Source organism: Sneathiella chinensis, assembly GCF_012720115.1.
GTDB lineage: Bacteria > Pseudomonadota > Alphaproteobacteria > Sneathiellales > Sneathiellaceae > Sneathiella > Sneathiella chinensis.
In genome coordinates, this window is sequence record NZ_VNWN01000004.1 from 173,015 (window position 1) to 401,532 (window position 228,518).

The 228,518-nt window shown below is 57.3% G+C and carries 214 protein-coding genes, 2 tRNA genes and 1 other RNA gene (2 of these 217 running past the window's edge); 135 read left to right on the forward strand and 82 right to left on the reverse strand.

Annotated elements, in window-relative coordinates:
* Positions 1 to 262: the 5' portion of a tRNA (cytidine(34)-2'-O)-methyltransferase gene (locus FQB27_RS07395; RefSeq protein ID WP_169560270.1), read on the reverse strand. Its footprint begins 209 nt before the window's first position; the window shows 262 of its 471 coding nt (coding positions 1–262); its start codon is at positions 260 to 262; the stop codon falls past the left edge of the window.
* A 149-nt stretch (positions 263 to 411) separates the two neighbouring features.
* On the opposite strand from FQB27_RS07395, the gene petA reads away from it, so the two are divergent.
* The 6 genes from petA to FQB27_RS07425 all read left to right on the forward strand — a co-directional run bounded on the left by petA (position 412) and on the right by FQB27_RS07425 (position 5,389).
* On the forward strand, positions 412 to 939 hold the full coding sequence (gene petA, locus FQB27_RS07400; RefSeq protein ID WP_169560271.1) for a ubiquinol-cytochrome c reductase iron-sulfur subunit: 528 nt from the start codon (positions 412 to 414) through the stop codon (positions 937 to 939).
* Between the two features lie 11 nt (positions 940 to 950).
* A complete protein-coding gene (locus FQB27_RS07405; protein WP_169560272.1) occupies positions 951 to 2,189 on the forward strand; it encodes a cytochrome b in 1,239 nt (412 codons plus the stop codon).
* Positions 2,182 to 2,949 carry a cytochrome c1 gene (locus FQB27_RS07410; protein WP_169560273.1) on the forward strand — a complete coding sequence of 256 codons (768 nt, stop codon included), beginning with the start codon at positions 2,182 to 2,184 and terminating at the stop codon, positions 2,947 to 2,949. Before FQB27_RS07405 ends, FQB27_RS07410 begins: the two co-directional genes overlap by 8 nt.
* 124 nt (positions 2,950 to 3,073) lie before the next feature.
* Complete coding sequence (locus FQB27_RS07415) at positions 3,074 to 3,964, forward strand: S-methyl-5'-thioadenosine phosphorylase (protein WP_169560274.1); 891 nt, start codon at positions 3,074 to 3,076, stop codon at positions 3,962 to 3,964.
* A gap of 18 nt (positions 3,965 to 3,982) precedes the next feature.
* On the forward strand, positions 3,983 to 4,510 hold the full coding sequence (locus FQB27_RS07420) for an adenine phosphoribosyltransferase (RefSeq protein WP_169560275.1): 528 nt from the start codon (positions 3,983 to 3,985) through the stop codon (positions 4,508 to 4,510).
* A gap of 21 nt (positions 4,511 to 4,531) precedes the next feature.
* Positions 4,532 to 5,389 carry a VOC family protein gene (locus FQB27_RS07425; protein ID WP_169560276.1) on the forward strand — a complete coding sequence of 286 codons (858 nt, stop codon included), beginning with the start codon at positions 4,532 to 4,534 and terminating at the stop codon, positions 5,387 to 5,389.
* A 39-nt stretch (positions 5,390 to 5,428) separates the two neighbouring features.
* Here FQB27_RS07425 and FQB27_RS07430 read toward each other — a convergent pair whose 3' ends face one another.
* The 11 genes from FQB27_RS07430 to lgt form a co-directional block, all read right to left on the reverse strand.
* Positions 5,429 to 6,091, reverse strand: a complete 663-nt coding sequence (locus FQB27_RS07430) for a dienelactone hydrolase family protein (protein ID WP_169560277.1) — start codon at positions 6,089 to 6,091, stop codon at positions 5,429 to 5,431.
* A gap of 13 nt (positions 6,092 to 6,104) precedes the next feature.
* Entirely contained in the window at positions 6,105 to 6,566 is a 462-nt protein-coding gene (locus tag FQB27_RS07435) for an NfeD family protein (protein WP_169560278.1), read from the reverse strand.
* A 5-nt stretch (positions 6,567 to 6,571) separates the two neighbouring features.
* Positions 6,572 to 7,543 carry an SPFH domain-containing protein gene (locus FQB27_RS07440; protein WP_348540525.1) on the reverse strand — a complete coding sequence of 324 codons (972 nt, stop codon included), beginning with the start codon at positions 7,541 to 7,543 and terminating at the stop codon, positions 6,572 to 6,574.
* A gap of 257 nt (positions 7,544 to 7,800) precedes the next feature.
* A complete protein-coding gene (gene ychF, locus FQB27_RS07445; protein ID WP_169560280.1) occupies positions 7,801 to 8,898 on the reverse strand; it encodes a redox-regulated ATPase YchF in 1,098 nt (365 codons plus the stop codon).
* Positions 8,888 to 9,511 carry an aminoacyl-tRNA hydrolase gene (gene pth, locus FQB27_RS07450; RefSeq protein WP_169560281.1) on the reverse strand — a complete coding sequence of 208 codons (624 nt, stop codon included), beginning with the start codon at positions 9,509 to 9,511 and terminating at the stop codon, positions 8,888 to 8,890. Before pth ends, ychF begins: the two co-directional genes overlap by 11 nt.
* Before the next feature lie 14 nt (positions 9,512 to 9,525).
* Positions 9,526 to 10,149, reverse strand: coding sequence for a 50S ribosomal protein L25/general stress protein Ctc (locus tag FQB27_RS07455; protein WP_169560282.1), 624 nt, complete (start codon positions 10,147 to 10,149; stop codon positions 9,526 to 9,528).
* A gap of 97 nt (positions 10,150 to 10,246) precedes the next feature.
* A complete protein-coding gene (locus FQB27_RS07460) occupies positions 10,247 to 11,182 on the reverse strand; it encodes a ribose-phosphate pyrophosphokinase (protein ID WP_169560283.1) in 936 nt (311 codons plus the stop codon).
* A 158-nt stretch (positions 11,183 to 11,340) separates the two neighbouring features.
* Positions 11,341 to 12,156, reverse strand: a complete 816-nt coding sequence (locus tag FQB27_RS07465; RefSeq protein ID WP_169560284.1) for a hypothetical protein — start codon at positions 12,154 to 12,156, stop codon at positions 11,341 to 11,343.
* Positions 12,157 to 12,335: 179 nt separating this feature from the next.
* Positions 12,336 to 13,100, reverse strand: a complete 765-nt coding sequence (pgeF, locus tag FQB27_RS07470; protein ID WP_169560285.1) for a peptidoglycan editing factor PgeF — start codon at positions 13,098 to 13,100, stop codon at positions 12,336 to 12,338.
* Between the two features lies 1 nt (position 13,101).
* Positions 13,102 to 14,181: a class I SAM-dependent methyltransferase gene (locus FQB27_RS07475; RefSeq protein WP_169560286.1), complete on the reverse strand. Its 1,080-nt coding sequence runs from the start codon at positions 14,179 to 14,181 to the stop codon at positions 13,102 to 13,104.
* A complete protein-coding gene (lgt, locus tag FQB27_RS07480; RefSeq protein ID WP_169560287.1) occupies positions 14,178 to 14,987 on the reverse strand; it encodes a prolipoprotein diacylglyceryl transferase in 810 nt (269 codons plus the stop codon). Before lgt ends, FQB27_RS07475 begins: the two co-directional genes overlap by 4 nt.
* Positions 14,988 to 15,113: 126 nt before the next feature.
* On the opposite strand from lgt, the gene FQB27_RS07485 reads away from it, so the two are divergent.
* The 6 genes from FQB27_RS07485 (at position 15,114) to FQB27_RS07510 (ending at position 18,301) form a co-directional block, all read left to right on the forward strand.
* The gene (locus FQB27_RS07485; RefSeq protein ID WP_169560288.1) at positions 15,114 to 15,458 is read left to right on the forward strand and encodes an accessory factor UbiK family protein; all 345 of its coding nucleotides are present in this window, start codon (positions 15,114 to 15,116) and stop codon (positions 15,456 to 15,458) included.
* A gap of 235 nt (positions 15,459 to 15,693) precedes the next feature.
* Positions 15,694 to 16,200, forward strand: coding sequence for a type III secretion system chaperone family protein (locus FQB27_RS07490; RefSeq protein ID WP_169560289.1), 507 nt, complete (start codon positions 15,694 to 15,696; stop codon positions 16,198 to 16,200).
* Between the two features lie 2 nt (positions 16,201 to 16,202).
* Complete coding sequence (gene proC, locus FQB27_RS07495; protein ID WP_169560290.1) at positions 16,203 to 17,012, forward strand: pyrroline-5-carboxylate reductase; 810 nt, start codon at positions 16,203 to 16,205, stop codon at positions 17,010 to 17,012.
* A gap of 59 nt (positions 17,013 to 17,071) precedes the next feature.
* The gene (locus FQB27_RS07500; RefSeq protein ID WP_169560291.1) at positions 17,072 to 17,527 is read left to right on the forward strand and encodes a hypothetical protein; all 456 of its coding nucleotides are present in this window, start codon (positions 17,072 to 17,074) and stop codon (positions 17,525 to 17,527) included.
* 65 nt (positions 17,528 to 17,592) lie between these two features.
* Complete coding sequence (locus tag FQB27_RS07505) at positions 17,593 to 17,940, forward strand: tRNA-binding protein (protein ID WP_169560292.1); 348 nt, start codon at positions 17,593 to 17,595, stop codon at positions 17,938 to 17,940.
* 28 nt (positions 17,941 to 17,968) lie between these two features.
* A complete protein-coding gene (locus FQB27_RS07510) occupies positions 17,969 to 18,301 on the forward strand; it encodes a hypothetical protein (protein ID WP_169560293.1) in 333 nt (110 codons plus the stop codon).
* Between the two features lie 6 nt (positions 18,302 to 18,307).
* Here FQB27_RS07510 and FQB27_RS07515 read toward each other — a convergent pair whose 3' ends face one another.
* From FQB27_RS07515 to FQB27_RS07525, 3 genes are read right to left on the reverse strand one after another with little or no spacing between them, the layout of a single operon-like run.
* Positions 18,308 to 19,648 (reverse strand): ATP-binding protein, encoded by a 1,341-nt coding sequence (locus FQB27_RS07515; protein WP_169560294.1) that lies wholly within the window; start codon positions 19,646 to 19,648, stop codon positions 18,308 to 18,310.
* A 34-nt stretch (positions 19,649 to 19,682) separates the two neighbouring features.
* Complete coding sequence (locus FQB27_RS07520; RefSeq protein WP_169560295.1) at positions 19,683 to 20,366, reverse strand: response regulator; 684 nt, start codon at positions 20,364 to 20,366, stop codon at positions 19,683 to 19,685.
* Between the two features lie 20 nt (positions 20,367 to 20,386).
* Positions 20,387 to 20,881: a MarR family winged helix-turn-helix transcriptional regulator gene (locus tag FQB27_RS07525; RefSeq protein ID WP_169560296.1), complete on the reverse strand. Its 495-nt coding sequence runs from the start codon at positions 20,879 to 20,881 to the stop codon at positions 20,387 to 20,389.
* 104 nt (positions 20,882 to 20,985) lie between these two features.
* On the opposite strand from FQB27_RS07525, the gene FQB27_RS07530 reads away from it, so the two are divergent.
* On the forward strand, positions 20,986 to 21,870 hold the full coding sequence (locus tag FQB27_RS07530) for a branched-chain amino acid aminotransferase (RefSeq protein WP_169560297.1): 885 nt from the start codon (positions 20,986 to 20,988) through the stop codon (positions 21,868 to 21,870).
* A 198-nt stretch (positions 21,871 to 22,068) separates the two neighbouring features.
* On the forward strand, positions 22,069 to 23,445 hold the full coding sequence (locus FQB27_RS07535) for a hypothetical protein (protein ID WP_169560298.1): 1,377 nt from the start codon (positions 22,069 to 22,071) through the stop codon (positions 23,443 to 23,445).
* A 52-nt stretch (positions 23,446 to 23,497) separates the two neighbouring features.
* Here the strand turns inward: FQB27_RS07535 and moaE are convergent, their stop codons facing one another.
* The 10 genes from moaE to FQB27_RS07585 all read right to left on the reverse strand — a co-directional run bounded on the left by moaE (position 23,498) and on the right by FQB27_RS07585 (position 32,226).
* Entirely contained in the window at positions 23,498 to 23,947 is a 450-nt protein-coding gene (gene moaE, locus FQB27_RS07540; RefSeq protein WP_169560299.1) for a molybdopterin synthase catalytic subunit MoaE, read from the reverse strand.
* Between the two features lies 1 nt (position 23,948).
* Entirely contained in the window at positions 23,949 to 24,200 is a 252-nt protein-coding gene (moaD, locus tag FQB27_RS07545; protein WP_169560300.1) for a molybdopterin converting factor subunit 1, read from the reverse strand.
* Positions 24,197 to 25,456 (reverse strand): molybdopterin molybdotransferase MoeA, encoded by a 1,260-nt coding sequence (locus FQB27_RS07550; protein WP_169560301.1) that lies wholly within the window; start codon positions 25,454 to 25,456, stop codon positions 24,197 to 24,199. Before FQB27_RS07550 ends, moaD begins: the two co-directional genes overlap by 4 nt.
* Before the next feature lies 1 nt (position 25,457).
* Positions 25,458 to 25,961 (reverse strand): molybdopterin-guanine dinucleotide biosynthesis protein B, encoded by a 504-nt coding sequence (mobB, locus tag FQB27_RS07555; RefSeq protein ID WP_169560302.1) that lies wholly within the window; start codon positions 25,959 to 25,961, stop codon positions 25,458 to 25,460.
* A gap of 3 nt (positions 25,962 to 25,964) precedes the next feature.
* Positions 25,965 to 26,528 (reverse strand): CDP-diacylglycerol--glycerol-3-phosphate 3-phosphatidyltransferase, encoded by a 564-nt coding sequence (pgsA, locus tag FQB27_RS07560; RefSeq protein WP_169560303.1) that lies wholly within the window; start codon positions 26,526 to 26,528, stop codon positions 25,965 to 25,967.
* 73 nt (positions 26,529 to 26,601) lie between these two features.
* A complete protein-coding gene (gene uvrC / locus FQB27_RS07565; protein WP_169560304.1) occupies positions 26,602 to 28,500 on the reverse strand; it encodes an excinuclease ABC subunit UvrC in 1,899 nt (632 codons plus the stop codon).
* 411 nt (positions 28,501 to 28,911) lie between these two features.
* Positions 28,912 to 29,328 (reverse strand): dihydroneopterin aldolase, encoded by a 417-nt coding sequence (gene folB / locus FQB27_RS07570; protein ID WP_169560305.1) that lies wholly within the window; start codon positions 29,326 to 29,328, stop codon positions 28,912 to 28,914.
* Positions 29,329 to 29,335: 7 nt separating this feature from the next.
* Positions 29,336 to 30,085, reverse strand: coding sequence for an SDR family oxidoreductase (locus FQB27_RS07575; protein WP_169560306.1), 750 nt, complete (start codon positions 30,083 to 30,085; stop codon positions 29,336 to 29,338).
* A gap of 66 nt (positions 30,086 to 30,151) precedes the next feature.
* Positions 30,152 to 31,129: a calcium/sodium antiporter gene (locus FQB27_RS07580; protein ID WP_169560307.1), complete on the reverse strand. Its 978-nt coding sequence runs from the start codon at positions 31,127 to 31,129 to the stop codon at positions 30,152 to 30,154.
* 167 nt (positions 31,130 to 31,296) lie between these two features.
* A complete protein-coding gene (locus FQB27_RS07585) occupies positions 31,297 to 32,226 on the reverse strand; it encodes a TraB/GumN family protein (protein WP_169560308.1) in 930 nt (309 codons plus the stop codon).
* Between the two features lie 165 nt (positions 32,227 to 32,391).
* Between FQB27_RS07585 and FQB27_RS07590 the strand changes: the two genes are divergently transcribed.
* Both FQB27_RS07590 and modA read left to right on the forward strand, forming a co-directional pair.
* A complete protein-coding gene (locus FQB27_RS07590) occupies positions 32,392 to 32,763 on the forward strand; it encodes a DUF3703 domain-containing protein (protein WP_169560309.1) in 372 nt (123 codons plus the stop codon).
* Positions 32,764 to 32,796: 33 nt separating this feature from the next.
* On the forward strand, positions 32,797 to 33,612 hold the full coding sequence (gene modA, locus FQB27_RS07595) for a molybdate ABC transporter substrate-binding protein (protein WP_169560310.1): 816 nt from the start codon (positions 32,797 to 32,799) through the stop codon (positions 33,610 to 33,612).
* A gap of 32 nt (positions 33,613 to 33,644) precedes the next feature.
* On the opposite strand, the gene uvrB is transcribed toward modA, so the two are convergent.
* Both uvrB and FQB27_RS07605 read right to left on the reverse strand, forming a co-directional pair.
* Positions 33,645 to 35,792, reverse strand: coding sequence for an excinuclease ABC subunit UvrB (uvrB, locus tag FQB27_RS07600; protein WP_169560311.1), 2,148 nt, complete (start codon positions 35,790 to 35,792; stop codon positions 33,645 to 33,647).
* Positions 35,793 to 35,938: 146 nt separating this feature from the next.
* Positions 35,939 to 36,166, reverse strand: a complete 228-nt coding sequence (locus tag FQB27_RS07605; protein WP_169560312.1) for a DUF1127 domain-containing protein — start codon at positions 36,164 to 36,166, stop codon at positions 35,939 to 35,941.
* A 147-nt stretch (positions 36,167 to 36,313) separates the two neighbouring features.
* Here FQB27_RS07605 and FQB27_RS07610 point away from each other — a divergent pair, with 147 nt between their 5' ends.
* The 4 genes from FQB27_RS07610 (at position 36,314) to msrP (ending at position 41,964) form a co-directional block, all read left to right on the forward strand.
* Positions 36,314 to 37,252: a transcriptional regulator GcvA gene (locus FQB27_RS07610; RefSeq protein WP_169560313.1), complete on the forward strand. Its 939-nt coding sequence runs from the start codon at positions 36,314 to 36,316 to the stop codon at positions 37,250 to 37,252.
* A gap of 179 nt (positions 37,253 to 37,431) precedes the next feature.
* Positions 37,432 to 38,634 carry a pyridoxal phosphate-dependent aminotransferase gene (locus tag FQB27_RS07615; RefSeq protein WP_169560314.1) on the forward strand — a complete coding sequence of 401 codons (1,203 nt, stop codon included), beginning with the start codon at positions 37,432 to 37,434 and terminating at the stop codon, positions 38,632 to 38,634.
* A gap of 236 nt (positions 38,635 to 38,870) precedes the next feature.
* Positions 38,871 to 40,889, forward strand: a complete 2,019-nt coding sequence (locus FQB27_RS07620) for an elongation factor G (RefSeq protein WP_169560315.1) — start codon at positions 38,871 to 38,873, stop codon at positions 40,887 to 40,889.
* 100 nt (positions 40,890 to 40,989) lie between these two features.
* Positions 40,990 to 41,964: a protein-methionine-sulfoxide reductase catalytic subunit MsrP gene (gene msrP, locus FQB27_RS07625; protein WP_169560316.1), complete on the forward strand. Its 975-nt coding sequence runs from the start codon at positions 40,990 to 40,992 to the stop codon at positions 41,962 to 41,964.
* A gap of 862 nt (positions 41,965 to 42,826) precedes the next feature.
* Here msrP and FQB27_RS07630 read toward each other — a convergent pair.
* The 3 genes from FQB27_RS07630 to FQB27_RS07640 form a co-directional block, all read right to left on the reverse strand.
* Positions 42,827 to 43,717 (reverse strand): LysR family transcriptional regulator, encoded by an 891-nt coding sequence (locus FQB27_RS07630; protein ID WP_169560317.1) that lies wholly within the window; start codon positions 43,715 to 43,717, stop codon positions 42,827 to 42,829.
* A gap of 132 nt (positions 43,718 to 43,849) precedes the next feature.
* Positions 43,850 to 44,821 (reverse strand): thioredoxin-disulfide reductase, encoded by a 972-nt coding sequence (gene trxB, locus FQB27_RS07635; protein ID WP_169560318.1) that lies wholly within the window; start codon positions 44,819 to 44,821, stop codon positions 43,850 to 43,852.
* A gap of 128 nt (positions 44,822 to 44,949) precedes the next feature.
* On the reverse strand, positions 44,950 to 45,933 hold the full coding sequence (locus FQB27_RS07640) for a mitochondrial fission ELM1 family protein (protein WP_169560319.1): 984 nt from the start codon (positions 45,931 to 45,933) through the stop codon (positions 44,950 to 44,952).
* A gap of 176 nt (positions 45,934 to 46,109) precedes the next feature.
* On the opposite strand from FQB27_RS07640, the gene FQB27_RS07645 reads away from it, so the two are divergent.
* From FQB27_RS07645 to FQB27_RS07655, 3 genes are all read left to right on the forward strand, one after another.
* Positions 46,110 to 46,613 carry an Lrp/AsnC family transcriptional regulator gene (locus FQB27_RS07645; protein WP_169560320.1) on the forward strand — a complete coding sequence of 168 codons (504 nt, stop codon included), beginning with the start codon at positions 46,110 to 46,112 and terminating at the stop codon, positions 46,611 to 46,613.
* Between the two features lie 75 nt (positions 46,614 to 46,688).
* Positions 46,689 to 48,308: an acyl-CoA synthetase gene (locus FQB27_RS07650; protein ID WP_169560321.1), complete on the forward strand. Its 1,620-nt coding sequence runs from the start codon at positions 46,689 to 46,691 to the stop codon at positions 48,306 to 48,308.
* A 107-nt stretch (positions 48,309 to 48,415) separates the two neighbouring features.
* On the forward strand, positions 48,416 to 48,685 hold the full coding sequence (locus tag FQB27_RS07655; protein WP_169560322.1) for a histidine kinase: 270 nt from the start codon (positions 48,416 to 48,418) through the stop codon (positions 48,683 to 48,685).
* Between the two features lie 32 nt (positions 48,686 to 48,717).
* On the opposite strand, the gene FQB27_RS07660 is transcribed toward FQB27_RS07655, so the two are convergent.
* The 3 genes from FQB27_RS07660 to FQB27_RS07670 all read right to left on the reverse strand — a co-directional run bounded on the left by FQB27_RS07660 (position 48,718) and on the right by FQB27_RS07670 (position 51,637).
* A complete protein-coding gene (locus FQB27_RS07660) occupies positions 48,718 to 49,506 on the reverse strand; it encodes an alpha/beta fold hydrolase (protein ID WP_169560323.1) in 789 nt (262 codons plus the stop codon).
* An 11-nt stretch (positions 49,507 to 49,517) separates the two neighbouring features.
* Positions 49,518 to 50,822, reverse strand: coding sequence for an O-acetylhomoserine aminocarboxypropyltransferase (locus FQB27_RS07665; RefSeq protein ID WP_169560324.1), 1,305 nt, complete (start codon positions 50,820 to 50,822; stop codon positions 49,518 to 49,520).
* Positions 50,823 to 51,454: 632 nt separating this feature from the next.
* Positions 51,455 to 51,637 carry a DUF1192 domain-containing protein gene (locus tag FQB27_RS07670; protein WP_169560325.1) on the reverse strand — a complete coding sequence of 61 codons (183 nt, stop codon included), beginning with the start codon at positions 51,635 to 51,637 and terminating at the stop codon, positions 51,455 to 51,457.
* Positions 51,638 to 51,752: 115 nt separating this feature from the next.
* Here FQB27_RS07670 and FQB27_RS07675 point away from each other — a divergent pair, with 115 nt between their 5' ends.
* From FQB27_RS07675 to FQB27_RS07695, 5 genes are all read left to right on the forward strand, one after another.
* The gene (locus FQB27_RS07675) at positions 51,753 to 52,757 is read left to right on the forward strand and encodes an NAD(P)H-quinone oxidoreductase (protein WP_206374434.1); all 1,005 of its coding nucleotides are present in this window, start codon (positions 51,753 to 51,755) and stop codon (positions 52,755 to 52,757) included.
* Between the two features lie 145 nt (positions 52,758 to 52,902).
* Positions 52,903 to 53,664, forward strand: a complete 762-nt coding sequence (locus FQB27_RS07680) for a DUF1013 domain-containing protein (protein ID WP_169560326.1) — start codon at positions 52,903 to 52,905, stop codon at positions 53,662 to 53,664.
* Positions 53,665 to 53,814: 150 nt separating this feature from the next.
* On the forward strand, positions 53,815 to 55,719 hold the full coding sequence (locus FQB27_RS07685) for a propionyl-CoA synthetase (RefSeq protein WP_169560327.1): 1,905 nt from the start codon (positions 53,815 to 53,817) through the stop codon (positions 55,717 to 55,719).
* A gap of 38 nt (positions 55,720 to 55,757) precedes the next feature.
* Entirely contained in the window at positions 55,758 to 56,534 is a 777-nt protein-coding gene (locus FQB27_RS07690) for an SDR family NAD(P)-dependent oxidoreductase (RefSeq protein WP_169560328.1), read from the forward strand.
* A gap of 13 nt (positions 56,535 to 56,547) precedes the next feature.
* Entirely contained in the window at positions 56,548 to 56,943 is a 396-nt protein-coding gene (locus FQB27_RS07695; protein WP_169560329.1) for a cupin domain-containing protein, read from the forward strand.
* A 91-nt stretch (positions 56,944 to 57,034) separates the two neighbouring features.
* Here the strand turns inward: FQB27_RS07695 and greA are convergent, their stop codons facing one another.
* The 3 genes from greA to carA form a co-directional block, all read right to left on the reverse strand.
* The gene (gene greA / locus FQB27_RS07700; protein ID WP_169560330.1) at positions 57,035 to 57,511 is read right to left on the reverse strand and encodes a transcription elongation factor GreA; all 477 of its coding nucleotides are present in this window, start codon (positions 57,509 to 57,511) and stop codon (positions 57,035 to 57,037) included.
* Between the two features lie 96 nt (positions 57,512 to 57,607).
* A complete protein-coding gene (carB, locus tag FQB27_RS07705) occupies positions 57,608 to 60,832 on the reverse strand; it encodes a carbamoyl-phosphate synthase large subunit (RefSeq protein WP_169560331.1) in 3,225 nt (1,074 codons plus the stop codon).
* Positions 60,825 to 62,000, reverse strand: coding sequence for a glutamine-hydrolyzing carbamoyl-phosphate synthase small subunit (gene carA / locus FQB27_RS07710; RefSeq protein WP_169560332.1), 1,176 nt, complete (start codon positions 61,998 to 62,000; stop codon positions 60,825 to 60,827). Before carA ends, carB begins: the two co-directional genes overlap by 8 nt.
* Before the next feature lie 213 nt (positions 62,001 to 62,213).
* On the opposite strand from carA, the gene FQB27_RS07715 reads away from it, so the two are divergent.
* The 7 genes from FQB27_RS07715 (at position 62,214) to FQB27_RS07745 (ending at position 70,768) form a co-directional block, all read left to right on the forward strand.
* Entirely contained in the window at positions 62,214 to 62,672 is a 459-nt protein-coding gene (locus tag FQB27_RS07715) for a GatB/YqeY domain-containing protein (RefSeq protein WP_169560333.1), read from the forward strand.
* A gap of 76 nt (positions 62,673 to 62,748) precedes the next feature.
* Positions 62,749 to 64,638, forward strand: a complete 1,890-nt coding sequence (gene dnaG / locus FQB27_RS07720) for a DNA primase (protein WP_169560334.1) — start codon at positions 62,749 to 62,751, stop codon at positions 64,636 to 64,638.
* A 68-nt stretch (positions 64,639 to 64,706) separates the two neighbouring features.
* Entirely contained in the window at positions 64,707 to 66,734 is a 2,028-nt protein-coding gene (gene rpoD, locus FQB27_RS07725) for an RNA polymerase sigma factor RpoD (RefSeq protein ID WP_169560335.1), read from the forward strand.
* A gap of 124 nt (positions 66,735 to 66,858) precedes the next feature.
* Positions 66,859 to 66,935, forward strand: a tRNA-Ile gene (locus FQB27_RS07730).
* 211 nt (positions 66,936 to 67,146) lie between these two features.
* A complete protein-coding gene (locus FQB27_RS07735) occupies positions 67,147 to 67,569 on the forward strand; it encodes a hypothetical protein (protein WP_169560336.1) in 423 nt (140 codons plus the stop codon).
* A gap of 276 nt (positions 67,570 to 67,845) precedes the next feature.
* Positions 67,846 to 69,765, forward strand: a complete 1,920-nt coding sequence (locus FQB27_RS07740) for a PAS domain-containing sensor histidine kinase (protein WP_169560337.1) — start codon at positions 67,846 to 67,848, stop codon at positions 69,763 to 69,765.
* 58 nt (positions 69,766 to 69,823) lie between these two features.
* Positions 69,824 to 70,768, forward strand: coding sequence for a nucleoside hydrolase (locus FQB27_RS07745; RefSeq protein WP_169560338.1), 945 nt, complete (start codon positions 69,824 to 69,826; stop codon positions 70,766 to 70,768).
* A gap of 14 nt (positions 70,769 to 70,782) precedes the next feature.
* Here FQB27_RS07745 and FQB27_RS07750 read toward each other — a convergent pair whose 3' ends face one another.
* On the reverse strand, positions 70,783 to 71,178 hold the full coding sequence (locus FQB27_RS07750; RefSeq protein ID WP_206374438.1) for a YbaN family protein: 396 nt from the start codon (positions 71,176 to 71,178) through the stop codon (positions 70,783 to 70,785).
* A 523-nt stretch (positions 71,179 to 71,701) separates the two neighbouring features.
* On the opposite strand from FQB27_RS07750, the gene FQB27_RS07755 reads away from it, so the two are divergent.
* The 15 genes from FQB27_RS07755 (at position 71,702) to rfbD (ending at position 89,528) form a co-directional block, all read left to right on the forward strand.
* Positions 71,702 to 72,940, forward strand: a complete 1,239-nt coding sequence (locus tag FQB27_RS07755) for a branched-chain amino acid ABC transporter substrate-binding protein (protein WP_380683858.1) — start codon at positions 71,702 to 71,704, stop codon at positions 72,938 to 72,940.
* Positions 72,941 to 73,057: 117 nt separating this feature from the next.
* Positions 73,058 to 74,008 carry a branched-chain amino acid ABC transporter permease gene (locus FQB27_RS07760; RefSeq protein WP_169560340.1) on the forward strand — a complete coding sequence of 317 codons (951 nt, stop codon included), beginning with the start codon at positions 73,058 to 73,060 and terminating at the stop codon, positions 74,006 to 74,008.
* The gene (locus tag FQB27_RS07765) at positions 74,005 to 75,303 is read left to right on the forward strand and encodes a branched-chain amino acid ABC transporter permease (RefSeq protein WP_169560341.1); all 1,299 of its coding nucleotides are present in this window, start codon (positions 74,005 to 74,007) and stop codon (positions 75,301 to 75,303) included. The genes FQB27_RS07760 and FQB27_RS07765 overlap by 4 nt, the downstream gene beginning before the upstream one ends.
* Complete coding sequence (locus FQB27_RS07770) at positions 75,300 to 76,055, forward strand: ABC transporter ATP-binding protein (protein ID WP_169560342.1); 756 nt, start codon at positions 75,300 to 75,302, stop codon at positions 76,053 to 76,055. Before FQB27_RS07765 ends, FQB27_RS07770 begins: the two co-directional genes overlap by 4 nt.
* Positions 76,048 to 76,743, forward strand: a complete 696-nt coding sequence (locus tag FQB27_RS07775) for an ABC transporter ATP-binding protein (protein WP_169560343.1) — start codon at positions 76,048 to 76,050, stop codon at positions 76,741 to 76,743. The genes FQB27_RS07770 and FQB27_RS07775 overlap by 8 nt, the downstream gene beginning before the upstream one ends.
* Positions 76,744 to 76,919: 176 nt before the next feature.
* On the forward strand, positions 76,920 to 80,408 hold the full coding sequence (locus FQB27_RS07780; RefSeq protein ID WP_169560344.1) for an indolepyruvate ferredoxin oxidoreductase family protein: 3,489 nt from the start codon (positions 76,920 to 76,922) through the stop codon (positions 80,406 to 80,408).
* A gap of 136 nt (positions 80,409 to 80,544) precedes the next feature.
* Positions 80,545 to 81,345 (forward strand): enoyl-CoA hydratase-related protein, encoded by an 801-nt coding sequence (locus tag FQB27_RS07785; RefSeq protein WP_169560345.1) that lies wholly within the window; start codon positions 80,545 to 80,547, stop codon positions 81,343 to 81,345.
* A gap of 236 nt (positions 81,346 to 81,581) precedes the next feature.
* Positions 81,582 to 82,169: a hypothetical protein gene (locus FQB27_RS07790; protein ID WP_169560346.1), complete on the forward strand. Its 588-nt coding sequence runs from the start codon at positions 81,582 to 81,584 to the stop codon at positions 82,167 to 82,169.
* Positions 82,170 to 82,296: 127 nt separating this feature from the next.
* Positions 82,297 to 82,536 carry a hypothetical protein gene (locus FQB27_RS07795; RefSeq protein WP_169560347.1) on the forward strand — a complete coding sequence of 80 codons (240 nt, stop codon included), beginning with the start codon at positions 82,297 to 82,299 and terminating at the stop codon, positions 82,534 to 82,536.
* A 112-nt stretch (positions 82,537 to 82,648) separates the two neighbouring features.
* Positions 82,649 to 83,617 carry an AEC family transporter gene (locus tag FQB27_RS07800; protein WP_169560348.1) on the forward strand — a complete coding sequence of 323 codons (969 nt, stop codon included), beginning with the start codon at positions 82,649 to 82,651 and terminating at the stop codon, positions 83,615 to 83,617.
* A 116-nt stretch (positions 83,618 to 83,733) separates the two neighbouring features.
* Entirely contained in the window at positions 83,734 to 85,413 is a 1,680-nt protein-coding gene (gene ettA / locus FQB27_RS07805) for an energy-dependent translational throttle protein EttA (RefSeq protein ID WP_169560349.1), read from the forward strand.
* A gap of 118 nt (positions 85,414 to 85,531) precedes the next feature.
* Positions 85,532 to 87,028, forward strand: a complete 1,497-nt coding sequence (locus FQB27_RS07810; protein WP_169560350.1) for an amidase — start codon at positions 85,532 to 85,534, stop codon at positions 87,026 to 87,028.
* A 25-nt stretch (positions 87,029 to 87,053) separates the two neighbouring features.
* Positions 87,054 to 87,611 carry a dTDP-4-dehydrorhamnose 3,5-epimerase gene (gene rfbC / locus FQB27_RS07815; protein ID WP_169560351.1) on the forward strand — a complete coding sequence of 186 codons (558 nt, stop codon included), beginning with the start codon at positions 87,054 to 87,056 and terminating at the stop codon, positions 87,609 to 87,611.
* 10 nt (positions 87,612 to 87,621) lie between these two features.
* A complete protein-coding gene (rfbB, locus tag FQB27_RS07820) occupies positions 87,622 to 88,695 on the forward strand; it encodes a dTDP-glucose 4,6-dehydratase (protein ID WP_169560352.1) in 1,074 nt (357 codons plus the stop codon).
* On the forward strand, positions 88,692 to 89,528 hold the full coding sequence (rfbD, locus tag FQB27_RS07825) for a dTDP-4-dehydrorhamnose reductase (RefSeq protein WP_169560353.1): 837 nt from the start codon (positions 88,692 to 88,694) through the stop codon (positions 89,526 to 89,528). The genes rfbB and rfbD overlap by 4 nt, the downstream gene beginning before the upstream one ends.
* On the opposite strand, the gene FQB27_RS07830 is transcribed toward rfbD, so the two are convergent.
* Positions 89,513 to 90,418, reverse strand: a complete 906-nt coding sequence (locus FQB27_RS07830) for a LysR family transcriptional regulator (protein WP_169560354.1) — start codon at positions 90,416 to 90,418, stop codon at positions 89,513 to 89,515. The two genes, rfbD and FQB27_RS07830, sit on opposite strands and share 16 nt — an antisense overlap.
* Positions 90,419 to 90,502: 84 nt before the next feature.
* Between FQB27_RS07830 and FQB27_RS07835 the strand changes: the two genes are divergently transcribed.
* Both FQB27_RS07835 and FQB27_RS07840 read left to right on the forward strand, forming a co-directional pair.
* Entirely contained in the window at positions 90,503 to 91,684 is a 1,182-nt protein-coding gene (locus FQB27_RS07835) for a CaiB/BaiF CoA transferase family protein (RefSeq protein WP_169560355.1), read from the forward strand.
* Positions 91,681 to 92,820 carry an acyl-CoA dehydrogenase family protein gene (locus FQB27_RS07840; protein ID WP_169560356.1) on the forward strand — a complete coding sequence of 380 codons (1,140 nt, stop codon included), beginning with the start codon at positions 91,681 to 91,683 and terminating at the stop codon, positions 92,818 to 92,820. Before FQB27_RS07835 ends, FQB27_RS07840 begins: the two co-directional genes overlap by 4 nt.
* A gap of 52 nt (positions 92,821 to 92,872) precedes the next feature.
* Here FQB27_RS07840 and FQB27_RS07845 read toward each other — a convergent pair whose 3' ends face one another.
* The gene (locus FQB27_RS07845; protein WP_169560357.1) at positions 92,873 to 93,325 is read right to left on the reverse strand and encodes an Hsp20 family protein; all 453 of its coding nucleotides are present in this window, start codon (positions 93,323 to 93,325) and stop codon (positions 92,873 to 92,875) included.
* Between the two features lie 190 nt (positions 93,326 to 93,515).
* On the opposite strand from FQB27_RS07845, the gene FQB27_RS07850 reads away from it, so the two are divergent.
* Positions 93,516 to 93,989, forward strand: a complete 474-nt coding sequence (locus FQB27_RS07850) for a DUF1465 family protein (protein ID WP_169560358.1) — start codon at positions 93,516 to 93,518, stop codon at positions 93,987 to 93,989.
* Between the two features lie 112 nt (positions 93,990 to 94,101).
* Here the strand turns inward: FQB27_RS07850 and rpmE are convergent, their stop codons facing one another.
* Positions 94,102 to 94,323, reverse strand: a complete 222-nt coding sequence (gene rpmE / locus FQB27_RS07855; protein WP_169560359.1) for a 50S ribosomal protein L31 — start codon at positions 94,321 to 94,323, stop codon at positions 94,102 to 94,104.
* A gap of 151 nt (positions 94,324 to 94,474) precedes the next feature.
* On the opposite strand from rpmE, the gene FQB27_RS07860 reads away from it, so the two are divergent.
* Both FQB27_RS07860 and FQB27_RS07865 read left to right on the forward strand, forming a co-directional pair.
* Positions 94,475 to 96,295 carry an ABC transporter transmembrane domain-containing protein gene (locus FQB27_RS07860; RefSeq protein WP_169560360.1) on the forward strand — a complete coding sequence of 607 codons (1,821 nt, stop codon included), beginning with the start codon at positions 94,475 to 94,477 and terminating at the stop codon, positions 96,293 to 96,295.
* A 55-nt stretch (positions 96,296 to 96,350) separates the two neighbouring features.
* Positions 96,351 to 97,424, forward strand: a complete 1,074-nt coding sequence (locus tag FQB27_RS07865; protein WP_169560361.1) for a strictosidine synthase family protein — start codon at positions 96,351 to 96,353, stop codon at positions 97,422 to 97,424.
* Between the two features lie 8 nt (positions 97,425 to 97,432).
* Here FQB27_RS07865 and FQB27_RS07870 read toward each other — a convergent pair whose 3' ends face one another.
* The 10 genes from FQB27_RS07870 to tkt all read right to left on the reverse strand — a co-directional run bounded on the left by FQB27_RS07870 (position 97,433) and on the right by tkt (position 108,943).
* Positions 97,433 to 98,794 carry a peptidoglycan -binding protein gene (locus tag FQB27_RS07870; protein WP_169560362.1) on the reverse strand — a complete coding sequence of 454 codons (1,362 nt, stop codon included), beginning with the start codon at positions 98,792 to 98,794 and terminating at the stop codon, positions 97,433 to 97,435.
* 13 nt (positions 98,795 to 98,807) lie between these two features.
* Positions 98,808 to 100,004 carry a hypothetical protein gene (locus FQB27_RS07875; RefSeq protein WP_206374444.1) on the reverse strand — a complete coding sequence of 399 codons (1,197 nt, stop codon included), beginning with the start codon at positions 100,002 to 100,004 and terminating at the stop codon, positions 98,808 to 98,810.
* Between the two features lie 2 nt (positions 100,005 to 100,006).
* A complete protein-coding gene (locus FQB27_RS07880; RefSeq protein WP_169560363.1) occupies positions 100,007 to 101,206 on the reverse strand; it encodes an OmpA family protein in 1,200 nt (399 codons plus the stop codon).
* Positions 101,207 to 101,424: 218 nt separating this feature from the next.
* Positions 101,425 to 102,234, reverse strand: a complete 810-nt coding sequence (locus FQB27_RS07885) for an inositol monophosphatase family protein (RefSeq protein ID WP_169560364.1) — start codon at positions 102,232 to 102,234, stop codon at positions 101,425 to 101,427.
* A gap of 48 nt (positions 102,235 to 102,282) precedes the next feature.
* On the reverse strand, positions 102,283 to 102,846 hold the full coding sequence (gene efp, locus FQB27_RS07890; RefSeq protein WP_169560365.1) for an elongation factor P: 564 nt from the start codon (positions 102,844 to 102,846) through the stop codon (positions 102,283 to 102,285).
* A 46-nt stretch (positions 102,847 to 102,892) separates the two neighbouring features.
* Positions 102,893 to 103,573 carry a thiamine phosphate synthase gene (gene thiE / locus FQB27_RS07895; protein ID WP_206374446.1) on the reverse strand — a complete coding sequence of 227 codons (681 nt, stop codon included), beginning with the start codon at positions 103,571 to 103,573 and terminating at the stop codon, positions 102,893 to 102,895.
* A gap of 36 nt (positions 103,574 to 103,609) precedes the next feature.
* Positions 103,610 to 104,629 carry a class I fructose-bisphosphate aldolase gene (locus FQB27_RS07900; RefSeq protein WP_169560366.1) on the reverse strand — a complete coding sequence of 340 codons (1,020 nt, stop codon included), beginning with the start codon at positions 104,627 to 104,629 and terminating at the stop codon, positions 103,610 to 103,612.
* Positions 104,630 to 104,659: 30 nt separating this feature from the next.
* Entirely contained in the window at positions 104,660 to 105,853 is a 1,194-nt protein-coding gene (locus FQB27_RS07905; RefSeq protein WP_169560367.1) for a phosphoglycerate kinase, read from the reverse strand.
* Between the two features lie 25 nt (positions 105,854 to 105,878).
* The gene (gene gap / locus FQB27_RS07910) at positions 105,879 to 106,886 is read right to left on the reverse strand and encodes a type I glyceraldehyde-3-phosphate dehydrogenase (RefSeq protein ID WP_169560368.1); all 1,008 of its coding nucleotides are present in this window, start codon (positions 106,884 to 106,886) and stop codon (positions 105,879 to 105,881) included.
* Between the two features lie 53 nt (positions 106,887 to 106,939).
* Positions 106,940 to 108,943: a transketolase gene (tkt, locus tag FQB27_RS07915; protein ID WP_169560369.1), complete on the reverse strand. Its 2,004-nt coding sequence runs from the start codon at positions 108,941 to 108,943 to the stop codon at positions 106,940 to 106,942.
* Positions 108,944 to 109,347: 404 nt separating this feature from the next.
* Between tkt and FQB27_RS07920 the strand changes: the two genes are divergently transcribed.
* The 22 genes from FQB27_RS07920 to thiD all read left to right on the forward strand — a co-directional run bounded on the left by FQB27_RS07920 (position 109,348) and on the right by thiD (position 129,242).
* Positions 109,348 to 109,602, forward strand: coding sequence for a hypothetical protein (locus FQB27_RS07920; protein WP_169560370.1), 255 nt, complete (start codon positions 109,348 to 109,350; stop codon positions 109,600 to 109,602).
* A 2-nt stretch (positions 109,603 to 109,604) separates the two neighbouring features.
* Complete coding sequence (locus FQB27_RS07925) at positions 109,605 to 109,913, forward strand: cell division protein ZapA (protein ID WP_169560371.1); 309 nt, start codon at positions 109,605 to 109,607, stop codon at positions 109,911 to 109,913.
* 10 nt (positions 109,914 to 109,923) lie between these two features.
* Positions 109,924 to 110,081, forward strand: a non-coding RNA gene (gene ssrS, locus FQB27_RS07930) — 6S RNA.
* Positions 110,082 to 110,213: 132 nt separating this feature from the next.
* Entirely contained in the window at positions 110,214 to 110,783 is a 570-nt protein-coding gene (locus FQB27_RS07935; protein ID WP_169560372.1) for a 5-formyltetrahydrofolate cyclo-ligase, read from the forward strand.
* The gene (locus tag FQB27_RS07940; RefSeq protein ID WP_169560373.1) at positions 110,780 to 111,595 is read left to right on the forward strand and encodes a TIGR00282 family metallophosphoesterase; all 816 of its coding nucleotides are present in this window, start codon (positions 110,780 to 110,782) and stop codon (positions 111,593 to 111,595) included. The genes FQB27_RS07935 and FQB27_RS07940 overlap by 4 nt, the downstream gene beginning before the upstream one ends.
* A gap of 156 nt (positions 111,596 to 111,751) precedes the next feature.
* Positions 111,752 to 113,428, forward strand: coding sequence for a hypothetical protein (locus tag FQB27_RS07945; RefSeq protein ID WP_169560374.1), 1,677 nt, complete (start codon positions 111,752 to 111,754; stop codon positions 113,426 to 113,428).
* Between the two features lie 192 nt (positions 113,429 to 113,620).
* On the forward strand, positions 113,621 to 114,373 hold the full coding sequence (locus FQB27_RS07950) for a YebC/PmpR family DNA-binding transcriptional regulator (RefSeq protein ID WP_169560375.1): 753 nt from the start codon (positions 113,621 to 113,623) through the stop codon (positions 114,371 to 114,373).
* Positions 114,374 to 114,395: 22 nt separating this feature from the next.
* On the forward strand, positions 114,396 to 114,911 hold the full coding sequence (gene ruvC, locus FQB27_RS07955) for a crossover junction endodeoxyribonuclease RuvC (RefSeq protein ID WP_169560376.1): 516 nt from the start codon (positions 114,396 to 114,398) through the stop codon (positions 114,909 to 114,911).
* Positions 114,908 to 115,540 carry a Holliday junction branch migration protein RuvA gene (gene ruvA, locus FQB27_RS07960; RefSeq protein WP_169560377.1) on the forward strand — a complete coding sequence of 211 codons (633 nt, stop codon included), beginning with the start codon at positions 114,908 to 114,910 and terminating at the stop codon, positions 115,538 to 115,540. Before ruvC ends, ruvA begins: the two co-directional genes overlap by 4 nt.
* Positions 115,537 to 116,583, forward strand: a complete 1,047-nt coding sequence (gene ruvB, locus FQB27_RS07965) for a Holliday junction branch migration DNA helicase RuvB (protein WP_169560378.1) — start codon at positions 115,537 to 115,539, stop codon at positions 116,581 to 116,583. The genes ruvA and ruvB overlap by 4 nt, the downstream gene beginning before the upstream one ends.
* The gene (gene ybgC / locus FQB27_RS07970) at positions 116,573 to 117,025 is read left to right on the forward strand and encodes a tol-pal system-associated acyl-CoA thioesterase (RefSeq protein ID WP_206374448.1); all 453 of its coding nucleotides are present in this window, start codon (positions 116,573 to 116,575) and stop codon (positions 117,023 to 117,025) included. Before ruvB ends, ybgC begins: the two co-directional genes overlap by 11 nt.
* A 23-nt stretch (positions 117,026 to 117,048) precedes the next feature.
* On the forward strand, positions 117,049 to 117,771 hold the full coding sequence (tolQ, locus tag FQB27_RS07975; RefSeq protein WP_169560379.1) for a protein TolQ: 723 nt from the start codon (positions 117,049 to 117,051) through the stop codon (positions 117,769 to 117,771).
* A gap of 2 nt (positions 117,772 to 117,773) precedes the next feature.
* Positions 117,774 to 118,235 carry a protein TolR gene (tolR, locus tag FQB27_RS07980; protein ID WP_169560380.1) on the forward strand — a complete coding sequence of 154 codons (462 nt, stop codon included), beginning with the start codon at positions 117,774 to 117,776 and terminating at the stop codon, positions 118,233 to 118,235.
* 15 nt (positions 118,236 to 118,250) lie between these two features.
* Positions 118,251 to 119,207: an energy transducer TonB gene (locus FQB27_RS07985; RefSeq protein ID WP_169560381.1), complete on the forward strand. Its 957-nt coding sequence runs from the start codon at positions 118,251 to 118,253 to the stop codon at positions 119,205 to 119,207.
* Entirely contained in the window at positions 119,204 to 120,553 is a 1,350-nt protein-coding gene (gene tolB, locus FQB27_RS07990; RefSeq protein WP_169560382.1) for a Tol-Pal system beta propeller repeat protein TolB, read from the forward strand. Before FQB27_RS07985 ends, tolB begins: the two co-directional genes overlap by 4 nt.
* Positions 120,554 to 120,695: 142 nt before the next feature.
* Positions 120,696 to 121,223 carry a peptidoglycan-associated lipoprotein Pal gene (gene pal / locus FQB27_RS07995; protein ID WP_169560383.1) on the forward strand — a complete coding sequence of 176 codons (528 nt, stop codon included), beginning with the start codon at positions 120,696 to 120,698 and terminating at the stop codon, positions 121,221 to 121,223.
* Between the two features lie 247 nt (positions 121,224 to 121,470).
* A complete protein-coding gene (ybgF, locus tag FQB27_RS08000; RefSeq protein ID WP_169560384.1) occupies positions 121,471 to 122,505 on the forward strand; it encodes a tol-pal system protein YbgF in 1,035 nt (344 codons plus the stop codon).
* A gap of 4 nt (positions 122,506 to 122,509) precedes the next feature.
* Entirely contained in the window at positions 122,510 to 123,838 is a 1,329-nt protein-coding gene (tilS, locus tag FQB27_RS08005; protein ID WP_169560385.1) for a tRNA lysidine(34) synthetase TilS, read from the forward strand.
* Between the two features lie 145 nt (positions 123,839 to 123,983).
* Positions 123,984 to 125,918 (forward strand): ATP-dependent zinc metalloprotease FtsH, encoded by a 1,935-nt coding sequence (gene ftsH / locus FQB27_RS08010; RefSeq protein WP_169560386.1) that lies wholly within the window; start codon positions 123,984 to 123,986, stop codon positions 125,916 to 125,918.
* Between the two features lie 14 nt (positions 125,919 to 125,932).
* Positions 125,933 to 127,000 (forward strand): dihydropteroate synthase, encoded by a 1,068-nt coding sequence (gene folP, locus FQB27_RS08015; protein WP_169560387.1) that lies wholly within the window; start codon positions 125,933 to 125,935, stop codon positions 126,998 to 127,000.
* A 75-nt stretch (positions 127,001 to 127,075) separates the two neighbouring features.
* Positions 127,076 to 128,425: a phosphoglucosamine mutase gene (gene glmM, locus FQB27_RS08020; RefSeq protein ID WP_169560388.1), complete on the forward strand. Its 1,350-nt coding sequence runs from the start codon at positions 127,076 to 127,078 to the stop codon at positions 128,423 to 128,425.
* 16 nt (positions 128,426 to 128,441) lie between these two features.
* Positions 128,442 to 129,242: a bifunctional hydroxymethylpyrimidine kinase/phosphomethylpyrimidine kinase gene (thiD, locus tag FQB27_RS08025; RefSeq protein WP_169560389.1), complete on the forward strand. Its 801-nt coding sequence runs from the start codon at positions 128,442 to 128,444 to the stop codon at positions 129,240 to 129,242.
* A gap of 55 nt (positions 129,243 to 129,297) precedes the next feature.
* Here the strand turns inward: thiD and FQB27_RS08030 are convergent, their stop codons facing one another.
* From FQB27_RS08030 to FQB27_RS08040, 3 genes are all read right to left on the reverse strand, one after another.
* The gene (locus FQB27_RS08030) at positions 129,298 to 130,044 is read right to left on the reverse strand and encodes a putative metalloprotease CJM1_0395 family protein (protein ID WP_206374450.1); all 747 of its coding nucleotides are present in this window, start codon (positions 130,042 to 130,044) and stop codon (positions 129,298 to 129,300) included.
* A 24-nt stretch (positions 130,045 to 130,068) separates the two neighbouring features.
* A complete protein-coding gene (locus FQB27_RS08035; RefSeq protein WP_169560390.1) occupies positions 130,069 to 130,524 on the reverse strand; it encodes a hypothetical protein in 456 nt (151 codons plus the stop codon).
* 108 nt (positions 130,525 to 130,632) lie between these two features.
* Complete coding sequence (locus FQB27_RS08040; RefSeq protein ID WP_169560391.1) at positions 130,633 to 131,826, reverse strand: aminotransferase class V-fold PLP-dependent enzyme; 1,194 nt, start codon at positions 131,824 to 131,826, stop codon at positions 130,633 to 130,635.
* A 432-nt stretch (positions 131,827 to 132,258) separates the two neighbouring features.
* On the opposite strand from FQB27_RS08040, the gene FQB27_RS08045 reads away from it, so the two are divergent.
* The 4 genes from FQB27_RS08045 (at position 132,259) to FQB27_RS08060 (ending at position 137,617) form a co-directional block, all read left to right on the forward strand.
* Entirely contained in the window at positions 132,259 to 133,428 is a 1,170-nt protein-coding gene (locus FQB27_RS08045) for a phosphoserine transaminase (RefSeq protein ID WP_169560392.1), read from the forward strand.
* A 26-nt stretch (positions 133,429 to 133,454) separates the two neighbouring features.
* Positions 133,455 to 135,032 (forward strand): phosphoglycerate dehydrogenase, encoded by a 1,578-nt coding sequence (gene serA / locus FQB27_RS08050; protein ID WP_169560393.1) that lies wholly within the window; start codon positions 133,455 to 133,457, stop codon positions 135,030 to 135,032.
* Positions 135,033 to 135,152: 120 nt separating this feature from the next.
* Complete coding sequence (locus tag FQB27_RS08055; protein ID WP_169560394.1) at positions 135,153 to 136,292, forward strand: ATP phosphoribosyltransferase regulatory subunit; 1,140 nt, start codon at positions 135,153 to 135,155, stop codon at positions 136,290 to 136,292.
* Positions 136,293 to 136,324: 32 nt separating this feature from the next.
* Entirely contained in the window at positions 136,325 to 137,617 is a 1,293-nt protein-coding gene (locus tag FQB27_RS08060; RefSeq protein WP_169560395.1) for an adenylosuccinate synthase, read from the forward strand.
* Between the two features lie 103 nt (positions 137,618 to 137,720).
* Here the strand turns inward: FQB27_RS08060 and FQB27_RS08065 are convergent, their stop codons facing one another.
* On the reverse strand, positions 137,721 to 139,322 hold the full coding sequence (locus FQB27_RS08065) for a sensor histidine kinase (protein WP_169560396.1): 1,602 nt from the start codon (positions 139,320 to 139,322) through the stop codon (positions 137,721 to 137,723).
* A gap of 182 nt (positions 139,323 to 139,504) precedes the next feature.
* Entirely contained in the window at positions 139,505 to 140,059 is a 555-nt protein-coding gene (locus tag FQB27_RS08070) for a MarR family winged helix-turn-helix transcriptional regulator (protein WP_169560397.1), read from the reverse strand.
* A 190-nt stretch (positions 140,060 to 140,249) separates the two neighbouring features.
* Here FQB27_RS08070 and FQB27_RS08075 point away from each other — a divergent pair, with 190 nt between their 5' ends.
* From FQB27_RS08075 to FQB27_RS08130, 12 genes are all read left to right on the forward strand, one after another.
* The gene (locus tag FQB27_RS08075; protein ID WP_169560398.1) at positions 140,250 to 140,783 is read left to right on the forward strand and encodes a VOC family protein; all 534 of its coding nucleotides are present in this window, start codon (positions 140,250 to 140,252) and stop codon (positions 140,781 to 140,783) included.
* A 154-nt stretch (positions 140,784 to 140,937) separates the two neighbouring features.
* The gene (gene hppD, locus FQB27_RS08080; RefSeq protein ID WP_169560399.1) at positions 140,938 to 142,035 is read left to right on the forward strand and encodes a 4-hydroxyphenylpyruvate dioxygenase; all 1,098 of its coding nucleotides are present in this window, start codon (positions 140,938 to 140,940) and stop codon (positions 142,033 to 142,035) included.
* A 54-nt stretch (positions 142,036 to 142,089) separates the two neighbouring features.
* Positions 142,090 to 143,391 carry a fumarylacetoacetase gene (gene fahA, locus FQB27_RS08085; RefSeq protein ID WP_169560400.1) on the forward strand — a complete coding sequence of 434 codons (1,302 nt, stop codon included), beginning with the start codon at positions 142,090 to 142,092 and terminating at the stop codon, positions 143,389 to 143,391.
* 3 nt (positions 143,392 to 143,394) lie between these two features.
* Positions 143,395 to 144,045: a maleylacetoacetate isomerase gene (gene maiA / locus FQB27_RS08090; protein ID WP_169560401.1), complete on the forward strand. Its 651-nt coding sequence runs from the start codon at positions 143,395 to 143,397 to the stop codon at positions 144,043 to 144,045.
* A 165-nt stretch (positions 144,046 to 144,210) separates the two neighbouring features.
* Positions 144,211 to 145,383, forward strand: a complete 1,173-nt coding sequence (locus tag FQB27_RS08095) for a thiolase domain-containing protein (RefSeq protein WP_169560402.1) — start codon at positions 144,211 to 144,213, stop codon at positions 145,381 to 145,383.
* The gene (locus FQB27_RS08100; RefSeq protein ID WP_169560403.1) at positions 145,380 to 145,781 is read left to right on the forward strand and encodes a Zn-ribbon domain-containing OB-fold protein; all 402 of its coding nucleotides are present in this window, start codon (positions 145,380 to 145,382) and stop codon (positions 145,779 to 145,781) included. The genes FQB27_RS08095 and FQB27_RS08100 overlap by 4 nt, the downstream gene beginning before the upstream one ends.
* 48 nt (positions 145,782 to 145,829) lie before the next feature.
* Positions 145,830 to 146,303, forward strand: coding sequence for a MaoC family dehydratase (locus FQB27_RS08105; RefSeq protein WP_169560404.1), 474 nt, complete (start codon positions 145,830 to 145,832; stop codon positions 146,301 to 146,303).
* A complete protein-coding gene (locus tag FQB27_RS08110; protein ID WP_169560405.1) occupies positions 146,300 to 147,193 on the forward strand; it encodes an HpcH/HpaI aldolase/citrate lyase family protein in 894 nt (297 codons plus the stop codon). The genes FQB27_RS08105 and FQB27_RS08110 overlap by 4 nt, the downstream gene beginning before the upstream one ends.
* 98 nt (positions 147,194 to 147,291) lie before the next feature.
* Positions 147,292 to 148,497, forward strand: a complete 1,206-nt coding sequence (locus FQB27_RS08115) for a CaiB/BaiF CoA transferase family protein (protein ID WP_169560406.1) — start codon at positions 147,292 to 147,294, stop codon at positions 148,495 to 148,497.
* A 56-nt stretch (positions 148,498 to 148,553) separates the two neighbouring features.
* Positions 148,554 to 149,336 (forward strand): enoyl-CoA hydratase/isomerase family protein, encoded by a 783-nt coding sequence (locus tag FQB27_RS08120; RefSeq protein ID WP_169560407.1) that lies wholly within the window; start codon positions 148,554 to 148,556, stop codon positions 149,334 to 149,336.
* A 213-nt stretch (positions 149,337 to 149,549) separates the two neighbouring features.
* Entirely contained in the window at positions 149,550 to 151,601 is a 2,052-nt protein-coding gene (locus FQB27_RS08125) for a serine/threonine-protein kinase (RefSeq protein ID WP_169560408.1), read from the forward strand.
* Positions 151,602 to 151,605: 4 nt separating this feature from the next.
* Positions 151,606 to 152,136, forward strand: a complete 531-nt coding sequence (locus FQB27_RS08130) for a hypothetical protein (RefSeq protein WP_169560409.1) — start codon at positions 151,606 to 151,608, stop codon at positions 152,134 to 152,136.
* A gap of 108 nt (positions 152,137 to 152,244) precedes the next feature.
* Here the strand turns inward: FQB27_RS08130 and rpoH are convergent, their stop codons facing one another.
* Entirely contained in the window at positions 152,245 to 153,123 is an 879-nt protein-coding gene (gene rpoH, locus FQB27_RS08135; protein ID WP_169560410.1) for an RNA polymerase sigma factor RpoH, read from the reverse strand.
* A 110-nt stretch (positions 153,124 to 153,233) separates the two neighbouring features.
* A complete protein-coding gene (locus FQB27_RS08140) occupies positions 153,234 to 154,220 on the reverse strand; it encodes an RluA family pseudouridine synthase (protein WP_169560411.1) in 987 nt (328 codons plus the stop codon).
* A 40-nt stretch (positions 154,221 to 154,260) separates the two neighbouring features.
* Between FQB27_RS08140 and FQB27_RS08145 the strand changes: the two genes are divergently transcribed.
* From FQB27_RS08145 to FQB27_RS16885, 4 genes are all read left to right on the forward strand, one after another.
* Positions 154,261 to 154,656 carry a hypothetical protein gene (locus FQB27_RS08145; protein ID WP_169560412.1) on the forward strand — a complete coding sequence of 132 codons (396 nt, stop codon included), beginning with the start codon at positions 154,261 to 154,263 and terminating at the stop codon, positions 154,654 to 154,656.
* A complete protein-coding gene (locus FQB27_RS08150) occupies positions 154,653 to 155,087 on the forward strand; it encodes a M67 family metallopeptidase (protein WP_169560413.1) in 435 nt (144 codons plus the stop codon). The genes FQB27_RS08145 and FQB27_RS08150 overlap by 4 nt, the downstream gene beginning before the upstream one ends.
* A gap of 3 nt (positions 155,088 to 155,090) precedes the next feature.
* Complete coding sequence (locus FQB27_RS08155; RefSeq protein ID WP_206374452.1) at positions 155,091 to 156,155, forward strand: threonine aldolase family protein; 1,065 nt, start codon at positions 155,091 to 155,093, stop codon at positions 156,153 to 156,155.
* Positions 156,156 to 156,276: 121 nt separating this feature from the next.
* A complete protein-coding gene (locus FQB27_RS16885) occupies positions 156,277 to 157,470 on the forward strand; it encodes a mechanosensitive ion channel family protein (protein WP_169560414.1) in 1,194 nt (397 codons plus the stop codon).
* A 38-nt stretch (positions 157,471 to 157,508) separates the two neighbouring features.
* Here the strand turns inward: FQB27_RS16885 and FQB27_RS08165 are convergent, their stop codons facing one another.
* Both FQB27_RS08165 and FQB27_RS08170 read right to left on the reverse strand, forming a co-directional pair.
* Positions 157,509 to 157,745: a sulfurtransferase TusA family protein gene (locus tag FQB27_RS08165; protein ID WP_169560415.1), complete on the reverse strand. Its 237-nt coding sequence runs from the start codon at positions 157,743 to 157,745 to the stop codon at positions 157,509 to 157,511.
* Positions 157,746 to 157,843: 98 nt separating this feature from the next.
* Positions 157,844 to 158,227 (reverse strand): hypothetical protein, encoded by a 384-nt coding sequence (locus FQB27_RS08170; RefSeq protein ID WP_169560416.1) that lies wholly within the window; start codon positions 158,225 to 158,227, stop codon positions 157,844 to 157,846.
* 312 nt (positions 158,228 to 158,539) lie between these two features.
* On the opposite strand from FQB27_RS08170, the gene FQB27_RS08175 reads away from it, so the two are divergent.
* Positions 158,540 to 159,784, forward strand: a complete 1,245-nt coding sequence (locus tag FQB27_RS08175) for a hypothetical protein (RefSeq protein ID WP_169560417.1) — start codon at positions 158,540 to 158,542, stop codon at positions 159,782 to 159,784.
* A gap of 29 nt (positions 159,785 to 159,813) precedes the next feature.
* Here FQB27_RS08175 and FQB27_RS08180 read toward each other — a convergent pair whose 3' ends face one another.
* From FQB27_RS08180 to FQB27_RS08205, 6 genes are all read right to left on the reverse strand, one after another.
* Positions 159,814 to 161,073 carry a class I SAM-dependent RNA methyltransferase gene (locus tag FQB27_RS08180; RefSeq protein WP_169560418.1) on the reverse strand — a complete coding sequence of 420 codons (1,260 nt, stop codon included), beginning with the start codon at positions 161,071 to 161,073 and terminating at the stop codon, positions 159,814 to 159,816.
* Positions 161,066 to 161,812: a TlyA family RNA methyltransferase gene (locus FQB27_RS08185; RefSeq protein ID WP_169560419.1), complete on the reverse strand. Its 747-nt coding sequence runs from the start codon at positions 161,810 to 161,812 to the stop codon at positions 161,066 to 161,068. The genes FQB27_RS08180 and FQB27_RS08185 overlap by 8 nt, the downstream gene beginning before the upstream one ends.
* Positions 161,813 to 161,821: 9 nt before the next feature.
* The gene (gene dxs, locus FQB27_RS08190) at positions 161,822 to 163,696 is read right to left on the reverse strand and encodes a 1-deoxy-D-xylulose-5-phosphate synthase (RefSeq protein WP_240953454.1); all 1,875 of its coding nucleotides are present in this window, start codon (positions 163,694 to 163,696) and stop codon (positions 161,822 to 161,824) included.
* Positions 163,697 to 163,765: 69 nt separating this feature from the next.
* A complete protein-coding gene (locus FQB27_RS08195; protein WP_169560421.1) occupies positions 163,766 to 164,656 on the reverse strand; it encodes a polyprenyl synthetase family protein in 891 nt (296 codons plus the stop codon).
* A 57-nt stretch (positions 164,657 to 164,713) separates the two neighbouring features.
* Positions 164,714 to 164,965 carry an exodeoxyribonuclease VII small subunit gene (locus FQB27_RS08200; protein ID WP_169560422.1) on the reverse strand — a complete coding sequence of 84 codons (252 nt, stop codon included), beginning with the start codon at positions 164,963 to 164,965 and terminating at the stop codon, positions 164,714 to 164,716.
* Positions 164,966 to 164,996: 31 nt separating this feature from the next.
* Positions 164,997 to 165,926, reverse strand: coding sequence for a histone deacetylase family protein (locus tag FQB27_RS08205; protein ID WP_169560423.1), 930 nt, complete (start codon positions 165,924 to 165,926; stop codon positions 164,997 to 164,999).
* Positions 165,927 to 166,069: 143 nt separating this feature from the next.
* On the opposite strand from FQB27_RS08205, the gene FQB27_RS08210 reads away from it, so the two are divergent.
* From FQB27_RS08210 to FQB27_RS08220, 3 genes are all read left to right on the forward strand, one after another.
* Positions 166,070 to 167,188: an efflux RND transporter periplasmic adaptor subunit gene (locus FQB27_RS08210; RefSeq protein ID WP_169560424.1), complete on the forward strand. Its 1,119-nt coding sequence runs from the start codon at positions 166,070 to 166,072 to the stop codon at positions 167,186 to 167,188.
* Complete coding sequence (locus FQB27_RS08215) at positions 167,185 to 170,295, forward strand: efflux RND transporter permease subunit (protein WP_169560425.1); 3,111 nt, start codon at positions 167,185 to 167,187, stop codon at positions 170,293 to 170,295. Before FQB27_RS08210 ends, FQB27_RS08215 begins: the two co-directional genes overlap by 4 nt.
* 394 nt (positions 170,296 to 170,689) lie before the next feature.
* Entirely contained in the window at positions 170,690 to 172,762 is a 2,073-nt protein-coding gene (locus FQB27_RS08220; protein ID WP_169560426.1) for an ATP-binding protein, read from the forward strand.
* On the opposite strand, the gene FQB27_RS08225 is transcribed toward FQB27_RS08220, so the two are convergent.
* Positions 172,759 to 173,118, reverse strand: a complete 360-nt coding sequence (locus FQB27_RS08225; RefSeq protein ID WP_169560427.1) for a PilZ domain-containing protein — start codon at positions 173,116 to 173,118, stop codon at positions 172,759 to 172,761. The genes FQB27_RS08220 and FQB27_RS08225 overlap by 4 nt on opposite strands.
* A 122-nt stretch (positions 173,119 to 173,240) precedes the next feature.
* On the opposite strand from FQB27_RS08225, the gene FQB27_RS08230 reads away from it, so the two are divergent.
* Positions 173,241 to 173,978: an SDR family NAD(P)-dependent oxidoreductase gene (locus tag FQB27_RS08230; RefSeq protein ID WP_169560428.1), complete on the forward strand. Its 738-nt coding sequence runs from the start codon at positions 173,241 to 173,243 to the stop codon at positions 173,976 to 173,978.
* Positions 173,979 to 174,071: 93 nt separating this feature from the next.
* On the opposite strand, the gene FQB27_RS08235 is transcribed toward FQB27_RS08230, so the two are convergent.
* Positions 174,072 to 175,463 carry an aspartate aminotransferase family protein gene (locus FQB27_RS08235; RefSeq protein ID WP_169560429.1) on the reverse strand — a complete coding sequence of 464 codons (1,392 nt, stop codon included), beginning with the start codon at positions 175,461 to 175,463 and terminating at the stop codon, positions 174,072 to 174,074.
* Positions 175,464 to 175,605: 142 nt separating this feature from the next.
* Between FQB27_RS08235 and FQB27_RS08240 the strand changes: the two genes are divergently transcribed.
* Positions 175,606 to 176,532, forward strand: coding sequence for an alpha/beta hydrolase (locus tag FQB27_RS08240; RefSeq protein ID WP_169560430.1), 927 nt, complete (start codon positions 175,606 to 175,608; stop codon positions 176,530 to 176,532).
* Here the strand turns inward: FQB27_RS08240 and FQB27_RS08245 are convergent.
* Entirely contained in the window at positions 176,493 to 177,179 is a 687-nt protein-coding gene (locus FQB27_RS08245) for an ureidoglycolate lyase (protein ID WP_169560431.1), read from the reverse strand. The two genes, FQB27_RS08240 and FQB27_RS08245, sit on opposite strands and share 40 nt — an antisense overlap.
* 101 nt (positions 177,180 to 177,280) lie before the next feature.
* Here FQB27_RS08245 and FQB27_RS08250 point away from each other — a divergent pair, with 101 nt between their 5' ends.
* A complete protein-coding gene (locus tag FQB27_RS08250) occupies positions 177,281 to 178,132 on the forward strand; it encodes a LysR family transcriptional regulator (protein ID WP_169560432.1) in 852 nt (283 codons plus the stop codon).
* Here FQB27_RS08250 and FQB27_RS08255 read toward each other — a convergent pair.
* Together FQB27_RS08255 and FQB27_RS08260 are read right to left on the reverse strand one after the other, a co-directional pair.
* Complete coding sequence (locus FQB27_RS08255) at positions 178,093 to 179,088, reverse strand: sterol desaturase family protein (protein WP_169560433.1); 996 nt, start codon at positions 179,086 to 179,088, stop codon at positions 178,093 to 178,095. The genes FQB27_RS08250 and FQB27_RS08255 overlap by 40 nt on opposite strands.
* Positions 179,085 to 179,495, reverse strand: a complete 411-nt coding sequence (locus tag FQB27_RS08260) for a hypothetical protein (protein WP_169560434.1) — start codon at positions 179,493 to 179,495, stop codon at positions 179,085 to 179,087. The genes FQB27_RS08255 and FQB27_RS08260 overlap by 4 nt, the downstream gene beginning before the upstream one ends.
* 240 nt (positions 179,496 to 179,735) lie before the next feature.
* On the opposite strand from FQB27_RS08260, the gene FQB27_RS08265 reads away from it, so the two are divergent.
* Positions 179,736 to 181,364, forward strand: a complete 1,629-nt coding sequence (locus FQB27_RS08265; protein ID WP_169560435.1) for a 3-(methylthio)propionyl-CoA ligase — start codon at positions 179,736 to 179,738, stop codon at positions 181,362 to 181,364.
* Positions 181,365 to 181,534: 170 nt separating this feature from the next.
* Here the strand turns inward: FQB27_RS08265 and FQB27_RS08270 are convergent, their stop codons facing one another.
* Entirely contained in the window at positions 181,535 to 181,972 is a 438-nt protein-coding gene (locus tag FQB27_RS08270; protein ID WP_169560436.1) for an Hsp20/alpha crystallin family protein, read from the reverse strand.
* Positions 181,973 to 182,246: 274 nt separating this feature from the next.
* Here FQB27_RS08270 and FQB27_RS08275 point away from each other — a divergent pair, with 274 nt between their 5' ends.
* The 3 genes from FQB27_RS08275 to FQB27_RS08285 all read left to right on the forward strand — a co-directional run bounded on the left by FQB27_RS08275 (position 182,247) and on the right by FQB27_RS08285 (position 185,501).
* Positions 182,247 to 183,257 (forward strand): NADP-dependent oxidoreductase, encoded by a 1,011-nt coding sequence (locus tag FQB27_RS08275; RefSeq protein ID WP_169560437.1) that lies wholly within the window; start codon positions 182,247 to 182,249, stop codon positions 183,255 to 183,257.
* 158 nt (positions 183,258 to 183,415) lie between these two features.
* Complete coding sequence (locus tag FQB27_RS08280; RefSeq protein WP_169560438.1) at positions 183,416 to 185,005, forward strand: peptide chain release factor 3; 1,590 nt, start codon at positions 183,416 to 183,418, stop codon at positions 185,003 to 185,005.
* Positions 185,006 to 185,015: 10 nt separating this feature from the next.
* Positions 185,016 to 185,501: a YajQ family cyclic di-GMP-binding protein gene (locus tag FQB27_RS08285; protein WP_169560439.1), complete on the forward strand. Its 486-nt coding sequence runs from the start codon at positions 185,016 to 185,018 to the stop codon at positions 185,499 to 185,501.
* A 113-nt stretch (positions 185,502 to 185,614) separates the two neighbouring features.
* On the opposite strand, the gene FQB27_RS08290 is transcribed toward FQB27_RS08285, so the two are convergent.
* Positions 185,615 to 186,511: an MBL fold metallo-hydrolase gene (locus FQB27_RS08290; protein WP_169560440.1), complete on the reverse strand. Its 897-nt coding sequence runs from the start codon at positions 186,509 to 186,511 to the stop codon at positions 185,615 to 185,617.
* Positions 186,512 to 187,046: 535 nt separating this feature from the next.
* Here FQB27_RS08290 and FQB27_RS08295 point away from each other — a divergent pair.
* The 8 genes from FQB27_RS08295 (at position 187,047) to FQB27_RS08330 (ending at position 197,640) form a co-directional block, all read left to right on the forward strand.
* Positions 187,047 to 187,940 (forward strand): ABC transporter permease subunit, encoded by an 894-nt coding sequence (locus FQB27_RS08295; protein WP_169560907.1) that lies wholly within the window; start codon positions 187,047 to 187,049, stop codon positions 187,938 to 187,940.
* Positions 187,941 to 187,942: 2 nt separating this feature from the next.
* On the forward strand, positions 187,943 to 189,049 hold the full coding sequence (locus FQB27_RS08300) for a branched-chain amino acid ABC transporter permease (protein WP_169560441.1): 1,107 nt from the start codon (positions 187,943 to 187,945) through the stop codon (positions 189,047 to 189,049).
* A complete protein-coding gene (locus tag FQB27_RS08305; RefSeq protein WP_169560442.1) occupies positions 189,046 to 189,804 on the forward strand; it encodes an ABC transporter ATP-binding protein in 759 nt (252 codons plus the stop codon). The genes FQB27_RS08300 and FQB27_RS08305 overlap by 4 nt, the downstream gene beginning before the upstream one ends.
* A gap of 1 nt (position 189,805) precedes the next feature.
* Positions 189,806 to 190,579: an ABC transporter ATP-binding protein gene (locus FQB27_RS08310; RefSeq protein ID WP_169560443.1), complete on the forward strand. Its 774-nt coding sequence runs from the start codon at positions 189,806 to 189,808 to the stop codon at positions 190,577 to 190,579.
* A gap of 37 nt (positions 190,580 to 190,616) precedes the next feature.
* Positions 190,617 to 192,434 (forward strand): AMP-dependent synthetase/ligase, encoded by a 1,818-nt coding sequence (locus FQB27_RS08315; protein ID WP_169560908.1) that lies wholly within the window; start codon positions 190,617 to 190,619, stop codon positions 192,432 to 192,434.
* Positions 192,435 to 192,532: 98 nt separating this feature from the next.
* Complete coding sequence (locus tag FQB27_RS08320; RefSeq protein WP_169560444.1) at positions 192,533 to 193,723, forward strand: ABC transporter substrate-binding protein; 1,191 nt, start codon at positions 192,533 to 192,535, stop codon at positions 193,721 to 193,723.
* 226 nt (positions 193,724 to 193,949) lie between these two features.
* Complete coding sequence (locus FQB27_RS08325) at positions 193,950 to 195,143, forward strand: ABC transporter substrate-binding protein (RefSeq protein WP_169560445.1); 1,194 nt, start codon at positions 193,950 to 193,952, stop codon at positions 195,141 to 195,143.
* A gap of 199 nt (positions 195,144 to 195,342) precedes the next feature.
* Complete coding sequence (locus tag FQB27_RS08330) at positions 195,343 to 197,640, forward strand: methyl-accepting chemotaxis protein (protein WP_169560446.1); 2,298 nt, start codon at positions 195,343 to 195,345, stop codon at positions 197,638 to 197,640.
* Between the two features lie 113 nt (positions 197,641 to 197,753).
* Here FQB27_RS08330 and FQB27_RS08335 read toward each other — a convergent pair whose 3' ends face one another.
* From FQB27_RS08335 to FQB27_RS08350, 4 genes are all read right to left on the reverse strand, one after another.
* Positions 197,754 to 198,977 (reverse strand): ATP-grasp domain-containing protein, encoded by a 1,224-nt coding sequence (locus FQB27_RS08335; RefSeq protein WP_169560447.1) that lies wholly within the window; start codon positions 198,975 to 198,977, stop codon positions 197,754 to 197,756.
* 103 nt (positions 198,978 to 199,080) lie between these two features.
* Positions 199,081 to 199,860, reverse strand: a complete 780-nt coding sequence (locus tag FQB27_RS08340) for a type 2 periplasmic-binding domain-containing protein (protein WP_169560448.1) — start codon at positions 199,858 to 199,860, stop codon at positions 199,081 to 199,083.
* Between the two features lie 141 nt (positions 199,861 to 200,001).
* Positions 200,002 to 202,716 (reverse strand): ATP-binding protein, encoded by a 2,715-nt coding sequence (locus tag FQB27_RS08345; protein WP_169560449.1) that lies wholly within the window; start codon positions 202,714 to 202,716, stop codon positions 200,002 to 200,004.
* A 96-nt stretch (positions 202,717 to 202,812) separates the two neighbouring features.
* Entirely contained in the window at positions 202,813 to 203,724 is a 912-nt protein-coding gene (locus tag FQB27_RS08350; protein ID WP_169560450.1) for a LysR family transcriptional regulator, read from the reverse strand.
* Between the two features lie 121 nt (positions 203,725 to 203,845).
* Between FQB27_RS08350 and FQB27_RS08355 the strand changes: the two genes are divergently transcribed.
* Together FQB27_RS08355 and FQB27_RS08360 are read left to right on the forward strand one after the other, a co-directional pair.
* Positions 203,846 to 204,196, forward strand: a complete 351-nt coding sequence (locus FQB27_RS08355) for a DMT family transporter (protein WP_277346041.1) — start codon at positions 203,846 to 203,848, stop codon at positions 204,194 to 204,196.
* Entirely contained in the window at positions 204,193 to 204,519 is a 327-nt protein-coding gene (locus tag FQB27_RS08360) for an SMR family transporter (RefSeq protein WP_169560452.1), read from the forward strand. The genes FQB27_RS08355 and FQB27_RS08360 overlap by 4 nt, the downstream gene beginning before the upstream one ends.
* Before the next feature lie 36 nt (positions 204,520 to 204,555).
* Here the strand turns inward: FQB27_RS08360 and FQB27_RS08365 are convergent, their stop codons facing one another.
* The 3 genes from FQB27_RS08365 to FQB27_RS08375 all read right to left on the reverse strand — a co-directional run bounded on the left by FQB27_RS08365 (position 204,556) and on the right by FQB27_RS08375 (position 206,464).
* Positions 204,556 to 205,167, reverse strand: coding sequence for a class I SAM-dependent methyltransferase (locus tag FQB27_RS08365; protein WP_169560453.1), 612 nt, complete (start codon positions 205,165 to 205,167; stop codon positions 204,556 to 204,558).
* Between the two features lie 110 nt (positions 205,168 to 205,277).
* A tRNA-Pro gene (locus FQB27_RS08370) sits at positions 205,278 to 205,354 on the reverse strand.
* 90 nt (positions 205,355 to 205,444) lie between these two features.
* Positions 205,445 to 206,464 (reverse strand): polyprenyl synthetase family protein, encoded by a 1,020-nt coding sequence (locus FQB27_RS08375; RefSeq protein ID WP_380683710.1) that lies wholly within the window; start codon positions 206,462 to 206,464, stop codon positions 205,445 to 205,447.
* A gap of 153 nt (positions 206,465 to 206,617) precedes the next feature.
* Between FQB27_RS08375 and FQB27_RS08380 the strand changes: the two genes are divergently transcribed.
* From FQB27_RS08380 to ppdK, 7 genes are all read left to right on the forward strand, one after another.
* Positions 206,618 to 206,842, forward strand: coding sequence for a putative signal transducing protein (locus tag FQB27_RS08380; protein WP_169560455.1), 225 nt, complete (start codon positions 206,618 to 206,620; stop codon positions 206,840 to 206,842).
* Positions 206,839 to 207,615 (forward strand): tRNA1(Val) (adenine(37)-N6)-methyltransferase, encoded by a 777-nt coding sequence (locus FQB27_RS08385; protein ID WP_169560456.1) that lies wholly within the window; start codon positions 206,839 to 206,841, stop codon positions 207,613 to 207,615. The genes FQB27_RS08380 and FQB27_RS08385 overlap by 4 nt, the downstream gene beginning before the upstream one ends.
* Positions 207,616 to 207,685: 70 nt before the next feature.
* Positions 207,686 to 208,549 carry a S49 family peptidase gene (locus tag FQB27_RS08390; RefSeq protein WP_169560457.1) on the forward strand — a complete coding sequence of 288 codons (864 nt, stop codon included), beginning with the start codon at positions 207,686 to 207,688 and terminating at the stop codon, positions 208,547 to 208,549.
* A gap of 33 nt (positions 208,550 to 208,582) precedes the next feature.
* Complete coding sequence (locus FQB27_RS08395; RefSeq protein WP_169560458.1) at positions 208,583 to 208,801, forward strand: hypothetical protein; 219 nt, start codon at positions 208,583 to 208,585, stop codon at positions 208,799 to 208,801.
* Positions 208,802 to 208,906: 105 nt separating this feature from the next.
* Positions 208,907 to 209,785, forward strand: a complete 879-nt coding sequence (locus tag FQB27_RS08400; RefSeq protein ID WP_169560909.1) for a glycine--tRNA ligase subunit alpha — start codon at positions 208,907 to 208,909, stop codon at positions 209,783 to 209,785.
* Positions 209,785 to 211,842: a glycine--tRNA ligase subunit beta gene (gene glyS / locus FQB27_RS08405; RefSeq protein ID WP_169560459.1), complete on the forward strand. Its 2,058-nt coding sequence runs from the start codon at positions 209,785 to 209,787 to the stop codon at positions 211,840 to 211,842. Before FQB27_RS08400 ends, glyS begins: the two co-directional genes overlap by 1 nt.
* 37 nt (positions 211,843 to 211,879) lie before the next feature.
* Complete coding sequence (gene ppdK, locus FQB27_RS08410; protein WP_169560460.1) at positions 211,880 to 214,558, forward strand: pyruvate, phosphate dikinase; 2,679 nt, start codon at positions 211,880 to 211,882, stop codon at positions 214,556 to 214,558.
* Positions 214,559 to 214,711: 153 nt separating this feature from the next.
* On the opposite strand, the gene apbC is transcribed toward ppdK, so the two are convergent.
* Positions 214,712 to 215,818 (reverse strand): iron-sulfur cluster carrier protein ApbC, encoded by a 1,107-nt coding sequence (gene apbC, locus FQB27_RS08415; RefSeq protein ID WP_169560461.1) that lies wholly within the window; start codon positions 215,816 to 215,818, stop codon positions 214,712 to 214,714.
* A 188-nt stretch (positions 215,819 to 216,006) separates the two neighbouring features.
* Here apbC and hflK point away from each other — a divergent pair, with 188 nt between their 5' ends.
* The 7 genes from hflK (at position 216,007) to arsC (ending at position 222,095) form a co-directional block, all read left to right on the forward strand.
* A complete protein-coding gene (gene hflK / locus FQB27_RS08420; RefSeq protein WP_169560462.1) occupies positions 216,007 to 217,095 on the forward strand; it encodes an FtsH protease activity modulator HflK in 1,089 nt (362 codons plus the stop codon).
* Positions 217,095 to 217,973, forward strand: coding sequence for a protease modulator HflC (hflC, locus tag FQB27_RS08425; protein WP_169560463.1), 879 nt, complete (start codon positions 217,095 to 217,097; stop codon positions 217,971 to 217,973). Before hflK ends, hflC begins: the two co-directional genes overlap by 1 nt.
* 71 nt (positions 217,974 to 218,044) lie before the next feature.
* Positions 218,045 to 218,233: a DUF2065 domain-containing protein gene (locus FQB27_RS08430; RefSeq protein WP_206374459.1), complete on the forward strand. Its 189-nt coding sequence runs from the start codon at positions 218,045 to 218,047 to the stop codon at positions 218,231 to 218,233.
* Between the two features lie 351 nt (positions 218,234 to 218,584).
* Positions 218,585 to 220,036 carry a DegQ family serine endoprotease gene (locus tag FQB27_RS08435; RefSeq protein ID WP_206374461.1) on the forward strand — a complete coding sequence of 484 codons (1,452 nt, stop codon included), beginning with the start codon at positions 218,585 to 218,587 and terminating at the stop codon, positions 220,034 to 220,036.
* A 133-nt stretch (positions 220,037 to 220,169) separates the two neighbouring features.
* The gene (locus tag FQB27_RS08440) at positions 220,170 to 220,502 is read left to right on the forward strand and encodes an ArsR/SmtB family transcription factor (RefSeq protein ID WP_169560466.1); all 333 of its coding nucleotides are present in this window, start codon (positions 220,170 to 220,172) and stop codon (positions 220,500 to 220,502) included.
* 74 nt (positions 220,503 to 220,576) lie between these two features.
* On the forward strand, positions 220,577 to 221,629 hold the full coding sequence (gene arsB / locus FQB27_RS08445; RefSeq protein ID WP_169560468.1) for an ACR3 family arsenite efflux transporter: 1,053 nt from the start codon (positions 220,577 to 220,579) through the stop codon (positions 221,627 to 221,629).
* 43 nt (positions 221,630 to 221,672) lie between these two features.
* Positions 221,673 to 222,095 carry an arsenate reductase (glutaredoxin) gene (arsC, locus tag FQB27_RS08450; RefSeq protein WP_169560911.1) on the forward strand — a complete coding sequence of 141 codons (423 nt, stop codon included), beginning with the start codon at positions 221,673 to 221,675 and terminating at the stop codon, positions 222,093 to 222,095.
* Between the two features lie 26 nt (positions 222,096 to 222,121).
* Here arsC and FQB27_RS08455 read toward each other — a convergent pair whose 3' ends face one another.
* Positions 222,122 to 224,056: a hybrid sensor histidine kinase/response regulator gene (locus FQB27_RS08455; RefSeq protein WP_169560470.1), complete on the reverse strand. Its 1,935-nt coding sequence runs from the start codon at positions 224,054 to 224,056 to the stop codon at positions 222,122 to 222,124.
* 112 nt (positions 224,057 to 224,168) lie between these two features.
* Complete coding sequence (gene serB, locus FQB27_RS08460; RefSeq protein WP_169560472.1) at positions 224,169 to 225,059, reverse strand: phosphoserine phosphatase SerB; 891 nt, start codon at positions 225,057 to 225,059, stop codon at positions 224,169 to 224,171.
* Positions 225,060 to 225,080: 21 nt separating this feature from the next.
* Between serB and miaA the strand changes: the two genes are divergently transcribed.
* The 3 genes from miaA to ilvN all read left to right on the forward strand — a co-directional run.
* Entirely contained in the window at positions 225,081 to 226,055 is a 975-nt protein-coding gene (gene miaA, locus FQB27_RS08465; RefSeq protein ID WP_169560473.1) for a tRNA (adenosine(37)-N6)-dimethylallyltransferase MiaA, read from the forward strand.
* 145 nt (positions 226,056 to 226,200) lie between these two features.
* Complete coding sequence (locus FQB27_RS08470; protein ID WP_169560475.1) at positions 226,201 to 227,964, forward strand: acetolactate synthase 3 large subunit; 1,764 nt, start codon at positions 226,201 to 226,203, stop codon at positions 227,962 to 227,964.
* Positions 227,965 to 228,026: 62 nt separating this feature from the next.
* Positions 228,027 to 228,518: the 5' portion of an acetolactate synthase small subunit gene (gene ilvN, locus FQB27_RS08475; protein WP_169560485.1), read on the forward strand. Its footprint extends 21 nt past the window's final position; 492 of the gene's 513 nt are visible here — the first part of the coding sequence; the start codon lies at positions 228,027 to 228,029; its stop codon lies beyond the right edge, outside the window.

A 228,518-nucleotide genomic window follows, 5' to 3' on the forward strand; every position in this document is an offset into this window, starting at 1 on the left:
AATCCGTATAGGGAAGATCGGTTTTGGTGGTCAGCAGGACCAGCCGGGCGTTGGTCTCGCTTTTCAGGAAGGCATCCCAAGAGCTGTGCCGGGTGACATCCGCCATTTCGGAATAGTCCATGACCGATCTTTTCAGGTCGCGGGCCCCAAATGGAAAACCACAGGGTTCGATAATATGCACAGGAACACCCATGCAGGCCCCAAGCCTGAGAAGGGTTCCCACATTGGGGGCAATATCGGGTTGATAGAGGGCCAGTTTCATGGGGGCGACTTAATAACATTATGGCAACAAATTCAAAGCAAAACTGCTACTTATTGCCACAATCACCGCTTTCGGGCTGGACAATCGCCGTTTTAGGTGACAAAAAGCCTTCGCTAGAGATTTGTTTTTTGGAAACCTGGGGAAGTTAAATGACTACTACCACCCCTGTAGAAGAAGACGGCGTTAAGCGCCGCGACTTTCTATATATTGCCGCAGGTGGCGTTGGCGCCGTGGGGACTGCTATGGCAATCTGGCCTTTTGTCGACCAGATGAATCCGTCTGCTGACGTTTTGGCGCTCTCGACAACCGAGGTTGATCTTGGTGCCATCGAGGTAGGCTCTGAAATCACCGCTGTTTGGCAGGGTAAGCCGGTCTTTGTCCGGCATCGGACTGCTGACGAGATCGCAGCCGCAGAGCGGGACGACACCGCAAACCTGCCCGATCCGCAGGCAGATGCCGACCGTGTTATCAAGCCGGAATGGCTGATCATGCTGGGTGTTTGTACCCACCTTGGTTGTGTTCCGTTGAAGGAATCAGGGGACTTTAACGGATGGTTCTGTCCGTGCCACGGTTCCCACTACGATACTTCCGGACGTATCCGTAAAGGCCCCGCGCCATTGAACTTGCCGGTTCCGCCATACGAGTTCCTTGACGACACCACTGTGAAAATCGGCTAGGGGGAAAAATAATGTCATTTCAACCAAAAAACCCGATGGTCAAATGGGTTGAGCATCGCCTGCCGATCGTCGGCATGGTGCATCATGCCCTGTATGATTATCCGACTCCGAAAAACCTGAGCTACTGGTGGACATTTGGTTCACTGGCCGGTTTCATGCTGGTCGTGCAGATCATTACCGGTATCGTCCTGTCCATGCATTACACACCGCATGTGGATCTCGCGTTCAACAGCGTTGAGCATATCATGCGTGACGTGAACTATGGCTGGCTGCTGCGCTACATGCATGCCAACGGCGCATCCATGTTCTTCATCGTTGTGTATCTCCACATTTTCCGTGGTCTGTATTACGGGTCCTACAAGGCACCGCGCGAACTGCTGTGGTGGCTGGGTCTGGTCATCTTCCTGCTGATGATGGCAACGGCCTTCATGGGTTACGTGCTTCCGTGGGGACAGATGAGCTTCTGGGGTGCGACCGTTATTACCAACCTGTTTGGTGCAATTCCGGTTGTCGGTGACACCATTGTGACCTGGCTCTGGGGTGGTTTCTCTGTCGATAACCCGACACTGAACCGTTTCTTCAGCTTGCACTACCTGCTGCCGTTCGTGATCGTTGGTGTGGTTATCCTGCACATCTGGTCACTGCACACCAACGGGTCCAACAACCCGACAGGTCTGGACCTGAAAGAAAAATCAGACAGCATTCCGTTCCATCCTTATTACACAATCAAGGATCTGTTCGGTCTGGCTGTATTCCTGATCTTCTTCTCAGCCTTCCTGTTCTATGCTCCGAACTATCTCGGTCACCCGGACAACTACATTCCGGCCAACCCGCTGGTAACACCTGCGCATATCGTTCCTGAATGGTACTTCCTGCCGTTCTACGCGATCCTGCGGGCGGTTCCCGACAAGCTGGGCGGTGTTCTGCTGATGTTTGGTGCGATCGCTATCCTGTTCCTGCTGCCTTGGCTGGACCGGAGCCGGATTCGCTCTGCGCGCTTCCGTCCGATCTACAAGCAACTCTTCTGGATCTTTGTCGCAGACTGCATCCTGCTCACCTATATCGGTGGCAAGCCGGCAGAAGGCGCCTACATCCTCTGGGGTCGTATCGCAACGATTTACTACTTCGTTCATATCCTGATCCTGCTTCCGCTGGTGGGGCTGTTCGAGAAACCGAAACCGCTACCGGCCAGTATTTCAGAAGATGTTCTCGCCAAGAAAGGTTCCGCAGGGGAGGCAAGCAATGCTTAAACTTATCAAGTCTTTGAGTGCTGCTGCTCTTCTCTCAGTAGTGGCCATCTCCGGTGCGCATGCTGCCGGTGCGGCAATCGAGTACAAGTCTGTCGACTGGTCCCATGAAGGTCCGTTTGGCACCTATGACCGCGCTGCTGCGCAGCGTGGTCTGCAGGTCTACCGCGAAGTCTGCGCAGGCTGTCACAGCCTGGAGCAGGTCTCCTTCCGGACACTGGCCGATCTTGGCTTCACTGAAGACGAGATCAAAGCCATTGCCGCCGAAGGCACCTACATGGATGGACCGAACGACGAAGGCGACATGTTCGAACGTGCGGGCAAGCCTTTTGACAAATTCCCGAGCCCCTTTGCCAATGAAAAAGCGGCACGGGCGTCAAATGGTGGTGCTTTCCCGCCGGACCTGTCCCTGATTGTCAAGGCGCGTCCAGGTTTCGAAAACTATCTCTACTCACTGCTGACCGGCTATGAGGACGCACCTGAGGATCACAAACTTCCTGCAGGTATGGCCTATAACGCCTACTTCGCTGGCCACAACATTGCCATGCCGGCCCCGCTGGCTGAAGACGGTGTTGAGTACGCGGACGGTACCAAGGCTTCTGTCGACCAGATGGCAAAAGACGTCACAGTCTTCCTTGCCTGGGCTGCAGAACCCAAACTGGAAGAACGCAAGAATATGGGTCTGAAAGTGATCCTGTTCCTGCTGCTTCTGGGCGGTATCTTCTACGCTGCCAAGCGTAAGGTCTGGTCCGATCTTCACTGATCTGGATGACCGGACAACCAACAATCAAGGGCGCCTCGATGGGCGCCCTTTTTTGTTGCCTGCACAGCCGCTTTTAAGTTTGCAGCCTGATCCATTGGCGATAAAACCCTAGAAGACAGTCAGTATGGAGGACGTTAAATTGCCAGAGGAAAAACCGGTCATCGGTATTATCGGCGGCAGCGGTGTGTATGATCTGGAAGGTCTTGAGGACACACGCTGGGAAACGGTGACCTCTCCGTTCGGAGCGCCGTCTGACCAGATCCTGCGCGGCCGGCTGGGCGAGGTGGAGATGGTCTTCCTGCCGCGTCATGGCAGGGGGCACAGGCTGGCTCCGTCAGAGATCAATTACCGGGCCAATATCGATGCCCTGAAGCGGGCCGGTGTGACCGAGATCGTGTCGGTCAGTGCATGCGGCTCCTTCGAGGAGCGCCTTGCCCCCGGGACCTTTGTGATTGTGGACCAATTCATTGACCGGACATTTGCCCGCGAAAAAAGCTTCTTTGGAACGGGTCTGGTTGCCCATGTGAGCATGGCCGACCCTGTCTGTTCCCGTCTTGGGGACGCATTGGAGGGGGCCGCGGCTGCGAAAGGCATACCGGTGGTACGCGGGGGAACCTATCTGGCGATGGAGGGACCGCAATTCTCCAGCCGGGCGGAATCCGAGCTGTACCGGAGCTGGAATTGTCAGGTCATTGGCATGACCAATATGCCGGAAGCCAAACTCGCACGGGAAGCAGAATTGTGTTATGCTACTGTAGCGATGGTAACTGATTACGATTGTTGGCATCCGGATCATGAGAATGTGGACGTATCTGCCGTGATACGTGTTTTGACTGGGAATGCGGAAAATGCCCGCTCCCTTGTCAGGCACGTTGCGCCTGTTTTGGGGCAGCGCCGCGAGGCCTGCGCTGCCGGGTGCCACCATGCTCTGGACAATGCCCTGATCACCGCGCCTGAGGTCCGGGACCCCGAGGTCCTTGCCAGACTGGACGCCGTTGCCGGACGAGTATTATAGAAACGCAGGATAAGTAACGTGGATATCAAAACAGTTATACGAACCATTCCCAACTACCCGAAAGACGGGGTGATGTTCCGGGATATTACAACACTTTGGCAGGATGCTGCAGGACTGCGCACGGCCATTGACCAGCTTGTCTGGCCTTATGCGGGGGTTCGTATCGACAAGGTCGCCGGGATCGAGGCGCGGGGGTTTGTACTGGGGGGGGCGATTGCCCACCAGCTCAGTGTCGGGTTCGTGCCCGTCCGCAAGCAGGGGAAGCTGCCTGCCGCCACCATCGGCGAGGAATATGATCTTGAATATGGCACGGATATTGTCGAGATTCATGAGGATGCCATAAAAGAAGGCGAGAATATTCTTCTCGTCGATGACCTGATCGCAACCGGCGGTACGGCCGAAGCGGCGATCAAGCTGATCCGCCGGGCTGGCGGAACGGTGGTCGGTGCCGCATTTGTCATTGATTTGCCCGACCTTGGCGGGCGTGCACGTGTCGAGAATATGGGAGTGAATGTTCGGACGCTGTGCGAATTTGAAGGCGACTAACTAGAAAAAAGGATACCTGTCATGCCCCACAATATTGTTGGTCTGGACCATACTCTGATTGGTGTTTCAAACCTTGAGGACGCACGGGAGACCTATCAGCGTCTGGGCTTTACCGTCTCGCCGCGCGGGTCCCATATTGGCTGGGGCACGGCCAATTACTGCATCATGTTCCCGGATGACTATATCGAGTTGCTGGGCATCGTGAACGCGGATCTGGACAGCAATGGGCTGGACAGGCTTCTGGAAGAGCGGGGCGAGGGGTTGCTGGGGTTGGCCCTTGCCACAGACAATGCAGAGGCCACCCACCAGTCCCTGACGCAGGAAGGCTTGGCCCCTGCACCCGTTGCCGACCTGAAGCGCCAATTGGAACTGGAAAGCGGTGCGGTAACCCCGGAATTCAAGCTGGTCCGCTTGCGGACGGAAGGGATGCCCCAGCACAGTTTGTTCTTCTGTCATCACCTGACCCCAGACCTGATCCGTCAGGCGGACTGGATGGTTCATGACAATGGCGCGGACCATATTGCGTCGCTGGTGGTTTTGGTGGATAACCCGACCGAACTCCGGGAATATTATACCCGTCTATGCGGTGTTATTAACGTGACCCAGACGGACAGTACCCTGACCGTGCAAATTGGCCGTCTGAAGCTGATCTTTGTAAATGACAAGGATCTGGACCTGCTGTATCCGGGCCTGACCATTGATGAAGACTGGCCCGAATTCCCTTATCTGCTGGCCATGACAGTGGCGGTGAAGGATCTGGAGGAAACGGGCGCCTATCTTGAAAAGGCAGGCGTACAGGCCCAGAAGATTGCCAATGGCAGCCTTAGAATTCACCCAAAAGATGCCTGCGGTGTTCTTCTTGAATTCAGTCGGGCCTGATCTGACCCCTACTTGATCTGTGCCGCCTGCAGGCGGCACTCAACTTTCTGAAAGAAATTGCATGCTGCGGTCAAGGGCCAGCTTGGCCGCCGCAGCGTTGTAACTGCTCCGCTTGTCGCAGTTGAACCCGTGCTGGGCCTGATAGATATAGGTCCTGACCTCGGGATGGGCGTTCATGATGGTATCCACATCGGTCATGGGGATGGCATGATCCTGATCCCCGAAATGCAGCATGGTCGGAATTTGGGGTTTCTGGTCGATAAGGCCGATTATCCCGCCCCCGTAATAGCCAATGGCCTTGGCAAAGGCCGGGAGGTTGCAGGCCGCGAGATAAGCCAGCCGACCACCCCAGCAATAGCCGATACAGGAGACCGAGCCCACGTCCGCAATGGTCTGGCGGGCGGCCTCGATATCCAGCAGGGCATCCTCATCGCGGATGCTGTTCTTCAGGCGAATGCCCTCTTTCATCCCCGCCTCGTCGTAACCAAGGTCAACATTGCGTTGTTCCCGGTCAAACAGGGCCGGGGCGATGGCGGTGTAGCCGTGGGAGGCGAAGCGGTTGCACACATCCTGAATATGGCCGTTGACGCCAAAGATTTCCTGCAGGATGACCACACCGCCTTTCGGGGTACCGGCTGCAGGGGAAAGATAGGCTTGTAACCTGTGCCCATCGGCTGCGCTGATTTCAATCATCTTTCCCATTGCAGGTCTCCTTTTACTTTTTTGGTTCCACGATCAGCAGAATGCCGTCCACGCCGGTAACGGTGACGGTGCCGCCCGCAGGCATGTCCGGGCCGGATACGGACCACTGGGTATCATCTACATGGATTTTACCCCGACCATTGACAATGGCCTCGGTCAGGTTGAAGTTCCGCCCCACATACTGGGCCCCCCGTTGGTTCAGCTTGAGGTTATCCTCAACACCGGGTTTCTTGCGAAGCAGGCCCTTGACCACCACGATACTGACAACCGAGAAAAGGGCGAACAGGGTCCATTGATATTCCCAGGGCAGGGACGGGAAGGCCAGCACGATAATGCCGACCAGCCCGGCGGAAATCCCCAGCCAAAGCAGGACAAAGGTCGGGGCAAAGATTTCCAGGATCACAAACAGGATCGCAAGGGCCCACCACCCCCAATAGCTGAGGTCGGCAACCCATTGAATGGCGCTTTCAAGCATGACGGTTACTCGCTGCTGGGGACGCTGCCGGTGGATCGCGTACCAGACGAGCCGCCCGTGTTATTATTGCCAAAAACTTCCTTGGCAATGCTGCCAATGCCGCCAAGGCTGCCGATAAGGGCGCTGGCTTCCATGGGCATGAGGACAACCTTGGAGTTGCGGGCAGACCCGATTTCCTTCATGGCTTCCACATATTTCTGGGCAACGAAGTAGTTGATGGACTGCATGTCGCCCTTGGCGATGGCTTCGGACACATCCAGGGTTGCCTTGGCTTCCGCCTGCGCCAGACGCTCGCGGGCCTCGGCGTCACGGTAGGCGGCCTCACGGCGTCCTTCCGCTTCAAGGATCGCGGATTTCTTCTCACCTTCCGCTTTCAGGATTTCAGCCTGACGGAAGCCTTCTGCCTCAAGAACCACGGCCCGTTTTTCCCGTTCCGCCTTCATCTGGCGGGCCATGGCCTCGACAAGGTCAACAGGCGGGGTGATGTCTTTAATCTCGACACGGGTGACCTTGATCCCCCACGGGGTAGAGGCCTGATCGATGACATGGAGAAGCCGGACATTGATGTCGTCACGGTTGCTGAGGGCGTTGTCCAGATCCATGGAGCCAAGGACGGTTCTCAGGTTGGTCTGGGCAAGGTTCTGGACAGCACGTTCCAGATCACGAACCTCATAGGCGGCCTTCGCGGCATCCAGCACCTGATAGAACAGGACACCGTCTACCTCGACCATGGCGTTGTCACGGGTAATGACTTCCTGTGTGGGGATGTCGAGGACCTGTTCCATCATGTTCAGGCGGGCCCCAATACGGTCCACGAAAGGCAGGATCAGGCCCAGACCCGGCGCCAGGCTTCTGGTGTAGCGGCCGAACCTTTCAACGGTGAATTGGGAGCCTTGCGGCACCACGGTAACACCCATAAAGACGACGACGAGTGCGAATATAACCAGAAGAATAACAACAATTGCGAAACCGGACAGGAAATCCATCCTTCTCTCCCCCAAATAAAGGTAACGTGAAAATATGCCTTATGATACCACAAATGAGAGGGCGGTCGAGAAGATAAGGCTCTGAAACCGTTACAGGTTTTTGTCAGACTTCTATCAGGGGAAAGTGAGGGTGGGCCAATCGGGCCATTTGTCCGGAGGGGAGCGATGCGTCAGACCGTCCGGAAAATTCTTGAAAAAGGGAGATGCACTGTATTGGAGGCCGGAACCTCCAATACAGAAAAGCTGGTTTAGTTCGCGAAACGGAAATGCAGGACATCCCCGTCCTGAACCACATATTCCTTGCCTTCCAGACGCATCTGGCCGGCGTCCTTGGCACCCGCTTCACCGTTATGGGTGACATAGGCGTCATAGGCGATGGATTCAGCGCGGATAAAGCCTTTTTCAAAGTCGGTATGGATCACACCGGCGGCCTGCGGGGCCTTCGTCCCGGCGGTAATGGTCCATGCCCGGCATTCCTTGGGGCCCACCGTGAAATAGGTAATCAGGTCCAGAAGTTTGTATCCGGCCTTGATGATCCGGCCAAGACCGGTTTCATTCAATCCCAGATCGGACAGGAACTCGGCGCGTTCCTCGTTATCAAGCTGGGCGACCTCTGCCTCGATGGCGGCGGAAATAACAACGGATTCCGCGCTTTCGGCCTTGGCTTTTTCTTCCACGCGGGCAGACAGTTCGTTGCCGCTGGCAGCGCTGTCCTCGTCCACGTTGCAGACATAAAGGATCGGCTTGGAGGTCAGCAGTTGAAGGTTGCGGAAGGCCCGCTTTTCATCGTCCTGCAGTTCAACCATGCGGGCCGGTTTGCCGTCGCGCAGAACCACCAGTGCCTTGTCGATCAGGGCCTGTGTCTGGATGGCTTCCTTGTCGCCGCCCTTGATTTTCTTGGCTAGGTTTTCCGCGCGCCGTTCCAGACTTTCCAGATCGGCCAGCATCAGTTCCGTTTCAATGGTTTCGGCATCTGAAAGGGGATCGACCTTGCCATCCACATGGGTGATGTCGTCATTTTCAAAGCAGCGAATGACCTGGATAATGGCGTCCACTTCGCGGATATGGGACAGGAACTTGTTGCCAAGACCTTCCCCGCTGGCGGCACCGCGAACCAGTCCGGCGATGTCGACAAATTCAAGCTGGGTCGGGATAATTTCCTTGGAACCGGCGATGGCCGCCAGTTTTTCCATACGCTCGTCCGGGACCGGAACCTGACCGGTGTTTGGCTCGATAGTACAGAACGGGTAGTTTTCCGCAGCGGCCTGCGCCGTTTCGGTCAGAGCATTGAAGAGGGTGGATTTGCCGACATTGGGCAACCCAACGATCCCACATTTAAAGCCCATTGCCAGTCTCCTTACCTTTTGGTTGGGCCCCGCTTTTCTTTTTCGGCGGTGCCGTGTCCAATGCAATCTTGTTCATAAAACCAGCGTCATCCCCGCGGATCATAAGCTCGATATTCCGGGCGACACTGTCGATAATGGTATCGGCGATCTTGCGTTCCTCTTTCGAGAAATCCTTGAGCACATAGCCGGATACAAGGGCCTTGTCCCCCGGATGGCCAATGCCAAGACGAACACGCTGGAAGTTTTTCCCCATATGGGCATCAATGGAACGGATGCCGTTATTGCCCCCGTGACCACCGCCGGTTTTAACCCGGACTTTCCCCATGGGCAGGTCAAGTTCGTCATGCAGGACAATAATATCTTCGGGGGGTATTTTGTAGAAACGGGCGGCCTCACCAACGGAGCGGCCGGACTCGTTCATATAGGTTGTTGGCTTCAGGGCCAGAACCTTTTCATTTCCAATGCGCCCTTCTGCGACAAGACCTTGAAAGCGGATCTTCTCGGGCCCAAAGGAATGGCGGCGGATGATCTCATCCACCGCCAGAAATCCATAATTATGCCGATTATCAGCATATCCCTTGCCGGGGTTGCCGAGGCCAACCAGCAGAATCATTGATCATTCCAATCTTATTCTTCGCCGGCTTCTTCTTCGCCTTCACCTTCGTCGGCTGCGTCGCCCGCACCACCGCTTGGTGCAGCAATCGTAGCAACGGTGAAGTCACGATCGGTGATTGTCGGCTCGGTGCCCTTCGGCAGGGTGAAGTTGGAGATGTGTACGGAATCGCCGATATCGAAGGCAGACAGGTCGATTTCGATTGTTTCCGGGATGTTTCCAGCCGGAACCATCAGTTCAACTTCGTGACGAACAACGTTCAGGACGCCGCCGCGAACCAGACCCTTACAGGCGTCTTCGTTCAGGAAGGTAACCGGAACCATGACGGCAATCTGGGATTTCGCGGAAACACGCAGGAAGTCGACGTGAACCGGAGTGTCCTTAACCGGGTGCAGCTGCAGGTCACGCGGAAGAACGTTGTGTTTGTCCTTGCCAACCTGAACAGTGTAGATGGTGGACAGGAAAGAGCCGGTATTCAGGACTTTGACAAGTTCCTTGGTTTCCAGAGAGATGGAAACAGGGTCTTTCTTGTCACCATAAATAACAGCAGGGGTCCGGCCTTCACGACGAAGTGCACGGGAGGTCCCCTTTCCAACCCGGTCGCGCTTTTCAGCGATCAAAGTTACATTTTCGCTCATTACTTTTCTCCTATTAACGAGCAACACCGGGAGAACTCCCGGTGTCTGGTTGACGTGTGCCTCCAGGGGTGCCCACGCCGGGAAATCCTGTTCGCTTTTAGTCGAACAGGCTGGAAACAGATGTTTCCATTGAAATACGTTTCATTGCCTCACCCAGCAGGGGGGCAACTGAAATCTGGCGCATCTTGTCGGAGACCTTGAAGGCTTCCGTTGCCAGAATACTGTCTGTTGTGACCATTTCATCAAGGGCAGAGCCGTCAATACGGGCGATGGCACCGCCGGACAGCACACCGTGCGTCACGTAACCCACAACGCGCTTGGCCCCTTTTTCCATCAGGGCATTGGCAGCATTGCAAAGGGTTCCGGCGCTGTCGACAATGTCGTCTACCAGAATACAGGTCTGGCCTTGCACGTCCCCGATGATATTCATCACTTCGGAAACACCGGCCTTTTCACGGCGCTTATCAACGATCGCGAGATTTGCGTCAAGCCTTTTGGCGAAGGCACGGGCCCGAACCACACCGCCCACATCAGGGGAAACAATCGTGATATCGCCGCCACGGCCATAATGTTCCTCAACATCGGGAACGATGACGGGCGCGGAAAACAGATTGTCGGTCGGAATATCGAAGAAGCCCTGGATCTGGCCTGCATGCAGGTCCATGGTCAGAACACGGTCGGCGCCGGCTGTGGTGATCAGGTTGGCGACCAGTTTGGCGGAGATCGGGGTTCTGGGTCCCGGTTTCCGATCCTGCCGGGCATAGCCGAAATAGGGCAGGACAGCAGTGATTCGTTTTGCAGAGGCACGTTTCAGTGCGTCAATGCAGACCAGCAGTTCCATCAGGTGGTCGTTTGCCGGATACGATGTCGGCTGGATAAGGAAGAGGTCCTCACCGCGAACATTTTCGTGAATTTCCACGAAAATTTCCATGTCCGAGAAACGACGGACGGCTGCGTCCGTTAAGGGAAGATCGAGATATTTTGCAACAGCTTCAGCCAAGGGGCGATTACTGTTTCCCGCAAGCACTTTCATATGAACGGTCCTTAGGCCAATAAAGGGCTCTGTTCAATCAAACAACAAAGCGTACCGGGCATTGCAAAATGCGGGCTCGGCAGCGGGCGGAACTTACCAAGGGGTAACAGTTCTGTAAACTTTTTATACGCCTGTTTTTGCCCTGATTTATGTTTATTTCAGCTTTTTTTTCGAAAAAACTCCGGTTCAGCTTCCCTGAGTAGTTTCAGGACCCCCCGCGCGCCACCTTTGGCAACGGCAATGGCCACTTCACCCCACGGACCGTTCAGGGTTCCGGCCCTGATTCTGTTCCTTTGTTCAACCTTGCCAATGAATTCGCCATTTCGGCGTTCCAGTTGCCAGCGGATTGTCACCACCTGCGTGCCGCCCATGGGTTTTGTCAGGTCAACCTGACCCTTGACGACATAATTGGCCGTCCAGATGTCCGGTTTTACATCAATGCCGTAGGCCGCAATTTCATCCTGCATGGCAGCAGACAGGGATTCTGACGCATCGCCGGGGGCGGCGGGCAGAACCGGAATGAACAGGGCCGGGGTTTGCATCTGGTCGAAATTGATGCCGGATCCCCCTAGCATGATATCGATTTCACTGGCGGATTTCAGGATCACATCCCGATGATCCGGTTCCTCGAATAGGGGGCCGGGAAGGATGTCCCCGATCTTCTGGCTGGTGATCAGGCCGGACGGGCGTCCTTGCGGGTCCAGGATTTCCCATTCGACAAAGGCCGCATTCTTTTCAAGAAAAACGCGGCTGATAACAGAATAGCGGTTCTCTACAGCCTCGCCGGTAAAGGCGGCAATACCAAGTTCCTGAAGCTGATCCGCAAGATCGGTGGGCAGGTCTTCGGGGCCATTTTCTGTCGGGGCGATATAGAGAGAGGCGCGGGGGCCGGGTGCCGCGCTCCATGTGGCCTTGGCCTCGGGCTGGAAGGGGCGTTCAAGGGGCTGGCAGGCGGCCAGAAAAGCCATCGCCATTGCCGACGCAAGAAGTCCGTAATGTTTCAATCTACAGGGCACAGGTCGCTAGTAATCCCAACAGGCACAAGAAAAGAAAAATCACCAAATGCGGCATGGTTGGTCCTCTATGGTCAACGTCAGGGGAGCCGGGTAGACCCTAAGCGAAATCGGGGATTAAAATCAATGTGAATATGTGCCTATTCCACCAAGGCGATTGCGGAAAGTTGACGACCGTAATCTGGCTCACACCGCTTGGTGGTCCTCCGATAGCTGAAAAAATCCTCTTCATCGGTAAAGGTATCGCGGCAAATCCGGTCCGCATACCCAATTTCCAGACGTTGCAGTTGGGCCAGAACCAGACCGGTCAGGTCGAACAGGTAATGACCCGGTGCTGCCGATCGGGTGAAAAAGGGGCCGACAGGGAAGTCGAGGGCCTTGAAGTGATCCGGGAATTCGGGGCCAACCTCATAGGATGGCTGCTGGATGGCGGGGCCGACAATGGCGCGAATATTTTCCCGTTTGGCCCCGAGGCTGACCATGGCCTCGACCACATTGGCGGAAATGTTGCCGCACGCCCCTTTCCAGCCGGAATGGGCCGCGCCAATCACGCGGGCGGTGGGATCGGCAAACAGCACCGGAACACAATCGGCTGTCAGGATGCCAAGGGCGATGCCGGGCCGATCGGTCACAAGGGCGTCGGCCTTTTCCGGGCCTGTCTGTTCCTTGCCGCGGGACAGGGTGACCACATCGGCACTATGCACCTGATGGACTCCGACCAGATTTTTTCCCGAAAGGCCAAGGCGCTGCATGGCAATATTGCGGTTTTCAAGAACCCGGTCAGGAAGGTCGTCAGAACCAAGGCCGCAGTTCAGGCCGCGATAGATACCCTCGGACACGCCGCCTTCGCGGGTGAAGAAACCATGGGTCAGTCCGTCTTGCTCAAGTGCGGCATGTGTGATCATCTTATTCCTCGAAACCGGCGGGTGGGGCGGTCATTCCGGCATGGAATGTCAGAGCCTTGAACAGGGTTCCCATTTCCTCGGCGCTGACCAGCCGGCGGTGATCTGACCGCAATTTGTCGGCTTGCTCCGTGGTGGCATTCCGGAGCAGGGTGAGGACGCGGGCCTCGATGCCCAGACGTTCCAGAAACCGTCCCTGTGTGGTAATCGGCGCCGCAATGCAGCCTGCTTTCTGCGCTGCTTGGGCCAGATCCTGAAAATGAACATGGGCTGTCAGGTCCGCCGTGCCGGGGGCGGCAAGCGGGTCCGTGAAACGGTGGTCTTTCAGGGCTTGGAAACTGTCGCCAAAACGATCCTGCAACGGGCCATAGTCAAGGACCAGAGCAGCCCCCCGGTTCGCGGTGATGGTCTGTCCCATTCGGGTGACAATTTGCGCTGCTTCCGGGTTGATTTCAAAAACAGTCCCATCCGTCAGGGTCGCGGGGTCGGGAAGACCGTGTTCATCCGGGGATGGGATGGCCGCCCCAAGACAATAGGCAAACCCGTCGCCGTCCGTTGTGACCAGACGTTCATGCCATTCGCCGCCAAGGATTTCATATTGGCGGATCGGCAGGGCATCGAAGAATTCATTGGCAATATAGAGAACCGGTGCATCCCCAAGGTCGGGCAGTTCGGTGTGCCAGTTCAGGGTCGGGTGCTTTACCCGGTCTTTCTGAATGCGGGTCAGGCGGGCACTGGTCTCGACCATATGGACGGAGGCAGCCTTCAGAAAGTCGGGGACAATCCGCGCACTTCTGAGGGCATCCGCCATCAGGGTGCCGTTGCCGGGGCCAAGTTCCACAAGGTGAAAGCGGGACGGAGCCCCCAGCTTGGCCCAGCAATCCACACACCAGAGGCCGATCAACTCCCCAAACATCTGGCTGATTTCCGGGGCGGTGATAAAATCGCCCTGCTGCCCGAACGGGGTTGCAGATTGATAATATCCATGCGCCGGATGGGACAGGCTTTCCTGCATGAATGTGTACAGGGACAGGGGGCCGTCAGACTGAATGCGTGCTTTCAGGATGTCGGCAAGGGCGCTCATGCTTTTACATTCTTCGGCCGGAGGATCAGATACAGGCCGATGACGATCATGGGCAGGGACAGAAGCTGCCCCATGGTCGTGCCGCCGGCAAGGAAACCAAGATGGGCGTCCGGTTGGCGGAACAGTTCGACAAAGCCGCGCGCCGCCGCATATCCCACCAGAAACAGACCGGTCAGCACGCCCGGCTTATCCGCGAGCGAGGTTCGGCGCACCCAAAGCAGGATGGCGAACAACAGGGCCCCTTCCAGCAAGGCTTCGTAAAGCTGGCTGGGATGGCGGGGCAGGGGGCCGCCGTTGGGGAATACCATGGCCCACGGCACATCACTTGTCCGGCCGAACAGTTCCCCGTTGATAAAGTTGGCGATCCGCCCGAAAAATAGGCCGACGGGCGCTACCAGTGACAGCATGTCCGCAAGGGCCAGCGTCGGGATATCCCGTTTTCTGCAGAACAGGAAGGCCGCGACCACAACCCCCAGAAATCCGCCGTGGAAGGACATGCCGCCCTGCCAGACCATCAGGATTTCCGACGGGTTTGCGAAATAGAAGGCGGGTTTGTAAAACAGCACATATCCCAGTCGTCCGCCCAGAACAACGCCAAGGGTGGCCCATACAAGGAAGTCATCCACATCTTTGACCGAAACGGCGGATCCGGGGGCCGCCGCAAAGCGCATCATCAGCCGCCACCCGATGACGAGGCCGGCAATATAGGCCAGGGCGTACCACCGAATGGCAAACGGCCCGATCTGAAGCAGAACCGGGTCGATTTCGGGGAAGGCCAGGGCGAGAAACTGTGTAGAAAATGTCATGTCTGAGATATATAAAGGGTTGGAAAGGGAGTGCAACCCTGTCTTTGCCCGGCAAGGGCTATTCTTTGGGTTTGCCTTCTGTCATGTGAGAGGTCATATTGCCGCCACGGATCGAAAGGAGACACCATGCAAACAACTTCACGGATGTTCGATGACCTGGCCAGACTGGCGTCAGGGGCGGTTGGTACAGCACACGGCATCAAGGCCGAATGGGAAAATATCCTTCACCAGCGGATGGAGCGCATGGTTGGGGAGATGAACCTTGTCCCCCGCGAAGAGTTCGATGCCGTCAAGGAAATGGTCGTAAAGCTGGTCGACAAGGTGGACGCTCAGGCAGAACAGATTGCGGAACTGGAAGCCCGTCTGGCGGCGGCATCCGCGTCCCCGGCTCCGGCGAAGAAAGCCTCCGGGAAAACAGCGGCACGCCCTGCCCCGAAAAGCACCGGGAAGGCCGACAAGGCAGACGACTGATTTCCTGCTGATGTCCCGCTGACCCGCCCGCGAGGGCGGGTCCGGTTATCCACAGAAAATTTTATGACAGATTGAGATCATGGTTGCGTCCGGCTTTAAGGCGGATTACGCTAAATCTATGGTTTGTCTTGCGACAATCCACAACATATGGCCTTTGTAGCATTCCTGACCGGTTGCGGTATGAGCCAATATGCATGGCGACTACCGGAAGGGCTTTTCTGAAAGGAGTTACGCCATGACCTCTCTGTATCTCTCTCATGAAGAATTCGAGGACAGCAATCCACTTGATCTGGTCGAAACCATTATTTCGGCCAATGACTGGTCGTTTGAGCGCCAGGGCAGCAACGAGTTGACGGTTGGTGTGGAAGGAAGCTGGTGCCAGTATCATCTTTGGTTTTCGTGGCGGGCCGATATTCGGGCCATACATTTTTCCTGTGCCTATGACGTGAAGGTGCCTGACCGGAAATACGGCCAGGTCTATGAATTGCTGGCGCGGGTGAACGAGCGGCTGTTCGTGGGCCATTTCGATACATGGCGGGAAGAGGGGTTGATCCTGTTCCGGCATGCGCTTCTGTTGAACGAGAACTGCGAGGTCACCGACGGGCAGATTGCCAATCTTGTGGAAATCGGCATGAGCGAACTGGAAAAATTCTATCCGGCCTTGCAGTTTTGTCTCTGGGGAGGGCACACTCCCGAGCAGGCCATTGAGGCCGCAATGCTTGAAACAATGGGTGAAGCCTGAAGATGACAGTATCTATTACATTGGTCGGGTGCGGCAATATGGGCCGTGCCATGCTGGGGGGCTGGATTGAACAGAATGTCAAACCAAACGACATTCTGGTTGTGGATCCGTCCGTCGATAATCTGGAAATTGCCGGGAAGTCCGGGTGCAGGACACTGACCTCTCCGCTGTTGATCGAAGAGGGGTATCAATCCGATGTGATTGTCTTTGCCGTCAAGCCACAGGTGATGACAGACGTGATCCCCGCCTATCAGGCGCTGATTGATAAGGGCGCCCTTGTTATTTCCATCGCGGCGGGAACCCGGATTTCCGTATTCGAGGAAAGCTTTGGCGAGGATGCGGCCATTATCCGAACCATGCCCAACACCCCCGCCGCCATTCGCCGCGGGATGCTGGTGTCGGTTGGCAACAGCAAGGTCACGGACCATCACAGGAAAATCTGCGATATCCTGATGAATGCCATCGGAACCACTGCCTGGGTTGAGGAAGAAGGGTTGATGGATGCGGTGACCGGCCTGTCCGGGTCGGGCCCGGCTTATGTGTTCCACATGATCGAGGCCATGATCGCAGCGGGTGTCAGTGCGGGGCTGCCGGAAGATCTTGCCAGAACCCTTGCGAAGACGACCGTGTCCGGAGCGGCGGAACTGGCCATTTCCTCTGCCGAGCCGGTGGATGTCCTCAGAAAGAATGTGACAAGCCCCAACGGAACCACCGCAGCCGGGTTGGCGGTCTTGATGGGCGGCAATGCCCTGACCGACCTGATGACCCGAACCGTTGCCGCCGCAACAGAGCGGTCACGGGAATTGGGATAAAAATTACACTTTAAAGTTGTTTTCCTCCTCCTATATTCATGCTTTTAAGGAGGAGCCGGATGACAGAAGAAACTGAAGCAGGGCCGGCAGCCGGGGCAACCGGTGCCGCCCCGGCCGTTGGTGGCCCCACCATGGCCGGGAAAATGCTTGTTCCCGACATGACCCCTTTCACCATCGATCAGACGGCCAACCTGCAGAAGATGGTGGAAGCGAACCAGTTCATGTCTGCCGGGCTGCAGGAAATTGTCGCCGCCCAGAGGGAAGCCTTGCAAAGCATCCTGAAAGGATTTGAAACAGACCTGCAATCCAGTCGTTCCGCGGCGGGGCAACCCGCTGGCACCCTGCCAGGACTGGACCCGCAATTGACGGCATTTGCCGCCGCCATGGATAATTTCGGAGCGACGGCAACAGGCTTCAATGCGGCAACAACCAGGAATTTTGAAACCCTCGGACAATCCATCACCGCCTCGCTCGCAAAGATTGAAGAGGTGGCGATAAAATTTTCAGGTGGTTGATCTGGCGTCCGGGAACGGTCACTATCCCCATTGGAATATAGTCTCAAAAGCAGAGGGATAGAGGTATGAAGCAGGAAGACGAAATCGGATTTGAGGACTTTCTGAAAGTGGATATTCGTGTGGGGCAGGTGGTATCGGCAGAAGCCTTTCCAGAGGCCAGAAAACCTGCTTTCAAACTGTATATGGATTTCGGGCCGGAGATCGGCATCCGCAAGAGTTCCGCACAGATCACCGATCTTTATACGCTGGAAGACCTTGTCGGGCGCCGTGTAGCCGCCGTTGTCAATTTCCCGCCGCGCCAGATCGGGCCCTTTATGTCGGAAGTGCTGGTACTGGGATTTTCCGATGCGGAAGGTCGGATTTCACTGGTCAAACCAGACCATGAGGTCCCGCTTGGCGCCCGACTTCACTGAGTGCTGAAAACGGACAAGGAGTAGTCCTGTGACAGAGACGCCTGAGATGCCGCCCCCGCCGGATTTGTCTGCGGTTTTTGAGGAGCAGCAGAAAAAGCTGAGCGAGGCCTATGCCGCCTCGCAGCAGGCGTTTCAGGTGTTCAGCCAGCGGGATGCGGAGATTGGCGCCCTGACCGCCAAATATCAGGAAGAAATGATCAAGGTGCTGACCATTGCCAAGGCAGTGCAAAATCCGCCCATGGCCATCGCCTCGATCCCGGTTGTTCTGGCGGCGGCCAATCAGGCGTTCGCCCTTGCCCCTGTTGCTGACCTGAAATTGAAGACCACGATCGAGGCGGCTTTCGCCCCTTTCAAGGGCTGACCGGGGTCAGTGGGGGAATAACAGTTCGACCCTGAGGCCGCCTTGCGGGGAATCCCCCAGCCGGATTTGCCCGCCATGTCCGTGCACCACATCCCGGGCGATGGTCATGCCAAGGCCGCTGCCCCCGGTTTCCGAGTTGCGGGACGTATCCATGCGATAGAACGGCTTGAAGACCTTCCCCCGCTGGGAGGCCGGAATGCCGGGACCGTCATCATCCACGGTGATATAGGCAAGGTTCCGGGTGTCCTTGGCATCGATCCACACATGATTGGCGTAGCGGCGGGCATTTTCGGTCAGGTTCGTCAGGCACCGCTTGAAGCTGTTGGGACGCACATTGGCAGTAATGTTGGATGCACAGGTCAGGGTGATATCCATGCCCTGTCGCCGTCCATTCTCGACCACTTCCTGAATAAGGTCTGACAGGTTTACGGTTTGGACGGCTTCCGCCTCCTGACCACGGGCAAAGGACAGATATCCCTCGACCATATTGCGCATGTCTTCCACATCGCCTTGCAGGCTTTTGGTCGCTTCGTCCTGACCCATCATTTCAAGCTGCAGCTTCATGCGGGTCAACGGGGTGCGGAGATCGTGGCTGACGCCTGCCAGCATTTCCGTGCGCTGCGTAATCTGGCGCAGAATGCGGTGTTTCATGTCGTGGAACGCCTTGGACGCCAGGCGAATTTCCTGAGCGCCGCTTGGCTTGAAGTCTTCCACATCCTGTCCCTTGCCGAACTTCTCGGCCGCATAGGCCAGTTGCCGGATCGGGCGCATCTGGTTGCGGAGGAAAATGAGGGCAATCCCGAGAAGCGCCAGCGAGATCCCGACCATCCACATGACAAAAATATAGGTCGTGGTCGAGAAGAGCCGCTTGTCCCGGACAATGACCTGCAGCACGTCGTTTGGCAGTTGAACGCGGATCACCATGCTTTCCAGACGGTCATTGTTGCGGATGGTGAAATCGCGGCCGGGCAGGCTTTCGTGCAGGGCGCGGGCCAGATGCCGTTCCAGAAAGCCGTAATGTTCCTGTGTGCCGGCGGGGATCGACAGGCGTTCCCCTTTCTCGAAGCTGATGGCAAGGCGCATCTGGGTGCGGGCCATCCCGAGGATACTGGCCTCGGCCTCTTCACCGGGGAAGCGGTCGGTCAGCGAGATAACCGCCGCAACCTCACCGGCCACCCCTTGGGCAAGGCGCCGTGCCACATCATCCCAGTGCCGTTCGTAAAAGATATAGGTAACCAGAATTTGCAGGAAGATGATGGGCAGCACCACAATCAGCAGGGACCGGGCGAACAGGGTTCGCGGCATCAGCTTCTTCAGGAAATTGAATTTCAGAACTCGTACCTTCATGGGGTCTGTCTCTTACGCTCTGTCCTGTTGCGGGTCAGTCCGCCCATAACACGTATCCCTCACCGCGAACGGTTTGTAAATATCGTGGGTTTTTGGGGTCTTCCTCGATCTTGCGCCGCAGCCGTGTAATCTGGACATCAACGGCCCGCCCCTGTGTGTCGCTGGAGACGGATAACTGGTCCCGGCTGATGGTAACGCCCGGGTTGGCGGCAAGGGTCTTTAACAAGCCCTGTTCGCTGGAGGTCAGGTTGATGATGGTACCATCCCTGAGTAGCTCCCCCCGTGTCAGATCAAAGGTGAAGGGGCCAAAACCGATTTCCGAAACGGTTTCCTGACGGGCGCGTCTCAGGATGGCCTCGATCCGCAACAGCAATTCCCTCGGCTCGAACGGTTTGGTCAGATAATCGTCCACCCCGGCTTCCAACCCGTCAATGCGGTCCCCGGCTTCCGCCATTGCGGTCAGCATCAGGATGGCCACGCCATTGTTGGCCCGCGCCGTTGTGCGGATATCACGGGCCAGCGACAACCCGTCCTTCCCCGGCATCATACGGTCCAGCACGATCAGGTCGAAGGTCAGGCCGGACAGCTTCCGCCACGCGTCCTCTGCGTTGGATGCGGCGGACACACGATATCCGTTGTCTGACAGATACTTCTTCAGAAGCGAGGCCAGTCTGGCATCGTCGTCAACCACCAGAATATGGGGAGCATTGTCTTGCATGGGGTTCTCGCTGCCGGATACTAGTTTCCAAGAATGCGTTTCAGGACGGTTTCCCGGTCTTCTTCATTGATCAGCCCGGACAGCACCTGCCGGTACCCCGCGACGGCCTCGCCGCCTGCTTCGCGAAAGGCTTTGGCAACCAGATTGCGCTGCTCCTCGCTCAGCTTGTGCTCAAGCGCCTGCCCCTTCTCGGTCAGGTAAAGAAGGCGCTGGCGGCGATCTGTCACACCCGGCCGCTGCTCGATGAAGCCGCGTTCAACAAGGGCGTTCAAAACCCGGCTCAGGCTTTGCTTGGTAATGCGCAGGATATCCAGAAGTTCGGAAACGGATATGCCCTGATTGCGCCAGACAAAGTGAATGACCCGGTGATGGGCGCGCCCGAAATTATATTCTTTCAGAATTTTGTCCGGCCCTGCGGTGAAATCCCGATAAGCAAAAAACAGCAGTTCTATACATTGTCGCAGTTCCTCCTCTCGCAGGAAGAGGGGACTGGCACCAGATTTTACGTCAGCCATGTTGACTTAAATTTCTCATAATGTTACCAATATCAAGTTCGATTCGAAAGAAACGTACCCTATGCGTGAAAATATGAACACATTATAACTCAAGGTGTTGAAAAATGGATACCGCCTCCTTTGCCGATCGTGATGGCTATATTTGGTTTAATGGTGAACTTGTTCCGTGGCGTGACGCCAACGTGCATGTTCTCACCCACGGATTGCATTATGCCAGTAGTGTGTTCGAAGGGGAACGGGTCTATGACGGAGAAATTTTCAAACTCACCGAGCATAGTGAGCGTTTGATCAAGTCCGCAGAAATCCTTGGGTTTGATATTGGTCTGACCGTTGAGGAGATCAACAAGGCCTGTCTTGAGACTGTGGCTGCCAACAAAATCGTTGATGGATATATCCGTCCGATCGCCTGGCGCGGGTCCGAGATGATGGGTGTTTCCGCCCAGCAGAGCAAGATCAACTTCGCCGTTGCCGCTTGGGTCTGGCCGAGCTATTTCGACGCGGAAACAAAAATGAAGGGCATTCGCCTGAAACTGTCCGACTGGAAGCGTCCGTCCCCGGAAACCATCCCGACCCAGTCCAAGGCGGCAGGGCTGTACATGATCTGTACGCTCAGCAAGCACAAGGCCGAGTCAGAAGGGTATGACGATGCGGTCATGCTGGACTATCGCGGACGGGTGGCTGAGGCAACCGGCGCCAATATCTTCTTCACCAAGGGCGGTGTCCTTTATACTCCGACTCCGGATTGCTTCCTTGACGGGATTACCCGCCGGACCGTTATCGACCTTGCCCGCGCCCGTGGTATCGAGGTGGTCGAGAAGGCCATCATGCCGGAGGAAATGGCCGATTTCGAGGAATGCTTCCTGACCGGTACCGCCGCAGAGGTAACGCCGGTGGGGTCCATCGACAAATACACCTTCACGCCGGGTCCGATCTGTGAACAGTTGATCACGGATTACGAGAACTGTGTTCGTCGGCGGGCTGCTGCGTAAACCAACGCGCTCAAAAGCCTGAAACAGTGATGATATGCCGTCCTGCCAAAAGCAGGGCGGCATTTTCATTTTTGGCCTTTTTCCTTTATAAAGCCTCATAATGGCGCTATTGATTATGGTTGATCAACCGGGGGTGTATGACCCGCCGGTCATTAAGACTTTGATCGTAAGGTTTATTGTTGGGGTGCGGGAATTATCATGAAGCGAGTTGGTTTGGTTTTGGGTGCGATCCTGTTGGGTACCAGTCCCGTTCTGGCGGACTTTCAGGCAGGGCTGGATGCCTATAACAGCAAAGACTTCGCGACTGCTGTTACTGAATGGCAGAAAGAGGCCTCGAAAGGGGACCTGAACTCGCAATACAATCTGGGTCTGTTGTTCGAAAAAGGGGTTGAGGGATATCCGAAAGACCTTGCCGCAGCCTATGGATGGTATCGGATTGCCGCATCTCAAGGGGTGAAACCCGCAGAGGAAGCCCTGTCCCGGCTGGAGCCTCTTTTGACCGCCGGGCAGATCGAGGACGGTAACCGTCTGGCGGTTGAGATGTTTGGTCAGTGGTACCGACAGAATATCGGACAGGATGAACAGGCTTATCAGGCCGCCAAGGCAAAGCGGGAAGATGATCGCAAGGCCAAGCTGGCAGCAGAGCGGAGACTGGCTGCCGAACGGGCGGAACGCCAGCGCCAGATCGTTGCCCAGCGTCAGGCGGATGCAAAAATGGCGGACCAGCTTGAAAAGGAAAGCCGTGAAGCGGCGATCCGTGCCGCACAGGAGCAGGCCGAGGAAGCCAAGCGTCAGGCCCTGATCACCCAGCGCCGCAAAGAGGAAGAGGAACGGCTTGCCCTGTTGCAGGCGGAACAGCAAAAACAGGCCCAGATGAATGCCGCCCGTGCGCGCCTTCTGGAATTGCAGGCAAAACAGTCTGGTACAGGAGCCGTCCCGCAGACGACCCTGATCCAGTCTGAACCACCGGTCTCCAATATGCCGAAGACAGGCGCCGGACGGGCCGCTGCAGTCCCAGCCGCGCCGCAGACCCAGCCTGCACCGCGCCCGGCCCCGTCTCCGAAAGTAACCGCAGAGCCGCTCAAGGCAGCGCCAGCCGCGCCATCCGCAGCCCCGGCGGCAGCCGCAACTGTTCAGGCCGCCCCTGCGGCCCCTGCTGCATCAACCGCGCTTACCAGCCCCTCACAGAAGCCTGCGGTCGAGGATCGGAATGCTGCAGTTTCCGGTTCCAACACGGCCGAAAAGCCGCAAGAAAAACCGCAGGAAAAGCCAGCACAAAAACCGGTGACAACGACAATGGTGCCCGTTTCCAGCGGGCTGGATGAGACCGTGGTGAAAGAGATTTTTGCTGCGGCCCAATCCGTGCCGCTGGATACACCCGCCGCGAAAGAGGAAATCCAGAAGGGGCGGACCGATATCCAGTCTCTGAAATGGTCCCTGATTTCAGCGTCCCGTGGGCGGATGAATGCGCGGAAGATGAACGAGACCCTTGCGCAAACCATGACCCCGGCACAGGTGGCCGAGGCGAACCGTCAGGCCGCCGAATGGATCAATCAACGCCTGAAGCGTCAATAAGCTATTGAGCGCGGGATTGGGATAAGACGTGAGATCGGGATCGCGTGCAGGGTCACTGCCACCTTTTGGCGGCGTCATGATCGCTTTCCCGTTCCTTGACCCAGTCGTTTTCACCTTCTGAGTTGGCTTCCAGCTTCCAGAAGGGGGCCTTGGTCTTCAGCCAATCCATCAGGAATTCGGCGGCGGCGAAGGCATCACCGCGATGGGCCGACGCCGTGATGACAAGGACGATAGGCTCCCCAAGGTCCATTTTCCCAAAGCGGTGAATGATCAGGCATTCTGTCAGCGCCCATCGTTCGCGGGCGGCGGCCTCGATCTTCTCCAGCTCTTTTTCTGTCATGCCGGGATAATGTTCCAGCGTCAGGGACGTGACGTTGCTGCCGTCATTGAAGTCCCGAACCAGTCCCGTAAAGGTGACGACCGCGCCAATATCGGTGCGCCCTTCTGTCAGGCGATTGAATTCCGCACCGGTGTCAAATTTCTCCCGCTGGACGATGACCATATCAGCCCCCGGTGACCGGCGGAAAGAACGCGACCTCGCGGGCATTGCCGAGGGGAATGTCTTCCGTCACATATTCCTGATCGATGGCGACCCGAATGACGCTGAGGTCCTGAAAAATTTCCTCGAAGGCAGGGTTGCGGGATTTGAGCCAGTCAATCAACTGATAGAGCGTGGTCACGTGACCCGGCAGTGTCACATCCTCTTCGGAAATTCCCAGTTTGGATCTAAGCCAGGCGAAATAAAGAATTTTCATTGGTACAGCTCCGAAAAGGGGAGGAAGCGTAAACGGTCACCCTGTTTAATATCGGTTATATCCGGGCCAAGTTCAATCAGGCCGTTCGCCCAGACAAGGGACGAAATGATCCCGGATCCCTCGTCAGGGTAGGGCTCGATGATGCAATTCCCATCAGGGTCCTTGCGATACCGCCCCCGCAACCACTCGGTCCGTCCGGCCTTTTTGCGGCGCGAGAAGGCCGCCGTTCCGTAAAGACCGGGAAAAGGCGGGCTGTCTTCCTCTCCCGACAGGCCAGCAAGGAGCGGGCGAACAAACTGGGTGGCGCAGACAAGGCTGGCCACCGGGTTTCCGGGTAGGCCGACAAAGGCCGTCCCGGAAATTTGCCCAAGGGCAAGCGGGCGTCCCGGTTTTATGGCGATCCGCCAGAAATGCAGGCTGCCAAGACGGTTCACGGCCTGCTTCACATGATCCTCATCCCCCATAGAGACCCCGCCGGACGTGATGATCAGGTCCGACGTTTCAGCAGCCTGTTGCAGGGCTTCGGTGATGGTTTCCAGATTGTCGGGCAGAATGCCGCGATCTTCCACCTTGCATCCATAGCGTTGCAGGAGGGAGAGAAGCATATACCGGTTGGAATCAAATGTGGTGCCGGTTGGGGCCTGTTGGCCCGGCTCCCTCAGTTCATCGCCGGTGGAAAAGACGGCCACCCTCAGGCGGGACCAGACGGGAACGGTATCCCTGCCGATAGAAGCAAGCTGCGCAATGATCTGGGGGGTGATCCGGGTTCCGGCTTTCAGGATTGTCTGGCCCTTCTGAACATCCTCACCGGCAAGGCGGCAATTCACGCCCTTTTTCAAGCCGGCAGGCAACTGGACGCGTCCGTCTGATACGGTCACATCCTCCAGCATGGCTACGGTGTCGAACCCTTCCGGCATCAGCGCGCCGGTAAAAATCTTGATGACTTTGGTGCGGTCCGGTGTGCCTTCAAACGGGGTTCCTGCAGCGCTGCGACCGGAACAGGCGAAAGAACGGTCCGGCGCGGCCTGACAGGTTTCAAAATGGAAAGCATATCCATCCACGGCCGAATTGTTTCCGGCAGGAACATTCCGGTCAGCGGTAATATCTTGCGCCAGAAGGCGGCCGTCCGCGTTGTGAAGGGGGCAGGTTTCCGGGTGGGTGATCCGGGTCACGGCGCGTTCCAGCTTCTCTCGCGCCTCTGCAAAAGGGATCATTTCCGACGGGTCGGCGAAACAGTCATTGGGCAGTCGCGGCATGTCAGGCCCCCTCGTTCATCAGGTGGGTGACAATGAAATCGGCAATCTGGTCCGCATTGTTCAGATCAAGGCGGGGGATCGGCGGGGACAGTTCCGTACAGTCCGTGGCCACGGCGACAACGGTATCATCATCGACATGCAGCAAGGGCGAGTCATTCTCCCTGCGCCAGACCTCGATTTTCGGGAATTTTTCTGTCTTGAAGCCTTCGACAAGCAGAATGTCCACAGGGGATATCCTGCCAATAAGCTCATCCAGTGACCATTCTTCCTCGTTCTGGTTTTCGTGCAGAAGGGCCCAGCGATTGGCCGAGGAAATCAGGACTTCATGGGCGCCCGCCTCGCGGTGCCGGTGGGAATCCTTGCCCGGTTTGTCCATGTCAAACCGGTGATGGGCATGCTTAATTGTCGAGACGGAAAACCCCCTCGCATTCAAGGCCGGTATCAATCGAACCACAAGGGATGTCTTGCCATTGCCACTCCATCCCGAAATGCCGATGACCTTCATGCCCTAGCGGTCCTCCTCCATCATGTGACGCAGGCCAAGGGTCAGGTAGTCATACCCGGTCCAGACCGTCAGCAACCCCGCGACCCAGAGCAGGATTTCCCCGACCATAAGGGCATCGAAATGCTGGTTCACGGCCGGTCCCCCCAACAGGAAACACAAGGACAGAATCTGGACAGCGGTTTTCCATTTGGCCAGTTTGCTGACCGGCATCCCAACCCGAAGTTCCGCCAGAAATTCCCGCAGGCCCGAGACCATGATTTCACGGCACAGGATAATGACCGCCGGGATCATCGCCCAGCCATTGATCCGGTCAATGCCGGCCAGAAACAGCAGGACAGCGGCAACAAGCAGTTTGTCCGCAACAGGGTCCAGAAACCGTCCCAGATTGGATGTCTGCTTGTTCCGGCGTGCAAGATATCCGTCAAAGAAATCGGTGATCCCTGCGGCCATGAACAGCCCAAGCGGTACCCAGCTAGCCAGATCCCCCGGAAGGTAGAAGGAGGCAAGCAGAAGCGGGATGACCACAATGCGCGAAAGGGTCAGCAGATTTGGAACACTCAGAAGCATACCCGATACCTTGTTTCAGGGGCTACAATTCCCCTCAGTATAGAGGTGACTTGGCCGATTGAAAGGACTGAAATCAATTTTCTTCGTGGAAAAAATCGAAGATCGTCCGGGCGAGGGTTTTCGAGATTCCCTCTACCTTTTCAAGGTCCGCAAGGGCGGCCTGCTCGACCCCCTTGGCGGAACCGAAACGGTTCAACAGGGCCTTTTTCCGCTTGCCCCCAATTCCCGGAATTTCATCTAGCGGGGACCGGCGAATGGCGCTGGACCGTTTGGCGCGGTGGGTGGTGATGGCGTAGTTATGCACCTCATCCCGCAAGCGCTGCAGGAAATAGAGGGTGGGGTCTTTTTCCGGAAGGGAGAAGGGTGCCTTGCCGGGTACAAAAAAACGTTCCCGCCCGGCGTTGCGATCCGGCCCCTTGGCGATGCCCGCAAGGATCACATCCCGAACGCCCAGTTCCCTGAAGACGTCCTCCGCTGCGCCCAACTGGCCAAGGCCGCCATCGATCAGGACAATGTCCGGCCATTGCTCCCGCGAGCCGGAGCCTTCACCGATCCTGTCCGGGTCTTCCCGAAGCAGGCGGGAGAAGCGCCGGGTCAGGACCTCGCGCATCATGCCGTAGTCATCGCCGGGGGCGAGGGATTTGTCCTTGATGTTGAATTTCCGGTACGCCTTTTTTTCAAAACCGTCGGGCCCGGCGACGATCATGGCGCCCACCTGATTGGTGCCTGAGATATGGCTGTTGTCATATACCTCGATCCGTTTGGGTGGGCTTTCCATCTGGAACAGGGCGCCAACGGCTTCCAGACTGCGTTTCTGGGAGGCATTCTCGGCCATGCGCCGGGCCAGTGCCCCCTTGGCGTTCAGGATGGCGTGATCCAGCATCTCCCGCCGGCCGCCCCGGCGGGGGCTGGTGATCTCGACCTTGTGGCCGGATGCAACCGAGAGCGCCTCCTTGAGGAGCTCTGCCTCTTTCAGTTCGTGACTGACCCAGATTTGCCGGGGGATGGGACGGGAATCGTAAAACTGCCCGATAAAGGCCGCCAGAATGTCCGCCGGTTCATCTTCCTTGGTGTGGGCAGGATAATGGGCGCGGTTTCCAAGGTTCTGCCCGGACCGGATAAAGAAGGTCTGGACGCAGGTCTGGCCGCCTTCCTGATGGGCGGCGATAATGTCTGCCTCGTCCACATTATCAAGGTTGATGGACTGACGGGACTGGATATGGGCCATGGCCTTCAGGCGGTCGCGAAAAACGGCGGCCTGTTCGAAATCAAGATCGTCGCTGGCCTGTTGCATCCGCTCGGCCAGCCGTTCCTGAATGGCGTGGCTTTTGCCTGACAGGAAGGCGCGGGCCTCCTCGACGATGGTGGCGTAGTCCTCGGGCGAGATACGCCCGACGCAGGGGGCGGAACAGCGTTTGATCTGGTATTGCAGGCAGGGGCGGGTCCGGTTCTGGAAATCGGAGTCCGAGCAGGAGCGGAGCGGAAACAGGCGCTGGAAGGCGGCCAGTGTTTCATTGACGGCACCGGCGGAAGCAAAGGGTCCGAAATACTCCCCCTTGCGGGAGCGGCTGCCCCGGTGCTTGGTGATCTGGGGCCAGTCGTGATCTCCCGTGATCAGGATATAGGGGAAGGATTTGTCGTCCCGCAGGATGATGTTGTAGCGGGGCTTCAGCTTCTTGATCAGGTTGGCTTCGAGAAGCAGGGCCTCCACCTCGGTATGGGTGGAGACAAACTCCATGGACCGGGTCAGGGACACCATCCGCATGATCCGCGTGGATTGCCCCACGGACTTGGTATAGCTGCTGACCCGCTTTTTCAGGTTCTTGGCCTTGCCCACATAGAGAATATTCTCCTGTGCATCGATCATGCGATACACGCCGGGGGACGACGGCAGGGTCTTCAGGAACCTGCTGATGACGGCGGCACCGGTCTGGAACGGCGATTCGGAGAGTTGTTCGTGTGATTCTTTCATTCTGGACCTGATCGCGAGACACTAATCTGGGTTGTTCATACAACCCGGGCGTTAAAGAATCTGGCTAAACCCCTTACAGGAAAGCAACATTAGACATCCAGTTTTTCATGACAAAAATCAGTTTTACAGTTTTTTGACAATATCCACCAATCCTGTGGATAACTTTGTGCGTAAGATGGTGACATATACCTGTACCTAACTGAAAACCTAGTGTGTCAACTATCTGCCTAATTTTTAGGCAATTACTTAAGTTGTTGAAAAATAGTGTAAATTTAAATGTCAACAGGCCTTGGTCCGGAAAATTGACTTTTTGGCCAGTTTTTTTTCACCCTCATTAGCGATTGGTTCCCGCTGTGCACAACTAAACGGAATATTTGGCTAAAATGATGAAAAAAGGACACTGCGGCGTGGCTACTCCTTTTTCTTCCTGACGATCTCGACACCGACGCTGCCCGCGTTTGTCACCGCGGTCAGTTTTTCTACTTTTACTTTCGCCTCAACAATCCGGGTATGGGCCAGACAGATGTCGGCGATATTCTCTGCAAGGGTTTCCACAAGGTTGATATGCTGCCGTTCGACCATCTCCTTCACCGCATTGGCGATGCTCTCATAACAGACAACATTGTGGTAATCGTCGTTGATGGGACCCAGATGATCCTTCACGGTCATGGTAATGTTGATGCGGACCGGCTGGGACGCGTCTTTCTCGTGCTCATAGACCCCGATCATCATGTCGAGCAGCAAGTCGCTGATAAAGATGGTGTGCGTCCCTGCGGCCGTCTCCGGCAGTTGAAGGGGCTGTACCTTGCCAAGTTCACTATTGTTCATAAGTCAATCAATCCTCCGTCGCACGGGATGAGGGCAGATGCTGGCCACCATCCAGGGCAATGAATTCGCCCGTCATGGACGTTGCTTTTAAAATGAATGCGACGCCTTCTGCGATGTCGTCGGGGTTCGCACCATATCCCAGCGGAACCGACTGGCACTGCAGCCGGAAACTTTCTTCCGATTGCCGTGAATTGGCCAGTGTCGGGCCGGGGCCGATGGCGTTGACCCGGATACGCGGCGCCAGCGCCATGGCGGTTGTCCGTGTCAGGGTCCACAGGGCGCTTTTACTTAAAGTATAGGACATGAAGTCCGGGCGCAGGTTCATAACCCGCTGGTCCACAATATTGATAATATTCCCCTGCAGGGGGGCTGCCTGTTCGATCTGGCTGGCAAAATCCCGGGACAACAAGACCGGCGCCTCAAGATTGATGGCCATGTGCAGGCGGAAGCTGTCGGGGCCGATGCTACCAATGTCGTCCGGCTCAAACAGGGACGCGTTATTCACCAGACAGGTAAGTGGCCCCAGATGGTCCGCTGCCTGCGGGATCAGGGCGGCGACCTGTTCAGGCGAGGCAAGGTCCGCTTGCAGGCAGGTGGTTCGGACCCCCAGCGCCTCAATCTGCCGGGCCAGATCCTGGGCTTCCTGTCTGGACTGATTGTAATGCAGGGCGATATTCCACCCTTCTTGCGCCAGCTTCAGCGCGATGGCGCGGCCAATTCGTTTCCCCGCGCCGGTCACAAGTGCGTTTTTCGTCATAACCCTTCTATTCAGGCAGGCCGATGGATAAGGTCCTGCCCCCTGATATGGTGTTTGACGCTTATACTATTGCATCATGGCCACGGAGTATACGCCGGACATGCCATTGAACTGGGCATAGACATAGGCCAGATAGGCCGCACAGAAAACAGCGCCAAGAATGCGCCCAACCGGTTTCTGGGTCAGGAAGATGGGCACCAGAATGACCGAGGCCGCCAACATGATAATCAGGTCGAAATGAAGGATTTGCTCCGGGGCGTTCAGCGGCTTGATCAGGGCGGTTACACCGATGATCCCGGTAATGTTGAACAGGTTTGACCCGAGCACGTTGCCGATCGCCACATCACCATGGCGGCGGAAAGCGGCGATAACGGACGTTGCCAGTTCCGGTAGGGAGGTGCCAAGGGCGACCAGTGTCAGGCCGATGATTTCCGGTGAGACGCCTGCCGCCGTCGCAATGGCAACAGATCCGTCAATCAGGAAGCGCGAGCCAATGGCCAGACCAATGATGCCCATCAGAACAAACAGGCCGCTGACCCATGCGCTTTTCGGCATGTTTTGTTCGTATTCTTCAAGGGCTTCGTCCGCGCTCTGGTCGCCGGATTTCTTGGCCCGGCGATAGGCCATGAAGATAACCAGACCCAGCAGGATGACCAGAATGGCCCCCTGCAGATAGGAAATGGTCCCGATCCAGGCGAGGATACAGAAAACGAAAGACCCGAAGATCATGATCACACAATCCCGAAGCGCGGATTTGTTGTCGCAGGTCAGCGGGTAAATCAGGGCGGGGACGCCCATCACCAGAAGAATATTGGCAATGTTACTGCCAACCACGTTCCCGATGGCGATTTCAGGAACCCCCTTGATGGCGGCTTCAATACAGACGACCAGTTCCGGGGCGGACGTTCCGAAAGCGATAATCGTAAAGCCGATCACCAGTTTTGGAACGCCAAATTGTTCTGCAAGGGCCACGGCCCCCCGAACGAGTAACTCACCGCATACAAGCAGAATGACCAAACCCGCGGCTACCTGTAGGTACATCATGAAGAAAAACTGTCCTCGCTGCCTGCAGGGGCAACATGTTAAGGGTCAAACACAAATCGATTTGGTGTTATATAAACATGCCGGTCGCTGTGTAAAAGGGGCAATGGCCCGCAAGGCTTAAAAATCGCCATAATCTTGCTGTATCGGACCCCTGTCGAAGGCGCTGGTCAGTATCGCTTGCGAATGATGTACCCTTCCGCCTCCAGCAGTTTGAGGACACCGGTTTCCCCCGGTAAATGCAGGGCGCCAATTGCAACGAAGGCGCCGCCCGTCTCAAGATGCTCCCGCATGCGGTTGACCATGGTCCTGTTGCGGTTGTCGATCAGGTCCTCGGTCATCATCTTGCGAAGCGGTTCACTGACTTCTTCAAGGCTGTCTTCCAGATTACAGAAAATCCAGCCGGTCCGTCCGGCCAGATAATTGTCTGACATCTGGCTGATATCCTGTTCCAGATCAGGATATTCCTTCATCACCTGTTCAAGATATTCCAGTTGTACCTTTGCAGGCAGGTTGTCAAACAGGCCCAACTGGTCCTGGCTGGTTTCCAGCGCAACAACCTGCTTTTTCATCTGATAGGCGGATTTCTCCAACTCCTTGTCGAGCAGGGTCAGGTTACCCTTACCCGTTGAGGACGTGGGGGCCGGTTGGCTGAGAATGGACGCCGCCGCCCATATTTTCAGGCGGTCCAGAACCTGCGGTGTCAGGCCATAGGGCTGGATCAGGTCGGACAACTGTTGAAACCGGTCCGCCCCGATTTCCGATTTCAGGCTGAACGAAGCCGGGCCAAACATCATGGCGCGGGCGGTATCAATATTCTCATCCTTCAGGGAGGTTTCGAAAATGGCGACAGGGGAACTGGTAAAGGCCTGCATGACGATACCCGGCAGGTAGAGAATGCGGGGATCCTTCGAATGCATGGTGCCAAAAACGAAACTTGAGGGGCCGCCGGGTTTTTCCACCTGCCACAGGCGGCCATTGTCATAGGCGCGGCTTTCGCAATTGTCCGGTTGGAAGGCCCTTGCATGGGCCAATCCTGCCAGCGGGGTCAGAAAAAGCGCAAAAAGAAGTGCAATTCCTGTATTTCTGATGCGCCTCATGAAATTTCCTTCTTCGTTGCTGCAAGCCAGAGGCATAGCGTAGCCTATTTATAGCGTTGCCGAAACCGGGGGATCAGAAGAAAAAAGCGTGACTTCTGTCTTGACCCTCTAGTAACTGGAGGATGCACACTCTCTGGCGTATAAAGTCAGGTATTGGAGAAAACAATGAGATACGGGCAATTTGGCAAACAGGTCCGGCCCCATGTCACAGAGGAACTTGCAGAGGCCGCTCATCTTGCCGAGGCCGGGCGGGCCAGTGACGCCTTCCGGCATCTGGAGCGAGCCCATGTTCTGGGACAGGCGTCCACGCGAGAGCATGTGCGTGTTCATGTGGTGATGCTGTTCTGGGGAATCCGATATCGCTGCTGGAAAGAGGTGCGGGGGCAGGTTCTGCGGATCATTGGCGCGGCTACCAAAACGGCCCTTGGCTGGGTGCCAACCGGGAATACGGGCGGCGCCAATATCAGCCCCTTCAAGCCCTTGCCGATCCCTGAGGATTTGCAGGGTATCATTGAGCAGGCAAAAAAGGGCACCTGATCAGGAGCCAGAGGAAGGGATATGGAGAGGGTGTTGGCAGCTTTATTAAAACGGTTTGGTGAGGTCCGGTGTTTGTCTGGCAGGCTGGCTGTGGGGCTGGCCCTGTTTTTGAGCCTGCTTTCGCCCCTTGCCGCAGCGGAGGCCGGGAACAAGGATATTCTTGTCTTCGCGGCGTCCAGCATGACGGCACCGGTCACCGAGGCTGTGGCCGTCTTTGAACGCAAAACGGGCCAACGGGTCGTTGTTTCCTTCGCCGGCAGTTCCGTTCTGGCCCGCCAGATCGAGAACGGTGCGCCAGCGGACCTTTTTATCTCGGCCAATCAGGGGTGGCTGGACTATCTGGAGGAACGGAAACTTCTTGTGCCCGGTAGCCGGTCGGTGATTGCGTCAAACACACTGGTCGTTGTTGCCCACAAGGCGGGGCCGCTGGCGGATCGTATCCCCCTTGATGATCTGACAGAACTTCCGGGGGGCGGCCGGATCGCGGTCGGGGACCCGGATCATGTGCCCGCCGGTATATATGCCCGGCAGGGGTTGCAGGCCCTTGGCCTGTGGGAGGCCGTGAAGGGGCGTCTGGTCAGGGCGGCCAATGTGCATGCGGCCCTGATGATGGTTGCCCGTCAGGAAGTGCCGGTCGGTATTGTTTACAACACGGATGCCCGGCTGGATAAGGACCTGAAAATTGTGGCCCGCTTCCCGGAGGGAAGTCATGCGCCTGTTCTGTACGGTCTGGCGCAATCCACGCGTGGCGGGCAACAGAAGGCGGCGGAACTGGCCGCGTTTCTGACCTCGGCGGAAGGGATGCGTATTTTCGGTGCCTATGGGTTTCTTGCGCCGCCTGCCCGCTGACCTTGCAGGTTGGCCGTTGTGATGATTGGCGGTTAGCGGCGTCCGCCGAAACCGCCGCCATGACCCGCCCGGCCTGCCTTTGATCGGCCTTGTGGCTTGCCGCTTCTGGGGCCGCCGATACCCAGTTCCCGATCCTGCAGTTTCTTAATCTCGTCGCGAAGGCGGGCCGCTTCCTCGAACTCGAGGTCTGCTGCGGCTGTCTTCATTTTCTTTTCCAGATCCTCGATATGGGCCGTCAGGTTGTGACCGACCATATTGGAGGCATCCTCAAGCCCCAGACTGATGTCATGATGGTCCTGCTCGTAGACGCTTTGCATGATGTCATCAATATTCTTGCGGACCGACATGGGGGTAATGCCATGCTCCCGGTTATAGGCTTCCTGCTTGTCCTTACGGCGTTTGGTTTCGTCCAGCGCCCGTTGCATGCTGCCCGTAATCTTGTCCGCATAGAGGATAACCCGGCCGTCCACGTTCCGGGCGGCGCGCCCGATGGTCTGGATCAGGGAGGTTTCCGAGCGCAGGAACCCTTCCTTGTCTGCATCCAGAATGGCCACAAGGGCGCATTCCGGGATATCCAGCCCTTCCCGCAAAAGGTTGATCCCGACCAGAACATCAAAGGTTCCAAGGCGCAGATCGCGAATGATTTCAATTCGCTCCAGCGTATCAATGTCTGAATGCAGATACCGGACCTTGATACCGTTCTCATGGAAATATTCGGTCAGGTCCTCGGCCATTTTCTTGGTCAGGGTGGTGACAAGAACGCGTTCGCCCTTGGCCGCGCATTCCTTGCATTCCGCCATCAGGTCGTCGACCTGCGAGTCAACCGGCCGGATCAGGCAGTCCGGGTCTGTCAAACCGGTAGGGCGGATCACCTGTTCAGAGAAGGTGCCACCGGTTCGTTCCATTTCCCAATTGCCGGGCGTTGCCGATACATAAATGGTCTGCGGACGCATCAGGTCCCATTCCTCGAACTTGAGGGGGCGGTTGTCCTTACAGGATGGCAGGCGAAAGCCGTAGTCGGACAGGGTACTTTTGCGCCGGGCGTCCCCTTTATACATGGCGCCAATCTGGCTGACGGTCACATGGCTTTCATCCACCATCAGGACGGCGTTGTCCGGCAGATATTCGAACAGGGTCGGTGGCGGGTCGCCCGGATTGCGCCCGGACAGGTAGCGGGAATAGTTTTCAATGCCGGCGCAGCTTCCGGTCGCTTCCATCATTTCAAGATCGAAGGTTGTCCGCTGTTCAAGGCGCTGTGCTTCCAGCAGCTTGTTCTCGGCCTCAAACTGGGCCAGACGCTCCCTCAGTTCAGCGCGGATTTTCTCCTGTGCCTGCCGCAAGGTTGGTTTCGGGGTCACGTAGTGGCTGTTGGCATAGACCCGGATTTCGTCCATCTTGCCGGTCTTCTCGCCGGTCAGCGGGTCAAATTCCGTAATGGTTTCAAGCTCGTCCCCGAACAGGGACAGGCGCCACGCCCGGTCCTCAAGGTGGGCCGGGAAGATTTCGACGGTGTCCCCACGCACCCGGAAGGTGCCGCGGGTGAAGCTGGCGTCATTCCGACGATACTGGATTTCAACCAGATTTTTCAGAAGATCCTGCCGGTTCAGCCGTTCGCCCTGCCGGATGGTCAGGGTCATTTCCGTATAAGTCTCGACCGACCCGATACCATAAATACAGGAGACGGAGGCAACGATGATCACGTCATCCCGTTCCAGCAGCGCTCGGGTGGCAGAGTGGCGCAGGCGGTCAATCTGCTCGTTGATGGACGCGTCCTTCTCGATATAGGTATCGGTTCGGGGGACATAGGCCTCCGGCTGATAGTAATCGTAGTAAGAGACGAAATATTCAACGGCGTTGTTGGGGAAGAAGGCCTTCATCTCGCCATAGAGCTGGGCGGCGAGGGTTTTGTTGTGAGCCAGAATAAGGGTCGGGCGCTGGACCTGCTCGATCACCTTCGCCATGGTAAAGGTCTTGCCCGATCCCGTCACCCCCAGAAGCACCTGATCCTTGTCCAATGCCTTCAGGCCGCCGGACAGTTCCTTGATGGCGGTTGGCTGATCCCCGGCGGGTTCATATTCGGAAACCACCTGAAACGGAATTCCGCCCTGCGTTTTTTCGGGCCGAACCGGTCGGTGAGGTTGAAAGATCGGGAATGTTTCAGTTTTGTTCTGGTCTGACATGGCCCGTTTATACGCAATTCCGGGCCAAGATGCCACAGCAATTTGGGCGGCGTGAATGACTGTCAGGCCGATCCGGGGGAAGGCAGGGGGAGGCCACCCCGGATCGCCTGTTCAGGGCACGGATTTATATCCCGCCCCGGAAAAGGTCAGGCGCGCCAGAAAGGTTTGCGGGCTTCTGTGCGGGCATCCTGTCTGGAAATGCCCATATCGATCAAATTTTCTTCATCCAGTTGGGCCAGTTGGGCACGCATGCTTGCGCGTTCCTGCCACAGGAGAAGGCTGGCAAGGACTTTTGCCGTGAAACCGGATTTGCCGGTTTTCAGATCAAAGCCATAGCCCTTGGTCGGTTTGATGTTCAGTGTTCCGATGGACATGCTCACTCTCCTTGTTCTTCCCCGAAATGAGGGGGCGGGGGGCCCTGAGAAATCACGATGCCCTTATGACGGAGAAAATGCTTGAGGACAAACGATAGTTTTTAATAAGATGAATTAGAAAAACTAATTCGATTGAGGGAGGGAAAGATGCGATTACCCCCGTTGAATGCCTTGAGGGTTTTTGAAGCGGCTGCACGTTGCCTGAGTTTTTCGAAAGCGGCGGAAGAACTTAATGTAACCCCGGCGGCTGTCAGTCACCAGATCAAGGCCCTTGAGGAATGGCTGGGCGTAACCCTTTTCAAGCGCCTGAACCGGGCGGTTATCCTGACCGAGGAAGGGCAAAAGTATGTTCTTGGCATACGGGAAGGGCTGGAAGCCATCGAAATGGCCACGGAAAAACTGTTGATGCAGGAAGAAGCCGGGGCCCTGACGGTCAGTACGCTTCCTTCATTTGCGGTGCGCTGGCTGCTTCCCCGTCTCAGCAAGTTTCGGGAGGATCACCCGGATATTGATATCCGTCTGGATGCGTCTGACCGATTGACGGATTTCGACCGGGAAGAGGTGGATCTGGTGATTCGCTATGGTAACGGGAACTATCCGGGGTTCCGGACCGAGAAGATGCTGACAGAAGATACCCTGTTTCCCGTTTGCAGTCCGGCCCTGCTGCAAGGGGTTCATCCGTTACGACAGCCGGAGGACCTGATTCACCATACCCTGTTGCATGATGACCTGCGTGTGGATTGGGAAACCTGGCTGGCGGCGGCGGGGGTCAGGGGGATTGATCCAAAAAAGGGACCCAGCTTCAACGACTCTTCCATGGTGCTGACGGCGGCCATGGCCGGGCAGGGGGTGGCGCTGGGGCGGAGTACATTGGCCGCGGACGATCTGGCCGCGGGCCGTCTGGTCAAGCCGTTCGATGTGGAGATCCGGGCCGACAATGCCTATTACATCGTTTGCCCTGAGGCTTGGGCCGACCGCCCCCGAATCGTGACCTTCCGAAACTGGCTGCTGAAAGAGGCCGCGCTGGATCCGGGCCGGTTCATGTCCAGTGCGCAAGGGGATGAGGGCACGGACAGCGCGGGGTAATGCCGGGGACGGGGCCTTGTGATGCCGCCGATGCTGGAAATGGGGGAATGTACTACCCAAAAGTGGGTTTTTTCGGCAAAAACTTGCCATTGTCTGTTGAAAGGCAGGGCGGAGAGGCGTAGCTTGACCCGGGCAAAAACGCCTATGGCAAATAAACTTTAATTGAGAGAAAAGAAGTTATGTCTATCATTGCGGAAAGTTTGGGTCGCATTAAACCCTCACCGACGATTGCTGTAACAACGAAAGCGGCAGAACTGAAGGCCGCGGGTCGGGACGTTATTGGTCTCGGCGCCGGTGAGCCGGACTTTGACACCCCGGAAAACATCAAGGCAGCCGCCAAGACCGCAATTGACGAAGGCAAAACCAAATACACCGCAGTAGATGGTATCCCGGAACTGAAAAAGGCCATTTGCGCCAAGTTCAAGCGGGAAAACGGTCTCGATTATGAACCTTCTCAGGTTTCTGTTGGTTCCGGCGGCAAGCAGGTAATCTATAACGCCCTGATCGCGACGCTGAACCCGGGTGATGAAGTCCTGATCCCGACACCTTACTGGGTTTCCTATCCGGATATGGTTCTGCTGGGCGGCGGTGAGCCGAAGTTTGTTGAAACGACTGCAGAAAACAACTTCAAGATGCGCCCGGAAGATCTGGAAGCGGCGATTACCCCGAAAACAAAATGGTTGATCTTCAACTCTCCGTCCAACCCGTCCGGTGCGGGCTATAACCGTGAAGAGCTGAAGGCCCTGACCGATGTTCTGGTTAAGCACCCGCATGTCTGGATCATGACAGACGATATGTATGAGCATCTGGTTTACGACGATTTCGAATTCGTGACCCCGGCTCAGGTGGAACCGTCCCTCTATGACCGGACCCTGACCATGAACGGTGTGTCCAAGGCCTATTCCATGACCGGTTGGCGTATTGGATATGCGGCAGGCCCGCAGGAACTGATCAAGGCCATGGCCAAGGTCCAGTCCCAGAGTACATCCAACCCCTGCTCCGTCAGCCAGTATGCCTCCGTTGAGGCGCTGAACGGCCCGCAGGAATTCCTGAAGGAACGGGCACGGGTCTTCCAGGAACGCCGTGACCTTGTGGTTCGCATGCTGAACGACGCGGAAGGCCTGTCCTGCCCGACACCGGAAGGGGCGTTTTACGTTTATCCGTCCTGCGCCGGTGCAATCGGCAAGAAGGCACCGTCCGGCAAGGTCATTGAAAATGATCTGGATTTTGTCTCTGAACTTCTGGAATCCGAGGGCGTAGCCGTTGTCCATGGCGAGGCGTTTGGCCTGTCCCCGCATTTCCGGGTGTCCTATGCCACCTCTACCGAGGCCCTGACCGAGGCCTGTACCCGTATTCAGAAATTCTGCGCCAGCCTGAGCTGATGCAGGATGGCCCCGGTCTTTTCGCCGGGGGCCTTGAAAATATGAAAAGGCGACCGGGCTCTCGGTCGCCTTTTTTTATGGCGGCGGGGTGGGGTGGCCATTTCAGGGTGGGGCAAGCCGCGGCAAGAAAAGCTGGGGAATACCTGTGATGACGGGGGAGGGGCTTTTTACTTGTGCCTTGCTGACCTAACTTAAAACATTAGGTGGTTGTCATAAAAAAGGGGAGGCACGGAGGGATGAGCGTAGAAAAACCAACGGGGCCTCGCAGCATTGCGCTGGTGGGCCCCTATTCAAGCGGTAAAACCACACTTCTGGAAAGCCTGCTGAGCATGTGCGGGGAAACGGATCGCAAGGGCAGTGTGGAAAACGGTACCTCGGTTGGGGATTACGCCCGGGAGGCGCGGGATCGGAAAATGAGCGTGGAGGTCAACACGGCTCATTTTTCATTTATGGGGGACCGGTTTTCCGTTCTGGACTGTCCGGGATCGGTTGAATTTCTGCAGGAATGTGAAAATGCGCTGATCGGGGTGGATGCCGCCGTTCTGGTGTGCGACCCGGAACCTGACAAGGTGATCACGGTGGCGCCGGTTCTGAAATTTCTGGAAGACCGCCACATTCCCACCTTTGTATTCGTCAACAAGGTGGACAAGGCGCGGGGCAGCGTTCAGGACCTTTTCCGGGCGTTGGAGGAGGTTTCAAACCGCGACCTTGTCTTGCGGCAGGTGCCCATCGTTCAGGATGGGACGGTCACCGGATATGTGGACCTGGCGTCGGAGCGTTCCTATGTCTACAAGGAAGGGGCGAAGTCCCGCATCATTGAAATGCCGCCGGAGATAGCCGAGGAGGAAGGAACCTCCCGGTTTGCCATGCTGGAGACACTGGCCGATTTCGATGATCACCTGATGGAAGAATTACTGGAGGATATCGAGCCGGACAAGGATGAGGTTTATGGCTTGTTGCAGCAGGATTTGCAGCAGGGGTTTCTGGTGCCGGTCTTCATGGGGTCGGCCCTTGCGGATCACGGCATATTCCGTCTTCTGAAGGCGCTTCGGCATGAGGTGCCCGCCGCTGCAGAAACAGCGCAGCGAACAGGCATGGACAAGGCGGGCGAGGCCCCCGTCGCACAGGTCTTGAAAACCTATATTTCCCCGCAAGGAGGCAAAATGTCCCTTGCCCGTGTCTGGTCGGGGGTGTTCCGGGACGGGGAAACCTATTCGGCGGGGCGGATCGCGGGCATATACCGCCTGCAAGGGGTAAAGCAGGAAAAACTGGCAGAGGCCGTGCCCGGTGACATTGTCGCGTTCGGCCGGCTGGAGGATTTGCATACCGGCGACCTGCTGCATAATGGTACCGAGGTCGAAGCGTCAAGGGTGGCACCGTTGGAGCCGGTCTATCATTATGCGCTTTACTCTGAAAATCGGGACGAGGATGTCAAGCTGTCCGCGGTCCTGAACAAGATGGCAGAGGAAGACCCCTCGCTTGTGCCGGAGCACAAGCAGGAAACACAGGAGTTGCTGCTGAAGGGGCAGGGGGAAATTCACCTGAAGGTCGCCCTTGAACGAATTCAGAGCAAATACGGGCTGGCGGTCCAGTCGAAGCGCCCCAAGGTGGCCTATAAGGAGGCCATTCGCAAAGGCACCAAACAGCATGCAAGATTTCGCAAGCAAAGCGGCGGGCATGGTCAATTCGGGGATGTCCAGATCGAGATCGAACCCCTGCCGCGCGGCGGCGGGTTCGAGTTTCACGAGCGGGTGGTGGGTGGTTCCGTGCCGCGCCAGTTTATTCCGGCGGTTGAAAGCGGCGTGAAGGACTATCTGGTGGAAGGGCCGCTTGGTTTTCCGGTGGTGGATGTGGCGGTCACCCTGTTCGATGGGCAACATCATTCCGTGGACAGTTCGGAAAATTCGTTCCGTTCGGCCGCCCGGATCGCCATGAGTGAGGGCATGCCCAAATGCTCGCCGGTCCTGCTGGAGCCGATCCACAAGGTCGAACTGGCCATGCCAAGCCTCTATACGTCCAAGGTGACAGGGATCGTAAGTTCCCGGCGTGGGCAGATTTTGGGCTTTGATGCGCGGGAAGGATGGCCCGGATGGGATGTCCTGACGGCCATGATGCCGGAAGAAGAACTGCATGATCTGATCATTGATCTGCGATCCGCGACCCTTGGGGTGGGCACATTCCGGTGCAGTTACGATCATCTGCAGGAACTGACCGGGCATATCGCGGACAAGGTTGTTCAGGCGCATGGGGGGTGAGGGGCTTCCTCTCACAGACTGTTGAATTGTATTTTACCGGCGCCAATCCAATTATTCCTTCTGAAGTGGTTGATTTTCGCTATTGAAGGAGGAGAAGGGCATGCTCATCAGGATCAGGAAAAGCTGGGAGATACAGGAAAGCCGCGTCACGCCTGAGGCAACGTACGTGAACCGCCGGGATATTCTGCGGGGAATGGGGCTTGGCGGACTGGCGATCGGATCGGCTTCTCTTGGTTTGCCGGGAAAGGTGTATGCGGATAATGCAGACCCCAGCCAGAGCCTGTATCCGGTTTCCCGAAATCCGGCCTATCAGGTGGATCGGGACCTGACCCCCTACAAGATCGCGTCAACCTACAACAATTTCTATGAATTCGGGTCGCACAAGAATATTGCCCGGGCGGCGCAGCGCCTGAATATCCGACCGTGGACGGTCACCATTGATGGCATGGTGTCAACACCGCGTGAGATTGCCATTGATGATCTTCTTGCCCGAATGCCACTGGAGGAGCGGATCTATCGCCATCGCTGCGTCGAGGCGTGGTCCATGGTGGTGCCATGGAGTGGTTTCCCCTTGAAGGAACTGGTTCGTCTGGCCGACCCGACGGCAGATGCCCGGTATCTGGTCATGCAGACATTCGAGGACAGTTCCGTTGCATCCGGGCAGAAGCAATTCTGGTATCCGTGGCCCTATACAGAGGTCCTGACACTTGAAGAGGCGACCCATGATCTCGCCTTCATGGTGACCGGTCTTTATGGAAAACCCGTTCCCAAGCAAAACGGGGCCCCGCTGCGGCTGGCGGTTCCGTGGAAATACGGGTTCAAGCATGTGAAGTCCATTGCCCGTTTCAGTTTCGTCAAGGAGCGGCCGAAAACCTTCTGGGAAACCCTGAACAGCGATGAATATGGTTTCTGGGCAAATGTGAACCCGGATGTGCCGCATCCGCGCTGGTCACAGGCAAGCGAGCGGGACATCGGAACAGGGGAGCGCTTCCCGACACTGCTTTTCAATGGCTACGCCGAAGCGGTTCAGGGGCTTTATCGGAATGTTGAGGATAAAAGCCGCCTGTTCGTATAGTTGTTTTCTCAGACTGTACAAAAGGAAAAGCCGGCCTTTGGGAGAAAGGCCGGCCAGTCTAACAGGGAGATCTGTCTTATGAGAAAGACAGGCAGTAACCTCAATTTGGGAGGGTGAGGTTACCGCAATTCAGGCTTTCACCCGAAAAGCGAAAAGTTAGGGGAACTGTTTCGCTTCATCCACATGTAGGTATGCAGGGGGAGGAATTGAATCCCTGAAAAGGCATGGCAGCCATGCAGAAAACGCATGTAGGGCGGATGAAAAAAAAGCCAGCCTCATAAGAGGCTGGCAAGTCTAACAGGGAGGTACACCATCTAAGGATGGTGAAGGTTGTTCGCAAATGGGAGGAAAGCGAACAACCGGGAATATCGATAAGGGATCGATATTCGATCAATATTGCGGTGCAACGTTGATGAAGGGAATATAGGGGTAACCGTCGGGCCGTGCTACACATAATTTTGCAGTGCACCTATGCAAAAACTGCATTCCCGTTAAATCATTGAATTAATTTGTAAAAATATAACAATTGGGGCAAGTGCGCTGCAATAAAACTGTCATACTTTGGGCAAAAAAATTGCCAGCCTCGGGAGAGGCTGGCAAGTCTAACAGGGAGGTTGCCATGTCAGGGGGACATGGCAGGCTGTTTGAGATTGGGAGGAAATCAAACAGCGTTTCGCGAAAAGTTGGGAGACTGTCGCGAAATTCGGTAGTGCTGCGATGCAGCATCTGATGACCTGTATTTATGAAATTCCTGAAGCAAATAGAAGAAGAATATATACAATGCGGGCATGCGTTTATTGCATACCTTTCAAGTCATTGAAAAATAACAAAAATTATCGGCTTCCGGGATGTTTGGGAGGGATCAGAAATGGGATTCCGCGATCTTCTGAATCAGGAAGTCCCGGAAAATTGTCACCCGTTTTGATTTCCGAAGCTCCTCCGGATACACATAATAGGCGTCAAAGCTGGGGCCTTCCACTTCCGGCAGGATGCGGACAATATTGCTGTGACCCTGCACAATGTAATGGGGGAGGCTGCCAATACCGACACCGCTTTCGATGGCGAGAAGCAGTCCATAGACGTTGTTCACCTTGAAGATGGGCTCCACCCCCTTGTCGATCTGGGACAAGGTCTGCATGATCCAGTTTACATTCGAGATGTTGGATGGCGCTTCATCTCCATACACAATGATATTGTGGGAGATCAAATCCTCGACGCAGGTCGGGGCACCATGCTTTTGCAGATATTCCGGCGACGCATACAGGTGATGGCTGACGGTCATCAGCTTGCGCTTGATCAGGTCCGGTTGGACCGGTTCACGCAGGCGAATGGCAACGTCGGCTTCGCGCATGCCAAGGTCCAGTTCCTTGTCGGCCAGAACCAGGTTGACGGAAACATCCGGGTAGACATCCAGAAAATCACGGATACGGGGGGTCAGCCAGTTGGCTCCCAATCCCACGGTGGCCGTCACCTTGATTTCGCCGGACGGCTTTTCGCGGGAATCCAGAAGGCGTGCTTCTGTCATGGCCAGTTTGGCAAACACCTCATGGGCCGTGCGGAACAGCAACTCGCCCTGCTCGGTCAGCAGCAGGCCGCGGGCGTGACGATGGAACAGGGAAACAGTCAGGCTTTCTTCAAGGGCACTGATCTGGCGGCTGACAGCGGATTGACTGAGATGCAGGGCTTCACCCGCACGAGTGAAGCTGCCTGCCTCTGCCACCGCATGAAATATTCTAAGTTTGTCCCAATCCATCCTGTATTCCCCAATTCACAATACCGACTGTTCAAGCCCAAGGTATGATTGGAATTGGGCTATTCAAGCAGATTGTCCCGAGAAAGCAAATAAAATCATGTAATTAGAAAATATCAGGACGCCGGGACATCCTTATTCCGCGGCTTCCTGTGCGGCGTGATCCTCATTTTCTGCCAGATATTTTTCTGCCTCCAGCGCCGCCATACAGCCGGTACCGGCTGCTGTAACCGCCTGACGGTAGATCTTGTCCTGTACATCGCCGCAGGCAAAGACGCCGGGGATGTTGGTCGCGGTGGAATCCGGGGCGGTGAGGATATATCCCTCGTCATCCATGGTGATCTTGCCAGCAAAAACATCCGTATTCGGTTTGTGGCCGATGGCGACAAAAACGCCGTGAACAGACAGGTCGCGGGTTTCCCCGGTATTGACGTTCTTGATCCGGGCACCAGTGACGCCCAGCGGGTTGTCATCCCCCAGAATTTCCTCAAGAACCGTGTCCCAGATAACCTCGATCTTCGGGTTCTTGTGCAGGCGGTCCACAAGGATTTTTTCCGCCCGGAAAGAATCACGGCGATGGATGACGGTGACCTTGTCCGCATGGTTGGTCAGGTACATGGCCTCTTCAACGGCGGTGTTGCCGCCACCAACAACAAGGACTTCCTTGCCGCGATAGAAGAAACCGTCACAGGTTGCGCAGGCGGAAACGCCAAATCCCATGAAGGTCTGTTCCGAGGGCAGGCCCAGCCATTTGGCTTGTGCACCTGTTGCGATGACGATGCTGTCTGCCTTGTAGACATTGCCGGAATCAGAAGTCGCCACATAGGGACGGGAGGAGAAATCCACGTCGACAATGATGTCATGGTGAATGACGGTTCCGACGTTGCGGGCCTGCGCTTCCATCTGTTCCATCAGCCACGGCCCCTGAATGGGGTCTGCGAAACCGGGATAGTTCTCCACCTCGGTGGTAATGGTCAATTGCCCGCCGGGCTGAATGCCATGAACCATGATGGGGTTAAGGGAAGCCCGGGCCGCGTAAACGGCGGCGGTGCATCCGGCCGGACCGGATCCGATGATTAGAACACTGGTGTTGAAGGTCTCGGCCATTTCTTGCTCCTGAAAATCCTGTCTTCGCACTGATCGCGTTTGCGCGAGTGTCTCTATTTATTACGCGTGGTATGGACATGCAAGGGGCAGTATGGAGCAATTCCCGAAGGCAGCCTGCTTCTGGTTGTTCAGGCGCTTTTCCGGTTCGTCAGGATGGTTTGGATACAATCCGCAATTCGCCGTGTTTCCGCCAGTTCCGGCGGGGTCCAGCTGTCCCAGCGACCGGTGAAGGGGCGTGTCCGGTCCCGCTCTCTCATGGTGGCGTGAAACCGGGTGAATTTCCGGTTGCCGCCGGGAAGGTCGAAAACCAGAACCGGTTTGCCCGCTGTACAGGCTTCGCAGACCATATTGACGGAATCGGCGGTGACAATGACCAGGTCGGCTTTTTCCAGATAGGCGAAATAGGGATTGTCCCCTGTGCCGCGCCAGATTCTGTGGGGCAGGTTCGCCAGACAGTCTTCGAGGATCTTCTCATTCTCGGGCCCGGTCCGGCGGGATGTGGTCACCAGAAAGCTGCAATCCGTTTCTTCCTGCAACTGTTCCAACCGGGTGGTCAGGGCGTGCATGGTTTCTGGTGTCACCTCATAGCAGCGGTTGCTGCCGCCCACCAGAACCGTCACCACAGGGGCGGAAAGGCCGGCCAGTTCGTCTGAAAAACGGGCCGCTTCCTCGGACAGGCGCTGCGGGGTGATCCGGGTGAGGGAGCCTTCGCTGACCAGCACATTGGGGCCGCGCAAGGCATCGTGTTCCGGCACCACCACCAGATCGAACCGGTTTGCCGGGGCGTTCGGGGTCTGGATATGGATGGTGAAGGTCGCCCCCTTGCTGGCCTTGCGGATGGCCATGCTCATGGGGATTGCCTGCCGTCCGCAGGTGATCAGGATGTCAGGCCACGGCGGATCAAGACGATCGCCGCTGTCTTTCAGTTGCCGAAGCGGAGAGAGCCAAAACTGCGGCGGCAGCCAGCGCCACGGCTTTTTTGTGTGGATGCGTTTGACCTTGAAATCCAGTCCCATTGCCTCGGCCAGTCCGATGCACTGGTTTTCCATTCCGGCGCTGCCGTCCGTGACAACCCAGCAGGTGCGGGCGGGGTCTGAACTGGAAATGGGCATACGGGTCCTTTTTCTCGTTGTCGTGCCGGTGGGCTGAGCACCGCTATCTGCTTGGCACTATTCAGGCGGAATCTTGCAGGTCAAGTGTTTTAATTGGGTTTTGGGCTGATACAAAGACTTGGCGTCCCTTCTGCATTGTAATAATATTGCGCGCAAATGATCTTCGGAGGCAATATATGCAACGAGTGAAACTCGATGAAATCGATCGGCGGATTCTGCACGATCTTCAGGAAAACGGGCGGATTACCAATGTGGAACTCGCCAAGAATGCAGGGATATCGGCGCCACCTTGTCTGCGCCGTGTTCGTGCGCTGGAGGAATCCGGTTACATTTCGGGGTATCATGCGCAACTTAATTCCGAAAGCCTTGGTTTCGGGGTTACGGTTTTTGCCCTTGTCGGTCTGCACAGTCAGGCCGAGGCGGATTTGAACGCCTTTGAGGATCAGGTCCAGAGATGGCCGCTTGTCCGGGAATGCTACATGCTGGCCGGGGAAAACGACTTTATCCTGAAAGTGGTCGCCAAGGATTGGGATGCCTATCAGCAGTTCCTGACCCACGAACTGACCGCCGCCCCCAACGTGGAACATGTCAAGACATCGCTTGGCATTCGCGTTTCCAAGTTTCTGCCGGGTGTCCCGGTCGAAATGGAAGGAAAGACAAATACCGAGGATGCCTTGTAATCAGGCATCCTGTCGGTGGATTTTCACGCGCAAAACAAAAACAATAAACTGCAGGGAATGTGCAAGGAATACGCCATGAATCCGTTTGAAATGAACCTCGATGCCTCCAGGGCGAATTATGATCCGTTGACACCGCTGACCTTCCTTGAACGGTCAGCGGCCGTCTATCCGGATCACAAGGCCATGGTGCATGGGGACTGGTCCTATACCTACGCCGAATTTTACGACCGGTGTCGGCGGTTGGCGAGTGCCATCGCGAAGCAGGGACTGGGGCAGGGCGATACGGTCAGTATCATGGCGCCCAATATTCCAGCCATTCTGGAAAGTCATTTTGGGGTTCCCATGATGGGCGGGGTCCTCAACGCCCTGAATACGCGGCTGGATGCGGACGCCCTTGCGTTCATTCTGGATCACGCGGAATGCAAGCTGCTGATCACGGATCGGGAATATTCCGATGTGATGCGGGCCGCGCTGAAGAAGGCCTCTGTCAATCCGGTGGTGATCGATATTGACGATCCCGAGGCCGAGGGCGGAGACCTGATCAGCGAGATGACCTATGAAGCCTTTCTTGAAACGGGCGATCCCGATTTTGAATGGACCGGTCCGGCGGATGAATGGCAGGCCATTGCCCTGAACTATACATCCGGGACGACCGGAGACCCGAAAGGTGTGGTTTACCACCACCGCGGGGCTTATCTTGCGGCAACCGGCAGCAGCATGTCCTGGAACCTGCCAAAACACCCGACCTATCTTTGGACCCTTCCGATGTTCCATTGCAACGGATGGTGTTTCCCCTGGGCCATTACGGCGGTTGGCGGAACGCATGTCTGTCTTCGCAAGGTCGAGGCGGATGGTATCTATGCTGCCATGGGGGATCACGGTGTTGATCACTTGTGCGGGGCACCGATCATTCTGTCCATGCTGATCAATACCGGTGATGAAAACAAGGCCAAGGCCCGCCCCGGAACCAAGGTCATGGTGGCGGCGTCCCCGCCGCCGGCGGCGGTACTGGCAGAAATGGACCAGCTTGGGTTTGATGTGACCCATGTGTATGGCCTGACCGAAAGCTATGGCCCCGCTGTCTATTGCGACTGGCGCGATGACTGGAATGACAAATCCGTACAGGATCGGGCCGCCCTGAAGGCCCGGCAAGGGGTGCGGTATCATGCGCTGAGTGGTCTGGATGTGTTGGACCCGGACAGCCTGCAACCGGTCCCTCGGGATGGGGCGACCATGGGCGAGGTGATGATGCGCGGCAACCTGATCATGAAGGGATACCTGAAAAATCCGTCCACCACGGAAAAGTCCTTTAAGGGGGGATGGTTCCATACCGGGGACTTGGCCGTCATTCACGAGGATGGGTATATCGAGCTTCGGGACCGGTCCAAGGATATCATTATTTCAGGCGGCGAGAATATCTCCACCATCGAGGTGGAGGGGCTGCTGTATAAGCATCCAGCGGTTCTGGAGGCGGCTGTTGTGGCGCGCCCCGATGACAAATGGGGGGAAACCCCGTGCGCCTTTGTGATGCTGCGGGATGGCAGTAGCGCCACAGAGCAGGACATCATCGCTTTCTGCCGCGATAACATGGCGCATTTCAAATGCCCGAAGACCGTGGTGTTTGAGGACTTGCCCAAAACGTCGACCGGCAAGGTACAAAAATTCGTTCTGAGAGAGCGCGCCAAGAACCTCTAGGTGTCACCCGCTTTCTATCGCGCTGCGTGACGGACAGTGTGCATTATGACTTTCTTAACCAGACGGGAGCATTCTGAACAGGAATGCTCCCTAGGAAAGGTTGAGACATGACACATTTTCTGGTGACGGAAGAGAACCCGGACGGGAAGAGACTGGAACAGGTTCTGTCCATGGTGCGGAATGATGTTATCCAGCGTTGTATGTTGATCGCAGAGGATCATCGGCCCGAAGCCCAAGCCGTTCTGGCCAATAATATGAAGGTGTTGGGTTTGTTGACCGAGGCGATTGGCCTTGCCGAAGACAGTACCCGAATTCTGGATAAGGCATTTGGCCCCAGTCAGGCGGCAAGAGGCGGCCCGCCCCGCATTGGTGTCTAGCGGGGCGACGCCGATTTGAAGGCCGTTGGCGGTTACAGAAAGTCGCGCATTGCCTTTCTGACCGCATCCGCCTTTTCAATCATCTGCATATGGCCGCACTCCGTCAGCATGACGGTTTTGGCGTCCGGGATGGCGGCAATCAGCTTTTGTGCGGCCCGGGGCATGGTCATCATGTCCCGATCCCCCAGAATAAACAGGGCCGGGCAGGTCACATGGGCGGCAGCCTCAAACCCGCCCTCATAGTTGGCGCAAAGGCTGAGCCCCTTATATAAAGTGTCGTCCCCGGCCCGCTCGACGGTGCGAAGGGCATTTCCGATCATCCACAAACCTGGCACTTCCGATGCCCCCATATGGGACGGGCGGGCGTGGGACCAGTCGATCATCATGCGATAGGCGGCAGGATCGTTGGCCTTGGCCATATTCAGGAATTCTTCGCCGACCATCATGGGAAAGGCGGTGCCGATCAGGACCAGATGGGAAACGCGCGCAGGATACCGCCCGGCGGCAGACAGGGCCGTCAGGGACCCCATGCTGTGACCGGCAAGGGCGGCTTTTTCCACACCGACCGCATCCAGAAAGGCAATGACCCAATCGGCCATCTCATCGATGCTGGCGGGAAGGGGGCCATCGCTTTTCCCATGTCCGGGCAGGTCAAGGGCAAAGACATTATACCCGTGATGGGCAAAATACCGGCTTTGCAGGGCCCATGCGGTATGATCCATGGCCGCACCATGCAGAAACACAAGGGTGGGCTTGTCCGGGTCGAAAGCCTGACCGCCGGTTGAGGCGAACAGGGACATATTCTTGACATCAATTTTCATCCGTTCGCTCCTTATTTTCCGGCGACCTTGGAAGCGGCCCTGAGGCCGGCTTTCAGGTCCTTGATCAGGTCGTCCGCATCTTCAATCCCTACAGACAGGCGGATCATGCCTTCCGAGATGCCCGCTGCTTTCAGGGCCTCGGCGTCCATCTGCTGGTGGGTGGTGGAGGCGGGGTGAATGACAAGGCTTTTGGCGTCCCCCACATTGGCCAGATGGGAAAAGATCTGTAGGGCCTCGATGAAGGCCTTGCCTGCTTCCCTTCCGCCCTTGACCGTGAAACTGAAAATGGAGCCTGCCCCTTTTGGCAGCAGGGTTTTTGCCAGTTCATGATCCGGGTGGGATGGCAGTTCGGGGTAGCTGATGGTCTCAACCACGTCCTGATTTTCCAAAAAGGCGATAACCTTGCGGGCATTGGCCACATGCCGTTCCATCCTGACAGAGAGGGTTTCCACTCCCTGCAGAATCTGAAAGGCGTTGGTCGGGCTGAGGCAGGCGCCGAAGTCACGCAGGCCTTCGGTGCGGGCGCGCATCAGGAAGGCAAGGGGGCCGAATTCCTCGGAATAATTGATCCCGTGATATCCCGCATAGGGTTCGGTCAGTGTGGGGAATTTGCCGCTTTTCTCCCAGTCGAAACGACCGCTGTCAATAAGCGCACCGCCCATGGCAATACCGTGCCCGCCCAGAAATTTTGTGGCGGAGTGAACAATCAGGTCCGCGCCATGCTCAAACGGTTGGCACAGATAGGGGGTGGCAAAGGTATTGTCGATCAGCAAAGGGATTTCGTGTTCGTGCGCCACGTCCGCGACCCGGCGGATATCGGTGACTTCCAGTCCCGGATTGCCAAGTGTCTCGGAAATGACCAACCGGGTGTTGTCCTGAAGGGCGGCCCGGAAGGCATCCACATCCCGGGGATCGACAAAGGTTGTCTCGATCCCGAAGCGGGGCATCGTGTGGGTCAGGAAATTATAGGTCCCCCCATAAACGGATTGGGAGCAGACAATGTGGGAGCCGGCACTCATCAGGGTGACGATGGCCAGATGCAGGGCGGCGTGACCGGATGCGGTGCAGATTGCCCCAGCGCCCCCTTCCAGACTGGCAAGGCGTTCCTCCAGAACTGCTGTGGTCGGGTTGGAGAGACGGGAATAGATATGCCCGGTAGTTTCCAGATTGAACAGGGAGGCCGCGTGATCGGCGTCCCGGAAAACATAGGAGGTTGTCTGGTAGATAGGGACGGCGCGGGACCCGGTTACAGGGTCGGGGCGCTGGCCGGCATGAAGGCTCAGCGTATCAAACTTCAGAAAATTCGGATCAGCCATAAAGTTGCTCCTGCAAAATGTCTTGCGGGAAGGCTATACCGTTGTCGAAAGCAGGTCCAGACGGGAAACTGTCCAGCCGGTCTCTAAATGCAGAAAGAGGAAGGGAAATAACGGTTGATCTGTTGGGAAACAGAAACGGCATTCGACTGTTGACGGGGGAATTAATTAAGGGGGCTGCCTATACAAGCGCCCCCTTTTATTTTTTTATTCGTTACCTCAACCTGTCAGACTTGACCTGTTGGCAAGAATAAAACGCTGAAACTGAATTTGTGTCAAGCCTCGGTGTCAAAAAAAATTCATATTTCTTTGTCAGGGGGAGGCGGGCTCCCGGATAAAAAAAAGAGCCGCCGAATGGGCGGCTCAAGTCAACAGGGAGGCGTCAAACAGATTGGATGAGATCCAATCCACAGCCCTAGTTGGGCTGACACTAATCAATTTAGGGGGATTTCATTAAATTACAATTAATGAATACACAAAAATTACCAAAAATAATCAGTTTTTTATGTGGAATATCGCCTTGCAATTCGAAAGAATAACAATGTATTCCTAAAATAATGTGTTTTTTCAGTCAGATAGATTGTGGCGCCGCCTTGTGGCGGTCTTCGGTTCCGGATAGTCGGGGCTGACCTTTCTCAGCTTTTGAAGATGCTGTTGGCGGCGACTTCGGCCTGCCTCTTTTGCTGCAATATGGTTTCCACCTTGCCGATTTCGGCTTTCAGAAGAGAGATATAGTCCTCAAGTTCGTTGATCGACATTCCAGAGAAGTCCGCTGTTCTGTCTGTCAGGATCGGCTGGTCGTCTTCATCCCTTGCCATAATCAATTTCCTCAATATGTTAGTCACTCATATAACAGGTTCGGCCGTTCGGGCCTTGTCGCAACGGATCGGCCCTGCAAGTCTATAATAAGCACAAGAACAGACGGAGTAAAAGATGACCACGATACCAGCAGAAATGACGGCTATCGAAATCAAGGAATTCGGCGGACCGGAAAATCTGGTTCCGGCCAGTCGTCCGGTGCCGGAACCCGGTCATGATGATGTGTTGATCAAGGTTGCGGCCGCAGGGGTGAACCGCCCGGACGTGTTGCAGCGTCGCGGTGGCTATGCCCCGCCGCCGGGTGCCTCCGATATTCCAGGGCTGGAGATCAGCGGTGAAATCGTTGCCATCGGGCAGGGGGTGACCCGCTATCAGGTGGGCGACAAGGTATGCGCGCTGGTGGCTGGCGGCGGCTATGCCGAATATTGTGTGGCCCCCGAAGCGCAATGCCTTGATGTGCCGGAAGGGTATGACATGGTTCGGGCTGCTGCCATTCCGGAAACCTATTTTACGGTCTGGACAAACGTATTCGATCGTGGACGGCTCAAGGGCGGCGAGACCTTTTTGGTTCATGGCGGCGCCAGCGGTATCGGAACCACGGCCATCCAGTTGGCCAAGGCCTTTGGTGCCCGCGTCTTTACAACCGCTTCCACCGACGAGAAATGCCGCGAGATTGAAAAGCTGGGGGCGGAACGGGCCATCAACTATAAAACCGAGGATTTCGTTCAGGTGGTCAAGGAATTGACAGACGGCCGGGGCGTAGACCTTATTCTTGATATGGTTGGCGGTGATTACATCCAGCGGAATATCTCGGCGCTGGCGGTTGAGGGGCGGCTTGTCTATATCGCGTTCCTTGGCGGCCCGAAGGCTGATGTCAATTTCGCGCCCGTCATGGCAAAGCGCCTGACCATCACAGGGTCAACATTGCGCCCTCAGTCTGTGCAGGCCAAATCCGAAATTGGTCGCAGCCTTGAAAACAAGGTTTGGCCGCTGCTTTCCGCAGGGACCGTCGGGCCGATCATTGACAGTGTCTTCCCGCTGGACAAGGCAGCGGATGCCCATCGGCGGATTGATGACTCTGCCCATATCGGCAAGATTGTTCTGGAAGTCACGTCCTGAGGGTATAGGGAAACAGCGTAGCAGCCCACCCGGAGCAGGTTCCGGGTGGATGTTGCCCTAGACTTTGCGTCTGTTTTCAGCCATATAGGGGATAAGTGATTCAAGTGGTTGCCTTGAAAAACAGGGAACCCAACAAGGAGAAAATATGGTGACGCCGTTAATGCCGAAGGCGACTGCCGTTTGGTTGATCGACAATACAGCCCTGACCTTTGCCCAGGTTGCGACCTTCTGTGGTCTGCATGAACTGGAGGTTCAGGGCATTGCGGATGGTGAAGTGGCTGTGGGTATCGTTGGCTCTGATCCGATTGCCAATGGTCAGTTGACCCGGGAAGAGATTGCCCGGTGTGAAAAAGACCCCGCCGCGCAGCTGGTGTTGTCAAAACCGGTCGGTGACGTGCCGCAACCGCGTCGCAGCGGTGGGCGTTACACACCTGTTTCCCGTCGTGGGGATCGTCCTGATGCGATCGCGTGGCTGTTGAAATTCCACCCGGAATTGTCCGATGCCCAGATCGGCAAACTTGTGGGCACAACAAAGACAACCATCAATGCGGTGCGGGACAAAAGCCACTGGAACTCCTCCAATATTTCGCCGCGTGATCCTGTCAGCCTTGGCATCTGCACGCAACTTGAACTGGACGAGTTCGTGAAGAAATCCGCGCATCTGCGGACCGAAGAGGATCACGGAAAGCTGATGGAAGAAGTGGCGGCGTCTGTTGCTGCGGATGCGGCTGCCGTTCCCCTGACGCCGTATGAGCGCAAGAAGCGTGAGCTTCAGGAAGAGGAAAAATACGACCCGATGGCAGAAGCAGAAGCTGTCTTTGGCAAGTCCTCTTCAGACAGTTCGGATGAGGATGCCAAGCGTAAGGCAGCCCAGAGCTTTGACGAGATTTTCAAACCTAAAGACTAGGTTTTCTGGAAAACAGAACAGCAAATCAAGCCGCGATGTCCAATCGCGGCTTTTTTTGTGGAAAACAGCAGGGGCAGACCCTTGACTTTAGGGGAGCGGCATTGTTCTTCTAAAGGCAATAAGAACTGAGAAAAAAGGGAGGGGGCCATAATGGCGACCTTTGAAGAAGATTACGCGCGATCCTTGTCTGATCCGGATGGTTTCTGGGGTGACGCTGCGGAGGAAATCAGCTGGTCAAAAAAATGGGACCGGGTTCTGGATGCAGATAACCTGCCGTTCAGCCGCTGGTTCGTCGGCGGCGAACTGAACACCTGTTACAACTGCCTTGATCGTCATGTGGAGGAAGGGCACGGTGACCGTCTTGCCCTGATCTATGACAGCCCCATGACCGGGCAGGTGAAGAAATATTCCTATGCGGAACTGACTGATCTGGTTGCCCGCTTTGCCGGCGGTCTGGCGGATCTCGGGATTGGCAAGGGCGACCGTGTCATCATCTATATGCCGATGGTCCCGGAAGCGGCGATCGCCATGCTGGCCTGTGCCCGGATCGGGGCCATTCATTCCGTTGTGTTCGGCGGGTTTGCCGCCAAGGAACTGGCAACCCGGATCGACGATTCCAAACCCGTCGCCATTATCGCCGGCTCTTGCGGGTTGGAGCCGGGACGGATTGTCGAATACAAGCCTCTGCTGGACGAAGCGATTGAGATTGCGACCCACAAACCAACCAACTGTGTGGTTCTGCAACGCCCGGAAGTCACAGCCTCCCTCATTGCAGGCCGGGATGTTGACTGGGCTGACCTGATGCAGGCGGCATCACCGGTGGCGTGCGTTCCTGTCAAGGCGACGGACCCTCTCTATATTCTTTATACCTCCGGGACAACCGGGGTTCCCAAGGGCGTGGTTCGGGATAATGGCGGACATGCGGTGGCCCTTAAATGGTCCATGAAGCATGTCTATAACATTGATCCCGGTGATGTGTTCTGGGCCGCGTCCGATGTGGGATGGGTCGTTGGCCATTCCTATATTGTCTATGCGCCGTTGCTTCAGGGTAGCACAACCATCCTGTTCGAGGGCAAGCCGGTCGGGACACCCGATGCCGGAACCTTCTGGCGGGTGATACAGGACCACAAGGTCAAATCCCTGTTTACGGCCCCAACCGCGTTCCGGGCCATCAAGCAGCAGGACCCGGAAGGCAAACTGATCGGTGATTACGACCTGTCCCATTTTGAAATCCTGTTCCTCGCCGGAGAGCGGGCCGACCCGGATACCATTGTCTGGGCGCAGGAAAAACTGCAGGTGCCGGTTCTGGATCACTGGTGGCAGACTGAGACCGGATGGTCCATCGGCGCCAACTGTTCCGGCTACGGCATCAAGCCAGTCAAGCTGGGCAGCCCGACCTTGCCGGTGCCGGGATATGATATCCGCATCATCAATGAGGAAGACGGAAAGACGGAAATGAAGCCGGGTGAAATCGGGGTCATCGCCGTAAAACTGCCGTTGCCGCCGGGGTCTTTGCCGACCCTGTGGCACAATGACGAAGGGTTCCTGAAAGCCTATATGGCGGACATTCCCGGTTATTATAAGACAGGGGATGCAGGGTACCGGGATGAAGACGGGTACCTGTTCATCATGGCCCGTACCGACGATATCATCAACGTGGCGGGGCACCGGCTGTCCACCGGTGGCATGGAAGAAGTGCTGGCCGGACACAAGGATGTGGCCGAATGTGCCGTGATCGGGGCCAAGGATCAGCTCAAGGGGCAGATCCCCATGGGCTTCGTGGTTCTGAATGCCGGTGTGGATCGGGACCCTGACGAGATCAGGAAAGAACTGGTTACGCTGGTCCGTCAGAAAATCGGTCCGGTCGCCGCCTTTAAGGAGGCCATGATCGTGGGCCGCCTGCCGAAGACACGCTCCGGCAAGATCTTGCGGGCGATCATGCGAAAAATTGCCGATGGGGAAGAGTATAAAGCCCCGGCAACCATTGACGATCCTGCGATCCTGACGGAAATTTCCGAGGTCCTGAAACAGGCAGGGTATCCAAAGGGGGAGTAATCCCCCACCACCTCACAACATTGGAGTGAGACTGACAAATGAGACTGGAAAATAAAATTGCAATCGTCACAGGGGCGGCGCAGGGAATTGGTTACAGCATCGCGGAAGAGTATCTGAAGGAAGGGGCAACCGTTATCCTTGCGGATATTGAGGAAGCCGCCGTCAGGGACGCGGCCAGCCGTCTTGGGGGTCGGGCAACCGGGCGGGGGCTGGACGTATCGTCAAAGCAGCAATGTGAGGCACTGGTAGACGCCGTCGTGAAGGAATTCGGTTCTGTTGATATTGTGGTCAACAATGCCGGTATTCTTCGCACAGGCGATGTTCTTGAGATTTCCGAGGAAGATTTTGACGCGGTCCTCAATGTGAACCTGAAAGGGGCGTTTCTGTTGTCGCAGGCGGCGGGACGCAAAATGGTCGATCAGGCGCAGGGCGGCAGCATCATCAACATGTCGTCGGTAAATGCCTTGCTGACGATCCCGAATATCCTGCCCTATAACGTTTCCAAGGGCGGCTTGAACCAGTTGACCCGCGTGATGGGCGTTGCCCTTGCACAGCGCGGCGTCCGGGTCAACGCGATTGGCCCCGGCTCGATCGAGACGGACATGCTGAAAAAGGTGATGGAGGATGATGCGGCCCGTCATTCCATCCTGTCCCGTACCCCCATGGGGCGCTGCGGCCGACCGGATGAAATCGCAAAAATTGCCGTTTTCCTGGCATCAGACGACAGTTCCTACATGACCGGGCAGGTTGTCTATGCCGATGGCGGACGGCTTGGTCTCAACTACACCTCACCGGTACCGGAAGCAGAAGCCTGATAGGAGGCACCCCATGATAAAGGCAGTGGATCTTGCAACGGAACTCTCAAAGCTGACACCGCTGGTCGGGCGAAGCCGGGAGACAACGGATAGCGAGGCAGCCGCTGCCTTTTCTTCTGTGGCCCCTTTTGGCAACGGAGCCGTGTTCATTGGCAGCTTTTCAGGGGAAAGCAAATGGGAACGGCATTCTGCCGGTGATGAACTGGTTCAGGTTCTGGACGGGGAAGCTGTCCTGACCATCCTGCACGAGGATACGCGAACCGAACTGACCCTTGGCAAGGGAATGCTGACGGTGGTGCCACGGGCTCACTGGCATCGGTTCAATGCACCGAAGGGGGTAACGGTTCTGACTTTGACGCCGCAGCCCACTGATCATTCAAAGGCGGATGATCCGAGGCAGGCGATTTAGGGGATAGGGAGCGGCCTGAACAGGCAGGGGAGGGGGACAAGAAAAAAGCCCTCCGTTGCGGGAGGGCTTCTGCCGAATGGCTCAGCGGCGATTAGCCGATATATTGCACATTCAATACCTCGTAGGCCTTGGAGCCGCCGGGGGTCGTGACTTCTACGCTGTCCCCTTGCTCCTTGCCGATCAGGGCGCGGGCAAGCGGGGCGGAAATGGACAGACGTCCTTCCTCGATATTACTCTCGTCTTCACCGACGATTTGATATGCGAGCTCCTCATCGGTGTCCTCGTCAACAAGTTGAACGGTGGCACCAAACTTGATGCTGGCGCCTGAGATGGAGGCAACATCAATAATTTCCGAACGGCCGAGTTTGTCTTCCAGTTCGGAAATCCGGCCCTCGATATGGGATTGCTGCTCTTTGGCAGCGTGATATTCCGCGTTCTCAGAAAGATCACCGTGCTCGCGTGCCGTGGCAATTGCCTGAATAACGGCGGGGCGTGCATTTGACTTCAGATCTTTGAGTTCGCCTTCCAGCCGGGCAAAGCCGGCTGCGGTCATAGGTAGTCTTTCCATGGAAATCTCTGATTACGATGTTACGCAAAAGTCCCTAGTTGGCGCTTCACATTACGTGAAGCGCAGCAGTATCCTTCAATTCAAAAGCACAAAGTCTTAAGAATAGGATTGAAGAGGATTAACTTCAAGGGTTCCCGTCTTTATTTTCTCGATTGCCATGACAGAAGCCCGTGCACCCGCCACAGTGGTGGAGTACGGAATCTTCATCATCAGCGCAGTATGCCTGATGTCATAGCTATCGCGAAGGGCTTGCGCACCTTCTGTTGTGTTGAAGACGAGGGCGATTTCACCGTTCTTCATCAGGTCCACGATATTCGGGCGACCTTCCATGACCTTGTTGACAGACGCCACGTTCAGCCCCTGTTCAGACAGGTACTGGGCGGTGCCTGATGTGGAGACCATCTCGAAACCGAGTTCAATCAGCTTGGCGACGGTATCCTTGATCAGGGTCTTGTCCAGATCCTTGACGGAGACAAAAACCTTGCCGGAGGTCGGCAGGATCACGCCAGCGGCCAACTGAGATTTCAGGAAGGCGGACTGGAAGTCCGTATCGATTCCCATGACCTCACCGGTCGAGCGCATTTCCGGTCCAAGAACCACATCCACGCCGGGGAACCGGGTGAAGGGGAAGACCGCTTCTTTCACGGTGACGTGCTTCTGCTCGCGTTCTTCCAGACCGAAAGACGCCAGTTTCTCGCCAGCCATGACGCGTGCGGCAATTTTGGCAATGGGATAGTTGATGCTTTTTGCGACGAAGGGCACGGTCCGGCTGGCCCGCGGGTTGACCTCCAGAATGAACACCTTGCCATCCTTGACGGCAAACTGGACGTTCATCAGGCCGACCACATTCAGCGCGAGGGCAAGAGACCGGGACTGGTTCTTGATTTCCTCGATCACATCCTTGCCAAGCGTGTAGGGCGGCAGGGCACAGGCGCTGTCACCGGAGTGAATGCCCGCTTCCTCGATATGCTCCATGATGCCGGCGACAAAGACATCTTTGCCGTCGCTGAGGCAGTCCACATCCACCTCGATGGCGTTCTGCAGGTAGCTGTCCACCAGAACCGGGTTGTCACCGGAAACCTGAACGGCTTCCCGCATGTAGCGGTCAAGACCCTCGTTGTCGCGGACGATTTCCATGGCGCGTCCCCCCAGAACGTAGGAGGGGCGGACAACCACGGGATAACCGATCCGTTCGGCAACCTCGAAGGCTTCCTCAACAGAGCGGGCAATGCCGTTTTCAGGCTGGATCAGGCCCAGCTTGTGCAGCAGTTGCTGGAACCGCTCCCGGTCCTCTGCAAGGTCGATGGCATCCGGAGATGTTCCCAGAATGGGAACGCCGGCGGCTTCAAGACCTGCGGCCAGTTTCAGCGGTGTCTGGCCGCCGAACTGAACGATAACCCCGTGCAGGGTCCCGTTGGACTGTTCCTTGCGGATGATGGCCAGCGTGTCCTCGATGGTCAGCGGCTCGAAATACAGCCGGTCCGAGGTGTCATAGTCCGTGGACACGGTTTCCGGGTTACAGTTGACCATGATGGTCTCATAGCTTGCCTCTTCAAGTGCATAGGCAGCGTGGACGCAGCAATAGTCAAACTCGATCCCCTGACCGATCCGGTTCGGGCCACCGCCAAGGATAACCACTTTTTTCCGGTCGCTGGGGTCGGCTTCACACACCGGGGCATCCCACTCGTTTCCTTCATAGGTGGAGTAGAGATACGGTGTCTTGGACGTAAATTCGCCAGCACAGGTATCAATCCGCTTGAAGACGGGGTTGATGTCCAGTTCCTGACGGAGCTTGAAAACATCCGCCGCAGACTGACCGGACAATTCGCCCAGACGGTCGTCGGAGAAGCCCATCTTCTTGAGGCGCAGCAGGCCCCCCTTGTTGGTCGGCAAGCCGTTGTCCCGCACGGACTGTTCCATGGCCACAATGGCCTCGATCTGGGACAGGAACCACGGTTCGTACTTGCTGGCGCCCTGGATTTCCTCCAGCGTCAGGCCTTCACGGAAGGCCTGTGCGATATTCAGCAGGCGGTCCGGTGTGCTCCGGGCAAGGATGTTCAGGATGTCCTGCTTTTCCGGGCCAATCTTCTGTTCGTTCATGCCGGTCAGGCCGGTTTCCAGAGACCGCAGGGCTTTTTGCAGGGATTCGGCAAAGGTTCTGCCGACCGCCATGGCCTCACCAACGGACTTCATCGCGGTGCCAAGGATGGCTTCCGCCCCCTGGAACTTCTCGAAGGTGAAGCGCGGGATTTTCGTAACCACATAGTCGATGGTCGGCTCGAACGATGCCGGTGTAACGCCGGTGATATCGTTGTCAAGCTCGTCCAGTGTGTAGCCAACGGCCAGCTTCGCCGCGATCTTGGCGATCGGGAAGCCGGTTGCCTTGGAGGCAAGCGCACTGGAGCGGGAGACCCGCGGGTTCATTTCAATGATAATCAGGCGACCGGATTCCGGGTTGACCGCGAACTGAACGTTCGAGCCGCCGGTTTCCACACCGATTTCACGCAGGACCGCAATGGAGGCGTCCCGCATGATCTGGTATTCCTTGTCGGTCAGGGTCAGGGCCGGTGCCACGGTGATGGAGTCACCGGTATGCACACCCATCGGGTCCACGTTTTCGATGGAACAGATGATGATGCAGTTGTCCGCCTTGTCGCGAACCACTTCCATTTCATATTCTTTCCAACCGACAATGCTTTCCTCGATCAACACTTCTGTTGTCGGGGAGGCATCCAGACCGGATGTGACAATGGCCTCAAACTCTTCCCGGTTATAGGCAAGACCGCCACCGGTGCCGCCCAGCGTAAAGGACGGGCGAATGATGCAGGGAAGGTGGACTTCCTCAAGGGCCTGCCATGCTTCTTCCATGCTGTGTGCAACCGCACTTTTCGGCATGTCGAGGCCGATTTTCTGCATGGCGGTGCGGAACTTGTCCCGGTCTTCCGCCTTGGCAATGGCCTCTTCATTGGCGCCAATCAGCTTGACGCCAAGACGCTCAAGGGTGCCGCGTTCGGACAGGGCCAGCGCCGTGTTGAGGGCGGTCTGACCGCCCATGGTCGGCAGGATCGCGTCGGGGCGTTCCTTCTCAAGGATTTTCTCGACGACATCCGGGGTAATCGGTTCCACATAGGTGGCGTCCGCAAGGCCGGGGTCGGTCATGATCGTTGCCGGGTTGGAGTTTACCAGAATGACCCGGTACCCTTCCTCTTTCAGGGCCTTACAGGCCTGGGTGCCGGAATAGTCAAACTCACAGGCCTGGCCAATAATGATTGGCCCGGCGCCGATGATCATGATGGATTGGATATCGGTACGTTTAGGCATGGGCGTCGATCATATCTACAAAGCGTTGGAAGAGGTAATGGCTGTCACGGGGGCCGGGGCTGGCTTCCGGGTGATACTGAACCGAGAAGACCGGCTTGCCGTCAAGGGCAATGCCTTCAACGACGCCATCAAACAGGGACTTGTGGGTTTCCGTAACGCCGTCCGGCAGGCTTTCCCGCTTGACCACGAAACCGTGGTTCTGGGAGGTGATTTCCACCTTGCCTGTGGTCAGGTCCTTGACGGGCTGGTTGGCGCCGCGGTGTCCCTGCTGCATTTTCATGGTTTCTGCGCCAACCGCGAGGGCCAGCATCTGGTGACCCAGACAAATGCCGAAGGTGGGGATGCCGCTGTCGATGCACTGGCGGATTACAGGAACGGCATATTCGCCGGTTGCCGCCGGATCGCCGGGGCCGTTCGCCAGAAAGATCCCGTCGGGATTGTGGGACATGATGTCTTCAAAGCTGGCGGTTGCCGGAACAACCGTAATGGAGCAGCCAAAGGAGGCGAGGTTGCGCAGGATGTTCTGCTTTACCCCGTAATCCACAGCCACAACATGCCGCTTGGGCGCATCCTGTGTGCCATAACCGGTCTTGATGTCCCAGCAGCTTTCATTCCAGTTGTAGGCTTCCTTGCAGGAAACCACCTTGGCAAGGTCCATACCTTCAATGCCGGGCCATTCCGCGGCTTTCTTTTTCAGGGCGTCCATGTCGAACTGACCGTCCCGGGCAAAGGCAATCACACCGTTGGGTGCGCCCTTTTCCCGGACAAGGTGGGTCAGGTGACGGGTGTCCACGCCGGAAATGCCGGTCAGGCCGCGGGCTTTCAGCCATTCGTCCAGATGGCCGCTGGCCCGCCAGTTGGCCGGTTCCGTAATGTCGGCGCGAATGATCAGGCCGCTGGCGCCGATACCGTTTGTTTCGATATCTTCGTCGTTGTAGCCCACGTTTCCGATATGCGGAAACGTGAAGGTGATCATCTGGCCTGCGAATGAGGGGTCTGTGAGGGATTCCTGATACCCGGTCATCGAGGTGTTGAAGCAAACCTCACCGACGGTTTCACCCTCCAATCCAATACCAAAGCCGTGAAAGACCGTTCCATCTTCAAGGACGAGGACGGCCGTTGGCGTCCTTGCCGTGTTTAGATCTGTTGTGTTCAATGATTTAGACATGACTATAGGGACCCCCTGCGTAATTCGCTGGGCCGCAATCCTTCTGCAATACTGATATTGACGCGCGAACATAGGGTAACAATGGGTGTCAGTCAAGTTCTTGTTGATAAAAAAAGTCATTTAAAATCAATGACTTACGCAAAAGATTTGGTTTGCTAAAAAAATTCCATTGCGGTAATATTGCTCCTTTCTTCACAACGAATATTAGTGATTATGTTACGCAGTCAATTGAAAGACTCTTTAAAAGAGGCAATGAAATCAAAGGATAAGCGAAAGATCGCTACCTTGAGATTGATTCTTGCCACCCTGCAGGATCGGGATATTGCTGCCCGCGAAAAGGGTTCCGAGGACGGAATCACTGATGATGAGATTCTCAAGATGCTGACGACGATGGTTCGCCAGCGCCGGGATTCTATCGCCGCCTATGAGCAGGGCGGTCGCGTTGATCTCGCAACCTCCGAGCAGGAAGAGATTGATATTATCTCTGCCTATCTGCCCAAGCAATTTGACGAGAAGGAAATCCGGCAGGCGGTTGAGGAAACCATTAGCCTGATTGGCGCCGAGGGCCTGAAGGATATGGGCAAGACCATGGGTGTCCTGAAGGAAAAATACGCCGGAAAGATGGATTTCTCCAAGGCCAGTGCGGTCGTCAAGGCAGCGCTTGGCGCCTGAGGGGCGGGAGTAATTCCGGTCGGGTAGTGTTCGGCTGATCGCCAGAGCGGTCGGCAGGGTCATAATCGGAGCAGAAATGGCATTTCCGCCGCAGTTTCTTGAGGAAATACGAAACCGGGTCAGTCTCGCGGATTTGATAGGACGCAGGACGAAACTCGTTAAGAAAGGCCGGGAATATTCCGGCCTTTGCCCGTTTCATAATGAGAAAAGCCCGTCCTTCACCGTAAACGAGGAGAAGGGGTTCTATCATTGTTTCGGGTGCGGGGCGCACGGGGATCAGGTTGAGTTCGTCAAGCAAACCGAAGGTGTGACCTTTGTTGAGGCCATTGAGCGTCTGGCGGAACTGGCAGGCATGCAGGTTCCCGCACAAAGCCCGCAGGAACAGCGTAAACAGAAAAAAGCAGCAACCCTTCATGAGGTGATGGAGACGGCGGCCACCTGGTTCACTGCCCAGCTTGGCGGCGCGGTCGGGACCGGTGCTCGTGAATATCTGGATCTTCGGCAGGTCGGGCAGAAGGCGCGTGACGGGTTCCGTCTTGGCTATGCCCCGCAATCCCGCACCGCATTGAAAGAGGCCCTGCTGGCACGGGGTATCGATGAAAGCCTGATGCTTGAGGCAGGCCTGATCATCAAGCCCGATGACGGGCGTCCCACCTATGACCGCTTTCGCGATCGCCTGATGTTCCCCATCGGGGACCGCCAGGGGCGCGTCATCGCCTTTGGTGGACGGGCGCTTGGGGATGCGCCGGCCAAATACCTGAACTCGCCGGATACACCGCTATTCCATAAAGGGTATGTCCTCTACAACATGGCAGAGGCCCGCCGGAAAGCCTATGACGCGGGATCGGTCATCGTTGCCGAGGGATATATGGATGTGATCGCGTTGGCGGAGGCCGGGTTCGAAAACGCGGTTGCCCCTCTTGGTACGGCGGTGACCGAAGATCAGTTGCAGTATCTGTGGAAGATGGCGGCAGAGCCGATCATGTGTCTTGACGGAGACAGTGCCGGGTGGCGGGCGGCCTTGCGGGCCGCTGAACGGGCCTTGCCGCTTCTGAAGCCGGGGCATTCGTTGCGCTTTGCCCTGTTGCCGGGCGGGGTTGACCCCGATGACCTGATCAAGCAGCAGGGGGCGGAGGCCATGAAAGAGGTGCTGGGGCAGGCCTTGCCCTTGTCCGATCTTTTGTGGCGGAAGGAATTCGAGGGGCGGGATCTGGGGACGCCGGAACAGAAAGCCGCGTTTGAGGCGGCCTTGTTTGCGCTTTGCGACCAGATCGAGGACCAGACCGTCCGGACCTATTACCAGAAGCATTTCAAGGATCGATTGTGGACCTGGTCACGGCAAAGCCGGAGCAGTTCCTTTTCGCCCAAGGGAGGGCAGGAAAAAGCGAATCGATTCGGCCGATTCGCGAATCAGAAGGGATCTGGTCACCGGCCGGCCTCCTCCAAACCGGTTTTGTCCGGGACGGGTTCGCGGGGGCGCCGTGAGGAATTATTGCTGTTAACCGTTATAAACCACCCGGAAATCTTGGAAAATCACTTTGAGGATTTCGCCGCCCTGCAACTTTCCTCCGCCGATCTTGACAGGCTATGCCGCGCAATCATAGAAATTGCCACTTCCGAATCATCCCTTGACTACGAAGGTATGAGTCACCAATTAAGCATCCGTGGACTGGGCGAAATCGTGTCGCGTATGGAAAAGTCCAAGGTAAGTTCACTTGATTGGTTCGTAGAGGCCGGTGTCGCATTGGAAGATGTGACGCGTGGCTGGTTGCATATACTGGCGCGCCACAGGCATGAAGCGCTGGTGCAGGATATTAAGTTGGCACAGGGACAGTTGGAAAAAGAATTTACCACCGAAAATTTCGAGCGCTTGAGGATGGCGAAAGCGGCCTTGGAACAGGCCGAGGGAAAAGAAGCGGAACTTGATGGCTTCGGTGTTGCGTCGGGTAGAGATAACAAATTTTGATTTTAAGAGGCGCGAGACTTGATCGGGGAGAGTTCAAGTCCAACGCCTATTCCAGGAGTTGGTTCTGAATGGCTATGAAATCAGCTGAAGCGGCAGAAGTAAATGATCAAAGGGAAGATGCACCGGATAGCCCGCTGATCGATGCTTCCCAGGCTGCCGTCAAGAAGATGCTCGCGAAAGCGAAGGAAAAAGGCTTTGTCACCTTTGACGAACTGAACGCGGTTTTGCCGCAGGATCAGATGTCATCGGAGCAGATCGAGGACACCATGTCCTTGCTGTCTGAAATGGGCATCAACGTTGTTGAAAACGAAGAAGCCGGCGAGGACAGCGCTGCCGAAGAGGACAGCGACGATGACGAGGATCAGGAAGAACGGGCAACCAAGGACACACCTGAAAAGCCCGCTGCTTCCGGCGATCGGACCGATGACCCGGTTCGCATGTATTTGCGCGAAATGGGTACGGTTGAACTGTTGTCCCGCGAAGGTGAAATCGCCATCGCCAAGCGCATCGAGGCCGGTCGCGGCAAGATGATCGGCGCCATTTGTGAAAGCCCGCTGACCATTCGGGCGATCCTGAACTGGCGTGAATTGATGCTGCAGGAACAACTTTTGCTGCGCGATGTGATTGACCTTGATGCCACCTATGGCGCGGGTGCCGCAGCGGAAAAGGCCCTTCAGGAAGGGTACGATGAAGACAGCGATGACGACCTGCCAGCGGCAGGTCTGGTCTCTGACGATGATTCTTCTGACGATGATGACAATGACGAGGAATCCGAAGAGGGCGCCGAACGCGACGACGATGATGACGGCGACGAGGGTGAAGAAAACACCATGTCTCTTGCCGCGCTGGAAGAAACCCTCAAGCCTCAGGTCTTTGAGCGTTTCGACGAGATCGCGAAAACCTACAAGAAACTTCATAAACTTCAGGAAGCCCGCCTGACTGCTGCGCTTGAAAATGACAGCATGTCCACTGCGCAGGAAAAGAAGTATGAAAAGCTGAAGAACGAGTTGGTCAAGCTGATGGATGATGTCCATCTGACCAACAACCGGATCGAGGCCCTTGTTGACCAGTTGTATGGTATTAACCGCCGGTTGATGGGTCTGGAAGGGAAGCTGCTGCGCCTTGCCGAACGGCACAAGGTGGCCCGCGCCAGTTTCCTTGAAAACTACTTTGGTTCCGAGCTTGATCCGGGCTGGTTGGAGAAGGTTGGCGGCCTGAAGGCAAAAGGCTGGAAGGAATTTGTCGCCAACGAGGAAGACGGTATTACGGAAATCCGGAGTGAAATCATCAAGATTTCTTCTGAATTCGGGATGCCGATGAATGAATTCCGCCGGATCGTCAGCACGGTTCAGACAGGCGAGCGTGAAGCCAGCCGCGCCAAGAAGGAAATGGTGGAAGCCAACCTGCGTCTGGTGATCTCCATTGCCAAGAAATATACCAACCGTGGCCTGCAGTTCCTCGACCTTATTCAGGAGGGGAATATCGGCCTGATGAAGGCGGTGGACAAGTTCGAGTATCGCCGAGGCTATAAGTTCTCCACCTATGCGACATGGTGGATTCGTCAGGCGATTACCCGCTCGATTGCCGATCAGGCCCGGACAATCCGTATTCCGGTTCACATGATCGAAACGATCAACAAGCTGGTCCGGACCTCCCGTCAGATGCTTCACGAAATCGGCCGCGAGCCGACACCGGAAGAACTGGCCGAGAAGCTGGGCATGCCGCTTGAAAAGGTTCGCAAGGTGATGAAAATCGCCAAGGAACCGATCAGTCTTGAAACCCCCATCGGTGACGAGGAAGACAGTCATCTGGGTGACTTCATTCAGGACGAGAACGCGGTGCAGCCTCTGGATGCAGCCATTCAGTCGAACCTGCGTGAAACCACAACCCGGGTTCTGGCCTCGCTGACCCCGCGGGAAGAACGTGTTCTTCGCATGCGGTTCGGCATTGGCATGAATACGGATCACACCCTTGAGGAAGTCGGACAGCAATTCTCGGTGACCCGCGAACGTATCCGGCAGATCGAAGCCAAGGCCCTGCGGAAGCTGAAACACCCCAGCCGTTCCCGCAAACTGCGCAGCTTCCTGGATACCTAGGACCTTTGGTTGGACGAAAAAATTGGCGGAACCTGTGTTTCGCCAATTGCGTCTTTTCCGGGAACCGGCTAAATAATCACGAACATATTTCAAAAGCGTCCCCTTAAGGATGCTTTTCGGGATCGGGCCTGTAGCTCAGCTGGTTAGAGCCGTCCGCTCATAACGGACTGGTCGTAGGTTCAAGTCCTACCGGGCCCACCATCCAATAATAAAACCCGCCGTTCCGGACTTCTCTCCGGGTGGCGGGTTTTCTTTTTTCCGGGCTTTCCTCCCTCATATTCCGTGCATGAACCACCCGTTAAGGGGGTATTGGTGTTGCATCAAAAACGGGTATAACAGAAAAATGACAGCGGGCAGGGTCGCTGTACTGCTGTACTGCGACACCGGCGGGGAGGCTGGGGGAGGAACGCGCATGGAAACAACAGGAATACCGCCTGGAGAGGGCAAGCTGGGCCGCAAATATATCAAGAGCTTTGCCAGCGGCATTGTCTCTCAGTTCGTCTGTTCAGCGGAGCACTATGCCTGGCTTGCCTATGACTACAGGGTCTCTGTGGTGACAATCGATTTGATCTCATTGGCAATTGATCCCGTTGAATTTGATATCGATCGCAACCGGAACCTTGCCAGAATGTGTCAGACTACACTTTTCCAAAATGTCAGGTTGCTGACCCCTCCGGGCGCGGTGACCTCGGCGGTTCTTGTCGCTCGTTTTGGAATTGGCCAGCAGTTGGGAGATGAAAGAGGCCCGAGTGTCTTTTCCGTTATCCTGACCGATGATCGCGGCAAGGAATGGCGTGTTGATCGTGTCGTGGAAAGGATGCTGATGCAGCCTTGAAGGGACGGCGGTCACGGCTTTTGTCTTGCAGGACGGGGATTTTTTCGGGTTTTTGCGGGTTTTAGTGCGGCATTAAAACTATCCATGCGTGAAGGCGTTGATTTTTCTGTGTTTTCTTGCCATTACTGCGAAGGAAGATTTTATTAAGATTACTGTTTTTTAAACCTTTTGGTTTACCGTCTTCCCGATTGATCCGCAGGTCCGAGGTTTTTTCTCGCATTCAGGGGCGAAAAACAGCCTTGGCATATGCGGGTCGGCAATCATTTTTGGGGTGGTATGAAGAGTTTGTGGCGCAAGAAATCGGATAAAACCAAGACGCGAGGGAGGCCGTCGGACAATTGGGTCGGCAACTATCTGGCGCTTGTTGCCGGGCTTGTGTTCATCATCGGCGGATTGTTCTTCTATATCCACGACACGCTGACCGAGGTGGAAGACAATTTCCGAATTGACTCTTTCCAGACCAGCGCCCGGATCGATGGCATTGTCGAGCGCATTACCGGGAATATCGACAATCTTGAGCGCATGAACAATGCCACTCGCGAGGAGCAGGTGGACGCGGTACAAGCCAGCCTTTTCCTGTTGCTGGCGGTGCAAAGTGAATTGACCCTGAATGCGGGCATTGTCCGCGATGCCCTTGATCACAACAGGCTGGTCTATGATGACCTGATGCGCTGGATCAGCGAGGATGTGTTGGCCCTTCGGGAAATCCTGCTGGTGGCGGAACAGGGAAGCGGAACGTTCAATCGGGCGCAGGCAACCCGCCAGCTACAGGAATCCCTGCATTATATTCTGAAAATGCAAAGTGATCTGAGGGAGGCGACACAATTCGCGCTTGCCGAGCAGGCCTCCCGTGTTCGCGGATTCCGCGGCGACATGCTGATGGTCCTGTTCATCACGGCCATTCTGGGGGCCACGCTGGCCTATTCCATCTACCGCCGTCAGAAGACCACGAAGGAACTTGAAAATAGTGAATTGCGGCACCGGCGGATCTTCGAGAATGCGACCGAGGGGATTTATCAGGTGGACCTTGACGGGAACCTGATGGATGCCAATCCCGCCCTTGCGGGGTTGCTCGGGTTTCGCAATGTGGCGGACCTGCTGGAGAATGTTGAGTCCCTTAAAAAGGATGTCTATCTGAGCGATCAGATTGCGGATACCCATTTGATGCTGTTGTCGAAAGGCCAGTATCTGATTGACGAGATCCACCGCTGGAAACGCAAGGATGGAGCGTTGGTCTGGGGGGCCATTAACGCCCATACGGTTTTCGGGGACGATGGACAGGCCCTGTATTACGAGGGCACCTTTACCGATATGAACGCCCGGGTTGAGGCGGAACTGAGCCTACGCAAGGCGAAGGAAAGCGCCGAGTTGGCCAACCGTGCAAAATCCGAATTCCTTGCCAATATGAGCCATGAATTGCGGACCCCGCTGAATGCGATTATCGGCTTCTCGGAAATCCTCAAGGCGGAGGCCTTCGGGGGGCTCGGGCATCCGAACTACAAGGAATATGCAGGCGATATTCACTCTGCGGGGGAACATCTTCTGCAGGTTATTAACGACATTCTGGATGTTGCCAAGATTGAGGCTGGCCAGTTGCAGTTGTTCGAGCGCAAGGTCGACCTGAACCAGGTGATCAAGAGCGGCTTGCGGATGCTGTCGGTGCGGGCGGACAATGCGGAACTGCAACTGATCCCGGAAATTGCCCCGGACCTGCCGCCCATTCTGGCCGATGAAACCCGCATCAAGCAGATTCTGGTCAATCTGGTGTCCAACGCGGTCAAATTCACCGAGCCGGGAGGCAAGATCACCGTACGGGCCAAACTGCTGGATACTGACCAGATTTCCGTGCAGGTGATCGATACGGGGATCGGGATCGCGGAAAAGGACATTGCCCGGGTACTGTCCCGCTTTGGACAGGTACAGACAACCTATGCCCGGAATAACGAAGGGACAGGCCTTGGCTTGACCCTTGTACAGTTGATCGCCGAATTGCACGGGGCGGAATTCAAGCTGGAAAGTGTGCTTGAGGTGGGGACCACCTGTACCCTGATATTCCCGAAAGAACGCACCCAGGATCTGGTCCCGGAGGGCAGCAACGACAAACAGGGGCAGGTTGTGGCCTCGTTCCCGGCGGGAACAGCGACAGGGGCAGAGGCAGAGACCCCGGCCCCGATTGCGGCCAACGGCAAAGTTTGAAGGCAGAGGGCCATAAACAGGCCTTGACAGTTGTGCGCCGGGCGACAACTCTTCCCTCATGGAAAAACGACATGTAATTCTGGATTGTGATCCCGGTCAGGATGATGCGGTAGCCATTCTGCTGGCGCTAGCCTCGGAAGAGGAAATAAACCTGCTGGGGATCACCACGGTTGGGGGCAATGTCCCGCTTTACTGGACCGAAAGCAATGCCCGGCGGATTTGTGAACTTGCCAATCGCCCGGATATGAAGGTTTTTGCCGGGGCCAGTGGGCCGTTGATGCGAAAGCTGGTGACGGCGGAGTGGATCCACGGAAAGACAGGGATTGATGGTGCCAATCTGCCCGATCCGACCATGCCCCTGCAAGAGGCGCATGGGGTCGATTTTATTGTGGAAACCTGCATGGCAGCCGGTGAGGGCGAAATCACCCTTTGCCCGATCGGGCCCATGACCAATATCGCCCTCGCCATGATGAAAGAGCCGCAGATTATCCCGAAAATTCGCGAAATCGTCTGTATGGGCGGCGCGGTTCGGGAAATGGGCAACGTGACGCCAGCGGCCGAGTTCAATATCTATGTGGACCCCCATGCGGCCAAGGTGGTGCTGGATGCAGGCGTGCCCTTTACCATGATGCCGCTGGATGTGACCCACAAGGCCTTGGTGACCCCGGACCGGTTACAGCGGTTCAAGGACCTCAATTCCCCGGTGGGCGATGTTTGCGGGGGGATGCTGGATTATTTCAACCGCTTTGACATGACCCGCTACGGGTTTGACGGGGGGCCTTTACATGATCCGTGCGTCATTGCCTATCTGATTGATCCCGATATCTTTCAGGGGCGGCGGGTGTTCATGGATATTGAAACCCGGTCAGAGCTGACCTTGGGGCAGACCGTTGCCGACTGGTGGAATATTCAGGAACGCGAACCGAACGCCTATGTCTGTGACAGTCTGGATGCGGAGGCGTTTTTTGATCTTCTGACAACCCGTCTGGCGCGCCTGAAATAATCGGAAAACGGGGCCTAGTTGATAGGCTCGTCGCTTTTGCGGTGGCTGGGCCGGGATAAAACAAATCCGGCCCCCACCAGCATCAGGGCCAGCATGGACGCCAGCCCCCACCACGGCACATCACTGAACATAAACACCAGAATGGCACTTGTGGCCATGGTGGTGACGGTGACGATTTTGGCCCGCAGGGGGATCACGCCATATTCAGACCATTCCTGAAGCGGCGGTCCGAAAATACGGTGGGTATACAGCCAGTCATGAAACCGGTTGGAGGATTGGGAGAAGGCCCACAGGGCGATCAGAAGAAAGGGTGTTGTCGGCAGCACCGGCAGCACCACCCCCAAACCCCCAAGGGCTACAAAGAAGAAGCCCAGCCCCAGTAACAGGTATTTCTTGCCTTGTCTTGTCATGATAGGGGTGGAGACCTGTCCTTTATACTGCCTTTGGCGCGGGCGCCTTTTCTGTCCAAAGACTATCCCTTTCCCGGGTCCGGTTCAAACCATTGTTGAAAAGGCCCTCCTTGGAAGATGGGTCTGACGAATTTTTCGGGCCTGATTGTTCTGTTGTTAAGAAAAATCGGAAATATTCGGGAAGCTGTTGTTTATCAAGAAGTTCCCGTTTTGGCGGGCTCAGGAATACTCAAGGTAGGCGGGAAAAGATTGATATAAAACTTTCTGTTTAGTCCGGCAGAAGGGTTGAATAGGTATATTTTGATTGTTTTTTATGTTGAAATTCTTGAGGATTGAAAATTATACTATTTGTGACCACGATCAAAAAAGCAGGGTGCCTGACATAGGGAGTACAGTCAGGTCCGGTCCAGCCTGAAATAAGGAAGAATAGCTGGAGTGGGTTAGCATCCAATGCGCGAAAACAAGGTTCATGATCAACGGTCCAGGGAAGGTCACCAGTTTCCTAAGGGAGGGAAAATTGAGTATCAAATCAACGATCATTGTTGGCGCCGCCTTTGCGACGCTTTCCGCCTTTTCAGCTCAGGCAGCAGAAAAAATCAAGATCGCCTTTATCGACCCGCTGTCCGGCCCCTTCGCCGCAACGGGCACCAACGGCCTGCAGCAGTTTATTTATGCAGCGGATGAGCTGGTAAACAAGAAGGGCGGCGTTCTGGGCGGCCGTGAATTTGAAATTGTACCGCTGGATAACAAGGTCAGCCCGAAGGAAAGCCTAGTTCAGTTGAAGCGGGCTATCGGCGACGGTATTCATTATGTGGTGCAGGGGAACAGCTCCGGGGTGGCCAACGCCCTGACGGATGCCATCAGCAAGCACAACCGGCGCAACCCTGACAGCCGCGTCATCCTGCTGAACTATTCTGCGGTGGACCCGGCTCTCACCAATGAGAAATGCAGCTACTGGCACTTCCGTTTTGACGCCGGTGCGGACATCAAGATGAACGCCCTGACGGACGCCATCAAGAACAACTCGAACATCAAGAAGGTTTATATCATCGGTCAGGACTATTCGTTCGGTAAGGCCGTGGCCTCCAGTGCGATCCAGTTCCTGGGCGAAAAGCGTCCTGATATCGAAATTGTCGGCAACGAGTTGCACCCGATCGGGAAGGTCAAGGACTTTACCCCGTATGCAACAAAGATCCGGGCCTCCGGTGCGGATGCGGTGATCACAGGTAACTGGGGCGCCGACATGGTTGGCCTTGGCAAGGCGATCGGTGAAACCGGTCTGGATGTGCCGATCTACACCTATTATGCGGCCAATGACGGGATTACCAAAACCATCGGCGAAGGGGGTAAAAACCGCATTCGTCTGGTCCATGAAGGCCCCGTAAACCCACCAAGCAATGACGTTTACAAGGCTTACCACACCGGTTTCAAGGCCAAGAACCCGGATAAGGATGTCTCCCAGTTCCGGATCGTCAATGTGATCCAGATGCTGGCCAAGGCAATGGAGCAGGCTGGCAGTGAAAAACCCATCGAGGTTGCCAAGCAGCTTGAAGGGATGGAGTTCACCACCCTGCATGGTGAGAAAGTGGTCATGCGCTCTGATGATCACCAGTTGATCCAGCCGATCCATATCTCGGTCCATACGAACGAGAATATCACCTTCGATTCTGACAATTCAGGCTATGGCATGCGGACAGAGTCCACCATCGCAGCCGCAGACACGGCATTGCCGACAACATGCAAGATGGAACGGCCGGAATAATCGGTCCCATCTCTTAATCCTTCGGATACAGGGCCGTCTGGTGAACAACCGGACGGCCAGCCGGACGGGCTTGTCGCCCGTTTCCCCTCAATGTCTGTACTGTAAGAGATTCAAGCCATGTCTGAATTGTTGTTTTTCTCCCTGTTGAACGGGATTGTGACCGGCTTGCTGCTGTTTATGTTGGCAAGTGGCCTGACCCTGATCTTCTCCATGATGGGGGTTCTGAATTTTGCCCATGCCAGTTTCTACATGCTGGGCGCCTATTTCGCTTATACGATTAGTCTTTATGTGGGCTTCTGGCTCGGCCTGATCCTTGCCCCCCTTCTTGTCGGGGTGCTGGGGGCGCTGGTCGAACGATACGGCCTTCGCTATGTGCACCGATGGGGGCATGTGGCCGAATTGATTTTCACCTTTGGCCTCGCCTTCCTGATCGAGGAAGTGGTGCAGTTTATCTGGGGCAAGGAAACAAAGGCCTATCACGAGCCTGAGATTCTCCAGTTTTCCCTGTTTACCTTTTTTGGACAGGATTTCCCGGCCTACAAGGCCTTCATGCTTCTTGTCTCCATCGCCATTTTTATTGTCCTGTTGTTGATCCTGACCCGCTCCCGTATCGGGCTGATTATTCAGGCGGCCATCACCCATCCCAACATGACAGCCATGCTGGGGCATAATGTCCCCCTTGTCTTCATGGGGGTGTTCGGGGTTGGCTGTGCCCTTGCGGGTCTTGCCGGTGTGATTGCCGGGCCTGCCCTTGGCACATTCCCGGGCATGGCGGTGGTCCTTGGCAGTATCGTCTTTGTGATCGTCGTTGTGGGGGGGCTTGGGTCTTTGACCGGGGCCTTTGTCGCATCGTTGCTGATCGGCTTGTTGCAGACATTCGCCATTGCGCTGGATTATTCCGTTTCCGACCTTTTGGCGGTTCTGAATATTTCCGTCGATGCGGAAAGCGCCTTGCGTGACCTTTGGGCCCTGTCCCTGCCGCAGGTGGCACCCATCCTGCCATATCTGCTGTTGGTTCTGATCCTGATCTTCCGTCCAACCGGCCTGTTTGGGAAGCGTGAAACATGACTGATACAACACATCTCAATGGGGGGGAGGCGACTGCCCCTCTGGTCAAGCGGCTTGGGCCGTGGATCGGTCTGGCAGCCCTTCTGGTTGTCCTGCCCATGATCTTCAGCACCAACAGTGCCATCTATACCATGAACCTGATGGGCATCTTCGTGGTCTTTGCCCTCAGCTACAACATGTTGCTGGGGCAGGGGGGGATGCTGTCCTTTGGCCATGCGGTCTATTTCGGGCTGGGCGGGTTCATGTCCATGCATCTGGTCAACTACATCGAAGAGGAAATCTTTGTCCTTCCCATCTTTCTGGTGCCCATCTTCGGCGGCCTGATCGGGTTGGTGTTCGGTGTGATCATCGGCAGTTTCTCGACCCGCCGGGCGGGGACGGTATTTGCCATGATCTCGCTGGGGATCGGTGAATTGATGGCCGCAAGCTCCCTGATTTTTGTTGCCTTCTTTGGCGGCGAGGAAGGGGTTAGCGGGGACCGGACCATGGGGCCGAATATTCTGGGGGTGGATTTCGCCCAGGATATCGAGGTTTACTACCTGATCGCCGCATGGGCGTTCGTGACGATCCTGTTGATGTACCTGTTTTCCCGAACCCCCATGGGGCGGATGGCGAATGCGGTACGTGATAACGAGGAGCGAGCCGAGTTCATTGGCTACAGTCAGCGGAAGGTCCGGTTTATCTCTTTCTGTGCATCCGGGTTCTTTGCCGGTATCGCCGGCGGCCTGTTCGCCATCAACTTCGAAATCGTGACCGAGGAAAACCTCAATGCCATGACCTCCGGCGTGGTGCTTCTGATGGCCTATATCGGTGGGGTCGGGTTCTTTATCGGACCGATCATCGGGGCTGTTGTCTTTACGCTGCTGCAGACGTTGCTCAGTAATTATACGGAAATCTGGCAGCTTTATGTGGGCGTCCTGTTCGTCCTGACGGTGATGTATGTACCGCAGGGTCTGACCGGGATTCTGGCAATGCACGGCCCGGCCTTCCGAATGCAGCGCCTTGGGATACTGGTGGTGCCCTATATCCGGGCGGGTCTGCCAACGGCATTGATGTTGTGCGGCATTATCGGCTTTTTGGAAATGATCCATCACCTTCGCGCGGCTGCTGTGGGGGAAACCGGAATGTCCCTTGCCGGGATCGAGTTTGATACCCATGCGGTCATGCCGTGGGTCGTCGTTGTCCTGATGGGCAGCGTCGGGGCCTTCTTGACCAAAACCCAGATGCCGCAATTGCGGGAGGCGTGGGATCAGGCGAATGCCCCTCTTGCCTCTGACAAGGGAGTGACATCATGACGTCAGCCATTGCCCTGAAGGGGGTTGTCAAAAGTTTCGGGCCGACCCAGATCATTCGCGGTGTCGATCTTGATATTCGTCAGGGGGAACGCCACGCCATTATCGGTCCCAACGGGGCTGGTAAATCGACCCTGTTTCACCTGATCAGTGGTCGCTACACCCTGACCGGGGGGTCGGTTCACCTGAAAGGGGAGGAGATCAGCAATCTTCCCCCCTATGAAATCTATCGGAAAGGACTGTCCCGCAGTTTTCAGGTGACCAACCTGTTCCCGCAGATGAGTGTTTTTGAAAATGTTCGCTGCGGCCTGATGTGGGTCAAGAACTACCGTTATTCTTTCTGGCATCTGGTGGACCGGGAAAGGGACCTGAACCGGAGGGTGATGGAAGTTCTGGAGGAAATCGGTCTGGCAAATCGCCAGCATGTTCCGGCGGGGGTTCTGACCTATGCAGAACAGCGGGCCCTGGAAATCGGGATCGCCGCAGCGGGCGGTGCCGATGTCATCATGCTGGACGAGCCAACCGCCGGGATGAGCCATTCGGAAACCGATCAGGCCATCAGCCTGATCCGTAAGGTGACCGAGGGCCGAACACTGGTGATGGTGGAGCATGACATGGGCGTCGTGTTTGATCTGGCAGACCGGATTTCGGTTCTGGTGTATGGCGAGATTATCGCCACGGATACACCGGAAAACATTCGCAACAACAAAGCCGTTCAGGAAGCCTATCTGGGGGCGGAGGCCGAGCATGCTTGAAGTGAAAGACCTACATGCCTACTACGGCAAAAGCCATATTCTTCAAGGGGTGACCTTCAATGTGAAGGAAGGGGAGATCGTTTCTCTTCTCGGGCGAAATGGCGTCGGGCGCTCCACCACCATCAAGTCCATCATGGGCGAGGTGGCGCCGCAAGGCTCCATCCTGTATCGCGGGCGGCAGATCGCCGGGTTGAAGGCCCACGAGATCGCCCGTTGCGGCCTTGGGTATGTGCCTGAAAACCGGGATGTATTTCCGGGCATGACGGTGCGCCAGAATTTGCTTCTGGGCATCAAGGACATGAAGGTGGAAGGGCGCTGGAAAATGGATGACATGTTCGACATGTTTCCAAACCTTCGAAACCGGGCGGATGTGGATGCGGGCGTCCTGTCCGGAGGGGAGCAGCAGATGCTCACCATGTGCCGAACCCTGATGGGGGATCCCGATCTGATCATGATCGATGAACCCACCGAGGGGCTGGCACCAAAAATCGTGGAGCAGGTCGGAGATCTACTTTCTGAAATTGCCCGTCGCGGAGTTTCTATTCTTCTGGTAGAACAGAAACTGGCAATTGCTCTCAAGATATCTCACCGTCTGTATGTGATGGGTCATGGTCATATGGTGTATGAGGGAACACCTGATGAACTTAAGGCGAACGAGCAGATCCGTAAGGAATGGCTCGAAGTCTGAGTGATCCCGTACGACGGAGAGATGGCGGTGACTGACCCGACTGCCCGGGTCGTCACCGCCCTTTTTATATGTTGAAACATTTTGCGGGTTCCCGGAAACGCATTATCATCCTGCCAAGACAGGGACTGCCGTCAGGCGGAATAAAAAAGACTGAGTTCTGAGCAAGAGGTTCACCCATGAGCAAGACGCATGTGTCGCTGGACGACAAGTATGAACTGGAAGAAGGTCAGGTTTTCATTACCGGGACACAGGCCCTGGTTCGATTGCCCATCATGCAACGCCAGCGGGATGCCGCCCAGGGACTGAAAACCGGGGCCTTTATCTCCGGCTATCGGGGGTCGCCCCTCGGCCTGTATGACCAGAGCCTCTGGAAAGCCAAGCCGTTTCTGGAAAATAACGATATCCATTTCCAGCCCGGTGTGAACGAGGACCTTGCCGCCACAAGCCTTTGGGGAACGCAGCAGATCCACCTTTCCGGGCAGTCCGATTATGACGGTGTGTTTGGAATCTGGTATGGCAAGGGCCCCGGCGTTGACCGGTCCGGCGATGTGTTGAAACATGCCAATATGGCGGGGACAACCCCGCATGGGGGGGTTCTTGTCCTGATGGGGGATGACCATACGGCGAAATCCTCGACCGTCGCCCACCAGAGCGAACAGGCCATGATGGCCGCCATGATCCCCGTTTTGAACCCGGCCACCGTTCAGGAATATCTGGATTACGGCCTGCATGGCATCGCCCTCAGTCGCTATGCCGGGGTGTGGGTTGGCATGAAATGCTTGACCGATACGGTGGAAAGTTCGGCAACGGCCTATGTGGGGCCGGACCGGGTGCAGGTTCAAATCCCGGATACAATTGATCCCCCGGCGGATGGGGTCTATTTGCGCTGGCCCGATAATGCGGTGTTCCAGGAAAAGCGGATGCTCCGTCACAAGCTGCCCATGGTCGAGGCCTATTTGCAGGCCAACAAGCTGGACCGGATCACACAGGACAGTCCCAACCGCAAGATCGGGATCATTACCACGGGCAAGCCGTGGCTGGATGTGCAGCAGGCCTTGGGCGATCTTGGGATCAGCGAGGAATACGCGGCCGAGATCGGGCTGTCCGTCTACAAGGTCGCCTGCGTCTGGCCGCTGGAGCCGGAGGGCATCCGGGCCTTTGCCGAAGGGCTGGATGAAATTCTGGTGGTCGAGGAAAAGCGCAGCCTGATCGAGGAACAGGTTGCCCGCATCCTGTTTGACATGCCGGAGCGACCGCGACTGGTCGGCAAATATGATGACAAGCGACAGGAACTGCTTCCGTCTGACGGGGAACTGACACCGCGTATCGTGGCAACCGCCATTGCGTCGCGCCTGAAAGAGCGGGACCTGCCGCAAGAGATTCTGGACGGGATCAGTGTCGCCGAGGCCAACGAGGGCGGCAATACCATGCCGGCGGCGCCGGTCGCCCGGACCCCGTGGTTCTGTTCCGGCTGCCCGCATAATTCTTCGACCAATGTTCCGGAAGGAAGCCGCGCAATGGCTGGTATTGGCTGTCATACCATGGCTATTTACATGCCCAACCGGCGAACCCAGACCTTTACCCATATGGGGGCCGAGGGGGCGAACTGGATCGGGCAGGCGCCGTTCACCCGCGAGAAGCATATCTTCCAGAATTTGGGGGACGGCACCTATTACCATTCCGGTCTGATGGCGATCCGGGCCGCAGCGGCGGCAGATGTGAATATTACCTATAAAATCCTGTTTAATGATGCGGTTGCCATGACGGGGGGGCAGCCCTTTGATGGGCCGTTGTCGCCGTGGCAGATCAGCCAGCAGGTCCATGCGGAAGGCGTGAAGAAAATCGCCGTTGTCACCGACGAGCCGGAAAAATACGACGCCCGGGCCCAGTGGGCGCCGGGGGTAACCGTCCATCATCGGGATGATCTGGACAGTGTGCAGCGGGACCTGCGGGAGGTGCCGGGGGTGACGGTTCTGATTTACGATCAGACCTGTGCAGCGGAAAAACGGCGGCGGCGCAAACGGGGCACTTTCCCGGACCCGGCCAAGCGCGCCTTTATCAATGATCTGGTTTGCGAGGGATGCGGCGATTGCGGTGTGGCGTCGAACTGCGTTTCGGTCAAGCCGCTGGAAACGGCCTTCGGGCGCAAGCGGACCATCGATCAATCTTCCTGCAACAAGGACTTTTCCTGTGTGAAGGGCTTCTGTCCCAGCTTTGTCACCGTCGAGGGGGGCGGCTTGCGGAAAAGCCGGAAAAAGGCTGTCGCATCCGATGCGATCGATGTGAAAAATCCGGCCGCAGGCCTGACCGATCCGGCCTTGCCGGAAACCGGCGACAGTTACAATATTCTGGTGACCGGGATCGGCGGTACCGGCGTGGTGACCATTGGTGCCCTGCTGGGCATGGCGGCCCATCTGGAAGGCAAGGGGGCGTCCATTCTGGACCAGACCGGTTTGGCCCAGAAAAACGGTGCCGTCATGAGCCATGTGCGGATCACCCCAACGGCGGCCGATCTTGGCGGAACCCGTATTCCCAACCGGCAGGCCGATCTGGTGCTGGGCTGCGATCTTGTGGTCGCGGCGGGCAAGGATGCGCTGTCAACCTACGGGCTTGGCCGGACACGGGCGGTGATCAATGATCATGTGGTGCCGGTGGCAGCCTTTACGCTGGCCCCCGATCTTGCCATGGAGCGGGAGGCCCTGACCACGCTGGTATCCAGTGCCATCGGGCGGGACCAGTCGGAATTTGTCGATAGCATGGTGATTGCAACGGCCCTGATGGGGGATTCAATTGCCGCAAACCTGTTCCTGCTGGGATATGCCTGGCAGAAGGGAACTGTCCCGTTGTCGGCGGCCTCTATTGAACAGGCCATTGAATTGAACGGTGTGGCGGTTGAGGCCAACAAGCTGAGTTTCGCTTGGGGGCGCAAGGCGGCATCGGACCTTGCGATGGTTAGCCGGTTGGCCCTGCCTGAGGAGGGCGCCAGCGAGACATCCAAGGCGGAAACACTGGACGAGATGATCCAGCGCCGTGCCGATTTCCTGAAATCATACCAGAGCGGACGCTATGCCCGGCGGTATACATCACTGGTGGACGAGGTCAGAAAGGCCGAGACAGCAGTGCTTGCCGGATCAGAAGCGTTTGCCCGCGCCGCAGCACGATACCTGTTCAAACTGATGGCTTACAAGGACGAGTATGAAGTCGCCCGGTTATATACGGACGGGACCTTTGCCGCCAAAATCGCCGAGCAGTTTGAGGGGGATTTCCGCTTGAAATTCCATCTGGCCCCGCCGTTATTCGCAAAACGCGATCCGGCAACCGGTCATTTGAAAAAGCAGGAATTCGGTCCGTGGATGATGAAGGCGTTTTCCGTGTTGGCGAAATTCCGCTTCCTGCGCGGAACGGCCCTTGATCCCTTTGGAAAAACCGAGGAGCGCAAGACCGAGGTCGCCCTGATCACGGAATATGAAGCCACCCTGCGGGAACTGTTGGCAGGATTGACAGCGGACAATCTGGCGCTGGCGGTCGAGATTGCCGAGGTTCCGGAACATATTCGTGGCTTTGGGCATGTGAAGGAACGCCATCTTGAGGCGGCAAGGAACGAGAGGGCGGCTCTTGTGGACCGGTTTCGCAAGGGCGAGACTGGGCAAATAGCAGCGGAGTAGGGGCATTTCCGGTGCCGAATTGTTGGTGACGAACGATCACCTGCGGGTATAATGCAGGCGGAATTTATATGACCCCTCCGCCTGTTGCCCGGCGGTGCACATGTACGCAAGAACAAGAAACAAGAAGGAAACAGACATGTCCAACGATCTTCTCGAAAATATTGAAAACGGGATTGCCACCCTGACCATGAACCGGCCGCAGGCACGCAATGCCTTCTCTCAGGAGATCATGACCGGCCTGTTGGAAAAGCTGACTGCATATGCGTCAGACAAGTCCATCCGGGCGGTCGTCCTGACCGGCGCTGGCGGCGCCTTCAGTGCGGGCGGGGACGTGAAGGGCTTTGCCAGCAAGGCTGATGGTGCCGCCGGCGGCTATGACTTCAACGAGAAGGTTGAACATCTTCGTGCAAAAATGGATGTCAGCCGTATCCTGCACGAAATGCCGAAACCCACATTGGCCGTTATTCCGGGTCCGGCAGCCGGTGCGGGCTTTTCGCTGGCCCTTGCCTGCGATATGCGGATTGCAACCGAGACAGCCAAAATGACAACCGCCTTCTCAAAAGTCGGGTTGTCCGGTGACTTTGGCGGCTCCTATTTCCTGACCAAACTGGTGGGAATGGCCAAGGCCCGGGAGCTGTATTTCACCGGTAAGGTCCTGAGCGGCAAGGAAGCGGAAGCCATGGGGATCGTCAACAAGGCGGTGCCCGAGGAAGACCTGGCAGAGGCCGCCGCCGCCATGGCCGCAGAACTTGCCAGCCTGCCGACCATTGCCGTTGGTTTCATGAAAAAGAACCTGAATAACGCCCTGCATGGTGATCTGAACAGTGTTCTGGATTGGGAAGCCATTCATATGATCAGCACCTTTGATACGGAAGATCACAAGGGCGCGGCCAAGGCGTTCGTGGAAAAACGGGTGCCGGAATTCAAAGGTCGTTAAGGCTTTTGGTGGGACGCGATGGTGGCTTCGGGCTGTCATCGCGTTTCGCTCACTGGTTTGATTCGATCCCGGCTGATTGCGGTTATGGTTAATTTCCACAGTTTGTTGAATGAACCGTTCGAATGCACAATTGCGCGAAGAAAACGGATTGTTATTTTCCGATAACTTTATATTAGTATTTTAATTATATGTAATTTTCTGTACCCTTCTGAAGACATATGAGAAGGAAAAGGAAAATGAACACATTCTCTAAACTGTTGGCCGGGTTGGGTGTCGCAGTGGGGTTGTCGTTGATTTCCAGTACCGCGTTTTCTGCGACATGTTCCTTTGGGGATACCCTGTTTGACGGCACCAGCGGCGCCGATCTGACCACCTCCACCGCCTGTGAATATTATGAGGGCAATGATACCAACCAGATTGGCCTGACGATTGATCCATTTGGTATTACGGACTGGACCCTGGCGGCCAAGTCTGATGGTCCCGATGGGGACGGAGCCCTGACCTTGAGTGGTGTCGTCGATGGCGATACATCCGGGTCTTGGGATGTGGGTGATTTCATGGGCTATACCACGGTCATGATATCCATGAAGGCAGGGGATGCCTTTGCAGCCTATCTTCTGGACACCAGTTTCACATCCGGCCTGTGGACCACGGAAAGCGTTTTCCCTAACCGGGATGGGGGCAGGGAGTTATCCCATATATCCCTCTATTATTCGCCGCAACTGACGCAAATACCGCTTCCGGCGGCCTTGCCGTTATATCTGGCAGGGATGTTGTTGCTTGGGGCTTTTGGCTGGTTGAAAGCCAGCAAGACCACGGGTTGAGTCTTTCCCGGGTTTCTCTGCTTCTTTTGGTGCGACCTTATGACGCCTCGGCTTTTGTTGAGCCGGGGCGTTTTCACGGTATATGTTGATCCAGTTCAATGCGTACCAATCTGAGCAGAGTATTGTTATGAGTTTTATCTTCAAGGTCCTGGGGTATATTCCCGTTCTTGGCTTTTTCATTCGTGAAGCGGTTGAGGGTCATGTTTCCAGCACGATCTTCTTTGCGCTGAACATCATCATGGGCTGGATTCTGGCCATTTACTATTTCGGCTATCCGGCCATTATCATTCCGGCCCTGTGCCTTGTGGGGACTGTGTTTACAGCCCTGATCAACATCACAGCGCAGGATTTGCTTCGCAAAAGCTGATCCCCTCCAAAAACCAGCTTCCCCATCATTCAATGTTTGACCGGTCCTCCAGAAATGGATAGGACTTTACCCCTTATTCGGTGTAATCGATTGTGATGGGGGAGCTGGAAATATGTCAGAAATTGCCGGGCTGATTCTGCCGCTGTTCGGCCTGATTTTTCTGGGATATATCGTTGCCCGTATTACCCGGCAACCGGCCGAGGCGATGGGATGGCTGAATACCTTCATCATCTATGCCGCCCTTCCGGCCCTGTTTTTCAAGCTGTTGTCGAAAACCCCGGTTGAACAACTGGCCAGTTGGGATTTTGTCCTGTCCAATCTGGCGGTGACCTTTTCCCTGTTTCTTCTGATCTTTCTTGTGGGCGCGTGTATTCGCCGCTCCACCACTCCGGAAGCGACCATTCAGGGGTTGGCCGCCGCCTATGGCAATATCGGCTATATGGGGCCGGCCGTGGCGATCCTGACCTTTGGGGAGCGGGCGGCGGTGCCGGTGGCCCTGATCGTCTGTTTCGAGAATGTGATGCATTTCATCGTGGCGCCGACCTTCATGGCCGTGGCGGGCGGGGACAAGCGCAACGGACTGGCTCTTGCGCGGGACATTGCCAAAAAGGTGATGCTGCATCCCTTTATCGTATCAACCATTCTGGGCATGGCCGCCGCTGTCAGCGGGATTGCCATCCCGACACCGGTTGAGGGGCTGGTCAACTATCTGGCGCAGGCCGCCGCACCGTGCGCCCTGTTTGCCATGGGGGTCAGTCTGGCCTTGCGGCCCTTGAGGAAAATGCCGCTGGAACTCAGCTATATCATTCTGGCCAATCTGGTCCTGCATCCCATCCTGATGTATGTGGCCTTGAGCTGGATTGGTGATTTTGACCCGATCTGGATGTATACGGCGGTTCTTCTAGCAGCCTTGCCGACGGCGACCAATGTGTTTGTGCTGGCCCAGCAATACGGGGTCTGGATTGAAAGGGCATCGGCCACCATCCTGCTGACCACCATCCTGTCGGTTTTCACGGTCAGCGCCTTTGTCTTCCTCATTACCCAGGGCCTGTTGCCACCGGACCTGTTCCCGGGGCGCTGAACCCGCAGAAAACAAGAATTTCCGGCCCGCATCCCGTTACAGTGATTGCGTATCCGGGGCCGATGGCCTACAACAGGCAAAACTTGAGCATTCTGTCAACCGGAGCACGATAACGAATGGCTTCCTATCAGTATATTTATGTGATGAGCGGTCTGTCCAAGACCTACCCCGGCGGCAAGCAGGTTCTGAAAGACATCCGCCTCAGCTTTTTCCCCGGGGCGAAAATTGGTGTGCTGGGCCTGAACGGTGCCGGTAAGTCAACCTTGCTGAAGATCATGGCAGGGATCGAAACCGAATTTACCGGTGAAGCCTGGGCCGCAGAGGGCGTCAAGGTCGGTTATCTGGCGCAGGAGCCGGAACTGGACCCCGCCAAGGACGTGGTCGGGAACGTCATGGATGGCGTGGCCGAGAAAAAGGCCCTTCTGGACGAATTCAACGAGATTTCCGCCCGCTTCGCCGAGGAAATGACCGATGATGAAATGAACGACCTGATCGCAAAGCAGGGCGAATTGCAGGAAGTCATCGATGCCCAGAACCTGTGGGATCTGGAGCGGGAAGTGGAAATCGCCATGGACGCGCTGCGCTGTCCTCCGGGCGATGCGGATGTGACCAAGCTGTCCGGTGGTGAACGTCGCCGTGTGGCGCTTTGCCGTTTGCTGCTGTCCAAGCCGGACATGCTGCTGCTGGACGAACCGACCAACCATCTGGACGCGGAAAGTGTCGCATGGCTTGAGCGCTTCCTCCATGACTATACAGGCACAGTTGTGGCGGTTACCCACGATCGTTACTTCCTTGATAATGTCGCAGGCTGGATTTTGGAACTGGACCGTGGTCATGGTATTCCGTGGGAAGGCAACTATTCCAGCTGGCTGGACCAGAAGGAAAAACGACTGGAGCAGGAAGGCAAGGCCGAAGATGCCCGCCGCCGGACCCTGAAGCACGAACTGGAATGGATCCGTCAGGGCGCCAAGGGGCGTCAGACAAAGTCCAAGGCCCGTATCAGTGCTTATGAGGACCTGCTTAGTCAGGACGCGGAAAAGCGCGCCGACAACATGCAGATTTCCATTCCGGCCGGACCGCGCCTTGGTGATCTGGTGGTCGAGGCCAATGGCGTCAGCAAGGGCTTTGGCGATCGTCTGCTGATTGATGACCTGACATTCAAGCTGCCTCCGGGGGCGATTGTCGGTGTGATCGGCCCGAACGGTGCCGGTAAAACCACCCTGTTCAAGCTGCTGAACGGGCAGGAAACCCCGGACGCCGGTGAATTCGTTGTCGGCCCGACGGTCAAGCTCGGTTATGTGGATCAGGACCGTGATACGCTGGATCCCAACAAAACCGTCTGGGAGGAAATTTCCGAAGGCAACGAGATCATCTATCTTGGCAAGCGGGAAATCAACAGCCGGGCCTATGTATCCGGGTTCAACTTCAAGGGATCGGACCAGCAGAAAAAGGTCGGCCAGCTTTCCGGTGGTGAACGGAACCGTGTCAACCTTGCCAAGATGCTGAAATCCGGCGCCAACTTCCTGATGCTTGACGAACCGACCAACGACCTTGACGTGGATACCCTCCGCGCCCTGGAAGAAGCCTTGCTTGAATTCGCCGGTTGCGCCGTCGTGATCAGCCATGACCGCTGGTTCCTCGATCGTATCGCCACCCATATCCTCGCCTATGAAGGGGATAGCCATGTGGAATGGTTCGAAGGAAACTTCGAAGCCTACGAAGAAGACAAGAAGCGTCGGCTTGGCGCCAGTGCGACAGAACCGCACCGGATCAAGTACAAACCGATCAGCCGCTAAGGCACTTGAAAATGGCCCGATTTTGTCGGGCCATTTTTTTTGCCCTTTTGATGGCATGTGGTGTGTTTTCTCTGAAGATTATTCAGGATAAGGTGAAGCATTGCCTGGGGAGGGGAACATGTTATCGGATTATCACCAATATGACGGGTTGGGACTGGCGGCGCTTGTCTGCGAGGGAGAGGTTAGCCCGGCCGAGCTTGTGGATACGGCCATCGCCGAGATCGAGCGGCTTGACCCGGCCTTGAACGCGATCACACAGACCCTGTATGAGGAGGCCCGCAGCGCGGCTCGGGAAGGGGTGGACCGGGATGCCCCCTTTGCAGGGGTTCCCTTTCTGGTCAAGGACCTGATCGCCACGGTTGCCGGAACGCCGACCACGGGCAGTTGCAGGATATTAAAAGAACATCGCTTTGCTGCGGATTCAGAACTGGTCGCACGGTTCCGGCGGGCAGGACTGATGATCCTTGGCAAGACCAATACACCGGAGTTCGGGATCATGGGTATCACGGAACCGGTGCTGAACGGGCCGACCCGCAACCCGTGGGATGTGAGCCGGGGCAGCGGCGGGTCAAGCGGCGGATCAGCCGCGGCGGTCGCCGCCCGGATGGTGCCCTTGGCCCATGGCGGTGATGGCGGTGGGTCCATCCGTATTCCAGCCAGTCATTGTGGCCTTGTGGGGTTGCTTCCCAGCCGGGGCCGCAACCCGATGGGCCCCGGCCTTGGCGAGGCTTGGGGTGGTCTTGCCCGCGAGCATGTCCTGACCCGGACAGTGCGGGACAGCGCGGCCATGCTGGACTGTATCGCAGGCGCTGATGTGGGCGCTCCCTACGCGGCGCCGGCCATGACCGGCACCTCGTTTCTGGCGGCGGCGCAGGCCGCCCCTGTTCCGCTGACCATTGCCTTCACGAAAGAGGCCTTGTATGGCCGGGACAATCACCCGGATTGTGTGGCCGCCGTTGAAAAGACCGTGAAACTGCTGCAGGACCTTGGCCATACGGTTGAGGAGGCAAAGCCGGAACTGGACCGGCACGCCCTTGCAAAGGCCTATCTGATGATCGTTTGTGGCTGGGTCGCCTGGGAAATTGAACACAGCGCCGGGATTGCTGGTGTGCCTGTGCGCAGTGGGGATTATGAGCTGACCTCGTGGGTGATGGGGCTTGTCGGGCGCAAGAACGGGGCGATCGAACTGGCGAAGGCGCGGCATATTTGTGATATGGCGGCGCGAACCATGGGGCGTTTCCATCAGCGGTATGATTTGTTCCTGACCTCAACAACAGCCCGCCCACCGGTTGAGGTGGGGGAGCTATATCCATCGGGGGGCGATGCGGTTGCCCTGAATGTCCTGAAATACCTGCCCCTTAAAAGCCTGCTGAACAAGGCGCTGGATTCTCTGGCAGAGGAAGCCCTGTCCGCGACGCCCAACACGCAGCTTTTCAACCAGACGGGGCAACCGGCCCTGTCCCTGCCTTTATGGCAGAATGGGGAGGGGCTGCCGATCGGGGTTCAGTTTGCCGCCCCCCTTGGGGGAGAGGGAACCCTGTTCAGGATCGCGTCGGAACTGGAGGCGGCGAACCCGTGGATTGACAGACAGCCTTCTTTGCTCAAAGCTGTTTGAATATTAGAGAAGAGGGGATTTTCTCATGCTGCAGATAGAAGCCACCTCCCTGCCTGACGTGAAGATTGTGACGCCGCGTAAATTTGGTGATGAGCGAGGGTTCTTCTCGGAGGTCTGGAACCGGGACGCCATGAGCGAGGCCGGAATAGAAGCGGATTTCGTACAGGATAACCATGCCTATAGCGCCGCAAAGGGAACCATCCGGGGGCTGCATTACCAGATGGACCCGAAGGCACAGGGCAAGCTGGTTCGGGTAACACGGGGGACTGTTCTGGATGTGGCCGTTGACATTCGTCGCGGCTCCCCCACCTTCGGTAAGTATGCGGCGGTTACCTTATCGGTGGATAACTGGCGACAGCTTTGGATACCGGCGGGCTTTGCCCACGGCTACTGCACCCTGACGGACGAGGTGGAATTTCTGTACAAGGTGACCGAGCGATATAGCCCGGAGCAAGAGCGGGGCATTCGGTGGGACGATCCTGACATTGCTATCAACTGGCAGATACCGCCGGAGCAGATAACGGTTTCAGACAAGGATCGTATCCTGCCGTACTTGGCGGAGCAACCAGACCTGTTTGACTAGGGGAGAGGGCATGACGGTATTCGTGACGGGGGGAGCGGGCTTTATTGGCTCTGCGGTGGTGCGGGATCTGCTTCTGAAGGACGGGGCCGACGTGGTGACCATCGACAAGCTGACCTATGCGGGCAGTCTTGAGAACCTCCGGGATGTTGCGGATCATCCCCGGCATCATTTCCATCAGGCGGATATCTGCGACGGGGCGGCCATCAAGGCCCTGTTTCAGCAATACCAGCCGACCGCCGTCTTTCATCTGGCCGCAGAAAGTCATGTGGACCGATCCATCGACGGTCCGGCGGATTTTATCCAGACCAATCTGGTCGGGACCTTTACCATGCTGCAATCGGCGCTGGAATACTGGCGCGATCTTGCGGACGGGGACAGGAAGAACGCCTTTCGGTTCCTGCATGTCTCGACGGACGAGGTATATGGCGAGTTGGGGGCCGATGGGCTGTTTTCGGAAACCAGCAGTTACGAGCCAAGTTCTCCCTATTCGGCCAGCAAGGCGGGATCAGACCATCTGGCGCGGGCGTGGCAACGGACATATGGGTTGCCGGTAATCGTGACCAACTGTTCCAACAATTACGGCCCCTATCAGTTTCCTGAAAAATTGCTGCCGGTGGTGATCCTGAATGCGCTGGCCGGGCGGGAGTTGCCCGTTTATGGAACCGGCGAGAATATCCGCGACTGGTTGTTCGTTCATGATCATTCTACGGCCCTGCGTCTGGTGCGGGGTAAGGGCCGGGTGGGCGAGACCTATATGATTGGCGGGCGGGCAGAGCGTACCAATATTGACATGGTCCGCAGCATTTGCCGGATACTGGACCCGTATTTCCCGGAAAAAGCACCCCATGAAAACCTGATCCGGTTTGTCACCGACCGGCCGGGCCATGATGCCCGATATGCAGTGGATTGCAGAAAAATCGAACAGGAGCTGGGCTGGCGGCAATCTGTCACCCTTGAGGAAGGCCTGAAGCAGACCGTAGGCTGGTATCTGGATAACCTTGATTGGGTTGAAGCGGTCGGTAAGGGCGTCGCAGCGGAACGGCGCGGTCTGGAAAGTCGCGGGTTGCAGGGGACCAGCTTGTGAAAATTCTGGTCACAGGCGGCGAAGGACAGGTTGGCAGTGCCCTTGAAAGGGCTGGGCGAGAGGCCGGGCATGACATGCGGATGATGTCCCGCCGGGCGCTGGATATTACCTCTGTCCGTTCCGCCGGGGAGGGGCTGTCCCGGCAGCGACCGGATCTGGTGATCAATGCGGCGGCCTATACGGCGGTGGACCGGGCCGAGGAAGAGACCGAGCAGGCCTTCTCCATTAATCAAACAGGGCCGCAAAATCTGGCGGAAACCTGTCAGAAGATGGGATTGCCACTTATCCATATATCAACGGATTTTGTCTTTGATGGGCTGAAAGACGGCCCCTATCTTGAGACAGACCCTTGTGCCCCGCTTGGGGTGTATGGGCAATCAAAATGGCTTGGGGAACAGGCGGTTACCCGGACGCTGGATCGGCACCTGATCCTCCGAACCGCATGGGTGTTTGGCGGCGCGACCAGTTTTGTGGAAACCATGCGGCGATTGGCCGGAACACGGCAGGATATTTCCGTGGTGGATGATCAGAAAGGGGGACCAACCCCGGCGGCGGCCATTGCTGATTGCTTGCTGGTGATGGCGGAAAAAGCCCTGGCGGCCGGGTTTTCAGACTGGGGAATTTATCATTTTTGCGGCACTCCCCCTGTCAGTTGGTATGAGTTCGCCGGCTATATCCTGAAGGACAGGGCGGGCGTGACCGTTCATCCCATCCCGACCCGCGATTACCCCACCCCGGCAAAACGTCCGGCGAATTCTGTTCTGGCGTGCGGCAGGATCGCGGATGTGTTTGGCATTCAGCAGCCGGACTGGCGGGACTATCTTGCTGATTGAGTGGTGAAATACGCCCTGACATGAGCCTTGAAGGCCGATTGCAGGGTGGTTTCCGGGTGACGCTGTGTTTGTGCAAGGGCAATGCGGTGGGGAACCAGTTCCCCGCGAAGCGGCATGTGAATGAAAGTCCCCCCGTCATAGGTCTTGCCATAGGGAATATCTGTTGCCAGCAATCCCACCCCAAGGCCGTTGGCCACCATGGAGCGGAGCATCTCGATCGAACCAGTCTCAAAGGCGATGCGGGGACTGATGCCCTGCATCTGGGCAAGGCTGAGAAAATACCCCCGGCTATGAGGCAGGCTGACAAGGATCAGAGGGTCTTCCAGCAGTTCAGAAAGACTGAGGTTCGGTCTGTCCGCATATCGGTGCCCCGGTGGCAGCAGGCCATAGGGGCGGACATCGGCAAGCGGGGTAATCGCCAGATCGGAGGGGATGCCGAAATCATAGATCAGCGCCATATCAATACGCCCGCTTTCCAGCCACGCGAATTGGGTTTCAAGATCCCCTTCATGCAGGCGGATATCCGTATGCGGATAGCGATCCTGAAACAGGCGGATCAGGGAAGGGGCGTAGCGTGGCCCCAGAGTGGAGAAAACACCGAAATTGAGGACCCCTTCCATCCGGTCAGGTGTTTCGAATAGCTGACCTGCCTGCCGTTTCAGGGCCCGCAGGTCGTCTATCTTGCGCGCCCCGAACGCGGTCAGTTCCAGACCCTGCCCCGCATTCCTGAGGAAAAGCGGCTGCCCAAGGCTGGTTTCCAGTTTGGTAATGGCAAGCGAGATGGACGGCTGCGACACATTCAGGTGCCGGGCCGCCGCAGAGGTGCTGCCATATTCCGCCACGGCCATCACATAATCGATCTGCCTGAAACTGAGGGGTATAGAATTCATTTATATAGTATATGAAATATCTGTATTTCTATCTATAGCAAACTGGCGCGTATCGTTTCCTGAAACAGATAAAGGAGACGGTTGATGCAACAGACAACAGAAGCGACAGGGCGGCGGCCCCTTGAGGGCGTGCGGGTTCTGGACCTGACCCGGGTTCTGGCCGGGCCGTATTGTACGGCCATGATGGCCGACCTTGGCGCTGAGATCATCAAGGTGGAAGCGGCCCACGGGGACGATTACCGGCATATCGGCGATCGCATCGACGGGGAAAGCATTCTGTTCCAGACCGTCAACCGGGGCAAAAAGTCGATCGTTCTGGACCTGAAGGCACCGGAAGGGATTGAGACCATCCGGCGACTGGTCGCCACGGCCGATGTTCTGATTGAGAATTTCCGCCCCGGCGTTATGGACAAGCTGGGGCTGGGGGCAGAGGCCCTGCGGCAGGAACATCCGGCGCTGGTTTATGTGTCCGTGTCCGGGTTCGGGCAGACCGGGCCCAATACGGCCAGCCCCGCCTATGACATTATCATTCAGGCCATGAGCGGCCTGATGGATGTAACCGGCGAGCCGGACAATCCGCCCACCATGGTGGGAGAGGCGCTTGCGGATGTGGCAGGCGGGATTTTCGCCGCCTTTGGAACCATGGTCGCCCTGTTCGATCGGGAGCGGACCGGCACCGGGCGGCATGTTGATCTGGCCCTGTTCGATGCGCTGGTTTCCATGATGCCGATTGTGGCCAGCCGCGCCCTGCTTGGGGATGGAAAACCAACCCGAACAGGCAACAAACACCCGGTTTCCGCCCCCTTCGGGACCTATCAGGCCGGGGATGGGCACTTTACCGTTGCGGTCTTGAACAACCGCCTGTTCGCAACCTTTGCCGCGTCAATCGACTGTCCGGAACTGGCCGATGATCCCCGTTTCGCTACTGATTCCCTCCGCCGGGATAACGAGCCGGCACTGGCCGAAAAGATCGAGGCTTGGGCTGGCAGCCGCACTGTCGGGGAGGTGGTTTCCCTGCTGACGGAAGCGGGGATACCGGTGGCCCCTATCCAGACGGCAGCAGAGGCATGGGGGTCGGCGCAGGCGGAGGCACGGGGCTTGTCCTCGGCTGTATCCCATCCTGTTCTGGGAATGCTGCAAATCCCGGAACAGCCGATCCATTTCAGTGACGTTCCGCGAGGAGGGCGCCCGGCTGCCCCGGCCCTCAACGCCCACAAGGATGAAATACTGGCGGACCTGAACCGCCGCGAAGGAGAAAAAGCATGATCTATCCCCTGAATACAGAAGAGCGTGCCGTCATCGATCAGATCGAGCGGTACTCACGCGAGGTTCTGGCCGAACGGGCCGCTGAAATTGATGAGAAAGGCGAGTTTGCAACCGTGCATCTGCCGTCTATGTCTGAAATGGGCCTGATGGGTATGAACCTGCCGGAGCGCGTTGGCGGGCTCGGTCTGTCCGGCCCGGCGCTTTATGCCGCGGTGGAGGCAGTGGCGGGGGCGTGCGGGTCTACGGCATCCATGCTGACCGCCCATTTTCTGGCCACCGACTCAATTCTTCTGGGCGGAAGTGAGGAGCTTCAGAAGCGGTTCCTGCCCTCTGCGGCGTCCGGGGAAAGTCTGGGGGCGTTCGCCCTGACGGAACCCACTGCAGGCTCCAACCCGGCGGATATGAGCACCTTTGCCGTGCGGGAAGGGGAGGGTTACCGGATCAAGGGATCGAAATGTTTCATCTCCAATGCCGGGGCGGCGGATTTCATGGTTGTCTACGCCAAGACCGACCGGAACGCTGGGGCACGCGGGGTCAGTGCCTTTGTGGTCGAGCCGAAAAAGACAGAAGGCGTTGATATTGCCCCCAACGAGAAAACCATGGGACTGCGCGGGGGCCATGTTTTCGGGATCAGTTTCGATTGCTTTGTCCCCCTTGAAAACCGCCTTGGCGACGAAGGGACAGGGTTCCGCACGGCCATGAAGGTTCTGGATAATGGCCGGATCGAGGTTGCCGCGCAGGCGACCGGTATTGCCGATGCGGCGCTGAAGGCAGCGGTTTCTTATGCGAAAGAGCGGCAGGTGGGCGGTCATCCGATCGGTGATTTCCAGGGTCTGCAATGGATGCTGGCGGACAGCGCCATGGAACTGGAAGCCGCACGGGCCCTTGCCATGCAGGCGGCGGTCAAGCGCGGCACGGGAGAGCGGTATTCGACCGAATCCGCCTATGCCAAGCTTTATGCCAGTGAAGCCGCGTGGCGCATTGCCGACCGGGCTTTGCAAATTCATGGGGGATACGGTTACACCCGGGACTTCCCGCTGGAACGGTATCTTCGGGATCTTCGGATTTTCCGTATTTACGAGGGATCGTCGGAAATCCAGCGCACCATTATCGCCCGTGGCCTGCTGGCCGGGTAAGGGCACAAAAAAAGCAGCCCGCATATGCGGGCTGCTGTCGTTTGGGGCCAGATCAGGCGGCCTTGTTTTCCAGAAGAGCCTGAGAACCAATCTTGATGGTCCTTGGCTTGTGTGCTTCCGGGATTTCCCGAAGCAGGTCAATATGCAGAAGACCATTTTCCATGCTGGCGCCAACCACCTCGATGGTGTCTGCCAGTTCAAATTTCTGGGTGAAGGATCGTCCCGCAATACCCTTGTGCAGGTATTCCTGCGGCTGTCCGTCACTGTCCTGCTGGGACTGACCGGTGATTTTCAGCTCGTTCTGGGTTGCGGTGATTTCAATGTCATCCTGTGAAAACCCGGCAACAGCCATGGTAATCCGGTAGTTGTCCGCATCTTTCTTGATGATGTTGTAAGGGGGGAATTTGTCGGTGTTCGTGGCACGTTCAAGGCCTCTGAACATTTCCTCAATTCTATCAAACCCGATGGATGAACGCATCAAGGGTGAAAAGTCGTAACTGCGCATTATCTATCCTCCTATAGAGCAATAAATCTGTTCCCCAAATCTGGCGGAACCGTCAAATCAGACCCGAAACCGGCGCCTGATAAACTGGAAATAATCAGTTCTTTTCATGTTTCAAGATATGCAAAGGGAGAAATTTAACAATTTTTCCGCTACAGTCGAAACGGGGGAAACAGGAAGGAATAACATGGGTATGGGGTCAACTGGACGACCGGAAAGCAAGACAGGAACCGTGTTTTTCTCGCGCACCTATGACGAGGCGCTCAGTCTGGTTTTTGAGGCGCGGGAGTATCTGCTGGGGCCGGGCCGGTTGGCGGTCAAGGACCTGAGCAATGAAGGCAGTTTCTGCTATGCAACCGAATCGTTGCGCCTGACAACCCGCCTGACGGAAAGCATGGCCTGGTTGATGTATCAGCGGGCCATTCTGGAAGGGGAAATTACCGCTGAACAGGGGCGGGATGAAAATTGCTATCTTCAGCAACAGGAAACCTGTTTGCCGGAAACCCCGTCAGAACATTTCCCGCTGCTGCCTGCAGGCCTGCAATCCCTGCTGGAGAGGAGCGAGGCCCTGTACCGGAGAATAGACCGGTTGGACCAGCAATTCAGGGCGTCTCTGGAGGCCGAGGAGGGGCCCAAGGGGCCGGATACGCCGGATAACCCCGACTAAGCCCCGAGCAAGCTTTAATCCGCCAGCCGGAAGGGCGTTCGCCACTGAATTCCGGGCACAAAAAAGGCGCCCGTGAGAGCGCCAATTTTTTTCCAGCAATGTGCAGGCGGTCTTACTTGAGACCGAAACCTGAGAAACGCTTGTTGAACTTGGCAACACGGCCGTCCTGACGAACACGCTGCTGACCACCGGTCCATGCAGGGTGGGACTTTGTGTCGATGTCAAGTTTCAGAACATCGCCTTCCGCACCATAGGTGGAACGGGTTTCAAAGGTTGTACCATCGGTCATTTCGACAGTGATGGTGTGGTAATCTGGATGAATGTCTTTTTTCATATCGCTTCTACCCTTCCGGGGATGCTGGAATTCACTAAACCGGGCTTATATAAAAGGTTCTTCCCCTTGGCAAGCAAAGATATGCTAAAGGATGAAAAATTTTGTGAATTGACCCTTTGGATCATTCCCTGTCCCGTAAATTTTGGATTGGATGTGCCGTGTGACGGATACAAGCAGTGATATAGAGCGAACCGAGGCAGAATCGAAAAAATCCCGCAAGGTGGTTTCCCGGCTGTGGGAATTGCGGCGATTCGTGTTCCCCTATAAATGGCGGTTTGCCGGGGCCATGGTGGCCCTGGTGGTGGCGTCGGGCAGCATGCTGATGATCGGTCAGGCCATCAAGCTGCTGCTGGATAACGGGTTTTCTGCCGGTTCAGAAAATCTGGACCAGTACTTTATTGGCCTGATGGGGGTGGTTGCCCTTCTCGCCGGTGCGTCTTTCTCGCGGTATTATCTGGTGTCGTGGATTGGTGAGCGGGTGATTGCCGATATTCGAAAAGCGGTCTTCAATCATATCCTGAAATTCAGCCCGTCTTTTTTTGAGGTCACCCGAACCGGGGAGGTGCTGTCGCGTCTGACGACCGATACAACCCTGATCCAGACGGTGATCGGCTCGTCCGTATCTGTGGCGCTCAGGAATATGCTGTCCTTTGTCGGCGGGATCGGGCTTCTGATCTATACCAGCCCCAAACTGTCGGGCATGGTCTTGCTGGTGGTCCCGTTGATTGTTGTGCCCATCATCGTTTTCGGGCGGCAGGTGCGAAAACTCAGCCGCGCCAATCAGGACAGCATCGCCAATGTGAGCGCCAGGGCTGACGAGACAATCCGGTCCATCCAGACCGCACAGGCCTACACCCATGAAGGCTATGACAGGCGGTTTTTCGCCGCCGATGTGGAGACCAGCTTCGCCATTGCCCTCAAGCGGATTCGCGCCCGGGCGTGGCTGACGGCGCTTGTGATCCTGCTGATCTTCGGTGCCATTGATCTGGTGCTGTGGAGCGGGGCAAAGGATGTGGTGAACGGAGACATGTCGCCGGGGACGCTGGCCTCTTTCGTGTTCTATGCCATTCTGGTGGCGGGGTCCCTTGGCTCGTTGAGTGAGGTCTGGGGCGAACTGCAACGGGCGGCAGGCGCCTCTGAGCGTCTCCTTGACCTGTTGCATCAGGAACCCGAGATCAGGGCACCGGAGCACCCAGAAACCCTGTCTTCGCCGCTGAAAGACGGGATATCGTTCAATGGGGTCCGGTTCCATTACCCGTCCCGTCAGGATGCTGCGGCGCTGAAGAACCTTGATCTGGAGATCAAACCCGGCGAGACCGTGGCCATTGTCGGGCCCAGCGGGGCCGGGAAAACCACCGTGTTCCAGATGCTGCTGCGGTTTTATGATCCGCAGGCCGGGGATATCCGCATCGATGGCGTGAATATTGCGAATGTGGATCCGTCCGCCGTTCGGTCCCTGACCGGACTGGTCCCGCAAGAGCCGATTATCTTTGCCGATACAGCCATGAACAATATTCTGTATGGCCGTCCCAATGCCACCGAACAGGAAGTGCATGAGGCCGCCCGTGCGGCGGCGGCCTATGATTTCATCATGGACCTGCCGGAGGGTTTCCAGACCCAGTTCGGGGAGCGGGGCATGAAGCTGTCCGGCGGCCAGAAACAGCGGATTGCCATCGCACGGGCCATCTTGAAGGATCCCGAGCTTCTGCTACTGGATGAGGCAACATCGGCACTGGATGCGGAAAGCGAACAACTGGTTCAGTCCGCCCTTGAAAACCTGATGCAGGACCGGACAACCCTTGTCATCGCCCACCGCCTTGCCACCGTTCTGAACGCGGATCGTATCGTGGTCATGGATGAGGGACGGGTGGTGACGCAGGGGACCCATGAGGAACTGATGAAGGAGGGGGGATTGTATGCGAAACTGGCCCGTTTGCAGTTCGATACTGGACGTGAGGCATTAACTGCGTAATATGCGCGCGGTCCCGGTCCGTCCGGGCGTTTCCTATTCTTGACGAGAGGTTGGCTTGGGCATCTTTCAGCGCTTGTTTTTCGGGGTTGTGACACTGGTCGTGCTGGGCATCGGCCTGACGGTCTATGTATTGTACGAAACCGGTCAGTTCGGCACCATCACCCCCCATTTCAATGGTCAATGCGCCATTGTGGACGGCGTTGTCGGCGGCGAAGACATCACCATTCATCCGTCTGGAAAGTTTGCCTTTATTTCCTCCTATGACCGGCGGGCCGCGAAGGCAGGAAACGCGGTAACCGGAACCCTCTATCGGTATGATCTTGATGACCCGGATGCGGAACCGGTTGACCTTCGGGCGGGTATTACGGACGGGTTCCATCCCCACGGTCTGTCCCTGTACGTGGACGATACCGGGCGCGGCAGTCTGCTTGTGATCAACCACAAGGATCATGCCCCGGGAGAGGAAGGCGTGGATACCATTGAGGTTTTCGAGCTTGCTGGCAGGGAGTTGATCCACCGGCAGACCATCGATGCCAGCGCCCTGTTGGGGGCCAATGATATTCTGGCGGTTTCCCATGACCGGTTCTATGTCACCAACGATCATGGATATCGCGATGGCCTTGCCACCATGCTGGAAAACCTGATCCCGTTGCCAAGCGGGATTGTCTCCTATTATGACGGGGCCGGGTTTCGGACGGTTGCTGACGGCTTCCGTTTTGCCAACGGCATCAATATGAGCGCGGATGGCAGCAAGGTCTATGTGTCAACGTCGGTGGGGCAGACCCTCTACAGTTTCCATCGGGACAAGGCCACGGGGGATTTGACGCAGGAAAGTGCGACCGATCTGGAAACCGGTCTCGACAATATCGAAATGGATGATCAGGACAGGATGTGGATTGTGGCCCATCCCCAGCTTCTGACCTTCCTTGGGCATGCGGGGGATGCGACCAAGACCACACCGACCCAAATCCTGCGCTTCACCCGCAGCTATTCCGGGGAACTGGTCCCGGAAGAGATCATGATGGATGCAGGTGACCTTGTCTCGGGCGGGACGGTCGCGGCGGCGTTTGGCAGCCGGTTCCTGATCGGCACCGCGTTCGAGAGCAAAATTCTGGATTGCAGCCTGTAAGGGCCGGATCAGCGTTCCGTCAGTTTCAGTTCAATCCGTCGGTTGCGAAGATAGGCAATTTCGTCATCGCGGGGGTCAAGGGGCCTGAATTCCCCAAACCCGGTCGGGGCAAGACGATCCGGCGGTACCCCCCGGTTGATCAGGTATTTGGTAACGGACAGGGCCCGCGCAGTGGAGAGTTCCCAGTTAGACGGGAAGCGGGCGGTCTTGATAGGCTGCTTGTCCGTATGGCCGTCCACCCGCAGCACCCAGTCAATGTCATCGGGAATGGATTTGGAGATTTCCAGCAAGGTCTTGGCAAAGGCGGCCATGTTTTCCCGGCCCTCCTGTCCAAGTTCTGCTTCACCAAGGCCGAACAACACCTCTGACTGGAATACGAACCGGTCTCCCACGACACTGATTCCGGGGCGGTCTTTCAGGACCTTCCGCAATTCCCCGAAGAAGTTGGAACGGTATTGCTGCAGCTCCTGCACCTTCTGGGCGAGGGCCTGATTGAGACGGCGCCCCAGATCGGCAATCTGGGCCTTCTGTTCCTTGTCCTTGGCCTCGGCCACCTCAAGGGCCTCCTCAATGCGGGCCAGTTGCTGGCGCAGGGCATTGATCTGGGCATTCAGCAGGGAAACCTGCTTGTTCGCCTCTGCCGATATTTTCTCTTCCTCAGTCAGGGAATCCTGCGTTTGCAGATAGAGGGCCTGAAGTTCGGCCAGCTTGATATCCCGGTCTTCCACGTCTTTCTGCGCCAGCCGGGTGCGGTCCTGCTCCTCGGCAAGGGTGGCCTCCAGTTCCTTGCTGCGGTCGCGGATGGCACCGATTTCCTGATCTTTCTTTTCAAGGGCATCGGCAAGGGCACCGACTTCCTTCTCAAGTTCCTCCCGGACCTTCTGCAGGCTTTCGATATCCCGTTTCAGGCTTTCGATTTCCTTCAGGTTGACGGCTATCTCGTCCTGACTTGTCTTTATCCGGGCCTCGGCCTCCGCCGTTTTTCCTTCCTGCTCGCGCAGCAGCAGGACCAGTTCATCCCGTTCCTGTTCCGCCTGCTGGGCACGGGCGGTCAGGGTATCAAGCTGGATGATGGCGCTGTCCCGCTCCTCGTTGGACTGGCGAAGCGTGATGGTCAGTTCTGTCAGTTCCTGACTAAGCTCGGCATTGCTTTGTCTCTCCAGTGCCAGAAGGTCGGCCAGTTCGTTGACTTGCTGGTTGAGCTTTTCAAGGGCCGCATCGCGCCCGGACAGGGCCTGCGACAGGAAAAACTGGGCCAGAACAAACACCACCAGCAGGAAGATGATGACAAGCAGCAGCGTTGTCAGGGCATCGACAAAGCCCGGCCAGATTTCATAATTCGCGCGTTTGGCGCTGTTCCTGCGTGCCATGCCCAACCCCGCTCTAGCCGCGCCGCTCTTCTTCGGCGATGGCGGCGATGGTGCGGGTCAAAAGTTTGATGTCGCTGCGGATTTCCTGCGTGATCTGGTTGCGGCCTTCTGCCATGTCTTCCAGCAATCGGGCCATGTAAACATCCAGATTGCGAAGGTGGTTGCGGCTGGCCTGGTCCAGCCCGCCCTGTTCCTGTATCTGGGCCATGCGTTGCAGCACAGGTTTCAGTTCAAGCTGACCTTCCACCAGCTTCACCATCAGGTCCTGTTCCGCTCGCATCTGGTCTGTCAGGGCGGCCAGCCGCTCGCTGACCTGTACCATGGCGCTATCCCCGGCATGACGCCGGTCCTCGTTGCGGGCAATGGTCCGTTGCAGGCCATCAAGGCTTTCGGCGGTCTGTTCCAGCAGGGCACTGACATAGGCGGGCACGCTCTGGTCACCGCCGCTGAGGGCTGCAGGGCCGGACGCGGTGAATTTGGTGATGGAGGTCAGCCATTCCTCCAGATCCGTGTAGAAACGGTTCTGGGCCTGACCCGCCTGCATGTCCAGAAAGCCCAACACAAGGGAGCCGGACAGGCCAAAAAGAGAGGATGAAAAGGCGATGGACATGCCCGCCAGCGGTTTTTCAAGGCCCCGCTTCAATTCGTCGAACACTTTTGAGAAGTCGCCGTCCCCCACATTCAGCGTGGCAATGGCATCGCCGACCGACCCGACAGTTTCCAGCAACCCCCAGAACGTCCCGAGAAGCCCAAGGAAAACCAGCACATTGATCAGGTAGCGGGAAATGTCCCGCCCTTCATCAAGGCGGACGCTGATGCTGTCGAGAAGGGTGTTCATGGTGGTCGCCGTCAGGCGGAGCGGGCCATTGCTTTCGCGGATGATGGCCGCCAGCGGAGACAGAAGGGTCGGGCTTGATTGGGGGCCCATGCCCTTTTCGGCGCGGCGAATGCCTTCCGCCCAGGTCACCTCGCCATAGAGCATGAGAACCTGACGGAAGATAAAGCCGACCCCGAACAGCAGAACCGCAAGGATCAGGCCGTTCAGGTAGACATTGGCCTCAAACGCTGTTTTGGCGGGGCCGAACAGAAATATGGAAATGGCGATGACAACCGCAAGGAAAACACCCATTCGAATGACATGGCGTCTGGGCCGGTTGATCCGGGGAGAGTTGATGGCTTCGGCAGGGTTGAATTCCGAGTATGTTGTCATGGTCACCGCACGATCAGTTTCAGGTCGACCCGGTCAGCAGGGCCCCCGTCTTCCGGAAGGCCCAATGCCCGGACCTCGATTTTATTGTTGGGCAGGCCCAGTTCCATCAGCTTGGAGCGGACGACCAGTGCCCGCCCAAGGGACAGGCGCCGTGCCGCGCTTTTGCTTTTGGCATCGGCATAGGCAATGAGCTGCACCCGATCCTCAGCACCGGAAAGGGCTGCAATCACGCTTTTAAGTTTGGTTTCTGCATCTGTAGGCAGGGTGGTTTCTTCTGCCGCAAACAGGATCCTGTTGGCTTCGGACACAGGAAGCTCGGCCTCCCGCGTTGGGGCTTGCGATACCGGTGCCGTTGGGGCCGTTTCCTTCGGGGACAGCGCGGCGACAGTCATTTCCTTGTCGGCGGTGGCCTTCGGCTCTGGCTTTGCTTCCGGTTTTGGTGCCGGTTGTGCTGCCGATTTCACTTCTGCCTCTTCCTTCACCGCGGGGGCAGGAGCAGGAGCAGGAGCAGGCTCGTTTTTCGGTGTGGCTTCCGCAACAAGTGCGACCGGTTTTTCCTCAGCCTTGTCCGCAAGCGTGGCTTTCGGCTGTTCCGGGGCAGTGGCTTCCTGTGGTTTCGGGGCTGGTGCCGGTGCCTTTTCCGAAGCGGAAGGGGCGGCGGTGGCAACCGTCGTCTTTACCGGGGCAGGAACGGCGGTGTCCTTCTCCGCTGTTGGGGTGGATTGTGTTTTTTCTTGTGCCGGGGCGGTGCGTTCAGCCGTATTGGTTTCGGCGGGAGCCTGTGTCCGTGTCGCCGGGGCTTCGGCTTCAGGCGCATCCTCGCGCACCGCAGTGGTTGTTTGCGGTGCCGGCGCGGGGGCTTTGGCCATGACAGGCTTCGGCGCTTTCTTCGGGCGGCTTCCCGGCGGTATCAGGGTGATGACCTCATCGCCATAGACAATCCTGCTGCGGGTTTGGGCTGCGGCAGGCGGTGTCAGGTGAAGGCCGCCGCCGGTTGGGGCGCCAATGGTTGCCGTGGGGGCTGTTCGTGGCAGGGCTGCGCCCATATTGACGATAACCGGTGTTTGCCCTGTACCGCCGATGACGACGGTTTGCTGTGCGGCGGCCGGGCTGATGGCAACACCGGCGGCAGACAGGGTTATCATGAAGGCCAGCAGTCCTGCAGACCGGGCCTTGAAATCAGACGTAAAATCGTGAGCCATGGTATGGCACCCCCAACGAATACTAGTCACAGGACCCTTTCGTCCAATCGGGTCCCTGAAATTTACACCATCCTGCCCGTGCAGTGTGACACGGGTAAGGCAGTCGGAATTGTTTCAGGAAACAATAACTTAGTGTGTAGCAGTACTCAATGGGTTCATTTTGCCGATTTCATATCCCTGCCGACCTGTGGCCGGCAAGGGACGAAAACCGTGAAAAATCAGGCGCTGGGCTTGCGGCGGGCCTTGCGCAGGATATCCTTCATGGGCTGATTGATACCGCCGTTTGTTGCCAGAATGTCACCTTTTTCCAGCATTCTTTCGCCGCCGTCGATCTGGCTGACCAGACCACCGGCCTCGCGCACAATGACGATACCCGCGGCAAGATCCCAAGGGGACAGGCCCCGTTCCCAGTAGCCATCAAACCGTCCCGCTGCCACATAGGCAAGGTCGAGGGACGCAGCGCCAAGGCGGCGAATGCCCGCAGAAACGGCCATAACCTCATTGGCTTCGCGAAGGAATTCCTCGTGCCCCGGCTTGCCAAGGAACGGAATGCCGGTTGCCAGAACGCAATCGGCCATGCGGGAGCGACCGGAGACGCGCATGCGGTGATCGTTCATGAAGGCGCCTTCCCCCTTGGCGGCCCAGAACAGCTCATCCTTTGCCGGGTCAAGAATAACACCGGCAATGACATTGTTTCCTTCCATAACGCCAATGGAAATGGCGAAATGGGGAATGCCGTGAAGAAAGTTTGTGGTGCCGTCGATGGGATCGATGACCCAGTAGGGGGCACCATTCTTGGACGGAATGTCGCCGCCTTCTTCCATTTTGAAGCCGAAGTCGGGGCGCACTTTTTCCAGTTCTTCGCGCAGGATTTTTTCTGCCCCGGTGTCCGCGTTGGAGACGAAGTCGGCTGGGCCCTTGCGGGAAACCTGAAGGTTTTCCACTTCGTTGAAGTCACGGACGAGTTTGCGGGCTGCCTTGCGAGCAGCGCCTTCCATTACGTTTATGAGGGCAGGTTTACGAGCCATTATGAGTTACCTGATTGTCTGAGGGAGAGACAGTTGCCAACGGGCCGATTAATCGGCCCGCTTTGAATATTCGGATGTTTCGGTGTTGACCACGATCTTTTCACCGGTGCTGCAGAACGGCGGAACCATGATCCGCATACCGTTCTCAAGGATCGCCGGCTTGTAGGAAGACGCGGCGGTCTGGCCCTTCACAGTCGGTTCCGTATCGGTGATTTCCAGGGTGATCTGTTCCGGAAGAATAATGCCAAGGGCTTCTTCTTCGTAGAATTCGATCTCTACCTGCATGCCGTCCTGAAGGAACTGGGCCTTGTCGCCAACCAGATCCTTGGCGATGGAAACCTGTTCATAGGAAGCGTTGTCCATGAAGGTCAGCAGTTCGCCTTCTTCATACAGGAACTGATGCTGTTTCTGTTCCAGACGGGCGCGCTCGACGGTTTCCGAGGACCGGAAGCGTTCGTTCAGCTTGGTGCCATCGCGGAGGTTTTTCAGTTCCACCTGCAGATAGGCGCCGCCCTTGCCAGGCTGGGTATGTTGGATTTTTACAGCAACCCAAAGGCCGCCTTTATGTTCGATCACGTTGCCGGGTCGAATAGCATTGCCATTAATCTTCATGACTGACCATTGTTTTAGATATTTACCAAGTTCGGGGCGGACCCTATCAGGATGTCACGCTCATATCAATTACCCTGTTGAACTCTGCTACTGCTTGTTCAGGGCCTTTGCTGTACTTCCACACGCCTGATGAGACAGCAATAAAATCAGCACCGCTTTTAATGAGTGGTGTCACATTGTCAACCGTTATCCCGCCAATTGCCACGCACGGGGTGACCGCAAGGCTTGTCCACCATTCAAGGAGGTCCGTTTCGGCCCGGGTCGGGGCGTCCTTTGTGGTGGTGGGATAGAAGGCCCCAAACGCCACATAGTCAGCGCCCTGTTCGGCAGCCGTCATGGCCAGATGCCGGGAATCGTGACAGGTGACGCCGACAATGGCGTCGTCCCCGACAAGGGCACGGGCCTGCTTGTAGGGGGTGTCTTTCTGACCCACATGGACACCGTCGGTTTTCAGTTCGGCCGCCAGTTCCGGGTCATCATTGAGGAGGAAGGCAACGCCCTTTTCCTGTGCGATGGGCATTAGCCGTTGCGTGGCCGCCCGGATGACATCGGCGGGCTGGTCCTTCAGGCGAAGCTGGAAACAGGCAATATCGCCGCCATTCAGGGCGTTGCGAAAGTCGATTTCAAACGCATCCAGATCGATTGTCGGCGGGGAAATCAGGTAAAGGCGGGGGCGGATCGGCTCGATTGTTCTGCTCCTAACAAAATCAGGCCTGTACCGTAGCACAGGCCTGAAACAGGTTCATCACTGAAATGGAAGCGCTTAGCTGGCGGTTTCCATGTGAGTGCCGTATTCGCCGTCACGGGCTGCGCTGGTCAGCTTGCAGCGGTGGATGAAGGCTTGCTGTGCGGCAGCAACATTTTCTTCCTTGCCTGCCCATGTGGTCAGGGCAGAGGCCTGCAGGGCACGACCGAAGGAGTAGCTGAGTTCCCAAGGATGAGAGCCCAGTTCGTTCATGATGTTCAGGTGTTCTGTTGCCTGAGCTTCGGACTGGCCACCAGACAGGAAGACGATGCCCGGAACCGCTGCCGGAACGGTCTGTTCAAAGCAGTAAACGGTCTTGTGAGCAACTTCTTCGGCGTCAGCCTGTTCCGGGCAAGTGGTGCCGGAAATAACCATGTTCGGCTTCAGGAGCATCTGTTCCAGAACAACACGCTGCTTGTACAGTTCGTCAAAAACGGCTTTCAGGGCTGTTTCAGTGACGGCGTAGCAGTCGTCGATGGTGTGATCGCCATCCATCAGGACTTCCGGCTCAACGATCGGCACGATGTTGGCTTCCTGACACAGGGCTGCGTAGCGGGCCAGTGCGTGGGCGTTGGCTTCGATGCAGTACTGGCTTGGGGCGGAATCGCTGATGGAGATAACAGCGCGCCACTTGGCGAAGCGGGCACCCAGTTCGTAATATTCAGCCAGACGCTCGCGCAGACCGTCGAGGCCTTCGGTGACCAGTTCGCCTTCGGCACCGGCAAGCGGCTTGGCGCCCATGTCAACCTTGATGCCCGGAATGATGCCCTGTGAGCTCAGAACCTCGGCCAGAGGACGACCGTCTTTTGCTTTCTGACGCAGGGTTTCATCATACAGGATCACACCGCTGATATAGTCGGAAACGCCTTCTGCAGTGAACAGCATTTCGCGGTAATCGCGGCGGCTTTCCTCGGTGCTTTCAACATTGATGCTGTCAAAGCGCTTCTTGATGGTTCCGGTGCTTTCGTCCGCAGCCAGAATACCTTTGCTCGGCGCAACCAGTGCGGCTGCAATGTCTTCCATTTCAAATTCAGTCATGGGTTCAAACCTTGTTTATAGCGCCTGAAATCAGGCCGTTAACGCTTTTACGCCTGGCAGGTCCTTGCCTTCCATCCATTCGAGGAAGGCGCCGCCAGCGGTGGAAATATAGGTGAAGCCTTCCGTGACGCCGGCGCTGGCAAGAGCAGCAACAGTATCCCCGCCGCCTGCGACGGATGTCAGGGACCCGCTTCGGGTCAGTTTTTCGGCTTCCTTGGCAACCGCGAAGGTTCCGTCGCCAAAAGGAGTAATCTCGAACGCACCCAGCGGGCCGTTCCAGATCAGTGTACGGGTGTCAGCCAGTTTTCCGATCAGGGCCGCAACAGAGGCCGGACCCGCGTCGAGGATCATTTCATCCTTGGCTACCGCATCAACGGAAACCACACGGTTTTCGGCATGGGCCTTGAATTCCCGGGCCACAACCGCATCCTCGGGAAGAATGATTTCACAGCCGACCTTTTCCGCCTTGGCCAGAATGTCGGAGGCGGTGCCTGCCAGATCATGCTCACACAACGAGGCCCCTACATCCACGCCCTTGGCGTTGAGGAAGGTGTTCGCCATGCCGCCGCCAATCACCAGATGATCCACCTTTTCGATCAGGTTGAACAACAGGTCCAGCTTGGTGGAGATCTTGGCGCCGCCAACAATGGCCATCACCGGGCGGGCCGGGGATTCCAGTGCGGCCGCAAGGGCGGTCAGTTCGGCTTCCATGTTCCGTCCGGCAAATGCGGGAAGCACATGCGCCAGCGCCTCGGTTGAGGCATGGGCCCGGTGGGAACAGGAAAAGGCGTCATTGACATAGAGGTCGCCAAGCTCGGCAAGACTTTTGGCAAAGCCTGTGTCGTTTGTCTCTTCGCCCGCGTGAAAGCGGACATTTTCAAGAAGGACGACGCTGCCGGCGGCCGTTTCCTCAATGGCGCGCCGGGCTTCGGGACCAACGCAATCGCTGGCGAAACCGACGGGGATGCCAAGGCATTCGGAAACCGCTTCGGCGACCGGGGCAAGGGTCATTTCAGGAACGACCTTGCCTTTCGGACGACCGAAGTGACTGAGAAGGACGACTTTGGCGCCCTTCTCTGACAGTTCACGAATTGTCGGAGCGACCCGTTCGATCCGGGTGGTGTCAGTCACCTTGCCGTCCTGCATGGGAACATTCAGGTCGACCCGGACCAAAACTGTCTTGCCATTGCCGTCAATGGCATCGAGTGTCCGATAAGCGGGCATTCGACTATACTCCGTCTTTGATCAATTAACCCAGATTTGCCATGACAAGGGCGGTGTCGCTCATCCGGTTGGAGAAGCCCCACTCGTTGTCATACCAGCTCAGAACGCGGACAAAGGTACCGTCGATAACCTGTGTCTGTGTCAGATCGAAAGAGGAACTGGCCGGGTTGTGGTTGAAGTCGATGGAGACCAGCGGCTCGTCATTGGCAGCCAGAACACCCTTGAGGCGGCCATTGGCGGCTTCCTTGATGGCGTCGTTGATTTCCTCGACTGTGGTGGAACGACCGGCAACAAAGGTCAGGTCGATCATGGATACGTTCGGGGTCGGTACGCGAACGGAGGTACCGTCCAGCTTGCCTGCCAGTTCCGGCAGAACAAGACCAACAGCCTTGGCCGCACCGGTGGATGTCGGGATCATGGACATGGCCGCAGCGCGGGCACGACGCAGGTCACCGTGCAGGGTGTCCAGAACCGGCTGGTCACCTGTATAGGCATGAACAGTGGTCATGAAACCGTGCTGCAGGCCAATGGCGTCGTTCAGAACCTGTGCAACCGGCGCAAGACAGTTGGTGGTGCAGGACGCGTTGGAAACGATCTTGTGATCTGCGGTCAGCTTGTCGTGGTTGACGCCGTATACGACGGTCAGGTCAACTTCGGTACCCGGAGCAGAGATCAGAACCTTTTTAGCACCCGCTTCCAGATGGGCTTTCGCCTTGTCTGCGTGGGTGAAAATGCCAGTGCATTCAAAGGCAATATCGACACCCAGTTCGCCCCACGGCAGGTCTGCCGGGTTGCGTTCTGCGGTGACGCGGATGGGGCCACGTCCAAGGTCGATGCTGTCTTCAGTTGCGGTAACCGTGCCCGGGAAACGTCCATGGACACTGTCATATTTCAGCAGGTGGGCGTTGGCGGAAACGGAACCCAGATCGTTGATACCGACAACCTCGATATCGGTCCGACCGGATTCATAGATTGCTCTCAGTACGTTCCGGCCAATACGTCCAAAACCGTTAATTGCAACACGAACAGTCATTCTTTTTAGCTCCTCTTGCTCCGGGCAGCGATGCGGGCTGACCGGCCTTCTTTTTAAAGTTTTTCTTTTGCCGCTGCGACGACGGCTTCGCTTGTGATACCGAAATGCTTGTACAGTTCTTCGGCAGGCGCGGAGGCGCCGAAGCTGTCGATTCCGATGAAGACGCCATCTGTACCGATATATTTGTGCCAGCCGAGGGAGCAGCCAGCTTCAATAGCGATCTTGATGGTTCCCGGGCCCAGGGTTTCCTCGCGGTAATCCGGGCTTTGGGCGTCAAACAGTTCCCAGCACGGAACGGAGACCACGCGGGTGCCGATGCCTTCCGCTTCCAGAACTTTCTGGGCGTCCATGGCGATGGCGACTTCCGTACCTGTGGCAAGCAGGGTCACCTTGGCGTCATGAGCGGAAGAGGACAGTTCGTATGCCCCCTTGGCAGACAGGTTTTCCGCCGTGTGGTCAAGGCGCAGCAGCGGCGTTCCCTGACGGCTGAGCGACAGGACAGACGGTGTCTTGCGGGCCTTCAGGGACAGTTCCCAGCATTCAGCCGTTTCAACCGCATCCGCCGGACGGAACACATTAATGTTCGGCATGGCGCGAAGAGACGCCAGATGCTCTACCGGCTGGTGGGTCGGGCCATCTTCACCAAGACCGATGGAATCATGGGTCATGACATAGATAACACGCTGTTCCATCAGCGCGGACAGGCGCATGGCCGGACGGGCATAGTCGGTGAACACCATGAAGGTGCCGCCATAGGGAATGAACCCCTTGTGCAGGGCCAGTCCGTTCATGATGGCGCCCATACCGAATTCACGAACACCGTAATGGACATAACGACCGGAGAAGTCGGTCGGGGTCACCGGAACGGTCTGCTCTGTCATGGTCAGGTTGGAGCCGGTCAGGTCGGCAGAGCCGCCGACGGTGTTTTCAACGATGCCGTTGACCACTTTCAGGGCTTCCTGACTTGACTTGCGGGTTGCCCAGCCGGGGGCTTCCTCACTCAGCCGCTTCTTGTAGGCCGCGATGGCTTCTTCGAATTCGGCGGGCAGGCTGCAGTTCAGGCTGCGCTCAAAGGCGGCCTTGGCTTCGCTGCCAAGGGCGTCAAGGTTGCGTTCCCATTCGGAAGAATGACGTGCACCTTTTGTACCGACGGTCCGCCACTGGTCCAGAATTTTTTCCGGAATGACAAACGGCTCGTACGGCCAGTTCAGTTCCTTGCGGACGAGGGCAATCTCGTCGTCCCCCAGCGGGGCACCGTGGACACCGGATGTACCAGCCTTGTTCGGGCTGCCAAAACCGATGGTGGTCTTGCAGGCGATCAGGCTCGGCTTGTTGGTTTCGCGGGCCCGTGCAATGGCTTTTTCAATGGCCACCGGGTCGTGCCCGTCAACGGACTGTGCGTCCCAGCCCATGGCCTCGAAGCGCTTGATCTGGTTGTCGGAAACAGCCAGTTCGGTCTTGCCGTCGATGCTGATGTCGTTGTCATCCCACAGAACAATCAGTTTGTTCAGATTGAAATGACCGGCAAAGGAAATGGCTTCGTGGCTGATGCCTTCCATCAGGCAGCCGTCACCGGCAATCACATAGGTAAAGTGATCAACGATGCCATTGAAGCGGGAAGCCTGCATCTTTTCGGCCAGCGCCATGCCAACGGCTGTGGCCAGCCCCTGACCCAGCGGGCCTGTTGTGGTTTCAACGCCATCGGCATGACCATATTCCGGGTGACCGGCTGTCTTGGCACCAAGCTGGCGGAAGTTCTTGACCTCCTCCAGTGTCATGTCCTTGTACCCTGTCAGATAGAGCAGGGAATACAGGAGCATGGAACCGTGTCCGGCAGACAGAACAAACCGGTCCCGATCCGGCCAATCCGGCTTTGCCGGATCGAACTTCAGGAATTTGGAGAAAAGGACCGTCGCCACATCGGCCATACCCATGGGCATGCCAGGGTGGCCGGAATTTGCGCGTTGCACTGCATCCATGGACAACGCACGGATTGCATTGGCCATATCAGTATATTTGGAATCTGAGGGCGATTTCTGGGCGCCAGTATCGTTCATGCTCGACTCGTTTTAATCCATCGGCTGACAACCGTAACTCCGTATCCGGATTACCGGGTTACAATCCGGACCATCGGCCGATGCCCGTATCGGGGTCATACATATTCATCATGTTCAGGCATTCGAAGGGGGCGATCTCAGGCGAAATACACATAACGGAATTTCAAGATCGTCTGGCCTATCTCTGAACAGCATTCGGAATCGGGTGGGAAGATGCCGCCCATTGGCCTCGCAGTCAACCGCTTAGTTGGGCAGAGAGGTCAGAAAAGGCTTATTTAAGGGGCAAGCAATTGGGTTGACGTGTGTCGGGCCATGATCGTATTGTCTTTTTGGAATTATTCGTAGCATTTTTGTGGATGTTGACGGCCATTATAATGGGGAGTGAGGCAATTACCGAATCACGCATGGAAGCCGCGTTGATGCGCCTTGATGCTGCGGCAGAGGCCATTCTTGAACGCCCGATGCAAGGGGCCTTCGACATGGTTGCCGACGACGACCTGAAAGAGGCGCTGGACAAGGCGCGTGCGGAAAACAGGGTTCTTCGGAATGAGCTGATGGAGCTTGGCCGGAAATATGAAGCCCTGAAAAAGGCGGCGGGCACCGTTACCGACCGTCTTGACGGAACCATTGGTGAAATCAGTTCTATGCTGGAGCGTTAGGAATGGCGTCGGTTACAGTAAAGGTCAATGGGCGTTCCTATCCGGTTATCTGCGGGGACGGCGAGGAAGACCATCTTCGCTATCTGGCGGAATTCGTTGACAAAAAAGTCCAGGATCTCAGCAAATCCGTTGCCAATGTCTCGGAAGCGCAATTGATGCTCATGGCGTCCCTTCTGATTGCCGATGATCTGGCGCAGGCCTATGAAACCATCGATCAGCTAAAGGCCGATGGGTCCTCAAACGGGGTGAGCGTCCCGGAAGTTTGGCTTGAGAAGCTGGAAGCTATTGCAGAAAAGCTCGAAAGTGCTTAAATAGAAAATCGCTGCACTGCCTTGTGCGTGAGGCTTTTGATTTCCTGGGGCCAATAACGAAATCCAGGGGGCTGTTCCCTGACTGGACCGTGGTCCTAACATATCGGCTCCCACCTGACTTGTCAGGCCACAGAGATTTCCACAGCCCACGGCTATGGTGGTGCAGCATTCCCATTTTTGGGGCCCATACGGATTTGGGCCTTCTCTTATCGGAGTTTTCTTCAGCCGGTTCTGCCGGGGGATGAGCGGAGGTTGGTTCCGCAAACTCAAAGGCAGGGTGACGCGTCGATGACGGTGGGTGTGACGAAAAGGAAACTGCGCAAGCTGGCGTCCGACAGGCGAAAAAGCCTGTTCGATGACGAGGATGCCCACACTGCCTTTGCCCACGCTGCCCGTGATCATTTTCTGGATGCCATCCGGCCCGGTAACGGCCTGTCCGTTTCGCTGTATTGGCCCATCGCCGACGAGATGAATACGCGCCCCCTTATATACCGATTGCAGGAACAGGGTATCCGCTGCCTTTTACCCTTTGTGGAGGGGCCGGACAGGCCGCTTGTATTTCGGGAATGGATCGCAGGCCAGCCGCTGGAAAAAGGGGCCTTTGATGTTTATGCCCCCGAGGCGTCGGCACCGGAAGGGGTACCGGATATTCTGGTGGTGCCCCTGCTGGCCTTTGATGGGGCCGGATACCGGCTTGGGTATGGCGGGGGCTATTATGATCGAACATTGGAAAAATTGCGGGCCGGGAAAGGCTGTCTCGCTGTTGGGTATGCCTTCTCGGTACAGGAGGTGGCGACGGTCCCAACAGATGGGTATGATCAGCCACTGGACTGGATTGTGACGGAAAAAGAAGCAAGGAAATTCGCGTGAGACTTCTCTATTGTGGTGATGTGGTTGGGCGCTCCGGGCGCGATGTGGTGCTGGAAAGAATGCCGGAAATCCGGGAACGTCTCGGGATTGATTTTGCCGTAGTGAACGGAGAGAACTCGGCCTCCGGTTTCGGGATCACCGAGAAAATCTGCGCGGCCTTCTATGAAACGGGTACGGATTGTATTGTTCTTGGCAATCACAGCTTCGATCAAAAAGACATCGTGTCCTATATGGAGACGGACAAGCGCCTGATCCGGCCGGCCAACTACCCGGAAGGGACCCCGGGACGGGGGGCAGCGGTTTTCAAGACCCGCGCCGGAAAGACAATCATGGTCATCCAGGTCATGGGCCGTGTCTTCATGGACCCGTTGGAAGACCCGTTCGCGGCCGTTGATCGGCTGCTGGCAACCGGTCGTCTTGGGCAGAAATACGACTTCATCCTTGTGGATATTCATGGCGAGGCCACGTCGGAAAAGATGGCCATGGGCCATTTCTGTGACGGGCGGGTGTCGGCGGTGGTCGGCAGTCATTCCCATGTGCCGACAGCGGATGCCCAGATATTGCCCGGCGGCACGGCCTACCAGACCGATGCCGGAATGTGCGGTGACTATAATTCCGTGATTGGCATGGACAAGGAAGAACCCATTCGCCGCTTTACCCGCAAAATTCCGGGCGGACGGTTTACCCCGGCGCTGGGGGATGCGACCCTGTGCGGCATCTTTGTTGAAACCGATGATGCGACGGGCCTTGCGACCCGTGTTGCCCCGGTGCGTCTTGGTGGGCGGCTTGCTGAATGCTGGCCTGACGTATAGGGCGCGCGCTCTTTTTTGCAGAACAGGTGATCTGTTGTGGTTTCCCGGAAGGCCCTGTCCGGGAAAGCGGAAAGTATTGACAGTTTGTTAACGCAGTCATGCTAACAGAGCAGCACCATTTTGCAGAAGTACCAGTCCTCAGCTGGAGAGAGACCATTGGCAGGGCTAAAGAAGCATTACGAAATACAGGGCCTGAAATCGGGTTCCTGGACAGTCCAGAAGGTTTACGATGACCGGTCCGCGGCGATTGATGCGGCGAAGACCCTGTTTCGGGATCTGGCACTGAAGGCCGTGAAGGTCCTAGAGGTCTCGTTCGGTGACACGGAAGTCGGCTTTCAGGATAAAGAAGTCTATTTCGAGGGCGAGCGGCCTGCGAAGGCCAGCGGCGATTCCTCCGTTGAACTGATCCGTCCTGTTTGCCGCAATATCGAGGATATGCGCACCCTCATGGCCCGGCGCTCTATCGCGGTGCTGCTGGCCAAGCCCTTGCAGGGATGGCAGATCATGCCGGTCGAGTTGCTGTATCATCAGGGCCATCTCAGACGCCTCAGCGATACCGGGCAGGTGTTGCAGGGCGCGGTCCAGAAAGTGGCGATTTCCCAAATTCAGAAGACCGGGCAAAAGGTCAACGAGCGGGTTCTCGAACTTTACACACTGGTGAACGAGCGGTTGCAGGGTCTGAAGGAAGACGGCATCGAGGGGAATGTTCCCGATTTCGATGGACAGGACCTGTTGGGGTTGTATCGGGCGTCGCAGAAACATGACAACTGGCAGCGCATGTTCCTGATGGCGTTGGCCCGGCATTTTCAGGGCTTGAAAACCACGGACGAAAAATTCGCGCAGATTCTGGACTATATTGGCCAATATGACGAACCGGGGATTGTTCAGATACTGGATATGTATCTGGCGGACTTCCTGACACTGTCCCGTCATCTCAAGCAGTTGCTGGGGGACGAGAACAATCTGGGCGATGCGGTCCTGAGCCTTGTGGACCTGATCCGGGGGAACAAGGAAACCGCCACGGTTCATGCCCGTCATGTGGACCGGTTGTGTGTCCTGATGCGGGATCAGTTGTTGCCGCAAACCCGGGAAACGCTGATCCAGCGGGTCCGGGAAATTTTGCAAGGGAACAAGTCGTTTGTTGCCGGTGACTTGCTGGAAAGTGCCCGCTATCACAGCCTGATCCTGACCCGGATCAGGATCGGACAGGACGAGCATATCGGGGGCCGCGAGGCCATTGAGGCCCTGCAATATCGCTGCGAGCGCCTGATGGGCAGCATGACCATTGCCCGGATGCTGGAAGGGGCCGATCTGCCGCTGGACAAGGTGGACAGGCTGCTGAAAATCAACAAGGGCGTGATTGGTGCGTCGAACAAGCGGGCCATTGCCAACTATATCCTGCCGGTTCTGCAAAGTGACTATAATATCCGGGAAATACTGGCCGAAGGGCGGGTGCCACTGGCGCTGGTCAACCGCCTGCGGGGCCTTCAGAAACAGGTCCTGAAAGCCAACTTTCAGGAATTCCATGAGACCCGCATTCTGGAGGCGCTGGACCAGATTGCCCTGACGGCGCTGGCTGAAGCGGACCTTTTGAGCGTTCTGGAGAAACGGGCCGCGACGGAAGTGCATCTTGGTCTCAGTCTTCTGGAACTGATCGTGGGGGATCGCCTGACCCGGCCCGAGGCCGAAAAACAGGTGCGGGACAAGGCCCGGATGACCATCAAGGCGCCCACATTCCTGCCGACCCTGCAGGGGATGGCGGATAAGGGGCAGGCCCCGCCCGATTTCCTGAAACAGTTCTATAATCTGCTGAAAGTGGCCGGTATTCAGTAGGCGGGAACAGGGAATTTCCTAATTTATTACCCGTTTTTGCATTCAGGGCTTGGGGGATGGCGCTTGCTGCGCTAAAACAGGGTCTGGAAAGCCCCCCGCTTGCATGCCTGAGGTGGCAACTGATGGCCAGAGGCGCCAGCGGCGGGATGAACATGGATTGAGAAGGAACCGTTTCCCGGGTTAGAGAAAAGTATGGCAGGACATTCCCAGTTTAAGAACATCATGCATCGCAAAGGCGCACAGGACAAGAAGCGCGCCAAGATTTTCGCAAAGCACATTCGTGAATTGACGGTTGCTGCCAAGTCCGGCCTGCCAGACCCGGATATGAACCCGCGCCTTCGCACCGCGATTGCCGCTGCCCGTGCCGACAATATGCCGAAGGACAATATTGATCGCGCCATCAAGCGTGCATCCGGCGCAGCCGATGGCGAGAATTACGAGGAAATCCGGTATGAAGGATATGGTCCGGGGGGTATCGCCGTGATCGTCGAAACCCTGACCGATAACCGGAACCGCACCGCCGCCGAAGTTCGGGCCGCGTTCTCCAAGTCCGGTGGGGCCTTGGGGGAAACCGGGTCTGTGGCGTTCATGTTTGATCGCATCGGCCAGATCGTTTACGCCGCCGAAGGGATCGACGGGGACGAAATTTTCGAAGCTGCACTGGAGGCCGGGGCCGACAATGTGGAAAGCGACGAAAACTCCCACGAAATCACCTGCGCCATGGAAGATTTCAACGACGTGCAGAGCGCACTTGAGGAGAAATTCGAGACGCCTCAGGAAGCCGGTATCATCTGGAAACCGCAAAACACGGTGCCTGTTGAAACCGAAGACAAGGCAAATTCGATTTTCAAACTTGTCGATGTTCTGGAAGACAATGACGACGTTCAGAAGGTGTTCGCCAATTTCGACATTCCGGACGAAATCATGGAGAAACTTGGCGACTGATTTTCGGGGGTTTTAACCGGTCATGCGCTTGTTGGGACTGGATCCGGGGCTGCGGCATACCGGTTGGGGGATCATTGAGGCCGAGGGGAATTCCCTTCGGCATCTTGCAAATGGTGCCGTGTCGTCAGACGCGGCCCTGACCCTTTCCGAACGTCTGGTCCAGTTATACGAAGGGATCGAGGAAGTCCTTGCAGACTGGCAGCCGGATGAAGCCGCCGTCGAGGAAACCTTCGTCAACAAGAACCCGGTCTCCACATTGAAGCTGGGGCAGGCGCGGGGCATTGCCTTGCTGGTGCCCGCCCGACATGGCCTGCATGTGGAGGAATACGCCCCCAACAAGATCAAGAAGTCGGTTGTTGGCGCCGGACATGCCGGGAAAGAACAGATACATGCCATGGTGAGCATGTTGCTGCCCGGCTGTAAAATTGCCAATGAACATGCGGCGGATGCCCTTGCGGTGGCCATTTGTCATGCCCATTACGCAAGGACCAACCGCAATCTTCGTCGTGCAACCTGTATGGCAGGGCTGTCTAAATGATTGCAAAACTTTCTGGGTCTCTGGATAGCGTCGGGGAGGACTGGATCATCATCGACGTGGGCGGTGTTGGCTATCTGGTCTTTTGTTCCGGTCGGACCTTGCGGGTTCTGCCGGAAGTGGGCGGGTCCGTATCCCTGATGATCGAAACCCATGTCCGCGAGGATCATATCCACCTGTTCGGTTTCCAAAGCATGGCCGAGAAAGCCTGGTTCACCCTGCTGCAGACGGTGCAGGGGGTGGGGGCCAAGGTGGCGCTGGGTGTGCTGTCCATTTTCTCTGGTGAGGAGCTGACGCAGATTGTGGCAGCGGCCGATAAAACCGCGCTGACCCGTGTAAGCGGGGTGGGGCCCAAGGTCGCTGGACGGATCGTGGCGGAACTTAAGGACAAGGTTGCCAAGATGGACCTTGGACCAGTTGCTTTTGCCGGGGCGACGGACAAGGGCAAGAAGGCTGCTGCGACCGATGGCGGGTCCGCTGTGGCCGCCGGGGATGCGGTGTCCGCGCTGGTCAATCTTGGATATGGGCGTGCCGATGCCTTTGGCGCGGTTGCCGCTGCGGCCCGCCGTCTGGGTCCTGACGCCACGGTTGAAGCCCTGATCACGGCTGGCTTGAAGGAGTTGGCGGCATGACCGAGGACCGTCTTGTTGCCCCGACCCGAAGCGAGCAGGATGATACGGAGCTGCAATTCCGTCCGCAGACGCTGGATGATTTTATTGGTCAGAAGCAGGTTCGCGAAAATCTCAGCATTTTTATTCAGGCGGCCCGGCAACGGGGCGAGGCGCTGGACCATGTGATGTTTTTCGGGCCGCCCGGTCTTGGCAAGACAACCTTGTCGCAGATTGTGGCGCGGGAACTGGGCGTCAATTTCCGGGCAACCGCTGGCCCGGTGATCAGCAAGGCAGGGGATCTGGCCGCGCTGCTGACCAATCTTGAAGAAAATGATGTCCTGTTCATTGATGAAATTCACCGCCTGAACCCGGCGGTTGAGGAAATCCTCTATCCGGCGATGGAGGATTTTCATCTGGACCTGATTATTGGCGAAGGCCCGGCGGCGCGATCCGTGCGCATTGACTTGCCGCCCTTCACACTGGTCGGGGCGACGACCCGGTCCGGCCTGATCACAACTCCCTTGCGCGAACGGTTCGGCATTCCGCTTCGGATGAATTTTTATGAGCCGGACGAATTGAAACTGATTGTCGCCCGCGGGGCTCGCGTGCTCGGCTTCCAACTCAGCGATGATGGGGCGCAGGAAATTGCCAACCGCAGCCGGGGAACCCCTCGTGTGGCGGGACGTCTGCTGCGCCGGGTGCGGGATTTCGCCTCGGTCGCCGGGGTGGAGGTGGTGGACGCCTTGCGTGCCGATGCCGCCCTGAACCGCCTTGAGGTGGACAAGCGGGGGCTGGACGCCATGGACCGGCGGTATCTGGGCCGGATTGCGTCTGATTTTGGCGGCGGGCCGGTTGGGGTGGAGACCCTGTCTGCGGCCCTGTCCGAGCCACGGGATGCCATTGAGGATATCATCGAGCCTTACCTGATCCAGCAGGGTTTCCTGCAGCGGACGCCGCGGGGCCGGATGTTGACCAAGGCGGCCTTTGATCATCTTGGCCTGAAATTCCCGAAATCCGTGTCGTCCCAGCTTGATCTGATCGCGGAGGATGACAGTGACGTCTGAACCGGCTATGGAAGGGCGGATAGACCGGGATGAGCAGGGCAGGGCACTGCATGTCTTTCCCGTCAAGGTCTATTGGGAGGATACGGACGCCGGGGGGATTGTCTATTACGCCAACTACCTGAAATTCACGGAACGGGCCAGAACCGACCTGCTGCGGGGGCTGGGGATCAACCAGCAAAGCCTGATGATGGATGAAGGGGTTAATTTTGTCGTTCGGGACTGCCGGATCGAGTATCTGAAACCGGCGCGGATGGATGATGTGCTGTCGGTTCAGACACGCCTTCTGGACATGAAGGGGGCCACCATGCGGATGGAGCAGGGGGTCTACCGGGAAGATGAAGTTTTGGTGAAAAGCGAGGTGCGGGTTGCCTGCATTCACAGATCGGGAAAGCCTGCCCGTTTTTTGCCTCAAATCAAAGATAAGTTTGCAACAGTTGTTTAGTCGTCAGGAGCTGTGAAGGAAGAATGGAAAACGAAACCTTAGTCGCTGCCCAGAATTTGGGGGCCGCTGCCCATGACCTTTCCATGATCAGCCTGTTTATGAGGGCGGATATCGTTGTCCAGTTGGTGATGATTGTCCTGATCCTTGCCTCCTTCTGGTGCTGGGCCATTATTATCGACAAAATTATCAAATTCCGGAAGGTTACGGCCGAATCTGACGATTTCGAGCATGATTTCTGGTCAGGTGGCAACCTTGAGGACCTTTACAAGAAGGTTGGCCCCAACCCGGATAACCCCATGGCCGTCCTGTTTGCGTCGGCCATGCGGGAATGGATGCGCTCTACGGAAAAGGGGCTCGACAAATATTCTAGCGCTGGCCTTCAGGCCCGGATCCATCAGGTGATGCGGGTTGCCATAGACCGGGAAATGGACCGCCTTGAAAAATATCTCGGGTTTCTGGCGACGGTTGGCTCAACGGCCACATTTCTGGGTCTGTTCGGTACGGTCTGGGGCATCATGAACAGTTTCCAGTCCATTGCCGCCACAAAGGATACCAGCCTTGCGGTTGTTGCCCCCGGTATTGCCGAGGCCCTGTTCGCAACCGCCCTTGGCCTTGTGGCCGCGATCCCGGCGGTTGTCGCCTATAACAAGTTTTCCAACGATTTGCAGCGGATCATCACCCGGTTGGAAGGGTTCGCCGGTGAGTTTTCCGCGATCCTGTCCCGGCAACTGGATCAGGAGAACTGATCATGCAGGGTGCAGATTACGAGGCGTTTTCCGGGAAGGGACGAAAGCGGCGGCATCGGGCAATGTCCGAAATCAACGTCACGCCCTTTGTGGATGTGATGCTGGTTCTGCTGATCGTTTTCATGGTGACGGCGCCGCTGCTGACGGTTGGGGTGCCGCTGGAGCTGCCAAACACCAAGGCCAGCACGGTTCAGGGGAATGACGAGCCGCTGGTGATCAGTGTTGGTGCGGACGGCAAGCTGTACCTTGAGGATCTGGAGGTTGATCTTGAAAATCTGGTGCCCAAGTTGCAGGCAGTAACCGCCGCCAAACAGGACCAGCGGATTTTCGTGCGCGGGGACAAGAACGTGAATTACGGTCGCGTGCTGGAGGTTATGGGGGAAATCCATGCCGCCGGGTTTAAACGCGTCGCCATGGTCTCTGCCGGGCAGCCAAAGCCCGACACAACCGAAGCCGGGAAGTAAGGGTCCGTTTCGGGTATGAAGGTATCTGCGATTATATCGGCGGCACTGCATCTGGTTATTCTGGTGCTGATGTATACGGGGTTGCCGATTTTCACCGATCCGGTGATTCTGGATGAAACCACGGTTATTGAGGTGGATTTCGTCGAGATTGCCGAGGTGACCAATCTTCCCAAGCATCGCCCTGCGCCGGCGCCTGAGAAAAAGCCGGAACCGAAGCCCGAGCCAAAACCGGAGCCGAAACCCGCGCCGCCACCACCGCCGCCGCCACCGCCGCCGCCAGCGCCGGAACCCGAGCCGGAACCTGTTCCAGCCCCGGCCCCTGAGCCTGAGCCTGAACCCGCGCCCGAACCGGAGCCCGAGCCAGAGCCTGTCCCGGCCCCAAAGCCGGAACCCAAGCCTGAAGTCAAGGAAGCGAAAGCCGTGCCTCGGCCGAAAATAAAGCCGAAGGTTACGCCGGTGAAGCCAAAGACACCGGTGAAGGAAGCCGAGAAAAAGCCTGAAAAGAAAAAGGACAATTTCGACCTGAACCAGTTGCAGGCGCTTCTCGACAAGAAAAAGCGTGAGGCCCCGGCGGCCCAAACCGATCAGGATGACACAAAAAAGTCTCAATCTGCTGAAAAATTGTCCAGCAGCTCCAATCGGGCTGTGGACAGATCCATGCCGATGAGTATCAGTGAAAAAGATGCGTTCAAACGCCAGATTGAGCGGTGCTGGAGCCCGCCAACCGGGAGCGTGAACGCTGAGGAACTGATTATCACGCTGCGGATCGTGCTGAATGAGGATGGGACTGTTCAAGGCCGACCTAAAACGGTAGGAATTGGAAGCTATAAAAACAATTTTGAGCGCGCCGCTGCGGAAAGTGCCATACGGGCTGTCCTGCAATGCCAGCCGTACCGGTTGCCGCTTGAGAAATATGAACGTTGGCGGGATACGACGCTCAACTTCAACCCGAGGGAGATGTTTGGACAATGAGTAGACTGAAACACGGACTGGCCGGACTGGGTAAGGTTGTGGCTTTGGGCCTGTTGGTCTCGTTGGGCGCAACCCTGTCCGCACGGGCGGAACTGGTGATTGACATTACCCGCGGTAATATCGAGCCGCTGCCGATTGCCATATCCGACTTCCATGCCGAGACAGAAGCCGCCTCACTGGTGGGGCAGCAGATTTCCGAAGTGATCCAGGCCGATCTGGAACGCTCCGGTCTGTTCGCCCCCATCGATCAGCGGGCCTTCCTGCAGAAACCGGCCGACCTTCAGGTCACACCGGTTTTCTCCAATTGGCGCAAGATCAATGCGCAGGCCCTGACATCTGGTCTGGTGCGGGCCCTGCCGGATGGGCGCATCAATGTTCAGTTTCGCCTTTGGGATGTGGTGTCCGAACAGTATCTGACCGGCCTGCAATATACCAGCCAGCCGACCAACTGGCGGCGTACCGCACACCTGATCGCGGACCAGATTTACAAGCGCCTGACCGGTGAAGAAGGATATTTCGATACCCGGATTGTCTATGTATCCGAAAGCGGACCGCAGGATCGTCGCATCAAGCGTCTTGCCATCATGGATCAGGATGGTGCCCGTCACCAGTTCCTGACGGATGGCAGCAATCTTGTTCTGACGCCGCGTTTCTCGCCGACCCAGCAGGAAATCACCTATCTTTCCTACTTCAATAACAAGCCACGGGTCTATCTGTTCAATATCGACACCGGTCAACAGGAAGTTCTGGGTGAATTTCCGGGCATGACCTTTGCCCCGCGCTTCTCGCCTTCTGGCAATCAGGTGGTGATGAGCATGTCGGAAAATGGCAATGCAGACATTTATGTCATGGACCTGCGGACCCGCGCCATCAAGCGCCTGACCAAGCATCCGGGTATTGATACAGCGCCGTCCTTTTCTCCGGACGGAACGCAGATTACCTTTGAATCAGACCGCAGTGGTCGTCAGCAGCTTTATGTCATGAATTCCGACGGAACCAACCCGAAACGGATCAGTTTTGGCAAGGGCAATTACGCCACACCGGTGTGGTCGCCGCGGGGGGATCTGATTGCATTTACCAAGCTGACAGGCGGTAAATTTTCCGTCGGTGTGATGCGTACTGACGGTACGCAGGAACGCATTCTGACTGAAGGGTTCCATAACGAAGGGCCTTCATGGGCTCCGAACGGCCGTGTTCTTGTGTTCTTCCGGCAAATTCCCGGACAGAAAAATGGACAGGGTGACAAGGTTCGTCTTTGGTCTGTGGACCTGACCGGCTATAACGAGCGGGAGGTGATCACCCCGCGCGACGGTTCAGATCCTGCGTGGTCGCCCTTGATTAGGTGACCTTAGATAAGTATAGTATCCCGTGTGTTGTAATATTGGGGGGCAATAGTTCATTGTCAGTCAACGGCACTGCGGGTAATGATCATGGTTTTATTTGGGTACCCCAAATTGATAAATCTCCAGTGGATGGGAGTTAAGTAAAATGCGGCTTAAACTTGGCCTTAAATTTTTGAGTATGTTTGCTGCGCTGACGTTGGTCGCAGCTTGTGAAACAGCACCGCAGGATTCCGGTGATGCATCCGGTAGTGGTGCTTCTTCCCAGACAAGCGGAAGCGGTTCTTCCGGTGCGACTGGCACTGCGAATCAGGTACAGCCGGGCAGCCAGGAAGATCTGGTCCTGAACGTCGGCGACCGTGTTTTCTACGGTTTTGACAACTTCGACCTGTCTGCAGAAGCTCAGGCAATCGTTCAGCGGCAGGCTGCATGGTTGAAAGCCAACCCGACTGTTACTGTGACTGTTGAAGGTCACGCTGACGAACGCGGTACTCGCGAATACAACCTCGCTCTGGGTGAGCGTCGTGCCACTTCTGTCAAGAACTACCTGGTAACACTGGGTGTTGCTGCGGCACGTGTTTCCACCATTTCCTATGGTAAGGAACGTCCTGTTGCTCTCGGCCACACCGAAGCTGCATGGTCCCAGAACCGTCGCGGTGTCATGACTGTCAACTAAGTCTTGGCGATGACAAAAATTGACCCGGTGTTTTTTCGCCATGGCGAAAGCACCGGGTTTTTTTATGCGTAAGCAATGGGGCTTCGGCCTTTCTTTGGTCATAAAATTACGCTAGAAAACAGGGATATACGGCTGTTTTTGCGCTTTTTGAGTGTTTTGACACAAGCGCCGGTCATGTTGGGAAACAGCCCGTTGGGAAACAGCCCGTTGGGAAACAGTAGGAAGATACAGGTCAGGTAGCAGGCAGATGGCAAAACGGACAATTGGAAAATTGATCGGGCAGGGTGTAGTCGGATTTTCAATTCTGATGGCCTCCACCTCCCTCTCGCAGGCACAGAGCAGCGACGTTCAGGCCCTGCTGGATCGGATCAACCGACTGGAAGCCGATCTCAACAATGTGCAGAGAAAAGTTTATCAGGGGCAGGATATTCCGCCCCCGGCCAATATCTCTTCGTCCCGGTCCGGCGCTGCGCCGGTTCTTCCGGGCGGTGAGGCTGCGGCGATCCTGTCCAGCCGGATCGACAGTCTGGAAGTGGAGCAACGCCGCCTGACAGGCCTGCTGGAAGAATCCAATTTCAAGATGGATCAGGTGACCCGGCGTCTTGACAAGCTGGTCATGGATGTTGATTTCCGCCTGACAGAGCTGGAACGACAGGCCGCAGCAGGCGGGGCGTCCGGTATGAACGCGAACCCGACTGAGGGCGGCGGTGAAGGGGCCGCAAATGCCGGCTCGGCCAATTCCGGCGCCGCCAATACAGAGGCAGGGACTGCCACGGCCAAAGGCCCTCAGGTGCTTGGAACCTTGCGCATCCCGACAGAGGGCGGAACCTCCCCGGCCAGTGCGGGCGCGGGCGATACGGTTGCCTCTCTGCCCGCGGATCAGTCCAATGTTCAGCGAGACCCTGCGGAACAATATAACTACGCCATTTCACTGGTTCGGCAGGACCGATATGCTGAGGCTGAAAAAGCCTTCGCCGATTTTCTGGCGGCCAATCCAGAACACAGTCTTGCTGGCAATTCCCAGTATTGGCTGGGTGAAACCTTTTATGTTCGCGAAGACTTCCCCAACGCAGCCTCGGCTTTCCTGAACGGGTACCGAAACTATCCCGACAGCAGCAAGGCAGCGGATAACCTGCTCAAGCTGGCCATGGCCCTTGGGCGGATGAACCAGATTGAGGAAAGCTGTGCCTCCTTCCGCCAGTTGGACAAGCAGTTTGACCGCTTGCCAGCGCGTTTGCAGCGGATCGCCGATCGCGAAAAAGAGAAATTCGGCTGTTCCTGAGACCTTGAGCACTGAGCGTGACGGCAAGGATGCCGACCTGACACCCCGTTTCGATCTTCACATGACGGCCTGCCTGAAAGAGGCTGACCCGGTAAAGTGCATTGCCGTCGGGGTATCGGGAGGGTCGGATAGCATGGCGCTGGTGCTGTTGCTGACTGGCTGGTGCCGTTCCCGCAACATAAGACTTGTCGCCCTGACGGTGGATCATGGATTGCGCGGTGAGGCCGCGACCGAGGCGTTGCAGGTGGCGGAATGGCTTGGTGCCCACGGGGTTGAGCATCACATCCTTGTCTGGAAAGGCCCGCATCCTTCCACAGGAATTCAGAAAGAGGCCCGCGCCGCACGCTATCACCTGATGCTGTCCAAATGCCAGGAGATCGGGGCCGGGGTTCTGGCCCTTGGTCACCAGTTGGAGGATCATCTGGAAACCCTTCTCATGCGCCTGTCGAAGGGAAGTGGCCTTGACGGGTTGCCCGGTATGGCCCCCGTATCCACGCGGCAGGGAATTCGCCTTGTCCGGCCGCTACTGGATTTCCGGCGGCAAGCGCTTCGGGATTATCTGATAGCAGCGGGTCAGGACTGGATCGAGGATCCCAGTAATGAAAGCGAGCATTATACCCGCACCCATCTTGGAAAGGTGCTGACGCAGGTGGCGGCGCTGCCCGGTGCCGATCTGGACAGCATGGCGCTTGCCGCCCGGCGCCTTCAGCGTGCCAATCTGGCGGTTGAGCAGGCGGTGGATACGGCCTTTGCCGATTATGTGACAAAAGGACGTTTCGGCAGTCTTGATCTGTCTGCCGCGTTTTTGGGTGCCTTGCCGGATGAGGTGGCGATCAGGCTTTTGACAAGGGTGTTTGCTGCGGTTCGGGGCAGGGATGCCCGCCCCCGACTGACAGCGGTGGAACGCCTTTATGAGCGGTTCCGGACAGCGCAAGGGCCTGTGGCCGGAACCCTTTCCGGGTGCCGCTTCCATCCCCGCAGTCGGGGGTGGCGGGTGTGCCGGGAGGCCGGGCGGAGCGGATTGCCCGTTGTGCCGCTGACAGGTCGGGCACATTACCTTTGGGATGATCGTTTTCTGGTTCGGGATCATGCACCGGATGACATCGCACCGGACGGACTGCCGCTTGAAATCCGGCGAATCGGTCATGAGGGGCGCCTGTTTTTGAAAAATCAGGATATGGGCGGGCCGGAAATGGAGGCCCCTGCCATGATTATTGAAAATCTTCCGGCGATCTGGTGCGGGGACAGGCTGGTATGTGCGCCGCTGATTTCCGGGGTTTCATACCTGCCAAGCGTTGGACAAGGTCGGTTTGAAATGCTATTCAATCAATAAAACACCCTTATTGGACAAGTCGTCGTGGTCCTTGCCTATTGGATAGCGGCGATTTTGACTTATATTGAAGATGTTTCCCGTTATCAGGGTTGGTTTAACAGGTTCGTTCGAGACGATCGGGCGATGATACAAGGAAAGATTTTTCGTGAATCTCTTTGGAAAAAATCTGGTGCTGTGGGTGGTGATTGGACTGCTCGTTGTTGCCTTGTTCAATATATTCAATGACTCGTCCCAGCGCGGCTCTTCGTCATCCATGCCCTATTCCCGCTTCCTGGAAGAAGTGGATGGGGGCAATGTTACCCAGGTGACCATTCAGGGCCAGACCATTAACGGGGAAACCCGCGATGGCCGGACATTTTCCACCTATGCCCCCCAGGACAACACACTGGTTGAAAAGCTGAACCAGCGGAATGTCCTGATCACGGCGGCCCCGGAAGAGGAAGGCAGCCTGCTGATGGCGACCCTTCTGTCCTGGTTCCCCATGCTGCTTCTGATCGGGGTCTGGATCTTCTTCATGCGCCAGATGCAGGGCGGCGGCGGCAAGGCCATGGGTTTTGGTAAATCCAAGGCAAAGCTGCTGACCGAAAAGCACGGCCGCGTGACCTTTGAGGATGTGGCCGGTATCGAAGAAGCCAAGGAAGAACTTGAGGAAGTTGTGGACTTCCTGAAGAACCCCCAGAAATACCAGCGTCTTGGCGGCAAGATTCCAAAAGGCTGTCTGCTTGTTGGCCCTCCGGGTACCGGTAAGACCCTGCTGGCCCGCTCTGTGGCCGGTGAGGCCAACGTGCCCTTCTTCACCATTTCCGGTTCTGACTTTGTTGAAATGTTTGTCGGTGTCGGTGCCAGCCGTGTCCGCGACATGTTCGAGCAGGGCAAGAAAAACGCCCCCTGCATCATCTTCATCGACGAAATTGATGCGGTCGGTCGCCATCGTGGTGCCGGTCTTGGCGGCGGGAATGACGAACGCGAACAGACCCTGAACCAGTTGCTGGTCGAAATGGATGGTTTTGAAGCCAACGAAGGCGTGATCCTGCTGGCCGCGACCAACCGTCCCGATGTGCTGGATCCGGCCTTGCTGCGCCCCGGTCGTTTCGACCGTCAGGTCGTGGTGCCGAACCCGGATATCATTGGCCGCGAGAAAATTCTGAAGGTTCACATGCGGAAGGTGCCTTTGGCCCATGACGTGAACGCCCGGACCATCGCCCGCGGTACGCCCGGTTTCTCCGGTGCGGACCTTGCCAACCTGGTGAACGAGGCCGCGCTTCTGGCAGCCCGGAAATCCCGCCGTCTGGTGACGCAGCAGGAATTCGAGGAAGCCAAGGACAAGGTCATGATGGGCACCGAACGGCGTTCCATGGTCATGTCCGAGGATGAAAAGAAGCTGACCGCCTATCACGAAGGGGGCCATGCCCTTGTCGGGATGCACCTGAAAGCCTCCGATCCGGTTCACAAGGCGACCATCATTCCGCGTGGCCGGGCTCTTGGTATGGTGATGCGCCTGCCTGAAAAGGACAGCTATTCCCTGCGCCGCGATCAGTGTCTTGCCCATCTGGCGGTTGCCATGGGCGGCCGGATTGCCGAGGAAATGATCTTTGGTCATGACGCGGTAACGACCGGTGCGTCCGGCGATATCAAGATGGCCACCGACATGGCCCGTCGGATGGTGACCGAATGGGGCTTGTCCGACAAGTTGGGCCCGCTCATGTACGGTGCCAATCAGGAAGAGGTTTTCCTTGGTCATTCCGTGGCCCAGCAGAAAAATGTTTCTGACAAGACGGCTGAACTGATCGACGAGGAAGTCCGCCGCTTTGTGGAGGAAGGCGAGGAAACCGCCCGCCGCATCCTGACCGACCATGAAGATCAGCTTCACCGGATCGCCAAGGGGCTTCTGGAATACGAAACCCTGAGCGGTGATGAAATCAAGACCCTGATGGATGGGGGAGACCTCAACCGTCCGGAAGATGATGAAACACCCGCCGGTAGCGGCCCAAGTTCCACGGTTCCTGAATCAGACGGGCACAAGAAGCCCGGCTCTGAAGGCACCGGCGGAATGGAGCCGGAACCTCAACCCGGTTCTTAAGGGGACTTCGTATTATGAATTTAACTGCCAAAGGCTCCGCGTTACCGCGGGGCCTTTCCTGTTCTGATCGCATCTATATGGCCCCGTGCTTTGGCGAGGATGCCGCATGGGTTCAGGTGGCTGTCCGGCGGGCGCCGGGCACCGTGTTCCTGTATCGAAGCCTGCGAAAAGAGGCCGAGAACTGGGCCGCCTTTGAAAAGGATCACCGCGAGCGGATTGAGACCTTGCTGGCCCGTACCGATGCGGATGCCGTACGCTCCCGCCTGCCGGGGGATGGCGGCCCTGCGATCATGGGCATTGTGAATGTGACCCCGGACAGTTTTTCCGATGGTGGGGATTTTCTGGACCCGGACAGGGCGTTTGCCCAGGCCAGCCGTCTGGTGGAGCAGGGGGCAACCATTCTGGATATCGGCGGGGAGAGCACCCGCCCCGGTGCAAAGCCGGTTCCCATCGCGGAGGAAATCGCGCGCGTGGTCCCGGTTATCGAGAAATGCGCGGGGCTGGGCAGCCTTCTGTCCATCGATACCCGCAAGCCAGAGGTCATGCAGGCGGCGATTGCTGCCGGGGCGGGCCTGATCAATGATGTCACCGCCCTTGAATATTCGGAAGAAAGCCTGAAGGTGGTGGTCGAGAGTGGGCTGCCCGTTTGCCTGATGCACAGTTCCGCTGACCCCCGCGTGATGCAGGACAATCCGCAATATGATCATGCCCTGTTCGACGTGATCGACTATCTGGAACATCGGGTGCGAAAAGCGGTGTCCGCCGGTGTGGAGCGGGACCGCATACTGGTTGATCCGGGTATCGGTTTTGGCAAGACGCTGGAGCATAACATGCTGCTGATGAAGGGGCTGGCGTTCCTTCACGGGATTGGCTGTCCGGTTCTGCTGGGGGTTTCCCGGAAATCCTTTATTGGTCTTGCGGATCGGCCGGGAGAGGCGAAAGACCGCCTTGGCGGGTCGCTTGCAGCGGCGCTGTATGGCATGCAGGCAGGCGCTCAGATTTACCGGGTTCATGACGTGGCGGAAACCCGTCAGGCCCTTGCCGTGTGGCAGGCGATTGAAAATTCCTTTCTGACAGCTTAGGGTGCTGTTCAACGATGACACAAGACTGCCGGGGTTTGACAGGTCCGGTGATCCCAAGCAGCTTATTGAGGCAAGATGACAAGAAAGTATTTCGGTACCGACGGTATCAGGGGAACGGCCAACAAGGAGCCGATGACAGCGGAAATTGCCCTGAAGGTCGGAAAAGCGGCTGGCAAGCAGTTTACAGGACGCGGCGAATACCGGCACCGGGTGGTGATCGGCAAGGATACGCGGCTTTCAGGCTATATGATTGAGCCGGCCCTGACCGCCGGTTTTACGTCCGTTGGTATGGATGTGATCCTTGTGGGTCCCCTGCCAACGCCTGCCATCGCCATGTTGACCCGCTCGCTCCGGGCTGATCTTGGGGTAATGATTTCCGCCTCGCACAACCCGTTCGAGGATAACGGCATCAAACTGTTTGGCCCGGATGGGTACAAGCTGTCCGATCAGGTGGAACTGGCTATTGAAGCCGACATGGATGATGACAGCAATGTGGTTCTGGCCGATCCGTCGCTTCTTGGCCGGGCGACGCGTCTGGACGATGCGCGCGGGCGGTATATCGAGTTTGCCAAGAGCAGCTTTCCCCGCAACCAGTTGCTGAATGATCTGAAGATCGTTGTGGATTGCGCCAATGGTGCAGCCTACAAGGTGGCCCCGACCGTCTTGTGGGAACTGGAGGCCGATGTCATTTCCATGGGCGTCTCGCCGGATGGGTTCAATATCAACAAGGGATGTGGCTCCACCGCGACCGAGGCCATGTGCCGCCGCGTGGTCGAGGAAGGCGCCCATTTGGGCATTGCGCTGGACGGGGACGCAGACCGCCTGATCATGTGTGATGAAAAGGGGGAACTGATCGATGGGGATCAGTTGATGGCCCTGATCGCGGCAAGCTGGCATGAGCGGGACCTGTTGCGGGGCGGTGGTCTTGTGGCCACCGTCATGTCCAACATGGGGCTGGAAAAATTCCTCAACGGCAAGGGCCTTGATCTTGTGCGCACCAATGTGGGCGACCGGTATGTGGTCGAGCATATGCGGGCCCATGGCTACAATCTGGGCGGTGAACAGTCCGGCCATATGGTCCTCAGTGATTACAGCACAACCGGGGACGGCCTGATTGCCGCCTTGCAGATTTTGTCCGTGATCGTGGATCAGGGCAAACCGGTCAGCGAGGTGTGCCGGAATTTTGACCCATACCCGCAAATCCTGAAGAATGTCCGCTACGCCGATCGGGACCCCATGGGGCTGGAGGCTGTCCAGACCGTGATCCGGGCCGGTGAACAGAGGCTTGGCGATACGGGCCGCCTGTTGATCCGGAAATCCGGGACGGAACCCCTGATCCGGGTGATGGGCGAGGGTGAGGATATTGATCTTGTCACCCATGTGGTGGATGATATCGTCCATGAACTGACGCAGGCTGCGGGTTAATCAAAGAGGTTTCAACATGTTGGGGAAAGTACTCTCCATTGCCGGGTCGGACTCTGGCGGCGGGGCAGGGATACAGGCGGACCTGAAGACCATTCAGGCGCTTGGCGGGTTCGGTATGACCGCCCTGACCGCAATGACGGCCCAGAATACAGAAGGGGTCACCGCTGTTGAGGGGGTATCCCCCGATTTTGTGGTGGAACAGATTCGGGTCGTGATGGATGATCTGGGGGTTGATGCCATCAAGGTCGGGATGCTGCATAGCGCGGCCGTGATCAATGCCGTGGCCGATTATCTGGAAAGTCTGGACAACCTGCCGCCGATCGTGGTGGACCCGGTGATGATCGCCAAGGGCGGCGCCAATCTGCTGTCCGAGGACGCAGAGGATGCCATCATGGGCCGTCTGCTGCCGAAACTGACAACCCTGCTGACCCCGAATATCCCCGAGGCGGAATGTCTGGTCGGCTGGAAAATCGAAACCTTTGAGGATCGGGAAAAGGCAGGCCGGGAGTTGCTGGCCAAGGGGCCGGGCGCGGTTCTCATGAAAGGCGGGCATGCGGAAGGGCCGGTCGTGACCGATCTTCTGGTCCTGCCGGAAGGCAGTCTGCGCTTTGAACATCCCCGTGTCAGCTCCCGCCATACCCACGGTACGGGCTGTACCCTGTCTTCTGCGATTGCGACGGGGCTGGCGCAGGGTCTGCCCCTTGATCAGGCTGTTGAGCGGGGCCTGCGATATGTGGAAATCGCCATTTTGGAAGCGCCGGGATATGGCCGGGGCCACGGGCCCCTGCATCACGGTCACACGGTGCGGGACTTCTAGGTCCCGCCGTTAAAAGAACGTTATATCCTGGTCAGGGGCAGGGGCAGGATCAGGATCAGGCAAACAGGTCGATCGGGATAATGGATTGTCCAATCATCTCCCCGCCGGGATCGGTGGGGGAGGTCCCTTCGGGCGGGCCGTTCTTTTCCGCCAGCATTTCCGTCTGTGCATCCATGAGTTTCTGGGTCGCCGCTGCGGCAACCGCACGGTCCTGCGCCGATGGCTCGGCCGGGGCCAGGGCCGCCTTGATCACCACTTCCATCTTGGCAATGGTGGCGGCCGGATTGTTCGGAATAGGCGCGGTGTCAATCTTCACCTCACCGCCTATGGCATATCGCTGGCCGTTGGGGCCAATCTGATATTCATACCGGGGGGCGCCCGCATACTGGCCGCCGGCAACGGCATGGGCCTGCTCATGGGCACGTACTTCCCGGTCCCGATCTTGCAAGGCGTCAATCTGCTCCTGCTCAGCCTCGCTGAACTCCATCCGGTTGGCGGCTGATTTTTTCGGCTCGCTCTCCGCTTGCGCCGCATCGGCGGTCTTGGCGGTGCTTGCCTGCTCCGGCACAAGGCTGCTTTTATCGTCTTGCGAGGCATTCCCTTGCAGGGCAATCACATTGTCAGGGGAAACCCGCGCAGGAGAGGGCGGGGTCCCTTCCCGGTTTTGTGCCTGAGGCGATTTGGTGACCGCTGCCACGGCATGACTGCCTGATCCCGTCTGGTCACCGTCCCGGACAGCCATGTCCGCCGCCGGGCGGGGCGGATCGTAGACCGGGAAATAGGGGGTGACAGCGGGGATCATGGGACCGGACAGCCAGAAAGAGCGTTAAATCTGAAGGTTCAGCGGATTGCCCGCAGGGCGTCCGGCCTGATCGGTTTCTTCCCCGGCGGCGGGATCGTTACCGTCATTGCCATAAGGGTTGGATGCCGCCTGAACAGCATCGCTGTCGTTCGCGTCAATCACGCCTTGCCCACTGGCGGGGGCAGCATCTGTGTTCGCACCATTGTTGGAGGCGGGAGACGCATCCCGTCTGTCTGTCGGGCGTTCCGCAGCGTTCGGATCGGTTCCTGTGCTGTCAGTCCCTTGCAGGGCGGTGACGGCCTCAAGGCTGATGGCGCCCCCTGATCCGGCAACGGGCGGAATGACATTGGCCCGCGGCTGGTCTTCTGCCGGGCGGGACGGGGCCTCACGCTGTTCTGTCGCCTCCTGCGGGCGTTCTTGGGCACGGACAGGAGCAGATTGAACAGGGGCTGACGCAAATCCGATGGAGAGGGCAGACATAAGGTGACCTTTCAGGAATAGGGGTGCCGTCAAAAAAATCTTCTAATACAGAATAAGATGGTAGAGAAAAAGCGTTAACGTCTTGTTAAGAAATTGACTCAATTTTCGTTAATTCTCCTGCAGGTTGGCCACTTCCGCCGCGAATTGCTTCAATTCGTCTTCGGTGTTGTAATAATGGAAAGAGGCGCGGACGATCGTTTCCAGCCCGCGGCGGTCCATGTCAAAGCGGGTCGATGCCGGGCTGGAGGTGGACACGTTGATCCCGCGGGCGGCCAGTTTTTCCCGAATGTCTTCTGCCGAATACCGGTCGTGGGAAAAGGTCACCATGCCGCCCTTACGGGCGCCGATATCTGTCACGGTAACATGGGGAAGGCGTTCCAGTTCTGCCCGTGCGGCTGCCGCAAGGGAACAGAGCCGTTCGGAACAGGCGGATGGTCCCTGTGCCAGATAGTAATCCACCGCAACGCCCAGCCCGATCACGGCGGCCACATTGAATTCCCAGTTTTCAAAACGCCGGGCATCGGATCGCATTGTGAAAGAATTGGCGCTGGTCCACTTGGCCCCGTGCAGGTCCAGCCACGGCGGGGTAAGCCGGTTCAGGAAGTCACCGCGCACATACAGGAACCCGGTTCCCCGTGGCCCGCGCAGATATTTTCGGCCCGTGGCGGACAGCATGTCACAGCCGATCTTTTGAACATCGAGCGGGATCTGCCCGACCGATTGGCAGGCATCCAGAAGATAGGGAATACCGTGTTTCCGGGCAACTTTTCCCACCTCTTCGGCCGGGTTGATCAGTCCGCCATTGGTCGGGATATGGCTGATGGAAATCAGCTTTGTCTGCGCGTCAATCCGGGCTTCAAGGGCAGCCACATCGATTTGCCCGGCGGCATCGCTGGGAATGACCTCAAGAATAACACCCTTGTCCTGAGCCGCCTGAAGGTAGGTAATGGCGTTACTGGCATATTCGGCTTCTGCTGTCAGGATTTTATCTCCGGCTTGAAGGTTCAGCCCGTGAAAGGCTGTCATCCATGCCGCCGTTGCATTTTCCATCAGGGCAATTTCATCGCGTGAACAGTTCACCATTTCAGCGATGGCATCATAGGTACGCTCGAAGGCGGGCATGGCCCGTTTATGGGCTTCGTATCCGCCGATCTGCATTTCCAGATCCAGATGCTCGACCACGGCCTGATAAACAGGGCTTGGTATCAGGGAGGCACCCGCATTGTTCAGGTGAATACGGGTGCGGGTTCCCGGTGTGTCCTGCCTGACTTTTTCCAGATCAAGGTGTTCGCGTGATGTCATGTTTTCCCCCTGTTTGTTTTCTGTCCGACCGCCTGTTCCCAAAGGCCTGTCCGGTTGTCCGGTTTCATTCTGTTCAAAAAAGGGACGGGGCGCAATTCCCGTCTGGCATGATCTGATTCTTGGCCCGGTTGGTTCCGGGGATTATCACGTCAGGAAGGGAGGTGGCGGGTGAGGCTGGAATAGCTCTCGGAAAGCACGGCATTCCTGTGGTTTTGGAGGGGGGCCAAGGGCGAGAGTCCGCTTGCGTATATTGCTCCGTTTTCAATTCTATTTTCAGGGGTAACGCATGGGAAACTGCGCTTTGCGATGAGGGTGTGCTGTAAATTTTGCACTGCAATAAAAAATCCGTTGACAGGGGGCGGCGGATATCTAGTATCGGCGGCGGGCCACATCCCCCCACCGGGATGCTCTAAACTGGAAGGTTTAGCTAACATGACAGAACTTATGCGTCCGGAGAGACGCCCCAACTCTCCTTTGTTTTCATCCGGCCCGTGTGCGAAACGCCCCGGATGGTCTCTCGAAGCTCTCAATAATGCTTTTCTTGGTCGTTCCCACCGCGCTGCGGAAGGGAAGGCTCGCCTGAAATCCGTGATCGATCTGCAACGCGAACTGCTCGGTATTCCTGCTGATTACCGCATCGGTATCGTGCCGGGTTCCGATACAGGTGCCGTTGAAATGGCCCTGTGGTCCCTGCTGGGTGCGCGTCCGGTGACTGTCCTCGCATGGGAAAGTTTCGGCTCTGGCTGGGCAACCGATGTTGTCAAGCAACTGAAGCTGGACGATGCCGAGGTTGTAACCGCCGGTTACGGTCAGCTTCCTGACCTGAACGCGGTTGATTGGAAACGGGACGTGGTCTTTACCTGGAACGGTACCACATCCGGTGTTCGGGTTCCGAACGCGGACTGGATTGCTGCCGACCGGGAAGGTCTGGCCATTTGCGATGCGACCTCTGCTGCGTTTGCAATGGACCTTGAGTGGGACAAGCTGGATGTTGTGACCTGGTCCTGGCAGAAAGTGCTGGGCGGGGAAGCCGCACACGGCATGATCGTCCTCAGCCCACGGGCCGTTGAACGCCTTGAAAACTACACCCCGGCATGGCCTCTTCCGAAGGTTTTCCGCATGACCAAAGGCGGCAAGCTGATCGAAGGGATCTTCAAGGGTGAAACCATCAACACACCGTCCATGCTGGCCGTGGAAGATGCGTTGGATGCCCTGAACTGGGCGAAAAACCTTGGTGGCCTTGACGGACTGATTGCCCGGACCAATGCCAACGCCAAGGCAATTTCCGATTTTGTCGAGAAATCGGACTGGCTGGATTACCTCGCCGAGAACGAGGCCTATCGCAGCCCCACATCCGTGTGTCTGAAAATTACGGATGACTGGTTTACCGGTCTTTCTGATGAGGATCAGTCAAAGGCGGCAAAGGAACTGGTGTCCATTCTTTCGAAAGAAGGTGTGGCGCTGGATATCGGTGCCTACAGGGACGCTCCGGCGGGTCTTCGGATCTGGGCGGGTGCCACTGTGGAAACAGCCGACCTGGTCGACCTGATGCCCTGGCTTGACTGGGGATATGCTGAACTCAAGAAGAATTTCTCAAATTAATCCTTCCCTCAACAAGGATCAGAAACATGGTAAAAGTACTTATCTCCGACAAGATGAGCCCCAAAGCTGCGGAAATTTTCCGTCAGCGCGGCATCGAAGTTGACGAACTCACCGGTATGTCACCGGAAGAACTGAAAGCCTGTATCGGCAATTATGACGGTCTGGCTATTCGGTCCTCCACCACTGCAACGGCTGAAATCATCGAGGCCGCGACCAACCTGAAAGTGATTGGCCGTGCCGGTATCGGTGTGGACAACGTGGATATCCCAGCGGCAACGGCTGCCGGTATCTGTGTCATGAACACACCGTTCGGAAATGCGATCACCACGGCGGAACATGCCATCGCCATGATGTTCTCCCTGTCCCGTCATATCCCGGCTGCCGATGCGTCCACGCAGGCTGGCAAATGGGAAAAATCCCGCTTCATGGGTGTTGAGCTGTATGGCAAGACCCTTGGCGTGATTGGCTGCGGAAATATCGGTTCAATCGTTGCGGACCGGGCCATTGGCCTGAAGATGAAAGTGGTCGCCTTTGATCCTTTCCTCTCACCGGAGCGGGCGGCTGATCTGGGTGTTGAAAAAGTTGAACTGGACGACCTGTTCGCCCGGGCTGACTATATCACCCTGCATACACCGATCACGGACGGGACCCGGAACCTCATCAACGCGACCAACATTGCCAAGATGAAGGACGGTGTTCGCATCATCAACTGTGCCCGCGGTGGTCTGGTTGTTGAGGAAGACCTGAAAGCCGCCCTTGAAAGCGGCAAGGTTGCCGGGGCTGCGGTTGACGTGTACTCCGTCGAGCCGGCCAAGGAAAACGTCCTGTTCTCCCTTGAGAATGTGGTTTGCACACCGCATCTGGGGGCGTCCACTACCGAAGCTCAGGTCAACGTGGCCATTCAGGTGGCGGAACAGATGGCCGACTATCTGTTGGTCGGTTCTGTGACCAATGCGCTGAACATGCCGTCCGTCACGGCAGAAGAAGCCCCGAAACTGAAGCCTTACATGGAACTGGCCAAGCAGCTTGGCAGTTTCGCAGGTCAGGTAACGGAAAGTGGCCTGAAGAAGGTTCATGTGGAATATGAAGGTCAGGCCGCCGGTCTGAACATCAAGCCGTTGACCGCCATCATTCTTCAGGGTCTGCTGGGTCCGCTCATGGACAGCGTCAACATGGTCAACGCCCCGATCGTTGCCAAGGAACGCGGTATCGACGTGATGGAAAGCATCAGCGACAAGGCGGATGATTACCAGACACTGATCCGTCTGACGGTAACCACCGAACAGCGCAGCCGTGATATTGCCGGAACTCTTTATGGTGACAAGCGTCCGCGCATCGTCAGCATCAAGGGGATCAACATGGAAGCCGAGCTGGGTCCGCACATGCTGTATGTGACCAACCGCGACAAGCCGGGCTTCATCGGTTCGCTCGGATCGCTTCTGGGTGAGGCGGGTGTAAACATCGCCACCTTCCACCTGGGTCGTCACGAAGCGCAGGGCGAGGCGATTGCCCTGATCGAGATAGATTCGTCTCTGGCGGAAGATACCCTTGAGAAAGTCCGTGCACTGCCTCATGTGGAGCAGGTCAAACCGCTGGCTTTCTAGGTTTATTCCTCAAATAATCGCCTTTTGAAGGCACTGGAAAAAGCGGCGTTGTAAAATGCCGCTTTTTCTTGTTGTTCTTGTTGGCATAATGCCGCGAAATATGCTTTATAGGCGCATGTGATGAACAACTATTCTGAAAAAGGGCTGCTGCCTGCCGGACTGGCGGATATGCTGCCACCGACCGCGTCTGCCGAAGCCAGTTATACAGAAGCCCTGATGAAGGTCTTCACTGCGAACGGCTACCTGAGGGTCAAGCCTCCTCTCATTGAATTCGAAGAACATTTGCTGGAAGGTGCCGGTGCGGCGCTGTCCTCCAAGATGTTCCGGGTCATGGACCCCGTTTCCCATCGCATGATGGGAATCAGGACGGACATCACCCTGCAGGTTGCCCGTGTGGCCACGACCCGCATGAAACAGGATCCCCGGCCGCTGCGCCTTTCCTATGCGGGGCAGGTGCTGCGCGTGCATGGTAGCCAGCTTCGCCCGGAACGCCAGTTCACGCAGGCCGGTGTGGAACTGATCGGGGCCTCCGAAATTGCCGCCGATGCGGAACTGATCCTGCTGGCGTCAGAGGCGCTGAACGCCCTGAACATTCCGGACCTGTCCGTTGACCTGACCCTGCCCACACTGGTCCCCGCCATTTGCGAGGAACTGGGTGTGGAAGAGGAAACAGCGGCAAAAGCGCGCCTTGCGCTGGATCAGAAGGATGCGGCGGTTCTGGATGATTTCGGGGATACCTTGTCTCCCATCCTGATGGCGCTGCTGAAGGCGGCAGGCCCGGCGGCGGATGCCATGCGGCAGTTGCGGGCGCTGAACCTTCCGGGGCGGGCCGCAGAGCAGATTGCCGAACTGGATCGCCTTGTCACCCTGCTGACAGAGGCATCGCCCGATCTGGTGATTACCATCGATCCCGGCGAATTCCGCGGTTTTGAATACCAGACCGGTGTCAGCTTCACCCTGTTTGCGCGGAATGTACGCGGCGAACTGGGCCGGGGTGGCCGGTATCATCTGATTGACGGGGAACCGGCGACCGGTTTCACCCTGTTTATGGACAGCATCATGCGCGCTGCACCGCGCAGCAAGGGGCCGAAGCGGTTGTATCTTCCGTTTGGCACCTCCATGGAAACAGGCGCACAGTATCGCGCCGAAGGCTGGATTACGGTTCGGGGGTTGGCCAAGGCCGCATCCGATTCCGAAGAAGCAAAGCGGCTTGGCTGCTCACATGTAGTGAACTCGGGCGACGTAACAGAAGTCGCCTGATTTAGGAAACCTGTATTAAGGACATTGAGACTATGGCAAATGTGGCTGTTGTCGGATCCCAGTGGGGTGATGAAGGCAAAGGTAAACTGGTTGACTGGTTGTCAGAACGGGCCGACGTTGTGGTGCGGTTCCAAGGCGGTCATAATGCCGGGCATACGCTTGTTATTGACGGAACAGTTTACAAACTGAGTCTGCTGCCGTCCGGCATTGTCCGGGGTGGCAAGGTTTCCGTGATCGGAAACGGGGTTGTGATTGATCCGTGGGCCCTGCTCAAGGAAATGGAAATCCTGCGCGGGCAGAATGTTGAAATCACGCCTGAATGCCTGAAGATCGCCGAAAACGCGACCCTGATCCTGCCGCTTCACGGCGAGTTGGATGCCCTTCGCGAAGATAACACCGCCGCGGTCAAGATCGGCACCACCCGCCGGGGTATTGGTCCTGCCTATGAGGACAAGATCGCCCGCCGTGCCCTGCGTGTCAGCGACCTTTCAGACCCGGACCTGATGGCCCGCAAGATCGAAACCCTGCTGATGCACCACAACGCCCTTCGCAAGGGTCTGGGTGCTGAACCTGTGGACGGCGCCAAGCTGCTGGCCGATCTGGTGGAAATTGCCCCGAAAATTCTTGAATTTTCCGACATTGTCTGGCGGACGCTGGATGAAGCCAAGCGGGATCGCAAGCTGGTTCTGTTCGAAGGCGCCCAGGGGGCCATGCTGGACAACGATCACGGGACCTATCCGTTCGTAACCTCTTCCAACACGCTGGCCGGGCAGGCCGCTGTGGGCAGTGGCGTCGGTCCGGGGGCTGTCAGCTATGTTCTGGGGATCACCAAGGCCTATACGACCCGTGTGGGTGAAGGTCCGTTCCCGACGGAACAGAAGAACGACATTGGCCGTGGTCTGGGTGAGCGGGGCCGCGAATTTGGCACCGTCACCGGACGGGAACGCCGGTGTGGCTGGTTCGATGCGGTCATGGTTCGTCAGGCGGTCAAGACCGGCGGTATTACCGGGATTGCCCTGACCAAGCTGGATGTTCTGGATGGCATGGAAGAGTTGAAAGTCTGTGTTGGCTACCGTCTTGGTGACAAGACACTGGATTACTATCCGTCCAACATGGCCGATCAGGCCGCGGTTGAGCCGATCTACGAAACCCTTGAAGGGTGGAGCGAAAGCACTTTTGGTGCCCGGAGCTGGGACGCCTTGCCGGCAACCGCCGTCAAGTATATCCGCCGGGTCGAGGAACTGATCGAGGCGCCGATCGCGCTTGTCTCCACCAGCCCGGAACGGGAAGACACCATTCTGGTTCGGGACCCGTTCGCGGACTGAACCGCTTCCGGCTGATGTGACGACCTGATTTTGTCAGGACAGAAAGAAGAAAACCCCCGCTTCCCTGTGAGGCGGGGGTTTTCTGTTGTTCTGAGGCAAGTGATCAGTTTTTGGGGAACGCGATTGCGACGGTGGTGCCCTCACCAACGGCGCTGGTCAGGGTGATGTTGCCGCCGTTCAGTTCGGTCAGGCGTTTGACAAGGGCGAGGCCAAGACCCGTCCCCCCGGTTCTGCGCACATGGACATCGTCGGTACGTTCAAAGGAATCGAATATCCGGTCCTGATCTGCAGGATCGATCCCAAACCCGTTGTCCGCCACTTCAAAGGCCAGACCGTGATCGGTCAGGGGCCGGGCCGACAATTTGACGATCCCGCCCTTTTCATTGAACTTGATGGCATTGGACAGCAGGTTGACGAGAATCTGGATCATGTGGCGATGATCCGCGTTCAGGGTTTTTGCCCCGGAATGAACATGGGTCTCGATGGTGATCCAGTTGCGGTCAGCCAGCACCCTCACCATGTCCACCACCTGTGCAATCAGGGACGTGACATCGATGCTGGTAACGCTGGGCTGTTCCTTGCCGGATTCAATGCGGGACAGGTCCAGAATGTCGTTGACCAGCGACAGCAGATGGCTGCCCGCCGCATGAATATCCAGAAGATATTCCCGCTTTTTCTCGTCAACAATATTGGCGGAGCGGGGACCGGACAGCAGTTCCGAATAGCCCATGATCGCGTTGAGGGGGGTTCGGAATTCGTGGCTCATGCTGGCAAGGAAACTGGATTTCGCCTCGTTGGCCTTGTGGGCAGCGCGGGCCGCTTCCTCCAGCTTGGTCTGGGCGGCCTTCTGGTCGGAGATATCCCGGATTACCCCGATAAACTGGCGAAAATGGGGGTTCTTGGTATCGCCGATGGAAAGCTCGGCGGGAAAGATCGTACCGTCCTTTCGCATGGCCTGAACTTCCCGGCCAATGCCGATGATCTTGCCCTTGCCGGATTGGAGGTAGTTCCGAAGATACTGGTCATGCTGGTCCCGGTAAGGGTTCGGCATCAGCATGGAGACATTCTTGCCAACCGCCTCTTCCGGGGTGAAGCCAAAGGTTTTTTCGGCCGAGATACTCCAGTGGGTGATCAGGCCCCGGTCGTTGATCACGATAACCGCCTCGACGATATTCTCGAAAACCGCTTTCAGGCGATCATTGGATTCCTGAAGGGATCGGGTGCGGGCTTCATAAATCTGTTCCAGATACTGTTTGACGCTGGGAAGTTGCAGGTTGTCCGGCTTTTTAAGGGCTGTCAGGTCCTTGTGTGCCCCCAGCATCCGCAGGGGGTTTCCCACCGTGTCGCGGATTGCGATGCCACGGCTTTGGAACCACAGGATGGTTCCGGATTTGTGAAAATACCGGACGATGTGATCAAACGGGAATGTTTCATCCGCGCAATGCAATTCGAAATGCTTGAGGGCAATTTCAATGTCATCCGGGTGGATACATTTCATCCATTCCGATGACAGATGCTCTTTCTCGTCGGGATCGTAGCCCAGCATCTCCCAAAAGGTGGTGTCCATCCACTCGATTTCGGGATTTTCCATATCCAGACACCACAATCCGTCTCCGGCTGTATGGGTCAGAAAATTGTCAACTTTCGGGTCGGATTGCGCCAGAGCCCTGATTTCACTCTCCAGATAGTGAACTGGTTTTTCCATAAGAACCTTCCGCAAAGGTTTTTGTTATTCCATTCTACTAATGCTTTAGAGCGACACCAGTTTAAGGGGTATAGTGTTAAAAATTTATTCGCAAACTCTAATTTTAAATATATTTAATATTGCGGAAAAGAGTAGGGGAAACAGCGGAAGGTTGCCGAAATATTCTGTTCGGTCGGTTTTTATCAGGCTGGGTCCTGATCGTCCTGCTGCTGCAGGCGGGTCGCCTGACGGAAGATTTTCTCCATCAGGTGGTTCAGGGTCTGGTATTCCTTTTTCGACAGAGCCGACAGGATCGCGGCCTCCCTCTCGCGGGCGAGGGGGATGATCTGGTTATAGACAGCCGTTCCCTGATCGGTCAGGTGCAGGGTCTTCTGGCGCCGGTCCGCACTATTTGTATGGGCGGACACCAGTCCGGCCTGCCGCAACCTGTTCACAGCCCGGCTGACAGTCATTTTTTCCATGCTGGTAATCCGGCCAAGCTCCGTTCCTGAAAGCGGCTGGTGATTGCCAAGCGCGGCAAGGATGCGCCATTCGTGCCGGGTCAGGTGGAACCGATCCGCATAAAGTTCGGACAGGGCCTTGCTGACGGCGATATTCAGGATCGACAGGCGATAGGGAAGGAAGGTGGCAAGATCAAGGGGCTGGTCACTGTCCGGGGCGGGGTTGGCTGAAATGTCCCAACTGTCTTCGGCGGGGGACCAGATGTCCCGGATATGTGTGCGGTCAGGTTTTGTCATGTCAGTCCCGGTGCCCGAAATTTCTTGCGCCCTTTGTAGCGTGAACCGGCCCTTTGTGAAAGACCGGTCTGCGGGCGACCGCAGGAGGGAATTCCCTTCCCGATTGACAATAGTAACATTTGTTACCAATATGACAAGAGCTGCCCTCCCCGAAACAGGACGGGCCGTGGCAGCGATGGAGGAGCGCCTTATGAAAATTGGGAAAATTCATCACGTCGCCTACCGGTGTCGGAATGCCAAGCAGACTGTGGAATGGTATCAGAAGTATCTGGGTATGGATTTTGTTCTCGCCATCGCCGAGAACGAGGTTCCCTCGACAAAGGCGCCTGACCCTTACATGCATATTTTCATGGATGCGGGGCAGGGCAATGTTCTGGCCTTTTTTGAACTGCCCAACTCCCCCGAAATGGGAAAAGACCCGAACACACCGGACTGGGTGCAGCATATTGCCTTTGAAATTGACAGTCTGGACGATCTTCTGGCCACCAAGGCCCGTCTGGAGGCGGACGGGATTGATGTTGTCGGCCCGACAGATCACACTATCTTCAAATCTATCTACTTCTTTGATCCCAGCGGTCATCGGCTGGAACTTGCGGTGAATACCGGCACACCGGACATGGCCCGCCGACTGGACGATGTGAAATGGCAGATGCTGGAAGAATGGGACCGCACCAAGCAGGCCCCGCAACATGCGGCCTGGATGCATGACGGCAGTCATAGTTGATCGGCATACAGCGGATTTGAAAAGGAACGGCACATGTATCTTGTGATCGGGAGAATGCTGGAAAACAGTGTGCGGGGGGTGTCGTGTGCGCCGCCGATGAGGCCGGCTTTCCCCTTGCTTCCCTTTACAGTTATTCCAGAATGGAACCCTTCACATGACACAAGATACGACACACCCCACAGACCTTTTTGAAAATCCCATGGGCCTTGATGGCTTTGAATTTGTTGAGTTTGCCTCGCCCAAGCCGGGCATTCTGGAGCCGATCTTCGAATTGCTGGGCTTCACGAAAATCGCCGTGCACCGGTCAAAAGACGTGGTGTTGTACCGGCAGGGCGATATCAACTTCATCATCAATAACGAACCCAAAAGCCATGCCGCCTATTTCGCCGAAGAACACGGGCCATGCGCTTGCGGTCTGGCTTTCCGGGTCCGCGATTCCCACAAGGCTTATGCCCGTGCGCTGGAACTGGGCGCACAGCCGATTGAAATTCCCACCGGGCCGATGGAACTGCACTTGCCGGCCATCAAGGGCATTGGCGGGGCGCCCCTCTATCTGATCGACCGCTATAAGGAAGGTCAGAGCATCTACGATATCGATTTTGAATATCTGGAAGGGGTGGACCGGAACCCGGTTGGATGCGGCTTTAAGGTTATCGATCACATGACCCATAATGTGTATCGCGGGCGCATGGATTACTGGGCACGATTCTATGAAACTCTCTTCAATTTCAAGGAAATCCGGTATTTCGATATCAAGGGCGAATATACAGGGTTGAAATCCCGCGCCTTGACGGCGCCCGATGGGCGGATCAGAATTCCCCTGAACGAGGAGGCATCCGAAGGCACCGGCCAGATTGAGGAATTCCTGATGGCCTATAACGGCGAAGGGATCCAGCATATCGCTTTTGCCAGTGATGACCTGCTGGCCAGTTGGGACATGCTGAAGGAACGGGGGTTGGCCTTCATGACGCCGCCGCCGGATACCTATTATGAAATGCTGGAAGAACGTCTTCCCGGCCACGGGGAGCCGGCAGATGAATTGAAGAAACGCGGCATCCTTCTGGATGGCACCACCGAGGGCGGGGATTTGCGCCTGTTGTTGCAGATTTTCTCGGAAACCCTGATCGGTCCGGTATTCTTTGAATTCATCCAGCGGAAAAAGGACGACGGTTTCGGTGAGGGGAACTTCAAGGCCCTGTTTGAATCCATGGAGCGGGACCAGATCCGGCGCGGCGTCGTCAAGGCCGAATAGAGGGGGGCGGCATGCCTTCTGATACGGGAATAAACGGAGAACTTGGATAACGGAATGACCACATATTACAAAACACAAGATCCGTCCCTGAAAAGCTGGGTGAAAAGCGCCAATGGGCCGGAATGCCCGTTTCCCATCCAGAACCTGCCTTACGGGGCTTTTTCAACGGCGGCAAATCCCGCCCCCCGCATCGGTGTGGCGATCGGGGACCATGTGCTGGATTTGTCCGTTCTTGAAAAGGCGGGCCTGTTGCCCCAATCGGAAGGCTGTTTTTCGGCGCCGGTCCTGAACGGGTTCATGGGGCTGGGGGCGGCGGTCTGGTCGGACACGCGGGCCACCATCAGCGCCCTTCTTGAAAAGGAGAACAGCCGCCTTCGCGATGACAGTGCCTTGCGGGCCGGGGCATTGGTCCCCCTGTCCGATGTGACCCTGCATATGCCGGTGCAGGTGGGGGACTTTACGGATTTCTATGCGTCGCGGGAACATGCCACCAATGTGGGGACCATGTTCCGGGACCCGGAAAATGCGTTGATGCCCAACTGGCTGCATATTCCAATCGGCTATAACGGGCGGGCCAGTACGGTGGTGGTCAGCGGCACCGACATTCACCGCCCGTGTGGTCAGGTCAAGGCCCCCGATCAGGCGGCCCCGTCGTTCCGGCCCAGCGGCAAGCTGGATATGGAACTGGAAATGGGGGCCCTTGTCGGCACCGGCAATCCACTGGGACAGCCGGTGACGGTAGAGCAGGCCCGCGAGATGATTTTCGGCTATGTCCTCCTGAATGACTGGAGCGCCCGGGATATTCAGGTGTGGGAATATCAGCCCCTTGGCCCGTTTCAGGCCAAGGCCTTCGCCACCACCATATCGCCATGGGTTGTCACCGCCGAGGCGCTGGAGCCGTTCCGGGTTTCCGGACCGTCTCAGGACCCTGTCCCGCTGCCTTATTTGCAGCAGACAGCGGCCAATAACTATGATCTGAACCTGAAAGTGACGCTTCAGCCCGCAGGCGCGGCCAGCCCCGCCGCAATTTGCGAGACCAATTTCCGCTATATGTACTGGTCCAGCCCCCAACAACTGGCCCATCACGCGTCAAGCGGCTGTGCCATGCGGCCCGGCGACCTTCTGGGGTCCGGGACCATCAGCGGGCCAACCCCCGCTTCATGGGGCAGTTTGCTGGAACTGACCTGGAATGGCCGCGATCCACTGACCTTGCCGGAGGGCCAGACACGCACCTTTATCGAGGATGGCGACAGCCTGACCCTAACCGGTTGGTGTCAGGGGGATGGCTATCGTATCGGCTTCGGCGAGGCGGAGGGGACCATCCTGCCCCCGGTCCCGCATCCGGCAGGGGGATAGGTCATGTCCCTTCGTCTTTTCGGGTATTGGCGATCCAGTGCATCCTACCGGGTGCGGATCGCCTTGAACCTGAAGGGACTGGGATGGAAACATCAGGGGGTGCATTTGCTCCGTGACGGGGGGGAGCAGCTAAAGGCTGACTATGCCCACCTCAACCCCCAAAAGCTGGTGCCGACCCTTGTGGCCGATGGCGTGCCCTTGACGCAATCCCTTGCCATTCTGGAATATCTGGAAGAAGCCTACCCCGATCCGCCCCTGCTGCCGGAAGACCTTGCCGGGCGGGCACGGGTGCGGGCCATTGCGGCGGCCATCGCCTGCGATATTCATCCGCTCGATAACCTGCGGGTTCTCCGCTACATGAAAAATGCCCTTGATTCGGACGAGACGGCCCGCAACAGGTGGTATGCCCACTGGATCACCGAAGGCTTCAATGCGCTGGAAATCACTTTGGGCGCTTCCGAAACGGGGCAGTTCTGTCATGGCGACCAGCCCACATTCGCCGATTGTTGCCTTGTTCCGCAGGTTTATAATGCCCGCCGGTTCCACATCGACATGACGCCATACCCGGAAATCTGCCGGATTGAGCAGGCCTGCCTTGGTCTGCCGGCGTTTGACCTGGCGCGTCCTGAACAGCAACCCGATTGCGAAGACTAGTATTCGAAAATTCGCATTTTCGTGCAAGGTGTGTATTTAGGTACAAACTGTCTTGCGGACAGGGGGCCTTTTCTGCCACAATCCGGCCAACCCCAACCAAAGGGCATGTTCCCGAGCATGCCAAGTTAGACCAACAAAAAACAAGAAAGAGGGTTGAAATATATCATGAGCCGAAGTTGTAAGGCCTATATTGCGGGCGTGTATGAACACCCCACACGCAAGGCCGTGGATAAAACCGTTCCCCAGATTATTGCGGAAGTTTCCCTTGGCGCCCTGAAGGATGCCGGACTGACCATGGCAGATGTCGACGGATATTTCTGTGACAGTGTGGTTCCCGGTCTGGGCGGTATGTCCATGGCGGAATATATGGGGCTGGACCTCACCCATACGGATTGTACGGAAACCGGCGGGTCTTCCTATGTTGTCCATGTTGGACATGCCGTTCAGGCCATTGCTGCCGGAAAATGCAAGGTGGCACTGGTCACACTGGCAGGCCGTCCGCGTGCCGAAGGTTTGGCCACGCTTGGCGCCCGCGACCACGGCGGCGAGTTGCCGGAACGCGGGTTTGAAATTCCCTACGGTCCGGCAGTGACCAACCTTTATGCCATGGCCGCCATGCGCCACATGTACGAATATGGCACCACCAGCGAGCAGCTGGCCTGGATCAAGGTTGCCGCATCCCATCATGCCCAGCATAACGAACTTGCGGTTCTGCGCGATGTGGTGACGGTTGATGACGTGGTGAATTCACCCATGATCGCCGATCCGCTGCACCGTCTGGATTGCTGCGTGATCAGTGACGGCGGCGGGGCCCTTGTCATTGTCGCGCCGGAAATTGCCAAGTCCCTTGGCGATCGCTGCGTCAAGGTTCTGGGGCACGGCGAGGCCATCAAGCACCTGAATTCCGGCAATTTTGACCTGACCCATACAGGGGCAGCCAAATCCGGTCCCATCGCCTTTGCCGAGGCAGGGTTGACACCGGCAGATATGGATTATGCGTCCATCTATGACAGCTTTACCATCACGGTTCTGGAAACCCTCGAAGATCTGGGCTTCTGTGAAAAAGGTCAGGGCGGCAAGTTCGTGGCCGACGGAAACCTGATTTCTGGCGTTGGCAAGCTGCCGTTCAACACCGATGGCGGCGGGCTGTGTAACAACCATCCCAACAACCGGGGCGGCATGACCAAGGTCATCGAGGCTGTTCGCCAGCTTCGCGGCGAGGCTCATCCCAAGGTGCAGGTGCCGGATTGTACACTGGCCCTCGCGCATGGTACCGGCGGTCAGATTTCAACCCGTCACGGCAGTTCAACAGTAATTTTGGGGAGGAACGACGCATGAGCCAGCAGGAAAGAACCTACATTGACCCGGACGTCAATATGGAAAACCAGGCCTACTGGGAAGCGGCAAAGGAAAACAGGCTTGTGCTCAAGCGCTGTACCTCCTGTGGCAAGACCCATTTCTACCCGCGCTCGATCTGCCCCCATTGCTGGAGCACCGAAACCGAATGGTATGAAGCCAGTGGGAAAGGGACCATTTACACCTATTCCGTCATGCGGCGCGCCGAAGTTCCCTATGTCATCGCCTATGTGACACTGGAAGAAGGGATCACCATGATGACCAATCTGGTGGACTGCGATTTCGATGCCCTGCGTGTTGGGGAACCGGTTGAGGTCCAGTTCCGGCAAACCGAGGGGGGCTGGGCGCTTCCTGTTTTCCGGCCCGTAGCAGCGGCTTGATCCGCAGATATCATACTTAATAATAAAAAATAAAATGGGAGAGAAAGAATGATAGAAAACAAGATCAAGCCATCCGGGCTGTATTACGAAGAGTTCGAGGTCGGGCAGGAGTTTCACCATGCCCTGACCCGGACTGTCACGGAAATGGACAACATCATGTTCTGTGCCATGACCCACAATCCGCAGCCCCTGCATCTGGACGAGGAATATTCCAAGGACACCATGTATGGGCAGCGTATTGTGAACAGCCTGTTCACCCTGGGCCTGCTGGTTGGCGTTACCGTTGCGGATACCACACTCGGGACCACCCTTGGCAATCTTGGCATGACCGATATCCGTTTCAAGAACCCGGTATTCCACGGCGATACCATTCGCGTCGTGACCCGGATCAAGGATATGCGCGAAAGCAAGTCCCGCCCCAATGAGGGCATCGTTGTGTTTGAGCATATCGGCTATAACCAGCGGGACGAGGAAATTGCCTATGTGGTCCGCACCGGCCTGATGAAGAAGAGACCGGCATGATTATCCGGTCCCTGCTTTTCGTCCCCGGTGACAGCGAGAAGAAAATGGCAAAAGGCGGCGAGAATGCCGCCGATGCCCTGATTCTGGATCTTGAGGATTCCGTATCCGATGACCGTCAGGATGTGGCCCGGGAACTGACCTGCAAGTATCTTCAGGACAATCCGGACCGCAGCCGTCAGCAGTTGTGGGTTCGGATCAATCCGCTGGACAGTCCGCTGTCCCTGCCGGACCTTGCGGCTGTCATGCCGGGGGCGCCGGACGGGATCGTCTTGCCCAAGGTTTATTCCTCGGACGAGGTCAACAAACTGGACAATTACCTGTCCATTCTGGAGGTACGCGAAGGCCTGCCTCAGGGGTCGACAAAAATCCTGTGTGTTGCCACGGAAACAGCAGCCTCGCTGCTGACTTTCCATACCTACCTCGAAAATACCACGGACCGCTTGGTCGCCATGACATGGGGCGGCGAGGATCTGGCGGCATCCCTGCATGCCAGTGACAACCGCCATCCCGACACCGGCGAATATGACCATCCGTTCCAGTTGGCCAGAACCCTGTGTCTGTCCACGTCGCGGGCGCTGGATATCCAACCGGTTGGGGTTGTCTATACCAACTTCCGCGATCTGGATGGCCTGCGCGAGGAATGCCTGCGGGATCGTCGCTCCGGCTTTTTCGGGAAAATTGCCATTCACCCGGCCCAGTCCGAGGTGATCAACGAGGCCTTTACCCCGACAGAGGCCGAGATCGGCCATGCCCGGCGGGTCGTGGATATCTTTGAACAGAACCCCGGTCTTGGAACCGTCGGTCTGGACGGGATGATGCTGGACATGCCGCACCTGAAACAGGCGCGGAACCTGCTGGCACTGGCGGATCAGATCAACAACCGGTCCTGATCCCGGCCTGTCAATAAACCATACTGCCATGCCCGCATTTTCGCAGCCTTGCGTCATGCGGGCATGGCCAATAACATCAAAAACAAAGGAGAAAAGGAATGCCAGGCTGTCTGGACGGAATCCGGATTGTGGATTTGTCTACCGTGATTCTGGGGCCGTGGGCTACGCAGATGCTGGGGGATATGGGGGCGGACGTCATCAAGGTCGAAACGCCGGGCGGGGATACCACCCGCAATTCCGGACCCAAGCAGAATGACGGCATGGGGTCCCTGTATCTGGGGGTGAACCGCAACAAGCGAAGCGTGGTTGTGGACCTTCGGACCGAGGAGGGGCGGGAAGCCCTGTTCAAGATTGTCGGTACGGCCGATGTGTTCCTGCATAACATGCGTCCCAAGGTCGCCAAGAAGCTGGGGCTGGACTACGAACGGTTTGCCGAGGCGTATCCCGACCTTATTTTCTGCGCCACCTACGGGTTCCGTAAAGACGGACCCATGGCGGACAAGCCGGCCTATGACGATATCATTCAGGCCGCCTGCGGTATTGCCGATCTGCAAACGGTCACCGCGGACCAACCGCGTTTTGTGCCGACAATCGTTGCGGACAAGACAACCGCCTATAACGTGGTGTCAGCCATTCTTGCCGGGCTTTTGAACCGGGAGCGGGGCGGCGGCGGCCAGTCGATCGAGGTTCCCATGTTCGAGACCCTTGTGGACTATGTCATGGTCGAGCATCTTTACGGCGCCGCGTTCGAGCCGCACAAGGGCCCGATGGGGTATGAGCGTCTTCTGAATGTGGAGCGGCGTCCCTACGCGACGAAGGATGGCTATCTTGCCGTTCTGCCCTATACGGATGCCAACTGGCGGGATTTCTTCGATGTGGCCGGAATGCCCGAGATGAAGGATGATCCGCGCTTTGTGGATCTGGCCACCCGGACCCGCTATTCCGAGGAAATCTACCAGCTTCTGGGCGAGATCGTTGCCACCCGCACATCGGCGGACTGGCAGCGGGATCTTGATACCAAGGGCATCCCGGTGCAGCCGGTCCTGACCAAGGAGATGCTGCTGGAGGATGAACAGCTTCATGCCTCCGGGTTCTGGCGTCTGGAGGACCATCCGACGGAAGGCACCTTGCGTATGACAGACCCGCCGATCCGTTTTTCGAAGACGCCGTCAACCATTCGCAGGTTGGCCCCCCATCTTGGGGAACATAGTGCGGAAATCCTGCGGGAAGCCGGATATTCGGACGCCGAAATCGAGACCTTGTTCGAGGTTGGCGCCACCAAGACAACCAGACTTGAAAAATAACGGATGCCCCGCCTGTTGGCGGGGCATTTTTTGTTTAGACAGAGAGGGAGAGACAGATGGGAACCTATGAAAATATCACCGTGGAGCGGGAGGGCGCGGTTGCGGTCCTGAAGCTGAACCGGCCAGAGGCGCTGAATGCGCTGACATTCGACATGATGGACGAGGTTCAGGAGGCAATTGCCGCCCTCAATGAAGACCGGTCTGTGCGCTGTCTGGTCCTGACCGGGGCGGGACGGGGTTTCTGTTCCGGGCAGGATTTGCGAAGCCGCAGCACCAACCCCGCCAATCTGGTGGAAGACGTGATGAACAGCTATTACGGGGCGTTCAAGGCGATCCGTACCTGCCGGGTGCCGGTGATCACGGCGGTGAACGGTGTGGCAGCGGGCGGCGGCTTTTCGTTTGCCCTTGCCGGGGATATCCTGATGGCCGCGAAATCCGCCCGCTTCATTCAGGTGTTCAGCCGCATTGCGCTGGTCCCGGATCTGGGGTCCACACTTCTGTTGCCGCAGGCCATCGGGCGGTCGGCAGCGTTGAAGTTGATGATGACCAACGACACCCTGACCGCAGAGGAGGCGCTCAAAATCGGCCTGATTAGTGATTGCGTCGAGGATGACAGGCTGATGGACGCGGCGCTGGAACTGGCGGGCCGTCTTGCCAAGGGGCCGACCCATGCCCTGATGATGACCCGCGCGCTGGTGGATGAGCCAGAGGGGGATCTTCTGGAAAGGCAGTTCCGACGCGAGCTGGAAGTGCAGGTGGAGATGCGGGATCGTCCCGATGCGCGGGAAGGCGTTGCCGCTTTCTTGGAGAAAAGAGCCCCCGTCTTCCGCGGCGAATAGCATCCGGGCAAGAAACCTTTTCTGCACGTTGCCGGACCAATCGGGGAAAAACCCCCGGTTGGGAGGGGAGAGGGAGGATTAATCGTATTTTTTGAAGGCCATTCGGGCCGGATAGTTGTCCGGTTTATAGAGATGAGAGGGGGGAAATTAACCTCATTTTAACATCGAATTGGCACTTTGACGATATTACTCTTCTTAGGTCATCTACTTATAATGGCACTTGCTGAAAATAAAGGAAGCTGGGGACGAAAGCGGGATAGCGGGACCAGGGAAGTCTTGCGGGACCGCTACAGGATTTTTCTGTCCAGCCCGATCCCGCATATGGATAGCGGCGAGAATCGCGCCTATCAGGTGGAGGATCTGCGCGACCCTGTCTCGCGTCTGTATGCCATTGTTGTGGACCCTTCCATACCGTATCGCGATGAAATGGCTCAGCGGATGACCTCGCGCAGTGTGTCGGGCATCCTTGAACTGCATGCCCACGGGGTGGTTCAGTTTGACGATACGGACTATCGGTATGTGTTTGTTTTTGACCAACCCCTGCATGGGCGGGCCTTTTCGGAAGGCACCCCGCTGACCGAGCAGGAGGTTCTTGGCAAGATCGTCCCGCGTCTGATCGATACCATCACCGATTTGCACAGCCGGGGACTGGCCCACCGGGGCATCCGCGCTGATAATCTGTTCTTACGCGAAAAGGGCCGTCTTGGGCTGGTACTGGGAGAGGCGGTTACAAACCCGGCAGGGTCCTTGCAGCCGGCGGTTTATGAGCCTTTGGAATCGGCCAACGCCATGCCCCATGGACGCGGGGAATTGAACCCGGCGGCCGATGTGTATGCGTTGGGTGTTCTGATTGTGCATCTTCTGGGCGGGGTGTTGCCCGGTCAGGGACGGCAGGCCGTGGACCTTTACAAGGCCAAGCTGCAGCAGGGCACCTATGCGGTGCTGGTCCCGAAAATCCAGGCTTCCAGCCGGGCCGGTTTCCTGCTGGCCGGGTTGCTGAACGACGATATTACCCGCCGCTGGAATCTTGAGGTCCTGAAGCGATGGCGGGATGGGGTCTATGAACGGCCCCGCCCCGGTTTCGGCGACCGTCGGGCGCCGGGCCCGATTGCTTTTGATGATCAGGAATTTGTCTCGCCCCGTCTGTTGGCGCAGGCCCTGACGGAACGTCCGTCCCTTGGCTACAGCATTCTTGAGAACGGCAAGCTGGAAAGCTGGGTTCGCAACTCCCTCAATGACAAGGAGGCCGCCGTTCGCATTGGCGAAATCCTGACCAGGTCAACCGGGTTGACGCGGGGAATGCGGCGCAATGAAATTCAGGCGATCTCTCGGGCAGCGGCCATTCTCGATCATCAGGGGGCCCTGTGGTATCGCGATATTACCTTTTCCCGCGGGGGGATGGGCAGTTTGCTGGCCTATGGCTTTCGCAAGGGCGGAGCGCTGAAAAACACCCTTGCCGAACTGCTGGAAAGCGGCCTTCTTCCCGATGTGGTGTTTACGGACCAGAACCGTATGACCAAGGAAAAGAAGAAGGAAGACAGCTGGATGAAAATCGGCGCGGCGGCCGATTGTTTCGAATATATGGAAAAATGGAAGCATCTGGGCTTTGGCCTGGAACGCTGCCTGTATGAACTGAACCCCACGTTATCCTGTCTCAGTCCGTCGCTGGACGGGGCCTATGTCAGGGATGTGGGGCAGTTGCTGGAGATACTGGAGACCAAGGCCCTGCAGATGGATGGAAAAATCAATCCGTTTGATAGGCATATTGCGGCCTTTGTCGCGGCCCGCACCCGCAGTGTCTCGAAGCATTTCTCGCGTCTGGCCGCACTGCCGCAGGGCAGCATTGATTACACCATTTCCCTGCTGAACCTGTTTGCCCGCCTGCAGAACCTTCTGAAGCCGGGGCCGCTCCCCGGGTTGAGCCTGTGGTTCGGGCAGGCGATCGAGCCGCTGATCCAGAAAATCCATTCGGAAATGCGGCGAGAACTGGTCCGGGCGAAATATGAGCGGGTCAAGGATTCCGGCAATCTGGAGAAAATCCTGATCGAACTGGACCTGAAGAACCACATCATTCGGGATGCCAGTGAATATGATCAGGCGATCAAGGCCTTCATTGCCGTTGATAACGGGATTGAGGCACTGGAAAAAGGGAGTGATTACCGAAAACTGGCGGCCCAGAAATATGGTCACTGGATTGCCTCCGTTCTGTCCATCAGCGTCCTGTTTGCCAGCATGGGGCTGTCCTACATGTATTTCATACGGTGATGTGATGTCCAAGACAGCGACAAGGAAATCCGGGAACGGCCTGTTTCCCATACTGGTCTTCACTGGCCTGTGTTCGGTTTTTGCGCCGCCGACCATGTTGATCATTGGGGTGGGCATGTTGCCGACCCTGGTGGCGGCGCTGGCCCGTCCGGGCGGCGTGCGGGGCAGCATTGCCGCCATGCTGGCGCTCAATCTGGCGGGGGTTATTCCTGTGGTGGGGATGCTGTGGCGCTGGGGTCATACGCTGGAAAATGCCATTTCACTGCTGACCGATGTGTTCATGTGGTTGCTCATGTTTGGCGGGGCCGGGGTGGCGGCCTTCCTATTGTGGGGGGTGCCGATCCTTGTGCATGCCGCCTATGAGGTGCAGGCCCAGACCATGATCAAGCGACTGGAAAAACGGCGTATCAAGCTGATCGAGGAATGGGGCGGCCAGATCATCGAGGATGCCAAATATGGCGCCGGTCGGAAACGCCCTTCCGGGGATGATGAAGAGGCAGGCGAGGAGCCTGATCTGGTGGCCGAGGAGATCTAGACGGGACGCCTGTTCCAACCCACAAAAAAAGCCCGGCATCTGACCGGGCTTTTTTGTTGTTTCTGTTTACGTTTCTGTTTCCGGGACGCGGGACGGCCGCGCCGGACATCAGTTGATATGCTGTTCGATGGCTCTGGCCTTCACGGCCTTTTGCAGTTTCTCGAATGCCCGGACCTCAATCTGGCGGACCCGCTCGCGACTGATGTTGTAATGCTGGCTCAATTCTTCCAGCGTCAGCGGTTCATCGCGCAGACGACGTTCCGTCAGGATATGACGTTCCCGGTCGTTCAGCTTGTCCATGGCGCCGGCAAGCAGGGCGCGGCGGTTCTTCAGTTCCTGATTTTCCGCGTAAACGGTTTCCTGATCCGGCGCGTCATCTTCCAGCCAGTCCATCCATTCGCCTTCGCTGTCGGCGCGCATGGGGGAGTTCAGGCTGTGATCCGGCGCGGTCAGGCGGCGGTTCATGTTGATAACCTCGGTTTCGGAAACCCCCAGCTTTTCGGAAATGGACTTCACCTGTTCGTGGGTCATGTCCCCATCGTCAATGGCCTGAATCTGGCCCTTGATCTTGCGCAGGTTGAAGAACAGCTTCTTCTGGGCGGCGGTTGTCCCCATCTTGACCAGTGACCAGGTCCGCAGGATATATTCCTGAATGGAGGCCCGGATCCACCACATGGCATAGGTGGACAGGCGGAACCCTTTTTCAGGTTCGAACCGCTTGACCGCCTGCATCATACCAACGTTACCCTCGGCGATCAGTTCCCCGACGGGAAGACCATAGCCGCGGTACCCCATGGCGATTTTGGCGACGAGACGAAGATGGCTTGTGACCAGTTTGTGGGCAGCTTCGGAATCCTGACGGTCCTTCCATGCGGTCGCCAGCATATATTCCTCTTCCGGCTCCAGCATGGGGAATTTGCGGATTTCCTGCAAATAGCGGGACAAGCCCCCCTCTGGTGTTACTGTCGGCAAAGACGTATTGCTCATTTACAGCACCCTCTCTTTGTTTCTAGCAAGTCCGGGAGAACCCACAAGTCTGTCAGGTAAAAGTCCGGACCCCTTGCAACTCTCAATTTAAATGGAAAATTGAGACTGAATTATGACGCCGAGTTACTCCCGCGGAAGGCGGCAAGCAACTTCTTGAAGTCAGATGGGAATTCTGCCTCAAATTTCAAGGGTTTGTCTGTGACAGGATGCACAAAGCCGAGGGTTTGCGCGTGCAGAGCCTGACGGGGGAACTTGCGGATCACGTTCTGGCGGGCTTCCGGCAGGGATTTCGTGCGGCTGAGCTTGGGCCGGGTATAGACGGGATCGCCCACAAGCGGGTGCCCGATATGGGCCATATGGACCCGAATCTGGTGGGTGCGGCCCGTCTCCAGATTACAGCGTACCAGACAGGCGATGTCCTCGAAATTCTCTTCCAGTTCATAATGGGTCAGGGCGGTTTTCCCGCTGCTTTCCATGACGGCCATGCGTTTGCGGTTATGGGGATCGCGGCCGATATTTTTCTCGATCTGGCCGCTGGTCGGATAGACCCGGCCCCACACGATGGCCCGATAGGTCCGCTCGATGTCATGGGCCTCGAACAGGGCGGCAAGACCCTGATGGGCCTGATCGGTCTTGGCGACCACCATCAGGCCACTGGTTTCCTTGTCGATCCGGTGGACAATGCCGGGACGCTTGACCCCGCCCACACCGGACAGGCTGTCCCCACAATGATACAGCAGGGCATTGACCAGCGTTCCGCTCCAGTTGCCGGCGGCAGGGTGGACCACCATGCGGGCCGGTTTGTTGACCACGATCAGGTGCTCATCCTCAAACACGATATCAAGGGGGATATCCTGTGGCTTCGGGATCGGGTCAGCCGCTTCGGGGATGGTGATGCTGTACAGTTCCCCTTCGCGCACACGGCGGGACGGATCGGTGATAACCTCGCCGTCCAGAAACGCCTGCCCTTCCTTGACAAGGGGCTTGACCCGGTTGCGGGACAGGCCGCCCAGTTTTTCCGCAAGAAACCGGTCGAGGCGTTCTCCAACGTCTTCGGGGGAAACTTCGACTTGATGTGTACCTTCTGGTGATGGCATATGCTTTAATTACCGAAACTAACTGCTGACGGTTACTGTTATGACAGAAGAAGAAGTTCCAAACACCACTTTTTTGAAATGGGTGGTGATTATCCTCGGCATCCTGATTATCGGCGTGGCATCGCTGATCGGGGTGACCATTTACAAACGGGCGACCAGCGCCGTGGAAACTGCTGAACAGGCCGAAAAGGCGGTCTCGGTTGTCCCTGTGCCTGCGACGCCCGCTGTGGCCCCGCCTGCGGAAACCCCGGTCGCGGCCTTCGGGAATATCCCGGTCTCTGCCCCGGCGGGCCTGACCCTTGTTTCCGTTGAGGCAAGCGGTAATCGCCTGCTGCTGCAGTTTGCCGATGCGGAAGGGATCGTTCGGCAGATTGCCGTTGTGGATTACGCAGAAGGCAAGGTTCTTGGCACCATCAGTATTGATATGCCGCAGTGATTAAACTGGTCCTGCAAGATCGTGATCTGGCCGCTCTGGCCGACCATGCGGCGGCCTGCTGGCCGGAGGAGGCCTGCGCCCTTCTTGTTGGACAGGAAGGGCCGGGCGGGGAGCGCCGGGTCCTGCGGGTGGAGGTGTCGCGGAACATAGCCGAAGACAGGACCCGTTTCTTTGAGATAGACCCCGGTCTTCGTATCCGGCTGGAGCGGGAACTTCGCGGGCAGGAACACTGCATCATCGGGGTCTGGCACAGCCACCCCGGCGGCCCCGCGGCCCCGTCCGATGCGGATGCCCGCATGGTGATCGAACGCCAATTCATCTGGCTGATTTCAGCGGTGCAAGACGGGAAGGTTGTGGAAACAAACGCCTTCAGCCCGTCGCCAACATACGGGTTCGACCCGACAACCCTGACCATAATAACAGGCGATTAAAGCATGAAAAACAGGAACACCATCAGTTTTGCCAGTGACAATTCTGCGCCGGTCTGCCCGGAACTCATGGAGGCGCTTGCCCGTGTGAACAGTGGGGCGACCTTTGGCTATGGGAATGACGACCATACCCGCCAGATGGAAGAACGCTTCAAGGATTTGTTCCAGTGTGACCTGCGGGCGTTTCCGGTGGCAACAGGCACCGCCGCCAATGTTCTGGCCCTTAGTGTCCTGACGCCGCCCTATGGATCGGTGTACTGCCATCGTCAGGCCCATATCGAGATGGATGAATGCGGGGCGCCTGAATTTTACACCAACGGGGCAAAGCTGGTTCTGCTGGATGGGGAGGATGGCAAGATTGCCCCGACGGATCTTGTGGCGGCCCTGTCGGCATCGGGGGCGGGGGTTGTGCACCATGTGCAGCCTGCGGCCCTCAGCCTGACGCAGGTTACGGAATGCGGGACCCTTTATACCCCGGATGAAATTGCCAGCCTGACCGACATTGCCCGGTCTCATGGGCTTTCCGTGCATATGGACGGGGCACGGTTTGCCAATGCTGCAGCGGCAATGGGGGTTTCGCCTGCCGACCTGACATGGCGATCCGGCGTTGATGTGTTGTCGTTCGGGGCGACGAAAAACGGCGCCATGGCCGTCGAGGCAGTTGTGTTTTTCAATCCAGAGGAACAGGCCGCCCGCATTAAGGATTTTGAATTCAGAAGGAAGCGGGGCGCGCACCTGTTCTCAAAGATGCGCTATCTGTCTGCCCAGTTGGACCGCCATCTTGAAGGGGATTTGTGGCTCCGGCTTGCGGGGAATGCCAATGCCATGGCAGCACGGCTGAAAGACGGGCTGTCCTCCTGCCCGGATGTGGCGCTTCTTTATCCGGTAGAGGCAAATATCCTGTTCGCCCGGTTGCCAGAGGCGACAATCGACAGGCTTGAAACCGAAGGGTTCCTTTTTTACGTTATGGGGGCGCGGCAGAACGGACAGGTCCGGCTGGTGACGTCATGGAATACCACAGCGGATGAGGTGGACGCGTTTTTGTCCATCGTGCGGCAGACCGGCGCCTGACAGGAAAAGTGAGACAGGTCTTGTCGCGAATATCATGATCTGCAAGTATGCGACCGGATGTTTTTCGGCCAACGGCCGGGAAATGTTCGACAGGAATTCAAGTCATTGAGGTGAGACAACGGTGGAAAACAGTCTGGACAAATTATGGGCCATTATTCTGGATGTCTGGAAAAGTGGCTATCTCGGTATTGATCTGTCCTCTGTTCTACCGGCCTTGGGTATCCTGTTCGTCGCGCTGACCCTTCGCGGGGTCTTTACCCGCTTTGTGGTCAATCGCATGGTGGCTTTTGCCCGGCGGACCAAGAACGAAATCGATGACCAGATCATCGCATCTCTGGAAGGGCCGATCCGTTTTGTCCCCATCGTCCTCGGGGTGTATTTCGCCCTTGAAATCGGCAATTTTGCCTCGGATAACGGGCTCAACGAGTTCGGTGAAAATCTGGTCCGCTCGCTGGTGGTGTTCAACCTGTTCTGGGGGCTTTACTGTCTGGTCAACCCGCTGACCTTCTTCATGGGCCGGTTGGAGGAAATCTTCTCCGGCGAGATGGTGGATTTCCTCGTCAAGGTGATGAAGGGCATTATCGCCGGGATCGGGGCGGCAACCATTCTTGAGCTTTGGGGAATTCAGGTCGGTCCGATCATTGCGGGTCTTGGCATTGTCGGCGTGGCTGTGGCGCTGGGCGCGCAGGACCTGTGTAAGAACCTGATCAGCGGCTTTCTTATTCTGGCGGAAAAGCGGTTCAAGGTGGGGGACTGGGTCCTTGTCACCGGGATTGTTGAAGGCACCGTCGAGAAAATCGGTTTCCGGTCAACCATGATCCGCCGCTTTGACAAGGCACCGACCATTGTGCCGAATACTGTTTTTGCGGACCGTGCCGTGACCAATTTCTCGGAAATGAGCCACCGCCGGATTTACTGGAAAATCGGTGTGGAATATTCCACCAATGTGGCGCAGTTGCAGCAGATCACCGAGCAGATCAAGGACTACCTGACCGGCAACCGCGATTTTGCCCAGCCGCCCGAAGCCACGCTGTTCGTGGTTACAGACAGCTTCAATGCCAGCAGTATCGACATCATGATCTACTGCTTTACCAAGACGACAAACTGGGGCGAATGGCTGGAAATCAAGCAGGATTTCGCCTATGCCATCAAGCATATCGTCGAAAGTGCCGGGACGCATTTTGCCTTCCCGTCCATGTCTATCTATCCCGGAACCGGCGCTGATCAGCCCGAGGCCTATATCCCGCCGGACGGGCACAAGACCATGAAAACCAAGGCCTCCGTCTTTACGACCGAGGGTGCCGTCGGGGAATAGTCATCCGCCGCTTCTCACCCCCGTTTCAGGGAGTGGTTTCAGGCCTTCTGAATGCGATAGGTGAACACCCCGTCATCCTCGCTGTGGGCCAGCAGGGTATTGCCGCTTTCATGGCAGAAATGGTTGAAATCGATATAGGATGCCGGGTCGGTCGCAATCACCACAAGGATGGCGCCGCTGTCGAGGGACTGGATGGCTTTTCTCGCCTTCAGGACCGGCAGGGGGCATTGCAGGCCGCTGGTATCCAGCATGTGATCGGTGGTGTTCTCTGACATTGTGATCCTGTTCAGGAAAGGTTTCGCCCACTATACGGTCCCGCACTGCATGTGCAAGAAGACAAATTTCCGGACGTTTCCGGTATTCCTTTTCGGGTCTATGGGGATGTCTCCTGACTGGTCAGACCGTCCAGAAGCAACGGCAGGGTCGGGGCCTCCAGAAGGGTCTTGCCTGCGAGGTCAAACCGCCCGAAAGACGCGGGATCACTGTCGCGGCGAAACAGGAATTGCGGCTCTGCGGTGTTGTGGAAAAACAGGATCACCCCGATGGATGGGGTTGCGGGGGGCGCCGTAAAACAGGCTTCCATCAGGTCTGGTATCTGGTTCATGACCGCATATCCGCACCAGTTCTTTGCCGCGCCCTGTTCGGTGAAGGCCCGTTTGATCTGCTCAATCTGGTCGTCGGAAAAGGGCGCAATCGGCACCGGGAAGGGGCCGGCCTTGCCGGTCTGTCCGTAAGTCAGCTTGACGACCGTGGCCATAGGTTTCATGTCCCGATGGTTGGTGTGTTGTAAAGCGGTTCAGGCGCGTTCCCCGTGTCGTACCAGTGGGGAAGAGCACTGATCTTCCAGAAAATCCGTTAATCTTCGGTTTAAATAGAACGAGAGCGGGAGGGCTTTGTGAAAAAATGCCAGTCCCGTGGGTCGGGAGGACTTTATTAACCAATTTTATACGGGTTTATGGGAGACTTTTACGGGTTAAAGAGACATTTTTAGTTTTTGATTCCGTTGACTGAATACTCCCAAGAGTGATTAGCGATATCTATGCAAATGGAACCCTGGAAAAGTAATTCTGTGTCACAGGCCCCTGGCGGCGGTTCCGCATCGTCCGCCCCGAAAGGGGTGGTCCAGCATCATGAAATTGGTGAAATGGCGCATTTCCTCAATGCCTTCGGGCATAGCAAGGAAGAAGCCGTCAAGACCCTGCTGGCCAGCAGCCTGCAGATCGTTGGGCTGGAGGAAGTCAAGAAACAGTATGCCAGCCGCTGGAAGCAGATCGAGAAGACGGTCTACAAGGCGACCGAGGCGTTTTTCTCGCGCAAGCTGAGGAAGGAAGACCGCTTTGTCCGGTTGCGGGAAGGGCGCTTTGCCATCATTTTCCGGGATATGAGCCGGGAAGAGGGGCAGGCGCGGGCCTCCGAGTTGGCGCGGGAATTGGTCACCAAGCTGTTTGGCGAGATCGAGGGCGCGGAACTGGTCACGGTCGAGGTCATGGTCCTTGATGAAGGCGTGATGGACGCGGTCGATGACTTCGACAGCCTCGAAGACCTGATCCAGCATTTCGAACGGGCCATTCATCTGGTTGACGAGCGGGAAAAGCAAGAGTTCGAGGAAAGCGAGGAGGTTCTGACCGTTCAGTACCGCCCCTGCCTCAATCCCCGCAAGAAGATGATCTCGATGATGGAGATTGTTCCCTGCCGCCAGACCGGCAGCCAGACAGAGCGTCTGGCCGGTGACGATCCCATGTTAAACGGCTCCCCGCGTTTGCGGGCCGAGCTGGATATCCACACGCTGAAACAGACGGCAGATGCGGTCGGCAGGCTTGGCAAGGCAGGGCACAAGCCGTTGCTGCTGCTGACGGTTGCCTTTGAGACCATGGCCAATCCCTATATGCGCCGCAAATATGCGGAAACCCTGAAGACCCTGCCGGATTATACCAGCCAGCGCCTGGTCCTGAATCTGGAAGGGATCGGCAGCGGTATTCCCAACAGCCGGTATGTTCAGATCGTCAGTTCGGTCAAGACGCTGGTCCGGGGGTTCTCGCTTGAGGTCGCACCGGGGTGGAATGATTACGCGGCGATCGAAGGATTGCCGGTTTTGGCCATTGCGGCGACGGTGGACCCCAAGGTGGGACCGGACGGCGCGGCGGATCTGTTTCAGGCGGCCCGGTCTCAAAAACGCAAATGTATCCTGCGTTCGGTCGCCAGCGACGATATCGCCCGGCAGGCTCTCAAACTTGGGGTCGATTATGTGTGCGGCCCCGTGATCGCGGGAATGCTGCCCGCGCCGGGGCGGCCCTTCTCCATTCGCAACCTTTAACCGTCGTCAGCCTGTTTAGTTGCGCGGGCCTATTTCCGGATGAAAGTGGCAAACAGTTCCACATGGGACGACCACAGGAACTGGTCCACCGGTGTCAGGGTCTCAATCCGGTAGCCGCCGTCCTGCAACGTTTTGGCATCCCGGGCGAAGCTGGCGGGATTGCAGGAAATGAAGATGACTTTCTTGACCCCCGATCCGGCGATTTGCTCGCATTGCGCATCGGCCCCGGCCCGGGGCGGATCGATGATCACCACGTCATAGGCGTTCAGTTCTTCCGCCATCAGGGGGCGGCGGAACAGGTCCCGCGTTTCACTGGTCAGGTTGATCCGGCTTTTATTCGCCCCGCTTTGCAGGGCCTCTGTCAGGGCGGCGTCCCCTTCAATGGCATGCAGGCTTTTGCAGTGAGGCGCGGCCGGTAACGAGAAACTGCCGCAGCCCGAGAACAAATCGACCACATCCTGTTTTTCCGGCAGATGGTCCAGCATCAGGTCGGTGAGGGCCTGCTCCCCCTCCCGCGTGGCTTGCAGGAAGGCCCCCGGCGGAATATTGACCTGTCCGCTGCCAAGGGGAATGGCCGCCGGTTTTCGCGCCGCGACCACTTCCAGCAGTTTGTCCGTTTCGTGATAGAGCGAAATACGGCTGAGATCATGGTCCGCGGCAAAGGACGCCAGGGTTTCGCGAACACCAAGGTCCAGATCAAGATTGGCAGTGATCAGCAGGTCCGTGCCGTTCAGGGTGCGGGTCAGGGTCAGGCGGGCCTGACTGTTGCGGGGCATTACAGTGGGCAGCATGGCCCGCAGCGGTTTCACAAGGGCCAGCAGGTCCGCATCGATCAGGGGGCATTCCCCCACATCGAAAATCTGGTGACTGCGCCGCAGGTGATAGCCGATCATGACGCCCTTTTTCCGCTTGGCGGCGACAAATTCGACGCGCCGGCGGGAGCGGGGCGGGCTGCTCACGGTCGGGTTGATGGGCGGGAAGACGACCTCGGCCCGTGTCAGGGCCTCCTCAAGGCGCTGGCGTTTCCAGTCTGCGAGCCAGTCGCCATCGATATGTTGAAGCGAACAGCCCCCGCAGGTGCCGAAATGGCGGCAGGCGGGTTGCTGCCGGATGGGGGCGGGCTGGGTGATGGCGGTCAGGGTTGCGGTCTGGCCCCGGCCGCGCTTTTCGCCGGGCTCGGCCTGAACCCGGTCACCGGGGGCCGTGAAAGGCACATACCATGCTTTCCCTTCGGCGGTGGCGACACCGTCCCCTCCCGCGCCAAGGTGATCGATTTCCAGTTCAAGCATCGAAGGAGGCTCCCATGAGATATTCTGTATTTCCGTCGCTGCCGGTGATGGGGCTTTCAACCGAGCCCAGGCAGCGCCACCCGGTACGGGCGTCGATCCAGGCTTCCATGTCGCGCCGGACTTTTTCCTTGAGTTCAAGGTCGCGGACAATGCCGCCCTTGCCAAGATTTCCCTTGCCCACCTCGAACTGGGGCTTGACCAGAACGGCAAGAACCGCGCCGCGTCGGCACAGGTTAAGGGCCGCAGGAAGGGCCTTGGTGAGGGAAATGAAGCTGACATCCGACACCACCAGATCGATGGGTTCGGGAATATGATCGGCCGACAGGTGCCGGGCGTTCAGGTTTTCAAGATTGATGAGGCGGGTCTCGTTCTGGAGTTCCGGTGCCAGTTGGCCGTGACCGACATCCACGGCATAGACCCGTTCGGCACCCCGGCGCAACAGAACCTGACTGAAGCCGCCGGTACTTGCCCCGATATCGACAGCGACCTTGTTCTGACAGTCGCAACCGAAATGATCCAGGGCGGCAATGAGTTTCAGGGCCCCCCGGCCAACCCACTCGAAGTCGAGAGTCTCCACGGATAAATCGCAGTTTCCGCTCACCTTGCGGTTTGCCTTTGTCGCGGTGACCCCGTTCAGGGACACCCGCCCGTCTGAAATCATTGCCTGTGCCTTGGCCCGACTGGGGGCAAGCCCTCGCGCGACCAAGGCAAGATCAAGTCGTTGGTATGCTGTCGCCATCGCAGTCGGTCAAAGAGGGGTGGCGGAAAGGGTGGATGCCGTACTCTTGGCCTCCAGTGCATTGAGGGCGGTATCAACGATCTGCTGATGGTTGAGGCCCGCCAGATCATACATTTTTTCCGGCTTGTCCTGATCAATGAACAGGTCGGCCATACACAGCGGACGGACCTTGAGGCCGTTATCCAGAAGGCCGTTCATGGCAAGGAATTGCATCACATGGCTGCCAAAGCCGCCAACCGCGCCTTCCTCAACCGTGATCAAAAGATCGTGGCTCTCGGCGAGGGAGCGGATCAACTCCTCGTCCAGCGGCTTGCAGAAGCGGGCATCCGCAACCGTGGTGGACAGGCCCTTAGCGTCCAGTGTTTCCGCTGCCAGCAGGGATTCTGCAAGGCGGGTACCAAAGGACAGGATGGCGATTTTCTTGCCTTCCTTGACAATACGCCCCTTGCCGATTTCAAGCGGCTGCCCCTTTTCGGGCATGTCCACGCCCACACCCTCACCGCGCGGATAGCGGAAGGAAATGGGGCCGTCATCATAGGCGGCGGCTGTCGCCACCATATGTTTCAGTTCGGCTTCGTCGGCGGCGGCCATGACCACCATGTTGGGCAGGGTCGCCAGATAGGTGGTGTCGAACGATCCCGCATGGGTCGCCCCGTCCGCCCCGACCAGACCGGCGCGGTCAATGGCAAAGCGAACCGGCAGGTTCTGGATGGCCACATCGTGAACCACCTGATCATAGGCCCGCTGCAGGAAGGTGGAATAGATGGCCACAAAGGGTTTGAGCCCCTCGGTCGCCATACCGGCGGCAAAGGTGACCGCATGCTGTTCCGCAATCCCCACATCAAAGCAGCGCCCCGGAAATTCCTTGGCGAACTTGTCAAGGCCGGTGCCGTCCGGCATGGCGGCGGTAACCGCCACAATGTTCCGGTCCTCACGGGCCTCGGCAATCAGGCTTTCGGCGAAAACCTTGGTATAGCTTGGCGCGTTGGGGGTGGCCTTGGCCTGCGCCCCGGTCACCACATCGAATTTCGAGACCCCGTGATATTTGTCGGCGGCGGCCTCGGCGGGTGGGTATCCCTTGCCCTTCTGCGTGACACAGTGAATGAGGATCGGGCCGTTTTCCGTATCCCGTGCATTTTTCAGGACCGGGATCAGGTGTTCCAGATTGTGCCCGTCAATGGGGCCCACATAGAAAAACCCGAGTTCCTCGAACAGGGTACCGCCGGTGACCATGCCACGGGCGAATTCCTCGGCACGCTTTGCTGTCCGCTCCAGCGGATCAGGCAGTTTCGACGCAATCTGTTTCATCAGGTCGCGCAAGGATCGATAGGACCGGCCAGACAGCAGGCGGGACAGATAGGCGCTCATGGCGCCAACGGGCGGCGCGATGGACATATCGTTGTCGTTCAGGATGACGATCTGGCGGCTGTCCATGGCCCCGGCATTGTTCATGGCCTCATAGGCCATGCCCGCGCTCATGGAGCCATCCCCGATCACTGAAATCACATTGTTCTGGCGACCCAGAAGGTCCCGGCCCACCGCCATGCCAAGACCGGCGGAAATGGACGTGGAGGAATGGGCCGCCCCGAACGGGTCATATTCGCTCTCGGACCGCTTGGTAAAGCCGGACAGGCCATCGGCCTGCCGCAGGGTGCGGATACGGTCGCGACGCCCGGTCAGGATCTTGTGCGGGTAACACTGATGCCCCACGTCCCAGATCAGGCGATCATCCGGTGTGTTGAAAACATGGTGAATGGCGACGGTCAGTTCCACAACGCCAAGACCGGCCCCAAGATGGCCCCCGGTAACGGACACCGCATCAATGGTTTCCTGCCGAAGCTCGTCCGCAAGCTGGATCAACTGGTCCATTGTGAAGTGCCGCATGTCCGCCGGATATTTTACCTGGTCGAGAAGCGGTGTTTTAATCTTGTCAGTCACATTAATACTCGTTTTCTACCGTCTGCGTGTCACAGTAAAGCGGGCCGCATCCATCAGAAGATCGGCATTGCCCTTGAACATGCTGAGATGGCCGATGGCCTGCTTGGAAAGCATGTTGGCGTGGATTTTGGCTTTTTCCAGACCCAGCAGGGAAACAAAGGTGGCCTTGCCGGCATCCTCGTCCTTGCGGGTGGCCTTGCCCATTTCCTCGACTTCGCCCTCTGCATCCAATATGTCGTCCGTGATCTGAAAAGCCAACCCCAGGTCGTGGGCAAAGGCCTTCAATGCACTGATTTGCGCAGGGGAGGCATGGCCAAGAAGCGCGCCAGCCTCACAGGCAAAGGTGATCAGGGCACCGGTTTTAAGCTGCTGAAGGCGGGTGATCGTTGCCAGCGAGATGTCCTCGTTATTGGCATAGATATCCATGGTCTGGCCGCCGACCATGCCGCGCATGCCGGCCGCCTGTGCCAGTCGTCCCACCAGCATGGCCCGAACCGAACCGGACGGATGGGTGGCCGGGTCGGCGAGAATTTCGAAGGCCAGCGCCTGCAGGGCATCACCGGCCAGAACCGCGAGGGTTTCGTCAAATTTCTTGTGAACCGTGGGAATGCCCCGGCGCAGGTCATCATCATCCATGCAGGGCAGATCGTCATGAATCAGCGAATAGGTGTGCATGATTTCAAGCGCCGCCGCCACACGGACGGAATAATCGCGGGAGACACTGAACAGGTCGGCGCACTGGATCACCAGAAAGGCGCGCAGGCGTTTGCCGCCCGACAGGGTCGCATAGCGCATGGCCTCGCACAGTTCGCGTTCCAGCGAGCTGGTGGTGGGCAGAAAACGGTCCAGTTCCCGTTCCATCAGTTCGGCGGTCTGCCGAAGGGCCGTGGCGAAATTGTCTTCCATAAAACTACTCTATATCCGAAGGCGCAGCAGATGCGTGGGGCCTGTAGGGTCCTGAAATTATTCGACGTTTGCGGGTTCGGTGCCGAGCGTGCCGTTCTGGTTCACAATCTTGTCGATTTTCTCCTGTGCGGAGCGCAGCTTGTCTTCGCAATGCTGCTTCAGCAAGGACCCGCGGGTATAGATTTCGATGGATTGATCAAGATCCACCTGCCCGGAATCCAGTCTCTCGACAATTTGCTCCAGTTCCTTGAGGGCCGCCTCGAAACTCAGTTCGGCAATATCGGCCGGGATTTTCTTTAACTCAGACATGGTCACTCCTTTGCCATCTTATACTCTGGCTTCAGGCGCCAAGCAATGTTTTCACATGGATTTGCGCGCTTTCGCCAAGGCCGACAAGGTCATATCCCCCTTCCAGCACGGATACAATCCTTCCGCGGCAATGGCGTTCGGCGCTGTCCATCAGTTTTCGGGTGATCCATTCAAAATCGCTGACATCAAGGTCAATGTCGGCGCGCGGGTCCCGGTGGTGGGCATCAAACCCGGCAGAGATGATCAGCAGTTCGGGCTGAAACGCATCAAGCGCGGGCAGGACCACCTTTTCCATGGCGGCCCGGAATTCCGCAGAACCGGCCCCGGCGGGAAGGGGGGCGTTGACCACGTTGCCAACCCCGGTTTCCGATACATGGCCGGTGCCGGGATAAAAGGGCGCCGCCTGATGGGTGGAACCATAGAACAATCCGGCATCCTGTTCGAACAGGGCTTGCGTCCCGTTGCCGTGATGCACGTCGAAATCAATGACGGCCACCCTGTCCAGCCCATGCGCCTGCCGGGCATGAACGGCACCGATGGCCACATTGTTATAAAGACAGAACCCCATGGCCCGGTCTTTCTCCGCATGATGTCCCGGCGGGCGAATGGCGCAAAAGGCGTTGCTGCCCGGCTCGCTCATCACAAGGTCGATGGCATCGCGAACCGCGCCGACCCCGCGCAAGGCCGCGCCAATCGATCCCGGCGACATGAAGGTGTCCGGGTCCAACTGGATAATGCCCGTCTTCGGGGCCTTTCTCTCAATCTCGTCCAGATAGTCCGGGTCATGCACCAGTTCCAGCAACTCACGCGTGCCTCGGCTGGCCTCGTGGCGAATAAGGGCGGCAAATTCATCCTCGTCCAGATGGTGCAGGACAGACCGCAAACGGTCCGCCATTTCCGGGTGTCCGGGGCCCGTATCATGGAACAGGCAATCCTTGTGCGTGAATAAATGCGTGGTCATGGGGTGCTTTCATTCGTTAATCAGGAAATGCTCAAGATTTTTGGCAGATTTTTTTATTGATTTCAAATGAACTTCGACAGAATAGTGATCGTAAACAGTTCAAGGGTTGTATCGTAAACAGTTCAAAGGTTGTATAATACATCATGAAACGGATTGGTCGCATACTTCTGGCAGTCGCTGTTATCGCCGCTGCTTATGCAGGATGGAAATATCAGGATAGAATTCCGTTCCTGTCAGACAAGAATACTGCGACAGAGGGGGCACCCCGCGGCGCAAGGGCGGTGCCGGTTATCGCCCAGTCCGTGATCCTGCGGGATCTGCCCGAGGTCGTTTCAGCGGTGGGAACCTTGCTGGCGCGGGAATCCGTGGATATCACCTCCAAGGTATCGGCCAAGGTTGTGCGCCTGAACATTACCGAAGGCGGCCACGCGGAAAAAGGCCAGCCGCTTGTCTATCTGGATGCCACGGAGTTGGAGGCGCAACTGGCCGAAACACGGGCGTCGCTGGAAAATTCCCGGAAATTGTATGCGCGGGCGCAGAAGCTGTTCAAGACCCGCAACGTGCCTGCCTCCCGGGTTGAGGAACTGTTGTCCGATCTGCAGGTGGCCGAGGCCAAGGTGCTGGCAACGCAGGCCCGCCTTGATCATTATGTGATCCGGGCGCCGTTTTCCGGCAAGCTGGGATTGCGGGAAGTCAGCCTTGGGTCGCTGGTGCGGCCGGGCGACCTGATCACCACGCTGGATGATATTGTCAGTCTGAAGCTGGATTTTGATCTGCCGGAACGCAATCTGGCCAGTATACGGCCGGGGCAGACCTTCCAGGCCACCAGTGTTGCTTTTGAGGGGCGCTCTTTCCTTGGCGAGATCAGGACCATTGCCACCCGGATCGATCCGGTTACGCGGGCCGTGCGCATTCGCGGCATTATTCCCAATGACAGTGGCGAGCTGCGCCCCGGTATGTTCCTGTCCGTCCAGCTCAGGACCGGTACCACGGAAAATGCCGTGCTGGTGCCTGAACAGGCGGTGACCATTTCCGCCGCCGGTCATTTTGTCTACGAAATCGTGGATGGCACGACAATCCGCCGCGAGGTGACCATTGGTCGCCGGGTGCCGGGCTGGGCGCAGGTTGTCGCCGGTCTTGGGCAAGAAGCGGTTGTCGTGACCGAGGGCTTGCAGAAGATCAAGGACGGCGGCAAGGTGTTGGTGACACTGGAACAGCCGACCGCCCTGCCCGAGGATGACGGGAAAGGCCTGATGCAATGAAGCTGCCCGATCTGGCAATCAAGAGGCCGGTCCTCGCCATTGTTTTTTCCCTGGTTCTGGTCCTGTTCGGCCTGTTCTCCTATCAGTCCTTGAGTGTGCGGGAATACCCGGACATTGATAAACCCAACGTGTCGATCAGCACCACCTACAAGGGGGCGTCGGCGGAAATTATCGAAAGCCAGATCACCCAGATCATCGAGGATGCGGTGGCCGGCATTGGCGGCGTAGTGCGGATCAACTCCACCTCGCGTGAGGAATCCTCGTCCATCAACGTGGAATTCGATCTGTCTCGCGATATTGAATCCGCAACCAACGATGTCCGGGCACGGGTGTCGCGGATTGTGTCGCGCCTGCCGGATCAGGCGGATGCACCCCGGATTTCCAAATCGGAAAGCGATGCCCGGCCGATCATCTGGCTGTCCATGTCCAGCGACCGGATGAACCCGCTTGAACTGACGGATTATGCGGAACGGAACCTTGTCGATCCGCTGTCCACCGTGAACGGTGTGGCCAGTGTGCGGATTGGCGGGGCGCGCCGTTATGCCATGCGGATCTGGCTGGATACCGGGGCCATGGCCGCCCACAGCCTGACAGTTCAGGATCTGGAAACGGCAATTCAGAAACAGAATGTCCGTTTGCCGTCGGGCCGGATCGAGTCCGTGAACAGCGAATTTAATATCCGTACGGAATCCGATCTTAGAACCGCCGAGGGGTTTGAGCGGGTCATCCTGCGCAATGACGGTCGGGGCATTGTCCGGCTTGGTGATGTGGCCCGCGTTGAGGTTGGCGCTGAAAACGAGCGGACGGCTCTTCGCGTTAATGGCCGCGACTCGGTCGGGCTGGGGGTAATCCGGCAATCAGGGGCCAACGTTCTGGAGGTGGCCGACGGCGTGAAAGCCGTGGTGGCCCGGCTGGAATCGACCCTGCCGCAAGGCATGACCCTGACGGCGTCCTATGACCAGTCCGTCTTTATCAGCCAGTCCATCAAGGAGGTGTTTCTGGCGCTTGGTATTGCCATGGTTCTGGTGGTGCTGGTGATCTATGTCTTCCTGCGGTCCGTGCCCGCCACCTTCATTCCGGCGGTGGCCATTCCCGTTTCCATTATCGCGACCCTGACCGTTCTGGCCATGCTGGATTATTCGGTCAACGTGCTGACCCTGCTGGCGCTGGTGCTGGCAATCGGGCTGGTGGTGGATGATGCCATTGTGGTGCTGGAAAATATCCACCGGCGGATTGAGCTTGGCGAACCCCCATTGCTGGCGGCCAGCCGGGGTGCGCGTCAGGTGGCCTTTGCGGTGGTGGCGACAACCATTGTCCTGATCGCGGTGTTTCTGCCCATTTCCTTCCTTGAAGGAACAACCGGGCGACTGTTTCGGGAATTTGGGGTTGCGGTTGCGGCGGCGGTGATGTTCTCCAGCTTTGTGGCGCTGACCCTGACCCCCATGTTGTGTTCCAAGCTGTTGGTCGAACAGAAGCAGGAAGGGTGGTTCTATCGCTCGACCGAATTCCTGTTCGTCAAGCTGGCCGATCTGTATCGCTGGGGCTTGCGGTTTGCGCTGCGGGTTCCGGCACTGATTGTCATTGTCGCGGTTGTGGTGTCCGGGGTGGCCTATTTCTTCTTTGAAAAGCTGCCCAAGGAATTCGCCCCGACCGAGGATCGCGGGGTGTTCTTCGTTCCCGTCCGGGCGGCCGAGGGGGCCAGTATGGACTATACCGCCCGCAACGTGCGCAAGATCGAGGATTTGCTGAACCCGCTGGTCGAGAATGGCGAGGGGTCCAGTGTGTTTGCCCTTGTGGGTAGTTCCTCCCGTCCGGGGCCGGTCAATACGGCCTTCATGTTCACCCGTCTGGTCCCGTGGGAACAGCGCGAACGTTCCCAGCAGGAAATTGTCAGTTCGGTCTTTCCCGGCCTGCTGGCGATCCCCGGTGTGCGGGCCTTTGCCATTAATCCGGCCAGTCTGGGACAGCGCGGTTTTCAGGCTCCGGTTCAGGTGATTGTCGGCGGCCCGTCCTATGACGTGATCAATGGATGGGTGGACCGCATTATCGAACGGGCACAGGAAAACCCCAACCTGCTGGATCTGGACAAGGACTATCAGGAAACCCAGCCCCAGTTGAAAATCCAGATCGACCGGGAACGGGCGTCGGATATGGGCGTGTCCATCCAGACCATCGGGCGGACGCTGGAAACCCTGATGGGGACCCGGACGGTCAGCACCTACGAGGACGGCGGCAAGCAGTATGACGTGATCATGCGGGCGCGTGAGGAGGACCGGCAAAGCCGTCAGGATCTGGACCGCATACAGGTCCGCTCGGAACAGTCCGGGCGTCTGATCCCCTTGTCCAACTTTGTGTCTGTCACGGAAATCGCCGGTCCCGGTGAATTGAAGCGCACCGACCGCCTTCGGGCGATCCGGATCACCGCCTCGCTTGGGGATGGGTATACGCTGGAACAGGCGCTGAGCTATCTGGAAACCATCGTCAAGGAGGAAACCGCCGAGGAAGCCCGGATTTCCTACGGGGGCCTCAGCCGGACCTTCATGGACTCCAACACAGCCCTGATGTTCACCTTTGCGACAGCCTTTCTTGTGGTGTTTCTGGCCCTTGCCGCCCAGTTTGAAAGTTTCATCCATCCGGTGATCATCATGACCTCCGTGCCGCTTGCGGTGACCGGGGCGCTGGGGGCGATCCTGTTCTACGGGCTCAGTCTCAACGTTTACAGTCAGATCGGGATTGTCATGTTGATCGGGTTGACGGCGAAGAACGCCATCCTGATCGTGGAGTTTGCCAACCAGCTTCGCGAGGAGGGGCTGGAGATTCTGGATGCGGTGACCGAGGCGTCCGTGATCCGGCTGCGGCCCATCCTGATGACGACCATCTCCACGGCGCTGGGGGCGGTGCCGTTGGCGCTGGCCACAGGGGCCGGAGCGGAAAGCCGCGAGGCCATCGGTATTGTCATCATCGGCGGGGTCATGTTCTCGACACTGCTATCGTTGGGGGTGGTGCCGGTCTTCTATCTGCTGCTGGCCCGTTTCAGCAAGCCATCCAACTATCTGGCTGACGCTCTCCAGAAACTGGAAAGCCGCTATCAGGACGCCGACAAATAGACGTCGGACACGGGGATGCCAGCGGTGTAAGGCCGCTGGCAATCCGCTGCAAACTCTCTCCAAACCCTTTGTAATTCTTCTCTCAAGCCGTCTTTCAGGGTGGCCTGTTTGCGCTGGATTATCTATAAGTTTAATAAAATTTTAAGAATTGGCTTTTACCCTTTCGGATAGTCAATTTGTGTTGGGACAAGGCCTGTGTTCGTGTGCGGATCGCCGTCCTTTCCAACTCTTTTTCAGTATGTAAGTCAGTTGTTGTGTAGGCAGGGTTGAATTCTGAACAGGGTTTCGTGCGTTTTTGCCGGGGCCCTGTCGTCAATCGTGCCTGCCGCTGTGTTTTCAAGAGGGGCCTGCCTCGTTGGGGGTGAATGATGCAGGGCATGTGGAGTTAGGGGTAATGGGAGCTTTGATCAGTGAAAATGCGGCGAGTGTCTCGCTGCATTTGATGTGTGACGACCAGACGGTCCGACGATATATGCGTCAGAACGTCGTCGATCCGGTTATCTCCCTTCATGTAAACAGTTTCCCCCCCGCAACCGACCTTTCATCCTTGCCCCGGGATGCAGACATCATCGTCTTCGTGATCAGCGAGGACAGTTTCTCCCCAACCCTGACCCTGCTTTCCGCCCTTTGCCGGGACAGCCAGTCGCCGTCGCCGGCCCTTGTTGTTATTGACCCCGCCGCCACCGCAGAACGGGCCGTCCTGATGATGAAGGGCGGGGCGGATGACTATATCCCCCATCGCCGTTCGGCGGGGCTGGCGGCCCTTCAGGATCGGGTGGAGGAAGCCTGCCTGAACATTCTGACAACCCTTCGCGATCGCGCCGCCGCGCCGCGCCGTGTCGTTACCGGTGCGGTGCAGGAGCGGGCGCGTCTGTCGGCGTTGCGGCGGCGTATCCACAAACTGGTGCGTACCGCCCGGTATCTGGCCACCCGTACCAGCCTTGATGAGTTGTGCGAGGGGCTTCTGGAAACATTGGGGGAGGCAACTGGCGCCACCGGGGGCAGCCTTTACCTGAAGCAGGGGGACTGCCTGAAGCGGGTCCATTGTCTTGACCCCGGCCATGCCCCGGCGACCCTGTCCCTGCCCTTGCGGGAGGGCAGTATCTTCGCCAGCGCCTTTGAAACGGGCAAGCCGATCATGCTGGAAGGCGACGAGCAGGTCTCGTCCTGTCAGTTGAGCGGTTGGGGCGGCTACCAGTCCGAGAACCTGCTTGTATATCCGTTGATGGAAAAGGGCGGGGCCCCGATCGGGCTTCTGTCCCTGCATGGGAAAGAACAGGCCGATTTCACCGAAGAGGACCGGGGGCTGGTCCTGATGCTGGTGTCTTTCACCCACGAGACCATCCGCGCCCTGATGGCCCATGAAAAATCCAACCGCACACTGGAAAGCCTGAACCGCACCTTCGAGAATATGGAGCAGGGCATCCTGCTGCTGGATACGGCGGGAAAGGTGGTTCACTTCAACCACCGCTTTGCCGAACATTTCGGCCTGCCGGGGGACGCGGTCAAGGTCGGGCAGACCCTTGAAGGGCTCTATCAGATGGTGCAGGAGCGCGGCGATGTCTGGGAGGATATGCCGGAGACCCATCACCGGTCCGTGGCGGCGGACGGCTTTGTTCGTCAGCATACTTGCGCGGACGGGAAAATTCTGGGGCTGGTCGGTAATCCGGCCGATGACGGCGGGCTTGTCCTGACCTGTACGGACATCACGGAACAGAAGAAGGTGGAGCGTGACCTGCTGCTCGCCAAGGAGGAGGCCGAGGCCGCCAGCCGCAGCAAGACCAGTTTCCTCGCCAATATCAGCCATGAACTGCGGACCCCGCTGAACGCCATTATCGGTTTTGCCGAACTGATGGACAAGGAGGTCTTTGGCCCCCTGAATAACAAGCGGTACGCGGAATATGTGGATTATATCCATGACAGCGGATCGCATCTTCTGGGGGTGATCAACAACCTGCTGGACCTGTCCAAGGTGGAGGCGGGCAAGCTGGACCTCCGCGAGAGCGAGGTGCATCTGCCCAGCCTTATTGAAAGTTCCGTGGCCTTTGTGTCCTCACAAGCCCAGAAGCAGGGGCTGGATGTTCGTACCCATACGGAACTGGAAACGGAAACCCTGACCGGGGACGAGGATGTGTTGCGGCAAATCCTGCTGAACCTGCTGTCCAATGCGGTGAAATTCACCGGGGCTGGCGGCGCCGTTCTGGTGCGGGTTCGCCAGCAGGGCGACGATCACGTGGCCATTACCGTCAAGGATAACGGCATTGGTATGTCACCGGAGGATATCGAGGTGGCCCTGAAACCCTTTGGTCAGGTCAGAAGCGATCTGGCGCAGGGCCAGAAAGGCACCGGGCTTGGCCTGCCGCTGGTGGCGTCCCTGGTAGAGGCACACGGGGGCCGGTTCGAAATTGACAGCAGCCCCGGCAAGGGAACCCGCTGCACCATTCTGCTGCCTTATAAAAAGGATTAACTGTCTTCGTGTTCTTTCGGGGCACCGGGCGGTGTGCCGATGGGCTGACCGTTGATCATGCAGATATAGATATAGATGTGGGAGCTGAGTTCCGTGAACTGGGCCGCGATCAGGTCGCCTTCCGCCCGGATTACCTTGGCGGAAAAGGTTCCCTTTTCGCCCCGCTCGAACACATCGATTTCGCCGTTGATGATATCGCCGGCGGCATGGCCGTGGGCCTCCATTTGCACGGAGAAGCCATCCGGCGACCAGTCGTCCGCCAAATGAGGAATGCCATCAATGATCAGGACAACGCGGGAACTGGGGTCGCGAAAGAACTTGCGCCGATCGTCTGCGATACCGGAAGAATTGGTCATCTAATTTCCCCAGATCAGTTTCTTTTATCCAGATTTCCAAACTTGTTTGTACAGGACAAAACCATTCGCTAGTATGGTCGCGAGACCTTAATAATCTGTTAAATATTTGATGGGCTTTACAAATGTCCAATTCGCAGAAGATCCTACTCCTGACCGGTGCCAGCCGGGGCATCGGTCACGCCACTGTCAAGCGGTTCAGTGCCGCAGGCTGGCGCGTCCTGACGGTTTCCCGGCAGGCGTTTTCCGAATACTGTCCCTGGGAAGGCGGGATCGACAACCATATCCAGCTTGACCTTGCCGATATCGACAGTCTTGAAGCCGGGCTTGACCTCATTCGTGAGAAACTGGACGGGGCACCCCTGCATGCGCTGGTCAACAATGCGGGGATTTCCCCGAAAGGCCCGGAAGGGGCCCGGTTCAATACCCTGAACTCCTCTTACGCGGATTGGCAGCATGTCTATAATGTCAACCTGTTCGCGCCGCTTCTGCTGGCCAAGGGCCTGTTCGCGGAACTGGTCGCGGCAAAGGGGGCCATTGTCAACGTGACCTCCATCGCGGGCAGCCGGGTACATCCTTTTGCGGGTTCTGCCTATGGCACCTCCAAGGCGGCGCTGGCGGCCCTGACCCGCGAGATGGCGGCTGATTTCGGCCCGCACGGGGTCCGGGTCAACGCCATTGCGCCGGGCGAGATTGACACCTCCATCCTGTCACCGGGGACCGAGGAACTGGTGGCGGAAATCCCCCTCCGCCGTCTTGGCCGCCCGGAAGAGGTAGCCTCCACCATCTATTTCCTGTGCGACGCGCCGTCCTCCTATGTGACCGGCGCCGAGGTGCATATCAACGGCGGACAGCATGTCTGACCAAGTGGGGGCCTAGGGCCTGACCCCCTGAAATAATAAAAAGGCGCGGCAGGGAACCCCACCGCGCCTTTTTTGTTTTTCTGGCAGCCGGGATCAACCTGCCTTTTGGGCCAGCGGCAGGACCGCGTTCAGTCCCTGTTCAAACTTGTCGAACATGTCGTTGATCTGGTCTTCGGTGATGATCAGCGGCGGACACAGGGCCACATTGTCCCCGGCCACGGCGCGGGCGATCAGACCGGCGTCCTGCATGGCCTTGACGGCGTTCGCAGCCAGACCCAGCGACGGGTCAAAGGATTGCCGTGTGGCCTTGTCCGCGACCAGTTCCACCGCCCCGACCAGACCGCAAACGCGGACCTCGCCGACCAGCGGATGATCGGCCAGCGCTTGAAAGCGTTTTTCGAACAGCGGGGCAATGGCCTGTACATGTTCAACCATGTTCCGCTCTTCCATCAATTCAAGGGTGCGCAGCGCCACAGCCGCCGGAACCGGGTGACCGGAATAGGTGTATCCGTGGGCAAAGGCACCATGTTTTTCGCTCTGTTTGACCATGCCCCGGAAAATGTCTTCCGATACCAGAACGGCGGCAATGGGCAGATAGGCGCTGGACAGGGCCTTGGCACAGCTCAGGATATCCGGCTGAATTCCCAGGGTTTCCGATCCCCACATGTTACCGGTCCGGCCAAACCCGCAGATCACCTCGTCGGCGACCATCAGGACATCGTATTTTTTCAGGACGGCCTGAATTTTCTGGAAATATCCCTTGGGCGGCACAATCACCCCGCCGGCCCCCATGACCGGTTCGGCGATAAAGGCGGCAACCGTGTCCGGGCCTTCCCGCAGGATCAGTTCTTCCAGTTCCGTTGCCATGCGGGTGGCGAAATCCTCTTCGCTTTCGCCGTCCTTGCCAAAGCGGTAATAATGCGGGCAACTGGTATGCAGGATATTCTGGATGGGCAGGTCGAAATCATTATGCAGCGGCGGCAGGCCGGTCATGCTGGCAGCGGCCACGGTGACCCCGTGATAGGCCTTCTGGCGGCTGATGATCTTCTTCTTTTTCGGCAGGCCCCGTGAATTGTTGTAATACCAGACCAGCTTGACCACGGTGTCGTTGGCTTCGGACCCGGAATTGGCAAAGAACACCTTGGACAGGTTGCCGGGGGCAATTTCCAGCAGTTTTTCCGCAAGCAGAATGCCCGGTTCCGTCGATTTGCTGGCAAAGGAATGGTAATAGGGCAGCTTGTGCATCTGCCGGATGGCCGCATCAATCAGTTCCTGTTCCCCGAACCCGAACGATGTGCACCACAGACCGGCAAGGCCTTCGATATATTCCTTGCCGTTGTCGTCATATACATAAATGCCCTTGCCTGTCTCGATGATCAGCGGTCCCTCTTTTTCGTGGGCGGACAGGTTGGTATAGGAATGAATAAGGCTTTTTACATCCCGGCTGGCCAGTGAATTCCCCTGGCTGAGAGTTGGACTATTCATGCGGACGCTCCCTTTTACGTTACTGGAACCATGTTGTTTTAAGGCAGGCTAGCCCTCTTCAAACAGAGCGTCAATTTATGTTCCTGTTGCCCGGATAAATTGTTCATGTCTTAATTACGGAAAATTGAACAGGGGGACTGGAATGGCAAATTTTTGGGTATCCGGGGCCGATGGGTTGCCGATACATGTTTATGAATGGTTGCCGGACGGGGATATTCGGGCGGTGGTGCATATGGCCCACGGCATGGCCGAGCATGGCGGACGCTATGCCCGCTTTGCGGATTTCCTGAACCGGGCGGGTGTGGCGGTCTATGCCAATGATCACCGGGGGCATGGCCTCAGCATTCCAGCGGGCGAGGTGCCGGGCCACATGGCGGACAGCAATGGCTGGGACAAGGCGGTTGAGGATCTCTATCTGGTGAACCGGGAAATCGCCTCCCGTCATCCGGGGCTGCCGATCATCCTGACGGGGCACTCCATGGGGTCTTTCATGACGCAGGATTACATGGGGCAATATGGGGATAGCATTGCCGCGGCGGCCTTGTCCGCAACCAACGGGCCGCCGGGAACGCTGGGGAAGCTGGCGCAGCTTGTCTCGCGGGTCGAGAAACTTCGGAACGGCAAGGAAGGGCACAGCACCCTTCTGGCCAACATGTCCTTCAAGGCCTTCAACAAGGCGTTCGCTCCCAACCGAACAGAGTTTGACTGGCTCAGCCGTGACGAAGCCGAGGTGGACAAATATGTGGCCGATCCCCTGTGCGGTTTTGAATGCAGCATCGCCACCTGGATCGGGCTTCTGGATGCCATGGTGCGCATTGCCGGGGATGCGGCCCTGTCCGGTATGAACAAGCATATGCCGGTCTATGTCTTTGCCGGGGATCAGGATCCGGTTGGCGAGAATAGCAAGGGCATCGAACGGCTGCTGGCTGCCTATGACCGGCATGGTTTTTCGCGGGTCAGCCACAGATTTTATCCCGGTGGCCGTCATGAAATCCTGAACGAGACCAACCGGGATCAGGTCATGGCCGATTATCTGGACTGGCTGGAAGGGGTGCTGGCGGGCGACTGAACCAGCGGCACACCCAGATAAACGCCGAATTCCTCTCCGATATCACAGGAGACGCGGGCATGGACCCGGCCTTGCCGGTCCAGAAACCGCTGGCTGTCTGATGCGGGGAAGATTCCCTCGTGCCAGATATTCGGGTGGATATACAGGCCCCGACTGCCATCACACCAGAAGGCAATCACCTTGTCCGGCGTCAGGTCATCGCCGGGCAGGGCGACCGGCACCACGAAGGGTTGCTTGTCCAGTGGGAAGAAAAGCTGGCCGCCATCGGGATGGTAATTCATATGCCATAACAGAACCTGTTCCCGCGGGCCGGACGGGGTTTCCGTGCGGGCGATTTGCGGGTCCTGGCTCCAGCCAAGGACATAATGACCCGCAACGGCCTCGTTCCGGCCCATCAGGATATCGCCGTCCCATGTGCCGTGGAAAACCCCCTCGACCCAGCCGCCTTCATCGCCGCTGTCCGTATCCACCGGGCGCCAGCCTTGGGCGGGCCAGCGGACAATCTCGATCTGGAAATCATCCGGGTTGTCTACAAGGCAGCCATATCCCTTGACGCTGTCATCCGTCGCCACCACCAGCGGGACGGAATGCACCGGGCGGGTGGGCTTGTCTTTTGCCTCGAAAATATAGGTGGGGGCTGTGTTCATGATACCTATCCTTGTCTGACGCTGCTGGACGGACTATCCGCTTGATCTCATTTGCAATCAAATTAATAATATTGTGAAATTTATAGAATTGGATTTATGGAATGACCTATGCGCAGTTTCGGGCGTTTTATGCCGTGGCGATGGAGCGGAGCTTTCAAAAGGCGGCGGATCGGCTGGGCCTGACACAACCGGCCGTGTCCATTCAGGTCCGCAATCTGGAGCGGGAAACGCGCCGCCTCCTGTTTCGCCGCAGTGGTCATGACGTGGCCCTGACCGACGAGGGCAAGGAGTTGTTTCGCCTGACCCGTTCCCTGTTCGACGCCGAGGCCCAGTGTCGGGATTTCCTGACGCCGGACAGTGAAAAGGCACCGCAGGTTCTGCATCTTGGGGCGGATGGCCCACATGTGGCGCTGGATGTGCTGGCCCGTTTTCGGGAACGGTGCCCCGATGTGCAGGTGCGTGTCACCCTCGCCAACGCGGACCAGACATGGCGGAACCTGACCGACCTTCGGGTGGATGCGGCGGTTATGGCCAATGCGGAACCGGCGGCCCATGTGGTGACGCGTCCCATTTGCCGGCAAAGCCTTGTTGCACTGGTGCCGCGGGCAATGGCCTTTCAGGTCGACGGGCCGGTGACATTGCAGGCCCTTGCAGAATTGCCACTTGTCTTTCGCGAGGCCGGATCAAATACCCAGCAGTTGCTGGAAAAGGCGCTTGCCCGCAATGGGGTGTCCGTCACCCCGGCGCTGATCATGGGCAGCCGCGAAGGCGTGCGCGAAGCCGTGGTCCGGGGGCTTGGGGTCGGGTTCCTGTTTGATCGGGAAGTCAGCGACGATCCCCGCCATGTTCAGTATCCCGTCCTCGGGATGGAGGACAGCAATACGGACATGTTGCTGGTCCTGAAGGATCAGCGTCACAATCCCCTGATCCGGGAATTGCTGGACTGTGCCTGAGGCCATTCTGACGGGTCGGACACGGCGATGTCTTCCGCTGTCGCCGTCGCCGCTGTCGCCGGGGCCGGGGCAGCCCGCCGCACCCTGTCGCGGGCTTTCAGCATTTTCGAGGTCATGCGCGATCCGTCCTCACTCCATCCCGGCGGGCCAAAAACATACAGAAAGGCCGCCTTCAGGCTTTTTGCCGCCATCAGGTCCCGGACAATCCCGGCCCATTCGTGAAAGGCGATGATCAGCGGGTTGAAGCTGGCCAGTTGCCGGACAATGCCATAGCGGCAGGGCTCGTTCCTGTCCTCGGGCACGAAGGTGCCGAACAGGCGGTCCCAGATGATCAGGATACCGGCATAATTGGCATCCAGATACCGGGGGTTGGTGGCATGATGGACCCGGTGATGGGACGGGGTGTTGAAAATGGCCTCGACCGGTTTCCACATCCGGTCGATAACTTCCGTGTGAATCCAGAACTGGTACACAAGGCTGATCCCTTTCTGAAAGGCAATCAGCGGGGTCGGGAACCCGATCAGCGACAACAGAAGCCACGGGGTCCATGACCCGGCAAGGCCGCCCGTCCATGTTTGCCGCAGGGCCGTGGACAGGTTGTAATATTGCGATGAATGATGGTTCACATGGGCCGCCCACCACAGGCGATGCTCATGGCTTAACCGGTGAAACCAGTAATAGCAAAAATCCTCGGCGAAAAAAATCAGCAGAAAAGCATACCATTCATACCCGATGTCAAACAGGCGGTGCTCATACACCCAGCTCGACACCCCATAAATGACGCCGAAATTGATGAAGTCCTTGGAAAAATTCCCAAGCCCCATCAGCAGTGATGCGGCACTGTCTCGCATTTCATAGTTGGATTTTCGCGGCCGGAACTTCCCGATGATAACCTCGATCAGGATCAGCAGCACAAAGGCGGGAATGGCAAGGGTGACCGGGTCCGGCAGGGTCATGTGGTCTGCCCTTTTAAAATAGGGCTCAGCCAGCCGGGCAACGGTTGGCCTTCGCGCAGGGACAGGGTGGTTGCCGGATGTCCCATGTCCTGACGGGCAATGACAATCCGGTTCGGCTGGGGTTGGATTTCACCATTGCTCAGGACCTGCATGACCAGCGTGTTGCCAAAACTGCGGATCAGGCGGATCGGGGCCGGATCATCAAGGCGGACAAGGGCGGCACGGTGATCCTCGGACAGCAGGATATCCAGAACGGGAACATTGATTTCCTCATGGGCCAGAAAATCCCGGACGGTGGCCTCATCAATCCGGGCCTGCCGGGACCCGGTCATCAGGCGGATGAAAGTCACCATCAGGATAACGGCGATGGTGGCTCCGGTGACCAGTGCGAGGGGGTCCAGTCCCATCCTTGTTCTTTCCTCCCGTGCGAAAGATATTCCTTATATTCTTGTATAGTTCAGGGCTTTTGCCAAGGGCAAGATTGTATTTGCCCGCGGGGCGAAAAGTTTACGTAACGTCTTCAATATGTTGGCGAAAAAATGGTGGATTTGCCACAGATTGCTTTACCGGAATGGGCAGTTTTCGTATCCTGCGAGGGAATGGGAATTCTTTAATAAAAACGTCTAATGTAAAACAGGGAAGAAAATATGTTGGGTCTTGTTCAGGATCGTCCTCTGCTGATCTCTTCACTTATTGAATATGCGTCTCTCTATCACGGCGATGTCGAGATTGTGTCTCGTTCTGTCGAGGGGCCTATTCACCGCACCAACTATCGCGAGGTGAATCAGCGGGCCAAGAAACTGGCTCAGGCACTGGGCCGTCTTGGTGTCCAACCGGGGGAGCGGATCGGCACCCTGGCCTGGAACGGCTATCGGCATGTGGAAATCTATTTCGGTGTGTCCGGGATGGGCTGTGTGTGTCATACCATCAACCCGCGCCTGTTCCCGGAACAGATCGCCTATATCGTCAACCATGCGGAAGACAGCTATATTTTGGTCGACCTGACCTTTGTCCCGCTGGTCGAGGCGCTGGCCGATCATCTGCCCAATGTGAAAGGCTTCATCGTCATGACGGACGAGGCCCACATGCCGGACAGCAAGCTGGACCGCCTGATCTGCTATGAAACCCTGATCGGGGCCGAAGACGGCGATTATGCGTGGCCGGACTTTGATGAAAATACCGCTTCCAGCCTGTGCTACACCTCGGGCACCACAGGGAACCCGAAGGGCGTTCTCTATTCCAACCGGTCTACCGTCCTGCACAGTTTCTGCGTTTGTACCAATGATGGTCTTGGCGTTTGCAATCAGGACAGCATTCTGCCGGTTGTTCCCATGTTCCATGCCAACGCGTGGGGGATCCCCTATGCGGCGGCCATGTCCGGCGCGAAAATGGTCATGCCGGGGGCGGCCATGGATGGGCAGTCCATCTATGAACTGATGGAGGCCGAAGGCGTTACCCTGTCCGCCGGTGTGCCGACCGTCTGGTTGATGCTGCTGGGCTATGTGAAGGAAAAGGGCCTGAAATTCTCCACCATGACCCGCACCGTGATCGGGGGGTCTGCTGCGCCGCGTTCCATGATCGAAGCCTTTGTGAATGACTACGGGGTCAATGTGGTTCATGCATGGGGCATGACGGAAATGAGCCCGCTTGGCACCACCGGCAACCTGCTCAAGAAGCATCAGGACCTGTCCGAGGCCGAGAAAATCGATATCCGCCTGAAACAGGGCCGGGCCGTTTATGGTGTCGATCTCAAGATTGTTGATGATGAAGGCACGGAACTGCCGCGGGATGGCAAGGCGTTCGGCCGTCTTCTGGTGCGCGGTCCGTGGATCACCAGTGGCTATTTCAAGGGTGAAGGCGGTCAGGTCATTGACGAGGATATGTGGTTTGATACCGGCGATGTGGCGACCCTTGATCCGGATGGCTATATGCAGATCACCGATCGTTCCAAGGATGTGATCAAGTCCGGCGGGGAATGGATTTCCTCCATCGATGTGGAAAACGAGGCGGTTGGCTGCCCCGGCATTGTCGAGGCGGCGGTGATTGCCGTTCCCCATCCGAAGTGGGACGAACGCCCGCTGGTCATCGCGGTCAAGGAGCCGGGCCATTCGGTCACCCGCGAGGATGTGATCCATCATCTGGAAAAAACGCTGGCCAAGTGGCAATTGCCCGATGATGTGGTGTTTGTCGATGAATTGCCGCACACCGCAACCGGCAAGCTGCTCAAGACCAAGCTTCGTGATGAATACCAGAATTACAAGCTGCCAACCGCCTGATCGGGCGTTGGTTTCTGAACGCGGAAAAGGCCGGGCATGTCTCCGGCCTTTTCTATTTTATCCCCGGCTGTGCCCGGCGGGCGGGCCCAAAAAAAAGCCCCGCCGTTTGACGGGCGGGGCTGACAGTTGCGGCTTGGTTCGATGTTAAACGCACCCGCTTCAGAAAACTGTTATTTCTTGCCGATGGATATCTTCTTGGCGCTGGACGGCAGTTCCTGGAGTTTTGGCAGTTTGATTTCCAGAACGCCATCCTTGAAGCTGGCCTTGATATCCGCCGGTTTTACATCCCCCGGAAGTTGGAAGGACCGCTGGAACGAGCCGTACATCCGTTCGGAAAAGTAATAGGACTTGTCCTTGTCCTTCTCTTCGCGCTCGGAATGTTTTTCGCCCTTGATGGTCAGCAGCCTGTTGTCGAGGCTGATGTCAATATCCTCTTCTTTCACGCCGGGAAGTTCGATCTTGATTTCGTAGTCCGTATCCGTGGCACCGGCTTCCGCTTCGGGGGAGAAGAAATCCTGTACCCGGCTCCCCAAAGTCCGGAAGGGCTGGAATACATCCGTCCACCAATCGGCCTGACGACGTGCTGGTGTGGGTGAGACCATTTTCATTCCCTCCATCTCTGGATTTTATATCCGCTCAGGATTGGGATATTAGGAAGTTCGAATTTTCATGTCTTGACAAGAGTCAAGTTTCGGCTGTTCCGGGGCAAATTTTCACAAAAAGGCAAAGACCGGACCCAAACGGGCCCAAACGGAACAAAATGGAATAAAACGTGGAAAAAAGGGGTAAAAACGCGCTTTTTTATAGTTTTAGAACGATCGCTCTTGATCTCGGTCCGCAAACAGGCTTGGATGGCATATCAGGGAAATAAAGGATAGGAAAATGACACCCATGAACAAGCAGTATCGTCTGGCGGCCCGTCCCGTCGGGACCCCGAAAGACAGCGACTGGTCCTTTACCACGGAAGAAATCCCCACCGCCGCCGAGGGCGAGGTGGTGGTGCGCGTTCACTATGTCTCTCTGGACCCGGCCATGCGAGGCTGGATGAACGATGCCAAATCCTATATCCCGCCGGTGGGGCTGGGCGAGGTCATGCGCGCCGGTACCGTCGGCGAGGTGATCGCCAGTAAAAATCCTGCCTTTGCGGTGGGGGATCATGTCACCGGGTATCACGGGGTGCAGCAATATGGCGTGTCTGACGGCCGCGATCTGGTCAAGGTGGACCCCAAACTGGCACCGCTGGAAAGCTATCTTGGCGGGCTGGGGATGCCGGGCCTGACCGCCTATTTCGGGCTGACCGATGTGGGCGCGGTCAAGGAAGGGGATACGGTTCTGGTCTCCGGGGCGGCCGGGGCCGTTGGGTCCATGGTCGGGCAGATCGCCCGGATCAAGGGGGCCCGTGCGGTGGGGATCGCCGGCGGTGCGGACAAGTGCCGCTATGTCACCGAGGAACTGGGCTTTGATGCCTGCGTGGATTACAAGGCGGACAGTTTCCCGCAGGACCTGAAAGCGCCGTTGAAATCCGGGGTGGATGTGTATTTCGATAATGTGGGCGGGGATATCCTTGATATCGCGCTGGCCCGCCTGAACCGCCATGCCCGCGTGGTGATTTGCGGCGCCATTTCGCAGTATAACAACACCACACCGGTGCAGGGGCCAGCGAATTACCTGAACCTGCTGGTCCAGCATGCCCGCATGGAAGGCTTTGTGGTGTTCGATTATGTCCGCCAGTATGAGGAAGGCACCCGTCAGCTTGCCACATGGTATGCGGAAGGCAAACTGAAGCTGAAAGAGCATGTGGATACGGGCATCGAGAATTTCCCGGCCACCTTCCTGAAACTGTTCAGCGGCGGGAATTTTGGCAAGCTGGTCCTGAAAGTTTCCGAAGACTGACCGGAATTGGAAAGGCGGCGGCCTGCGGTTCCGCCGCCTGTCTGATAAGGAAAACCTGAAAATCTCTTTAAGCCGGTGTGCCTCCTGTGCTATGTCACACCGGCTTATTTTATCGAGAGCCGTACAGGCCTCATCTCAGGCCCGGATCAGGACATTTCATGAGTATGTTAGAGGACCGTGTCGCCAACCGGCGCACATTCGCCATTATCGCCCACCCGGACGCGGGTAAGACAACGCTGACTGAAAAGCTGTTGCTGTTCGGGGGTGCCATCCAGCTTGCCGGTGCGGTGAAAACCCGCGGTGAACAGCGGCGCGCCCGATCCGACTGGATGAAAGTGGAGCGGGAGCGGGGCATTTCCGTGGCGTCCTCGGTCATGACGTTCGATTACAAGGGCCGGACCTTCAACCTGCTGGACACCCCGGGCCACGAGGACTTCAGTGAGGATACCTACCGCACCCTGACCGCCGTGGACAGCGCCGTCATGGTGCTGGACGGTGCCAAGGGTATCGAGACCCAGACCCGCAAATTGTTCGAGGTCTGCCGCCTTCGCGACATGCCCATCGCCACCTTTATCAACAAGTTCGACCGCGAGGCGCTGGACCCGTTCGAGCTGCTGGACGATATCGAGCAGACACTGGCGCTGGACGTGGTGCCGGCAAGCTGGCCCATCGGCATGGGGCGGAATTTCCTGGGGTGCTATGACCTGTTCCGCGACCAGTTGGTGCTGGTCAGCAAGGACAAGAACAACCATCTGGATGAAGGCATCGTCTGTCAGGGCGTGGAAGACCCGAAGATTGACGAATTACTGCCGGAAAGCTATGCGGCCAAGCTGCGCGAGGATGTGGAGATGATCCGCGAACTGTGCCCGGCCTTTGACCTTCAGGCGTTTCTGGATGGCACCATGACGCCGGTCTATTTCGGTAGTGCGGTCAACAATTTCGGCGTGGAAACCCTGCTGGAAGGGCTGACCACCATGGCACCGCCGCCCCGCTCCGCCCCGTCTGCAACGCGGGAAATCCTGCCGAACGAAACCAAGGTCGCCGGCTTCATTTTCAAGATCCAGGCCAATATGGACCCCAAACACCGGGACCGTATTGCCTTCATGCGTCTTGTATCCGGCCATTTCAAACGCGGTGCAAAACTGAAGCATGTGCGCTCTGCCAAGACTATCAATGTGCATAACCCGGTGCTGTTTCTGGCACAGGACCGGGAACTGGCCGAGGAAGCATGGCCCGGCGATATCATCGGTATCCCCAACCACGGCAACCTGCGGATCGGGGATGCTCTGACGGAAGGTGAGGATATCCGCTTTACCGGTATCCCGAGCTTTGCGCCGGAACTGCTTCAGAAGGTGCGGCCCATCGATCCGATGCGGGCCAAGCATCTGGGCCGGGCCCTGATCCAGATCGCCGAGGAGGGCGCCGCCCGGACCTTCAAGACCCGCATGGGGTCGGACTGGGTCGTGGGTGTCGTCGGGGCCCTGCAATTCGAGGTGCTGGCCGATCGCATTCGGACGGAATATGATATTCCGGTGAATTTCGAACAGACAGAGCTGTATACGGCCCGCTGGGTCGAGGCCGACGATCATAACGATCTGAAAAAATTCGTGGATGCCAATCAGGCGTCACTGGCGGAGGATCATGATGACTCCCCGGTGTTCCTTGCCCGAAACTCGTGGCATCTGGAGCGGGCTGAAAAGGATTGGCCTGCGATTCGATTTTTGAAGACAAAAGAACAACTCGCCTGAGGAGGATGTAATGCCATCATTTGATATCGTTTCCAAAACCGACTTGAACGAAGTTGAAAACGCCCTGAACAATGTGCGGCGGGAAGTTGAAACCCGCTATGACTTCAAGGGCAGCAACTGCTCCATCGAGCGGGCGGACAATGTGCTGACCATTTTCGCCGATGATGACCTGAAACTGCGCCAGATGCATGAACTTCTGCAGGGCCACCTGACCCGCCGGGGCGTGGATGCAGGCGTTCTGGATTACAAGAACCCGGAACGGGCCGCCGGACAGAGTGTCCGCCAGCAGGTTGTTGTCCGGGAAGGGATCGAGAAGGAACTGGCCAAGAAGCTGGTCAAGGACATCAAGGGGTCCAAGATCAAGGTTCAGGTCGCCATTCAGGGCGACGAGTTGCGGGTGACCGGCAAAAAGCGGGATGACCTTCAGGAGGTGATTGCCTTCTGCAAGGAACTGAAGACCGACATGCCGCTTCAGTATGTCAACTTCCGGGACTGACGGTGCGGGCCTGACCAGCCCATAAAAAAAGGCGGCGCCGGGCTGTAACCCCGATGCGCCGCCCCTGTTTTCAGGCGCGGGGACGTGAGAGCCCCCGTCTGCCAGGTAAATCCTCAGGCGAGAGAATAGGTATCGTGAACCTCAATCTGGCCATCGCAGGATACCTCGCCATTTTCCACCATCATGATGATATGGGAATAGACCGACCGGGCCGCCGCCGGGTGCAGGTATTCCGGCACATCCGTATACATCTTGCGAACCATGGACGGAATGTCCATCGGACCGGATTGCAGGCATGTCCTGATCTGGTTCATGCGGTCATGACGATGGGCAATCAGGCCCTGCACAAAGGCGTGGGGGTCCTCGATGGCCGGGCCGTGGGTGGGCCAGTATTTCCGGTGCGGGTAATCCAGCAGCTTTTCAAGGCTGGCAATATAATCCTTCATGTCCCCGTCAGGAGGCGACACGATGGAGGTGGACCACCCCATGACATGATCCCCGGAAAACAGGGTGTTTTCCTCGATCAGTTCAAAGCAGATGTGGTTTGACAGGTGACCGGGGGTATGAATGGCCCGAACGCTCCATCCGTCGCCCTCAATCACGTCACGGTCGCGGATTTCAACGTCGGGGACAAAGGCCATGTCGCCGCCTTCCTCTGCCTTCATGCCGGGCTTGCCGCTGCCATGGGGGCCATATCCATAGGTCTTTGCGCCGGTCCGCTCTTTCAGTGGGGCGGCCCCCGGTGAATGGTCGTTATGGGTGTGGGTGATCAGGATGTGGGTGATGGTCTCGCCTTCGGTCGCCCGCAGGATCGCCTCTGTATGGGCTGCATCAATCGGGCCGGGGTCGATGACCGCCACATTGCCGCGGCCAAGGATATAGGTTCCCGTCCCGTGAAGGGTGAAGGCGCTGGGATTTTCCGCCACAACCCGCCGGATCAGGGGGCTGAGGGTGCTGGTCGTACCGTATTCGAATTCCAGCTCTTTGGAAAAGGGAATGGAGACTGACATGGCGTTTCACTTCCTGTTGTTTTTTCCTGAATCCTAGCGCAAAAGCGCTGCGCTGCAACAAGAAACTCGATCAAGGCCTTCCCAGGGGCGGAAAGGGCCGAAAAGTCCGCGCGCGAGTGAAAGTTTTGTAATATTCGTGCTAATAATTTATGTTAACGTAATTTTATTTCCGGTTGAATGAGATTTTGTTAAAGAAATCGGCCAGTAAATAAAATAAGTCAATTGATTTAAAACGCCAATTGTATGAAGTATAAATTTTTTACGAAAATTTTTTGCCTGAATAAATAAAATAAATATTTAAAATAATATTTAAAAACAGATGAATGAATTGATTTATACATTTACGTTTTGAATATAGTCTATATTAGTACTTTTATTCCGCGACTGCGAAATTATTCTGTTCGAAAATACACATTCGATTTTGTTGACTGTGCAAGTAAAGGCTGCCTATACTTTCGCATTGCCACATATGTCCGAAATCCAATGTGGCAAGAAGAATAAACAAGAACCATCGGACAATTATTGGGAGGCCGTTCTGTTTGAGTTTTTGCAGTTGGTCATAGGCGGCGTTTCGATCGGATGCATTTACGCTCTGGTCGCGCTTGGCTTCGTATTGATCTACAAAGCGACGGAAGTCGTGAACTTTGCCCAGGGTGATCTGATGATGCTCGGGGCTTTTCTTGCATTTACATTCATTACCATTCTTGGATGGAATTACTGGTTGGGCGCGCTGGCGGCCATCGTCTGTATGTTTGTCATCGGCAATCTTATGGACCGGGCGATCCTGCGGCCGGTTCTGGGACAGCCACAATTCTCCATCATCATGATCACCATTGGTGTTGGCTACATCGCCCGCAGCGCGGCGGGCATGATGCCGGGATGGGGCAATGAGACCTATGCGATTTCCACACCGTTTTCCAGTCAGGGCATGCGCCTGATCCCGGAAAGCATGGGGCAACTGGTCGTGTCGCAGACGGACCTGTCGGTGATTGTGGCGACCCTGCTGTTCTGCGCCGGGCTGTTTGCGTTCTTCAAATATACCCGGCTCGGGGTTGCCATGCAGGCGTCCTCGCAGAACCAGCTGGCATCCTATTATATGGGTATTCCGGTCAAGGCCGTGTTCTCCATGATCTGGGGGATCAGTGCGGCGGTGGCCGCCGCGGCGGGCATTCTGCTGGCCCCGACCACCCTGATTGACACCAATATGGGCTTCATCGGACTGAAGGCCTTCCCGGCCGCGGTTCTGGGGGGATTCGGGTCCATTCCGGGGGCGGTTGTCGGCGGTGTCATCATTGGCATCATCGAGACACTGGCGGGCTTCTATCTGCCGCCGGGCTTCAAGAATGTGGCTGCCTATCTGGTGCTGTTGCTTGTGCTGGTTGTCCGGCCGCAGGGTCTGTTTGGTGAGAAGACGGGTAAGAGGGTGTAATCATGCGGTTTCTGTTTAAGACGGATTATGACCAGGACATCCGGCTCGCCAAGCATTCCGGCTATTACTGGTCTTATGGGGCCCTTCTTGTGTTGATCACGGCGGTTCCCTTTGTTCTCGACTCCTATTATGTGGGGCAGTTGACCCAACTCTATATCATGGCCATTGCCGGGGTGGGGTTGATGCTGCTGTCCGGCTATACGGGGCTTGTCAGCCTTGGCCATGCGGCCTTTTTCGGGATCGGCGCCTACACAGAGGCTGTGCTGACCGCAGGGGTGACCCTGCCGTTCATGAGCGAGCCTGTGGTGTTCCCCTTTGTGCTGTCCTTCCCGCTTGCGGCTATTTTCGCGGCCATTGCCGGGGTGATTATCGGGGTTCCGGCGCTGCGCCTGATGGGGATCTATCTGGCCATGGCGACCTTTGCCTTCGCCATTGTGGTTGAGGAAATCTTCTCGCGCTGGGAAAGCGTGACCAACGGCTATACGGGCCTGTTGGTGGAATCCCTCTATATCGGGGACATGGAACTGACTGACGGGAGGCCGTTCTACTTCCTCAGCCTCGGTATGTTGATCATGGTGATCCTGTTCTCGCTCAACCTGCTGCGTTCGCCGACGGGGCGGGCCATGATGGCGGTCCGGGATTCGGAAATTTCCGCCCAGAGCATGGGGGTCAATCTGGCCAAGGTCAAAACCACCGCCTTTGGCATCAGCGCCGGGATCACCGGTCTGGCCGGTGCCCTGTTTGCCCACAAGCTGGGCTTCCTGTCGCCGGAAAGTTTCACCGTTCTGCAGTCGCTTGAACTGCTGGTCCTGGTGATTGTCGGTGGGCTTGGCTCTCTGCACGGGGCCATCTTCGGGGCCATGTTTGTTCTGGCCTTGCCGCAGGCACTGGCGATCATGAAGGATTATCTGCCGCTCTATATCGCCGAGCAACCGGGGTTGGAGCCGCTGATTTTCGGCATGATCCTTGTCTTCTTCATCATCTTTGAACCGCTCGGTATTTATGGCCGCTGGCTGAAAGTGAAACTCTATTTCCAGATGTTCCCGCTTTACAAGAAAGCCACCTTTAAACGCCAGAAATCCTACATGAAGTCGGAGAGATTGAGATGACCCTGTTTGCTGCTGAAAACCTGGCCATCAACTTTGGCGGTGTGAAGGCCGTTGATGGCGTGACCTTCGATATTCAGGAAGGCGAATGCTTTACCATTATCGGCCCCAACGGGGCCGGCAAGACCACCATCTTCAACCTGATCAGCCGGATTTATGATTCCACTGAAGGGCGGATGATGTTCTGCGGGGAGGATATCACCACCGTCCCGCCGCACGAGATTGCGGGTCGCGGGATTGCACGAACCTTCCAGAATATCGAGCTTTTCGAACATGCCAGTGTGCTCCAGAACCTGCTGGTGGGGCGGCATTGTCACAAGACCACCAGCCTGTGGTCCGAGGCCTTGTTCCTGCCGTCCGTTCGCAAGGCGGAACTGGCGCACCGCGAGAAGGTGGAGGAGGTGATCGACTTCCTCGACCTGCAGCATTACCGGGACAGCATGATCATGAACCTGCCCTACGGGGTGCGGAAGGTGGTCGAACTGGGCCGGGCCCTGTGTACGGAACCCAAGCTGATCCTGCTGGATGAGCCGTCTTCCGGCCTCAATGTGGAGGAAACGCAGGACATGTCCTTCTGGATTGAGGATATCAAGAAGGATCTGGGCATTACGGTGCTGATGGTGGAGCACGATATGGGACTGGTGTCCGAGGTGTCCGACCGGGTACTGGTGCTCAATTACGGGCGGATGCTGTCCTATGGCACCCCGCAGGAAGTGCAGAACGATCCGGAAGTGATCAAGGCGTATCTGGGGGGCTGACATGAGCGATGCAATCTTGAAAGTTCGAAATATCGAAACCTATTACGGGCCCATCGTGGCAATCCGGGGGGTGTCGCTGGATGTGCAGGAAGGCAGTATCGTGACGGTGCTGGGGGCCAATGGCGCGGGCAAGACCACGATCCTGAAAACCATCAGCGGCGTCATGGACCCCCAGAAGGGCAGCGTGATTTTCGATGGTCAGGAAATCCAGAAGCAGGACCCGGACTGGGTCATGCGTCAGGGTCTCAGCCATGTGCCGGAAGGCCGCGAGGTTTTTCCCTTCCTCAGTGTTTACGACAACCTGATGATGGGGGCCTATACCCGCAAGGACCGGGACGAGATCGCCCGCGATGTGGAGTTGGTGAATTCCTATTTCCCCATCCTGAAAGAGCGGTCCGACCAGCCTGCCGGCCAGCTTTCCGGCGGCGAGCAGCAGATGCTGGCCATCAGCCGGGCGCTCATGGCGCGGCCCAAGGTGATGCTGCTGGACGAGCCGAGCCTTGGCCTCAGCCCCCGGTTGGTGAAGGAAATCTTTGCCATCATCAAGCGCCTGAATGTGGAGCAGGGGATGACCATGCTGCTGGTCGAGCAGAACGCCAATATCGCCCTGCATACAGCCGATTTCGGCTATGTGCTGGAGGTGGGCCGGATCGTCATGGAGGATACCACGGCGAACCTGCTGGAAAAGGACGATATCAAGGAATTCTATCTGGGTATGCAGGATCATGGGGTCCGGGGAAAACGTCGCTGGAAAAAGCGGAAGACCTGGCGCTGATCGCTTGAATATCGGGAGCAAACAAATGAATGCAATCATGTATCCGCCGACGATCATTGACGGGTCGGACACCACGGCGAAACTGTTCTGGCAACGGGTTCAGGAACTGGGCGACAAGATCGCCATGCGCGAAAAGGAACTGGGCATCTGGTCCTCGATCACCTGGCGGGAATATGGCGACCGGGCGCGGGCTGCCGGGCTCGGGATGGTGTCGCTGGGGCTGAAACGGGGCGAAACCGTCTCCATTCTCAGTGACAATAACCCGGAATGGCTGTTCTGCGACATGGGCATCCTGGGGGTGGGCGGGGTCAGCAATGGCGTCTATACCACCGACAGTGCCAAACAGGTCGAATATCTCTGCAACGACTCGAAAACCGTTCTTTTCGTGGCCGAGAACGAGGAACAACTGGACAAGATCCTTGAGGTGCGGGACCGGGTGCCGACCCTCAAGAAGATCATTGTCCTGGATATGGAGGGGCTGCGCGATCTGGAAGATGACATGGTCATCAGTATCGACGACCTCTATGGTGCAGGGGAGGCATTCCACCGGGAAAATCCGTCTTTCTGGGAAGATGCGATTGCCCAGTCCCGGCCGGATGATCTGGCCATCCTGATCTATACATCGGGCACCACCGGACCGCCCAAGGGGGCGATGATTTCTCATCGCAACCTGATGTTCCAGATTTCCAACCTGACACCGATTGTGGGGTTCGGCCCGGACGATGAACAATTGTCCTTCCTGCCGCTCTGTCATATCGCGGAACGCTCCTTCACCGTGTTCCTGCCGCTGTTTGCGGGCTCCGTCGTCAACTATGTGGAGGGGCTGGATACGGTTCCCGAGAATATCCGCGAAGTCTCGCCGACCATTTTCTTCGCCGTGCCGCGGATCTGGGAGAAATTCTATTCCTCGATCATGCTGCAACTGAGCGATGCGACGGGCCTTCAGAAGCTGGCCTACAAGCTGGCGATCAAGACCGGCTATGAGGTGGCGGAATGCCGGTTGGCTGAAAAAGAGCCGTCCGCCCTTCTCAAGGCGCGGTTCTGGCTGGCCGATGCGCTGGTGCTGCGGAATATCAAGCGGCTACTGGGGTTGGACCGGGCCCATTATCTGGGTTCCGGCGCGGCACCGATCTCGCCGGACCTGATCAAGTGGTATCTGGCGCTTGGCCTCAACATGTATGAGGTTTACGGCCAGACCGAGAATGTGGGACTGGCGACCACCAACCTGCCCGGCAAGTTCAAGCTGGGAACGGTCGGGACCGTGGCCCCCAATACGGAGGTCAGCATTTCCGATGCGGGTGAAATCCTGCTGCGCGGTCCGCATGTGTTTCTCGGCTATCTGAACCAGCCTGAAAAGACGGCGGAAACCGTTGTGGATGGCTGGCTGCACACGGGCGATGTGGGCTATGTGGACAATGAAGGCTATGTGAAGATCACCGACCGGATGAAGGATATCATCATCACGGCGGGCGGTAAGAATATCACCCCGTCCGAGATCGAGAACCAGCTCAAGTTCAGCCCCTATGTGTCCGATGCGGTGGTAATCGGGGACAAGCGGAAATACCTGACCTGCCTGATCATGATCGATCATGAGAATGTGGAGAAATTCGCCCAGGACCGGGATGTCCCCTTCACCAACTTCCAGAGCCTGTGCCGGGCGCAGGAGGTGCAGGACCTGATCTGGGAGGAAGTGGAGAAGGTGAACAAGAATTTCGCACAGGTGGAAACCATCAAGCAGTTCCGCCTGATCGACGAAATCCTGACGGCGGAAGACGACGAACTGACGCCAACCATGAAGCTGAAGCGGTCCTTTGTGAACAAGAAATACAAGGAATTGATCGATACCATGTACTGAGTAAGGGGCGGGTATCGAGAGGAATGAACACGACCAAAAAGAAGGTTCAGGGAAAAAGAGTACCGGTACCGGTAATTTGCTTAAACAGGAGTGATGCAATGATAAAAAGAAGACAGTTTACCATGGGTCTGGTAGCGGGCGCAGCACTGGCGGCTGCCACGCTTGGAACGACCGCCGCACGGGCCGATCAGGGGGTCCATGATGACAAGATCGTTCTCGGGACACATACTCCGCTGTCCGGCTCGGTCGCGCTGTGGGGGATTCCGTCCTCCAACGGCATGCGCATGAAGATCGAGGAAGTGAACGAGGCAGGCGGCATCAATGGCCGCAAGATCGAACTGATCGTCGAGGATAACGCCTATCAGCAGAACAAGGCGGCGCAGGCCGGTGACAAACTGTTGCGCCGGGACAAGGTGTTCGCCCTGATCGGCGCGCTGGGCACCCCCATGAACATGGTGACCATGTCGCGGGCCCTGAAGATGAACGTCATGAACATCTTCCCGGTGACTGCGGCCAAGGAAATGTACGAGCCGTATCACCGACTGAAATTCTCCCTTTTCACCCCATATTACGACCAGATGCGGGCGGCCATCAGCCACTTCGTGGACAACGAGGGGATCAAGAAAATCGGCGTTCTCTATCAGGATGACGACTTCGGCAAGAACGTTCTGGAGGGCTGTGTTGATCAGGCCAAGGAACATGGCATCACGGATGTGGTGACCGTGAACTTCAAGCGTGGTGCCAAGGACTTCTCGTCCCAGGTGGCGAAATTGCGCTCCGAAGGGGCGGAACTGGTCTGTCTTGGCAGCATCATCGGCGAGACCATCGGTGCGGTCGCAACAGCCCGCAAGATCGGCTACAACCCGAAATTCCTGGTCAGCTCTGCCGGGTATGTACCGGAAAACGTAACGCTGGCAAAAGGCCTGACCGAAGGCATGTATGGCGCCAGCCAGACACCGATCCCCTACTATGATGATGCCACCCCGGAAGTGAAGGCATGGATGGACAAATACAAGGCCCGCTTTGAAAAGGATGCGGTTCTGCAGTCCATCGCCGGATATGAGGCAATGGAAGTGTTCCTGAAAGCGGTTGAACTGGCCGGTAAGGATGTGACCGCCGAGAAGGTGGCCATTGCGCTGGAAAGCATCAAGGATCACCCGTCCAACTTTGGCGGTGCCCCGGTCAGCTTCAGTGAAGATGACCATCTGGGTCCGGATGCCCGGAGCAGTGCAAAACTGTTCCAGGTTCAGGGTGACAAGTGGGTTTATGTAAAGGATCTGAAATACTGATCCCCCTTCCCACTGATGGAAAAGAGATACCCGGCCTCGCAGGCCGGGTATTTTTTTGCGTGCGGCCCGGTCCGCTTTTGGTGCGCGCAGGGGGAAGGGGAATAAAAAAGTTGTTTTTCCCGCCTTATAAAGGCCTGTTTTTTATTTAATATTTTTCAAATATGATAGAGTGTTTAGTTAAGGGAGTACCGTTTTAGATTATATCTAATATAATGGGAGGTAGAATATGATACGCAGGAAATTTGGTAAGTTGGGAGTTGCCGCGATTTCTGCATTGCTGCTGGCGTCGGGGGCGACGACAGGGGCAAAGGCCGCAGGTCAGGGCATTACAGATACCGAAATCATTCTCGGCACCCACCAGCCCCTGTCTGGTCCGGTGGCCCTTTGGGGCGTGCCGGTGACCAACGGGATGCGCATGGCGATCGAGGAAATCAACGAGGCCGGCGGCATCAACGGCCGCCAGATTACGTTGATTGTCGAGGATACGGCCTATCAGCAGAACAAGGCTGCACAGGCCGCCGACAAGCTGCTGAAAAAAGACAAGGTGTTCGCCATGGTCGGTCCCCTTGGCACCCCGCCCAACATGGTGGTGATGCCGCGGGCGCTGAAAATGGATGTGATGAACATCTTTCCGCTGACCGCGGCGCGGGAAATGTATGAACCCCTGCATCCCCTGAAATTCGCCTATTTCACCCCCTATACGGACCAGATGCGGGCCGCCGTGAAATATCTGGTGGAAAATGAAGGCGTGAAGAAGGTCGGTGTTTTGTATCAGGATGACGATTTCGGCAAGAACGTGCTGGACGGCTGCGTGGAGCAGGCGGCGGAAATGGGCCTGCCCGAAGTGGTGACCACCAACTTCAAGCGGGGCGCCAAGGACTTTTCCAGTCAGATTGCCCAACTGAGTGCAGCCGGGGTCGATCTTGTCTGCCTTGGGACCATCATCGGGGAAACCATCGGCAGCGTGGCGACGGCCCGCAAGATTGGTTATGACGCCAAGTTCCTTGTCAGTTCCGCAGGTTACGTGCCGGAGAATATCACACTGGCCAAAGGCCTGACCGAGGGTCTTTACGGCGCCGGGCAGACCCCGATTCCCTATTATGAGGACGCCACCCCGGAAGTGAAGGCATGGATGGACAAGTACAAGGCCCGGTTTGATCGGGATGCGGTTCTTCAATCCGTTGCCGGATATGAACTGATCCATACCTTTGCCATTGCCCTGAGAAATGCAGGCAAGGATCTGGACCCTTTCAAGGTCGGCGCCGCACTGGAGCAGATCAAGGATCGCGGGTCCATGTTTGGCGGCACAGAGGTCAGTTTCTCGAAGGATGACCATCTGGGGCCCGATGCCCGCAACAGCGCCAGCCTGTTCAAGGTGCAGGGCGATAAATGGATCAAGATTTCCAATATCAGTTATTGATCGATCCAGCCCCACTCCTTTGAAACAGTTTTAGGTCAAACAATACTTCAAGGGGTGTGAACACGGAAAGCCCGGCTGTCACGGCTGGGCTTTCTTTATGAATCTTTTTTAAATTTGTGAACCCTTTGGTAAGAATTTCCCGGCACTTTGTTTGATTGGGTAGGAAATAAAACATCTATAAGTAGTGCAGGGTAGGGTAATGTTCAAAAAGAAAGATAAGGTTTCTTCCGGTAAGGGCGCCGCGGGAAAGAGCGGCAGGACGCTTCGAATTCCCCTGATTTCCGGAATGATCGCAAAGATGGGCATCCGGTCCCGTCTGTATACGGCGTTTGGGGTTGTGGCCCTGTTGACGCTGATCAGCGGGTCCATCGGTGTGCTGGAATTTGTGAAGCTTGGAAGATCCATGAACAGTGTGACCGAGGACAGTTTCTCGGCCTTTACGCTGGCGCAGGAATTGTCGGCCAAGGCCCGGGAAGTGGCCCAGTCCGGCCCGCATATTGCAGCCGCCCGTGATCAGGCTGATCTGGACCGCCGCCTTAACAGTGCAAAAACCGATCTGGACAGCCTGAAGGCCATGGTGGAAGGCGCACAAGCGGAAAGTGAAAATGCCGAATCCCTGCAACTGGCGCTGGCCAATGTGCAGATGCTGGGCGCCACGCTGGACAAGCTGGCGGAAAATGTCAAAACCCGGAATGACGTCAGCGCCCTGATGGCCGCCGAGATGGAGGAGGTCGCAAGTCTGGACCGGGAACTGCAGGACCTGATTGACCCGGCCATCAAGAACCAGAACTCGAAATTCAACGTTACCTCCCAGCTCATGAATGTGGAAAGCGATATTTCCAAACTGCGCAAGGGCGTGCAGAAGCTGGTGTCCGAGGAGTTCCGCTTCATGCAGGAACTGATGGAATTCAAGGGGGATGTGAACGCACTGGTCGGGTCGCTGTACCGGACGCCGACACAGGAAAGTTTCAAGGATGTGGATGCCCGCTATTCCGAATTTGAACTGATCGGTACTAAAATCCAGCTTGTTGCCCTGCTGCGGGATTTCAATGAAAAGCCCAAGATCGAGGAGGCGGCCAACCGCCTGTATGCGGTCGGCGACAAGCAGAACAATATCTTTACCCTGCGGAAAAAGATTTTGGCGGCGGAAACCGGCATTGATACAGCCGCCAACGAGGCGACCATCATTGCGGTCGCACTGGAAAATGTGGTGGCCCGGTTTATTGATGCCACTGAAGAACAGTCCCGTACCGTGGTCGCCAAGACCAATGGGGATATTGAACAGGCAACCATGGTGCAGATCGTCATTGCCAGTTCCAGTGTCCTGATGGCGCTGTTGATTGCGTGGCTGTATGTGGGACGCAACCTGATGAGACGCCTTAACCGGTTCGTCGAGGATATGCGGTCCATCGCGGGCGGAAATCTGGAAACCGATGTCTTGGTCAAGGGGTCCGATGAAATCACGGAAATGGCAACGGCCCTGATCGGGTTCCGTGACAATGCCAAGGAGGCAGAGGTTGCCCGCGCCGAAGCGGAGATGGAACGCAAGCGCAGAGAGGAAGACAAGGCCCGCGCCGAAGCAGAGGCACAGGAAAACGAACGACGTGCGCAGGAAGAGAAGGAACGCCTTGCTGCGGAAGCAGAGGTACAGAAACGGGATGAAATGAACCGTCTGGCCGATGATTTCGAGGGCAGTGTGAAAAATCTGGTGGAAAGTTTCGCCGCTGCAACGGAACAGATGACCGCCACCTCGCAAAGCATGGCGGAAACCGCCCGCGAAACCTCAAGCCGGTCGGAAACGGTGGCCAATGCCTCGCAGGAGGCCAGTGCCAGCGTGAATTCTGTATCATCAGCCGCAGAGGAACTGTCGTCTTCCATTCAGGAAATCAGCCGTCAGGTCGGCACCGCCGCCGAAATTGCCGGTCAGGCCGTTTCGGAAGCGGAGCGGACAAATGGCATGGTGGTCAGCCTGAACGAAGCCGCCGCGAAAATCGGTGATGTGGTCAGCCTGATCAATGATATTGCGGGGCAAACCAACTTGTTGGCACTGAACGCCACCATCGAGGCCGCCCGCGCCGGTGAGGCCGGGAAAGGCTTTGCGGTGGTCGCCAGTGAGGTGAAGAACCTTGCCACCCAGACGGCCCGTGCCACCGAGGAAATTTCCAACCAGATCCGGTCGGTGCAGGAAGAGACAACCAGTGCCGTGGGCGCCATTGGCAGTATCAGCAGCACCATCGGACGGATCAACGAGATTGCCACGGGGATTGCCTCGGCGGTGGAAGAGCAGGGAGCGGCGACCAGTGAAATCAGTCGCAGTGTCCAGATGGCCGCGCAGGGAACCCAGTCGGTTTCCGAGAATATCGCCACGGTAAGCGAGGCGGCAGCGACAACCGGCCAATCCGCATCGGAGGTACAGAATGTGGCCACCGATCTTTCGCGGGAAGTGGGAAGTCTGGATCAGGAGGTCCAGCGTTTCCTGATGACCATTCGCGGATAACCGAGACGGTTTTATCGCTCAAACGGGGCCGCTGCCGACAGGGAGCGGCCCTTTTTCGTTTCAGGATTTGCCCTGTCCTGCCTTTCCTGTCCCGCCTTTCCAGTTCGGGCTGTCTATTCGATGCTTTCCTGCCGGGCCGGTTCCGTGTTGGCAGAGGGGCTGCGGGGCGGCGCTGTCCGCCGCTGGCGTTTGGGGGCGATGAATTGGTTCATGACCGCCCGTAGCAGACCGGGATCATCCCAGGGCACATTTCCGGGGCAGGTATAGAGATACTGGCTGTGCCTGTCCCGTTGGAGTTCCGAGGGAAAAACCGTGAGCGTCGCATGGTTTTGAGTGTGAAGGGGACCTTCATCAACAGCCGGGGAGCCTTGCCGAAGGGAGGCGGCGAAACGCGGGATCAGGGGCGATCCGGTCTGGCGGCCCATTTGCAGGGAGTGGGTGGGCCGGAGGTTTACCTCAATCACCGTGGGGAGGCTGCTGGGGGATGATGAGGTTTCCATGACATCGAGACCACCAAAGCCGGTATAATCAAGCCTGGAGACAAGAGCGCGAAGCGGTTCCGCCCAATGGGGCCGAAAGGTTGTTTTCAGGACCGAAGTGGGGCCGTTTTTCCACGCTTTTTTGAGCGGGATATAAACCTCATATCCCAGCAGGGTGCCGCGCCATGCGGAAAAACTGATGGAGACCTCCTGCCCCGGTGCGGCTTTCTGGGCAAGGGCTGGCGCGTCGGGGGCCGGGTGAATGTTGGCCTGATCGCATTTTCCCATGACGGCGGAAAGGTCTTCCGGGCCGGTGAGCCAAAAAACGCCCTGTCCGCCGCTTTCAAAGCTGAGTTTCAGGTAAAAGGGATAGCCGAAATGCGGGGCCTGTGCCTTGATGGCCTGCCAACTGTCGGCGGTGAAACTGTCCAGGACGGGAAAACCGGCGGTCCGGGCGGCATCCTGACTGCCCGGACGGGTGAAAAAGTCGTCATTGGTAACAAGGCTGGTTTCCAGCAGGGCGAGAAGACGCGCCCCGTCGGGAGGCAGGCGATCTTTCTGCAGGCGCAAGTGGCGACGGGCGGCCAGAAGGTTGCGGATGAAAAGTTCGTCATTGGTAAGAAGAAAGTCCGGCTCCCCCCCTTTCAAGGCGTCCAGAAGACCCCGGACCATTCCGCGCATTGTGCCGGTTCGCGCACCCGGCGGAAAGGTGAAATGGCGGTCAAGAAGGGTTGAGTGTGCCAGCAGACTGTGCGGAAAACTCAGCCCAAAGCAGGCGGAGCCCGCTTCGCGAAAAAGCGAGGGCATCAAGGCCAGACTGCTGTTGTTGTGCATATCCGCAAAAAGAATTTTTCCCAAGCCGTTCTCCCCCTTCGGCCCAATTTGTCGCGGTATTCGTTATAAATAAAAATATAAATTAGAACAGGGGAAAGTTTTTTTCGCGGGGCAGGGGAAGGGGCTGTTAGAGGGGGACATCCCACGGGGGATTTGCAAGCAGGGACGGAACCTGTGCCTGAAGGAACTGATAGAGGGGCAGGTTCGGCTGTCCCGGTGGCTGGGAGACCAGAAAATGGCGCGCAAAAACCGAATGGGGGCGCGAAGAAATATAAAGTTCGGACGCCAGTTTGTGCCGTTCAATCAGGTAGGCGGCGATACTGGTGGGAAGGATGGCGGCATCCGCCCGCCCGGCGACGACCATTTTCAAGGCGAGAAAGAACCGGGGGACCTCTTCCTTGATGATCAGACCGCGCGCAACCAGAGTATCCACCAGACCCCACTGGGTCCCCTGCAATCCGGCAACCGATAACCCGTACAGGGAGAAGGGGGATTTATACTCCACCTTTTGCGAAATGCGGGAAATCACGGCGTTGCTGTCCCGCTGGTATCCGTCCGTGAACGGATAAGGGGGCGCATTCGGCTCGTTGAACCATTCCGGGTTGACCCACGGAACCACGCACAGGCACCCGTCTTTCAGGACAAGGTCCAGCCTTTTTCGCGGCAGGATTTCAACCTTGAAATAATACTGCCCATTGGATCGGGCCGACAGCGTGTCGGCAAGGGTGAAGGTCATGCCCAATCGCGAGGCTTCGTTGATGATGAAGGGCGGTGAATTGTGATAGGTCAGAAAGCGAATGGTGACCGGTTCGCCGGGCAGGTTTTCAGCATGGGCTGCAGGGAGTGTGATCATCGGTCCCAGCCCTGCAAGAAGCAGAAAGAAGATGCCAGAAACAACCCGGATCATGTCGGCGACGCTCCTTTCAAGACAACAGACCTGTCAGGATAGTGTATCAACAGGGGGTATCAAGGGAAAGCAGGAAGCGGCAGGCAGCAGGCGGCATGTGGCATGGGGCATGAGGGAAGCCGTGAGTGGGAAGCGAGGTATTTATGAGGCCCCCTCCGCGGATACTTCGTGGTTGCGGTTTGCATGAATATCCTCGCCCAGCACCCGGTTGATGGTTTCCAGAAGGGCCGGCAGGTTGATAGGCTTTTCACAGACGTCGTTCATTCCGGCCTGTTTATACGCGATGATATTGTCCTCGATGATGTCGGCGGTCAGGCCAATGATGGGAATGTCTGCCATGGGCGGGGGCATGGCGCGGATAACGCGGGTTGCCTGTTCCCCGTCCATGACAGGCATGCGGGCGTCCATCAGGATCAGGTCGAACGTGGTTTCCTCTACAAGCCGGGTGGCTTCCAGCCCGTTTTCGGCGATGGTCAGGCGGTGGTTCAGCCGACCGAGCAGGCTGTTGACGATCTGTTGGTTAATGAAATTGTCCTCGACCACCAGAATGTGAAGGGGGCGGCTTGCATGCCAACTGTTGGGGCGGGGGCGGTCCTTTCGCGTCTGAGCACCGTTAGTGGCGTCGGCATCGGTAGGAGGCGCCTCCGCAGCGTTTGCCGCAATGGTAAAGTGGAAGGTGCTGCCCTTGCCCGGACTGCTTTCAGCGCCAATCTCCCCGCCCATCAATCTGGCCAGTTTTCTGGAAATGGACAGGCCAAGGCCGGTGCCACCAAATTCCCGCGAGATGGAACTGTCGGCTTGCGAGAAGGGATGGAAAAGCCTGCTCAGGTTTTCGCTGCTGATCCCGATGCCGGTGTCCATGACCTCGAACCGGACAAGTGGCGGGGTGCCGAACGGGCCTTGTTCCGGTTGGACGGTGATGGTGATCTTGCCCTGCTGGGTGAATTTCAGGGCATTGCCAACAAGGTTGGACAGAATTTGCCCGACCCGCAGGCGGTCGGCGCTGATGGTGTCGGGAAGGGCGCTGTCCAGTGACCAGCTGACCTGCAGGCCCTTCTGCTTGAACTTGGCCGAAAACAGGTCAACGGTTTCGGTGACAAGGGTTTCCAGATGAAAGGGTTTGGGGTCCAGCGTGACCTTGCCGGCTTCCAGTTTCGACTGGTCCAGAATGTCGTTGAGAATGGCCAGCATGTTTTCCCCGGACTTTCTGACGCTTTCGGTCCAGTCCCGCTGTTCACTGCTAAGGTCGCTGTTCAGGATCAAGTCGGTCAGGCCAAGAATGCCCGCCATGGGGGTGCGGATTTCGTGGCTCATGGCGGCCAGAAACTCGGATTTTGCCCGGTTGGCGATTTCCGCCTGTTCCTGCGCATTCTTGAGTTTGGTGATATCCACCCGGAACCCCACACGGCCCCCGTCCGGCGTCGAATGCTCGGAAATTTTCAGCCAGCGACCGTCATTGAGTTTCTGTTCCAGTTCGGCATGGGGCAGGCGATGAAAGGCCATGCGTTCCGCCACCCAGTCCTCGACACGGCCGATGGCGTCTTCATACTGGCCGCGCTCGGCGCCATAGCGGATGATGCTTTCAAAGCTGTTGCCGGGTTCGATGACGGCGCTGGAGGCGGCATAGAACGCCTTGTAGTGATTGTTGCAAAGGACCAACCGGTCGTTCTCGTCATACAGGACAAAGGCGTCATCCAGACTGTTGATGGCGGCCATCAGGCGGGCCTGTGCGGTTTGTGCCTGTTCCTTGGCGGCAATGGTATCCCGTTCGGCAAGAACCCGGTCCGTGATGTTGGAGCCGACCCCGCGATAGCCACGGAACTCTCCTTTATCGTTGAAGACCGGTTTGCCGCTGATTTGCAGCCAGATGATCCCGCCCTTGCCGGACCGGGTGGAGTAGATGAAGTTGTTGAAGGGTTTGCGGGCTTTCAGAAGCTCGAAATGCTGGCCCCACTCACCGGAGGAGGCGTGATTGCGCTCGGTTTCGCCGCGTTCCTTGCCAAGAAGATCGGTCGGGGCGATGCCGGTCACCGGCTCCAGTTGTTCCGAGAAATAGGAAAAGCGCAAGGTTTCATCCATTTCCCAGAACCAGTCTGACGCGATCATGGCGAAGTCGCGAAAACGCCCCTCTTTGTCGGCCAGAATTTTCTTTTGCCGGGTCAGGTTCGCATTGGCGGTTTGCAGATTTTTCTTTTGCAGGGACAGCCGCTTCAGGAACGGGGCTGTGGTCAGGTAGGTCAACAGGCCGGCGATGAAAATCAGGGACAGGGTCAAGGCCGATTCAATCAGCGCGGCCTGAATATAGGGGCGGCGGATTTCGGCAAGGTCGATCTTGGTGACGACCCCCATGCCAAGCTGCGGGATCGGTTCATAGGCGGTCAGGACATCGGTGTTGCGCTGGTCCCGGGTAATCATGGTGCCGGATTGGCCGGTCAGGGCCAGAATGGCAGGCTGGTCTGTGCTGTCGGTCAGGGGGACCTTGAAAAGGCTGCCATCCGCCGGGGCAAAGCGGCCGGACAGATAGATGATATGGCCATCCTCCAGCTTGACCAGGACAATTTCACCGGTTTCACCAAAAAGGCCGTAATCGGTGTCATGTTCCAGAATTTCCATGAGGGCTCTGGCCATGGGGGTATGGGCTGCGGAAATGTCGTGATAGTCCAGTTCATGCTGGGCAATCAGGGTGATCAGGCGGGCTTGTGCCTGTGCCATATTGTGAAGGTTGTTCCGGTCCTGGGCGATGGCCGCGATATAAAGTCCCCACCCCCACAGGATTGCAGAGACAATCGCCAGCAGGATCAGGCCGCTGAACAGCAGCAGCAGGCGCCATCTGTCGTTGTGGGTGTGATCCGTCACTCACCTCTCCGGTTTTACATACAGCTTTGAAGTGTACCGGCAAGAGGATAACAAGATGTTAATGGGGGAGGGGGGCGCGATCCCGTGCCCGCCGGGTCAGGTTGGCGTCTGGTCCGGCTGTTGCAGGATGCCGGACTGGCTCATTTGTGTGTAAACCAGCCGGTTGATCCAGCCCAGCAACCCTTTTTCGCTTAAAGGCTCTCGGCTGTAGCTGACATAGGGATACCAGGTGACATTGAGGCCATGGGACAGCATGGCAATATCCCCGGTCTCGGCCTCCAGTGCCAGCGGGGCGGGCACATATCCCCATCCAAGGCCGTCAATAATGGCGTCGCGGACCAGTTCAAAGCTGCTGAGGGCGATGCGTTCGTTGCTGATATCCTGAAGATAGAAGCGTTCGCTTAAGGTATCGTCCATATAGGTGATCTGCGGAAGGCTGACCAGATCGTCATCGGAAACATAGGACATGCGGGCCATGGTGTGATTGCGGGCAATCATCATTTGCATGCGGATCTTCGTGACCACCTTGGCATAAAGCCCCGGCTTGATGCGGCTATGCTCGGGGGGCATGAAATAGGCGATGTCCAGCTTGCCCTCGCTGATCAGATCGGACAAGGCCTCCGGCCCGGCATAATGCAGGCTGAGTTTCAGGTCCGGACGGGCCTGCCGTACGGTGCGGATGACAGTGCGCCAGAATTCCTCGGGCAGGGCGTCGTCGCGCCCGATGCTGAGGCTGCTCTGTTCCGGGTCGGAACTGATCCGGGATCGTAGCCGGATCGTATCGACCAGCGACAGCAACCGGTGGCAGTCATCCAGAATGTTTTCGCCCGCCGGGGTCAGTTCAAGGCTGTTGCCGGAGCGCAGGAACAGGGTCGCGTCCAGTTCGTCCTCAAGGGCGGAAATTGCCATGCTGACGGTGCTACGATTACGCTCCAGTTCTATGGCCGCGCCGGAAATGGACCCGTGGCGGGCCACGGTGACAAAATATTCCAGATGTTCAATTCTCATGGGGTGTGTCCGTCGTCTTGAACCCGTTGCAAGAAGGTGGTGACAATTTTATTGACGCTCAGCGATTAGGGTCAAGCAAAAACATCCTGTAATATCGCGCTGTATCGTGAAAATAATTGCAATGGAGATAATTGTGCATTGGGTTTATTTGATGCTCGCCGTTGTTGGTGAAGTCATCGGAACAACGGCAATGAAAGCACTGATGGTGGACGGCCATCAGGTGATAGGCACCCTGATCGCTCTCGGGACGGTCGGTCTTGCCTATGCCCTGATGAGCCGGGCAACGCTTCGTATCCCGGTGGCGCTGGCCAATGCGTTCTGGGAAGGGTTCGGCATGATCCTGATCGCGCTGATCTCGTTCTGGGTGCTGGATGAATATATCGCGCCCCTGCAGGCCGCCGCCATCGTGTTGGCCGTCGTGGGGATCGTGATCGTCAATTATGGTCATTACCAGCAGGAGGCAGGCGAATGAGTATCTATTACGGTTTTCTGGCGGGGTCTGTTCTTCTGGACATTCTGGCAAACCTGTCCCTGCAGCATTCGGAAGGCTTCCGCCGACGGAAATGGGGTGTGCTGGCTGTTGCCCTGATCATGATGGCCTTTGCCCTGCTGGCGCTGGCGGTCAAGGGATTGCCCCTGTTTCTGGCCTATGCGGTGTGGGGGGCGTTTTCCATCACCGGGACGGCACTGGCAACCCGCCTTGTGTTTGGTCACCGACTGAATGCCACCAGTTGCGCAGGCTTGGCCGTCCTTATTGTGGCGATCGGCCTGATGCAGGTCGGCGGCGAGGTGTAACCCGCAAGGAGAGTGATCGGCGCGGCGGGGAGCGGGTTAGCGTTTCCGTCCAGCATAATGGACGCGCCAGTTTTCCCGCCAGCCGCCAAAGGCATCCAGTTCAAGCGCCTGATCCCCGTTGCCCTTGATGTTGCGCCGCCTTTCGGTGTCATCAAATTCGGCCCTGACGCATGTGAGGTCGGAAAACAGGGACTTCAGGCCTTCCGGCGTATACCGGAAATAATCCGCCGGGCAGGGGTGGTAACGCCATGCGAACAGGGTGGAATGAAAAGTGAGGCCGCCGGGCCTCAGGATTCGGGAAATTTCGCTGGCGGCTTTCCACGGATACTGGATATGCTCGAATACATCGACGCTGAAGACCAGATCAAAGCTGTTGTCCGGAATTTCAGGGCAGTGTGTGATGTCTCCCAGAATCACATCCTCGCCGGTTTTGACGAAGTCCATATTCCGGTATTGGACGCTGTCCCCAAAGCGGGCCTTGTACGGATTACGGCGGCCACCGATTTCCAGCACATTTTGCGGGGCAAGGCCCTGTTCGTGGATCAGGCTTTCCAGAAGGTCGCCAATGCGTTCCGTACGCCGTGGGAAATTTTTGTGTTTTCTTTCCGCGATCCGCTGCCTGAACAGGCTGGTTACTGCGCCAATCATACCACATTCCTGATCTGCCCTGTTTGCCTGACGGTATCAGAAAAGGCAGAAGCTGGCGATTGCCGAAATGTGAATATATGAGGGAGAGAATTTTACGGGAAAAGTTTAGATGGTCGGGGCGAGAGGATTCGAACCTCCGACCCCATCGTCCCGAACGATGTGCGCTACCAGACTGCGCCACGCCCCGACCAGAAAGGCGATGCTGAAGTTTCAGCGTCGCTGCGAAGGCGCTTTTAGCCCCATCCGCAATAAAGTGCAAGCGAGAAATTGCAGGATTTTAGTATGCGCGTTCAATTGCGAAATCAATCGCGCCAATCAGGGCCGCCTTTACCGGGCTGTCCGGGAAGATATCCAGCGACTTCTTGGCAGAGTTCCCGTAGTCCCGCGCCCGTGCAAAGGTGTCGCCAAGGGCGTTGTGCCGGGCAAGGAGCGTCATGGCATGATCCAGATCGCCGTCCTGCTGTTCGGCTTCGATCACCCGTGTCCAGAAGGCGCGCTCGTCCGCATCGCCCCGCTGGTAGGCCAGAAGAATCGGCAGGGTCACCTTGCCTTCGCGGAAATCATCGCCGATGGTCTTGCCAAGCGCGGCCTGTTCAGCGGAATAATCAAGGGCATCGTCAATCAACTGGAAGGCAATGCCAAGATCGTTGCCATAATTGCGAAGGGCGGCTGCTTCCTCGGGGCTGCGATCGGCGACAACGGCGCCAACCTCGCAGGCCGCTGCGAACAGGGCTGCGGTCTTGGAGGCAATCACCTGCAGATAGTTTTCTTCGGTGACGTTCACATCACCCACATTCATGAGCTGCTGAACCTCGCCCTCGGCAATCACCGCGGACGCCGTGGACAGAATGCGCAGCACTTCAAGGGAGCCATCCTCGACCATCAACTGGAAGGAGCGGCTGAACAGGAAATCGCCGACCAGCACACTGGCCTGATTGCCCCACAGGACGTTGGCGGTTTCGTTGCCACGGCGCAGGTCGCTTTCATCAACCACATCATCATGCAGAAGCGTCGCGGTATGGATAAATTCAACGCAGGCGGCCAGCTTCTGGGCCCGGTCCCCGTCATACCCACAGAGTTTTGCAGAACCCAGTGTCAGAACCGGTCGCAATCTTTTCCCGCCCGCGGCAATCAGGTGGCGCGCAAGTGTGGGGATCAGTTCAACCTCGCTGTGCATCCGGTCCAGAATGATCTGGTTGGTGGAGTCAAGGTCTTGTCTGACAATGTCCATAAGGGGCTGAAGCGATGCTTTTACCGGTTCGGACGTTTTGTTTTCCAATTGTACTGAAACTGACAAAGTTGCCTCTTTCACTGGGGCCGCAAAGGGCCTGAATCTGCGGTGAGCATAGCTTAAAGTAACTTACGGTCAAGTAACAGCACAAGGCCTTGGTTTTCAATAGTTTTCCCGGTATGGTATCGGCCGGATAACAAGAAGGGGACCCAGAGCGGCGTGATAGAACTCATCCGGGCAAACGATCCAGTGCTAATTTCCTATATCGTTTCCGTGCTTGAAGCGGAGGATATCCGGGCTGTTGTGCTGGATGAGCATACCTCAATTCTGGAGGGGAGCATCGGTGCCGTTCAGCGCCGGATCATGGTTCGCGCCCCCCATGAAGCCGCCGCCCGCAGCATTCTGGAGGATATCGTCCCCGGAGAGGCACGGGAGCAGACATGACCGGGTGGACCACGGACGGTTTCCTGGGCGGGCGACTTCAGATCACCCAGCCGGAAAAAGGGTTTCGGGCCGGATCGGACGCGGTTCTGCTGGCCGCATCGCTGGACCTTGCGCCGGGGCAGTCAGTGCTGGATGTGGGGTGCGGCGTGGGTACCGCCGGTCTGTGCGCCCGCTATCGGGAGCCGGGCATCCGCCTTTGGGGTCTGGAGTTACAGGAAAGCCTTGCCGTGCAGGCACGAGAGAATGCCCGCGCCAACGGGCTGGAGCGGGATGTGACGATCCTGTCCGTTGATATTGCCGACCGCAAGGCGTTCAAGGGGATCGAGGGGCCGTCCGGGCGCGCCTTCCTGAATGACGGGTTTGACCATGTGCTGTCGAACCCGCCGTTTTATGAAGAAGGCCGCGCCCAGAAATCCCCCAATGCCATCAAGTCCCTTGCCCATGTGGAGGGGGATGTAGACCTGTCCGCGTGGATTGCCTTTTGCGCGGCCCGCGCACGGCCACGGGGCCGGGTGACCATCATTCACCGGGCAAGCCGCCTTGCCACGATCCTGCGGGAGATGGAGAAAACCTGCGGCAGCCTGCAGGTGCTGCCCCTGTGGCCGGGGGTTGGGGCCGCCGCCAAGCGGGTGATCGTCCGGGGGATCAAGGGAGACCGGGGGCCGCTGACATTGTTGCCGGGGCTGGTCCTGCACCATCCCGATGGCCGCCCGACGGATGAGGCAGAGAAAATTTTGCGGCACGGGGCAGGGATTGACCCGGCGGCCCATTAAGCAGATCATGAACGCAGTTGTAAGGCAGGCCGGTAAAGTTCGGTAAAGTAGCTTGAGAGGCATGAAAAGAATGAAACTTTCTTCCCTGATTGAAAAAACACCCTTGAAGCGGTTCCGGCGCAAGGATCCGGTTGTGGCTGTCCTGCAATTGCATGGGGTGATTGCACCGGGGCAGGGAAAGCTGCGCGGTGAGCAGATCAATCTTGCCAACATGGCCATGCTGATCAATGACGCCTTCGAGACCAAGGGATTGAAGGCGGTTGCGCTTTCCATCAACTCGCCCGGTGGGTCGCCGGTGCAATCCTCGCTGATCGCCAAGCGGATCCGCCAACTGGCAGACGAAAAGAAAATTCCCGTCTATGCCTTTGCCGAGGATGTCATGGCATCCGGGGGATACTGGCTGGGCCTGTGTGCGGACGAGATTTACGCCGACCAGAATTCAGTGATCGGGTCTATCGGGGTTATCTCCGCCGGGTTCGGTTTCACGGGCCTGATGGAAAAGCTGGGCGTTGAGCGGCGGATGCATGCGGCCGGCGACAACAAGGCCAAGCTGGACCCGTTCAGCCCGGAGAAAGAGGAAGACGTGGACTGGCTGAAAAAACTTCAGGCGGAAATCCACGACAATTTCAAGGCCTTCGTCAAGGAACGCCGGGGAGAGCGCCTGAAGAAGCGCAAAGACAAGGAACTGTTTTCCGGGGATGTCTGGACGGGGCCGCGGGCCGAGGATCTGGGGCTGATCGATGGCATTGCGGACTTGCGATCCTTCATGCGGGAAAAGTATGGGGACAAGGTCAAGTTCAAGCTGCTGGAAGGACGGCGGAGCTGGATCCAGAGGACGCTGGGGCTTGGCAGTCATTCCATTGCGGCGGAAAGTGTCGGGGCCGTTATCGGCGCGGCACGGAGCGAATCTGAATGGAGCCGTTACGGCCTGTGATTCGGTCAGGGATATGATTTCGGGAAAAAAGCCATGCTGTCACCAGTGAAAATAATTCTGCTTCTTGCCGTTGTAGGCGCTGTTTTCCTTGTTGCCCGCCTGTTTCGGTCCTCCCCGTCAAACGGGGGTGAAGACAATGGAAAACCAGCGAAAAAAGGGGATACGGGAAAAGAGGGCCATACGGATCTGGTGAAATGCCCGGATTGCGGCACCTTCGTTGCGTCATTGGAAAGTCATCATTGCGAAAAATGAATTCCCGCAGAATGACAGTGCCCGGTTGACCAGCGGGAATGTGATCATTATGTTGCGGCGCACCTAGCGTCAACAATAGTGTGGTCAGTAATAATGGCGGATAAATTGGCTTCCGCGCCATCTTTCCAGGATCTGATCCTGACCCTTCAGCATTTTTGGGCTGAGCAGGGATGTATGCTCCTGCAACCTTATGACATGGAAGTCGGGGCGGGGACATTCCACCCGGCAACCACGTTGCGATCCCTTGGACCGGAACCGTGGAAGGCCGCCTATGTCCAGCCGTCTCGCCGCCCGACCGATGGCCGGTACGGGGAAAACCCGAACCGCGTGCAGCACTATTACCAGTTTCAGGTCCTGCTGAAACCGTCGCCGGACAATATCCAGCAGCTTTATCTGGACAGCCTGTATGCCCTTGGCATCGATCCGAAAAACCATGATATCCGGTTTGTGGAAGATGACTGGGAAAGCCCCACCCTTGGTGCCTGGGGACTGGGCTGGGAAGTCTGGTGCGACGGCATGGAAGTCAGCCAGTTCACCTATTTCCAGCAGGTCGGCGGGTTTGACTGTGATCCGGTTTCCGGTGAGTTGACCTATGGTCTGGAACGTCTGGCCATGTATGTGCAGGGCGTTGATCACCTGATGGACCTGAAATGGAACAATGACGGTGTGACATACGGCGATGTGTTCCTGCAGAACGAGCAGGAATTTTCCGCCTATAACTACGAACATTCCGATCCGGAAATCCTGTTCCGTCATTTTGAGGATGCGGAAAAGCAGTGCCACCAGATTCTGGCGGCCGGTCTTGCCCTTCCGGCCTATGACCAGTGCATGAAGGCCAGTCATGTGTTCAACCTTCTGGATGCGCGGGGCGTAATCAGTGTAACCGAACGGGCCGCCTATATTGGCCGGGTCCGGGCCCTTGCCAAGGGATGCGCGGAACAATATCTGCGGAACCGGGGACATCTGGAAGGGGAGGCAAAATAATGGCTGAACTTCTTCTTGAACTTTTCTCCGAGGAAATCCCGGCCCGGATGCAAACCAAGGCCGCCGACGATCTGGCCCGCCTTGTCACCGCCGAACTGAAAGAGGCCGGACTGGAATTTGGTGCGGTCAAGACCGGGTCCACCCCGCGCCGCCTGGCGCTGATGGTCGATGGATTGCCGGTCTCCCAACCGGACAAGTCCGAAGAACGCCGCGGCCCGCGGGTTGGTGCCCCTGAAAAGGCGCTGGAAGGATTTTTGCGGTCCACCGGCCTGACGGTCGAGCAACTGGAACAGCGGGAAACCCCGAAGGGGGCCTTCTATTACGCGGTGATTGAAACCCGTGGTGGCCAGACCAGCGAAGTGCTGGCAACGATCCTGCCCCGTGTCATGTCAAACCTGCCATGGCCGAAGCCCATGCGCTGGGGTGCCTACAAGACCCGTTGGGTGCGGCCGATCCACAATATCCTGTGCCTGTTCGATGGCGCGGTTGTGGATATGGGCTGGGAACATCTGCGGGCAAACAACCACACATTCGGGCATCGTTTCATGGCGCCCGAGGCCATTGAGGTGCAGGATTACGCCTCCTATCGGGACCGCCTGCGGAGCGCCTATGTGGTGCTGGACGATGCGGAACGGCAGGAAATCATCCACCGCGATGCAAGCCGTCTGGCGCGGGAAGAAGGTTATCACCTGATCGAGGATGCGGCCCTGCTGGCCGAGGTTGCCGGTCTTGTGGAATGGCCGGAAAGCCTGATCGGCAAGATCGATGAACAGTTCATGGATGTGCCGCAGGAAGCCCTGATTTCCGCCATGCGCAGCCACCAGAAGTATTTCTCTCTGGCGGATGAAAATGGCAAGATGGTGCCGCGCTTCATTACGGTGGCGAACCTTAGGGCCGAAGATGGCGGCAAGAAAATCACCGCCGGTAATGAGCGGGTTTTGAGCGCCCGCCTGTCCGATGCGAAATTCTTCTGGGAGCAGGACAAGAAAACCCCCCTCGAAGAGCGGGTCCCCGCCCTTGAAAAAGTGGTGTTCCATGCCCGTCTTGGAACGGTCCGTCAGAAGGTTGATCGGATTGTCCGCCTTTGCGGTGAAATCGCCCCCTTTGTACCCGGTGCGGATGCGGCTGAGTGCGAACGCGCTGCCCTGCTGTCAAAAGCCGATCTGGTCACCGAGATGGTTGGGGAATTTGCCGACCTGCAGGGGCTGATGGGCCGCTATTACGCGGAAAATGACGGCGAGAAACCGGCGGTGGCCAAGGCCATTCAGGAACATTATTCCCCGCTGGGACCAAGCGACGCCTGCCCGACCGATCCGGTCAGTGTGGTGGTTGCCCTTGCCGACAAGATCGACACCCTTGTCGGGTTCTTCGCCATGGACGAAAAACCGACAGGATCGAAAGACCCGTATGCCCTTCGCCGGGCGGCACTGGGGGTTATCCGGCTGGTGCTGGAAAATGGATTGCGCCTGCCCCTCAACAGGATTTTCGCAGCGGCCGATGATCTTCAGATCATTGATGAAAAGCTGGATGCGAATGACCTGTTGGCGTTTTTCGCGGACCGTTTGAAGGTCCACCTTCGGGAACAGAATGTCCGTCACGATTATGTCAGCGCGGTTTTCGCGCTTGGCTCGCAAAGTGACCTTGTGCGCCTGATGGCGCAGGTACGCGCCCTGTCCGAATTCCTTGAAACCGATGATGGTGCCAACCTTCTGGTGGCCTATCGCCGTGCAGCCAATATCCTGCGCATCGAGGAAAAGAAGGACGGCGTGTCCTACGATCAGCAGGCTGATGAGGCCCTGCTGCAAGAAGAGGATGAAAAGTCCCTGTTCGCTCGCATTGAGGAGGTCTCCGGCCTCGTTTCCGCGGCGCTTGGAAAAGACGAGTTCGAGGTTGCCGCGACGGCAGCCGCAACTCTTCGCAAACCTGTCGATGCCTTTTTCGACAGGGTCACCGTAAACGCCGAGGATCCGGCCACACGCGGCAATCGGCTCCGGCTCTTGTCAGGAATTCGCAACTCTCTCGATCAGTTGGCGGATTTCTCGAAAATTGAGGGCTAATCAATTGAAATGTCTAATTTATAGAGTGGATAGATAGATGACAAAATGGGTTTATTCCTTTGGGGACGGAACGGCGGACGGAACCGCCGACATGCGTAACCTGTTAGGAGGAAAAGGCGCCAACCTTGCGGAAATGAGTAATCTTGGCCTGCCTGTCCCATCCGGCTTTACCATCTCCACCGAGGTCTGCACGGCCTATTACGAAAATGATCGGGCCTATCCTGCCGATCTGGCCGAACAGGTTGATGCCGCCATCGAGAAAATCGAGAATTCCGTCGGCGGCAAGTTTGGCCAGAAGGAGAACCCGCTTCTGGTTTCCGTGCGATCCGGTGCCCGTGCCTCCATGCCGGGGATGATGGATACGGTTCTCAACCTTGGTCTGAATGATGAAACGGTGGAAGGTCTGGCAGAGAAGTCGGGCGACCGCCGTTTTGCTTTTGACAGCTATCGCCGCTTTATCCAGATGTATTCCGACGTTGTTCTGGAAGTCGGTCATCACCACTTTGAAGAATTGCTGGAAATCCTGAAAGAGGAAAAAGGCTATTTTCTGGATACGGACCTTGAGGCCGCTGACTGGGAAGCCCTTGTCGCGCAGTACAAGGCCAAGGTTGAAGAAGAACTGGGCCGTCCGTTCCCGCAGGATGTTCGTGACCAGCTTTGGGGCGCGATCAGCGCCGTGTTCGGCTCCTGGATGAACCAGCGGGCGATCACCTATCGCCGTCTGCATGACATTCCCGCCGAATGGGGCACCGCCGTCAATGTTCAGGCCATGGTCTTTGGTAACATGGGCGATGACAGTGCGACCGGTGTTGCCTTTACCCGTGACCCGTCCACCGGTGACAAGCGTTTTTACGGTGAGTTTCTGGTCAACGCCCAGGGCGAAGACGTTGTAGCCGGGATCCGGACCCCGCAGAACCTGACCAAACAGGCCCGGCTTGATGCGGGTTCTGAAGACCTGTCCATGGAAGAGGTCTTCCCGGAAGTCTATGCCCAGCTTGTGGAAGTCTACAAGCGTCTGGAAGCCCATTACCGGGACATGCAGGACATTGAATTCACCGTCCAGCAGGGCAAGCTGTGGATGCTGCAGACCCGCTCCGGCAAGCGGACGGCAAAGGCCGCCCTGCAAATCGCCGTGGACATGGTGGAAGAGGATCTGATCTCCAAGGAGGAAGCCATCCTGCGGATCGAGCCGTCCTCACTGGACCAGTTGCTGCACCCGACCCTGGACCCGAAAGCGGAAAAGAACGTCATCGCACGGGGCCTTCCGGCCAGCCCGGGCGCGGCCTCCGGTGAAATCGTCTTCAACAGTGACGAGGCTGAAAAGCTCGCCAATGAAGGCAAGTCCGTTATTCTGGTGCGGGTGGAAACCAGCCCGGAAGACATTCACGGCATGCACGCGGCAAAGGGCATCCTGACCAGCCGCGGCGGCATGACCTCTCACGCGGCTGTGGTGGCCCGTGGTATGGGCCGGGCCTGTGTGTCCGGTGCCGGTTCCCTGAACATCGATTACAAGGACGAAACCCTGACCGTTCTTGGCGATACCTTCAAGAAGGGCGACATCATCACCATCGACGGCGGTACCGGCGAAGTGATGGTGGGGTCTGTTGATATGATCCTGCCGGAACTGTCCGGTACGTTCGGCACCCTGATGGCGTGGGCCGATGACATTCGCCGCATGAAGGTGCGCACCAACGCGGAAACCCCGCTGGATGCGGAAACCGCCCGTAAATTCGGTGCCGAAGGCGTTGGCCTGTGCCGGACTGAGCATATGTTCTTTGATGCGGAACGGATTGTTGCCGTTCGCCAGATGATTTTGGCGGAAACCCTGGAAGAGCGGGAAGCCGCCCTTGCCAAGCTGCTGCCGGTTCAGCGGGCTGACTTTGTGGACCTGTTCCGCATCATGTCCGGTCTGCCGGTCACGGTTCGTCTTCTTGATCCGCCGCTGCACGAATTCCTGCCGAAAACGGACGAGGAAATCGACGAACTGGCCGCGGCCCTTGGCGCCGATGCCAAGAAGCTGCGTCACCGGGCCATGCAGCTCCACGAATTTAACCCCATGCTGGGTCATCGTGGTTGTCGTCTTGGTATTTCCTACCCGGAAATCTATGAGATGCAGGCACGCGCCATTCTGGAAGCGGCCGCACTGGTCAGCAAGGAACTCGGCGAAACCGTCATTCCGGAAATCATGGTGCCGCTGGTTGCAACCAAGCGCGAACTGGAAATCCTGAAAGGCAAAATCTCCGCAGTGGGTGAAGCCATCGAGAAGGAAACCGGCGTGGCCGTCGAATACCTGATCGGGACCATGATCGAACTGCCGCGGGCCGCCCTGCAGGCTGGCCAGATCGCGGAAGAGGCCGAGTTCTTCTCGTTCGGAACCAACGATCTGACCCAGACCACCTTCGGGATCAGCCGCGATGACTCCGGTTCATTCCTCGATGACTATGTCAATCAGGGGATTTACGAAACCGATCCGTTTGTGTCTCTCGACAAGGAAGGCGTTGGCGAACTGGTCAAGCTGGCAGCAGAGCGGGGCCGTGCAACACGCCCGGATATCAAGCTGGGTATCTGCGGTGAGCATGGCGGCGATCCGGCCAGTATCGATTTCTGTGAAACGGTTGGTCTCGACTATGTTTCCTGTTCCCCGTACCGGGTGCCGATTGCCCGTCTTGCGGCGGCGCAGGCTGCACTGGGGCACGAGCGGGTCTCTGAAGCTTGATCCAGACTGGTCTGACTTGAATTTGAAAAGCCCGGAGAATTCCTCCGGGCTTTTTTTTATGGTTGGGGGAGGGGACAGGAAATCCTGCATAAAAAAACCGGCCTGCAGGGAGGCCGGTTTTCAGAACCCGTTAAGGGGTGGTTTTTCGGTGCCTTATTCGACGACGAAAGCCGGGCCGGAGGATGTAAGCTGAGCTTCGATCCGGTCCTGAACCTTGGCGGCCAGTTCCTTGTAGATGCGAGCATGGGCGCTGTCCGGCTCTTTCGCGGTGATCGGGGTGCCGGCATCGGAGGTTTCGCGGATATCCATGTGAAGGGGCACTTCGCCAAGGAAATCGACACCCAGCTTTTCTGCGGTTTCGCGGGCGCCGCCATGTCCGAAGATATCGCTGCGATCACCGCAGGACGGGCACAGGAAATAGCTCATATTCTCGATAATGCCGAGAACAGGCACATCCACCTTGTTGAACATGTTGAGACCCTTGCGGGCATCCAGGAGGGCAATGTCCTGCGGGGTCGAGATAATGACCGCCCCGGTGACGGGAACACGCTGGGCCATGGTCAGTTGGGCATCGCCGGTGCCGGGGGGCATGTCCACAACCAGCACATCAAGCTGGCCCCAGTCCACATCGAAGATCATCTGCTGCAGGGCGCTCATGACCATGGGGCCGCGCCAGATCATGGGGGTGTCCTCTTCGACCATGAAGCCGATGGACATGACCTTCAGGCCCCATTTTTCCATGGGGATCAGGGTTTTCCCGTCCTTTGTGTCCGGCTTACCGCTGATGCCCAGCATGCGGGGCAGGGACGGGCCGTAGATATCCGCATCCAGCATCCCCACATTCAGGCCCTGTGCCGCCAGTCCAAGCGCCAGGTTGACCGCCGAGGTGGACTTGCCCACGCCGCCCTTGCCAGAGGCCACGGCAATGATGGAGGCCACGCCCGGAACCTCAGGCTTTTGCGGGGCGGCCTGTTGCTGTGCCCGGGGGGCAGCAGTTGGGGCGGCGGCTGATTTTTCAGCGGTCAGGACCGCGCTCACGGACTTGACGCCGTCCATGCCGAAGACCGCCTGCTCGCATTCCTTGCGGAGAATTTCCATCTCTGCCGCGTCCGCAGGGTTGATTTCAAGGGCGAAGCCCACATTGCCGTCCCGGACGACAAGGCCGGAAATCAGGCCCAACGAAACCACATCCTTGCCGGACTTTTTTTCGACAATTCTGGAAAGATGTTTGAGAATAGTCTCTTCGGTTACACCTGCCATGCTTGAAAACTCCGCCTTTGTTACAAAATGGGTATACAATGTCATGTAGGGTTGGGATTCGGGCGGTGGAAGACTTTTCCGCTGCTGAAAATGGCCCCAGGTACATTGCAGAAATTAACAGGGTGTCATATAACCCGTGTAAGAACAGTTCGCAATCGGACAACGTATTTAAAAGGAGTTACGAACTTATGCCTTGGAGCAATCAAGGTGGTAACGGAGGAGGATGGCAAGGCGGCGGTGGAAACCGTGGGCCTTGGGGCCAGGGCCCCAGTGGTCAGCAGCCACCCAACCTTGAAGATATCATCAGAAAAGGTCAGGAACGGTTTAAGGATTCCCTGCCAGGCGGCGGGGGCGGAAAAATCGGTTTGCTGATCATCATCATGATCGCGATCGTTGTCTGGCTTGCCAGCGGTTTCTATAAGGTTGAAACCAACGAGCAGGGTGTTGTCCTGCGCTTCGGAAAATGGGTTGAAACCACCCAGCCGGGCCTGAACTATCATCTTCCCTATCCGATCGAGACCGTTCTCACGCCCGGCGTGACCAAACTGAACAGTATTGAAATCGGTTTCCGTATGACACGGGGCGGCTCCATGGCGCCAGTGACTGCGGAAAGCCTGATGCTGACCGGTGACGAGAATATCGTCGATATCGGCTTTACGGTTCTGTGGAAGATCAAGGATGCGGGCAAGTTCCTGTTCAATGTTGACCAGCAGGAAGCGACCATCAAGGCCGTGGCGGAAAGCGCCATGCGCGAGGTGATCGGCCGAACCGAGCTGCAAAGCTCCATCACCGAAGGCCGGAGCATTGTCGAACAGGAAGTCTCCAGCCGTCTGCAGGAAGTTCTGGACGTTTATGAACTGGGGGTCGAGATCACCCAGGTTCAGCTGAAGAACGCCGAACCGCCCAGTCAGGTGATTGACGCCTTCCGCGACGTGCAGGCTGCCGAGGCGGACAAGGAACGGTCCCGAAACGAGGCGCTGGCCTACTCCAACGACATCATTCCCCGTGCCCGCGGTGAAGCCGAACGCATGCGTCAGCAGGCAGAAGGTTATCGCCAGCAGGTGATTGCGGAAGCCGAAGGTGAGGCCGCCCGCTTTGTCGCCATTTACGATGAATATGCGAAGGCCCCGTACGTGACCCGTCAGCGGATCTATCTTGAAACCCTTCAGGAAGTCTTCAAGGGCAAGAATAAGATTATCATCGACAATTCAAATGGCGGTTCCGGCGTTGTCCCCTATTTACCGCTCAATGAGTTGCAAAAAGGGAGGGCGAAATAATGGGTAAGACAATTTCGACAGTGATCGCCATCCTGTTTGTAGTCGCGGGTTTTACTGTGGCCAGTGCCCTGTTCACGGTGAATGAAACCGAGCAGGCTATCGTCATGCAGTTTGGTAAACCACAAGATGTCATCCAGGAGCCGGGCCTGAAGTTCAAGACCCCATTCGTTCAGGACGTGGTGTATGTGGACAAGCGGATCCTGTCCGTGGGTACCCAGCGTGAGGAAGTGGTCACCCGTGACCAGAAACGCCTGATGGTGGACAGCTTCGCACGGTTCCAGATCACCAATCCGCTGCTGTATTATCAATCCTTCGGGAATATCAACGTGGCGTTCAGCCGTGTTGAAACAATCCTGAACTCCCAGCTTCGCCAGACTTTGGGTCGGGAAGTCCTGACAGCCATCGTATCCGGTGAACGGAGCCGTCTGATGGACCAGATCAAGAATCAGGTGAACGCGGAAACCGCCACCCGGGGGATCACGGTTGTGGACGTGCGGATTGTCCGTGCCGACCTGCCAGAATCCAACAGCGAGAAGGTCTTCGAGCGGATGCGCACCCAGCGTGAGCAGGAAGCCAAGGAAATCCGGGCAACGGGTGCTGAAATCGCCCAGCGTATCCGGGCCAATGCCGATCGTGAGCGGACTGTCCTGATCGCCGAGGCCCAGCGGGATGCTGAAATCCTGCGCGGTAAGGGCGATGCGGAAAAGAACCGTATTTTCGCGGAAGCCTTTGGTAAGGACCCTGACTTCTTCTCGTTCTATCGGTCCATGCAGGCCTATCGGGAAGCGATTTCCGATGATGACACCAGCATGGTGCTGTCCCCGGATTCGGAGTTCTTCCGTTACTTTGACAGTCAGGCAACAAAACCGGCAAACTGATCCGGTTCAGTTCGAGGCCCGCAAGTTTCACCCTTGCGGGCCTTTTTCTTTTGCGGGTCATGAGGTTCATTTTGGTTGAGACAGTTCTTCTTGCGTTGGCGCTGGTGATTTTCTTCGAAGGTGCCCTGTATGCGCTTTTCCCCGATGGCATGAAACGGATGATGATCAGTGTCCTGCAGATGCCCAGCAGTTCCCTGCGGGTGGCAGGCGTGGCGGCGGCCATCATCGGGGTGGTGGGGGTCTGGCTCCTGAAAGGGTGATGGTCTTCCGGGCATCAGGCATCAGGCAGGCGGGGAGGTCGGAGACCGGTCTTTTTCGCCCCGATTGTGGGGGCATTGAAAAAAGGAGGCCCGAAAATTGTGGGTGGGCACATTTATGCCATATTTAATTTCCAGTTATGGAATATTCAGGACCCGTCCCAACACACTGGAAAAACGCGGGAACCGTATTAATTTAGGTTGCAAACCAACTTGTTATCGCCCAGTTTTTGGAACAGTTTGACAGTGAGAGTACAGGCGATATCACGATGTTGCTTGAGATCAGATGGAAGGAAGACGAAGTTGTACGCACCTTATCGAACGTCAGGACAACAGAATACATCCAGAAGCAGGGTGCAGGCAAAAGCCGAGACGCGGGATAAAACCCGGTATCTGGTGATGACCGGTCTTATTGCACTGACTGTGGCGGTATCCTTTGTCACGAATGCTTTCGCCCGCAGCGCCCCGGACAGTTTTGCAGACCTTACAGAAAAGTTGTCTCCCGCTGTTGTCAATATTTCAACCACCCAGATCATCAAGGCCGAGCGCGGGGGCGATTTTCCGCAGCTTCCTCCGGGGCATCCGTTTGAAGATTTCTTCAAGGATTTCGGCGGCCGTGACAAGGAAAAGAAACGCAAGGCGACGTCCCTCGGGTCCGGTTTTGTCATCGACAAGGATGGGCTGGTGGTCACCAACAATCACGTGATTGATGGTGCCGACGAGATTTTCGTGATTTTTCAGGATGGTGAAAAGATCGCCGCCGAAGTTGTCGGGACCGATCCGAAAACCGATGTGGCGGTGCTGCGCATCGATCCGGACGGAAAGGATATCACCTCCGTCAAGTGGGGTGACAGTGACAAGGCCCGCGTTGGCGACTGGGTTCTGGCCATCGGTAACCCGTTTGGCCTTGGCGGGACGGTAACCGCCGGGATCATCTCTGCCCGCGGCCGGGATATCCGCTCCGGTCCTTATGACGACTACATCCAGACCGACGCCTCTATCAACAAGGGGAATTCCGGCGGTCCGCTGTTCAACATGAAGGGCGAGGTCATCGGGATCAACACGGCTATTTTCTCCCAGTCCGGGGGCAGCATCGGGATCGGGTTCTCTGTCCCGTCCGAACTGGCGCAGCCGGTTGTGGCCCAGTTGATCAAGTATGGCAAAACCCGCCGCGGCTGGTTGGGTGTTGTGATCCAGAACGTGACCGAGGAACTGGCCGATGGGCTGGGTCTTGACAACACCGACGGTGTGCTGATTGCCGGTGTGCCCGAAGACGGTCCGGCCTTCAAGGCGGGGATCAAGGCTGGTGACGTGGTTCTGAAGTTCAACGGTCAGGATGTCAGCAAGACACGCGAACTGTCCAGACTGGTGGCGGAAACCGCCGTTGGTGCCAAGATCGATGTGGAACTGTGGCGAAATGGCGAGCGGATCACGAAAACCGTAACGCTGGGCGAGCTTGAAAAGGCGGAAACCCAGATGAACGGCGGCGAAGTTGAAAATGACCCGTCCGTGGATGTGCTGGGCATGAGCCTGTCCACAGTGACCCCGGCCATTCGGGAGCGGTATAAGCTGAGTGATGATGTGAACGGCGTGATCGTTGTGGATGTGGCCGATGGGTCCGAAGCCGCCGAAAAGGACATCCGTCCCGGTGATCAGATTCTGGAGGTTCAGTTGAAGCCGGTCAGTTCTGTCAACGAGGTGAAGTCCCTGATGAAAGACTTCAAGGCGACAGACCGGAAATCCGTTCTGATGCTGGTGAAGCGGGGTCTCAACTCACGCTTTGTCGCCCTCAGCACCGAAGGGTAAAACCCCGACAGACAGCGTCGCCCCCTTGGGGCCGACAGGAACAAGCCCGGAGCCGATACGGTTCCGGGCTTTTTTTGTGCCCGGTTGCAGCAAGGAATTGACAGCGGAAAAATGAATCAATATATCATGATGTATGGATACATTAGAGGCCGTGTCGGCCTTCTCAGCACTGAGTCAGCCAACGCGGCTGGATGTCTTTCGCCTTTTGGTCAAGGCCGGGGGGACGGGGATGCTTGCCGGTGATATCGGCGAGGCTCTGAATGTCCGGCAAAATACCATGTCGGCCAACCTGTCCGTTCTGTTGAATGCCGGGCTGGTTCGGAACGAGCGGCAGGGGCGGACCATTCGCTATTTCGCCGATATGGAAGGCATGCGCGGATTGCTGGCCTTCCTGATGGAGGATTGCTGCGGTGGGCAGGCTGACATGTGCAAACCCGTGATTGACCAGATCGCCTGCGATGGCTGACAGGGCAGGCTGGCTTCCGCAAGAGGGATTGCTTGGGCGGTCCTGAACCTGAAAAAGAAAGTTGATTTATCATCATGACTGATACCTCCCTGTGTGAACCCGGTGGATTGGGTACGTTTGAACGCTGGCTGTCCGTATGGGTGGCGCTGGCCATTGGTGCGGGCCTGTTGCTGGGCAGTCTGGTGCCGGACCTGTTTTCCGGTCTTGCCGCCCTTGAGGTGGCCAAGGTCAACCTGCCGGTGGCTGTCCTGATCTGGGCCATGGTCTTCCCCATGATGGTCGGGGTGGATTTCGGCGCCCTGTCTCATGTGGGCGAACGGCCCAAGGGACTGGTGATCACGCTGGTGGTCAACTGGCTGATCAAGCCCTTCACCATGGCGGCGATGGGGGTTTTGTTCTTTGAATATGTCTTTGCGGACCTGATCCCGGCCGAGGATGCAGCGTCCTATCTGGCGGGTGTGATCCTGCTGGGGGCGGCGCCCTGTACGGCGATGGTGTTTGTCTGGTCCAACCTGACGCGGGGCGATGCGACCTATACGCTGGTGCAGGTCAGTGTCAACGATGTGGTGATGGTGTTTGCCTTTGCCCCGATCGTGGCGTTGTTGCTGGGGGTGACGGATATCGTTGTGCCGTGGGATACGCTTCTGCTGTCTGTGGTTCTCTATGTGGTGATCCCGCTATTGGCAGGGATGTTCGTTCGGTCCCGGTTGACGGCGCGGGGCGGCGAGGCTGCCGTTGACCGGTTCAAGGAACGGGTGCGTCCGGCCTCGATGATTGGTCTGCTGATGACTGTCGTCCTGCTGTTCGGTTTTCAGGGGCAGGTGATTTTGGATAACCCGCTGGTGATCGCGCTGATTGCGGTGCCGCTGTTGATCCAGACCTATGGTATTTTCTTCGTGGCCTATGGCGCGGCGCGGTTGTGGCGGGTTCCGTTCAATGTGGCGGCACCTTGCGCCCTGATCGGCACCTCCAACTTCTTTGAACTGGCGGTTGCCGTTGCCATCAGCCTGTTTGGGCTGGGGTCTGGCGCGGCGCTCAGTACTGTGGTCGGGGTTCTGGTCGAGGTGCCGGTAATGCTGTCCCTTGTGGCCTTTGCCAATCGGACCAAGGGCTGGTTCCCGGAATAACGGGCAGCGCATGAAGGAGACAGAACCCATGACAAAAGAGCCCATGAAAGTCGTTATCTATCACAACCCGGAATGCGGCACATCGCGGAACGTGGTCGCCCTTGTCCGGGCCGCCGGGTATGAGCCGGAGGTGATTGAGTATCTACAGTCTGGTTGGACGCGTGCCCAGCTTGCGGGATTGTTCGCCGCCGCCGCCCTGACACCAAGGGAAGCCTTGCGGGTTTCGAAATCCCCCGCAGAGGAACTGGGCCTGCTGGAGCCGTCCGTGACCGATGAGGCGCTGCTGGAGGCCATGGTGGAGCATCCGGTACTGGTCAACCGGCCCATCGTTTGCACGTCGCAGGGGGTCCGGTTGTGCCGGCCCAGCGAGGCGGTTTTGGATCTTCTGGACCGGTTGCCTGCAGGACCCTTTGCCAAGGATGACGGAACCCTTGTCATTGATGCAGACGGCCAGCGTGTCCTGTAAGGAGAGACGGCGCTGGCCCTGAGGATTTATCGCTTCGGTGTGTCCAGCGTGGCCCGGACAGCCGCGGCAAGGTCGCCGCGGCTGTAGGGTTTTTGCAGGAGGCGTTCCGCCGGGATGGTCTGAGGTTCCGCAAGGGAAGACGGCTGGTCATTCGGGCGGGTATAGCCACTGGCAAGCAGCACCTTGAGCCCGGGGCAAAGGTCCCGCGCCTGCCTTGCAAGGGAATAGCCATCGATCCAGCCCGGCATGATCACATCGCTGAACAACAGGTGAACGCCCGTGTTTTCTTTCAGCAGGGTCAAGGCATCCTCGCCATTTGTGGCGGTCAGAACCGTGTATCCAAGGGAAGGCAGGGTCTGGGATGCCAATTCGGTCATGGCCTTTTCATCATCGACAACAAGGATTGTTTCTGACCCTCGCGCCGGATTACCGATGACGGCACCTTCCGGTGTCTTGTCATCCTGTTGCCGGGTGGCGCGGGGCAGCAGCAGGGTAATGGTGGTTCCCTCTCCGGGGGCGGACTGGATGTCGATCTTGCCGCCGGATCGCTGGGTAAAGCCATAGACCATGCTGAGGCCCAATCCGGTCCCCTTGCCGATGCTCTTGGTGGTGAAGAAGGGCTCGAAAATCTTTTCCTGAATGTGGGGCGGCATACCAATGCCCGTATCCCGCACTGAAATGGCCACGTAAGGGGCGGCGTCGGTCTTGTCCTTGCCAGAGGCGGGAAGATACCGATTGGCTGTTTCAATAATCAGCCGGCCGGATTCCGGCATGGCATCCCGCGCATTCAGGGACAGGTTCAGCATGGCATCTTCAAGATCGCCGGGATCGATTTCGGTCAGCCACAGGTCGCTGGCCAGTCGGGTTTCCACGGAAATGGAGGCCGTGAGCGATTTGGCGATCAGGTCTTCCATGCCTTCAATCAGGTGATTGATATCGGTGACCTGCCGGGTGTCGGATTGAAACTGGGTGAAGGCCAGCAGCTTCTGGGTGATTTCGGCGCCGCGGGTCACCCCTTTCAGGGCGGTGTCGCTCAGTTTGCGAATGGTGTCATCGCCCGCCGTCATTTCCTGTATCAGTTCCACGTTGCCCATGATGATGTTCAGGATGTTGTTGAAGTCATGGGCAATGCCGCCGGTCAGTTGGCCAATGGCCTCCATCTTCTGGGAACGGCGCAAGGCTTCTTCGGCGTGACGAAGGGGGGAGATATCGCTCTGGATGCTGACGGTGCCACCATTCTGGGTCTTGTGCTCACTCAAGTAGAGAACACGGCCATCCCGCAGCTTCAATTCGGTCTGGGCCGGGGGGCCGTCTTTCAATTTGTCCGGCCGGTTCAGGTTGGTCTCGGCTGTGGTGGCCAGGTTGACAGTATCCCGCTCGATATCAAGGCGTCCGAGTTCGCTTCTGTGAACGCCGATGGCAGCTTCGGTTTGGGAATAGCCATAGAAGCTGCGGAATTTTGAATTGCAGATGACAACCCGGTCATCGGGGCCATAGAGGACAAACCCCTCGTTGATGGATTCAAGTGCATCAATCAGGGTTTCGCGGGTGGCGTTCAGGGCCCGGCTGGCAATCTTGTACTGGGTTATGTCCTGCGAGGAGGACAGGATCAGCTTTCGGCCGCCCACTTGCAGGTTATGGGCGGTCAGAATACAGGTGCGGGGACTGCCGTCTCGGGCCCGAAGGGTGACTTCCTTGTCCTGAAAGCCTACGGCCTCGTATCCCATTTCTGTCAGTTCCCGGTGCTGTTCGGGAATATGCCACAGGTTGAGTTCCTCTGCGGTCTTGCCCATGACTTCCTCTTCCCGATAGCCAAGGCATTTCAGCCATGCGGGGTTGACCGCCATAACCCGGCGTTCTTCAAAACTTGTAATGGCCATGAGGGTGGCGCTGCTTTGGAAAACAGCCCAGAACAGGTCGTCCAGTCTTGCGTCTGGTTCTTGTGCCAGCAGGGTGCGCATGATGTTGTCAACTTGATCAGAAAATGGAAGCAGGGCCCCGGATGGTTGTCCGGGGCCTGTTTGTTATTGTTTTCAGGCTTCTGGTTTCAAGACAGGTTTATGACGTCAAAAGTCAGTCGCTGAAAAATTCGGTATAGGTGTAGCCTTGATAATAAAGCAGGGTGGTCAGGTCACCAAAGCGGATGGTGGCGTCGGCCGCCTCGTTGGCTTTTGGTTTGGCATGGAACGCGACCCCAAGGCCGGCGGCCTCGATCATGGGAATATCATTGGCGCCGTCACCAATGGCCACGCTTTGTTGGCGATCAATCCCCAGTTCAGCGATCAACCGGTTCAGGTTGTCCAGCTTGGCGGCGGAATTCAGGATCGGTTCGGCGGCCTCACCGGTCAGGCGGCCATTCTCGAACAGAAGCTCATTGCTTTCATGCATGTGAAACCCGACGCTGTCGCGCACCCGGCTGGTGAAAAAGGTGAACCCGCCGGAAACCAGTGCCGTATAGGCGCCGTTCTGGCGCAGGGTCTGAATAAGGGTCCGTGCCCCCGGTGTCAGGGTGACCCGCTCGTCAAAGGTGCGTTGCAGAACGGATTCTTCCAGTCCTTTCAGCATGGCTACACGGGCCCGGAAGGCCTCGTTGAAATCCAGTTCGCCGCGCATGGCCTGTTCGGTAATGGCCGAGACCTTGTCCTTGACCCCGGCATAGTCGGCCAGTTCGTCGATACACTCGACGGTGATGATGGTGCTGTCCATGTCGGCCAGAAGCAGTTTCTTACGCCGGTGAAGCGTCGGCTGCAGGCAGTAATCCACATCGTTCAGGATGTCTGAAAGGTTTTCCGGCTGGACGGTTCCGTCAAAGATCAGGTCGGCGGCGACGCCCTCGCGCAGCCAGACCGGCGCGCCGGTTTCAGCGCCATGTGCCTGCAAGCTGGCCTGCGCCTTCTCAACTATGGTAAGGAAGGGGATGTCGGTTGCAGGATTTGCAACCAGTGTTAAAACAGTTGTTGTCATAATACTACCGGTTCACCACGCATGGTATCAAAACAGAAGTCCACTACGAACTCAAAAGGCTGCATCCTTTTAGCAGGCCCGACGGCCAGCGGCAAATCCGCATTGGCGGTGGCCATTGCCAATGAATTCGATGGTGTCGTGATCAACGGGGATTCCATGCAGGTCTATAGTGGGCTGCGGGTCATTACGGCCCGCCCGGACGAGACCGAGGAGGCCGCCGCCCCGCACCGGTTGTACGGGGTGTTGGAGCCGGATGACTTCTGTTCTGCGGCCCGCTGGCGGGATATGGCGCTGGCGGAAGTGGCCCGCTGCCATGCCGAGGGGAAGCTGCCCATCATCGTGGGCGGGACCGGCCTGTATTTCGAGATCCTGACCAAGGGCATTGCCGAAATTCCGGCGATTTCCGATGCGGTTCGGACCGGATTGCGGGATTTGCAGGCTCGGGACGGGAATCAGGTGATCTATGACCGCCTGCTGGCGAAAGACCCGGACATGGCGGCACGGCTCAACCTTGGGGATACGCAGCGCCTGCTGCGGGCGCTGGAGGTGGTGGAGGAAACGGGCACCCCGCTCAGTGTCTGGCAGGCCCGCGCCGAGGAGGGGCCGGTTCTGGATTGCCCGCGTCTGTGGTTGGCTTTGCTGCCGGAGCGTCAGTGGCTCTATGATCGGTGCAATCGCCGGCTTGACTGGATGGTGGATGAAGGCGGGGCGATCGAGGAGGTTCGGGACCTGATGGCCCGCAATCTTGATCCGTCGCTGCCAGTCATGAAGGCACTGGGGGTGCCGGAACTGGCGGCCTATCTGGCGGGAGAGCTGGACCGGGACGACGCGGTGGACCGGATCAAGATGCTGACAAGGCGCTATGCAAAGCGTCAGATGACATGGGTTCGAAACAAGATGAGTGAAGCTCAGACATCATCTGCGCAAGATTTGGAAAGTTTGAAGTCTGAATTCTTTCCATTTATTCGCCATTTTTTGTTGACCCTTGAAACCTGACCGTCTAGTTTCGGCGCGTTGGCGGGGTCTTTGATTCCGGTAAGGCGTTGATTCCTGCCAACGACACACTGCCCGGAGGGACCTTCGGGCACTTTTTCAATGCAAATAGACTATTGCCGAACAATAGAGAGATTAGGTACAGCCAATGGCAAACCAGGAAATGACCGGTGCAGAAATCGTAATCCAGGCGCTCGTTGATCAGGGCGTGGAAGTGATTTTTGGATATCCTGGTGGTGCCGTGCTACCGCTCTATGATGCCCTGTTCAAGCAGAACAGCATCCGGCACATTCTGGTGCGCCAGGAAGGCGGCGCGGTTCACGCAGCCGAGGGGTATGCCCGTTCCACCGGAAAGCCGGGTGTGGTTCTGGTGACATCAGGGCCGGGCGCGACCAACGCGGTTACCGGTCTGGCCGATGCGTTGCTGGACAGTATTCCGATCATCTGCCTGACAGGGCAGGTGGCGACACACCTGATCGGCAATGACGCGTTTCAGGAAGCGGACACCGTCGGGATCACCCGTCCGGTGACCAAACACAACTATCTGGTAAAATCCGCCAAGGACATGGCCCGCACCGTGCATGAGGCCTTCCATGTGGCAACAAGTGGCCGCCCCGGCCCGGTCGTGATTGACCTGCCGAAGGATACCCAGTTCGAAGAAGCAGAATATCTGCCCCCGGCGCTGGTCCAGCACAAAAGCTACAAGCCGCAGGTCAAGGGTGACCTGAAAGCCATCAAGGAAGCGGTTTCCCTGATTGCCAATGCCAAGAAGCCCATCTTCTATACGGGCGGCGGCGTTATCAACTCTGGCCCCAAGGCGTCCGACCTGTTGACCAAGTTCGTTCGCATGACCGGTTATCCGATCACCAATACCCTGATGGGTCTGGGGTCCTATCCGGCGTCCGACAGGCAGTTCCTTGGCATGTTGGGGATGCACGGCACCTATGAAGCCAACCACGCCATGCATGATTGTGACGTCATGATCTGTATTGGCGCCCGCTTTGACGACCGGATTACCGGGCGGCTGGATGCGTTCTCGCCCAACTCCAAGAAAATCCATGTGGATATCGACCCCAGTTCTATCAACAAGAACGTGCCGGTGGATATTCCCATTGTCGGTGATGTGGCCCATATCCTCGAGGACATGATCAAGGTCTGGAAGACCGATGTGTGCCGTCCCGATGCCGCCGCGCTTGAGGAATGGTGGCAGCAGATTGAGGGCTGGCGCAGCCGCGACTGCCTGAAATTCACCCAGTCCGGCCCGATCATCAAGCCGCAATATGCCCTGTCCCGGTTGAACGAACTGACCAAGGGCAAGAACCGCTATTTCACCACTGAGGTGGGACAGCACCAGATGTGGGCGGCCCAGTATCTCCAGTTTGAGGAGCCGAACCGCTGGATGACCTCCGGGGGATTGGGCACCATGGGCTATGGCCTGCCGTCTGCCATGGGGGTTCAGGTGGCGCACCCGGATGCGCTGGTCATCGATGTGTCCGGCGAAGCCTCGGCCATGATGAATATTCAGGAACTGTCCACGATCATGCAGTATCGCCTGCCGGTAAAGGTCTTCCTGCTGAATAACGAATATATGGGCATGGTTCGCCAGTGGCAGGAACTGCTGCATGGAAGCCGCTATTCTGAAAGTTACATGGAAAGCCTGCCTGACTTCGTGAAACTTGCCGAAGCGTTTGGCGGAACCGGCCTGCGCTGTACCGACCCGGACAAGGTGGACGAGGCGATCATTCAGATGATCGAAACCGACGGCCCGGTCCTTCTGGATATGGTGGTGGACAAGGAAGAGAACGTCTTCCCCATGGTGCCGTCCGGCGCGGCCCACAACGAAATGCTGCTGGCCGACAATGCGGAAGGCGAGGGGCCTGAAGTGTCCCGCGAGGGCATGACGCTGGTATAAGCGACCGGAGTTGATTTTGGGGATTGCGGGGCCTCTGGCCCCTTTGAAAGATTGCTTGGACAATGATTGAAAAAACAGAAATTCACCGGCACACCATTGCCGTTCTGGTCGATAACGAGTTTGGCGTTCTGGCGCGTGTGGTCGGCCTGTTTTCTGGCCGCGGCTATAACATTGAGAGCCTGACTGTGGCCAAGGTGGACGAAAAGGAAAACCTGTCCCGGATCACAATCGTCACCACCGGCACCATGATGGTGATCGAGCAGATCAAGGCGCAACTGAACCGGCTGGTGCCGGTCCACAGCATTGCCGACCTGACCCTGGACGGTCCCAGCGTTGAGCGGGAAATGGCTCTGGTCAAGGTTGAGGGGACCGGAGAGAAACGGGTGGAAGCCCTGCGGATGGCGGATATTTTCAGGGCCAGTGCGGTTGATGTGACCGAAAGCTCCCTGGTGTTCGAAGTCACCGGCGACCGGGAAAAGGTAAAAGCCTTTGTCGCGCTGATGGAGCCGCTCGGGGAGGTGGAAGTGTGCCGCACCGGTATCGTGGCACTGAAA

Excerpts from the sequence above, each read along its gene's own strand:
- petA (WP_169560271.1), top strand. The coding sequence starts at position 412 with ATGACTACTACCACCCCTGTAGAAGAAGACGGCGTTAAGCGCCGCGAC.
- FQB27_RS07405 (WP_169560272.1), top strand. The coding sequence starts at position 951 with ATGTCATTTCAACCAAAAAACCCGATGGTCAAATGGGTTGAGCATCGC.
- FQB27_RS07410 (WP_169560273.1), top strand. The coding sequence starts at position 2,182 with ATGCTTAAACTTATCAAGTCTTTGAGTGCTGCTGCTCTTCTCTCAGTA.
- FQB27_RS07415 (WP_169560274.1), top strand. The coding sequence starts at position 3,074 with ATGGAGGACGTTAAATTGCCAGAGGAAAAACCGGTCATCGGTATTATC.
- FQB27_RS07425 (WP_169560276.1), top strand. The coding sequence starts at position 4,532 with ATGCCCCACAATATTGTTGGTCTGGACCATACTCTGATTGGTGTTTCA.
- FQB27_RS07430 (WP_169560277.1), bottom strand. The coding sequence starts at position 6,091 with ATGGGAAAGATGATTGAAATCAGCGCAGCCGATGGGCACAGGTTACAA.
- FQB27_RS07435 (WP_169560278.1), bottom strand. The coding sequence starts at position 6,566 with ATGCTTGAAAGCGCCATTCAATGGGTTGCCGACCTCAGCTATTGGGGG.
- ychF (WP_169560280.1), bottom strand. The coding sequence starts at position 8,898 with ATGGGCTTTAAATGTGGGATCGTTGGGTTGCCCAATGTCGGCAAATCC.
- pth (WP_169560281.1), bottom strand. The coding sequence starts at position 9,511 with ATGATTCTGCTGGTTGGCCTCGGCAACCCCGGCAAGGGATATGCTGAT.
- FQB27_RS07455 (WP_169560282.1), bottom strand. The coding sequence starts at position 10,149 with ATGAGCGAAAATGTAACTTTGATCGCTGAAAAGCGCGACCGGGTTGGA.
- FQB27_RS07460 (WP_169560283.1), bottom strand. The coding sequence starts at position 11,182 with ATGAAAGTGCTTGCGGGAAACAGTAATCGCCCCTTGGCTGAAGCTGTT.
- FQB27_RS07465 (WP_169560284.1), bottom strand. The coding sequence starts at position 12,156 with ATGGCGATGGCTTTTCTGGCCGCCTGCCAGCCCCTTGAACGCCCCTTC.
- pgeF (WP_169560285.1), bottom strand. The coding sequence starts at position 13,100 with ATGATCACACATGCCGCACTTGAGCAAGACGGACTGACCCATGGTTTC.
- FQB27_RS07475 (WP_169560286.1), bottom strand. The coding sequence starts at position 14,181 with ATGAGCGCCCTTGCCGACATCCTGAAAGCACGCATTCAGTCTGACGGC.
- lgt (WP_169560287.1), bottom strand. The coding sequence starts at position 14,987 with ATGACATTTTCTACACAGTTTCTCGCCCTGGCCTTCCCCGAAATCGAC.
- FQB27_RS07485 (WP_169560288.1), top strand. The coding sequence starts at position 15,114 with ATGCAAACAACTTCACGGATGTTCGATGACCTGGCCAGACTGGCGTCA.
- FQB27_RS07490 (WP_169560289.1), top strand. The coding sequence starts at position 15,694 with ATGACCTCTCTGTATCTCTCTCATGAAGAATTCGAGGACAGCAATCCA.
- proC (WP_169560290.1), top strand. The coding sequence starts at position 16,203 with ATGACAGTATCTATTACATTGGTCGGGTGCGGCAATATGGGCCGTGCC.
- FQB27_RS07500 (WP_169560291.1), top strand. The coding sequence starts at position 17,072 with ATGACAGAAGAAACTGAAGCAGGGCCGGCAGCCGGGGCAACCGGTGCC.
- FQB27_RS07505 (WP_169560292.1), top strand. The coding sequence starts at position 17,593 with ATGAAGCAGGAAGACGAAATCGGATTTGAGGACTTTCTGAAAGTGGAT.
- FQB27_RS07515 (WP_169560294.1), bottom strand. The coding sequence starts at position 19,648 with ATGAAGGTACGAGTTCTGAAATTCAATTTCCTGAAGAAGCTGATGCCG.
- FQB27_RS07520 (WP_169560295.1), bottom strand. The coding sequence starts at position 20,366 with ATGCAAGACAATGCTCCCCATATTCTGGTGGTTGACGACGATGCCAGA.
- FQB27_RS07525 (WP_169560296.1), bottom strand. The coding sequence starts at position 20,881 with ATGGCTGACGTAAAATCTGGTGCCAGTCCCCTCTTCCTGCGAGAGGAG.
- FQB27_RS07530 (WP_169560297.1), top strand. The coding sequence starts at position 20,986 with ATGGATACCGCCTCCTTTGCCGATCGTGATGGCTATATTTGGTTTAAT.
- FQB27_RS07535 (WP_169560298.1), top strand. The coding sequence starts at position 22,069 with ATGAAGCGAGTTGGTTTGGTTTTGGGTGCGATCCTGTTGGGTACCAGT.
- moaE (WP_169560299.1), bottom strand. The coding sequence starts at position 23,947 with ATGGTCATCGTCCAGCGGGAGAAATTTGACACCGGTGCGGAATTCAAT.
- moaD (WP_169560300.1), bottom strand. The coding sequence starts at position 24,200 with ATGAAAATTCTTTATTTCGCCTGGCTTAGATCCAAACTGGGAATTTCC.
- FQB27_RS07550 (WP_169560301.1), bottom strand. The coding sequence starts at position 25,456 with ATGCCGCGACTGCCCAATGACTGTTTCGCCGACCCGTCGGAAATGATC.
- mobB (WP_169560302.1), bottom strand. The coding sequence starts at position 25,961 with ATGAAGGTCATCGGCATTTCGGGATGGAGTGGCAATGGCAAGACATCC.
- pgsA (WP_169560303.1), bottom strand. The coding sequence starts at position 26,528 with ATGCTTCTGAGTGTTCCAAATCTGCTGACCCTTTCGCGCATTGTGGTC.
- uvrC (WP_169560304.1), bottom strand. The coding sequence starts at position 28,500 with ATGAAAGAATCACACGAACAACTCTCCGAATCGCCGTTCCAGACCGGT.
- folB (WP_169560305.1), bottom strand. The coding sequence starts at position 29,328 with ATGAACAATAGTGAACTTGGCAAGGTACAGCCCCTTCAACTGCCGGAG.
- FQB27_RS07575 (WP_169560306.1), bottom strand. The coding sequence starts at position 30,085 with ATGACGAAAAACGCACTTGTGACCGGCGCGGGGAAACGAATTGGCCGC.
- FQB27_RS07580 (WP_169560307.1), bottom strand. The coding sequence starts at position 31,129 with ATGATGTACCTACAGGTAGCCGCGGGTTTGGTCATTCTGCTTGTATGC.
- FQB27_RS07585 (WP_169560308.1), bottom strand. The coding sequence starts at position 32,226 with ATGAGGCGCATCAGAAATACAGGAATTGCACTTCTTTTTGCGCTTTTT.
- FQB27_RS07590 (WP_169560309.1), top strand. The coding sequence starts at position 32,392 with ATGAGATACGGGCAATTTGGCAAACAGGTCCGGCCCCATGTCACAGAG.
- uvrB (WP_169560311.1), bottom strand. The coding sequence starts at position 35,792 with ATGTCAGACCAGAACAAAACTGAAACATTCCCGATCTTTCAACCTCAC.
- FQB27_RS07605 (WP_169560312.1), bottom strand. The coding sequence starts at position 36,166 with ATGTCCATCGGAACACTGAACATCAAACCGACCAAGGGCTATGGCTTT.
- FQB27_RS07610 (WP_169560313.1), top strand. The coding sequence starts at position 36,314 with ATGCGATTACCCCCGTTGAATGCCTTGAGGGTTTTTGAAGCGGCTGCA.
- FQB27_RS07615 (WP_169560314.1), top strand. The coding sequence starts at position 37,432 with ATGTCTATCATTGCGGAAAGTTTGGGTCGCATTAAACCCTCACCGACG.
- FQB27_RS07620 (WP_169560315.1), top strand. The coding sequence starts at position 38,871 with ATGAGCGTAGAAAAACCAACGGGGCCTCGCAGCATTGCGCTGGTGGGC.
- msrP (WP_169560316.1), top strand. The coding sequence starts at position 40,990 with ATGCTCATCAGGATCAGGAAAAGCTGGGAGATACAGGAAAGCCGCGTC.
- FQB27_RS07630 (WP_169560317.1), bottom strand. The coding sequence starts at position 43,717 with ATGGATTGGGACAAACTTAGAATATTTCATGCGGTGGCAGAGGCAGGC.
- trxB (WP_169560318.1), bottom strand. The coding sequence starts at position 44,821 with ATGGCCGAGACCTTCAACACCAGTGTTCTAATCATCGGATCCGGTCCG.
- FQB27_RS07640 (WP_169560319.1), bottom strand. The coding sequence starts at position 45,933 with ATGCCCATTTCCAGTTCAGACCCCGCCCGCACCTGCTGGGTTGTCACG.
- FQB27_RS07645 (WP_169560320.1), top strand. The coding sequence starts at position 46,110 with ATGCAACGAGTGAAACTCGATGAAATCGATCGGCGGATTCTGCACGAT.
- FQB27_RS07650 (WP_169560321.1), top strand. The coding sequence starts at position 46,689 with ATGAATCCGTTTGAAATGAACCTCGATGCCTCCAGGGCGAATTATGAT.
- FQB27_RS07655 (WP_169560322.1), top strand. The coding sequence starts at position 48,416 with ATGACACATTTTCTGGTGACGGAAGAGAACCCGGACGGGAAGAGACTG.
- FQB27_RS07660 (WP_169560323.1), bottom strand. The coding sequence starts at position 49,506 with ATGAAAATTGATGTCAAGAATATGTCCCTGTTCGCCTCAACCGGCGGT.
- FQB27_RS07665 (WP_169560324.1), bottom strand. The coding sequence starts at position 50,822 with ATGGCTGATCCGAATTTTCTGAAGTTTGATACGCTGAGCCTTCATGCC.
- FQB27_RS07670 (WP_169560325.1), bottom strand. The coding sequence starts at position 51,637 with ATGGCAAGGGATGAAGACGACCAGCCGATCCTGACAGACAGAACAGCG.
- FQB27_RS07675 (WP_206374434.1), top strand. The coding sequence starts at position 51,753 with ATGACCACGATACCAGCAGAAATGACGGCTATCGAAATCAAGGAATTC.
- FQB27_RS07680 (WP_169560326.1), top strand. The coding sequence starts at position 52,903 with ATGGTGACGCCGTTAATGCCGAAGGCGACTGCCGTTTGGTTGATCGAC.
- FQB27_RS07685 (WP_169560327.1), top strand. The coding sequence starts at position 53,815 with ATGGCGACCTTTGAAGAAGATTACGCGCGATCCTTGTCTGATCCGGAT.
- FQB27_RS07690 (WP_169560328.1), top strand. The coding sequence starts at position 55,758 with ATGAGACTGGAAAATAAAATTGCAATCGTCACAGGGGCGGCGCAGGGA.
- FQB27_RS07695 (WP_169560329.1), top strand. The coding sequence starts at position 56,548 with ATGATAAAGGCAGTGGATCTTGCAACGGAACTCTCAAAGCTGACACCG.
- greA (WP_169560330.1), bottom strand. The coding sequence starts at position 57,511 with ATGGAAAGACTACCTATGACCGCAGCCGGCTTTGCCCGGCTGGAAGGC.
- carB (WP_169560331.1), bottom strand. The coding sequence starts at position 60,832 with ATGCCTAAACGTACCGATATCCAATCCATCATGATCATCGGCGCCGGG.
- carA (WP_169560332.1), bottom strand. The coding sequence starts at position 62,000 with ATGTCTAAATCATTGAACACAACAGATCTAAACACGGCAAGGACGCCA.
- FQB27_RS07715 (WP_169560333.1), top strand. The coding sequence starts at position 62,214 with ATGTTACGCAGTCAATTGAAAGACTCTTTAAAAGAGGCAATGAAATCA.
- dnaG (WP_169560334.1), top strand. The coding sequence starts at position 62,749 with ATGGCATTTCCGCCGCAGTTTCTTGAGGAAATACGAAACCGGGTCAGT.
- rpoD (WP_169560335.1), top strand. The coding sequence starts at position 64,707 with ATGGCTATGAAATCAGCTGAAGCGGCAGAAGTAAATGATCAAAGGGAA.
- FQB27_RS07735 (WP_169560336.1), top strand. The coding sequence starts at position 67,147 with ATGGAAACAACAGGAATACCGCCTGGAGAGGGCAAGCTGGGCCGCAAA.
- FQB27_RS07740 (WP_169560337.1), top strand. The coding sequence starts at position 67,846 with ATGAAGAGTTTGTGGCGCAAGAAATCGGATAAAACCAAGACGCGAGGG.
- FQB27_RS07745 (WP_169560338.1), top strand. The coding sequence starts at position 69,824 with ATGGAAAAACGACATGTAATTCTGGATTGTGATCCCGGTCAGGATGAT.
- FQB27_RS07750 (WP_206374438.1), bottom strand. The coding sequence starts at position 71,178 with ATGACAAGACAAGGCAAGAAATACCTGTTACTGGGGCTGGGCTTCTTC.
- FQB27_RS07760 (WP_169560340.1), top strand. The coding sequence starts at position 73,058 with ATGTCTGAATTGTTGTTTTTCTCCCTGTTGAACGGGATTGTGACCGGC.
- FQB27_RS07765 (WP_169560341.1), top strand. The coding sequence starts at position 74,005 with ATGACTGATACAACACATCTCAATGGGGGGGAGGCGACTGCCCCTCTG.
- FQB27_RS07770 (WP_169560342.1), top strand. The coding sequence starts at position 75,300 with ATGACGTCAGCCATTGCCCTGAAGGGGGTTGTCAAAAGTTTCGGGCCG.
- FQB27_RS07775 (WP_169560343.1), top strand. The coding sequence starts at position 76,048 with ATGCTTGAAGTGAAAGACCTACATGCCTACTACGGCAAAAGCCATATT.
- FQB27_RS07780 (WP_169560344.1), top strand. The coding sequence starts at position 76,920 with ATGAGCAAGACGCATGTGTCGCTGGACGACAAGTATGAACTGGAAGAA.
- FQB27_RS07785 (WP_169560345.1), top strand. The coding sequence starts at position 80,545 with ATGTCCAACGATCTTCTCGAAAATATTGAAAACGGGATTGCCACCCTG.
- FQB27_RS07790 (WP_169560346.1), top strand. The coding sequence starts at position 81,582 with ATGAACACATTCTCTAAACTGTTGGCCGGGTTGGGTGTCGCAGTGGGG.
- FQB27_RS07795 (WP_169560347.1), top strand. The coding sequence starts at position 82,297 with ATGAGTTTTATCTTCAAGGTCCTGGGGTATATTCCCGTTCTTGGCTTT.
- FQB27_RS07800 (WP_169560348.1), top strand. The coding sequence starts at position 82,649 with ATGTCAGAAATTGCCGGGCTGATTCTGCCGCTGTTCGGCCTGATTTTT.
- ettA (WP_169560349.1), top strand. The coding sequence starts at position 83,734 with ATGGCTTCCTATCAGTATATTTATGTGATGAGCGGTCTGTCCAAGACC.
- FQB27_RS07810 (WP_169560350.1), top strand. The coding sequence starts at position 85,532 with ATGTTATCGGATTATCACCAATATGACGGGTTGGGACTGGCGGCGCTT.
- rfbC (WP_169560351.1), top strand. The coding sequence starts at position 87,054 with ATGCTGCAGATAGAAGCCACCTCCCTGCCTGACGTGAAGATTGTGACG.
- rfbB (WP_169560352.1), top strand. The coding sequence starts at position 87,622 with ATGACGGTATTCGTGACGGGGGGAGCGGGCTTTATTGGCTCTGCGGTG.
- FQB27_RS07830 (WP_169560354.1), bottom strand. The coding sequence starts at position 90,418 with ATGAATTCTATACCCCTCAGTTTCAGGCAGATCGATTATGTGATGGCC.
- FQB27_RS07835 (WP_169560355.1), top strand. The coding sequence starts at position 90,503 with ATGCAACAGACAACAGAAGCGACAGGGCGGCGGCCCCTTGAGGGCGTG.
- FQB27_RS07840 (WP_169560356.1), top strand. The coding sequence starts at position 91,681 with ATGATCTATCCCCTGAATACAGAAGAGCGTGCCGTCATCGATCAGATC.
- FQB27_RS07845 (WP_169560357.1), bottom strand. The coding sequence starts at position 93,325 with ATGCGCAGTTACGACTTTTCACCCTTGATGCGTTCATCCATCGGGTTT.
- FQB27_RS07850 (WP_169560358.1), top strand. The coding sequence starts at position 93,516 with ATGGGGTCAACTGGACGACCGGAAAGCAAGACAGGAACCGTGTTTTTC.
- rpmE (WP_169560359.1), bottom strand. The coding sequence starts at position 94,323 with ATGAAAAAAGACATTCATCCAGATTACCACACCATCACTGTCGAAATG.
- FQB27_RS07860 (WP_169560360.1), top strand. The coding sequence starts at position 94,475 with ATGTGCCGTGTGACGGATACAAGCAGTGATATAGAGCGAACCGAGGCA.
- FQB27_RS07870 (WP_169560362.1), bottom strand. The coding sequence starts at position 98,794 with ATGGCACGCAGGAACAGCGCCAAACGCGCGAATTATGAAATCTGGCCG.
- FQB27_RS07875 (WP_206374444.1), bottom strand. The coding sequence starts at position 100,004 with ATGACAACATACTCGGAATTCAACCCTGCCGAAGCCATCAACTCTCCC.
- FQB27_RS07880 (WP_169560363.1), bottom strand. The coding sequence starts at position 101,206 with ATGGCTCACGATTTTACGTCTGATTTCAAGGCCCGGTCTGCAGGACTG.
- FQB27_RS07885 (WP_169560364.1), bottom strand. The coding sequence starts at position 102,234 with ATGGCTCGTAAACCTGCCCTCATAAACGTAATGGAAGGCGCTGCTCGC.
- efp (WP_169560365.1), bottom strand. The coding sequence starts at position 102,846 with ATGAAGATTAATGGCAATGCTATTCGACCCGGCAACGTGATCGAACAT.
- FQB27_RS07900 (WP_169560366.1), bottom strand. The coding sequence starts at position 104,629 with ATGACTGAATTTGAAATGGAAGACATTGCAGCCGCACTGGTTGCGCCG.
- FQB27_RS07905 (WP_169560367.1), bottom strand. The coding sequence starts at position 105,853 with ATGCCCGCTTATCGGACACTCGATGCCATTGACGGCAATGGCAAGACA.
- gap (WP_169560368.1), bottom strand. The coding sequence starts at position 106,886 with ATGACTGTTCGTGTTGCAATTAACGGTTTTGGACGTATTGGCCGGAAC.
- tkt (WP_169560369.1), bottom strand. The coding sequence starts at position 108,943 with ATGAACGATACTGGCGCCCAGAAATCGCCCTCAGATTCCAAATATACT.
- FQB27_RS07920 (WP_169560370.1), top strand. The coding sequence starts at position 109,348 with ATGGAAGCCGCGTTGATGCGCCTTGATGCTGCGGCAGAGGCCATTCTT.
- FQB27_RS07925 (WP_169560371.1), top strand. The coding sequence starts at position 109,605 with ATGGCGTCGGTTACAGTAAAGGTCAATGGGCGTTCCTATCCGGTTATC.
- FQB27_RS07950 (WP_169560375.1), top strand. The coding sequence starts at position 113,621 with ATGGCAGGACATTCCCAGTTTAAGAACATCATGCATCGCAAAGGCGCA.
- ruvC (WP_169560376.1), top strand. The coding sequence starts at position 114,396 with ATGCGCTTGTTGGGACTGGATCCGGGGCTGCGGCATACCGGTTGGGGG.
- ruvA (WP_169560377.1), top strand. The coding sequence starts at position 114,908 with ATGATTGCAAAACTTTCTGGGTCTCTGGATAGCGTCGGGGAGGACTGG.
- ruvB (WP_169560378.1), top strand. The coding sequence starts at position 115,537 with ATGACCGAGGACCGTCTTGTTGCCCCGACCCGAAGCGAGCAGGATGAT.
- tolQ (WP_169560379.1), top strand. The coding sequence starts at position 117,049 with ATGGAAAACGAAACCTTAGTCGCTGCCCAGAATTTGGGGGCCGCTGCC.
- tolR (WP_169560380.1), top strand. The coding sequence starts at position 117,774 with ATGCAGGGTGCAGATTACGAGGCGTTTTCCGGGAAGGGACGAAAGCGG.
- FQB27_RS07985 (WP_169560381.1), top strand. The coding sequence starts at position 118,251 with ATGAAGGTATCTGCGATTATATCGGCGGCACTGCATCTGGTTATTCTG.
- tolB (WP_169560382.1), top strand. The coding sequence starts at position 119,204 with ATGAGTAGACTGAAACACGGACTGGCCGGACTGGGTAAGGTTGTGGCT.
- pal (WP_169560383.1), top strand. The coding sequence starts at position 120,696 with ATGCGGCTTAAACTTGGCCTTAAATTTTTGAGTATGTTTGCTGCGCTG.
- ybgF (WP_169560384.1), top strand. The coding sequence starts at position 121,471 with ATGGCAAAACGGACAATTGGAAAATTGATCGGGCAGGGTGTAGTCGGA.
- folP (WP_169560387.1), top strand. The coding sequence starts at position 125,933 with ATGAATTTAACTGCCAAAGGCTCCGCGTTACCGCGGGGCCTTTCCTGT.
- glmM (WP_169560388.1), top strand. The coding sequence starts at position 127,076 with ATGACAAGAAAGTATTTCGGTACCGACGGTATCAGGGGAACGGCCAAC.
- thiD (WP_169560389.1), top strand. The coding sequence starts at position 128,442 with ATGTTGGGGAAAGTACTCTCCATTGCCGGGTCGGACTCTGGCGGCGGG.
- FQB27_RS08030 (WP_206374450.1), bottom strand. The coding sequence starts at position 130,044 with ATGATCCCCGCTGTCACCCCCTATTTCCCGGTCTACGATCCGCCCCGC.
- FQB27_RS08035 (WP_169560390.1), bottom strand. The coding sequence starts at position 130,524 with ATGTCTGCCCTCTCCATCGGATTTGCGTCAGCCCCTGTTCAATCTGCT.
- FQB27_RS08040 (WP_169560391.1), bottom strand. The coding sequence starts at position 131,826 with ATGACATCACGCGAACACCTTGATCTGGAAAAAGTCAGGCAGGACACA.
- FQB27_RS08045 (WP_169560392.1), top strand. The coding sequence starts at position 132,259 with ATGACAGAACTTATGCGTCCGGAGAGACGCCCCAACTCTCCTTTGTTT.
- serA (WP_169560393.1), top strand. The coding sequence starts at position 133,455 with ATGGTAAAAGTACTTATCTCCGACAAGATGAGCCCCAAAGCTGCGGAA.
- FQB27_RS08055 (WP_169560394.1), top strand. The coding sequence starts at position 135,153 with ATGAACAACTATTCTGAAAAAGGGCTGCTGCCTGCCGGACTGGCGGAT.
- FQB27_RS08060 (WP_169560395.1), top strand. The coding sequence starts at position 136,325 with ATGGCAAATGTGGCTGTTGTCGGATCCCAGTGGGGTGATGAAGGCAAA.
- FQB27_RS08065 (WP_169560396.1), bottom strand. The coding sequence starts at position 139,322 with ATGGAAAAACCAGTTCACTATCTGGAGAGTGAAATCAGGGCTCTGGCG.
- FQB27_RS08070 (WP_169560397.1), bottom strand. The coding sequence starts at position 140,059 with ATGACAAAACCTGACCGCACACATATCCGGGACATCTGGTCCCCCGCC.
- FQB27_RS08075 (WP_169560398.1), top strand. The coding sequence starts at position 140,250 with ATGAAAATTGGGAAAATTCATCACGTCGCCTACCGGTGTCGGAATGCC.
- hppD (WP_169560399.1), top strand. The coding sequence starts at position 140,938 with ATGACACAAGATACGACACACCCCACAGACCTTTTTGAAAATCCCATG.
- fahA (WP_169560400.1), top strand. The coding sequence starts at position 142,090 with ATGACCACATATTACAAAACACAAGATCCGTCCCTGAAAAGCTGGGTG.
- maiA (WP_169560401.1), top strand. The coding sequence starts at position 143,395 with ATGTCCCTTCGTCTTTTCGGGTATTGGCGATCCAGTGCATCCTACCGG.
- FQB27_RS08095 (WP_169560402.1), top strand. The coding sequence starts at position 144,211 with ATGAGCCGAAGTTGTAAGGCCTATATTGCGGGCGTGTATGAACACCCC.
- FQB27_RS08100 (WP_169560403.1), top strand. The coding sequence starts at position 145,380 with ATGAGCCAGCAGGAAAGAACCTACATTGACCCGGACGTCAATATGGAA.
- FQB27_RS08105 (WP_169560404.1), top strand. The coding sequence starts at position 145,830 with ATGATAGAAAACAAGATCAAGCCATCCGGGCTGTATTACGAAGAGTTC.
- FQB27_RS08110 (WP_169560405.1), top strand. The coding sequence starts at position 146,300 with ATGATTATCCGGTCCCTGCTTTTCGTCCCCGGTGACAGCGAGAAGAAA.
- FQB27_RS08115 (WP_169560406.1), top strand. The coding sequence starts at position 147,292 with ATGCCAGGCTGTCTGGACGGAATCCGGATTGTGGATTTGTCTACCGTG.
- FQB27_RS08120 (WP_169560407.1), top strand. The coding sequence starts at position 148,554 with ATGGGAACCTATGAAAATATCACCGTGGAGCGGGAGGGCGCGGTTGCG.
- FQB27_RS08125 (WP_169560408.1), top strand. The coding sequence starts at position 149,550 with ATGGCACTTGCTGAAAATAAAGGAAGCTGGGGACGAAAGCGGGATAGC.
- FQB27_RS08130 (WP_169560409.1), top strand. The coding sequence starts at position 151,606 with ATGTCCAAGACAGCGACAAGGAAATCCGGGAACGGCCTGTTTCCCATA.
- rpoH (WP_169560410.1), bottom strand. The coding sequence starts at position 153,123 with ATGAGCAATACGTCTTTGCCGACAGTAACACCAGAGGGGGGCTTGTCC.
- FQB27_RS08140 (WP_169560411.1), bottom strand. The coding sequence starts at position 154,220 with ATGCCATCACCAGAAGGTACACATCAAGTCGAAGTTTCCCCCGAAGAC.
- FQB27_RS08145 (WP_169560412.1), top strand. The coding sequence starts at position 154,261 with ATGACAGAAGAAGAAGTTCCAAACACCACTTTTTTGAAATGGGTGGTG.
- FQB27_RS08155 (WP_206374452.1), top strand. The coding sequence starts at position 155,091 with ATGAAAAACAGGAACACCATCAGTTTTGCCAGTGACAATTCTGCGCCG.
- FQB27_RS08165 (WP_169560415.1), bottom strand. The coding sequence starts at position 157,745 with ATGTCAGAGAACACCACCGATCACATGCTGGATACCAGCGGCCTGCAA.
- FQB27_RS08170 (WP_169560416.1), bottom strand. The coding sequence starts at position 158,227 with ATGGCCACGGTCGTCAAGCTGACTTACGGACAGACCGGCAAGGCCGGC.
- FQB27_RS08180 (WP_169560418.1), bottom strand. The coding sequence starts at position 161,073 with ATGCTTGAACTGGAAATCGATCACCTTGGCGCGGGAGGGGACGGTGTC.
- FQB27_RS08185 (WP_169560419.1), bottom strand. The coding sequence starts at position 161,812 with ATGGCGACAGCATACCAACGACTTGATCTTGCCTTGGTCGCGCGAGGG.
- dxs (WP_240953454.1), bottom strand. The coding sequence starts at position 163,696 with ATGCGGCACTTCACAATGGACCAGTTGATCCAGCTTGCGGACGAGCTT.
- FQB27_RS08195 (WP_169560421.1), bottom strand. The coding sequence starts at position 164,656 with ATGGAAGACAATTTCGCCACGGCCCTTCGGCAGACCGCCGAACTGATG.
- FQB27_RS08200 (WP_169560422.1), bottom strand. The coding sequence starts at position 164,965 with ATGTCTGAGTTAAAGAAAATCCCGGCCGATATTGCCGAACTGAGTTTC.
- FQB27_RS08205 (WP_169560423.1), bottom strand. The coding sequence starts at position 165,926 with ATGACCACGCATTTATTCACGCACAAGGATTGCCTGTTCCATGATACG.
- FQB27_RS08210 (WP_169560424.1), top strand. The coding sequence starts at position 166,070 with ATGAAACGGATTGGTCGCATACTTCTGGCAGTCGCTGTTATCGCCGCT.
- FQB27_RS08215 (WP_169560425.1), top strand. The coding sequence starts at position 167,185 with ATGAAGCTGCCCGATCTGGCAATCAAGAGGCCGGTCCTCGCCATTGTT.
- FQB27_RS08220 (WP_169560426.1), top strand. The coding sequence starts at position 170,690 with ATGGGAGCTTTGATCAGTGAAAATGCGGCGAGTGTCTCGCTGCATTTG.
- FQB27_RS08225 (WP_169560427.1), bottom strand. The coding sequence starts at position 173,118 with ATGACCAATTCTTCCGGTATCGCAGACGATCGGCGCAAGTTCTTTCGC.
- FQB27_RS08230 (WP_169560428.1), top strand. The coding sequence starts at position 173,241 with ATGTCCAATTCGCAGAAGATCCTACTCCTGACCGGTGCCAGCCGGGGC.
- FQB27_RS08235 (WP_169560429.1), bottom strand. The coding sequence starts at position 175,463 with ATGAATAGTCCAACTCTCAGCCAGGGGAATTCACTGGCCAGCCGGGAT.
- FQB27_RS08240 (WP_169560430.1), top strand. The coding sequence starts at position 175,606 with ATGGCAAATTTTTGGGTATCCGGGGCCGATGGGTTGCCGATACATGTT.
- FQB27_RS08245 (WP_169560431.1), bottom strand. The coding sequence starts at position 177,179 with ATGAACACAGCCCCCACCTATATTTTCGAGGCAAAAGACAAGCCCACC.
- FQB27_RS08250 (WP_169560432.1), top strand. The coding sequence starts at position 177,281 with ATGACCTATGCGCAGTTTCGGGCGTTTTATGCCGTGGCGATGGAGCGG.
- FQB27_RS08255 (WP_169560433.1), bottom strand. The coding sequence starts at position 179,088 with ATGACCCTGCCGGACCCGGTCACCCTTGCCATTCCCGCCTTTGTGCTG.
- FQB27_RS08260 (WP_169560434.1), bottom strand. The coding sequence starts at position 179,495 with ATGGGACTGGACCCCCTCGCACTGGTCACCGGAGCCACCATCGCCGTT.
- FQB27_RS08265 (WP_169560435.1), top strand. The coding sequence starts at position 179,736 with ATGTTGGGTCTTGTTCAGGATCGTCCTCTGCTGATCTCTTCACTTATT.
- FQB27_RS08270 (WP_169560436.1), bottom strand. The coding sequence starts at position 181,972 with ATGAAAATGGTCTCACCCACACCAGCACGTCGTCAGGCCGATTGGTGG.
- FQB27_RS08275 (WP_169560437.1), top strand. The coding sequence starts at position 182,247 with ATGACACCCATGAACAAGCAGTATCGTCTGGCGGCCCGTCCCGTCGGG.
- FQB27_RS08280 (WP_169560438.1), top strand. The coding sequence starts at position 183,416 with ATGAGTATGTTAGAGGACCGTGTCGCCAACCGGCGCACATTCGCCATT.
- FQB27_RS08285 (WP_169560439.1), top strand. The coding sequence starts at position 185,016 with ATGCCATCATTTGATATCGTTTCCAAAACCGACTTGAACGAAGTTGAA.
- FQB27_RS08290 (WP_169560440.1), bottom strand. The coding sequence starts at position 186,511 with ATGTCAGTCTCCATTCCCTTTTCCAAAGAGCTGGAATTCGAATACGGT.
- FQB27_RS08300 (WP_169560441.1), top strand. The coding sequence starts at position 187,943 with ATGCGGTTTCTGTTTAAGACGGATTATGACCAGGACATCCGGCTCGCC.
- FQB27_RS08305 (WP_169560442.1), top strand. The coding sequence starts at position 189,046 with ATGACCCTGTTTGCTGCTGAAAACCTGGCCATCAACTTTGGCGGTGTG.
- FQB27_RS08310 (WP_169560443.1), top strand. The coding sequence starts at position 189,806 with ATGAGCGATGCAATCTTGAAAGTTCGAAATATCGAAACCTATTACGGG.
- FQB27_RS08315 (WP_169560908.1), top strand. The coding sequence starts at position 190,617 with ATGTATCCGCCGACGATCATTGACGGGTCGGACACCACGGCGAAACTG.
- FQB27_RS08320 (WP_169560444.1), top strand. The coding sequence starts at position 192,533 with ATGATAAAAAGAAGACAGTTTACCATGGGTCTGGTAGCGGGCGCAGCA.
- FQB27_RS08325 (WP_169560445.1), top strand. The coding sequence starts at position 193,950 with ATGATACGCAGGAAATTTGGTAAGTTGGGAGTTGCCGCGATTTCTGCA.
- FQB27_RS08330 (WP_169560446.1), top strand. The coding sequence starts at position 195,343 with ATGTTCAAAAAGAAAGATAAGGTTTCTTCCGGTAAGGGCGCCGCGGGA.
- FQB27_RS08340 (WP_169560448.1), bottom strand. The coding sequence starts at position 199,860 with ATGATCCGGGTTGTTTCTGGCATCTTCTTTCTGCTTCTTGCAGGGCTG.
- FQB27_RS08350 (WP_169560450.1), bottom strand. The coding sequence starts at position 203,724 with ATGAGAATTGAACATCTGGAATATTTTGTCACCGTGGCCCGCCACGGG.
- FQB27_RS08355 (WP_277346041.1), top strand. The coding sequence starts at position 203,846 with ATGGAGATAATTGTGCATTGGGTTTATTTGATGCTCGCCGTTGTTGGT.
- FQB27_RS08360 (WP_169560452.1), top strand. The coding sequence starts at position 204,193 with ATGAGTATCTATTACGGTTTTCTGGCGGGGTCTGTTCTTCTGGACATT.
- FQB27_RS08365 (WP_169560453.1), bottom strand. The coding sequence starts at position 205,167 with ATGATTGGCGCAGTAACCAGCCTGTTCAGGCAGCGGATCGCGGAAAGA.
- FQB27_RS08385 (WP_169560456.1), top strand. The coding sequence starts at position 206,839 with ATGACCGGGTGGACCACGGACGGTTTCCTGGGCGGGCGACTTCAGATC.
- FQB27_RS08390 (WP_169560457.1), top strand. The coding sequence starts at position 207,686 with ATGAAACTTTCTTCCCTGATTGAAAAAACACCCTTGAAGCGGTTCCGG.
- FQB27_RS08395 (WP_169560458.1), top strand. The coding sequence starts at position 208,583 with ATGCTGTCACCAGTGAAAATAATTCTGCTTCTTGCCGTTGTAGGCGCT.
- glyS (WP_169560459.1), top strand. The coding sequence starts at position 209,785 with ATGGCTGAACTTCTTCTTGAACTTTTCTCCGAGGAAATCCCGGCCCGG.
- ppdK (WP_169560460.1), top strand. The coding sequence starts at position 211,880 with ATGACAAAATGGGTTTATTCCTTTGGGGACGGAACGGCGGACGGAACC.
- apbC (WP_169560461.1), bottom strand. The coding sequence starts at position 215,818 with ATGGCAGGTGTAACCGAAGAGACTATTCTCAAACATCTTTCCAGAATT.
- hflK (WP_169560462.1), top strand. The coding sequence starts at position 216,007 with ATGCCTTGGAGCAATCAAGGTGGTAACGGAGGAGGATGGCAAGGCGGC.
- hflC (WP_169560463.1), top strand. The coding sequence starts at position 217,095 with ATGGGTAAGACAATTTCGACAGTGATCGCCATCCTGTTTGTAGTCGCG.
- FQB27_RS08440 (WP_169560466.1), top strand. The coding sequence starts at position 220,170 with ATGGATACATTAGAGGCCGTGTCGGCCTTCTCAGCACTGAGTCAGCCA.
- arsB (WP_169560468.1), top strand. The coding sequence starts at position 220,577 with ATGACTGATACCTCCCTGTGTGAACCCGGTGGATTGGGTACGTTTGAA.
- arsC (WP_169560911.1), top strand. The coding sequence starts at position 221,673 with ATGAAAGTCGTTATCTATCACAACCCGGAATGCGGCACATCGCGGAAC.
- FQB27_RS08455 (WP_169560470.1), bottom strand. The coding sequence starts at position 224,056 with ATGCGCACCCTGCTGGCACAAGAACCAGACGCAAGACTGGACGACCTG.
- serB (WP_169560472.1), bottom strand. The coding sequence starts at position 225,059 with ATGACAACAACTGTTTTAACACTGGTTGCAAATCCTGCAACCGACATC.
- miaA (WP_169560473.1), top strand. The coding sequence starts at position 225,081 with ATGGTATCAAAACAGAAGTCCACTACGAACTCAAAAGGCTGCATCCTT.
- FQB27_RS08470 (WP_169560475.1), top strand. The coding sequence starts at position 226,201 with ATGGCAAACCAGGAAATGACCGGTGCAGAAATCGTAATCCAGGCGCTC.